General features: G+C 54.4%; 211 protein-coding genes, 2 tRNA genes, 1 other RNA gene, 3 pseudogenes and 1 other annotated feature (1 of these 218 only partly in view). Of the genes and pseudogenes, 103 read left to right on the top strand and 114 right to left on the bottom strand.

Going from position 1 to position 230686, the window contains the following annotated elements; all coding sequences use genetic code 11:
- The 4 genes in view from IAI47_RS10005 to IAI47_RS09990 are tightly spaced (at most 32 nt apart) and all read left to right on the top strand, a layout consistent with a single transcriptional unit that may run on beyond the window.
- Positions 1-1330 carry the 3' portion of a sugar ABC transporter ATP-binding protein gene (locus IAI47_RS10005; RefSeq protein WP_008925180.1) on the top strand. 173 nt of this gene lie to the left of the window's left edge, so only the last 1330 of its 1503 coding nucleotides appear in the window; its start codon lies beyond the left edge, outside the window; its stop codon occupies positions 1328-1330.
- 32 nt (positions 1331-1362) lie between these two features.
- The gene (locus IAI47_RS10000) at positions 1363-2334 is read left to right on the top strand and encodes an ABC transporter permease (protein ID WP_003853579.1); all 972 of its coding nucleotides are present in this window, start codon (positions 1363-1365) and stop codon (positions 2332-2334) included.
- On the top strand, positions 2334-3191 hold the full coding sequence (locus IAI47_RS09995) for a MurR/RpiR family transcriptional regulator (RefSeq protein WP_008925181.1): 858 nt from the start codon (positions 2334-2336) through the stop codon (positions 3189-3191). Before IAI47_RS10000 ends, IAI47_RS09995 begins: the two co-directional genes overlap by 1 nt.
- A 2-nt stretch (positions 3192-3193) precedes the next feature.
- Positions 3194-4054 (top strand): PfkB family carbohydrate kinase, encoded by an 861-nt coding sequence (locus IAI47_RS09990; protein WP_008925182.1) that lies wholly within the window; start codon positions 3194-3196, stop codon positions 4052-4054.
- 40 nt (positions 4055-4094) lie between these two features.
- Here the strand turns inward: IAI47_RS09990 and IAI47_RS09985 are convergent, their stop codons facing one another.
- Positions 4095-5126 carry an NADP-dependent oxidoreductase gene (locus IAI47_RS09985; protein ID WP_008925183.1) on the bottom strand — a complete coding sequence of 344 codons (1032 nt, stop codon included), beginning with the start codon at positions 5124-5126 and terminating at the stop codon, positions 4095-4097.
- Positions 5127-5445: 319 nt separating this feature from the next.
- On the opposite strand from IAI47_RS09985, the gene IAI47_RS09980 reads away from it, so the two are divergent.
- Together IAI47_RS09980 and IAI47_RS09975 are read left to right on the top strand one after the other, a co-directional pair.
- Positions 5446-5844 (top strand): VOC family protein, encoded by a 399-nt coding sequence (locus IAI47_RS09980; protein ID WP_008925184.1) that lies wholly within the window; start codon positions 5446-5448, stop codon positions 5842-5844.
- A 165-nt stretch (positions 5845-6009) separates the two neighbouring features.
- Positions 6010-6489 (top strand): glutamate racemase, encoded by a 480-nt coding sequence (locus IAI47_RS09975; RefSeq protein ID WP_223296438.1) that lies wholly within the window; start codon positions 6010-6012, stop codon positions 6487-6489.
- On the opposite strand, the gene IAI47_RS09970 is transcribed toward IAI47_RS09975, so the two are convergent.
- Positions 6482-7231, bottom strand: coding sequence for a DeoR/GlpR family DNA-binding transcription regulator (locus tag IAI47_RS09970; protein ID WP_008925187.1), 750 nt, complete (start codon positions 7229-7231; stop codon positions 6482-6484). The genes IAI47_RS09975 and IAI47_RS09970 overlap by 8 nt on opposite strands.
- A gap of 83 nt (positions 7232-7314) precedes the next feature.
- Between IAI47_RS09970 and IAI47_RS09965 the strand changes: the two genes are divergently transcribed.
- Positions 7315-7899 (top strand): NUDIX domain-containing protein, encoded by a 585-nt coding sequence (locus IAI47_RS09965; protein ID WP_008925188.1) that lies wholly within the window; start codon positions 7315-7317, stop codon positions 7897-7899.
- A 42-nt stretch (positions 7900-7941) separates the two neighbouring features.
- Here IAI47_RS09965 and IAI47_RS09960 read toward each other — a convergent pair whose 3' ends face one another.
- Together IAI47_RS09960 and IAI47_RS09955 are read right to left on the bottom strand one after the other, a co-directional pair.
- Positions 7942-9042 carry an NADH:flavin oxidoreductase/NADH oxidase gene (locus tag IAI47_RS09960; RefSeq protein WP_008925189.1) on the bottom strand — a complete coding sequence of 367 codons (1101 nt, stop codon included), beginning with the start codon at positions 9040-9042 and terminating at the stop codon, positions 7942-7944.
- A gap of 244 nt (positions 9043-9286) precedes the next feature.
- Positions 9287-9571, bottom strand: a pseudogene (locus tag IAI47_RS09955) (SDR family oxidoreductase); the annotation flags it as partial.
- Between IAI47_RS09955 and IAI47_RS09950 the strand changes: the two are divergent.
- Positions 9556-9986, top strand: a pseudogene (locus tag IAI47_RS09950) (LysR family transcriptional regulator); the annotation flags it as partial. The pseudogenes IAI47_RS09955 and IAI47_RS09950 sit on opposite strands and share 16 nt — an antisense overlap.
- 16 nt (positions 9987-10002) lie before the next feature.
- Here the strand turns inward: IAI47_RS09950 and uraH are convergent.
- The gene (uraH, locus tag IAI47_RS09945; protein ID WP_008925192.1) at positions 10003-10425 is read right to left on the bottom strand and encodes a hydroxyisourate hydrolase; all 423 of its coding nucleotides are present in this window, start codon (positions 10423-10425) and stop codon (positions 10003-10005) included.
- A gap of 490 nt (positions 10426-10915) precedes the next feature.
- Between uraH and IAI47_RS09940 the strand changes: the two genes are divergently transcribed.
- Positions 10916-11935: an alpha/beta hydrolase gene (locus tag IAI47_RS09940; RefSeq protein ID WP_008925193.1), complete on the top strand. Its 1020-nt coding sequence runs from the start codon at positions 10916-10918 to the stop codon at positions 11933-11935.
- A gap of 389 nt (positions 11936-12324) precedes the next feature.
- Here the strand turns inward: IAI47_RS09940 and IAI47_RS09935 are convergent, their stop codons facing one another.
- Both IAI47_RS09935 and IAI47_RS09930 read right to left on the bottom strand, forming a co-directional pair.
- Positions 12325-13650, bottom strand: coding sequence for a type II toxin-antitoxin system HipA family toxin (locus IAI47_RS09935; RefSeq protein WP_008925194.1), 1326 nt, complete (start codon positions 13648-13650; stop codon positions 12325-12327).
- A gap of 4 nt (positions 13651-13654) precedes the next feature.
- Positions 13655-13951 carry a helix-turn-helix transcriptional regulator gene (locus IAI47_RS09930; protein ID WP_008925195.1) on the bottom strand — a complete coding sequence of 99 codons (297 nt, stop codon included), beginning with the start codon at positions 13949-13951 and terminating at the stop codon, positions 13655-13657.
- Positions 13952-14258: 307 nt separating this feature from the next.
- On the opposite strand from IAI47_RS09930, the gene IAI47_RS09925 reads away from it, so the two are divergent.
- Positions 14259-14594: a gamma-glutamylcyclotransferase family protein gene (locus IAI47_RS09925; protein WP_008925196.1), complete on the top strand. Its 336-nt coding sequence runs from the start codon at positions 14259-14261 to the stop codon at positions 14592-14594.
- A 339-nt stretch (positions 14595-14933) separates the two neighbouring features.
- Here IAI47_RS09925 and IAI47_RS09920 read toward each other — a convergent pair whose 3' ends face one another.
- From IAI47_RS09920 to hipB, 5 genes are all read right to left on the bottom strand, one after another.
- Positions 14934-16979: an FUSC family protein gene (locus IAI47_RS09920; protein WP_008925197.1), complete on the bottom strand. Its 2046-nt coding sequence runs from the start codon at positions 16977-16979 to the stop codon at positions 14934-14936.
- A gap of 114 nt (positions 16980-17093) precedes the next feature.
- A complete protein-coding gene (locus IAI47_RS09915) occupies positions 17094-18476 on the bottom strand; it encodes a Xaa-Pro peptidase family protein (RefSeq protein ID WP_008925198.1) in 1383 nt (460 codons plus the stop codon).
- A 301-nt stretch (positions 18477-18777) separates the two neighbouring features.
- Positions 18778-18984, bottom strand: a complete 207-nt coding sequence (locus IAI47_RS09910) for a type II toxin-antitoxin system MqsA family antitoxin (RefSeq protein ID WP_003853616.1) — start codon at positions 18982-18984, stop codon at positions 18778-18780.
- Between the two features lie 101 nt (positions 18985-19085).
- The gene (locus IAI47_RS09905; protein ID WP_008925199.1) at positions 19086-20396 is read right to left on the bottom strand and encodes a type II toxin-antitoxin system HipA family toxin; all 1311 of its coding nucleotides are present in this window, start codon (positions 20394-20396) and stop codon (positions 19086-19088) included.
- A complete protein-coding gene (gene hipB / locus IAI47_RS09900; RefSeq protein ID WP_008925200.1) occupies positions 20396-20644 on the bottom strand; it encodes a type II toxin-antitoxin system antitoxin HipB in 249 nt (82 codons plus the stop codon). The genes IAI47_RS09905 and hipB overlap by 1 nt, the downstream gene beginning before the upstream one ends.
- Before the next feature lie 176 nt (positions 20645-20820).
- Between hipB and IAI47_RS09895 the strand changes: the two genes are divergently transcribed.
- Complete coding sequence (locus IAI47_RS09895) at positions 20821-21258, top strand: GNAT family N-acetyltransferase (RefSeq protein WP_008925201.1); 438 nt, start codon at positions 20821-20823, stop codon at positions 21256-21258.
- A gap of 29 nt (positions 21259-21287) precedes the next feature.
- Here the strand turns inward: IAI47_RS09895 and IAI47_RS09890 are convergent, their stop codons facing one another.
- From IAI47_RS09890 to IAI47_RS09875, 4 genes are all read right to left on the bottom strand, one after another.
- Positions 21288-22082: an inositol monophosphatase family protein gene (locus IAI47_RS09890; protein ID WP_008925202.1), complete on the bottom strand. Its 795-nt coding sequence runs from the start codon at positions 22080-22082 to the stop codon at positions 21288-21290.
- A 23-nt stretch (positions 22083-22105) separates the two neighbouring features.
- Entirely contained in the window at positions 22106-23167 is a 1062-nt protein-coding gene (locus tag IAI47_RS09885; protein ID WP_003853623.1) for an ABC transporter ATP-binding protein, read from the bottom strand.
- The gene (locus IAI47_RS09880) at positions 23164-25389 is read right to left on the bottom strand and encodes an iron ABC transporter permease (RefSeq protein WP_008925203.1); all 2226 of its coding nucleotides are present in this window, start codon (positions 25387-25389) and stop codon (positions 23164-23166) included. Before IAI47_RS09880 ends, IAI47_RS09885 begins: the two co-directional genes overlap by 4 nt.
- Before the next feature lie 88 nt (positions 25390-25477).
- Positions 25478-26500 (bottom strand): ABC transporter substrate-binding protein, encoded by a 1023-nt coding sequence (locus tag IAI47_RS09875; RefSeq protein ID WP_008925204.1) that lies wholly within the window; start codon positions 26498-26500, stop codon positions 25478-25480.
- Positions 26501-26723: 223 nt separating this feature from the next.
- On the opposite strand from IAI47_RS09875, the gene IAI47_RS09870 reads away from it, so the two are divergent.
- Positions 26724-27758 (top strand): LacI family DNA-binding transcriptional regulator, encoded by a 1035-nt coding sequence (locus IAI47_RS09870; protein ID WP_003853628.1) that lies wholly within the window; start codon positions 26724-26726, stop codon positions 27756-27758.
- A 263-nt stretch (positions 27759-28021) separates the two neighbouring features.
- Positions 28022-28915: an SDR family oxidoreductase gene (locus IAI47_RS09865; RefSeq protein WP_003853629.1), complete on the top strand. Its 894-nt coding sequence runs from the start codon at positions 28022-28024 to the stop codon at positions 28913-28915.
- Between the two features lie 143 nt (positions 28916-29058).
- On the opposite strand, the gene IAI47_RS09860 is transcribed toward IAI47_RS09865, so the two are convergent.
- From IAI47_RS09860 to IAI47_RS09840, 5 genes are all read right to left on the bottom strand, one after another.
- On the bottom strand, positions 29059-29529 hold the full coding sequence (locus IAI47_RS09860) for an RES family NAD+ phosphorylase (protein WP_008925206.1): 471 nt from the start codon (positions 29527-29529) through the stop codon (positions 29059-29061).
- Positions 29529-29981: an antitoxin Xre/MbcA/ParS toxin-binding domain-containing protein gene (locus tag IAI47_RS09855; RefSeq protein WP_003853631.1), complete on the bottom strand. Its 453-nt coding sequence runs from the start codon at positions 29979-29981 to the stop codon at positions 29529-29531. Before IAI47_RS09855 ends, IAI47_RS09860 begins: the two co-directional genes overlap by 1 nt.
- Positions 29982-30070: 89 nt before the next feature.
- On the bottom strand, positions 30071-31222 hold the full coding sequence (gene ampC / locus IAI47_RS09850; RefSeq protein ID WP_008925207.1) for a class C beta-lactamase: 1152 nt from the start codon (positions 31220-31222) through the stop codon (positions 30071-30073).
- A gap of 31 nt (positions 31223-31253) precedes the next feature.
- Entirely contained in the window at positions 31254-31499 is a 246-nt protein-coding gene (locus tag IAI47_RS09845; RefSeq protein WP_003853633.1) for a hypothetical protein, read from the bottom strand.
- Positions 31500-31590: 91 nt separating this feature from the next.
- Positions 31591-32748: a glycosyltransferase family 4 protein gene (locus IAI47_RS09840; protein WP_003853636.1), complete on the bottom strand. Its 1158-nt coding sequence runs from the start codon at positions 32746-32748 to the stop codon at positions 31591-31593.
- Between the two features lie 619 nt (positions 32749-33367).
- On the opposite strand from IAI47_RS09840, the gene hpxO reads away from it, so the two are divergent.
- Complete coding sequence (gene hpxO, locus IAI47_RS09835; RefSeq protein WP_008925208.1) at positions 33368-34525, top strand: FAD-dependent urate hydroxylase HpxO; 1158 nt, start codon at positions 33368-33370, stop codon at positions 34523-34525.
- Between the two features lie 41 nt (positions 34526-34566).
- Here the strand turns inward: hpxO and dcp are convergent, their stop codons facing one another.
- From dcp to guaD, 5 genes are all read right to left on the bottom strand, one after another.
- The gene (dcp, locus tag IAI47_RS09830; protein WP_008925209.1) at positions 34567-36612 is read right to left on the bottom strand and encodes a peptidyl-dipeptidase Dcp; all 2046 of its coding nucleotides are present in this window, start codon (positions 36610-36612) and stop codon (positions 34567-34569) included.
- Between the two features lie 62 nt (positions 36613-36674).
- Positions 36675-37451 carry a xanthine dehydrogenase accessory protein XdhC gene (gene xdhC / locus IAI47_RS09825; RefSeq protein ID WP_008925210.1) on the bottom strand — a complete coding sequence of 259 codons (777 nt, stop codon included), beginning with the start codon at positions 37449-37451 and terminating at the stop codon, positions 36675-36677.
- Positions 37438-39804: a xanthine dehydrogenase molybdopterin binding subunit gene (gene xdhB / locus IAI47_RS09820; protein WP_008925211.1), complete on the bottom strand. Its 2367-nt coding sequence runs from the start codon at positions 39802-39804 to the stop codon at positions 37438-37440. The genes xdhC and xdhB overlap by 14 nt, the downstream gene beginning before the upstream one ends.
- Positions 39794-41236 (bottom strand): xanthine dehydrogenase small subunit, encoded by a 1443-nt coding sequence (xdhA, locus tag IAI47_RS09815; protein WP_008925212.1) that lies wholly within the window; start codon positions 41234-41236, stop codon positions 39794-39796. The genes xdhB and xdhA overlap by 11 nt, the downstream gene beginning before the upstream one ends.
- Positions 41233-42561: a guanine deaminase gene (gene guaD / locus IAI47_RS09810; protein WP_008925213.1), complete on the bottom strand. Its 1329-nt coding sequence runs from the start codon at positions 42559-42561 to the stop codon at positions 41233-41235. Before guaD ends, xdhA begins: the two co-directional genes overlap by 4 nt.
- Before the next feature lie 401 nt (positions 42562-42962).
- Between guaD and ydfG the strand changes: the two genes are divergently transcribed.
- Positions 42963-43709, top strand: coding sequence for a bifunctional NADP-dependent 3-hydroxy acid dehydrogenase/3-hydroxypropionate dehydrogenase YdfG (ydfG, locus tag IAI47_RS09805; protein WP_003853646.1), 747 nt, complete (start codon positions 42963-42965; stop codon positions 43707-43709).
- Between the two features lie 31 nt (positions 43710-43740).
- Here the strand turns inward: ydfG and IAI47_RS09800 are convergent, their stop codons facing one another.
- Positions 43741-44067 (bottom strand): YnfA family protein, encoded by a 327-nt coding sequence (locus tag IAI47_RS09800; protein ID WP_033743086.1) that lies wholly within the window; start codon positions 44065-44067, stop codon positions 43741-43743.
- A gap of 273 nt (positions 44068-44340) precedes the next feature.
- On the opposite strand from IAI47_RS09800, the gene IAI47_RS09795 reads away from it, so the two are divergent.
- Positions 44341-44664 carry a DUF1283 family protein gene (locus IAI47_RS09795; protein ID WP_003853649.1) on the top strand — a complete coding sequence of 108 codons (324 nt, stop codon included), beginning with the start codon at positions 44341-44343 and terminating at the stop codon, positions 44662-44664.
- Positions 44665-44709: 45 nt separating this feature from the next.
- Positions 44710-45006: a DUF1161 domain-containing protein gene (locus IAI47_RS09790; RefSeq protein ID WP_008925214.1), complete on the top strand. Its 297-nt coding sequence runs from the start codon at positions 44710-44712 to the stop codon at positions 45004-45006.
- Positions 45007-45045: 39 nt separating this feature from the next.
- On the opposite strand, the gene IAI47_RS09785 is transcribed toward IAI47_RS09790, so the two are convergent.
- Entirely contained in the window at positions 45046-46512 is a 1467-nt protein-coding gene (locus IAI47_RS09785; RefSeq protein WP_008925215.1) for an MDR family MFS transporter, read from the bottom strand.
- A 392-nt stretch (positions 46513-46904) separates the two neighbouring features.
- Here IAI47_RS09785 and IAI47_RS09780 point away from each other — a divergent pair, with 392 nt between their 5' ends.
- The 4 genes from IAI47_RS09780 to osmV are packed head-to-tail and all read left to right on the top strand — an operon-like array spanning position 46905 to position 50343.
- The gene (locus IAI47_RS09780; RefSeq protein WP_003853657.1) at positions 46905-47621 is read left to right on the top strand and encodes an ABC transporter permease; all 717 of its coding nucleotides are present in this window, start codon (positions 46905-46907) and stop codon (positions 47619-47621) included.
- Between the two features lie 17 nt (positions 47622-47638).
- The gene (locus IAI47_RS09775; RefSeq protein WP_008925216.1) at positions 47639-48550 is read left to right on the top strand and encodes a glycine betaine ABC transporter substrate-binding protein; all 912 of its coding nucleotides are present in this window, start codon (positions 47639-47641) and stop codon (positions 48548-48550) included.
- Between the two features lie 9 nt (positions 48551-48559).
- A complete protein-coding gene (gene osmW / locus IAI47_RS09770; protein ID WP_003853661.1) occupies positions 48560-49207 on the top strand; it encodes an osmoprotectant ABC transporter permease OsmW in 648 nt (215 codons plus the stop codon).
- Positions 49207-50343 (top strand): osmoprotectant ABC transporter ATP-binding protein OsmV, encoded by a 1137-nt coding sequence (gene osmV / locus IAI47_RS09765; protein ID WP_008925217.1) that lies wholly within the window; start codon positions 49207-49209, stop codon positions 50341-50343. Before osmW ends, osmV begins: the two co-directional genes overlap by 1 nt.
- Positions 50344-50644: 301 nt before the next feature.
- Here the strand turns inward: osmV and IAI47_RS09760 are convergent, their stop codons facing one another.
- The 4 genes from IAI47_RS09760 to IAI47_RS09745 form a co-directional block, all read right to left on the bottom strand.
- Positions 50645-52021: a nucleobase:cation symporter-2 family protein gene (locus IAI47_RS09760; protein ID WP_008925218.1), complete on the bottom strand. Its 1377-nt coding sequence runs from the start codon at positions 52019-52021 to the stop codon at positions 50645-50647.
- 180 nt (positions 52022-52201) lie between these two features.
- Complete coding sequence (bioD, locus tag IAI47_RS09755) at positions 52202-52900, bottom strand: dethiobiotin synthase (RefSeq protein ID WP_008925219.1); 699 nt, start codon at positions 52898-52900, stop codon at positions 52202-52204.
- Between the two features lie 113 nt (positions 52901-53013).
- Positions 53014-54231 (bottom strand): ROK family transcriptional regulator, encoded by a 1218-nt coding sequence (locus IAI47_RS09750; RefSeq protein WP_003853668.1) that lies wholly within the window; start codon positions 54229-54231, stop codon positions 53014-53016.
- A 130-nt stretch (positions 54232-54361) separates the two neighbouring features.
- The gene (locus IAI47_RS09745) at positions 54362-55255 is read right to left on the bottom strand and encodes a LysR family transcriptional regulator (RefSeq protein ID WP_003853669.1); all 894 of its coding nucleotides are present in this window, start codon (positions 55253-55255) and stop codon (positions 54362-54364) included.
- 95 nt (positions 55256-55350) lie between these two features.
- Between IAI47_RS09745 and IAI47_RS09740 the strand changes: the two genes are divergently transcribed.
- The 3 genes from IAI47_RS09740 to IAI47_RS09735 all read left to right on the top strand — a co-directional run bounded on the left by IAI47_RS09740 (position 55351) and on the right by IAI47_RS09735 (position 58490).
- The gene (locus IAI47_RS09740) at positions 55351-56601 is read left to right on the top strand and encodes an MFS transporter (RefSeq protein ID WP_008925220.1); all 1251 of its coding nucleotides are present in this window, start codon (positions 55351-55353) and stop codon (positions 56599-56601) included.
- A 157-nt stretch (positions 56602-56758) separates the two neighbouring features.
- On the top strand, positions 56759-57019 hold the full coding sequence (locus IAI47_RS22045) for a hypothetical protein (RefSeq protein ID WP_008925221.1): 261 nt from the start codon (positions 56759-56761) through the stop codon (positions 57017-57019).
- Positions 57020-57305: 286 nt separating this feature from the next.
- Positions 57306-58490: a sugar transporter gene (locus tag IAI47_RS09735; protein WP_003853676.1), complete on the top strand. Its 1185-nt coding sequence runs from the start codon at positions 57306-57308 to the stop codon at positions 58488-58490.
- 77 nt (positions 58491-58567) lie between these two features.
- Here the strand turns inward: IAI47_RS09735 and IAI47_RS09730 are convergent, their stop codons facing one another.
- Positions 58568-58825: a DUF1471 domain-containing protein gene (locus IAI47_RS09730; protein ID WP_003853679.1), complete on the bottom strand. Its 258-nt coding sequence runs from the start codon at positions 58823-58825 to the stop codon at positions 58568-58570.
- Positions 58826-58862: 37 nt separating this feature from the next.
- The gene (locus IAI47_RS09725) at positions 58863-59120 is read right to left on the bottom strand and encodes a DUF1471 domain-containing protein (protein ID WP_003853680.1); all 258 of its coding nucleotides are present in this window, start codon (positions 59118-59120) and stop codon (positions 58863-58865) included.
- A gap of 308 nt (positions 59121-59428) precedes the next feature.
- On the opposite strand from IAI47_RS09725, the gene IAI47_RS09720 reads away from it, so the two are divergent.
- On the top strand, positions 59429-60079 hold the full coding sequence (locus IAI47_RS09720) for a TetR/AcrR family transcriptional regulator (protein ID WP_003853682.1): 651 nt from the start codon (positions 59429-59431) through the stop codon (positions 60077-60079).
- Positions 60080-60113: 34 nt separating this feature from the next.
- Here the strand turns inward: IAI47_RS09720 and rhaM are convergent, their stop codons facing one another.
- Genes rhaM through rhaB form a run of 4 tightly spaced genes read right to left on the bottom strand, consistent with a single transcriptional unit; the run spans position 60114 to position 63992 of the window.
- Positions 60114-60428 (bottom strand): L-rhamnose mutarotase, encoded by a 315-nt coding sequence (rhaM, locus tag IAI47_RS09715; protein ID WP_003853684.1) that lies wholly within the window; start codon positions 60426-60428, stop codon positions 60114-60116.
- A complete protein-coding gene (gene rhaD / locus IAI47_RS09710) occupies positions 60418-61260 on the bottom strand; it encodes a rhamnulose-1-phosphate aldolase (RefSeq protein WP_008925223.1) in 843 nt (280 codons plus the stop codon). Before rhaD ends, rhaM begins: the two co-directional genes overlap by 11 nt.
- A gap of 10 nt (positions 61261-61270) precedes the next feature.
- A complete protein-coding gene (locus IAI47_RS09705; protein WP_003853686.1) occupies positions 61271-62527 on the bottom strand; it encodes an L-rhamnose isomerase in 1257 nt (418 codons plus the stop codon).
- Positions 62520-63992 carry a rhamnulokinase gene (gene rhaB / locus IAI47_RS09700; protein ID WP_003853687.1) on the bottom strand — a complete coding sequence of 491 codons (1473 nt, stop codon included), beginning with the start codon at positions 63990-63992 and terminating at the stop codon, positions 62520-62522. Before rhaB ends, IAI47_RS09705 begins: the two co-directional genes overlap by 8 nt.
- Before the next feature lie 291 nt (positions 63993-64283).
- Between rhaB and rhaS the strand changes: the two genes are divergently transcribed.
- Both rhaS and rhaR read left to right on the top strand, forming a co-directional pair.
- Positions 64284-65105, top strand: a complete 822-nt coding sequence (gene rhaS, locus IAI47_RS09695) for an HTH-type transcriptional activator RhaS (protein ID WP_003853688.1) — start codon at positions 64284-64286, stop codon at positions 65103-65105.
- Positions 65106-65116: 11 nt separating this feature from the next.
- A complete protein-coding gene (rhaR, locus tag IAI47_RS09690) occupies positions 65117-65983 on the top strand; it encodes an HTH-type transcriptional activator RhaR (protein ID WP_008925224.1) in 867 nt (288 codons plus the stop codon).
- 309 nt (positions 65984-66292) lie between these two features.
- On the opposite strand, the gene rhaT is transcribed toward rhaR, so the two are convergent.
- The gene (rhaT, locus tag IAI47_RS09685) at positions 66293-67327 is read right to left on the bottom strand and encodes an L-rhamnose/proton symporter RhaT (RefSeq protein WP_003853691.1); all 1035 of its coding nucleotides are present in this window, start codon (positions 67325-67327) and stop codon (positions 66293-66295) included.
- Positions 67328-67686: 359 nt separating this feature from the next.
- Between rhaT and IAI47_RS09680 the strand changes: the two genes are divergently transcribed.
- Both IAI47_RS09680 and IAI47_RS09675 read left to right on the top strand, forming a co-directional pair.
- The gene (locus IAI47_RS09680; RefSeq protein ID WP_003853693.1) at positions 67687-68010 is read left to right on the top strand and encodes a hypothetical protein; all 324 of its coding nucleotides are present in this window, start codon (positions 67687-67689) and stop codon (positions 68008-68010) included.
- A gap of 43 nt (positions 68011-68053) precedes the next feature.
- Positions 68054-68152 carry a YoaK family small membrane protein gene (locus IAI47_RS09675; RefSeq protein WP_008925225.1) on the top strand — a complete coding sequence of 33 codons (99 nt, stop codon included), beginning with the start codon at positions 68054-68056 and terminating at the stop codon, positions 68150-68152.
- Positions 68153-68155: 3 nt separating this feature from the next.
- Here IAI47_RS09675 and IAI47_RS09670 read toward each other — a convergent pair whose 3' ends face one another.
- The gene (locus tag IAI47_RS09670) at positions 68156-68422 is read right to left on the bottom strand and encodes a DksA/TraR family C4-type zinc finger protein (protein ID WP_003853696.1); all 267 of its coding nucleotides are present in this window, start codon (positions 68420-68422) and stop codon (positions 68156-68158) included.
- A 195-nt stretch (positions 68423-68617) separates the two neighbouring features.
- Here IAI47_RS09670 and aldA point away from each other — a divergent pair, with 195 nt between their 5' ends.
- On the top strand, positions 68618-70054 hold the full coding sequence (gene aldA, locus IAI47_RS09665; RefSeq protein WP_008925226.1) for an aldehyde dehydrogenase: 1437 nt from the start codon (positions 68618-68620) through the stop codon (positions 70052-70054).
- Positions 70055-70130: 76 nt separating this feature from the next.
- Here aldA and IAI47_RS09660 read toward each other — a convergent pair whose 3' ends face one another.
- The gene (locus IAI47_RS09660) at positions 70131-71399 is read right to left on the bottom strand and encodes an MFS transporter (protein WP_008925227.1); all 1269 of its coding nucleotides are present in this window, start codon (positions 71397-71399) and stop codon (positions 70131-70133) included.
- A complete protein-coding gene (locus tag IAI47_RS09655) occupies positions 71396-72817 on the bottom strand; it encodes a M20 family metallopeptidase (RefSeq protein WP_008925228.1) in 1422 nt (473 codons plus the stop codon). Before IAI47_RS09655 ends, IAI47_RS09660 begins: the two co-directional genes overlap by 4 nt.
- A 140-nt stretch (positions 72818-72957) precedes the next feature.
- Between IAI47_RS09655 and IAI47_RS09650 the strand changes: the two genes are divergently transcribed.
- Positions 72958-73872 (top strand): LysR family transcriptional regulator, encoded by a 915-nt coding sequence (locus tag IAI47_RS09650; RefSeq protein WP_008925229.1) that lies wholly within the window; start codon positions 72958-72960, stop codon positions 73870-73872.
- Positions 73873-73915: 43 nt separating this feature from the next.
- On the opposite strand, the gene IAI47_RS09645 is transcribed toward IAI47_RS09650, so the two are convergent.
- Positions 73916-75511 carry an ABC transporter substrate-binding protein gene (locus IAI47_RS09645; protein WP_187961122.1) on the bottom strand — a complete coding sequence of 532 codons (1596 nt, stop codon included), beginning with the start codon at positions 75509-75511 and terminating at the stop codon, positions 73916-73918.
- Positions 75512-75638: 127 nt separating this feature from the next.
- Here IAI47_RS09645 and pepT point away from each other — a divergent pair, with 127 nt between their 5' ends.
- The 3 genes from pepT to IAI47_RS09630 all read left to right on the top strand — a co-directional run bounded on the left by pepT (position 75639) and on the right by IAI47_RS09630 (position 78572).
- Positions 75639-76865, top strand: a complete 1227-nt coding sequence (gene pepT / locus IAI47_RS09640; RefSeq protein ID WP_003853706.1) for a peptidase T — start codon at positions 75639-75641, stop codon at positions 76863-76865.
- Between the two features lie 293 nt (positions 76866-77158).
- Complete coding sequence (locus IAI47_RS22185) at positions 77159-77581, top strand: hypothetical protein (RefSeq protein ID WP_370581672.1); 423 nt, start codon at positions 77159-77161, stop codon at positions 77579-77581.
- Positions 77582-78092: 511 nt separating this feature from the next.
- Positions 78093-78572, top strand: coding sequence for a type VI secretion system tube protein TssD (locus IAI47_RS09630; RefSeq protein WP_008925232.1), 480 nt, complete (start codon positions 78093-78095; stop codon positions 78570-78572).
- A gap of 79 nt (positions 78573-78651) precedes the next feature.
- On the opposite strand, the gene IAI47_RS09625 is transcribed toward IAI47_RS09630, so the two are convergent.
- Together IAI47_RS09625 and IAI47_RS09620 are read right to left on the bottom strand one after the other, a co-directional pair.
- Positions 78652-79428 (bottom strand): transporter substrate-binding domain-containing protein, encoded by a 777-nt coding sequence (locus IAI47_RS09625; protein ID WP_003853710.1) that lies wholly within the window; start codon positions 79426-79428, stop codon positions 78652-78654.
- Positions 79429-79488: 60 nt separating this feature from the next.
- Positions 79489-80655 carry a methionine aminotransferase gene (locus tag IAI47_RS09620; protein ID WP_008925233.1) on the bottom strand — a complete coding sequence of 389 codons (1167 nt, stop codon included), beginning with the start codon at positions 80653-80655 and terminating at the stop codon, positions 79489-79491.
- 125 nt (positions 80656-80780) lie between these two features.
- Here IAI47_RS09620 and IAI47_RS09615 point away from each other — a divergent pair, with 125 nt between their 5' ends.
- Positions 80781-81662, top strand: coding sequence for a LysR family transcriptional regulator (locus tag IAI47_RS09615; RefSeq protein ID WP_008925234.1), 882 nt, complete (start codon positions 80781-80783; stop codon positions 81660-81662).
- On the opposite strand, the gene IAI47_RS09610 is transcribed toward IAI47_RS09615, so the two are convergent.
- The 4 genes from IAI47_RS09610 to IAI47_RS09595 form a co-directional block, all read right to left on the bottom strand.
- A complete protein-coding gene (locus IAI47_RS09610) occupies positions 81620-83284 on the bottom strand; it encodes a methyl-accepting chemotaxis protein (protein ID WP_008925235.1) in 1665 nt (554 codons plus the stop codon). The genes IAI47_RS09615 and IAI47_RS09610 overlap by 43 nt on opposite strands.
- Before the next feature lie 217 nt (positions 83285-83501).
- A complete protein-coding gene (locus IAI47_RS09605) occupies positions 83502-85022 on the bottom strand; it encodes a carboxylesterase/lipase family protein (protein WP_008925236.1) in 1521 nt (506 codons plus the stop codon).
- A gap of 429 nt (positions 85023-85451) precedes the next feature.
- Positions 85452-86795 (bottom strand): VOC family protein, encoded by a 1344-nt coding sequence (locus IAI47_RS09600; RefSeq protein ID WP_003853719.1) that lies wholly within the window; start codon positions 86793-86795, stop codon positions 85452-85454.
- A 67-nt stretch (positions 86796-86862) separates the two neighbouring features.
- A complete protein-coding gene (locus IAI47_RS09595) occupies positions 86863-88197 on the bottom strand; it encodes an aromatic acid/H+ symport family MFS transporter (protein ID WP_003853721.1) in 1335 nt (444 codons plus the stop codon).
- 320 nt (positions 88198-88517) lie between these two features.
- Here IAI47_RS09595 and IAI47_RS09590 point away from each other — a divergent pair, with 320 nt between their 5' ends.
- Complete coding sequence (locus IAI47_RS09590) at positions 88518-89438, top strand: LysR substrate-binding domain-containing protein (RefSeq protein ID WP_003853723.1); 921 nt, start codon at positions 88518-88520, stop codon at positions 89436-89438.
- Here the strand turns inward: IAI47_RS09590 and smrA are convergent.
- Positions 89435-90001 (bottom strand): DNA endonuclease SmrA, encoded by a 567-nt coding sequence (gene smrA / locus IAI47_RS09585; protein WP_003853725.1) that lies wholly within the window; start codon positions 89999-90001, stop codon positions 89435-89437. The genes IAI47_RS09590 and smrA overlap by 4 nt on opposite strands.
- Positions 90002-90317: 316 nt before the next feature.
- On the opposite strand from smrA, the gene IAI47_RS09580 reads away from it, so the two are divergent.
- On the top strand, positions 90318-91070 hold the full coding sequence (locus tag IAI47_RS09580) for an FNR family transcription factor (protein WP_003853727.1): 753 nt from the start codon (positions 90318-90320) through the stop codon (positions 91068-91070).
- Positions 91071-91187: 117 nt separating this feature from the next.
- Positions 91188-92144, top strand: a complete 957-nt coding sequence (gene uspE, locus IAI47_RS09575) for a universal stress protein UspE (protein WP_003853729.1) — start codon at positions 91188-91190, stop codon at positions 92142-92144.
- A gap of 49 nt (positions 92145-92193) precedes the next feature.
- On the opposite strand, the gene pntB is transcribed toward uspE, so the two are convergent.
- Positions 92194-93582 carry a Re/Si-specific NAD(P)(+) transhydrogenase subunit beta gene (pntB, locus tag IAI47_RS09570; RefSeq protein WP_008925237.1) on the bottom strand — a complete coding sequence of 463 codons (1389 nt, stop codon included), beginning with the start codon at positions 93580-93582 and terminating at the stop codon, positions 92194-92196.
- A 3-nt stretch (positions 93583-93585) separates the two neighbouring features.
- Positions 93586-95118: a Re/Si-specific NAD(P)(+) transhydrogenase subunit alpha gene (gene pntA / locus IAI47_RS09565; RefSeq protein ID WP_008925238.1), complete on the bottom strand. Its 1533-nt coding sequence runs from the start codon at positions 95116-95118 to the stop codon at positions 93586-93588.
- A 539-nt stretch (positions 95119-95657) separates the two neighbouring features.
- Between pntA and ydgH the strand changes: the two genes are divergently transcribed.
- Both ydgH and IAI47_RS09555 read left to right on the top strand, forming a co-directional pair.
- Positions 95658-96611, top strand: a complete 954-nt coding sequence (gene ydgH / locus IAI47_RS09560; RefSeq protein WP_003853736.1) for a DUF1471 family protein YdgH — start codon at positions 95658-95660, stop codon at positions 96609-96611.
- Positions 96612-96814: 203 nt separating this feature from the next.
- Positions 96815-98206, top strand: coding sequence for a basic amino acid/polyamine antiporter (locus tag IAI47_RS09555; RefSeq protein WP_003853738.1), 1392 nt, complete (start codon positions 96815-96817; stop codon positions 98204-98206).
- A gap of 133 nt (positions 98207-98339) precedes the next feature.
- On the opposite strand, the gene IAI47_RS09550 is transcribed toward IAI47_RS09555, so the two are convergent.
- Entirely contained in the window at positions 98340-98753 is a 414-nt protein-coding gene (locus IAI47_RS09550) for a hypothetical protein (protein WP_003853740.1), read from the bottom strand.
- Between the two features lie 178 nt (positions 98754-98931).
- Between IAI47_RS09550 and rstA the strand changes: the two genes are divergently transcribed.
- The 5 genes from rstA (at position 98932) to IAI47_RS09525 (ending at position 104256) form a co-directional block, all read left to right on the top strand.
- Complete coding sequence (gene rstA / locus IAI47_RS09545) at positions 98932-99657, top strand: two-component system response regulator RstA (protein WP_003853741.1); 726 nt, start codon at positions 98932-98934, stop codon at positions 99655-99657.
- The gene (rstB, locus tag IAI47_RS09540) at positions 99654-100955 is read left to right on the top strand and encodes a two-component system sensor histidine kinase RstB (protein WP_003853743.1); all 1302 of its coding nucleotides are present in this window, start codon (positions 99654-99656) and stop codon (positions 100953-100955) included. The genes rstA and rstB overlap by 4 nt, the downstream gene beginning before the upstream one ends.
- An 18-nt stretch (positions 100956-100973) precedes the next feature.
- Positions 100974-102461: a carboxypeptidase M32 gene (locus IAI47_RS09535; protein ID WP_008925240.1), complete on the top strand. Its 1488-nt coding sequence runs from the start codon at positions 100974-100976 to the stop codon at positions 102459-102461.
- A 159-nt stretch (positions 102462-102620) separates the two neighbouring features.
- A complete protein-coding gene (gene asr / locus IAI47_RS09530; protein WP_033743054.1) occupies positions 102621-103151 on the top strand; it encodes an acid resistance repetitive basic protein Asr in 531 nt (176 codons plus the stop codon).
- A gap of 295 nt (positions 103152-103446) precedes the next feature.
- The gene (locus IAI47_RS09525; RefSeq protein ID WP_008925243.1) at positions 103447-104256 is read left to right on the top strand and encodes a serine protease; all 810 of its coding nucleotides are present in this window, start codon (positions 103447-103449) and stop codon (positions 104254-104256) included.
- 56 nt (positions 104257-104312) lie between these two features.
- Here IAI47_RS09525 and hrpA read toward each other — a convergent pair whose 3' ends face one another.
- Positions 104313-108215, bottom strand: a complete 3903-nt coding sequence (gene hrpA, locus IAI47_RS09520) for an ATP-dependent RNA helicase HrpA (protein ID WP_008925244.1) — start codon at positions 108213-108215, stop codon at positions 104313-104315.
- 255 nt (positions 108216-108470) lie between these two features.
- Between hrpA and azoR the strand changes: the two genes are divergently transcribed.
- The gene (azoR, locus tag IAI47_RS09515) at positions 108471-109070 is read left to right on the top strand and encodes an FMN-dependent NADH-azoreductase (RefSeq protein ID WP_003853752.1); all 600 of its coding nucleotides are present in this window, start codon (positions 108471-108473) and stop codon (positions 109068-109070) included.
- Positions 109071-109133: 63 nt separating this feature from the next.
- Here the strand turns inward: azoR and IAI47_RS09510 are convergent, their stop codons facing one another.
- From IAI47_RS09510 to IAI47_RS09500, 3 genes are read right to left on the bottom strand one after another with little or no spacing between them, the layout of a single operon-like run.
- A complete protein-coding gene (locus IAI47_RS09510) occupies positions 109134-109472 on the bottom strand; it encodes a YdbL family protein (protein WP_008925245.1) in 339 nt (112 codons plus the stop codon).
- Positions 109473-109483: 11 nt separating this feature from the next.
- Positions 109484-109672 (bottom strand): YnbE family lipoprotein, encoded by a 189-nt coding sequence (locus tag IAI47_RS09505; RefSeq protein WP_003853757.1) that lies wholly within the window; start codon positions 109670-109672, stop codon positions 109484-109486.
- Positions 109669-112299 (bottom strand): YdbH family protein, encoded by a 2631-nt coding sequence (locus tag IAI47_RS09500; RefSeq protein WP_008925246.1) that lies wholly within the window; start codon positions 112297-112299, stop codon positions 109669-109671. The genes IAI47_RS09505 and IAI47_RS09500 overlap by 4 nt, the downstream gene beginning before the upstream one ends.
- Positions 112300-112445: 146 nt before the next feature.
- Here IAI47_RS09500 and IAI47_RS09495 point away from each other — a divergent pair, with 146 nt between their 5' ends.
- On the top strand, positions 112446-113438 hold the full coding sequence (locus tag IAI47_RS09495) for a 2-hydroxyacid dehydrogenase (protein WP_008925247.1): 993 nt from the start codon (positions 112446-112448) through the stop codon (positions 113436-113438).
- A 45-nt stretch (positions 113439-113483) separates the two neighbouring features.
- Here IAI47_RS09495 and IAI47_RS09490 read toward each other — a convergent pair whose 3' ends face one another.
- Positions 113484-113759 (bottom strand): DUF333 domain-containing protein, encoded by a 276-nt coding sequence (locus IAI47_RS09490; RefSeq protein ID WP_003853763.1) that lies wholly within the window; start codon positions 113757-113759, stop codon positions 113484-113486.
- 184 nt (positions 113760-113943) lie between these two features.
- Between IAI47_RS09490 and IAI47_RS09485 the strand changes: the two genes are divergently transcribed.
- From IAI47_RS09485 to ttcA, 3 genes are all read left to right on the top strand, one after another.
- The gene (locus tag IAI47_RS09485) at positions 113944-114600 is read left to right on the top strand and encodes an MgtC/SapB family protein (RefSeq protein ID WP_003853765.1); all 657 of its coding nucleotides are present in this window, start codon (positions 113944-113946) and stop codon (positions 114598-114600) included.
- Positions 114601-114809: 209 nt separating this feature from the next.
- Positions 114810-115067, top strand: a complete 258-nt coding sequence (locus IAI47_RS09480; RefSeq protein ID WP_008925248.1) for a hypothetical protein — start codon at positions 114810-114812, stop codon at positions 115065-115067.
- A 1137-nt stretch (positions 115068-116204) separates the two neighbouring features.
- Entirely contained in the window at positions 116205-117140 is a 936-nt protein-coding gene (ttcA, locus tag IAI47_RS09475) for a tRNA 2-thiocytidine(32) synthetase TtcA (protein WP_008925249.1), read from the top strand.
- Between the two features lie 45 nt (positions 117141-117185).
- Here ttcA and IAI47_RS22180 read toward each other — a convergent pair whose 3' ends face one another.
- From IAI47_RS22180 to IAI47_RS09460, 3 genes are all read right to left on the bottom strand, one after another.
- Positions 117186-117512 carry a hypothetical protein gene (locus tag IAI47_RS22180; protein WP_187961283.1) on the bottom strand — a complete coding sequence of 109 codons (327 nt, stop codon included), beginning with the start codon at positions 117510-117512 and terminating at the stop codon, positions 117186-117188.
- A gap of 144 nt (positions 117513-117656) precedes the next feature.
- Positions 117657-118640, bottom strand: coding sequence for a zinc transporter ZntB (gene zntB, locus IAI47_RS09465; RefSeq protein ID WP_003853777.1), 984 nt, complete (start codon positions 118638-118640; stop codon positions 117657-117659).
- Between the two features lie 118 nt (positions 118641-118758).
- Entirely contained in the window at positions 118759-120378 is a 1620-nt protein-coding gene (locus tag IAI47_RS09460) for an ABC transporter substrate-binding protein (RefSeq protein ID WP_008925251.1), read from the bottom strand.
- Between the two features lie 152 nt (positions 120379-120530).
- On the opposite strand from IAI47_RS09460, the gene mpaA reads away from it, so the two are divergent.
- Positions 120531-121238, top strand: a complete 708-nt coding sequence (gene mpaA / locus IAI47_RS09455) for a murein tripeptide amidase MpaA (RefSeq protein ID WP_008925252.1) — start codon at positions 120531-120533, stop codon at positions 121236-121238.
- On the opposite strand, the gene ycjG is transcribed toward mpaA, so the two are convergent.
- On the bottom strand, positions 121213-122196 hold the full coding sequence (ycjG, locus tag IAI47_RS09450) for an L-Ala-D/L-Glu epimerase (protein ID WP_008925253.1): 984 nt from the start codon (positions 122194-122196) through the stop codon (positions 121213-121215). The two genes, mpaA and ycjG, sit on opposite strands and share 26 nt — an antisense overlap.
- Positions 122197-122342: 146 nt before the next feature.
- On the opposite strand from ycjG, the gene tpx reads away from it, so the two are divergent.
- Positions 122343-122846: a thiol peroxidase gene (tpx, locus tag IAI47_RS09445; RefSeq protein WP_003853783.1), complete on the top strand. Its 504-nt coding sequence runs from the start codon at positions 122343-122345 to the stop codon at positions 122844-122846.
- A 50-nt stretch (positions 122847-122896) separates the two neighbouring features.
- Here the strand turns inward: tpx and tyrR are convergent, their stop codons facing one another.
- Positions 122897-124462 carry a transcriptional regulator TyrR gene (gene tyrR, locus IAI47_RS09440; protein WP_008925254.1) on the bottom strand — a complete coding sequence of 522 codons (1566 nt, stop codon included), beginning with the start codon at positions 124460-124462 and terminating at the stop codon, positions 122897-122899.
- Between the two features lie 229 nt (positions 124463-124691).
- Between tyrR and IAI47_RS09435 the strand changes: the two genes are divergently transcribed.
- From IAI47_RS09435 to IAI47_RS09425, 3 genes are read left to right on the top strand one after another with little or no spacing between them, the layout of a single operon-like run.
- Positions 124692-125048 carry a GtrA family protein gene (locus tag IAI47_RS09435; RefSeq protein WP_008925255.1) on the top strand — a complete coding sequence of 119 codons (357 nt, stop codon included), beginning with the start codon at positions 124692-124694 and terminating at the stop codon, positions 125046-125048.
- The gene (locus IAI47_RS09430; protein ID WP_008925256.1) at positions 125048-125998 is read left to right on the top strand and encodes a glycosyltransferase family 2 protein; all 951 of its coding nucleotides are present in this window, start codon (positions 125048-125050) and stop codon (positions 125996-125998) included. Before IAI47_RS09435 ends, IAI47_RS09430 begins: the two co-directional genes overlap by 1 nt.
- A 48-nt stretch (positions 125999-126046) precedes the next feature.
- Entirely contained in the window at positions 126047-127465 is a 1419-nt protein-coding gene (locus tag IAI47_RS09425; RefSeq protein ID WP_008925257.1) for a hypothetical protein, read from the top strand.
- A 43-nt stretch (positions 127466-127508) separates the two neighbouring features.
- On the opposite strand, the gene IAI47_RS09420 is transcribed toward IAI47_RS09425, so the two are convergent.
- The 6 genes from IAI47_RS09420 to pspA are packed head-to-tail and all read right to left on the bottom strand — an operon-like array spanning position 127509 to position 131523.
- A complete protein-coding gene (locus IAI47_RS09420) occupies positions 127509-128570 on the bottom strand; it encodes a YcjF family protein (protein ID WP_003853794.1) in 1062 nt (353 codons plus the stop codon).
- Positions 128567-129964: a YcjX family protein gene (locus tag IAI47_RS09415; RefSeq protein WP_008925258.1), complete on the bottom strand. Its 1398-nt coding sequence runs from the start codon at positions 129962-129964 to the stop codon at positions 128567-128569. The genes IAI47_RS09420 and IAI47_RS09415 overlap by 4 nt, the downstream gene beginning before the upstream one ends.
- Positions 129945-130193: a phage shock protein PspD gene (gene pspD, locus IAI47_RS09410; protein WP_003853796.1), complete on the bottom strand. Its 249-nt coding sequence runs from the start codon at positions 130191-130193 to the stop codon at positions 129945-129947. Before pspD ends, IAI47_RS09415 begins: the two co-directional genes overlap by 20 nt.
- A gap of 54 nt (positions 130194-130247) precedes the next feature.
- Positions 130248-130598 carry an envelope stress response membrane protein PspC gene (gene pspC / locus IAI47_RS09405; protein WP_003853797.1) on the bottom strand — a complete coding sequence of 117 codons (351 nt, stop codon included), beginning with the start codon at positions 130596-130598 and terminating at the stop codon, positions 130248-130250.
- Positions 130595-130822: an envelope stress response membrane protein PspB gene (gene pspB / locus IAI47_RS09400; protein ID WP_003853799.1), complete on the bottom strand. Its 228-nt coding sequence runs from the start codon at positions 130820-130822 to the stop codon at positions 130595-130597. The genes pspC and pspB overlap by 4 nt, the downstream gene beginning before the upstream one ends.
- 35 nt (positions 130823-130857) lie before the next feature.
- The gene (gene pspA / locus IAI47_RS09395) at positions 130858-131523 is read right to left on the bottom strand and encodes a phage shock protein PspA (RefSeq protein WP_008925259.1); all 666 of its coding nucleotides are present in this window, start codon (positions 131521-131523) and stop codon (positions 130858-130860) included.
- 163 nt (positions 131524-131686) lie between these two features.
- On the opposite strand from pspA, the gene pspF reads away from it, so the two are divergent.
- Positions 131687-132688, top strand: coding sequence for a phage shock protein operon transcriptional activator (gene pspF / locus IAI47_RS09390; RefSeq protein WP_008925260.1), 1002 nt, complete (start codon positions 131687-131689; stop codon positions 132686-132688).
- 106 nt (positions 132689-132794) lie between these two features.
- Here pspF and IAI47_RS09385 read toward each other — a convergent pair whose 3' ends face one another.
- Complete coding sequence (locus tag IAI47_RS09385; RefSeq protein WP_008925261.1) at positions 132795-134030, bottom strand: MFS transporter; 1236 nt, start codon at positions 134028-134030, stop codon at positions 132795-132797.
- Between the two features lie 494 nt (positions 134031-134524).
- On the opposite strand from IAI47_RS09385, the gene sapA reads away from it, so the two are divergent.
- The 7 genes from sapA to IAI47_RS09350 all read left to right on the top strand — a co-directional run bounded on the left by sapA (position 134525) and on the right by IAI47_RS09350 (position 142050).
- A complete protein-coding gene (sapA, locus tag IAI47_RS09380) occupies positions 134525-136150 on the top strand; it encodes an ABC transporter substrate-binding protein SapA (protein WP_003853805.1) in 1626 nt (541 codons plus the stop codon).
- Positions 136147-137112, top strand: a complete 966-nt coding sequence (gene sapB / locus IAI47_RS09375) for a putrescine export ABC transporter permease SapB (RefSeq protein ID WP_003853807.1) — start codon at positions 136147-136149, stop codon at positions 137110-137112. Before sapA ends, sapB begins: the two co-directional genes overlap by 4 nt.
- Positions 137099-137989 (top strand): putrescine export ABC transporter permease SapC, encoded by an 891-nt coding sequence (gene sapC / locus IAI47_RS09370; protein WP_008925263.1) that lies wholly within the window; start codon positions 137099-137101, stop codon positions 137987-137989. The genes sapB and sapC overlap by 14 nt, the downstream gene beginning before the upstream one ends.
- On the top strand, positions 137990-138985 hold the full coding sequence (gene sapD, locus IAI47_RS09365; RefSeq protein ID WP_003853811.1) for a putrescine export ABC transporter ATP-binding protein SapD: 996 nt from the start codon (positions 137990-137992) through the stop codon (positions 138983-138985).
- 1 nt (position 138986) lies between these two features.
- Positions 138987-139790, top strand: coding sequence for a putrescine export ABC transporter ATP-binding protein SapF (gene sapF, locus IAI47_RS09360; RefSeq protein WP_003853814.1), 804 nt, complete (start codon positions 138987-138989; stop codon positions 139788-139790).
- Positions 139791-139931: 141 nt separating this feature from the next.
- Positions 139932-140720 carry an enoyl-ACP reductase FabI gene (gene fabI, locus IAI47_RS09355; protein ID WP_003853816.1) on the top strand — a complete coding sequence of 263 codons (789 nt, stop codon included), beginning with the start codon at positions 139932-139934 and terminating at the stop codon, positions 140718-140720.
- A gap of 217 nt (positions 140721-140937) precedes the next feature.
- Positions 140938-142050 carry an oxidoreductase gene (locus IAI47_RS09350; RefSeq protein WP_008925264.1) on the top strand — a complete coding sequence of 371 codons (1113 nt, stop codon included), beginning with the start codon at positions 140938-140940 and terminating at the stop codon, positions 142048-142050.
- 5 nt (positions 142051-142055) lie between these two features.
- On the opposite strand, the gene IAI47_RS09345 is transcribed toward IAI47_RS09350, so the two are convergent.
- The 4 genes from IAI47_RS09345 to IAI47_RS09330 all read right to left on the bottom strand — a co-directional run bounded on the left by IAI47_RS09345 (position 142056) and on the right by IAI47_RS09330 (position 147336).
- A complete protein-coding gene (locus tag IAI47_RS09345; protein ID WP_033743061.1) occupies positions 142056-142952 on the bottom strand; it encodes a LysR family transcriptional regulator in 897 nt (298 codons plus the stop codon).
- A gap of 187 nt (positions 142953-143139) precedes the next feature.
- The gene (locus IAI47_RS09340) at positions 143140-143868 is read right to left on the bottom strand and encodes a YoaK family protein (RefSeq protein ID WP_008925266.1); all 729 of its coding nucleotides are present in this window, start codon (positions 143866-143868) and stop codon (positions 143140-143142) included.
- Positions 143869-144021: 153 nt separating this feature from the next.
- Positions 144022-145566 (bottom strand): methyl-accepting chemotaxis protein, encoded by a 1545-nt coding sequence (locus IAI47_RS09335; protein WP_003853826.1) that lies wholly within the window; start codon positions 145564-145566, stop codon positions 144022-144024.
- Positions 145567-145749: 183 nt separating this feature from the next.
- Positions 145750-147336, bottom strand: coding sequence for a PTS transporter subunit EIIC (locus IAI47_RS09330; protein WP_008925267.1), 1587 nt, complete (start codon positions 147334-147336; stop codon positions 145750-145752).
- A gap of 260 nt (positions 147337-147596) precedes the next feature.
- Here IAI47_RS09330 and IAI47_RS09325 point away from each other — a divergent pair, with 260 nt between their 5' ends.
- The 5 genes from IAI47_RS09325 (at position 147597) to pdeR (ending at position 156646) form a co-directional block, all read left to right on the top strand.
- The gene (locus tag IAI47_RS09325; RefSeq protein WP_008925268.1) at positions 147597-149900 is read left to right on the top strand and encodes an FdhF/YdeP family oxidoreductase; all 2304 of its coding nucleotides are present in this window, start codon (positions 147597-147599) and stop codon (positions 149898-149900) included.
- Positions 149901-150012: 112 nt separating this feature from the next.
- Positions 150013-151947, top strand: coding sequence for an exoribonuclease II (locus IAI47_RS09320; RefSeq protein ID WP_008925269.1), 1935 nt, complete (start codon positions 150013-150015; stop codon positions 151945-151947).
- A 201-nt stretch (positions 151948-152148) separates the two neighbouring features.
- Complete coding sequence (locus tag IAI47_RS09315) at positions 152149-154218, top strand: carbon starvation CstA family protein (protein ID WP_008925270.1); 2070 nt, start codon at positions 152149-152151, stop codon at positions 154216-154218.
- Positions 154211-154501 carry a YbdD/YjiX family protein gene (locus IAI47_RS09310; RefSeq protein ID WP_003853839.1) on the top strand — a complete coding sequence of 97 codons (291 nt, stop codon included), beginning with the start codon at positions 154211-154213 and terminating at the stop codon, positions 154499-154501. The genes IAI47_RS09315 and IAI47_RS09310 overlap by 8 nt, the downstream gene beginning before the upstream one ends.
- Before the next feature lie 159 nt (positions 154502-154660).
- Positions 154661-156646 (top strand): cyclic di-GMP phosphodiesterase, encoded by a 1986-nt coding sequence (gene pdeR / locus IAI47_RS09305; protein ID WP_008925271.1) that lies wholly within the window; start codon positions 154661-154663, stop codon positions 156644-156646.
- 12 nt (positions 156647-156658) lie between these two features.
- On the opposite strand, the gene IAI47_RS09300 is transcribed toward pdeR, so the two are convergent.
- The 3 genes from IAI47_RS09300 to araD all read right to left on the bottom strand — a co-directional run bounded on the left by IAI47_RS09300 (position 156659) and on the right by araD (position 159568).
- A complete protein-coding gene (locus IAI47_RS09300) occupies positions 156659-157525 on the bottom strand; it encodes a crotonase/enoyl-CoA hydratase family protein (protein ID WP_003853843.1) in 867 nt (288 codons plus the stop codon).
- Positions 157526-157670: 145 nt separating this feature from the next.
- A complete protein-coding gene (gene kdgT / locus IAI47_RS09295; protein ID WP_008925272.1) occupies positions 157671-158654 on the bottom strand; it encodes a 2-keto-3-deoxygluconate transporter in 984 nt (327 codons plus the stop codon).
- A gap of 215 nt (positions 158655-158869) precedes the next feature.
- Positions 158870-159568, bottom strand: a complete 699-nt coding sequence (araD, locus tag IAI47_RS09290) for an L-ribulose-5-phosphate 4-epimerase (RefSeq protein WP_008925273.1) — start codon at positions 159566-159568, stop codon at positions 158870-158872.
- 349 nt (positions 159569-159917) lie between these two features.
- Here araD and osmB point away from each other — a divergent pair, with 349 nt between their 5' ends.
- On the top strand, positions 159918-160133 hold the full coding sequence (gene osmB / locus IAI47_RS09285; protein ID WP_003853848.1) for an osmotically-inducible lipoprotein OsmB: 216 nt from the start codon (positions 159918-159920) through the stop codon (positions 160131-160133).
- A gap of 80 nt (positions 160134-160213) precedes the next feature.
- Here the strand turns inward: osmB and yciH are convergent, their stop codons facing one another.
- From yciH to pgpB, 5 genes are all read right to left on the bottom strand, one after another.
- Entirely contained in the window at positions 160214-160537 is a 324-nt protein-coding gene (gene yciH, locus IAI47_RS09280) for a stress response translation initiation inhibitor YciH (protein WP_008925275.1), read from the bottom strand.
- Positions 160537-161256, bottom strand: a complete 720-nt coding sequence (gene pyrF, locus IAI47_RS09275) for an orotidine-5'-phosphate decarboxylase (protein ID WP_008925276.1) — start codon at positions 161254-161256, stop codon at positions 160537-160539. The genes yciH and pyrF overlap by 1 nt, the downstream gene beginning before the upstream one ends.
- 194 nt (positions 161257-161450) lie before the next feature.
- Complete coding sequence (gene lapB, locus IAI47_RS09270; RefSeq protein WP_008925277.1) at positions 161451-162620, bottom strand: lipopolysaccharide assembly protein LapB; 1170 nt, start codon at positions 162618-162620, stop codon at positions 161451-161453.
- A 6-nt stretch (positions 162621-162626) separates the two neighbouring features.
- Positions 162627-162935 carry a LapA family protein gene (locus IAI47_RS09265; protein WP_003853856.1) on the bottom strand — a complete coding sequence of 103 codons (309 nt, stop codon included), beginning with the start codon at positions 162933-162935 and terminating at the stop codon, positions 162627-162629.
- Positions 162936-163069: 134 nt separating this feature from the next.
- Positions 163070-163828 (bottom strand): phosphatidylglycerophosphatase B, encoded by a 759-nt coding sequence (gene pgpB / locus IAI47_RS09260; RefSeq protein ID WP_008925278.1) that lies wholly within the window; start codon positions 163826-163828, stop codon positions 163070-163072.
- Between the two features lie 227 nt (positions 163829-164055).
- Between pgpB and ribA the strand changes: the two genes are divergently transcribed.
- Positions 164056-164649, top strand: a complete 594-nt coding sequence (gene ribA, locus IAI47_RS09255) for a GTP cyclohydrolase II (protein WP_003853859.1) — start codon at positions 164056-164058, stop codon at positions 164647-164649.
- A gap of 32 nt (positions 164650-164681) precedes the next feature.
- Here the strand turns inward: ribA and acnA are convergent, their stop codons facing one another.
- From acnA to topA, 4 genes are all read right to left on the bottom strand, one after another.
- Complete coding sequence (gene acnA, locus IAI47_RS09250) at positions 164682-167363, bottom strand: aconitate hydratase AcnA (RefSeq protein WP_008925279.1); 2682 nt, start codon at positions 167361-167363, stop codon at positions 164682-164684.
- A 597-nt stretch (positions 167364-167960) separates the two neighbouring features.
- On the bottom strand, positions 167961-168119 hold the full coding sequence (locus tag IAI47_RS09245) for a YmiA family putative membrane protein (protein ID WP_003853864.1): 159 nt from the start codon (positions 168117-168119) through the stop codon (positions 167961-167963).
- A 495-nt stretch (positions 168120-168614) separates the two neighbouring features.
- Positions 168615-169589: an HTH-type transcriptional regulator CysB gene (cysB, locus tag IAI47_RS09240; protein WP_003853865.1), complete on the bottom strand. Its 975-nt coding sequence runs from the start codon at positions 169587-169589 to the stop codon at positions 168615-168617.
- Positions 169590-169771: 182 nt separating this feature from the next.
- Positions 169772-172396 carry a type I DNA topoisomerase gene (topA, locus tag IAI47_RS09235; RefSeq protein ID WP_003853868.1) on the bottom strand — a complete coding sequence of 875 codons (2625 nt, stop codon included), beginning with the start codon at positions 172394-172396 and terminating at the stop codon, positions 169772-169774.
- Positions 172397-172766: 370 nt separating this feature from the next.
- On the opposite strand from topA, the gene IAI47_RS09230 reads away from it, so the two are divergent.
- Positions 172767-173015 carry a YciN family protein gene (locus tag IAI47_RS09230; RefSeq protein WP_003853871.1) on the top strand — a complete coding sequence of 83 codons (249 nt, stop codon included), beginning with the start codon at positions 172767-172769 and terminating at the stop codon, positions 173013-173015.
- A 47-nt stretch (positions 173016-173062) separates the two neighbouring features.
- Here IAI47_RS09230 and sohB read toward each other — a convergent pair whose 3' ends face one another.
- Positions 173063-174109, bottom strand: a complete 1047-nt coding sequence (sohB, locus tag IAI47_RS09225) for a protease SohB (RefSeq protein WP_008925280.1) — start codon at positions 174107-174109, stop codon at positions 173063-173065.
- A 173-nt stretch (positions 174110-174282) separates the two neighbouring features.
- Here sohB and IAI47_RS09220 point away from each other — a divergent pair, with 173 nt between their 5' ends.
- Positions 174283-175044, top strand: coding sequence for a YciK family oxidoreductase (locus tag IAI47_RS09220; protein ID WP_003853876.1), 762 nt, complete (start codon positions 174283-174285; stop codon positions 175042-175044).
- Complete coding sequence (gene cobO / locus IAI47_RS09215) at positions 175044-175634, top strand: cob(I)yrinic acid a,c-diamide adenosyltransferase (protein ID WP_008925282.1); 591 nt, start codon at positions 175044-175046, stop codon at positions 175632-175634. Before IAI47_RS09220 ends, cobO begins: the two co-directional genes overlap by 1 nt.
- Before the next feature lie 54 nt (positions 175635-175688).
- Here cobO and rluB read toward each other — a convergent pair whose 3' ends face one another.
- Positions 175689-176579 carry a 23S rRNA pseudouridine(2605) synthase RluB gene (gene rluB / locus IAI47_RS09210; protein ID WP_003853880.1) on the bottom strand — a complete coding sequence of 297 codons (891 nt, stop codon included), beginning with the start codon at positions 176577-176579 and terminating at the stop codon, positions 175689-175691.
- Positions 176580-177359: 780 nt separating this feature from the next.
- On the opposite strand from rluB, the gene IAI47_RS09205 reads away from it, so the two are divergent.
- A complete protein-coding gene (locus IAI47_RS09205; RefSeq protein WP_008925283.1) occupies positions 177360-178007 on the top strand; it encodes a hypothetical protein in 648 nt (215 codons plus the stop codon).
- Positions 178008-178019: 12 nt separating this feature from the next.
- Here the strand turns inward: IAI47_RS09205 and IAI47_RS09200 are convergent, their stop codons facing one another.
- Positions 178020-178640, bottom strand: a complete 621-nt coding sequence (locus tag IAI47_RS09200) for an L-threonylcarbamoyladenylate synthase (RefSeq protein WP_003853883.1) — start codon at positions 178638-178640, stop codon at positions 178020-178022.
- A 12-nt stretch (positions 178641-178652) separates the two neighbouring features.
- The gene (locus tag IAI47_RS09195; protein WP_167518470.1) at positions 178653-179570 is read right to left on the bottom strand and encodes a PHP domain-containing protein; all 918 of its coding nucleotides are present in this window, start codon (positions 179568-179570) and stop codon (positions 178653-178655) included.
- Positions 179571-179690: 120 nt separating this feature from the next.
- Positions 179691-179792, top strand: a sequence feature (Trp leader region).
- 23 nt (positions 179793-179815) lie between these two features.
- On the opposite strand from IAI47_RS09195, the gene IAI47_RS09190 reads away from it, so the two are divergent.
- The 6 genes and pseudogenes from IAI47_RS09190 (at position 179816) to IAI47_RS09160 (ending at position 186842) form a co-directional block, all read left to right on the top strand.
- Positions 179816-181381 carry an anthranilate synthase component 1 gene (locus tag IAI47_RS09190; RefSeq protein ID WP_003853887.1) on the top strand — a complete coding sequence of 522 codons (1566 nt, stop codon included), beginning with the start codon at positions 179816-179818 and terminating at the stop codon, positions 181379-181381.
- Positions 181381-182975, top strand: a pseudogene (gene trpD, locus IAI47_RS22040) (bifunctional anthranilate synthase glutamate amidotransferase component TrpG/anthranilate phosphoribosyltransferase TrpD). The gene IAI47_RS09190 and the pseudogene trpD overlap by 1 nt, the downstream one beginning before the upstream one ends.
- 2 nt (positions 182976-182977) lie before the next feature.
- Complete coding sequence (gene trpCF / locus IAI47_RS09175; protein WP_008925286.1) at positions 182978-184339, top strand: bifunctional indole-3-glycerol-phosphate synthase TrpC/phosphoribosylanthranilate isomerase TrpF; 1362 nt, start codon at positions 182978-182980, stop codon at positions 184337-184339.
- Positions 184340-184384: 45 nt separating this feature from the next.
- The gene (gene trpB, locus IAI47_RS09170) at positions 184385-185575 is read left to right on the top strand and encodes a tryptophan synthase subunit beta (protein WP_008925287.1); all 1191 of its coding nucleotides are present in this window, start codon (positions 184385-184387) and stop codon (positions 185573-185575) included.
- Positions 185575-186378: a tryptophan synthase subunit alpha gene (gene trpA / locus IAI47_RS09165; protein ID WP_003853893.1), complete on the top strand. Its 804-nt coding sequence runs from the start codon at positions 185575-185577 to the stop codon at positions 186376-186378. The genes trpB and trpA overlap by 1 nt, the downstream gene beginning before the upstream one ends.
- 149 nt (positions 186379-186527) lie before the next feature.
- On the top strand, positions 186528-186842 hold the full coding sequence (locus IAI47_RS09160; RefSeq protein ID WP_003853895.1) for a BON domain-containing protein: 315 nt from the start codon (positions 186528-186530) through the stop codon (positions 186840-186842).
- Positions 186843-186890: 48 nt separating this feature from the next.
- Here IAI47_RS09160 and ompW read toward each other — a convergent pair whose 3' ends face one another.
- Positions 186891-187526: an outer membrane protein OmpW gene (gene ompW, locus IAI47_RS09155; protein WP_181162201.1), complete on the bottom strand. Its 636-nt coding sequence runs from the start codon at positions 187524-187526 to the stop codon at positions 186891-186893.
- Positions 187527-187776: 250 nt separating this feature from the next.
- Here ompW and IAI47_RS09150 point away from each other — a divergent pair, with 250 nt between their 5' ends.
- The 4 genes from IAI47_RS09150 to yciA are packed head-to-tail and all read left to right on the top strand — an operon-like array spanning position 187777 to position 190028.
- Positions 187777-188193 (top strand): YkgJ family cysteine cluster protein, encoded by a 417-nt coding sequence (locus IAI47_RS09150; protein WP_008925289.1) that lies wholly within the window; start codon positions 187777-187779, stop codon positions 188191-188193.
- 27 nt (positions 188194-188220) lie between these two features.
- Positions 188221-188955, top strand: coding sequence for a YciC family protein (locus tag IAI47_RS09145; RefSeq protein ID WP_003853901.1), 735 nt, complete (start codon positions 188221-188223; stop codon positions 188953-188955).
- A 51-nt stretch (positions 188956-189006) separates the two neighbouring features.
- Positions 189007-189546: a septation protein A gene (locus IAI47_RS09140; protein WP_003853904.1), complete on the top strand. Its 540-nt coding sequence runs from the start codon at positions 189007-189009 to the stop codon at positions 189544-189546.
- A 59-nt stretch (positions 189547-189605) separates the two neighbouring features.
- Entirely contained in the window at positions 189606-190028 is a 423-nt protein-coding gene (gene yciA, locus IAI47_RS09135; RefSeq protein ID WP_003853906.1) for an acyl-CoA thioester hydrolase YciA, read from the top strand.
- A gap of 36 nt (positions 190029-190064) precedes the next feature.
- Here yciA and tonB read toward each other — a convergent pair whose 3' ends face one another.
- Positions 190065-190808, bottom strand: coding sequence for a TonB system transport protein TonB (gene tonB / locus IAI47_RS09130; RefSeq protein WP_008925290.1), 744 nt, complete (start codon positions 190806-190808; stop codon positions 190065-190067).
- Positions 190809-191005: 197 nt separating this feature from the next.
- Between tonB and IAI47_RS09125 the strand changes: the two genes are divergently transcribed.
- Together IAI47_RS09125 and IAI47_RS09120 are read left to right on the top strand one after the other, a co-directional pair.
- Positions 191006-191302, top strand: a complete 297-nt coding sequence (locus IAI47_RS09125) for a YciI family protein (protein WP_003853909.1) — start codon at positions 191006-191008, stop codon at positions 191300-191302.
- A 76-nt stretch (positions 191303-191378) separates the two neighbouring features.
- Positions 191379-191564: a hypothetical protein gene (locus tag IAI47_RS09120; protein ID WP_003853911.1), complete on the top strand. Its 186-nt coding sequence runs from the start codon at positions 191379-191381 to the stop codon at positions 191562-191564.
- Positions 191565-191787: 223 nt separating this feature from the next.
- On the opposite strand, the gene ycgZ is transcribed toward IAI47_RS09120, so the two are convergent.
- Positions 191788-192030: a regulatory protein YcgZ gene (gene ycgZ / locus IAI47_RS09115; protein WP_003853913.1), complete on the bottom strand. Its 243-nt coding sequence runs from the start codon at positions 192028-192030 to the stop codon at positions 191788-191790.
- A 352-nt stretch (positions 192031-192382) separates the two neighbouring features.
- Here ycgZ and IAI47_RS09110 point away from each other — a divergent pair, with 352 nt between their 5' ends.
- Positions 192383-192700: a hypothetical protein gene (locus IAI47_RS09110; RefSeq protein WP_003853915.1), complete on the top strand. Its 318-nt coding sequence runs from the start codon at positions 192383-192385 to the stop codon at positions 192698-192700.
- On the opposite strand, the gene IAI47_RS09105 is transcribed toward IAI47_RS09110, so the two are convergent.
- Entirely contained in the window at positions 192701-192874 is a 174-nt protein-coding gene (locus tag IAI47_RS09105) for a YciY family protein (protein WP_003853917.1), read from the bottom strand.
- A 159-nt stretch (positions 192875-193033) separates the two neighbouring features.
- On the opposite strand from IAI47_RS09105, the gene cls reads away from it, so the two are divergent.
- Positions 193034-194494, top strand: coding sequence for a cardiolipin synthase (cls, locus tag IAI47_RS09100; protein WP_003853919.1), 1461 nt, complete (start codon positions 193034-193036; stop codon positions 194492-194494).
- Between the two features lie 45 nt (positions 194495-194539).
- Positions 194540-194863: an HI1450 family dsDNA-mimic protein gene (locus IAI47_RS09095; protein WP_003853921.1), complete on the top strand. Its 324-nt coding sequence runs from the start codon at positions 194540-194542 to the stop codon at positions 194861-194863.
- Between the two features lie 48 nt (positions 194864-194911).
- Here the strand turns inward: IAI47_RS09095 and oppF are convergent, their stop codons facing one another.
- The 7 genes from oppF to IAI47_RS09060 all read right to left on the bottom strand — a co-directional run bounded on the left by oppF (position 194912) and on the right by IAI47_RS09060 (position 203521).
- Positions 194912-195913 (bottom strand): murein tripeptide/oligopeptide ABC transporter ATP binding protein OppF, encoded by a 1002-nt coding sequence (gene oppF / locus IAI47_RS09090; RefSeq protein ID WP_003853922.1) that lies wholly within the window; start codon positions 195911-195913, stop codon positions 194912-194914.
- The gene (locus IAI47_RS09085; protein WP_003853924.1) at positions 195910-196926 is read right to left on the bottom strand and encodes an ABC transporter ATP-binding protein; all 1017 of its coding nucleotides are present in this window, start codon (positions 196924-196926) and stop codon (positions 195910-195912) included. Before IAI47_RS09085 ends, oppF begins: the two co-directional genes overlap by 4 nt.
- An 11-nt stretch (positions 196927-196937) precedes the next feature.
- A complete protein-coding gene (gene oppC / locus IAI47_RS09080; RefSeq protein ID WP_003853926.1) occupies positions 196938-197846 on the bottom strand; it encodes an oligopeptide ABC transporter permease OppC in 909 nt (302 codons plus the stop codon).
- Positions 197847-197860: 14 nt separating this feature from the next.
- Positions 197861-198781: an oligopeptide ABC transporter permease OppB gene (gene oppB, locus IAI47_RS09075; RefSeq protein ID WP_003853929.1), complete on the bottom strand. Its 921-nt coding sequence runs from the start codon at positions 198779-198781 to the stop codon at positions 197861-197863.
- Positions 198782-198873: 92 nt separating this feature from the next.
- The gene (oppA, locus tag IAI47_RS09070; protein ID WP_008925291.1) at positions 198874-200514 is read right to left on the bottom strand and encodes an oligopeptide ABC transporter substrate-binding protein OppA; all 1641 of its coding nucleotides are present in this window, start codon (positions 200512-200514) and stop codon (positions 198874-198876) included.
- Between the two features lie 153 nt (positions 200515-200667).
- Positions 200668-202302: an ABC transporter substrate-binding protein gene (locus IAI47_RS09065; RefSeq protein ID WP_008925292.1), complete on the bottom strand. Its 1635-nt coding sequence runs from the start codon at positions 202300-202302 to the stop codon at positions 200668-200670.
- A gap of 571 nt (positions 202303-202873) precedes the next feature.
- Positions 202874-203521: a YchE family NAAT transporter gene (locus IAI47_RS09060; RefSeq protein WP_003853931.1), complete on the bottom strand. Its 648-nt coding sequence runs from the start codon at positions 203519-203521 to the stop codon at positions 202874-202876.
- Positions 203522-203981: 460 nt separating this feature from the next.
- Here IAI47_RS09060 and adhE point away from each other — a divergent pair, with 460 nt between their 5' ends.
- On the top strand, positions 203982-206669 hold the full coding sequence (gene adhE, locus IAI47_RS09055; RefSeq protein WP_008925293.1) for a bifunctional acetaldehyde-CoA/alcohol dehydrogenase: 2688 nt from the start codon (positions 203982-203984) through the stop codon (positions 206667-206669).
- A gap of 67 nt (positions 206670-206736) precedes the next feature.
- Here adhE and tdk read toward each other — a convergent pair whose 3' ends face one another.
- Complete coding sequence (tdk, locus tag IAI47_RS09050; RefSeq protein ID WP_033743064.1) at positions 206737-207357, bottom strand: thymidine kinase; 621 nt, start codon at positions 207355-207357, stop codon at positions 206737-206739.
- 410 nt (positions 207358-207767) lie between these two features.
- Between tdk and hns the strand changes: the two genes are divergently transcribed.
- Positions 207768-208184 (top strand): histone-like nucleoid-structuring protein H-NS, encoded by a 417-nt coding sequence (gene hns / locus IAI47_RS09045; protein ID WP_003852241.1) that lies wholly within the window; start codon positions 207768-207770, stop codon positions 208182-208184.
- A 71-nt stretch (positions 208185-208255) separates the two neighbouring features.
- Here hns and IAI47_RS09040 read toward each other — a convergent pair whose 3' ends face one another.
- From IAI47_RS09040 to rssA, 5 genes are all read right to left on the bottom strand, one after another.
- The gene (locus IAI47_RS09040) at positions 208256-209263 is read right to left on the bottom strand and encodes an NAD-dependent epimerase (protein WP_008925295.1); all 1008 of its coding nucleotides are present in this window, start codon (positions 209261-209263) and stop codon (positions 208256-208258) included.
- A gap of 14 nt (positions 209264-209277) precedes the next feature.
- The gene (locus IAI47_RS09035) at positions 209278-210618 is read right to left on the bottom strand and encodes a UDP-glucose/GDP-mannose dehydrogenase family protein (protein ID WP_003852248.1); all 1341 of its coding nucleotides are present in this window, start codon (positions 210616-210618) and stop codon (positions 209278-209280) included.
- Between the two features lie 22 nt (positions 210619-210640).
- The gene (galU, locus tag IAI47_RS09030) at positions 210641-211549 is read right to left on the bottom strand and encodes a UTP--glucose-1-phosphate uridylyltransferase GalU (protein WP_008925296.1); all 909 of its coding nucleotides are present in this window, start codon (positions 211547-211549) and stop codon (positions 210641-210643) included.
- Between the two features lie 193 nt (positions 211550-211742).
- Complete coding sequence (gene rssB / locus IAI47_RS09025) at positions 211743-212759, bottom strand: two-component system response regulator RssB (RefSeq protein ID WP_187961270.1); 1017 nt, start codon at positions 212757-212759, stop codon at positions 211743-211745.
- A 99-nt stretch (positions 212760-212858) separates the two neighbouring features.
- Complete coding sequence (gene rssA, locus IAI47_RS09020) at positions 212859-213764, bottom strand: patatin-like phospholipase RssA (RefSeq protein WP_003852252.1); 906 nt, start codon at positions 213762-213764, stop codon at positions 212859-212861.
- 96 nt (positions 213765-213860) lie between these two features.
- Here rssA and IAI47_RS09015 point away from each other — a divergent pair, with 96 nt between their 5' ends.
- From IAI47_RS09015 to xthA, 6 genes are all read left to right on the top strand, one after another.
- Positions 213861-214316, top strand: coding sequence for a YchJ family protein (locus IAI47_RS09015; protein WP_008925297.1), 456 nt, complete (start codon positions 213861-213863; stop codon positions 214314-214316).
- Positions 214317-214371: 55 nt separating this feature from the next.
- The gene (gene purU, locus IAI47_RS09010) at positions 214372-215220 is read left to right on the top strand and encodes a formyltetrahydrofolate deformylase (RefSeq protein WP_003852258.1); all 849 of its coding nucleotides are present in this window, start codon (positions 214372-214374) and stop codon (positions 215218-215220) included.
- Between the two features lie 144 nt (positions 215221-215364).
- Positions 215365-215449: transfer RNA gene (locus IAI47_RS09005), tRNA-Tyr, on the top strand.
- Positions 215450-215489: 40 nt separating this feature from the next.
- Positions 215490-215574 (top strand) — tRNA-Tyr (locus IAI47_RS09000).
- A 41-nt stretch (positions 215575-215615) separates the two neighbouring features.
- A non-coding RNA gene (locus IAI47_RS08995) (RtT sRNA) lies at positions 215616-215743 on the top strand.
- A gap of 222 nt (positions 215744-215965) precedes the next feature.
- On the top strand, positions 215966-216772 hold the full coding sequence (gene xthA / locus IAI47_RS08990) for an exodeoxyribonuclease III (RefSeq protein WP_033743070.1): 807 nt from the start codon (positions 215966-215968) through the stop codon (positions 216770-216772).
- 33 nt (positions 216773-216805) lie between these two features.
- On the opposite strand, the gene IAI47_RS08985 is transcribed toward xthA, so the two are convergent.
- The 3 genes from IAI47_RS08985 to IAI47_RS08975 all read right to left on the bottom strand — a co-directional run bounded on the left by IAI47_RS08985 (position 216806) and on the right by IAI47_RS08975 (position 219773).
- Positions 216806-217117 (bottom strand): DUF1496 domain-containing protein, encoded by a 312-nt coding sequence (locus IAI47_RS08985; RefSeq protein WP_008925299.1) that lies wholly within the window; start codon positions 217115-217117, stop codon positions 216806-216808.
- Positions 217114-219030: a DNA topoisomerase III gene (locus IAI47_RS08980; RefSeq protein WP_008925300.1), complete on the bottom strand. Its 1917-nt coding sequence runs from the start codon at positions 219028-219030 to the stop codon at positions 217114-217116. Before IAI47_RS08980 ends, IAI47_RS08985 begins: the two co-directional genes overlap by 4 nt.
- A 191-nt stretch (positions 219031-219221) precedes the next feature.
- On the bottom strand, positions 219222-219773 hold the full coding sequence (locus tag IAI47_RS08975) for an NAD(P)H nitroreductase (protein WP_008925301.1): 552 nt from the start codon (positions 219771-219773) through the stop codon (positions 219222-219224).
- A gap of 173 nt (positions 219774-219946) precedes the next feature.
- Between IAI47_RS08975 and sppA the strand changes: the two genes are divergently transcribed.
- The 3 genes from sppA to pncA all read left to right on the top strand — a co-directional run bounded on the left by sppA (position 219947) and on the right by pncA (position 223533).
- Positions 219947-221809 (top strand): signal peptide peptidase SppA, encoded by a 1863-nt coding sequence (sppA, locus tag IAI47_RS08970; RefSeq protein WP_008925302.1) that lies wholly within the window; start codon positions 219947-219949, stop codon positions 221807-221809.
- An 85-nt stretch (positions 221810-221894) separates the two neighbouring features.
- Positions 221895-222908: an asparaginase gene (ansA, locus tag IAI47_RS08965; RefSeq protein WP_008925303.1), complete on the top strand. Its 1014-nt coding sequence runs from the start codon at positions 221895-221897 to the stop codon at positions 222906-222908.
- Between the two features lie 16 nt (positions 222909-222924).
- A complete protein-coding gene (pncA, locus tag IAI47_RS08960) occupies positions 222925-223533 on the top strand; it encodes a bifunctional nicotinamidase/pyrazinamidase (RefSeq protein WP_003852752.1) in 609 nt (202 codons plus the stop codon).
- 39 nt (positions 223534-223572) lie between these two features.
- On the opposite strand, the gene IAI47_RS08955 is transcribed toward pncA, so the two are convergent.
- On the bottom strand, positions 223573-223854 hold the full coding sequence (locus tag IAI47_RS08955; protein ID WP_003852750.1) for a YeaC family protein: 282 nt from the start codon (positions 223852-223854) through the stop codon (positions 223573-223575).
- Positions 223855-223859: 5 nt separating this feature from the next.
- Positions 223860-224270: a peptide-methionine (R)-S-oxide reductase MsrB gene (msrB, locus tag IAI47_RS08950; RefSeq protein WP_003852748.1), complete on the bottom strand. Its 411-nt coding sequence runs from the start codon at positions 224268-224270 to the stop codon at positions 223860-223862.
- Positions 224271-224611: 341 nt separating this feature from the next.
- Between msrB and gapA the strand changes: the two genes are divergently transcribed.
- Together gapA and IAI47_RS08940 are read left to right on the top strand one after the other, a co-directional pair.
- Entirely contained in the window at positions 224612-225610 is a 999-nt protein-coding gene (gene gapA, locus IAI47_RS08945; RefSeq protein ID WP_003852747.1) for a glyceraldehyde-3-phosphate dehydrogenase, read from the top strand.
- A gap of 73 nt (positions 225611-225683) precedes the next feature.
- On the top strand, positions 225684-226583 hold the full coding sequence (locus tag IAI47_RS08940; protein WP_003852745.1) for a D-hexose-6-phosphate mutarotase: 900 nt from the start codon (positions 225684-225686) through the stop codon (positions 226581-226583).
- On the opposite strand, the gene IAI47_RS08935 is transcribed toward IAI47_RS08940, so the two are convergent.
- Positions 226580-227431, bottom strand: coding sequence for an aldo/keto reductase (locus IAI47_RS08935; RefSeq protein WP_008925304.1), 852 nt, complete (start codon positions 227429-227431; stop codon positions 226580-226582). The two genes, IAI47_RS08940 and IAI47_RS08935, sit on opposite strands and share 4 nt — an antisense overlap.
- 81 nt (positions 227432-227512) lie before the next feature.
- A complete protein-coding gene (locus IAI47_RS08930) occupies positions 227513-228262 on the bottom strand; it encodes a MipA/OmpV family protein (RefSeq protein WP_008925305.1) in 750 nt (249 codons plus the stop codon).
- 420 nt (positions 228263-228682) lie between these two features.
- Here IAI47_RS08930 and yeaG point away from each other — a divergent pair, with 420 nt between their 5' ends.
- Positions 228683-230617: a protein kinase YeaG gene (gene yeaG / locus IAI47_RS08925; protein ID WP_003852739.1), complete on the top strand. Its 1935-nt coding sequence runs from the start codon at positions 228683-228685 to the stop codon at positions 230615-230617.
- Positions 230618-230686 lie beyond the last annotated feature (69 nt).

The raw sequence follows: 230686 nt of genomic DNA, 5'->3' as shown, positions 1-230686 counted from the left end.
CAGCGGAGAGATCAGCGTTAATGGCAACAGAGTGCAGATTCGCAGCCCGCTCAGTGCACGTCAGGCCGGTATCGCCATGATTCACCAGGAGTTGCAGCATGTTCCTGAGCTTTCCGTGGCGCAGAACATGTTCCTGGGTCGCCCGCTGACCCGTGCCGGTGGCTGGTGGGTGGATAAAAAAGCGCAGCTGGCGCGGGCGACGCTGATTCTGAAGACGCTGGATCCCACTATCGATCCCGATACGCCGATCAGAAATCTCAAGGTGTCGCAGCAGCAGATTGTTGAGATCGCCCGTGCGCTGCTGGATGACGCAAAAATCATCGCCATGGATGAGCCGACTTCCAGTCTGACGCCCCGCGAGTTCGACCGGCTGGCGGAGCTGATAGGCGATCTGAAGTCGACCGGCGTCTCGCTGATCTATGTGTCGCACAAGATGAATGAGATTTTCCGGGTCTGCGACCGCGCCACCATTATGCGTGACGGAAAGCAGGTGGGTGTGGTCAACATCAGTGATGAGGATGAAGAGAGCATTGTCGCCAAAATGGTCGGACGGAAGATCGACAAACTCGACCATCAGGCGTTTGTCAGCGAACGCGAGGTGCTGCGGGTAGAGGATCTGACGCGGGGCAATGACGTGGTAGCCGCCAGTTTCAGCGTGCGAGCTGGTGAAGTGCTGGGCATTGCCGGGCTGGTGGGTGCGGGGCGGACCGAACTGCTCAAGCTGATTGCCGGCATCGACAGGCGTACCGGTGGCACGGTGAGCGTCAACGGCACCGCAGTGCAGAACCACAACGTGCGTGCGGCGATCAAAGCAGGTATTGGCCTGGTGCCGGAGGATCGCAAGAAAGAGGGCATCATTAAAGAGCGGGCGGTGAAGATGAACATGGCGCTGCCGTCGATGCACCGCTTCACGCTGGCGGGGCTGATGAACCATGCCCGGCTCGACCGTGAGGCGCTGAGGGTGATGGGCGACCTCAAACTGCGTCCGCTCGACATTGAGAAAACCATCGGCACGCTGAGCGGCGGCAATCAGCAAAAAGTGATTATTGGCCGCTGGGTGGCGGCGGATGCCAACGTGTTTCTGTTTGATGAGCCGACGCGTGGCATCGACATTGGCGCTAAGTCTGAGATCTATCACCTGATTGAGAAACTGGCGCAGGCGGGCAAAGCCATTGTCGTGGTGTCGTCAGAGATGACCGAGATTATGCGCATCTCTGACCGGGTGCTGGTGATGCGCGAGGGGCGTATCACCAAAGAGCTCACTGGCAGCGCGATCACCGAAGAGAACATTGCCCGCTATGCCATTAAAGATATCGACCAGACCGCCTGACCGCTTACCTGACACTATTTAAGGTTAATATTATGACGACTCAGACCTCCACCGCGCCAGGTACCCGACCCGCGCTGCGGCTTAAATTTAACGTGCGTGATGCCGGTACTTTAATTGGCCTGTTGATTATCGTGGTGACATTTTCGTTTCTGTCGCCGGTCTTTTTCACGCTGCCAAATCTGCTGAATATATTGCAGCAGTCTTCGATCAACGCCCTGATTGCTCTGGGCATGACGCTGGTGATTATCTCCGGCGGGATTGACCTTTCGGTTGGCCCCACCGCGGCGCTCTCAGCGGTGCTGGGTGCCACGCTGATGACCCTGGGTGTGCCGGTGCCGCTGGCGATTCTCGCGACGCTGGGCGTCGGCGCGATGTGCGGGCTGTTCAGCGGTTCGCTGATTGCCTATGCCGGGCTGCAGCCGTTTATCGTTACGCTGGGCGGCCTGTCGCTGTTCCGGGCTATCGCGCTGATTTATACCGGCGGCAATCCGGTCTTTGGCATTCCGCTGGCGTTCCGCAGCCTGATCAATAGCACGGTGCTGGGTATTCCGACGCCGATTGTGATTGTGGCGGTGATTGCGCTGCTGCTCTGGACGGTGATGAATAAGACCCCGCTGGGGGAATATATTCTGGCGATCGGTGGTAATGAAGAGGCGGCGCGGGTCGCGGGTGTGCCGGTGAAGCGCACCAAGGTGACGGTTTACATCTTCTCCGGTCTGCTGGCGTCACTCGCTTCGCTGATTCTGATTGGTCGTCTGGGCGCTGCCGAGCCGACTATCGGCAACCTGTGGGAGCTGGACGCTATCGCGGCGGCGGCCATTGGCGGTGCATCATTGATGGGCGGCAAGGGCAGTATTTTCGGCACGCTGATTGGCGTGGTGATCCTCGGGGTGTTACGTAATGGCCTGACCTTACTGAACATTCAGGCCTTTTACCAATTGCTCGCTACCGGCCTTATTATTATCATAGCGATGTTGATTGACCGGGCGACCCGAGGCAAGTAATGAAGCAAGATCCGCGAGCCATTGGCGCTCAGATTCGTATGCGTTTGCCCCAACTGACGCCGTTAGAACGCCGTGTGGCGGAGGCGATAATTGCCCGAACCGACATGACTGAGCAGTCGTCTTTAAAGGAGATTGCGCAGGAGAATAATGTCTCTGAAGCGATGATCGTTAAGATTACAAAAAAACTTAACTTCACCGGCTTCAGGCATTTCAGAAGTGGTCTGATCTATTACAACCAGTCTGAAGTGGCGGGACTGCATGCGGAAATTGAGCCGGATGATTCGTCGGAGCAGTTGCTGGCCAAAGTCTTCAGAACCTCTATCCAGGCCATCGAAGAAACATTATCGATTCTGGATGTCTCTGAATTCAATCGTGCGGCGGATATCATCTTTAAAGCGCGTCATATCGATCTCTATGCTGTCGGCGGCTCTGCCGCCGTGGCGCGGGACCTGTCGCACAAGATGCTGAAGATTGGCATCAAGTCGACCGCCTATGACGACGCCCACATCATGCTGATGTCAGCCGCCGTGTTATCTGATGACGATGTGGTTATCGCCATCAGCCATTCGGGTGCGACACGTGCAGTGAACGATCCGGTTAAACTGGCGGGAAAGAATGGCGCGAAAGTGATCGCCATTACTAACTACGCCGAATCCCCGATCGCGCAGAGTGCGCATGTGGTCCTCAATTCAACCTCTCAGGGATCGCATCTGTTGGGTGAAAACGCCGCGTCACGCATCGCCCAGCTCAATATTCTGGATGCGCTGTTTGTCGCTATCGCCAAGAAAGATCTGAAGCGGGCGGAGAAGAACCTGATGAAAACCCAGCATGCGGTTCAGGATCTGCGGGAATTCTAGCTATGAGCAAAATTGCAGTCACCGGCAGTCTTCATTACGACATTATGCTGGACGCACACCATCGCCCGGAGAAAGGCGAAACGGTGATGGGCAGCGCCTGTCACTATAAGTTCGGCGGCAAGGGCGGGAATCAGGCGGTCGCGGCGGCCCGTGCGGGCGCAGCAGTGCGTTTTGCCGGTTCGGTGGGGCGCGATCAGCAGGGGAAATTCCTGCTGGATCATCTGCAGCAGGCCGGTGTCGATTGTACGCAGGTGAGTGTGACCGATGCGCTTCCCTCCGGCATGAGCGTGGCGATTACCGATGCTGAAGGGGATTACGGCGCGGTAGTGGTTTCTAATGCCAATCAGCAAATCCCGCTTGAGACCTTTGCACAGCCAGGCTTCTGGCAGGATGTTTCGCTGCTGGTGCTGCAAAACGAAGTCCCGGAGGCGGTAAATCTCTGCGCGGCACAGGCGGCACGGCAGCGGGGGATTACGGTCTGTGTGAATGCTGCACCTGCCCGGACATTGTCGGCGGCGTTTGAGGGCTGTATCGATCTGCTGGTGGTGAACGCCATCGAAGCGCGCGATATGTGCGGGATTAACGTGCAGGATCTGACTTCAGCGCGTGCGGCGGCGGCATCGCTGGCGGGACGCTTTGCCCGCGTGGTGGTGACAGCAGGTGAACACGGAGTGGCTTACAGCGAGGCAGGAGAGACGCACACGCTGGCGGCGCAAAAGGTGACGCTGGTCAGTACACACGGTGCCGGGGATTGCTTTGTCGGGGTGTTGTGTCAGCGCCTGAGTCTTGGCGCAACTCTGGGAGAGGCAGTCAGTGACGCTAATCGTGCGGCTGCCGAACACGTTTCCCGGCAGCCGCATTGATAAATGCGTGCCACGTCAGTGACGTGGCACGCTAACGCGATTACTCGCTGACCTTCACCACGGTTTTACCGAAGTTTTTGCCATTCAGCATGTCGATAAACGCCTGTGGTGCATTCTCTAATCCCTCAATCATATGCTCGCGATAGTGGATTTTTTTGCTCTCCACCAGCGGGCTCATTGCTTTGAGGAACTCAGGATAACGGTCACCGTAATCCTGGAAGATGATAAAGCCCTGCATACGGATACGACGCTTAAGGATACCTGCCATGATCAGCGAGGTTCTGTCCGGACCGTCCGGCAGCTCACGCTGGCTGTACGCGGAGACCAGACCACAGACCGGCACGCGTGCCGCGGTGTTCAGCAGCGGGAATACGGCATCAAACACTTTGCCACCGACGTTTTCGAAGTAAATATCGATGCCATCCGGGCAGGCGTTTTTCAGTTGCTCTTCAAAGTCTGCGCTGTGGTGATCGAGGCAGGCATCAAAACCCAGCGTATCGACCGCATAACGGCATTTTTCTTCGCCACCGGCGACACCGACTACGCGGCACCCTTTCTGTTTGCCCAACTGACCGACCGTTGCGCCCACTGGACCGGTTGCGGCGGCAACCACCAGGGTTTCGCCCGCTTTCGGCTGACCGATATCCATCAGACCCATATAGGCGGTAAAGCCAGGCATACCGAGAATGCCCAGCGCCCATGAAGGATATGGCATATCGTTGTCCAGCTTCGCAATCTCTTTGCCATCGGAAACGGCATATTCCTGCCAGCCGCTCTGCGCCAGCACCCAGTCACCGGTTTTAAAGTTGCTGTTTTTCGATTCTGCAACCTGACAGACGGTGCCGCCCACCATTGGCTCATCCAGCTCTGCGGGCGCAGCGTAGGATTTACCCTCATCCATCCGGCCACGCATGTAGGGGTCAAGCGAGAGGTAGATGGTTTTCAGCAGCACTTCACCCTCTTTGATTTCCGGAACGGGCTGAGCCACATGGCGGAAATTCTCTTTGGTCGGCTCACCGTGAGGGCGTGATGCCAGTAACCAGGCGTGGTTCTGGGTAGCGTGTTCAGTCATATTGTCTTCCTTTTATAGCCAGGCAATGCACAGGACATTGCCGTATGAATACCGGGAAAGTGTAGATGACCGCAGCGGGAATGCGTTTAGCGCTGTGAGCGGTAAGGTGATTTTCCGGATAACCGGAACAGGGTGCCGACCGCAGCGGCACGCCGACTGCAGAGCGATTTCAGGGTCAGGACTGCGCGGAAGGGTATTCACATCTTTTTGCAAAAAACGGTGGTTTGATGGAAGTGCCGGGGAAGTGGTTACGCATCCAGCGTCACGGGAAGCTCAGAGGATTGTGATAAATATCAGTGAACTCAACAAGGAGAGAAGCATGACTATCCCGCATCTGCGTATTGCCCGTCCAGTGACTGACCTGACGCAAAGCTGCCAAATCTATTGCCTTGGGCTGGGGTTGCAAAAAATCGGTGAGTTTACTGACCATCAGGGGTTCAGTGGTGTGATGCTGGGCGCTGACGGGCTGGCCTGGCATCTCGAATTCACGCTCTGTCACACGCATCCCGTCCGGCCATCGCCAACGGATGACGATCTGCTGGTGCTCTACATCCCACAACAGCCTGACTGGCTGGCTCGCTGTAACAGCATGGATGAGGCAGGATTTCAGCGGATGCCATCATTTAATCCCTACTGGGATCAACGGGGCGTGACATTTATTGATGGGGATGGTTATCGTGTCGTTATCCAGCAGGCCGCATGGTCGCCCGCACGCTAACTTTATGAAGAACCGGAGCTCACCCTGAACATTCTTTGCTTCCATACCGCCGCCAGTAATATCGCGATCTTTGATGATGCCGCCCGCGTACTGGCTCTCGACATTCCGTCCCTGAATCATCTGGTGATGCCTGCGCTGCTGACTGAGGCGGAGCGAAGCGGCGGGATGACAGTGGAATTACGCCGCCGTATTGCACAGCTGATTGAATCGCTGCTGCCGCAGTTTGATGCGGTTCTGATCACCTGTTCGACGCTGGGGCCGGTTGCTGATGATTTCAGTACGCATGCTGGGGTAATGCGCACTGACCGGATGTTAGCGGAGACACTGCGGCGTCTTACGGGGCCGACGGTGGCGCTGTGTGCCGCAGAATCGACGCTGGCTGCGACACGGACACTCTTCTGTCATCCAGACAGTCAGATCGAGGTCATGCTGGTGGAAGATGCGTGGGCAGCGTTTAAAGCGGGAGACACAGCACGCTACTTTGCCCTGATTGGGGCAGCAGCAGAGCAGGCTTATCAGCAGGGCGCGGTTGCCGTTGCCCTGGCACAAAGTTCAATGACGCCTGTCGCACAGCAGTTTCCCCCTGCGCAGAGACCGCTGACCGGCCCGTATCTTGCGCTGCAGGCTTGCTGCGATCTCAGATGATCGTCACACCGTGCTGGCCGAGCGCCTTTTTCAGCGCCTCGTCCGGCTCTGTTTCCACTACCAGCGTACTCGCCAGCGACAGATCGCCAATGGCAAATGCCGACGCTGAATTGAGCTTTTCGGCGGACGCCAGTACCACGGTTTCTGCTGCGCGTCCTGCCAGCGCCCGCTTCACCGTCGCTTCTTCAAAATTCCCGGTTGTCAGACCCGCCGCCGGATGCACACCGGTAACACCCATAAAAAAGAGATCGGCGTTAATGCGGTTTATCGACTCCAGCATAGCTGCGCCTAACGCCACCACCGAATGCTTATAAAGTTGCCCGCCAATCAGTATGACCTCCACGCGTGGGTGATCGGCTAACGCCAGCGCCACGCTGGGACTGTGTGTCACGGCGGTAAAGCTCAGCGTTGTCGGTAACTGTCGTACCAGTTCTGCGCTGGTGGTCCCGCCGTCGATTAGCACAATCTGTCCCGGCTGGATCAGCGAGACCGCCTTCTGCGCAATAACCTGTTTAGACGCTGTCTGCACGCTTTTGCGTGTTTCAAAGGTGCCCAATGCAGCCGAAACCGGCAACGCGCCACCATGCACTCTCTGCAGTAATCCTTCGGCCGCCAGTTCACGCAGGTCACGCCGGACAGAATCTTCTGAGAGTCCAAAGCGCTGACTGAGGTCGCGCGACTGTACCTGCTTTTCCTGGGCGAGAAGGGCGAGGATCGTCTGTTTTCTCTGGCTGGATAGCATCATTTTTCTCTGCATGTTTTTTCTTGAATTTGCACGATTCTGCATGATAGCGTGAAGACTGTCTACTCATCATGGAGAACATCATGCAGCAGAACCATCCCCGCGTGCGCATCATCAACGAGCAGTTGCTGTCAGATAACTGGTATACCCTGAAGAAATATACCTTCTCGCTGCTGCGCCGTGATGGTCGCTGGCAGGAGCAGAGCCGCGAAGCCTATGACCGGGGTAACGGCGCGGTGATCCTTCTCTATAACCGTGATAAACGCACAGTCGTGTTGACCCGGCAGTTTCGCTTTCCGGTTTTTCTGAACGGGCATGATGGCTTTCTGATTGAAGCGGCCGCTGGTCTGCTGGATAACGCCTCGCCTGAGACGCGTATTGTTGCCGAAGCGGAAGAGGAGACGGGCTTTCGCGTCAGTCGCGTAGAAAAGGTTTTTGAGGCTTTTATGAGCCCCGGTTCAGTGACGGAAAAACTCTACTTCTTTATTGCTGAGTATGACGATCAACAGCGCAGCGGTGAAGGCGGCGGAATAGTGGAAGAGGGCGAAGATATCGAGGTACTGGAGATCGGTTTCGACAAGGCCTTACAGGCGATTGATCAGGGTGAGATCGTGGATGCCAAGACCATTATGCTGCTCCAGCATCTGCGGCTGAAAGGCATTCTTTAAAATCGCGGGCAGACCACGGTAACGCGGCCTGCCCGTTAACGCTTACTGATCCTGCGTCAGGATGCCTTTTACATCGTGCGGTTCAGAACGCAGATACTGCGGCGGAACCTGGACTTTGCCATCCAGCGCGGCCGCTGCGTGCCACGGCCAGCGTGGGTCATAGAGAATTCCTCGCGCCAGCGCCACCAGGTCAGCTTCGCCCTGTTGCAGCAGATCTTCTGCCTGCTGCGGCTCAGTGATTAAGCCAACCGCAATGACCGGAATCGACACCTGCTCACGAATATCGCGGGCGAACGGCACCTGATAATTCGGGCCGACGCTGATTTTCTGTTTTTCCGACAGGCCGCCACTTGAGACGTGAATATAGGCGCAGTTCAGCGCTTCCAGCTCACGGGAGAAGGCGATCGACTGCTCGATTTCCCAGCCGCCTTCAACCCAGTCAGTCGCGGAAATGCGCACCCCGACCGGCACGGCAGCCGGGACGGCTTCACGAACGGCTTTGAAGACTTCCAGCGGGAAGCGCAGTCGATTTTCCAGCGAACCGCCATATTCATCGCTGCGCTGATTCGAGAGCGGTGACAGAAACTGATGCAGCAGATAGCCGTGCGCGGCATGCACTTCAATCAGTTGAATACCCAGGCGCACTGCACGGCGGGCACTCTCAACAAAAGCCTTTTTTACCCGCTGCAGATCGTCAATGCTCATGGCAACCGGTTTAACTTCATCCGCGCTGTAGCTCAGTGCCGACGGGGCTACGGTTTGCCAGCCGCCTGCATCGGGTGCAATCTGCTTACCGCCTTCCCAGGGAACCGCGCACGACGCTTTACGTCCCGCATGGCCCAGCTGCATACCAATCGGGATAGAGGAGTAGCGGCGCACATCATCCAGAACTGTTTTTAGTGCGGCTTCATTATCATCATTCCACAAACCGAGATCGCCGGGAGAGATACGGCCAATGTCCTCAACGGCAGTGGCTTCAATAATCATCAGACCGGCGCCGGAAAAGGAGAGCTGGCCAAGATGGATCCGATGCCAGGCGGTCGCATTGCCTGCTTCAGCGGAGTACTGGCACATCGGGGCAATCACAATGCGGTTATCCAGCGTAAGTTCGCCTAGCGAGACAGTGGAAAAAAGTTGGCTCATGTTATCTCCATGGTGTTATGACGGACGTGACAGGCAATAACTATAGCGGGGATTTACCGGACGGGATGACTGCAACGTGACATTTTATGACTGCGTGCCGGACGACGGAGAGATCGCAGCTTTTCCTTCGGGTTATGAAACAGGGAGTGACTGGCTAGCGGTCAGCCAGCCAGGCTGTGCTGGTCTGGCTGAACCGGGATTTCGGGTTATCACTGTTGTGGCAGCGTTCAGGCTGGCTTAAACCTCAGACCTGTGCCATGCCGCCATCGACAAACAGCTCTGTCGCGTTAATAAAGCTGGCGGCATCAGACGCCAGAAACGCAACGGTACGGGCAATCTCCTGTGGTTCACCCAGACGGCCAAGCGGTATCTGTGCCGCCAGCGCATCAAACAGACCCTGACGCTGCTCTTCACTCACCAGATCACCCAACCCAGGCGTACGAACCGGGCCGGGACTCACGACATTGACCCGGATGCCGCGATCTTTCAGATCCAGCGCCCACGAACGGGCAACATCTCTCCGTGCGGCTACTGCAACGCACCACCCGGCGCGTGACCGTCACCGCAGAAGGGCAGGAATACTATGAGAAAGCACTGCGTATCCTGCACAATCTCGAGGATATTGATGCCTGTTTTAATGCGCGGCGCAGTAAACCGCGCGGGCAGTTACGCGTTGATATCGGCGGGTCTACCGCACGGGATATTCTTATTCCGCTGCTGCCCGATTTCTTTGCCCGCTATCCGGACATTACGCTGGATCTTGGCGTCTCGGACCGCCCGGCTAATCTGATATGGTGGAGATACTGCGCGACTGGCGGCCTGCGGGTTATCCGTTTCATCTGGTTTATCCGCAAAACCGGCACGTAACGCAACGGCTGCGGGTGTTTATCGACTGGCTGGTGGCGTGTTTTCCGGCGCGCGTCGCGGGGGAATCCGGCACCTGAGTGCCGGATTAGCAGATTAGTTGCCGCGATAGGTTGAGTAACCAAACGGGCTCAGCAGTAACGGGATATGGTAGTGCTCGCCACTGGCTTCCATGTTGAATTCAACCGGAATCTCCGGGAAGAAGGTTTTCTGATTGGTTTTTTTGTAGAAGTCACCGGTTTTAAACACCACACGGTAGCTGCCCGCACTGGCCATCTTGTCCTGCGGGAACAGGGCGCTGATACGACCGTTGTTGTCGGTAACGCCGGAGGCCAGTTTTACCCAGTTATCCTGCTGCTTTTGATCCAGCTCGACTTCGATGCCCGCGGTAGGCTGACCGGTTTGCAGATTAAGAACGTGTACGCTCAGCGGATTTTTAGCGGCAGCGGGCTGAGCTGCGATAGCGGACGCGCCAGAGGCCATCAGTAATGTTGCGATCAAAGCGTATGATGTTTTCATCAATGTTTCCTTTATTGATTGGTTGAAGTCGTGTAGCAGTGCAGAGAGAGTAAAGGGCCTGAGACCAAAGCGAAAATCAGCCGCGGTAAATGTGAAATTTCTGAGGGAATTAATCTATTTAGTTACATCATACAAGAGTTGTTTTTTTAATTAATAGTCCGGCATTTATGCGATAAAAGTTGATCAGAGAAAAGTGCCGCCAGGTTGAATTAACCGCGATTGGCAGCCAAAGCAGGGCACCAGGTGTTCAGTGCTGAGCAGAGAGCTGGATCAATTCAGGATTTTTCCGCTTCTGAAATTTAGCGCTCAATGACTGCAATTCGATACAGATAGCTGCAATTTGCCACGTTAACCCCGATGATTTCCAGGAAGGCTGGTTCTGCCATTTAAATGGCGCGCTATTTAGTTGTTTACAATGAAGAGGTGCCGTGTCATTGTCCGATCAACCAGATAGCACACTATTAAATAGCAAGTTAATCGGAGTCCTGTAATGAAAATGAAACTGATCGCCAGTGCATTACTGTTAAGCAGCCAGATAAGTAGCGCGTTTGCTGCGCCAACTGAAAACAGCCCGCAACCGACCGTAGGTGTTGCCGCCTTTCTGAAAGCGCTCAACAGCGGAACGGGTAAACCAATTGAGCAACTCTCTGTCAACGATGCCCGGGCAGTATTGACCGGAGCACAGAAGGGCGCAGAACTGCCGCCGGCACAGATTTCACAGAAGATCATTACTGTACTGGGCAAGCCTCTGACGCTGACCATCGTTAAACCTGAGCACGCCAGCAGCACATTGCCGGTGTTTATGTTCTTCCACGGCGGCGGATGGGTGCTGGGCGATTTTCCAACCCATGAACGTCTGGTTCGTGACATGGTGAATGCATCCGGTGCTGCAGCGGTATTCGTTAACTATCAACCTTCGCCAGAAGCCCATTTCCCGGTGGCAATCACTCAGGCCTATGAAGCCACTAAATGGGTCGCCGACCATGGTGCTGAAATTGGCGTTGACGGAAAACGTCTGGCGCTGGTTGGTAACAGCGTTGGCGGTAACATGGTGGCGGCAGTTGCGTTACAGGCGAAACAGTTTAAAACGCCAGCTATCCGTTATGATGTGATGCTATGGCCGGTTACCGATGCGCGTTTCGACACGCCGTCATATGAGCAGTTTGCTGACGGACATTTCCTGACGAAGAACATGATGAAGTGGTTCTGGGATAATTACACGACGTCGGAAAAAGATCGTAATAACATTCTGGCATCGCCGTTGCGCGCCAGCACTGAACAGCTGAAGGGGTTACCGCCAACGCTGATTCAGACTGCAGAGCTGGATGTATTACGGGATGAAGGTGAAGCATTCGGTCGTAAGCTGGATGCAGCAGGCGTGCCGGTGACCGTTACACGGTACAATGGCATGATTCATGACTTCGGTTTGCTGAACGCCTTGAGCCAGGAACCGACAGTCAGAACAGCCATTGACCAGGCGGGTGAAGCACTGCGTTCGCATCTGAAATAATCTGATGACAAACCCCGGACTGCATCCTTGTTCGGGGTTTTCAGGCGATCTGTTTGAAGGCATCACTATGAAGGTGCAGGGCAGTGGCAGTAACGTAACTGCAGGTCGGAAGTACAGGAATGAATGACGCAGTATCACAGCGATAAGTGCACTGTTAATCTCTCATTTAACATAATATACATTATACGCTCTTTGGTCAGGTGTCTGTCTTATCCTGTTTTCCACCTTTCCCAGGGAATCTCTGCGGATGCCTGATGATTCTGTCTGACAATGAATCTCTCCGTCTTTTCATCATTCAGGCTGTAATCGATAAACATCTGCGTTGCCGTGTTGCACCTCTCAGCCTGTTCTCTTCTGACACTGTGTTCAGTGGGAAATTTTAATCGGCGCTAATTTCCGGCCAGACGCCTGCATTGCTGCGTTATGCCATCAAACACGCGTTCTGCCAGTTCTGACGGGAACTGATCTGGCAGTTGAGCGCGAACACGCTCGATGACGTCCGGTGCGTCAGAAATTATTTCATCCATCATCATCTCAACCTGCTTTTTACTCAGGCCGGTCTGCTCACCGTGGTTAATCCAGTGCCGTCTTTGTATTCTGTAGAGTTTGTAATAGTTGCTGCTGCCGCGAGCGGCCATCGCCAGTTTGCATTTTTGCCAGGCTATCTGATTATTGCCATTTCCGATGACCGACCATGCCGATAAAACATCATAAAGTGGCGTAAGGCAATAATGCCCCTGAGGCCCTATCGCAATACTGAAATTTTTAGCATGGCCATCTGTGGCCGCCAGTACCCAGAAAATTATCTGTGCTTTAAAGAAATGCAATCTGTCCTGTTCTGCGTGATCTGAATGACTCAGAATCTCCATAATTTCAGAGATACCTGGCCCGCCGTCGGCCTGATATTTGCGTAATGGTGACATCCCCGCAGCCTGACACATATCTTCCTGAGGTAAACGAATGATCCAACGCTGATCACCTGACCATTTGCGGTCAAAACGTTCAACCACCAGGACTTTCTGATCTTCGAATTGAGCGATTTCTGTTCTTGCGACCGGGATGCCGAATTGTTCAAGTAGCAGCGAACAGAGCCATTCGTTTTCCACGGATGTACTCATATCAGCTTTCATATTGCCGACCAGGCCAAGCGGCAACTTGAAAATATGCGTCGTTGGCGTATTCCCTTCAGGCCTGCACCACCGATCGTCATGCCATAATAACGCTGTTTTTTCCTGCGCACCGGCAATGGATAGCCGTAAGTCGCCTGTATCACTCTGTCTGCCGGGTAATGATGCCGCCGTGGTATTTCGCAATGTCATTGCGATCTCTGATTCAGAGAGCGGCCGATATTTTACGCAATATAAATCCGTGGGTTCATCGCCCTCTTTCAGTAACTGTATCGCGCCTACGCAATCTTTTCCCAACTCGGTCAACAGGTCAAAAGGGTCGAGACTTTCTGCCTGATACCGCATTGCCAGACGCCTGCGAATCCCTTCACTATCCGGTAATAAATTATCAAAGTAGTCACGTACCACATTTCCGCGCCAGATTTGATCGCCGGGGGTAAAAGGCAAAGAGAGCGATAACGGTCTTCCTTGCGCGTCGGCACTCCATTCAGGAAGATATTGCAGCGTGTCTTCTCCTTTGCTTTTGTTCCAGAATCCAACCTGAATACCGTTCATCCATATCACTAAACGCTGCTGTCTCCGGCTCATAGCGTCACCATTTCTCCCGTCTCGCAGGTGAATTTTCTAATGTCCCCTTTTCTTCTGTCTGCTTTCCTGCGGATGAGCTTATTCCCGAAGAGAGAGTCATCTCCACGCCCAGCAGTGTGAAGATTTTGAAGAGGCGTTCAATGCTGGCTCTGGCCGGGTTGGCTTCCAGACGCGCATAAGTCTGCTGAGTGACGCCTAATCGTTCAGACAGATCTTTTTGCGTCAGTCCATTTGCTTTGCGAAAACCAATAAGCAAAGGACGCAACTGGCTGAGTGTTTTTATCGGATAGACATTTTTCATCGTGCGCTGACCGCTTTAACAGGTGATACAGCCTGTACGCTGTTTAATCAAAATACACTCTAAAAGCTGTTAAAGCAATATAACAGCTTAAAAGCTGTAATTTGCTAATACAGCCTTCAGGCTGTTAACGTCGGCTTTCCTGTTTTAAATGTGTGCTCCAGGGCCGGGATGCGTGCGCTAACTGTAGAATTTTTGTGCTCCGCAGGCGCTGCTACGTCAATTCTGAATAACTGGCGTGACGTCAGGGCTGCAGAATTTATCACAACGCGTTAAAGTAACCGGCTTTGAGTCTGGAAAACGAGGAAAAATGGAACGCTTATTTGTCTATGGCACGCTCTGTCCGGGCCGGGAGAATGCCCATATTCTTGAAAACATTGGCGGCGAATGGCTGGCCGGCTCGGTAAACGGCACCTTCTATGAGCGTGGCTGGGGTGCAGCGGCTGATTTTCCTGGCATTGTTCTGGATGAACATGGCCCCGCTGTACCAGGATACTTGTTTATCTCTGAGCAGCTGGATGCGCACTGGCCAATGCTGGATGCGTTTGAAGATGGCTATGATCGCGTCGAAGTTCGCGTAACTGCCGGGGATAACCAGTATTACACTGCGTGGATTTATCAGTTACAGCCACAGGTAAACAGCTAATTCTCTCAGCCTGTAATGCGCCAGGCGCACCCTGCTCTTATTGCGAGTTTCAGCCGCTGCGTGATGCGAATTTGACGAATCCTCAAATGACGGCAACAGTGTCAGGCGGGCATGAAAAAGTATGCAACACGCTGATTTTAAATGGGTATAATGTCCGCTTTACTCAGCAATACACCCCAGCGTTTTCCCATCATCCCGGCTCGTTTTACTGTAAGACATGACAAACAGGCACCCTGTCTGACATCTTTTTTAAATTAAGATCTAATGTATGATGTAACTAAAAGGTATTCTCTTTACTACACTTCAATCCCGGTTCGAAACACCACCAGCCAGCCCCTGTTACTCCGGCCAGCGCTGATGGGGAAAAAGTGATACCCGAATATTAAAAAGATGGATTAATGGCGCGACAGCTGCACTCTCCTCGCGGGCAATTTTCTCTATCCGCAACAGTAACAGATCCAGTTCATCCAGCAGATCCTGATGCGGTGATAATTGCAGTGACTTCATTTTGCGTTTCAGATAAAGCGCCAGCTCGTGAAACATCTGACCGCTATCAATCCGATGGCTCTCCAGTACTTCCCTGTATCGTGCGTAAAAGTCATAACAGTTAGCACCCAGCCAGGTTTCGGTAATCAGATACCCACCCACCACGATATCCGGCACAGGATCGAGACGCTTACGCGGCAAAATAATGTTCACCCTGTCGAGCATTCGGGCAATAAATTGTTGCCGTGACAGCAGCGTGGCGGAATTACGTTCCACCATTTTGATAAATCCTAACAGGTCGCGCAGTCCCCGTTGCACCGCTCTTCTGGCAATCCAGGAGGGCCGCTTATTGCGGATCAACGCCGTCAGCACCACAGCAAACATAATCCCCACCATTGAGGAGATGGCCGCGTTCAGCGTGACGATCAGGTTTGGCACATAGTGATGGCTTAAGCCGATAAAGCCGGGGATCTGAATAGCGACACTCAGCCCCACCATATTGGTTGCCGGATTAGCGATCACCAGACTTAGCAGCATCAGGCCAGGCAGCAGACAGATCATCAACGCCTGTAAGGTATTGGCCTGTGGAATCAGGAACGCGATATAAAACAGGCTGACCACCAGTGCAATCACCACCCCTTTCACGAAGAGCTTCATCGGCGTCACCGGGGAATCAACACCCGCGAAAAAAGAACTGATAATCGCCGCCATCAAAGGCGCATTCGCCCCATCAGCCCAGCCGCTGCCAATCCAGAACAGGCTGGAGAGAAAGGTGGCCAGAAAAGCGGTCAGCGCGGACAACCGCAGCAGGCCTTTATCAATATGACGATGTTCCCGGATATTGCGGATCGCCGCCCCATCCCCGTGGCTGTAGAGATCCCCGGCTCGCGCGCTGACATTTTCATAGGCATCGGCAATACGTACAAAGTTAGCCAGCCGCTCCAGCAGACCAATCAGCAGCAGACTCTCTTCAGTTAGCAGACGCCCTGCCCGCCATTCCTCTTCCAGCGTCGCCTGACTGGAGGCAATCGCCTCACGCAGTCCGGCAATATCGTTAATACGGTCATGATGCAGCCACAACAGAAATTCCTGAAACACGTCGGTGACGCACGGCGGAAAACGAATGTTCAGTTCGGCCAGTACGCCCAGCCGTGACTCAATCGCGGTCAGCGTCGGCAGCAGATAGCTCAGATGCTGATACTGCACGCTGACCAGACGGATGACATTACGCGCCGCTTCGCCCTCATAAACACAGTGTGTCAGCAATGTTTCAACATTCAGCGGATAGCCCGCCATCTGAATCAGGATATCTTCCCGCTCCAGCGATTTGTTCTTCGCCATCCCGCTGATCAGTTCATCACAGAGTTTGCGCGCGTTGAGAAACCAGTGATTAACGCTCTGCCCCAGCAGATGGTGCATCGAAACCGGAAATACCAGCCGGTGAACCAGCGTACTGCAGAGGATACCCAGCGTAATCTCCTCAATACGTGAAATGACGGTATTAATAATCGCCGACGGCGTATCCACATCAGGAAAGCCCATTATCGCCGCACTGTAACCCGCCAGCATAAAGACATAACTCTTCGGCGTGCGGTCATGCAGAGAAAGATAAAGGCAAACCGTTACCCACAGCGACACACAAAGACTGAACAATACGGGTGACTGCACGGTTTCAGGATAGATCAGCAGAATGAAGATGCCGCCAAGCAGCGTGCCCATCAGACGAAACAGTGATTTCGAGACGGTCGATGCCGCATAAAGCTGTGACGTGACAAAAACGGTGGTCAGCGCCCAGGCGGGTTTTTCGAAGTTAAGAAAGAGCGCGACAGAGAGTGCGATAAACGCGGCCAGAGAGGTTTTGCAGGCAAACAAAACCGCGTTTTTGGTAAACCATTTCATCGAATGAGAGCAACCAGGAACTTTCTGAGGCGCGTATCCTGACAGATGCGCCTCTGTTTTACTCTCAGTTAAATTTTACAAATTATTACCGGCCTCCTCAGGCCGGGTAATCGTCTACTGACGCACCAGCGCGCGGCGCTTATCCAGTAAAAAAGGGCGTAAATACCCTACCGTATTTGAGAGCAACATCACCTCCTCCGGCAACCGGATCCTCAGCACCTCCGCCAGGTAGGTTTTGCGCTGCGTCATACGCTGCCAGACATCCGGATAAGCGCGCGCCAGCTCATCACGCAATGCCGCATCTGCCAGCCCGACCGTATCCTCAATACTGCAGCCTCCGTAACCCGGCACCGACGGGATGATATCAATCTGCAGCAGCATACCGCTCTTTAGTGTCACGGCAGAGTCGGGATAGACAGGTGAGCTTAACCACTCCTCGTCAGCCACCAGATGCCCCGGATTCAGATGCCAGCCATACTCTGCTTTGGGCAACACGCTCTCAATAAGTGAATAGAGTTCGCCGCCGGTCATACCGATGTGCAGATGTTCCAGCCAGCTGACCACCGCATGATAATAGGGGATCGCCAGACGGGTTAACCAGTCCGAAACGTTACACTGTAACTCAGAAGACCCGCTGACCACATAAGCGGAACGACTTGTCAGCCCGCCTTTATAGCCGGTAGTAAGAGAAAGCTTATCGCCAGTGACGAGCTGTTTATCCGATGGATAAAGCCGGGCATGCGCAAAACGATCGCCGGTTGCCGCAATCGTCATCACCGTATTAGGCTGACCTTCTGCGTTAAGCTGTGCGCCTAACGCCTTCTCCGTGTTGCCTGGCTCTACGCTATCCAGCGCAGCCAGCATGGCGGTTGACGCAAGATTTGCCCCAGCCTCATAAAACGCCACTTCATCGGCGCAATTTACGCAGCGCGCACCGTTATCCGGCGAAATAAACAGCCCGGTCGCGTTAACCAGCAGCGCATCACTGCCCGTCGCCTGCGCCGCTGCAGCGTAAACGAACTGCGGCAAATCACACATTCCTTGTTGCCTGCCGGTAAACAACTTCCAGCCCACCAGCCCGGTGCGTTCTCCCGCGACAATCCCGGCCTCATTTAACAGCTGATCCAGTGGCTGCTCACCGCGCATCGGCTGATTAGGCAACGAAAAGAGCGGCGCATGCAGACAGCGCCCCGGATTGCGGGCAAAAGGCACCAGCTTTAGATTCTCATTACCCATGATATAAGTGAGAGCGCCCTGCTGATTCACCACCAGCAGCGCCTCCTCGAAGCGAGGAATGAATCCCGCCAGATACTCAAAATTGCTGCCGTGCTCTTTGTCGGCATAGATAATCAGCTGTGCAATCTTCTGCTCCTGCATGCGCTGAATAATAGCGGCCAGACGACGATGCAGCGTTTCATCAGACAACACAGGACTGGCGACACCGGGAAACACCGGCGGTGAAGCAATGACTTCCAGGGCATAGCGATTGGCATCCATAACGCACTCCAGTGTCCGCATTGACAGAGTCAGGTTCCCGTTCCCAGGGTAAACCTAATGTTTCTCCTGTAGGGTGCCACCATCACACAACTTACTCGTTGCGAGTTATCAAAAGATGGACATTCCCTTATAACGATTTGCCTGCCTTGTGCAGGCTTTTTTATGGGTGATTCGTCGCAGGAAACATTGTTCGCCGGGACCGGCGACAAAATGGTCAGCGACGCAGGACCCAATAAGAGTGAGCCGATCAGAAGAGTACATAAAGCGATAAGCAGAGCCCGCTTTACGCGGGCTCCTGATATTATTTGATGGGAACGCCGGCATTCTCCAGCGCTTCAGCCTTTTCGGGATACTGCTCTGCCGTGCCGGCATTCATGATCACAGCCCCGCAACGGATGCAGTGATCGCCCTTCACATCGTGCACAACATCATCCGGATTACCGGTATTGAGACTGACATCACGCGTGGCGTAAACAAACGCCTCTCCTTCACATCCCGGACACTTCATACCCATACTCCTTTGTTATGCCTGTCAGATAAGCATAGCTGACCCGCTTTTAACGAGACATGGGCAGACTGGCTTTTCAGCATAGTGCCAGCTCCGTGCCCTCACTCTCCATGCCGTAACCGCTCCAGCATAATCAATGCATGGCTGAAAATGGCGTCGGCGATATGCTGAGGAAAGTCGGGCGGCAACGCATCACGCACCAAAACGATTGCCTGGGGAAGCGCTTTAATGAAGAAGTCAAAGATCTGCTGCAGGCTGTCACGATCAAAACTCACCTGCTTCGCCGTGGCGATAAAATGGCGCGGGTAAATTTTGTCGATCTCCGTCCTCTTCTCCTGAGTGGCACCCAGCCCCATCGCCAGTGTCAGCGTTTGCGTGTTCATGCCGGAACCCGACTGCACCGGGTACGCGGAGATCACATCATAAAAAGGGGTCAGACGGTAACTGCCGCCGCGCTCAATAAACAGTGAGAAATTCCTGGCGTGACCGTCGGTGGCACCAATCAGCCACTGAAATACCTGGAACATCATAAAGCGATAGCGATCTTCAATGGCGTGACGTGATCCCATCAGTATCTGCATGATCTCTGCGATGCCCGGCCCGCCATCCGATTCATATTGGGTTGACGAGGTCAGTCCCAGCGCCTGACAGAAATCCTCCTGTGGCAGGCGAATCAGCCGGGTTTTGTCACGTGACCAGCGGCGATCAAAGCGTTCAACGGCGAGGGCGCGCATCTTTCCGGCCCGGATAATGGTCGCCTGCGGCACATTGATACCGAGTGCGCGGGCCAGCGTCAGACAAAGATACTCATTCTCTACGCTTTCACGCATATCCAGCGTAGCGGTCGGCTGTTTAATCTCACCGACTGGCAGCTTAATGATGTGTGAGGCAGACGTGCCACCGGCAGGAATGCTCCAGCCTTCCTGCGACAGCAGCAGCGCGGTTTTCTCCTGTGCACCCGCAACTGAGAGGCGGAAATCGGGCTCCTCATGCAACATTCCCAGCGGAATATCGTACCTGGCCGACAGTACGCTTTCGAGCCGGGCTTCATCCAGCACCTCATAACGAGCCTGCACGGCAGGCAATGGCCTGTCGGGCGGCAACAGCATGATTGCTCCGACGGTGTCACGTCCCACCTCCTGCAGTAAATCAAAGGGCTCACAGGATTGAGTCTGGTAACGCGCTGCGATTCTCTCACGAATCAGTGGGCTGTCCGGCAGCAGGTTATCGAAGAAGTTAATCACAGCGTGTGATGTGATCGCCTTAACCTGCAATGGCATTGAGAGTGACAGCGGCCGGGAGAGCGGATTACTCAGCCAGCCGGTATCATACTGAAACGCATGGGTGCCGTTTCGCTGTCGTGTCAGTACGCCCACCCGTTCGCCGTTCATCCACGCAATCAGCCTTTGCATTACCACTCATCCTCATCATGCAAATGAGTCGCCGTGACCCCCTCTTTTTCCTGAACGGCCAGACTCACTTCCAGCGCCTGTAACAGCTTAAACAGCGTGGCCAGTGAGGTGCTGTCAGGCGCATTTTCAAAATGAGAAATGGTAGCCTGTTTCAGGCCGACCTTTTTTGCCAGCTCACTCTGCGTCCAGCCATTGCGCTGGCGGATAAACTTGAGCTGGTTTGCCAGCTGTATCGGGCTGTATATCATGGGGTGACTCCTTAAGGATCACAGGCTGTCAGCATAACGCAGATGCATTATCCTTTACAGGGGATAAAAAGAGATTATACCCGCAAAGGGATAATCAGTCATTTATACCCCATAGAGGATAATCGCCCGTATATCCCCTGCAGGGGATAAAAACACGCAAATAGAAGAGGAACAGAATGCGCACATTTACCCTTACCCATCAGGAAAACGATAATGATCGGGACGCGTTGCTGGCAGGATTAGGCGCTTACAACCGGCAGTTTATCAGCCGCGAGAACTGGGGCCCGCTGTCGGTTTATCATAAAGATGCAGAAGACGTGTTGCGCGGTGGAGTCATCGCATCGCGCAAAGGCAACTGGCTCTGCATTGATTTTCTCTGGGTGGACGAAACTGTGCGTGGCAGTGGTCTGGGTCGCGCGCTGATGGAAGCCGCGGAACAGGAGGCGGCTAAGAGGGGATGTCTCTTTGCGCTGGTGGATACCTTCAGCTTTCAGGCTCTGCCGTTTAATCAGAAGCAGGGGTATCAGCAGCAGATGTCCCTGCCCGACTTTCCAGAGAACGGTATGCAGCGTCACTATCTGACGAAAACGCTCAGGGTAACAGACTCACGCTGACCGCCATTAAAGCAGTCAGCGTGACAGGGTCACAAACCCGCAATACGCCGAAGGTCTGCTTCGGCGCCGGGAGCAACGGCCAGAACCTGCGCCCCTTTGATGATGCGGTCGCCTTCGGTATTGAACGGGTGGTACCAGCCGCCCGCCTCTTTCACCAGACAGTAACCCGCCAGGCAATCCCAGGCGTGCATATAGGGTTCGTAATATCCCACAACCCGACCGGCGGCGACCCACGCCAGCATCAGCGCGCCCGAACCAATGCGGATAAAGTTACCGCCCGCCGACAGCAGCGCCGCCACAATCTCGCCAACCTGCTGCGGACTGACATAACTGTTAGCGCCAAAGCCGGTAACATGGTTTTGCAGTGTGCGGGTGGGATCAACCTGCAGACGACGACCGTTCAGCGTCGCGCCCTGCCCCAGTGCCGCCACATAGCACTCCTCATAAGTGGGTGCGAAAATCACACCGATAACCGGCACATCGCCACGCAGCACTGCCACCGAAACGCACCAGCTCGGCATCCCATTGAGAAACGGGCTGGTGCCATCGATCGGATCAACCACCCAGGTGTAGTCAGAGTGTCCCGCCTGCAGCCCCGACTCCTCACCCAGAAAGCCATCATCGGGAAACGCATCCTTTATGCGGCTGGCGATCAACTGCTCTACTTCACGGTCGGCAATTGACACCACATCCTGCAAATCGTACTTGGTCTCTACCACCAGCGTGTCGCGACGGTTAAACCAGCCTAGCGCGGTCGCGCCACCTTCGCGGGCCACAGCCTCCGCTAAAGCCAGTCGCGCCATTATTTCATCATGCGATGCCATGCAAACTCCTCGGGTTAATCAGATTAACGGGCAATCAGGGCAAGGCCCTGCGGCTTAAAGTTGACGCCTACCAGGGTGGCGAGAGGCAGACGCTGTTCCATCTGCGGATCGATAATGAACAACGCGCCCAGCTCGGTCGCGACTTCATATTCAATATGGTCACCCAGCCAGGTGCTGTGGATCACTTCACCCTGCAACGCGCCCTGGCCATCGCCAGACAACGTAATAAACTGGGGTCTCACCGCCAGCTGGGCACTGCCGGTTTTAGCGCCCGCACCCCGCACCCGAAAGCGCTGGTTACCCAGACGAACCAGTGCGTCATCTGCATCCGCCTGCTCCACTTCACAGGGCAGAATATTGGCTTCCCCCATAAAGTCCGCAATAAAGACCGAGTTGGGCGAATGATAAAGCGTCTCCGGCGCGCCCTGCTGGGCAATATCCCCCTCTTTCATGACAATAATCTTATCGGAGACTGCCAGCGCCTCTTCCTGATCATGGGTGACATAGACCGCCGTAAACCCGAGCCGCTGCTGCAAATCACGGATATCGGTGCGCACCCGACGGCGCAGACGCTCATCAAGGTTCGACAACGGTTCATCGAGCAGCAGCACCTGCGGTTCCAGCACCAGCGCACGCGCTACGGCAATACGCTGCTGCTGTCCGCCAGAAAGTTCAGACGGCAACCGCTCTCCCTGACTCTCTAACCCCACCAGCTTCAGCCCCTCACGCGCCCTGTCCTGCGCTTCGCGTTTGTTCATGCCCGAGGAGAGCAGCCCGTAAAGAATGTTGTCGATAGCGTTCATGTGGGGAAACAGCGCGTATGACTGAAACACCATCGCCACATCCCGTTCGTTAGCGGGCAGATGCGTTACCTCTTTGCCGCCAATCAGAATCCTTCCCGAGGTGGGATGCTCCAGCCCGGCCAGTAGCCGCAGCGTGGTAGTCTTGCCGCAGCCGGACGGCCCGAGCAGCGTCACCAGCGTGCCTGGCTCTACGGTGAGCGACAGATCCGGCACGGCGGTAAAACCAGCAAAACGCTTCGCGACATGTTCAAACACCACCGATCCGGCGTTAATGGTCGTCATAGGGCTCTCTCCTGAGTCAGTGTGGAGGCAGAAGGTGCGGTAACCATCACCGCCGGTTGGGTTGTACGGCGCAGGCGACGTTCGCCCACCAGCAGCTGGAACAGGCCTATGATTAGCAGCATCACGACAATCAATACCGACGAGTAGGCAATGGCGACGCCATACTCACCGTTCTCCACCAGCCCGACGATGTAAGAGGTCGCCATGTTGTACTGGGCGCTGACCAGGAAAATCACCGCGCTGATCGAGGTTATCGCCCGCACAAAGGCATAGACCAGCGCGGCGCTGATCGCCGGTTTCAGCAACGGCAGCACGACTTTGCGCAGCGTCCGAAAACTGTTAGCGCCCAGCGTCAGTGAGGCTTCATCCAGGCTTTTATCCAGCTGGCTCATCGCCGCAATCCCGCCACGCACGCCGACCGGCATATTACGGAAGACAAAGCAGGCGATCAGGATCATCGCGGTACCGGTCATCTCCAGCGGCGGCAGGTTATAGGCCATGACATAACTCACGCCGATGACCGTACCGGGAATGGCAAAGCTCAGCATCAGCATGAATTCAAAGGTCTGACGGCCGGCAAACTTCTGCCGCACAATCAGCCAGGCCGTCAGCAGCCCCACAATGGCCGTGAGCGGCGCAGCGATCAGGGCAATCTCCAGCGTGGTCCAGAAGGAGTTCCAGGCGACGCCGCGCCAGACCAGCTGCCCCTGATTGACGCTGACGCTGAAGGCGCGAATGTAGTGATCCAGCGTCAGGTTGTTATTCAGCCCCCACGACTGTACAAAGCCGCCAATCATGATCATGCCGTAGATCACCAGCGTGAAGAGTCCCCACGGGATGACCATGCCATAGACGCTGTAGCGCACCGGACGCGGCAGCATCACGTGACGGCCACCGTCGCCTTTGCCGGTGACGGTGGCAAAGCTTTTTCCGGCGAGCCAGACGCGCTGCACCAGAAATGCAGTCAGCGTAAAGCCCAGCAGGATCATCGCCAGCACCGCCGCGCGGCTCGGGTCGTTCTGTGCGCCGACCACAGAGAAGAAGATTTCGGTGGAGAGCACGCCATGACTGCCACCCAGCACCATCGGGTTACCGAAATCGGCCATGCTTTCGATAAAGCTGATCAGGAAGGCGTTGGCCAGACCGGGCGCCATCAGCGGCAGCGAGATGCGGGAGAAGGTGCGCCAGCGACTGGCGCGCAGCGTCTGAGAGGCCTCTTCCAGTGACGGACTGACACCCTCGACCACGCCAATCAGCACCAGGAAAGCGATAGGGGTAAACGACAGCACCTGCGCAATCCAGATGCCGGTCAGGCCATAGAGCCAGCGGCCCGGTTCGATGCCGAACAGCGTTGCCAGTGATTCTGTTACGACACCGGAGCGGCCAAACAGCAGGATAAGCGCCAGTCCGATAACAAACGGTGGCGTGATAATCGGCAGAATGGTCAGCATCCGCAGCGCTTTCTTGCACGGCAGCGACGTGCGCGTAGCCGCCAGCGCAAACGCCAGCCCCAGCAGCGTCGAACCGCTGGCGGTCATCAGCGCCAGTCCCAGCGTGCGCCAGGCCGTGCCGCAGGTGCCACCGGTGAAACAGGAGAGACTCCAGATCGCAGGGTCCTGCATATTGGCAATCAGCCCATCCGGTTTGAAGCTGCCATCAATATCCTGCACCGAGGCGACAAACAGGCTCAGCACCGGATAGAGCACAAAGGTGGTCACCAGCGCCACCAGCAGTACAATCGACGCCACGACAAAGGCATCACCTTTCAGCACACCCCGCTCCGCCAGGGCAAATGCGAAGATCAGCAAAAACACGGTCAGCAGCAGCAACGCGCCCGCGCCCATTGCTGGCTGGCCCAATGCCTGCGGACCCGCGATATGTTCCAGCCACAGCCAGTTCCAGCCACTGAAACCAATGGCATGCCCTTCCAGCACCAGAAACAGGATGCCCGTGACGCTGAACAGCAGCAGGAGCGTGCTACGCGTGCGGCCCGGCGGCAGAAAGACGCTGGCCGCAGAGAGCAGCCACAGCGCGACAGCAATACTCAGCCAGCTGCGTAACGCGAGCTGCCCCAGCGCCGGTGCACTGTTCTCATCGGTCCATAAGCTGAACAGCCACTCCCCGCTGAAGAAGCCCTGCTCCAGGCTGTACCAGGGCAGCAGCGTCAGCGCGACGGCGCCCGCCAGCAGCGCCGCGGTTAAGCGACGATTGTGCGCATTCATAAATTACCTCGATCAGGAAGCGGGCATCAGGCTTACGCCACCGCGGTCTGGCAACGGCCCGGCTCAGGCGGCCGGGACAACCCCACTGTTATTGCGCGCTGGCACCAATCTCTTTATCCCAGCGGCCCAGCAGCGCTTTACGTTTTGCCGAATCGCCATAGGTTTTGAAGTCATAATCGATCAGTTTGATGTTCTCGAAACGCGGCGCATATTCAGAGATCTCCGCCTGACGGTTGGAAGGGAGCTGGAACGATTTCGCCTCTTTCATGTGTGATTGCGCCTCAGCGCTCAGCGCCCAGTCATACCAGACTTTGGCATTTGCCAGATTTCGTGCTCCTTTGATGATCGACATTGAACCAATCTCATAGCCAGTGCCTTCACAGGGCGCGACGGGCTTAATCGGGAAGCCATCCACTTCCATCGCTACGGCATCGTGCATAAAGACAATCCCGAGGGTGGTTTCACCGCGCGCAGCGGCTTTGACCGGCGCAGAGCCGGACTTGGTGTATTGCGAGATGTTGGCGTTAAGCTTCTTCAGATAATCGAAGGCTTTGTCTTCACCCATAATCTGCACCAGCGTCGCCAGGGTGTTATAGGCCGTGCCGGAGGAGTTGGGATTGGCGATCTGAATCTCACCTTTAAAACCCGGGTCGAGCAGGTCAGCCCAGCAGGCCGGGACCTTCAGCTTTTTCTCCGCCAGCAGCTTCGTGTTATAGCCCCAGCCCAGCGCACCGGCGTAGACGCCCACGGTGCGATAACCGGAGATTTCCGCCACTTTTTGTGACCAGGGTTGTTGCTGATCGAGCAAAGGGGATTTATAGGCCTGGGTTAAGCCCTCTTCGGCAGCCTGCATGTGCGGATCCCCGGTGCCGGCCCACCAGATATCGGTACGGGGATTGCGTGCTTCACTGCGGATACGGGCATAGGCTTCACCGGCAGAGAGCCGCACCATGCTGAGTTTGATATCAGGATGGCTCTGGCTGAACAGCGTGGTCATCTGTTCACACACCACCACATCCGCTGAGCAGATCATGTTAAGGCCGGCCGCCGAGGCAGCAAACGGCATCATAGGGCAGACAATGACAGCAGCGAGCAGAGAGGAATAACGCATGATGTTCTCCTGGGGCTGGATGACGCAGGTGCGCCAGCTATTGCACATGTGTGCAAACGTATGCGCAAAGTAGTACGGCGAGCTGTTGACACTGTCAATTCGGTTGTTACGCAATTGTCAGGCGCTGTCACAAATTTGAAACACTTTACGTGCAGCCATGTTTTGCACAGCCTTGCAATTTCAGGCAGACTCAATGCAGACAACGGTGGGACGGGGAAATAAGATGCAGCAGCTTAAAGCGGTGGTAAGCGCACAGGATGTCGCAGACCGGGCGGGCGTTTCCCGTTCAGCGGTCTCCCGCACCTTTACGCCAGGTGCCAGCGTGTCGGAGGCCACCCGTCAGCGGGTGATGAAAGCGGCAGAAGAGCTGGGCTATCACGTCAACCATCTGGCACGGGGTCTGGTTCGCAACCGCAGCGGCATTGTCTGTTTAATTGCCTCCGAAGTGGATACGCCCTACCGTGCCAGCCTGGTGCGCTGGATGACCCAGTACCTGCAGGAAGCGGGAAAAGTGGCGATGCTGATTAACACCGACCGCTCGGATGCGCGCGTTTCCGCCGCGCTGCAACAGGCGATTAATTTTCGCGCCGACGCCTCCATTATTCTTTCAGGTATGCCTGACAGCGGCATTACCCGCCTCTGCTACAAACATGGACAGCACCTGGTGCTGATTAATCGCGATGAGTCTTTGCCCGGTACGCTCAATATTAATCTCGACTCCGGCCCGGCAGCGGAAATGGCGGTCAACGCATTTGTGCGGGCGGGCTGCAACCGCATCGCTTTCGTGAATTCGCTGGCGGGAACACCCAGCCTGCTGAAGCGCGAAGCCGATTTTCTGGCCGCGGCGCAGAAAGCGGGCGTCGCGGTTCAGGTCGAGCGGTTCGGCTCCACCTCCTATGAAAGCGGACAGATTCTGGCTCAGCGTCTGCTGACCCGAAAAGTTCGCCCTGACGCGGTTTACTGCGCCACCGACCTGCTCGCCTGTGGCTTTATGGATGAAGCGCGTCACCGCTTTGCGCTGCGTATTCCGGAGGATCTCTGCATCATGGGGCACGACAATATTCCGCAATCAGGCTGGTCCTCTTACAACCTCACCACCTTCGCGCAGCCGGTGGAGCAGTTCGCCCGCGATGCGATTGCCTGGCTGGTGGAGACGGAAGCGCAACCGGAGACACTGATGCCGAAGAATGAACAGCAGCAGGAGCGCAGAATATACCCGGTGGATGTCGTCTGGCGGGGTTCAGTACGCGGCGGATAACCGCCTTTTTTTATTTTCTGCCGATGCGCTTTATTCGCTGTAATAATGACCAAAACCCGCCACGCTTCGTTTTAAATATCCCCTTCCCGCGCAGAAAAATAATCGGAGGCTCCGGCACAGTTTTCTGATTTCATGACTACGCTTTATCAGCATTATTAATTTCTTCTGGTTTTACCTGCTCAATGAATCAGCAGTCAGATGTGACAAATATCACATTTGTGCCAGGCTTAATGTCTCAGATAACGTTGTTCAAGGAGCATACAATGGCGACACCCACTAACAAGACGCTCGATCTGGATCAATTCCCTAAACCTCCTTTTGAGGATCAGCCACAACAGGCACCAGGCCTGGCCAGCAAAATGATCCCGGTTCCCGATCACGGTGAAACCAGCTATCGCGGCACAGGCAGACTGACTGGCCGTAAGGCGCTTATCACCGGTGGTGACTCCGGCATTGGCCGCGCGGTAGCTATCGCTTATGCCCGCGAAGGCGCAGACGTAGTGATCAATTACCTGCCTGAAGAACAGCCCGACGCTGATGAAGTGGTTAAATTAATCGAAGCGGAAGGCCGTAAAGTTTTCGCTATTCCGGGCGATATTCGTTCTGAAGAATTTTGTCAGCAATTGGTTAAAGACGCAGCCGATAAATTAGGCGGTCTGGATATTCTGGTGAATAACGCCGGTCGTCAGCAATTTAATGAGTCCATCCGTACCCTGAGTACGGAAGATTTTGATGCGACGTTTAAAACTAACGTGTATGCCATGTTCTGGATCACCAAAGCGGCGCTGGAATATCTGCCACGCGGTGCATCCATTATTAATACTTCTTCGGTTCAGGCGTTTAAACCCAGCGATATTCTGCTGGATTATGCGCAGACCAAAGCCTGCATTGTCGCCTTTACGAAATCACTGGCTAAACAGCTGGGTGGCGAGGGTATCCGGGTCAATGCTGTTGCCCCAGGTCCTTACTGGACGCCGCTGCAGTCCAGCGGTGGACAGCCAATGGAGAAAGTGAAACAGTTTGGCGCCGATTCACCGATGGGTCGCCCGGGCCAGCCGGTTGAAATCGCCCCGCTCTATGTCACGCTGGCCTCAACCGAAAGCAGCTACTCTTCCGGTCAGGTCTGGTGCTCTGATGGCGGTACCGGCACGCTGTAACAATATCCCGATGGCCGCGTTATGCGGCCATTTTTTTGTCCCGCTTTCTTTCGTTTCGTTACCCAGCCGCCACGGAGGCAACCGAATGGCATTGGTGTGCCTGTTCAGATTGCGCGAGGTGACCGGGAAAGCCTGTTAGCGCCCTACTGCAGCCGGAAGCGCGGATCGAAGAAAAACGGCTCCACCACCACCTTGCTGACGATGCCGGCCGCCGCCGGATGACGGGGATTGAACAACGCATTCCACTCACCGGTCAGCGTGCTGGGCACCTTGAGCACCAGGCCGTTGTCCGGGCTGGCGAGCCAGTCGTCTCCAATCTGCCGTGTAGAGGCGGGTGCAGGATCGGTCTGCCAGTCGTCGGGCAATGCCGACAGCGAGAGCTCGGTGATCAGAGCCTCTGGCACACTAATCGCCAGCATAGCGTAGTCATGCGCCAGATCCTGAATGGTGAGATGCACTAAGGCCTCCAGCACACACAGCGACCGGCTCGATCCCATATAAACACAAACCGTGCCCACAGAGTTCCAGCGCCCGCCATAAGTACGGGCACCAAACCCATCAAAAGCGGTCATTGCATATTCACGCTTCACCAGACGGTAAAAAGGCACCGCCATCAGGTAATCACGCCATGCTCAAGCTGACCAATCAGGTTAATGACCGCTTCTGCACCCGCTACCGTGGTGGTCATTTCCGCCGGTTTTTTACCTCCCAGCGCTTTAGCCGGCGTTTCCAGCCACTGCACCAGGCGCTGCCTGTCGTCGCGGAACAGTTTACTGGCGGCAGAGAGAACACGAATCAGCATGTAGATGCGTCCGCTCTGGTCGGGCGAAAAGGTCTGATCGGGATCTTTCACTTTGCGGTTATAGGTGGTGCGGTCAATGCCCGCCAGACGGCATAGCCAGCCTTCGTCAAAGGTGGACAATGACGCCGTGCGTTTCAGCACGCCGCTGCTGAACCCCACTGCAATTCGCTGGTGCGCATCGGGCAGCGTATCCGGCAGGTTCAGTGCATGCAGCAACGACGTATCGCGACGATGCTGAGCGGGTGTATAGATGGCGATGGACATAGCAGCCCTCCTGTTCATTTGATTTTTATTTTAGCTCAAATGAACAGGAGGTGCCAGCCTTACCCCGTCGCAGAGTAAGCAGATAGGTATTAAGGCGTGCCCTGATGTAACGCCTGCAGAATCTGCCAGGCGGCCTTTATGCGCAGCGGATTGGGGTAATTTTTGTTGGCGAGCATCACGATGCCGCTGTTCTGCTCAGGGATAAACGCGATATAAGCACCGAATCCATTGGTGGCACCGGTCTTATGCACCCAACTGGCGTTCAGTGAAGGCCCGACCGGATTTAGCAGGGTCGCTGGCCGCGGTTGTAACGCAACACCATTGTCACTGTCGCTGATGATGGTGTCGGCAGTGGCAGGCAAATCATAGATCTCCCAGCCCAGTCCCTGCCAGAAACTGCCGATTTTGAAATAGCGCGACTGTGCGGTGCGGATAGCATTACGCAACACAGTGTTGCCCGAGGAGAGGCGATTAGGATCGACGTTGGCCTGCATAAAGGTCAGCATGTCACGCGCGGTGGATTTAACGCCGTACGCTTCGGCATCCAGCATGCCGGGGGAAACCCGAACCGGCTGACCCTTTTTATAGCCCCACGCGTAGTCCAGCATCATTGAGGGCGGCACGGTGATATAAGTGCGCGTCAGCCGCAGCGGCTGAAACACATTGCGCGCCATCGCCTGCTCATAATCCCCCTTCACCATCAGCGAGCCAAACAGACCGATACTGGCGTTAGAGTACTGACGAAGCGTGCCTGGTGATGCTTTTGGCTGCCATTCCTGATAAAAGCGCAGCAGTGAGGCCTGATCGGTAACCTCATCCGGCAGCTGTAAAGGTAAGCCACCGGCGGTATAGGTCGCCAGGTGCAGCATCCTCACCGGACGCCATTGTTCACCGGTCAGCTGCGGCCAGTATTTCTGTACGGGATCATTGAGGCGAATGTCACCGTTGCGGATCAGGATACCTGCCAGCGTACCGGTAAACGTTTTGCTCACCGAACCCAGCTCAAACAGCGTATTTTCCGTCACCTGGCGGCCTGATGCGAGATCGGCCACGCCGAGGTTCACAAACTGCGCCCGGCCCTTGTAAAGCACCGCCACCGACATGCCCGGGATCGCCTGCTGCTCCATCAGCGGTTCGATCGCGGCTTTAACCAGAGAAGTGACCTGCTGTGAAGAGAGATCGGCGGCAACACAGCTGGCAGAAAGAGACAGTAAAGCAAAATAAAACACAGACTTTTTCATTGGCAATTAAAGGCTTCTTCACTGAAATGAATTATTTACACTGGCTGGCACACGCCTGTACGCACATCTGCGCCTCTGAACTGCAGGCACCGTTTTCACGGGTGTTGCAGTGTGACTGTTCGACGTAGCAGTTGGTCTGACAGGCGGAGACATCACAGCGGGCTGCCGCAGGGGTCAGCTGAACCAGAGGCGCGCGGGCCGGAAAAACCGGTGCGGGCTGAGCGAAGGCGCTGCTGCCCAGTAATCCGGACAGCAGCAGAGTGAGGATAATTTTCATAAGAGTTCTCCAGTGGGACGCTGCGCTAAGTATGGCTAGTCTGGCGCGCGCCGTCAGAGAAATCTAATCAAATTGAGACACCAGGAGGATGTTAAGTGGCATTCACTACGCCACGACGGTAAATATCGTTGAGCCGGGCAATGTAGCGCCCGGTATCATGCTGCTCTTTGATGCGCAGAATCGCCGCCTCGCCTTTCTCCTGCAGCATCTCAGGCCGTTCGATGATGGCGAGCAGCGTGGATTTAAGCCCTTCCACCAGGGACTGTCGCAGCTGCGTTTTCTGCTCTGTTGACGTAATGCTGTATTCACGGTCCGCGTTCAGCGGACTCGCCAGCACCCAGCCCGCGCTATCCGGGTTAATTTCTGGCAATGCACGCACGTTGCTGGTGATCACCGGGCAGCCATTAGCCTGCATTTCCAGTACAGAAAACCCGTAGGTTTCCTGCCAGGTCGGTAACAGGCCGGCATCGCTCTGGCGGAACAGCTGCATTAGCGCACTGTTTTCCATCTGAGTATGATGCGTAAAGCAGCGATGGCGTTTGATGCGATTCTCAATGTCGCGGTAAAAAGCCTCGTCATCCTGGAACTGGCGGTGAGCAACGTTGCGGCGCTTAGCGAGATCACCAATCAGCTGCACATCCAGCTGCGACGCATCCAGCCGCTTCTCTTCAATCAGCTCACTGATAGCCAGCACCACTTCGGCTCCGCCTTTGCGGTAGAACTCGTTACCGGCAAAAATCAGCCTGAGCGTACCTGACTGGCGTGGCGCTTTTTGCTGAACAAACAGCGTCTGTGGCGGATGCAGCACCACGGTTTTACGCTGAATCTGCCGGGCGACATCCGCTTTGAACAGCTTCATCTGAATGTTCAGCGTGGCGTCGGAAATGGCAATCAGCCCCAGGCAATTGTCTTTTAACAGATAGGGGATCAGGCGTTGCAGCTCAGGGTTATCCTGCTTGGCTACGCCAGCCACCGGCAGCACGCGCGGCAGCTCAGTCTCAAATGAGGCGACCCACTTCTGTCGGGTAATCGCAACCTCATTAAACAGATGCAGGATGTCAGCCCGCGCTGCCCCTGAAAAAGGCACAGGCTGAAAGACAAAGGTTTTGTTTTTCTTGAGCAATCGGGTTCGTAACGGGTTGATAAAATAGAAAAGATTGCTCTTTTTCAGATTGATGTACTGGTTTTCCGGATTAACTAAAATATTACGTTGCTCCGGATACTGGTTATTCGTGATTCCAACTTTCATGGTCGTTTTCCAGAGTCCTTTATGTCCAGAGTGATCTATATCACGCGATCGTGCCAGATGCGTTTGAGCAATATCCTAAAAGACCGTTTCGCCTCGAAATAATTAACTTTACTAATCATTAAAAGCCATAACCGGAAGGCCTTCGTCGTGCCTGCGCGCCTGTACTGAACAAGGCTTTCTGATAACGTCACAGCGCATTATTGTCCGATAAAGAGGCAAAGCCACGGAAAAGGGTGTGCTGTGTGTCATGAGAATATGACGCTGCCCGGGCGGGCTGATTTCAGGGAAGCGGGTGATTTAGTTTATAATTTTTAAACAAATTAAAACGGGTATAAGGCTAAGCCGCCGACAATGCACGCTGAAGGATAAATGGCTCTGAAACTGACCGACTGCATCTGATGAATGATGAAACAATCGATGCAGAAAAAATGATCACTGCACCCTTTTGATTCGACCCTTTGCCACATTTAAGTGCATGAGGTCAGCAATCAGACGACGCAGCCACCTCAGAGATTATATGTCAACGTACTGATTAACCTGTTTTTTCTACTCACTCTCCCTGTAGGCCTCCCTCTGGTACAAAAGTTGCAGGAAAAGTCTATGCAGACAGGAGAGCATTATGAAAGCAATCGTGATTGGTGGCGGTATTGGCGGAATGAGCAGCGCCATTGCGCTGGAGAAAGCCGGAATTGACGTGGAAGTTTACGAAGCGGTGCAGGAAATGAAGCCTGTCGGCGCGGCGATTTCCATCTGGCCCAACGGCGTTAAATGCCTGAATGCGCTGGGAATGAAAGCCGCGCTTCGTGAGCTGGGCGGTAACATGGCCTTTATGGCTTATCACGACGGCGCGACCGGCGTCCCCCTGACCCGCTTCAGCATGGCGCCGCTGGTTCAACAGGTTGGCGAATACCCTTATCCGGTGGCGCGTGCAGAGCTGCAGGCGATGCTGATTGATACCTTTGGCCGTGAACGGGTGCAGTTTGGTAAGCGGGTGATCCAGGTTGAACAGACCGCAGACGGGGTGATCGCCACCTTTTCTGATAACAGTCAGGCCACCGGCGATTTTCTGATTGCTGCCGATGGCACCCATTCGGTGATTCGTGAATATGTGCTGGAAGAGAAGCTGGAGCGCCGTTACGCCGGTTATGTTAACTGGAATGGGCTGGTCACCATTGACGAGCGGATTGCACCCGCCGATCAGTGGACTACCTTTGTCGGTGACGGCAAACGCGTTTCGCTGATGCCGGTCAGCGGTAATCGCTTCTACTTCTTCTTTGATGTGCCGCTGCCGAAAGGTCTGCCGCAGGATCGCAGCACCGTGAAAGCCGATTTAACCGGCTACTTCCAGGGCTGGGCGGAGTCGGTACAGCAGCTGATCGCGGCGATTAATCCCGACACCACCAACCGGGTTGAGATCCACGACATTGAACCCTTTAGTCGCTTTGTGAAAGGACGCGTTGCTCTGCTGGGTGATGCAGCCCACAGCACCACCCCCGATATTGGTCAGGGCGGCTGCGCGGCGATGGAAGATGCTGTGGTGCTGGCGTCGACGCTGGCCTCACATTCGCTGGGCATCGAAGATGCGCTGCTACGCTATCAGGCGCGCCGCGTTGAGCGGGTCAAAGATCTGGTGCTGAAAGCGCGCAAACGCTGTGATGTCACCCATGCTCGCGACCCGGCGGTCACGGCGGAGTGGTATCAGTCACTGAAAAACGAAACCGGTGAGCGGGTGCTGGCCGGAATGTGCGAAACCATTGAAGGTGGCCCGCTGGGCTAGCCCCAATAACAAAAGGGCTGTCATGGTGACAGCCCTTTTCATTATGAATCCGCCAGACCGCGATTTTTCAGCATCGGCTCAAGCTGTGGGGCCGCGCCCCGCCAGCTTTCATACAGCGTTTTAAGATCGCTGCTGTTCCCACGTGACAGAATTTTCTGTCGGAAGATATCGCCGTTCTCACGCGTCAATCCGCCATGCTCCGCAAACCACTGATAGCCATCGTCGGCGAGCATCTGCGTCCAGATATAGGCGTAATACCCTGCGGCATAACCGCCGCCCCAGATGTGCTGGAAATAGCTGGAACGATAGCGCGGCGGCACCGCTGTCAGCGCCATATTGTCGCTCTGCAACGCCTGCTGCTCGAATCCCTCCACGCTTTGCGGCGCGGCATCACGGTTAAGGCTATGCCAGTGCAGATCCAGCAGCGCGGCAGCCAGCAACTCGCTCATCTCATAACCTTTGTTGAACGTTGCGGCCCGGACAATCTTTTCATGCAGCTCAGCGGGCATCAGCTCATGCGTCTGATAGTGGCGAGCGTAGTTGCGGAACACCGTCGGCTCGCTGGCCCAGTGCTCATTGATCTGCGAAGGAAACTCGACAAAATCGCGCGGGGTCTCCGTGCCTGACAGGCTCGGATAGCGCTGGCTGGCAAACAGGCCGTGCAGCGTGTGGCCGAATTCATGAAACATCGTAATGACGTCGTCCCAGCTCAGCAGCGCCGGTTCACCGGCGGGCGGTTTGGTGTAGTTACAGACGTTATAGATCACTGGTTTGGTGTCGAGCAGCGTCGACTGGTTGACGAAGTTGCTCATCCAGGCACCGCCGCCTTTGCTGTCACGCTTAAAGAAGTCGGTATAGAACAACGCCAGCGGCGTCTCGTCCGCATCGAAAATTTCATAGACCTGCACGTCAGGATGATAAACCGGCAGATCCTGTCGCGGGGTAAAACGGATGCCATAGAGCTGTGTCGCCGCCCAGAACACCCCGTTCTGCAGCACCGAGTTAAGCTCAAAGTAGGGCTTAATCTGGCTCTCATCGAGGTCATAGCGTGCGCGCCGCACCTGTTCAGCATAAAAACGCCAGTCCCAGGCCTGCAGGGTAAAGCCGCCCTGCTGCTTATCGATAGTCTGCTGGATAGCCGCGGCTTCGCGTTCGGCACGGGCGCGCGCAGCGGGCACGATGTTGTGCATAAAGGCCAGCGCTGCTTTGGGGGTTTTGGCCATCTGATCCTGCAGTTTCCACTCCGCATAGCTGGCAAATCCCAGCAGCCGGGCCTGCTCCGCCCTGACCTGCGCCAGCCTTAACACCAGCTCGCGGGTGTCGTTTTCATCCCCTTTTTCCGTGCGCGTCACGCCCGCCTTAAACAGCGCTTCACGGGTTGCGCGATCGGCGAGACTCTGCAGCGCCGGTTGCTGCGTGGTGTTCTGCAGCACCAGCAACCCGCTTTTTTCCAGCCCGCGCGCCTGCGCTTCCGCCTGTGCTACGGCCAGATCGGCCGGCGACAGACCCGCCAGCTGCTGCAAATCATTGACGACAAGTCCACCCGCTTTGGTGGCAGCCAGCAGTCTGTTGGTGAAGCGCGTACCGAGGCGTGCGGCCTCCTGATTCAGCGCTTTAAGCTGCTGTTTTTGCGCCTCAGGCAGATTGGCCCCCGCCAGCTGGAAGCGCTGCCAGATCACTTCAACCAGACGTTTTGATTCAGCATCCAGTTTAGCGCGCTGCAGATAGACCGCGTCGAGCCGTGAAAACAGCGGCCGGTTCAGCATGATGTCATCGTTGAGCGCGGTAAGCTGGGGCGCTATCTCCTCATCCACCTGCTGCAGATACGGGCTGGTATGGGCCGAGGTCATGGCACCAAAGACCAGATTGACCCGGTTAAGCAGCTGTCCGCTCTTCTCCAGTGCTTCAAAGGTGTTAAGAAAGGTGGGCGCTTCGCTATTCAGGGCGATCGCCTCGATCTCCTGACGCTTCTCTTCGATGCCCGCCTGCAGCGCAGGCAGGAAATCCTGCTCCTCTATCTGGTCAAAAGGCGGAGCATGATAAGGCAGTGTGCTGACGCTAAAGAAGGGATTCTGACGGGCGTTCATGGTTCGCTCCTGATGGGGCATCGCAAAGTCTTATCCTGACAGGTTGCCGCGCAGGCCACAACTCAGGTGATATGTTGCTGATAAACGCAGATAATTTCACCGGCAATCGCCACCGCAATCTCGGCGGGTAGCTTGCCTTTAACATCCGGCAGACCAATCGGGCAGCGCAGGCGCGCCAGTGATTCGCTCTGAACGCCCCTGCCTGCCAGCCGGTAGCGAAAACGCTGGTTTTTCGTCGACGAACCGATTAATCCGGCATAGCGGAAATCCCCGCGTTTCAGCACCGCTTCACACAGTTCAAAGTCCAGCGGATGATGGTGGGTCATGATAATAAAGTAGCTGCCCGCAGGCGCCTGCGCCACGCAATCGAGCGGATCATCGGGCTGCCAGGTCACTACGCCCGCAGGGACGCTGGAAAATTGCGCCGGACGGCTGTCAATCCAGTTTATGTGACAGGGTAACGTCGCCAGCAGGTTAACCAGTGCCTGTCCGACATGACCTGCACCAAACAGAAATATCTCCGGCTGCGCCTGCAGCAGCGGCTCAAACAAAATCTTCGTTTTGCCACCACAGCATTGTCCAAGCCGCGCGCCGAGGCTGAAATCATCGGTATGGGGCGCGGTCGCCCCATCCTGCAGCATCGCCCTGGCCTGGGCGATACACGCAAATTCCAGATGACCGCCACCGATGGTGAGAAAGCTCTCCTGCTGTGTGACGACCATTTTGCTGCCGCTGTCACGGGGCACCGAACCGTGCTCGCTAAGCACGGTAATCAGCACGCAGCTTTGCCGTTTTTCACGCAACTGGTGAAGCACGCCTATCCAGTCATGATAGATCATCAATGGCTCCCGACAGACGCTGCACGCCCCAGAAGATGCGCTCCGGTGTAGCGGGCGCATCCAGCAACGGATGCTGGCGGTAATCCGCCACGCTGGCGACCGCATCCTGCAGCGCACACCAGGCAGCTATCCCTAACATAAACGGCGGTTCGCCAACGGCCTTGGAGTGGAAGACTGTGTCTTTCGGGTTTTTGCGGTTCTCCACCAGTGTGACCCGCAGATCCGCCGGCACGTCACTGATGGCGGGAATTTTATAGCTCGCGGGACCGTCGGTCAGCAGCTGACCTTTGTCATTCCACACCAGCTCTTCGCAGGTGAGCCAGCCGACACCCTGGACAAAGCCTCCTTCGACCTGACCGATGTCGATGGCCGGGTTCAGCGAGGCACCAACGTCATGCAGGATGTCGGCGCGCAGCAGGCGGGATTCGCCGGTTAAGGTGTCGATGACGACCTCGCAGCAGGCCGCGCCATAGGCGTAGTAATAGAATGGCGTGCCGCGCCCGGCAACGCGGTCGTAATGAATGCCTGGTACGCGATAGTAGCCGGTGGCAGAGAGCGGCACCTGATTCAGCCACGCCAGTTTCGCCACCTCAGCGAAGGTGTAATGTTTTTCTCCGGCACGTACCACGCCATTGCGGAAGCTCACCGCCGCAGCGTCGCACTGATGCAGTTCGCAGAGCATGGCGGTCATGCGATCGCGCAGGATTTCAGCCGCATTCTGCGCCGCCTTACCGTTGAGGTCAGCACCGCTGGAGGCCGCTGTTGGCGAGGTATTGGGCACTTTACCGGTGTCGGTGGGGGTAATCTGGATTTTATCGGTCTCTATCTGCAGTACTTCGGCGACAATCTGGATCACCTTGGTGTTCAGGCCCTGGCCCATCTCGGTGCCGCCATGATTCAGCTGCACCGTGCCATCGGTGTAAATCAGGATCAGCGCGCCCGCCTGATTAAGGAAGCTGGAGGTAAATGAGATGCCAAATTTTACCGGCGTCAGCGCCAGACCGCGTTTCAGCAGCGAACTGCGGGCGTTAAACGCCGTGATTTCCGCGCGACGCGCCTGATAGTCGCTGCTCTGCTCCAGCTGTTCGGTAATCTCATCCAGCAGATTGTCCTCGACCTGCTGGTGGTAATGGGTGATGTTGCGATCCTGCTTGCCATAATAGTTACGCTTGCGCAGCGCCAGCGGATCCAGCCCACGGTGGCGGGCGATGTGATCCATGATCTGTTCAATCGCCACCATACCCTGCGGTCCGCCAAAGCCGCGATAGGCGGTGTTGGAGGCGGTATTCGTGCGGCAGCGATAGCCCGTGACCAACGCATCGCCGAGGTAATACGCATTATCGGCGTGGAACATGGCGCGATCGACAATAGATCCGCTCAGATCCAGCGAGTAACCGCAGTTACCGGCCAGATCGATTTTGATGCCACACAGCCGGCCATCCTCCTCAACGCCTGCCTCGTAACGCACAAAGAAAGGATGGCGCTTGCCGGTCACGCGCATGTCGTCGCGGCGTGAGAGTCGCATCTTTGCCGCCCGCCCCGTCTGACGGGCTACGATGGCGCAGAGACAGGCGACACCGGCGGCCTGCGTCTCTTTGCCACCAAAGCCGCCGCCCATACGGCGCATATCTATCGTCACCTTATTCAGGCTGATGCCCATGACTTCCGCCACCAGCTTCTGCACTTCCGTGGGGTTTTGAGTGGAAGAAAAGACCTGCAGCTGCTGATCTTCACCAGGGATGACCATTGCCGTCTGGGTTTCCAGATAGAAATGCTCCTGGCCGCCAATATGAAACGACCCGCTGACCCGATGCGGCGCACGCGCCAGCGCCGCGTCCACATCACCGCGCTGGTGGATGTGCGGTTCCTGTACAAAGCTGCCCTGCGCCAGGGCCTGCTCCACATCCAGCAGCGGTTCCAGCACCTCATATTCGATCACCGCTGCGGCCGCGCCAAGACGTGCAGCGTCAGGGGAGTCCGCCGCGACGGCAATCACGATCTGCCCCAGGTACTCGACTTTGTCATGCGCCAGCAGCGGATCGCCCGGCTCCAGCGGCCCGACATCATTGATGCCCGGCACATCCTGCCAGGTTAATACGCTGACGACACCCGGCACGGCATAACAGGGCTGCACATCAATATTCACGATGCGCGCATGCGCGTGTTCACTCAGACGCGGGCAGAGATGCAGTAAACCCGGCAACTCCGGTTTATCGTCGATAAAATGCGCCTCGCCAGAGACATGTTTCTCCGCGCTTTCATGGCGGTTACTCCGGCCTACGCCGCTCTGTAAATCGGCGGCATACTGGGCCTTGATGACCTCTTCGTTGAGTTCCGGGCGGTTATGAGACATAGCGAGAGACCTCAAGGCAGGTGATTTCGCCGTTATGGCGATGCCAGTAGCGACGAAGCAGGTTACGGGCGACCTGCAGACGGTAGTCACTGCTGGCGCGAAAATCGGAAAGCGGCTGGAAATCAGACGCAAGCGCGGTAGCGGCACGTGACACCGTCACGGCATTCAGTGGCTGACCCATAAGCGCCTGTTCACAGTGGTGGGCGCGTTTTGGCGTCGCCGCCATACCGCCAAAGGCGATGCGGGCACCACTCACCACGCCCTGTTCGATTTGCAGGTTAAAGGCAGCGAAGACGGCGGAGATATCATCATCCAGCCGTTTGGAGACTTTCCAGGCGACAAAATCAGGTGACACCGTCACCTTATCAATGCGAATTGCGCGGATAAACTCCCCTTTTTCCAGCTGTGTCTGCCGATAGCCGGTAAAGAACTGGTCCAGCGGGAGGCTGCGTTGTTCTTCACCGCGCTGCAGCAGCAAACTTGCATTGAGGGCCAGCAGCACCGGCGACGCATCGCCTATCGGGGACGCATTAGCGATATTACCGCCCAGTGTGCCCTGCAGACGAATTTGCAGTGAGGCAAACCGCTGCAGCATCTCGCTGACACCAGGAATGCGGGTAGCAAGAAACTCACTGACCTGCTGCAGTGAGGCACCTGCACCCAGCAGGTAATGATCGTCAAATTCACTGCAGACCTTAAGCGCGGCCACCTGCTCCAGCGCAATCAGCAGCGGTATTCTCTTATGCTGCTGGGTAATCTGCAGGCTGAGGTCGGTACCACCGGCAATCAGTTTCGCATCGGGATGCGCCAGGTAGATCTCTGCCAGCTGAGCCGGCGTTTTGGGCAGGAAACAACGGCGGCCTTCACCGTCTATCTCCTGCATTTCCGGGGTAGCCAGCGCCTCCAGCCGCTGCACGGTGGCGGCGGCACTGTGATCGAACTGGTCAGTAACCGGCTGGGAGCAGAGCTGTTCTGCGGCAGCCATAATGGGCCGGTAGCCGGTGCAGCGGCAAAGATTACCGGCCAGCGCCGTTTCCGCCTGATGGCGATCCCAGCCCGCTGCGTTTTTTTGCAGGCTGAACAGCGACATGACAAAACCCGGCGTGCAGAATCCGCATTGTGAGCCGTGGCAGTCGACCATCGCCTGCTGCGCCGGGTGCAGTGCACGACCGTGACGCAGATCCTCTACGGTGATCAGCTGTTTACCCTGTAATGACGAGACCAGCGTCAGACAGCTATTGACCGTTTCATACTGCATCTCACCCCTGACGGCTTTTCCCAGGGTGACACTGCAGGCGCCACAGTCACCAGAGGCGCAGCCCTCTTTGGTACCAGGACGATGCTGACGGGTGCGCAGATAGTTGAGCACCGTAAGATTGGGGTCGAGAGCCTCTTCCCTGACCTGCTGGTTGTTTAACAAAAACTCAATCATGCGGCTTGCTCCTGTGCGTCGCGCTGCCAGACCGGACGACCATTTACCCAGGTCTGGGCAATATTGCGATCGTCGCCTAGCGTCATTAATACAAACAGCTTTTCCCAGATATCTTTGCTATTGCCAATACGCAGCTGCTGCAGCGCAGAGACTGCCGGATCGAGCACGACAAAATCGGCTTCTTTGCCGATGTTAAAATTTCCGATGGCGTGGTCGAGATCCAGCGCACGCGCTCCGCCCAGCGTGGCGTGATAAAAGGCTTCAGCGGCGCTGAGCCGGTAATGCTGCAACTGGCCTACTTTGTAAGCCTCGCCCAGCGTCTGCAGGATATTAAAGGTGGTGCCCGCGCCGACATCCGTGCCGATTCCCACCTTCACGCCCTGCTGCCAGCTGCGTTTAATGTTAAACAGGCCGCTGCCGAGGAAGAGGTTTGAGGTGGGACAGAAAGCAATAGAAGAATCGGTATCGTGCAGACACTGCCACTCTTTATCGTCCAGATGCAGACAATGCGCGAAGACGCTGCGACGCCCGGTTAGCTGGTGATGATGATAAACATCCAGATAGCCCTCACGCTCCGGGAACAGCGCTTTTACCCAGGCCACCTCCTGTGGATTTTCACTGAGATGGGTATGCAGCCAGGTATCCGGAAATGCCTGGCGCAGCTGCTGCACTTTTTCCAGCAGTTGCGGGGAGGAGGTCGGCGCAAAACGCGGCGTCAGGGCGTAGCTCAGCCGTCCACGATTATGCCAGCGCTCAATCAGCGCCCGTGTCTGCTGGTAGCTCTGCTCCGGGGTTTCGGTAAGATTGTCGGGCGCATTGCGATCCATCATCACCTTCCCGGCAATCAGTCGCATGTTCAGGGCTTCTGCGGCACTGAACAGCGCCTCCACCGATTGCGGATGGACAGTACCAAACACCAGTGCGCTGGTAGTGCCATTTGAGAGCAGCTGATGCAGGAAAAAGGCGGACATTTTGGCCGCATGGTCAGGACAGTGATACTGCGCTTCAACCGGAAAAGTGTAGTGATTCAGCCACTCCAGCAGCTGTTCACCAAACGCACCAATCATCTCTGTCTGTGGATAGTGAATATGCGTATCGACAAAGCCAGGTACGATCAGTTTGCCGCGCAGATCGGTAATCGGATGGCCTGCCAGCATCGCCTCGCTGTTCTCCCAGCTATCCAGCCCTGCTACGCGTCCGTCACGCAGCAACAGCACCGCATCGTCCAGATAGCGCGCCTTACCGGCCAGGTCGTCGGGCTGATCCACGACACCAGTAAAGTCAAAGAAGCTGGCGCGAATCGCCGTGTCGGTTGCTGATAGCATGGGTTGTCCTTTCTGAAAGCGCGATAGAATAGTTGCAGGGAAATCTCCTGTTATAGCCTTGCAACCTGCGTGCCAGAACTGGTGAGCCGTAAAATCCTTATAAATCAATCAAATAAATCATTTACCGCCTGTTGCGCAACATAAATCACCACAGATGGCTTAGCAACCGTTTGCGGAACGGAGGCAAACGGTTGCGACTCAATTTTATGTAAACTGATCATTCTGAGTATGGCCTGCCGGAGGGAAACGTGCCCTTTTTAGGTGCAGCCTGCCCTGAAAAGGCGCAGTCAGTTAACCGGTAAAATCCATTTACAGGCCTGGCGATTTTTCAACGCGCAGAAGCGGAAATGAAATGCTATGGTGAAGTCATCGACTCTGAAAATGGCATAAGGAACAGTGAGATGATTATTTTTGTCACCGGCGCGACCGCCGGTTTTGGTGAAAGCATCACCCGCCGCTTTATTGAGAATGGTCACAAAGTCATTGCCAGCGGACGCCGCGCCGAGCGTTTAAAAGCGCTGAAGGAGGAGCTGGGCGAGAATCTTTATACGGTGCAGCTGGATGTGCGTAACCGTGCCGCCATTGAAGAGATGGTCACGCACTTACCGGCAGAGTGGCGCAATATTGATGTACTGGTTAACAACGCCGGTCTGGCGCTGGGGATTGAACCTGCGCACAAAGCGAATGTTGAAGACTGGGAAAACATGATCGACACCAACACCAAAGGCCTGGTTTACATGACCCGCGCCCTGCTGCCCCACATGGTAGAGCGCGATATCGGCCACATCATCAACATTGGCTCGATTGCCGGTAGCTGGCCTTATGCCGGCGGCAACGTGTATGGTGCAACCAAAGCGTTTGTCCGTCAGTTCAGCCTTAACCTGCGAACCGACCTGCACGGTACGGCACTGCGCGTCACCGATATAGAACCCGGCCTTGTCGGCGGCACGGAGTTTTCCAATGTGCGCTTTAAGGGCGATGATGACAAAGCGGGCCAGGTTTATGAAGGCGCAAAGGCTTTAACACCCGAAGATGTCACAGAAGCGGTCTGGTGGGTTGCCACGCTGCCTAAGCATGTCAACATCAACAGTCTTGAAATGATGCCGGTCAGCCAGACGCTGGCAGGCCTGAAAGTCCATAAGCCTTAAGCCTCTGCAGCGCCAGTCCGTCCGGCTGGCGCTACCCGCGCCCCCAGCCCATCACGATGATCAGCATGCCGCTGAAGGCGATCACTGCCCCGCTCCAGTCCCACGCGCTTAACTTCACGCCATCCACTACCCGCAACCAAAGCAGCGCAGTCAGCACATAGACGCCACCGTAAGCGGCATAGACCCGTCCACTGGCGGCAGGATGCAGGGTCAGCAGCCAGACAAACAGCGCAAGACTCGCCGCTGCAGGCAGTAACAGCCAGGCTGAGCCCCCTTTTTTTAGCCATAACCAGGGCAAAAAACAGCCGATGATCTCCGCCAGCGCGGTAATAAAAAACAGCAAGGCGGTTTTAATCAGCACCCTAACCTCTCCTGAACGTAAACAAATGACTCACCACTGGTGAGCGAAGAAACGGCGATGATATAATAAGAATCTCTGTCATCGGGCTATTTTATTTTTAGCCTGAACCCGGGCAGCGCTCACCATCACCACGCATGTACGCCGGATTGCTTCGCGCTTTCCCTGTCCGGACTTACAGCAACAATGACGGCTGGTGGGCCAGGCTTAAAGCATACCCGCTGCAACAGACGTCCCGGAAGGCGATGTTTGCGTTAACTAAAGGATATTGTGATGAAAAAAATGATCCCTGCCGTGCTGTTGGTTCTGATCTCCTCTGCGGCATTCACTGCCAGTGCGAATACGAATCGTCTGATCATTGAAGATGGCAGCACCGCGCTGGGCAATGAAGCGGCGCGCCAGGATAAAGAGCAATGGAATGACACGCGCATGCTGCGTAACAAAGTGAACACCCGCGTCGAAAAAGAGTTTGATAAGGCCGATCGCGCCTATGACACCCGCGACAAATGCGAGCAGAGCCTTAATCTCAACGCTTACTGGGAACCCAACACCCTGCGTTGCCTGGACCGCCGTTCAGGTCGCCCGGTTGCGCCGTAATTTTGAGCTATAGTAATGACGGACGACTAACATAAGGAAGACGTGATGAAGCTACAGAGGGTTTTATTAAGCGCGGCGTTTTTAGCTCTGCCGCTGATGGCACAGGCATCCTGTGAGTCGGTGAAAGCCGACATCAGCCAGAAAATTATTCAGAACGGTGTGCCTGAGTCAGGTTTTAGTCTCGACGTGGTCGCCAACGATCAGGTTGATCAGGCGGACGGTCAGGTCGTCGGACATTGTGAAAACGACACACAAAAGATTGTTTATAAGCGTTCAGGCCGTGACGACGAAGCCAGTGTCCCCGCCAGTGCCGGCAGTTCACAGGACTCGCCTGCTCAGTAGTCAGCGTCAAATCAGGGCGACATCCTGTCGCCCTGCCTGCTAGTCCGCCTGTTCCGGCCGCTGACGTGGCATCATCCAGGCCACACCCACCGCAAACAGCGCAATCACCAGTGCCACCACAAATACCCAGTGCAATGACGTCGCGATGGACGCAACCATCTGTTGCAGCGTTTCCGGCTGCAAATGCTGACGACTGGATTCTGACATAATCTGCTGCACCGGATCCTGTACCTGTGGCAGTCGCCATTGCAGATTCAGATTCAGTACTGCGCCCATAATCGCCGTTCCCACCGCCGAGCCGATCATCCGGCTGAACATGATTGAAGCGGTGCAGATGCCACGAATCTGATAGTCCGCCTGATTCTGCACAGAAACCAGGAACGTGGTGCTGGTCATCCCCATGCCAGTCCCGATCAGAAACGCCGTAAAGCCCGCCTGATAGAGAGAGCTTGCGGGCTGTAAGAACAGTAGCAAGGCGCTGCCCGTCACCAGCAAGAGCGCGCCAAGCTGGGCGGTAAAGCGGTAGGAGGTGTGCAGCATCAGTCTGCCGCTGAGGGTACTGGCCAGCGGCCAGCCAATCGACATCATCGCCAGCACACTGCCCGCCTGCAACGGTGAGCCACCGCGGATCCCCTGAATCCAGGTGGGTAAAAACGCGCTGATGCCCATCATGGCCGCCCCGATAATCAGATTGCCCGCATTACCCGCCACGATAAGCCGGCTGCGCCAGATGATCAGCGGAAACAGCGGTGCTGCTGAACGTTGCTCATGGCGTTTAAGCTGCCAGCCCGCAAACAGCGAGAACATCAGAAACGGCACCAGCCAGATGCCCAGCTGTTCTGCCTGCAATAGCGCCACCAGCAGGGCCGTCACGCAGAGCATCAGCCAGCCGCTTCCTGCCAGATTCAGCGGCTGTGATTTCTCCTCCTTCTGGTGCGACGGTAGCCAGCGCGCCAGCATCAGCATGCTCATCAGGCCAATCGGCAAGTTAACCCAGAAAATCACCGACCAGCTAAAGTGCTGCACCAGCCAGGCCCCGGTCAGTGGCCCGACGATGGCCGCCACACCCCAGACGCTGGAGAGCCAGCCCTGCACGCTGGCCCGTTCGCGCGGTGAATAGATATCCGCCACGATGGTCGAGCTGAGCGGCATAATCGCGCCCGCGCCCAGGCCCTGAAATGCCCGGAACAGGATCAGCCAGGTCATCGTATGGGCAAACCCACACAGCACCGATCCCACCAGGAAGATGGCGGTCCCGACAAAAAACATCGTTTTGCGCCCCACCATATCCGCCAGCCGCCCATAGAGCGGTACGCTGACCGCCTGAGTCAGCAGATAGATGGAGAAGACCCAGCCAAACTGCGAAAAACCGCCAAGGTCAGCAATGATAGTGGGCATTGCGGTAGCCACAATCGTCACTTCAATGGCCGCCATAAACATCGCCAGCATGCAGGCAATTAAGATCCAGTGGCGATGTCCGGTCTGGAGTTGTGCGCTTTCAGTCATAGGGTTCCTTTTTTTATCTGCAAGGCTAGCTCAAAAACAGCCAGTGCAGTTTCCCGCGCGTGCGCATCTTTTGCGTCATCTGTGACGTTGTCACCAAATGTCGATGAATTTTTTTTATTGTCGCATTAACCCAGCGGCTATGCGGCTTTAACACCATTTTAACCTGTTTCTATCTGCCTGATATATGGCTTAAAAGCTGGCTTGTGCAAAAAAGGCCTGCTATAGCATTACCCCATCTTATTCGGTATTCGCTGAAAAAGAGTGGGTAAACAGTCATTTTATCTACATTTTATCGCAGTTTCGGTTTTGGGTGCGGTGGCAGTTTTTGTCGCGCCTGTCGGACTGTTTATGGTTGTTATAACAAATGAGATCGTCATCAGGGAGATTCTCCTATGCAAAATGCTTCACTGGCCCAACGCGCCGGTCTGGCAGTGCTTGCAGTGGTCGCGGTGATCGCAGCACTGATCTGGGGCTTAGGCTGGGATCAACTGGTCGCACGTAAAGTCGATCTGCTCTATCTCGGGCAGCAGCACCTCTTCTTAGTTTTCTGGTCAATGTTGTTCGCTCTGCTGGTCGGTATTCCCAGCGGCATCCTGCTCAGTCGCCCGTTTGCGCGTCGCTGGGCCGAATATGTGATGCAGATTTTCAATGTGGGAAACACACTGCCACCGCTCGCGGTGCTGGCGCTGGCGATGGTAATCATCGGCATTGGCGATCGTCCGGCGCTGATTGCGCTGTTTCTGGCGTCATTGCTGCCCATCGTTCGAAACACCTTCTCTGGCCTGAGCGCGGTTCCTCCGTCGCTGATTGAGGCCGCCAACGGCATCGGCATGACCAAATGGCAACGTCTGCGTCAGGTTGAGCTGCCCAACGCCCTGCCGGTCATTCTCGCAGGCGTGCGCATCGCCACCGCCATCAACGTCGGTACCGCTCCACTGGCCTTCCTGATTGGTGCCAGCAGCTTTGGTGAGCTGATCTTCCCGGGCATCTATCTGAATGACTTTCCGACGCTGATTCTGGGCGCCGTTGCCACCGCACTGGTGGCACTGGTTCTGGATATGCTGCTGGCCGCACTGGGCCGCTTTCTGAGTCCGCATGCTGCGGCCTGACCACAAGGAGCTTTGTAATGCTAACGAAGTGGATTAAGAAAAGCGTTGTCGCGCTGACTGCGACGCTGCTGCTGAGCCAGACGGCGCAGGCTGCCACCCCGCTGGTGATGGCAACCAAAAGTTTTACCGAGCAGCATATCCTGTCCGCGATGACGGTGCTGTGGCTGCAGAAGAAAGGTTTTGAGGTGGTCCCTAAACGTAATATCGCCACTACCATTGGTCGTAATGCACTGCTGAACAAGCAGATTGATATGACCTGGGAATATACCGGCACCTCACTGATTATCTTCAACCATATCAACAAGCCGATGTCTTCGCAGCAGGCCTATGAAACGGTCAAAAAGCTGGATGCAAAGCTGGGACTGGTGTGGCTTAATCCGGCACCGATGAACAATACCTATGCCTTTGCCATGACCCGTGAACGGGCCGAAAAAGAGGGCATCACCACCCTCTCGCAGCTGGTTGCGAAAATTGAGCAGGTGCGGAAATCTGACCCGGATCATAACTGGCGTCTGGGGCTGGATCTGGAGTTCGCCGGTCGTTCTGACGGCCTGAAACCCCTGCAGAAAACCTATAACCTGGCGCTCGATCGGCCGCAGATCCGCCAGATGGACCCGGGTCTGGTTTACAACGCCATTCGCGATGGATTCGTCGATGCCGGTCTGATCTACACCACCGATGGACGGGTTAAGGGCTTCAACCTGAAAGTGCTGGAGGATGATAAACACTTCTTCCCGAGCTACAACGTGACGCCGGTCGTGCGTCAGGATGTGCTGGCGAGCCATCCGGGGCTGGATACCGCGCTTAATCAGCTTTCTGCTCAGATCACTGATGAGGCGATCACAGAGCTGAACAAGCGGGTCGATATCGATCATGAGTCACCGGAAAACGTGGCGCGTGATTTCCTTCAATCCAAAAACATGCTGTAAGGAGGCACTGTGGATACCCTTCACTACATCATGGATAACTGGAGCACCCTGCTCACCCTGAGCTGGCAGCACAGCTGGCTGGTGCTGGTGGCGGTCGGCCTGGCCATTGTGATTGGCGTGCCGCTGGGCATTCTGATCGTGCGTGTCAGATGGCTGGCAACGCCGATACTCGGTATCGCTACCGTGGTGCTGACCATTCCTACCATTGCGCTGTTTGGTCTGATGATTCCGGTCTTTTCGCTGATCGGTCAGGGCATCGGCGCGCTGCCAGCGATCACCGCGGTGTTCCTCTACTCACTGCTGCCGATTGTGCGCAACACTCACACCGCACTGGAGAATCTGCCGGATGGACTGCGTGAAGCGGGCCGTGGCATCGGCATGACCTTCTGGCAGCGTCTGCGCTGGGTTGAAATCCCGATGGCGCTGCCGGTGATTTTTGGCGGCATCCGTACCGCCGTGGTGATGAACGTTGGCGTGATGGCGATTGCTGCCGTCATTGGCGCGGGCGGTCTGGGCCAGTTGCTGCTCGATGGGATCAGCGGCAGTGATATTCGTATGTTGATTGCCGGGGCACTGATGATTTGTCTGCTGGCTATTTTTCTTGACTGGCTGCTGCACCGTTTGCAGCAGGCGCTGACTCCAAAGGGGATTCGATAATGATTACGCTGGAAAACCTGACGAAAACCTTTACCCAGAAAAACGGCACCACTAACAAAGCCGTCGATAACGTCAGCCTTCACGTACCTGCCGGTGAGATGTGTGTGCTGCTGGGGCCATCGGGCTGCGGTAAGACCACCACGCTGAAGATGATTAACCGTCTGATCCCCGCCACCAGTGGCCGCATCCTGATCAACGGTGAAGATACCAGTACCCAGGACACCACCACTTTGCGTCGCAACATTGGCTATGTCATCCAGCAGATAGGCCTGTTCCCCAACATGACCATTGAGGAGAACATTACTGTAGTGCCACGCATGCTGGGCTGGGACAAAAAGCAGTGTCGTGAACGTGCCACTGAGCTGATGAGCATGGTCGCGCTGGACCCGACTAAATTCCTGCATCGCTATCCGCGTGAGATGTCCGGCGGTCAGCAGCAACGTATCGGCGTGATTCGCGCCCTGGCCGCGGATCCACCGGTGCTGCTGATGGATGAGCCTTTTGGTGCCGTTGACCCGATTAACCGCGAAGTGATCCAGAACGAGTTCCTCGACATGCAGTGCCAGTTGAAGAAAACCGTGATGCTGGTGAGCCACGACATCGATGAGGCGCTCAAGCTCGGCGACCGCATCGCCGTCTTTGGTCAGGGTAAAATCGTGCAGTGCGCCAGCCCGGATGAGTTGCTGGCGACTCCGGCCAATGATTTCGTTGGCTCGTTTGTGGGTCAGGACCGCACGCTTAAGCGTCTGTTACTGGTGCAGGCGGGAGACGTGACCGATCAGCAGCCGACCATCACCGTGCGCCGCTCAACGCCACTGGATGAAGCCTTTGGCACCATGGATGAGAACGATATGCGGTCGATTACCGTGGTCGATGAGGATGGTAAGCCGCTGGGCTTCGTGAAGCGTCGCGAGGCGCGTAACGTGAGTGGCCGTTGTGAAGAGAAGCTGCACACCTTTAAGGTCACCGGTAAAGCGGAAGAGAACCTGCGCGTGGTGTTGTCCAAACTCTATGAGCACAATACAGTCTGGATGCCAATAGTCGATGAAGAGGGTCGCTACAGCGGGGAGATTTCGCAGGATTACATCGCGGATTACCTCAGCTCGGGTCGAACCCGTCGTCGTCTGAATCCATAATGTCGTAATAGTGATATAAGTCAGAAAAAGGGCCGCTCTGGCCCTATTCCCCTCGCCGACTCCATCTTAAAGCCAGTTAAGTCACGACGTATTATGACTGTTAATTTATTACCAGCTCAGGGAGCTTACGCCCTCGACAAAGACGCAAACCACGCCATCCCTGGCGGGCTCAGCGCGGCCCATCCCTGGTCCGCGATGCTTTGCTACTGGCGTATGCTCCCATCGCTTTGAATTTCTGAGCCGTCTGTCAGAGCAACTTCAGCGGTTGTGCGTTATTCAGCGGTTGTGCGTTATTCAGCTTTTAACTTTCAGTCAGTGTTTCCGCCTCAACCTCTTCCACGGCAGATGCCTCGTCTGGCAGTACCAGATTGAGCATAATCGCCAGAATACCGCCGGTCGTTACCGCATGACCAAACAGACTGTTAATCAGCGGTGGGAACTGCTTCAGTACCTCCGGCACCGCTTCCACGCCAAGACCAATCCCGAATGAAATTGCGACAATCAGCATCTCACGGCGGCCCAGCGGCGTCTGTGTCATCACCCGGATACCCGCAGCGACGACGCTGCCAAACATCACAATAGTGGCTCCGCCAAGGACTGGCGGCGGGATCTGCTGCAGCAGCGAGCCAACAAAAGGAAAAAGCCCCAGTAGCGCCAGCATAATGCCTAAGAGCATGCCTACGTAACGACTGGCAACGCCCGTCATCTGGATAACCCCATTATTTTGCGCAAACGTGGTGTTAGGAAAGGCGGAGAAAACCGCCGCCAGCACACAGCTCAGGCCATCAGCGACAATACCGCCCTGCAGCCGCTGCTGAAAAGGCTTGCCAGCGATGGGCTGCTGTGAAATCAGGCAGTTGGCCGTGAGATCCCCAACGGCTTCAATTACGGCGATGACCGACACGAGTGCAATCGGCAGAAAGATAGTCCAGTCAAAGGCGAAACCAAACCGGAAGAAGGCTGGCAGTACCATCCAGCTGCTCTCCGGCGCGACGTGCAGTTGTAAATGTCCGGTTAAGACTGCCGCCACGCATCCCACCGCGATGCCGGCCACCACTGCCACCAGCCTTGCCCAGCGGTTGCGCGAACGGTTAAGCGCCACAATCACCAGCAGCGTCAGCGCTCCCAGCGCCAGATTCCCCGGCGAACCAAAATCTGTGGCGTTGTGACCGCCAGCCCAGTCGGTGATGCTCACCTTGATCAGGCTGATGCCGATGAGAGTAATCACTGTGCCGGTCACAACCGGCGTCAGGACTTTGCGCAGTGAGCCCACACAGCGGCTAATCAGAATCGGAATCAGCGCTGCCACCAGGTTGCAGCCAAACAACATCGCCATAATCTCTTCTGGCGATCCGCCGCGCCCTTTCACCATCAGCCCACCGGAGAGAATCACACCGAGAAACGCGAAACTGGTGCCCTGCAGGCAGATCATGCCCGCGCCAATGCCATAAAAGCGTCTGGCCTGCATAAAAGTGCCTAACCCTGAAACAAACAGCGACATGCTTATCAGATAAGGAATGTAGGCATTTAATCCCAGAACTGAACCAATAATCAGCGGTGGCGTGATAATCCCCACTACGCTGGCGAGCAGATGTTGCAATGCGGCCAGAAACGCCGGGGCGGGACCAATGCGGGCCTCAAGCCCATATAACAAACCTTTCTCGTGCGAATGCGACATGATGATACTCCGGCTCACTGTGATAAGCGGAGTTAATGCATTTTTTGCGCCATGACGTTGTTGTTTCGCGTTAACTGCGTCAGGCCATTCAAATATAAACAGAAATTTTTGCAGAGAGTCGAAAACGAGCCTGAAACTTTAGGCTCACTCCCGACTCAGATGACTCGTCTTGTTTCATAATCAGGCGATCTTTGCACTCACAGCGTGCAAACTGTCCGGCTCCAGCAGGGAAATATCGATATAAGGTGTGAGGTCGCGTTGTTCGGCACGCGGTAAATAAGGCAGTTCGCCCAGCAGCGGTGCGCCGATTTTTTCGCGCAGAATCCCGATAATGTCGCTGTAATGCGCCAGTCCTGGGTTAATACGATTGCCTACCCAGCCCAGCAGCGGGAGACCATCCTGCGCAATTGCTTCTGCCGTCAACAAGGCGTGACTGATGCAGCCCGACTGGATTCCGACCACCAGCACCACCGGCAGTTGCTGCTCAACGACCCAGCAGGAGAGCGGACGGCCATCGTTCATCAGGCTGCGCCAGCCGCCTGTGCCCTCAACGACCACGCGACTGGCCTGCTGCATCAGGCGGGTTAAGCCCTGAGTCAGCAACCCATAGTCGATGATCTGCGCGGGATGGGTGCAGATCTCCTCTTCCTGGAAAACCAGCGGATTGATTGCCTGATAAGGCAAGTCGATGGAGGACGCGCTTTGCAGAACCTGTGCATCTTTGTTACGCAGGCCATCCGGGGTTTTAACCGCACATCGCGCGATAGGCTTATAGCCGACTGCACTGTGTCCGGTCTGTATAAAACTTTGCAACAGGGCGCGTGACACCACCGTTTTGCCCACTGCGGTATCGGTGCCGGTAACAAATAATCTGTTCACTCAACTTCTCCTCTAAAACCGTTGCGATTAATCAGGGATTAACCTTGCTGCGAAACGGCATTTTAAGGAATGAAGGAGGGGAACAGATTGCGTTAGCGCAAGTTCAGGTCTGCTTAACCTTGCAACAACTTCACTAACAGATGTCCGTTATAGAGGGCGTCTTTGATTAGCGCGGCACCGCCCAGTGTCCCTGGCTCGCTAAATTCAGTGGGTGCCAGCTCAATACTCGCGCTGTAAGCGGGCAGTGACTGCTGCAGAATCGTATTGCTGACCGCCGGAAACAGCACATCAGCGGCGGCATTGAGCGGAGAACCTATAAGAATATGTTGTGGATTGAAGATGTTGACCATCATCGCCAGGATCCGGCCAACGTGGTGCCCGACGCTGGCAATGGTGTCGCGCGCCAGACGGTCGCCCGATTGCGCGGCCGCGCACAGTGACTGAAGCGTCAACGGCTGGTTGTTGAGCAGGCTGTCAGGCTGGGCTGGCAGACGCTGCGCTGCCAGCGCGAGCAGACTGCCGGTACTGGCTACTGTCTCCAGACAGCCATGATTACCGCAGTAGCACTGCTGACCATAAGGGTCTATCTGGGTATGGCCGATTTCGACCAGTGCCCTGCCACTTTTGTGCAGCAGCTGACCGCCACTGATCACGCCAGCACCGACGGTTTCATCAATCACAATCTGAATAACGTCCTGCGCACCGCGTGAGGCGCCAAACAGCGATTCCGCCAGCGTCCAGGCTGAAATGTCGTGCTGCACAAACACCGCTAAGCCGGTTCGCGCTGCCAGCGCATCGCCCAGCGGCATATCGCGTACCGCATAACCTGGCAAACGATGCACCACGCCGGAGGCGGCGTTAATCAGTCCTGGCAGGGTGATAGCGATAGCCGTCAGGCGTTCCAGCTTCTTTTGATGACGAATGAAAAAAGCATCGACCTGTTCTATTAGCGCGGAGAGTAATGGCTGAGCAGATTCATCAGGCAGCGGCAGGCTGTCTTCTGCCAGCGCCCGACTGCTGAGATCGCGCAGCGTGAAGGTCATTGCGCCGCGATGCAACCGAATCGCCAGATAGTGCCAGGCATCGGTGTCCAGTATCAGGCCAATCGCCGGACGGCCACGACTGCCGGGGTCCTGGTACTCGGTCTCCTGCACCAGATGCGCATCCAGCATTTCACGCACAATTTTGGTGATGCTGGCCGGCGCGAGCTGGGCACGGCGGGAAAGTTCGATACGCGAAATGGGACCGTAGCGATCAATTAATCGATATACGACACCTGCATTGGTCTGCTTAATCTGGTCAATGTGGCCAGGTTGACTGTCCGGATTCACAACCCTGCTCCCGGTTATTTTCGCGCTTCTAAATAAACATGCGCCATGGTGAGGCAGATCAGGCAACAGCGTCAAATATTTGATTAGAAATGTGATTTATCGCACAAATTGATGCGGTGACAGGCAGGGTTCAGCGCTGCTTCTCCTGCAGCAACGCCATCATGTGCTGCATCTGGGCATTTAATTCACGTCCTGCAGACCAGACCAGCCACAGCTCTGAAATGGCATCCTCTTCCGTTAACGGCAGCCAGACCAGATCGGCCAGCCGCGCCCGCCGGAATGAGGCGGGCAGAATGGATACGCCCAGACCGGTTGCGACCAGCCCCAGGATGGTCATCGCTTCACCCACTTCCTGCGTGATATAGGGCTTGATGTGATAGCGGTGCAGCAGCGCCAGAATATCGCTGTAAAGCGCGGTGCCGCCCTGAGGATCGAAGAAGACAAAGGGTTCAGCCGCCAGCGCAGTCACCGAAATTTTTTCGGCGCCCGCCAGCGGATGGGCCTTATGCACCACGGCATAGAGCGGCTCACTCAGCAGCAACTGATGCCGCAAATCGGCCGGCAGCGGCGTATTGCGCATCACACCAAGATCAAGCAGTCCTTCGTGCAACGGGACCAGTTGCTGACGGGTGTTGATCTCCTGCATCTTTATATGCACCTGTGGCCAGCGCTGACGAAACCGGAACAGTGCATCTGAGACCACCGCGGTAAACGGCGCCGAAGAGGTAAAACCAATTCTTAACTCTCCCTCTTCGCCACGATGCAGCCGGGCTGCGCGGTCAGACGCCTGCTCAACCTGTAAAAGAATCGCACGGGCATCACTCAGTAATTGCTCTCCGGCTGCGGTAAGTTGCACGCTGCGGTTGGTGCGATTAAATAGCCTGGCACCCGTTTCCGTTTCGAGCTGCATTATTTGCTGGCTGAGCGGCGGCTGAGAGATATTCAGACGCAGGGCTGCCCGCCCGAAATGTAACTCTTCGGCGACCGCAATAAAGTAACGCAGGTGACGCAGCTCGATATTCATATTTTAAACGTCTTATTTGAGATTATTAATATATTAGACATCATAATTCCACTTTCCTATGCTGACCACTGGTTTTCTGACTGAAAGGATGATGTGTGAGTCGCTCAATACAGGCCGCCGTGGATGAGAGTGCGGTGTCTGCACCGCCAGAATCTGCGGCAGCTTCAGGATACATTCGCCGCGGAACGCCCGCGTTTATGCGCGTGACGCTGGCACTCTTCTCGGCCGGACTGGCCACCTTTGCCCTGCTCTACTGTGTGCAGCCCATTCTGCCAGTCATGTCACAGCAGTTTGGGGTTTCTCCGGCGACCAGCAGCCTGTCGCTCTCCATCTCTACCGGTCTGATGGCGCTGGGCCTGCTCGTGACCGGCCCACTCTCTGATGCCATCGGGCGTAAATCGGTGATGGTGACCGCCCTGATGCTCGCCGCCATCTGTACGCTGATCTCGGCCACGATGACCAGCTGGCACGGCATTCTGATCATGCGTGGGCTGATGGGCCTGTCGCTTAGCGGCGTTGCGGCGGTGGGCATGACCTATCTCAGTGAAGAGATAGATGCACAGGTCGTTGCCTTTTCCATGGGGTTGTATATCAGCGGTAATTCCATAGGCGGAATGAGCGGGCGTCTGCTCAGCGGTGTCCTGACCGACCTCTTCTCATGGCGGATCGCCGTGGCGCTAATCGGCTGTTTTTCACTGGCCTCCGCGCTGATGTTCTGGAAGATCCTGCCCGCATCGCGTCATTTCAGACCCATCACGCTGCGCCCGCGTAATCTGTTAATTAACTTCCGGCTGCACTGGCGCGATCCAGGCCTGCCGTGGTTGTTTGCCGAAGGCTTCCTGCTGATGGGCGCCTTCGTCACCCTGTTCAACTACATTGGCTATCGTTTACTGGACGCGCCCTGGCATCTCAGTCAGGCCGTGGTCGGGTTGTTATCCGTGGTCTACCTGACCGGCTCATGGAGTTCGCCTAAAGCGGGTGCGCTGACCAGCCGCATTGGGCGCGGGCCGGTAATGCTGGGCGCGACAGCCATCATGTTACTGGGCCTGCTGGTAACGGCCTTTAACTCCCTCTGGCTGATCCTGCCTGGGATGATGCTGTTCACTGCCGGTTTTTTTGCTGCTCATGCCGTTGCCAGCGGCTGGATCGGTCCCCGGGCGCGTCGGGCGCGGGGACAGGCTTCCTCGCTTTATCTTTTCAGCTATTACGTGGGTTCCAGCGTGGCGGGTACGCTGGGCGGTCTGTTCTGGCATAACTTCGGCTGGGGCGGTATTACGCTATTTATCAGCGTCCTGCTGATACTGGCGTTAGCGGTTGCCTGGCGTCTGCACAGTAGAAAACTCTGACAGCCTGCACGTTTGCCAGGCCCCGCCGGGTCTGGCAAACCGCCTCCAGAACGTTTGATTCAGATCCACAACAAACAAAGTGCGCGTTTCCCGCTATAATCATTTTATTGTCATAATTCATCAGTTTTGCCTTTCAGCACGGCAACAAGGAACGCCTGTGGCTCTCTACTATTACGTTAATAAACAATCAGGATATAACGATAATCATGTTGTCCACGCTGCGGGTTGCCCTCATCTTCCCGACATGGATAACAGACTGTTTCTGGGCAGTTTTTACCACGTGAACGCCGCTATTCTTCAGGCGAAAAAATATTATGTGGGTGCAATAGGCTGTGAAAATTGCTGTCCGCTCAATCATTCGACCCATCCGGCAGCTCAGCTCAGTGTGGCCCTGAAGCACACGCCAACGTCGCGTTAAGCGCAGGGCTTTTAACCGTGATGGTGTTCTCTCCGGCGTGCTGCTCCGTCACATTTTGCTTATAGATTATGCTGCTGCACAGGATCTCCTTGCGTTGTCGCGGGTAATAACCTCTGGCTATCGCCCGGTGCCAGGGCGATAAAAAAAATTCAGTATTAAAAGCGCGTTATCAGGTTTCTCTTCCCGGTTTATTGACTACAATAGCGGTTAATTTTGTGACGCAGGTCACTTTCACTGGGTGTGTCTGCCACATCCACATTCGCTATTCTGACTGGCTTGACTCCTCATGCAATCAACAACTGTTTCACGTAAGACTGCCTGGCTACGCGTGGTATTGCTGGCTATTGCTGCGTTTGTCTTCAATACCACCGAATTTGTCCCGGTTGGCCTGCTGTCCGATATTGCCGCTGACTTTTCAATGCCGACGGCTGATGTCGGGATCATGCTGACTATCTATGCCTGGGTCGTCGCGCTGCTCTCACTGCCGCTGATGCTGCTAACCCGTAATATCGAGCGACGCCTGCTGCTGGGCGTGCTATTCCTGATTTTCATCGTCAGCCATATACTTTCAACCGTCGCCTGGGATTTCCGCTCGCTGATGGTGTCACGTGTGGGCATCGCCCTGTCTCACGCGGTGTTCTGGTCGATTACAGCCTCACTGGCGATTCGCGTTGCACCCGCCGGCAAGAAAACACAGGCTCTGAGTATGCTGGCGACCGGTACTGCGCTGGCAATGGTCCTGGGCGTGCCGATTGGGCGTGTGGTCGGTCAGTATCTTGGCTGGCGTACCACCTTCGGCGCGATTGGCCTCTCGGCGCTGGTGCTGATGATTATGCTGGTGCGGATCCTGCCGCGCCTGCCGAGTGAGCATACCGGCTCGCTGAGCAGTGTGCCGATGCTGTTTCGCCGTCCCGCGCTGGTCAGCATGTATCTGCTGGTGACGCTGGTGGTGACCGCGCATTACACCGCTTACAGCTATATCGAGCCGTTTATGCAGAATGTGGCGCACTCCAGCGGCAATTTTACGACCCTGCTGCTGTTGCTGTTTGGTTCAGCGGGTATTGTGGGCAGCGTGCTGTTCAGTACCCTCGGCAATAAATTCCCTTCAGGACTGCTTATTGCCGCCATCGCACTGATAACCCTTTGTATGGGGCTGCTGATTTTTGCTGCCGTCCGACCTGCCGCTATTTCAACACTGTGCGTTGTCTGGGGCATGGCAATGATGATGATTGGACTGGGTATGCAGGTGCGGGTGCTGTCACTGGCACCCGATGCCACGGATGTGGCAATGTCGCTCATGTCAGGGATTTATAATATCGGGATTGGCGCAGGTGCGCTGCTGGGGAATCAGGTCAGTCTGCATCTGAGCATGGCGGAAGTCGGGAACGTCGGCGGGATGATCGGGCTGGTGGCGTTACTCTGGTGTATTTACATCTTCCGTCGTTATCCCCAGTTGCGGAGCAACGGATAAGGCTGTGACGGGCGCATAAAAAAGGCTTCAGATAAGTGGGTTTATCTGAAGCCTGTTTATGAATATTTATCGTGCTTTTACTTATAAAGAATGGCTGTGCCATGCAGGTTGTTGTTGCCAGAGGTCGAAGTGATGCGGAAAGACTTTGCCCCGACATCGCTGGCCTTTTCTGACAGTTGCTGCTCCAGCGAGGTCAGATTAGTACTGCCCGTCGCGCTGATGACACCGATTTTTTGCGCATCAGGCGGTGTACTGCTGACCTGCTGAGCCGCGACACTGGCAAATGAGATGCTGCTTAGCAAAGCCGCTGTCACCATCAAGCTAATACGTTTCATAACAAATCCCCTCTCACTGATTCTGTCGACACCCGATTTACTGATAAATCACTGCCGTGCCGTGCAGTTTGTTCTGGCCGCTGGTTGAGGTGATACGGAACGATTTCGCACCCGCTTCATCCGCTTTAGCACTCAACTGTGATTCAAGGGAGGTCAGGTTAGTGCCGCCCTGTACAGAGATGGTGCCGACTGGCTGCTGATTAGACGGTTCGCTGGTGACGAGGTCAGCGGCATATGCGCCAAAAGTCAGAGTGGTAAGTGCCAGTGCTGCCAGGGTGGTTTTAATGGTTTTCATCATCTTCTCTCTATTCGGTAGTTGAATTTGGTTGGTCTGAATTAGGTTGTCGCTATTTAATTAACGACCGTTAAACAAATAATAGACCCCGCCGGGGCTCGCCGTCAATATTTATTTAATGAGCGTTATTTTAATCGCGAAGTGGCGTGATTATGGGCTTCAGCCCCTTTTCTGACTTAACCATAGGGGCGATAACACTGCGCTGGCGCACAAAATGGCAACCCTGGCCGAGGGCATGCATAGCGGACCTTGCACATTTTTATAATGATCGGTAATTTAATAGGATGTTTTACTGTCAGTGAGGATGTATGAGCCAGGTTCAGGATTGTGATGTAAAGAAATGCCGTGGCCGACCTAAAGTGTTTGATCGTGACGCTGCGCTTGATAAAGCACTCACTCTGTTCTGGACACACGGTTATGAGGGAACGTCCCTGTCCGATCTTGTCGCCGCAACCGGTGCAAAAGCACCGACCCTTTACGCAGAGTTTGTGAATAAAGAAGGGTTGTTCCGTGCGGCGATGGATCGCTATATAGAGAAGTTCAGTGCCTGGCGAGAAGCGGTGTTAGGCGACGATACGTTACCCGTAGATCGCGCAATTGAAGCCTATTTCCGTGCCACCGCCGCCTGCTTTACTGAGCGTGACTCTCCCGGCGGCTGCTTCTTTATCTGCACCTCAACCGCCCTGTCAGCGGCGTCGAAGGAGATTGCCACTATGCTGCAACAGCAGCATCAGTCGCAGGAGCATGTATTAAGCGATTTTCTGCTGGCGCGTCAGCAGCGTAACGAACTGAGCGCGTCAGTCAATGTTCCGGCGCTGTCCCGTTATCTGGGTTGTATGCTGCAGGGCATGTCGGTGCGGGCGCGTGAAGGCGCTGAGCGCGACGATCTTGATAGTATTATTGATACGTTGATGGCGATGTGGCCAACGCTGACCGGCCTGTGTCAGACTAAACGGTAGATCATCAGGGCGGCGATGCCGCCCTTTCCCTCCACTACTCCAGAAAGAACACCGGTTTCAACGGCTGACTGATTGGGCTGTTATCGGCATTCGACGGCATTAAATCTTTCATTGATGCCCACCAGCGCTGGCACACCTCCGTCTTTGCCACCGCGTGCCAGCGCTCCTCAGATTCAATCTCAACGCTGGCGAAGAGCAGATGCCGTTCGGCGTCCAGCCAGATAGCATAGTTGTGTGCGCCATGCGCTTTCAGCGTCTCAGCCAGTTCCGGCCAGATCGGGGAGTGGCGGCGCTCATACTCTGCATGAGCGTCGGCATTCACCTGCATCACAAAAGCTTTACGCAGCATTAGCAGGCCCCACATCCAGCGCGGGTTGCCACGGCTTCACCCCGAAGCGCTCACCCAATGCGACCAGCTGTTCTGTGGTAATGCTCTGGCGAATCCCGCCCATAGACAGCACTTTGACGATCACTTCGGACGATTTCTCCGCTGTGTCTATCAGACCAAAAGTCTCATCGAGCGTCGGGCCTGTACCAAAGACGCCGTGGAACGGCCACATTACCAACGTGTGCGACTGCATCTGCCCGGCCGTCGCCGCGCCGATTTCATCGGTGCCGGGCACCATCCATGGCAGCACACCCACGCCATCCGGGAAGACCACCAGACATTCAGTGCTGCCTTCCCATAACAGGCGGGTAAAGCGGGCAGAATCCATCTCCACCACATAGCTCAACGCCATAAAGTTGGTGGCGTGACAGTGCATGATCACCCGATCTGCGCCCTTGCTGACCGCTTTACGCACCGCGTGAGACTGGAAGTGTGACGCCAGCTCGGAGGTCGGCAATCCGCCATTCGACAGGCCCCAGTGAATGGTATAGGAGAGCCCTTTGTCATCGACCTGCAGCAGCGCCAGGCAATCCGCCGGATCAAGCTGAACGTTGCGCATGAATTTTCCAGACCCGGTCACCAGAAACCAGTCGTTTGCCAGCGAAGGTGCCGGTTGAGTCAGCTCAATGCAGCGAGGTGCTTTACAGAAGTCGTGGACGAAGGGTTTGACCTCCTCCTCCAGCAGACGCAGGCTGACGTTGCCGCCGTTGCGTTCGTCCCAGCCCTTCAGCCACATATCACTGGTCGCTTTGACCATTCCCTTAACAAACCCGGAAGAAAGAATGTTTTGCATCATGAAATCCTTAACGTTGGCTCAAGATCTGTTGTTCATAGTGACGGACATCACCTAACCAGCTGGCATCAGCCGGGACATCATGGCGCAGGCACCACGCTTCCCATACTGCCTGCCACGGCAGCGATTTTTGCTCTTCCAGCAGGGTCAACCGTGCGGTGTAATCACCGCTGTTTTCGGCCTGCCGCAAACGGTCGGTGGGCTCCAGCAAGGCACGCAGCAGCGCTTTTTTCGTGTTGCGTGTGCCGATAACCCAGGCGGCAATGCGGTTGATAGAGGCGTCAAAGAAATCGAGCCCGATATGGACTTTATCGAACAACTGGTGACGAACGATCTCATTCGCGATCGCCTGAGTTTCATCGTCCAGCAGCACCACATGGTCGCTGTCCCAGCGCACCGGACGGCTGACATGCAGCAGCAGACGCGGCACATAGAGCATCGCGGCAGAAATTTTGTCGGAGATCACTTCGGTGGGATGGAAATGGCCTGCATCCAGGCACAACGCCGTCTGGCGGCTGGCAGCGTAGCCGAGACAAAACTCACTGGAACCTACCGTATAGCTCTCTGCGCCAATGCCAAACAATTTGCTCTCTACCGCATCGATATGGTGCTGCGGGTTGAGTTTTTCTGAGATGACCTCATCCAGTGCGCTCATCAGACGCTGACGCGGAGCCAGTCGATCCACGGTGATATCTTTCATGCCGTCTGGCACCCAGATATTCATCACTGATGGCGAGCCCAGTTGCTCACCAAAATAGGCGGAAATACGGCGACTCGCTTTGCAGTGATCGATCCAGAACTGACGCACGGTTTTATCACTGTGCGACAGCGTAAAACCGTCTGCGCTCATCGGATGAGAGAAGCAGCTGGGATTAAAATCCAGCCCTAAATTGTGCTCTTTCGCCCAGTCAACCCAATGGGCAAAATGGGCAGGTTCAATCGCATCGCGCGTCACGGGTTTGTCGCTTTCCAGATAGATGGCGTGCAGATTCAGGCGTTTTGCACCGGGAATCAGGGACATCGCTTTGTCGATATCTCTGCGGAGTTCATCGGCGTTACGTGCTCGCCCTGGATAGTTACCCGTCGCCTGAATACCGCCGGTCAATGGGCCCTGTGGGTTTTCAAATCCCCGGACGTCATCCCCCTGCCAGCAGTGCATCGAAACCGGGATGCGGTCCAGCTGACGAATAGCCTGTTCAACATCAACCCCCATGTCGGCGTAGCGGTGTTTAGCCAGTTCAAAAGCCTGTTCAATCTGCTTAGTCATAAATGGTTTCCTTAGCGGGTTGAGTCAGCGTCGCGAAGCGTGCCTGACTGGCACTCAAGACGCTGTGAGTTTGCGGTTCGAATTTTTCGAGCGGAAAGTTGTTAATAACGCTGCAGCGAAAATCCGCCACATCCCTCAGCTCGCCCAGCGCAATCAGCTGGCACCCAATATTGCCCAGCGTGGAGGCCTCAACCGGACCGGCCAGCACCGGAATCTGGCAGGCATCGGCGCAAAGCTGGTTCAGAAAACGATTCTGACTGCCACCACCCACTACGTGCAGCTGGCTGAAAGATTTGCCACGTAGTTGTGCAAGTTCGTGAATCACGTCGCGATAGAGGAGTGCCAGGCTGTCAAAAATGCAGCGCGCCAGCGCAGCGGCAAATTGCGGCACCGGCATGTCCTGCTCTGCACAGGCATTCTGAATTTCGCTTACCATGCTGTCGGGATTAATAAAGCGGGCATCGTTGGGATTGATCAGTGAGACACAGGCGGGCTGGCGGGCTGTTTCTTCAATCAGCGCGTTAAGATCGTCAATCTGCAGTTCGGCACAGATGCGCTGCAACAGCCACAAGCCCATAATGTTTTTAAGTACGCGATAACCCTCTGCGCCCCCCTCATTGGTGATATTGGCGCGCAGCGCGGCGTCGCTGGCATAGGGCTGCAGACTTTCAAAGCCCATCAGCGACCAGGTCCCGGAGCTCAGATAGGCGGCGTCATCCTGCATCAGCGGCGTTGCCAGCACTGCGCTGGCCGTGTCGTGCGTGGCGACCGCGATGACCGGAACCGGTATGCCTGCGCGGTTAATCCAGTGGCCGACGGTATTGCCCGGTGCCTGCGGCTGTCCGAACCACTGCGCATCCACCCCCGCCCAGGCGAGCAAATCACGATCCCACTCGCCGCTGTGAATATTGAGCATCTGCGTGGTAGTGGCGTTGGTGTATTCCCAGTTAAGGTTGCCGGTCAGACGAAAATGCAGGTAATCGGGAATCATCAGTGCATGTACTACGCGGGCCTGCCAGTCGGGCTGTTGCAGATGCAGGGCGCGCATCTGATAGAGCGTGTTAAATGGCAGAAACTGAATGCCGGTGCGGGCATAGATAGCACTGCGGCCCAGTTCCTGATGCGCCTGCTCCATCACACCGTGAGTGCGCGCATCGCGGTAGCTGACCGCCTCACCCACCGGCTGGCCCTGTGCGTCCAGCAGCACCATATCAACGCCCCAGGTGTCGATGCCGAGACTGTCCGGCACAATGCCTTCTTCATCTAACTGAGCCAGCCCGGCGCGGATCTCCTGCTCCAGCAGCATCAGATCCCAGCAGTCATAACCGGCACGATGTTGACGCGTATTGTTAAAGCGCCGGACCTCACGCAGCATCAGCTTGCGCTGCGCTGCCTCCCAGCTGGCGAGCATAACCCGTCCACTGGAGGCGCCGAGATCGATAGCAACAAAACTTCTCCTGGTCATAGCGGCGGTTTCCTGTGATTGCGTCGTCACAGCGTAAAAATCTTAGGGGTTTCACACCTTCCCCGGAGTGCCAGCGGCGGACAGGCCCTGGCAGACTGGCAAAGAACTTCGTGAGAGAGATCACAGAGGCGGCAGTGAGGAGGATGTGACCCCTGCCGCAAAATGATTAACTGCTGAGGATATCTTGAAAAATCAGCGTGATTCCTGCTGAGTCAGGATGAAAATTCAAGGTAAGGTGTTGGCGGGCTGATTAGACTGCGTTACGGTTTTGTAAAGTAGCGAGAGAAGATCATGACCATTTTACACAGTGCGGATTTCTTCCCCGAAGGTGATTACGCCATAGCAATAGAACCCCGACACCCGCAGGCAGCCTTTCCGGAACATCATCATGACTTCCATGAGATTGTGCTGGTTGAACAAGGCGCCGGCATTCATGTATTCAATGGTCAGCCACAAACGCTTTGCGCGGGGTGCGTCTGCTTTGTTCGGGATCACGATCGTCATCTCTATGAGCAGACAGATAATCTTTGCCTGACCAACGTGCTCTATCGCAGTCCCGGCGCGTTTCGCTTTCTCTCCGGGCTACAGGCCTTACTGCCCCGCGATCAGGATGGGCAATATCGCTCTCACTGGCGCATCAATCACAAAGTGATGACGCAGGCGCTGTGTGTGGCATCGCAAATGCAGCCCGATGAGAGCTGGTCGCTGGAGAAGCAGGCACGACAGGAGCAGCTTTTTTTACAGCTGCTGGTGCTGTTGCGAGAAGCATGCATTGACGGACAGAGTCAGGATCTGGAGGCACGGTTGCATCGCCTGCTTGACTGGCTGGGTGATCACTACAGTGACGAGATTGTCTGGGATGAGCTGGCCGATCGCTTCTCACTGTCGCTGCGTACGCTGCATCGGCAAATGAAGCAGCAGACCGGCAGCACGCCGCAGCGCTATCTTAACCGTCTGCGGCTATTACAGGCCCGTCATCTGCTGCGTCACAGTGATATGCGCATTACTGATATTGCCTTCCAGTGTGGATTTGGTGACAGCAACCATTTCTCAACGCTGTTCAGGCGCGAATTTGGCTGCGCACCGCGAACGGAGCGTCAGCAAATGCTGTAATGGAGGCGAACATGGCGTTGATACTCAGTCGGGATGACTATTTTCCCGCCACTACTTTGCCGGTGGCGGTGGCTGAAAGGATGCCACAACCCTCTTTCCCGCCGCACCGACACACGTTCAGCGAAATCGTGATTGTCTGGCGCGGCAACGGCCTGCATATCCTCAACGATCGTCCCTGGCTTATAACCTGCGGCGACGTTTTTTACATCCGCGACAGTGATTGCCACAGCTACGACAGCGTCAATGATTTGGTGCTGGATAACATCCTCTATTGCCGCGATCGCTTTGGTCTTGCCCTTGACTGGAACCAGTTGCTGCCGCAACAGGGCGCGGATGAACCGGGCGGCTGGCGGCTGACCACGCGAGGGATGGCGCTGGCACGGGGCGTGATCAGCCAGCTGGAACGAGAAAGCCGCAAAAGCGATCCGCTGTCCGTGCAGCTCTCAGAGGCGCTGTTTTTACAGCTGGCGCTGATTCTGCGTCGCCACGGCTACGCCGCTGACCGTCCATGGGCGTTACCGGAGGGTGAACAGCTGGATCTGCTGATGTCGGCTTTACAGGGTGCGATTGCCCGCCCCTTCGATCTGGCGGCGTTTTGCCAGCAGAATCGACTCAGCGAACGGGCGCTGAGGCAGCTTTTCCGTCAGCAGACCGGCATGACCATCGGTCATTACCTGCGTCAGCTTCAGCTCTGTCAGGCAAAATATCTGCTGCGCACCCAGGATTGTCTGATTAGTGAGGTCGCCGCCCGCTGCGGTTTTGATGACAGTAACTATTTTTCTGTCGTCTTCACCCGTGATACCGGGTTAGCGCCCAGCGCCTGGCGCCAGCGATTTATCGCGCCCCGGCAGGCACTGAAGAGTGCCGAGTCTGACTAAAAAGGGCCTGCATAGCAGGCCCTTTCAGGTTACAGACAAAAGCAGCCCTGCATTGTTGTGAAACAGTGTTTTTACAGGGAACAGGATCAGACTGGAAAGACGCTAGAGCCGTGATCCGTGACATGCCCGGTCCGCGCGATTACGCACCTCATGGATGAGGTGCGCCCGTGGCCGGGCCAACGCGTTGCGTTGTTCAAAAAAGCTCCCGGCGTTTTTGTCCAGGGCGGCGGGACGCTTTCCTCTTCTGACCCCGTCTCCTGCACGTTCTGCTAATAGGTTGCTGTAACTTAACTCCGACGGAGTGAGCAATCAGGCCGCCATGCCCAGACCGACTATATTGGCGGCAATGATAATCACCACACAGCCGAGCGACAATACGCTCACCGGGCGACGTCCCGCTGACTTCCACTCTTTCAGCAGCAGCCCAACCAGCCCCCCACATAAGACATAAAGACTCATGTGCAGCATCCAGCTGACATAGTCATACTGTGCCGGGATTCGCGCATGTCCCCAGGCGTAGAAGAAGAACTGCAGATACCACATGGTGCCGCCAAGCACGGCAAACGCGGTATTCGCAATCAGCAGTGACTTCCCGACGGAAAAGTCTTTACGCACTGACAGCTCCGGCCGGGTGGCCAGCCGCCAGAAACAGAAGCCCAGATTGATCAACGCCCCGCCGCCCATGATGACCACGTAACTGGGTAAGGCCACATAAAGCGGATCGATGCCGAGATTAGCGGCAGCCTGATGCATCGGTTTCGCCGCATCCATCGCAAACGACATGCCTGCCGAGAAAATGCCGCACATCACCGCCAGCACCAGTCCCTTTTTGAGATTGAATTCCTCCGCGTTGATCCCCAGCGCGCGCTCCTTTAACAACCCGGCGCGTGTCACAATCCCCACACCAATCAGCGCCACCATGACACCCAGTAGCGTTAACCGGCCACCCGACGAGGCGAACAGCTCACCAAAGCGCCCTTGCAACAGCGGCGTCATCAGCGTACCAACCACCAGGGTGATGCCAATCGCGATACCAATACCCATCGACATCCCGAGATAGCGCATGGTCAGACCATAGTTGATATTGCCTATTCCCCACATCGCGCCAAACAGAAATACCGGCGTGAGTTGCGACAGCGTAAAACTGCTGTAATAGGCCATAACGTCCGGCAGCAAAATGGCACTCACCGTCCAGGGCAGGATTAGCCACGACATCAGGCCGCCAATTGACCACATGGTTTCCCATGACCATCTTTTCACCTGTTTAAACGGCGCATAGAAACACGCCGCGCTGGCTGCGCCGACAAAATGCCAGAAGATACCCGCAATAATGGCACTGTTCATTGTTATTCCCCGGTTTGGTTGAGGCCTGTCGGAAACCTGTCTGCTTCCGCTCAGCAGGCAGTCTACGTTTTGCAGGAATTCCTCAGCCTTTGGATAAATGCCGGAAACCGCAGCAGCGTGGCAATTTCTGACCGTTATTCCTGTCAGGGATCACAATTTCACAGTTGTTATAAAACTGGACCAGCGCAAAGGTAACTTACTTATTATTCACTGTTTTTTACTGTTCTGCTGTGTAGCGCAGCACAATTCTGTTATGGCTGCCATAAAGGCTGATGGAGTGGCAAGTCTGCAAAGAAGCCTTTTATAAACCCAGCCAGGATTGTATAAACTGGGGAAAATTGATCGGATCAGGGATTGGGATGACATCAAAATGGTTAACACTGTTTCTTTCGCAGTCAGTCAGCCGGGTGATGCTGGATGACATCAGGGCAATATTACCCGCAGATGCGATAAAGGTGTTTGTGAATGGCCTGGATGAAACGCACTATGCCACCATCGAGTGTCTGCAGTCAGAACAGCATTGCGCTCTCATCGCCTCAGCGATTGTAGTCTGGCGTCAGCTCGGCCATGTGCATCATATTGTCTATAAAAAAGGGGAAGTGTTGCGCGAAGAGAGTGATGCAACGCAGTTTCAGCTCTTTACCCTGCTGAAAACCCATCGCGCCGTTCTCCAGATCTCATGATAAGATCGTGGCCCCTGAAAACGCTGTTTGCAGCAGGTTGAATATGAGAATTGGAATTTTGTTTCCGATCGCCATCATTGTGGCGGGTGTAGGGTTTCTGGCATGGTTTATTGGCAGCGGCCTGGCGATGCCAGGCTCCTGAGGGTTAGCGCAGCTGACTATCCTTACTGCCCCGACGATTATACAGGCTGGTGCTCTGCTGCTGTTTGTCGATTTTTTCCTGACACGCCACGCAATAGTGCACGCCTTTAAGTGCCTGACGACGTGCTTCAGGAATCGGCTCGCCGCAGAGCTCGCATTCTGTGGCGCTTTCGCCCTGCCCGATTGACTGCCTTACCCGCTCAATACCGTCGTTCACGGTGCTATCAATCTGTTCCTGTACTGCGCCTTCTGCAGCCCATCCGCTTGCCATTATTTAACCCCTTTTCACGACTTCACTTCTTTAAATCTACAACAGATTGACGTTTTTGCCTCAGAACTCACCGATACCTGTGATTGGCTGCCAGCCGATTACGGCACCTGGCACTCAGCTAAAGGTCACGCTTAACGATCTGTTTCACTCTGCGATTACATCACTGCAACATATCGATAGCGGAGAGCAAAGCGAATGACAACACATCATCAACATTACATTAATGGCGAGTTCGTCGCCCATCACGGTGACGCATGGATTGAGGTGAACAACCCGGCCACTGAGGCGCTGCTGTCACGTATTCCCGAAGGCACTCGTCAGGATGCCAGCCGTGCCATCAACGCCGCAGAAGCCGCTCAGCCAGCGTGGGAGGCTCTGCCTGCAGTGGAGCGTGGCACCTGGCTGCACAAAATCGCGAGCGCCATCCGCGATCGGGAGCCTGAACTGACGGCAACGATTGTGGCCGAGGGTGGAAAAACCCAGGGACTGGCGAAGACCGAAGTGCTGTTCACCGCCGACTACCTTGATTACATGGCGGAGTGGGCGCGACGTTACGAAGGAGAGATCATCAACAGCGACCGACCCAATGAAAACATCTTTTTGTTCAAAAAAGCGATTGGCGTTACCACCGGGATTTTACCGTGGAACTTCCCCTTCTTCCTGATTGCCCGCAAAGCGGCGCCTGCCCTGATTACTGGCAACACCATCGTGATTAAACCCAGTGAGCTGACGCCAGACAATGCGGCCATTTTTGCCGACATTATTCACACGCTGGGTCTGCCAGCGGGCGTGATTAACATTGTCTACGGTCTGGGTCCGGAAGTGGGACAGGAGCTGGCGGCAAACCCCAAAGTCGGGCTGGTGAGCCTGACCGGTAGCGTCGGCGCAGGTATCGCTACCATGGAAGCCGCTGCTAAAAATGTTACCAAAGTGTCGCTGGAACTGGGCGGCAAAGCCCCGGCTATCGTGATGGATGACGCCGATCTCGATCTGGCGGTTCAGGCAATTGTCAGTTCGCGGATGATCAACAGCGGTCAGGTCTGTAACTGCGCAGAGCGGGTCTATGTGCAGGAAGGCATCTACGCGCGCTTTATCAGCGCGCTGACCACGGCGTTTCAACAGGTTACGTTTGGCGATCCCGCCGAACGCAGTGATATCGACATGGGGCCACTGATTACGGGCGCGGCAAGGGATCGGGTTGAGCAGAAAGTAGCAGACGCCGTCGCCGCCGGCGCCAGAGTGGTGCTGGGCGGCAAGCGCGCCGGCGATAAGGGCTTCTTCTTTGAACCGACGCTGCTTACCGATGTGCGTCAGGAGATGGCGATTATGCAGGAGGAAATTTTTGGCCCGGTGCTGCCGGTGATGAAGTTCAAAACGCTGGATGAGGCGATCGCTTTGGCTAACGACTGCGAGTATGGGCTGACTTCTTCGATTTATACCCGGAATATCAATACCACCATGACCGCGTTGCGAAAGCTGAAGTTCGGCGAGACCTATGTTAATCGTGAGAACTTTGAGGCGATGCAGGGCTTTCATGCCGGATGGCGCAGGTCGGGTATCGGCGGTGCCGATGGGAAACATGGCCTGGAGGAGTATCTGCAGACCCATGTTGCTTACCTGCAGTTCAGTTAAACGCAGGCTCGATCTTACCGCCTCCCGTTCCTGACGTTGTCAGTCACAAAATGGGCCAGCTAACCGGCCCATTTTGCTATGCCACCCGCTTACTGCAGCGCAGCAGCGCGATGCCACTTAGCACTGCCACCGCCATCAGATAATAACCTGGCGCCAGACTGCTGCCCGTGGCAGCAATCAGCATGCTGCAAATCAGCGGCGCAAACCCGCCAAATACTGTCACCGCCACGTTGTAACTGATCGCCATACCGCTGGCGCGGGTGGTCGCCGGAAAGAGATCGGCCATCACCGACGGCACCGTCGAGAAATAGACCGACTTCAGCAGCGCCATCCAGGCCACCAGCAGGATTAACGTAGTGGGCGTGGTGTGATCGACCATCCATTTAAACGCAGGATAGATGGTAGCCATCAATAGCAGCAGCGATCCCCACATCAGCGGCAACCGGCCAATCCGCTCTGCCCACAATCCCATGATGGGCGTCACGACCGTCAGGATAATGCCCGCAATCAGTGTGGCGGTGAAGGCAACCGATCCCGGCAGATGCAGGGTTTTGGTGGCGTAAGTCGGTATGTAGTTGAGCATGTAGTTTACTGCAGTGGAAATCACCATCACGCCTATCGCCAGGGTGATCAGCGCTTTCTGTCGCCCGAACAGCGTCTTCAGCGGCGCGGATTCCTTCTCCTGCGAGGTAAAGCTGGCAGGTTCCTGCACATGACGGCGAATGTAGATACCCAGCGGGCCAATCAGCAGGCCGAAGGCAAACGGAATGCGCCAGCCCCACGCCTGAATATCACTTTCGCTTAGCCAGTGCGTCAGCCCCAGCCCGAATGCGGATGCCATCAGTGTGCTGGCCCCCTGAGTGGCAAACTGCCAGCTGGCGATAAAGGCTTTACGTTCGGGAAAGTGCTCCACCAGAAAGGCAGTGGAACTGCCAAATTCGCCCCCGGCAGAGAAACCCTGAATCAGACGCGCCAGAATGATCAATAGCGGTGCGGCCAGACCGATAGTGGCGTAGCCCGGCATAAACGTAATGATCGCCCCGCCCAGCATCATCAGGTTAATCGACAACAGCAGCGCCTTTTTGCGCCCATGGCGGTCGGCATAGTTGCCCAGCACAATGGCGCCCAGCGGACGGATCAGAAAGGAGATACCGAAGCTGCCAAAGGTCAGCAACAGCGACACTGACGGATCGCTGACCGGAAAGAAAACGTGCGCGATGTAGCTGGCGAAAAAGCCATACACCGCGATGTCGAACCACTCCAGCGCGTTACCAATGCAGGTGGCGAACAGTGTTTTGTGCAGGCTCGGTTTCACCTGCGAGGTCGTCTGCGCGATGCTGCTCATTGTTCACCTCTCCGCCACTGATGGTGGCGCGTCATCAACTGTTCGCCCTCTTCGCCCAGTTGCCAGAAGAGTCTCGTCATAATCGCCAGGCCTTCACGTGCAATGGAATTGAGCATGTGTTCGTTAACGCCATGCTGGCCGCAGGCGGGATAGGAGTGCGGCACCCACAACGTTGGCAGACCCAGGATATCGGCGAAGACTTCATTGGGCAGTGAACCGCCAAGATTGGGTAACAGCGCAGGTTTTTTACCGCTGCTACGCGCCAGCGTGTCCAGTGCCCAGGCCACCAGCGGATCCTGAGGATCGAGCCGCGTCGCCGGTGAGCCGCGCAGAAACTCCACGCTGACGTTATCGAAGCCGTGCTGACGCAGGTGACTTTCGACATGCTGCACCAGGTTTTCCCAGTCAGTGCCGACCACAAATCGCAGCTGACACACCGCCGTGGCGCTGCCCGGAATCGCGTTCATGGGGCGCGCCGGATTGCCGGTTTCAAAGGCCAGCACTTCCAGCGTGTTCCAGCCATAAAGGCGCTCTGCAGACGTCAGACCTGGCTCACCCCAGCCTTCTGCAAGCGCCGGATCGCCCGGCATACCGCCGACGTCAATATCACTCAGGATTGCACGCACGGCCCTGGTCAACGAGTCCGGTTTTAGCGCAGCGACCTGCAATACGCCCTGCGCACTCACCAGGCAGGCGATCGCATTGGCCAGTTGCGTACCGGGATTACTGAGCAGTCCGCCCCAGTTGCCGGAGTGATAGGCGTTGTCACGCGCCCGAATGGTCAGACGAAAGTTCGCCGCACCACGCGAACCCAAAAACAGCGTTGGTCGCACTGCGTTGAGCCGTGGGCCATCAGAGGCGATAAAGAGATCGGCTTTTAACAGCGCCTGCTGCTGCTGGCAGATCGCCGCCAGTCCCGGCGAACTGATCTCTTCGCCCATTTCAAACAGGATTTTGCAGTTAAAGCCCAGCTTTCCACCGCGCGTCTGCCACACCTGTTCCAGCGCCGCGAGGTTGATGCAGTGCTGACCTTTGTTGTCCGCACTGCCACGTCCATACAGGCGATCGCCTTCAGCTGTGAGTTGCCACGGCGATAAGCCTTCGCGCCAGTTTTCATCGTCGCCGAATACCACATCACCATGGCCATAGCAAAGCAGCGTCGGTTTCAGCGGATCTTCAATGCGGGTGGCAATCAGAAACGGCGGGCTGCCTGGCTGGGGATTTTCAAATGGATGTAACGTAAATCCCATCTTCGTCAGTTGCGGGCCAATTTCCTGTTGTAAATAGTGGTCCAGCTCCGCCCCTCTGCTGGCCTGCTGGCTTTCGGTCACACAGGCGACACGCCGTGCCAGCAGTTGCTGAAACTCACCGCTATCGAAATAGTTCATCGCCTGATCAACGGCCTGTTGCTCTGTCATGTTTGCCCTGCCTGTTTTTTTTATCGTGCTTTATCTTTGACAAACTTCTCTCCTTGCCACAATTATCAATTTATCGAGTGAGCGTTGCTTTTAAAGCAATGCCTGACTGCCCTTTTATGATGCGTTTTGACGGAGTGGAGATGATAAGCAGCGAGATCCGCTATTTCCTCGCGGTTGTTGAGAGCGGCTCGTTGAGCGCCGCCAGTGAACAACTTTTTGTTGCGGTGTCGGCGATCAGTCGTCAGATTCAGCGGCTGGAGGCACAGGTCGGGGTGCCGCTGTTTGAGCGTCATGCGCGCGGCATGGTGCTGAATGAAGCAGGTGAGATTTTTGCGCATCACGTGCGTAAGAGTCAGCTTGATATGGCGTATGCGCTGGCAGAGATTAAGGGATTGAAAGCGATACGCCGCAGTTTGATCCGCATCGCCTGCACAGATGGTATGGCGTTTAGTCTGCTGCCTGGCCTGCTGGCGGCGTTTCGCCTGACAAACCCGGGCGCGCTGTTTGCGATTAACGTGACGCACTCGCAGGGCGTGGCCGCATGCGTCCGGGCGGGAGAATGCGATGTGGCGCTGCAGTTTAGTCTGCAGCCGGAGCGCAGCGTTGAGGTGCTGGGTTCGTGGCCTGCACCGGTGTTGCTGGCGATGCATGCTTCACATCCGCTGGCGTCACGTGAGGTGACGCTGGGCGATCTGCCTCGCTGGCCGCTGGCACTGCCCGGTCATCACACCACGGTGCGGCAGCTGTTTGATCTCTCCTGTCAGATGAACGACTGCGTGGTGGAGCCGGTGCTGACCTGCGACTATTTCGCTACGCTTTATCACTTTTTGCTGCATACGCCGCAGGCGGTAACCATCTGTAGCGCCTTTACGCTGTTGTTTGAGCGCGATGCGCAAAATCTGGTGTTGCGGTCGATGGGGGTGGATCAGTTGAGTCAGCGCACGTTGCAGCTTCAGACGGTGTCGGGCCGTCAGCGCAACGCGGCTTTGACGCTATTTCTGGCGTTTTTGCAGCAGCGGCTGACGGAGATGGATCAGCAGGTGAGGATGGGATAAGGGGCCCACTGATGCGTGGGCCATTGACGTTAACTGCCACGGGTTACTGCTTAATATCCACCTGATAGAAGATATGCTTGCCAAACGGATCGACCTGATAACCGCTGACCGATTTGCGTACCGGCTCAAAGATGGTGGAGTGCGCAATCATCACGGCAGGCATCTGGTCATGCATTATCTGCTGCGCCTGCAGATAGAGCGCGGTGCGTTTGCCCTGATCCGGCTCGGCGCGGGCTTCGGTGATTAACTTCTCGAACGGCTGGTAGCACCATTTTGAGGAGTTAGAACCGCCCTGCGCAGAGGTACAACTGTACAGCGGGCCGAAGAAGTTATCCGGATCGCCGGTCGCTGTCGTCCAGCCCATCAGCGCCGCCTGATGCTCGCCACTGCGGACGCGCTTCAGGTATTCGCCCCACTCATAGCTGACGATATTGGCTTTGATGCCGACTTTGGCCCAGTCAGACTGAATCATCTCCGCCATGCGGCGCGCATTCGGGTTGTAAGGCCGCTGAACCGGCATCGCCCAGAGCGCAATTTCGGTACCCGGTTTGACGCCAGCCTGTTGCAGCAACGCTTTGGCCTTCTCCGGATCGTAGTCGTAATCCTTCAGATCTTTGTCCGCGCTCCAGATGCCCGGCGGCAGGATATTCTTCGCGACCGTGCCGGTGCCTTTGAATATCGCCTCAATGATCGCCGGTTTGTTGATCGCCATCGCCAGCGCCTGGCGCACTTTGACGTTGTCGGTTGGCGCTTTAGTGGTATTAAACGCCAGGAAGCCGGTGTTCAGACCCGCCTTCTGTTCCAGAATGATGTCCGGATTGGCGCGCATTTTGTCCAGATCGGCGGGGTTCGGGAATGGCATTACCTGACACTCGTTCTTCTCCAGCTTGGCATAACGCACGGAGGCGTCAGGCGTAATGCTGAATACCAGCCGATCGAGCTTCGCCTTGCCCTGCCAGTAGTCCGGAAACGCTTTATAGAGGATGCGGGAATCTTTCTGATACTGCACCAGTTCAAAGGGGCCGGTGCCAATCGGGTTCATATCGACCTTCTCCGGCGTCCCTGCTTTCAGCATCGCGTCTGCATATTCCGCCGAGTGGATTGAGGCGAAGTACCAGGCGAGATCGGCAAGGAATGGCGCTTCCGGATGAGCAAGCGTGAAGCGCACGGTGTGGTCATCAACCCGGTCGATATGTTTAATCAGCGTGGAGAGTTCCAGGCTTTCGAAGTTGGAATATGTGCCGCCAGAAACATTGTGGAAGGGATTTTTCGGGTCCATCTGACGCATAAACGAGAAGATCACATCATCGGCGTTGAAGTCGCGGCTGGATTTGAACTGTTTATTGCTCTGGAACTTCACATTTTTGCGAAGATGGAAGGTGTATACGGTGCCATCCGGGCTGATCTCCCAACTTTCCGCCAGGCTCGGGACCAGATTGGTGGTGCCGGGCGTGAAATCCACCAGCCGGTTAAAGACCGGTACGGCACTGGCGTCAACACTGGTTCCGGAGGTATAGAGCTGAGGGTTAAAATTCTCTGGCGATCCCTCAGAACAGTAGACCAGCGTTTTGGCGTTTACGCTGCCAGCCAGCGCTATCCCAGCAGTAACAAGCGCTAAGGTGGCTATCTTGATTTTCATTATCATCCTCGCTTTGTATTGACTTCCGGTGATCACAATATCTAAATGAATCATTCAGATGCTTCATTGATAGCACGATTCGGCACCATAGCGAACCCCACCAGTGGCTGACTAATAAGGAATAGTGATGACAGACAAACTTGAGTCGCAACTCACCGAACGTTTTTTCCGTTACCTCGCCGTCAGCAGTCAGAGCGATGCCAAATCAACCTCCTTGCCCAGCACCCCGAGTCAGCACGCCATGGCAAAACTGCTGGCGGATGAGCTGCGCGATTTGGGTCTGGATGAGGTGGTGATTGATGAACATGCCACAGTGACGGCAGTAAAACGCGGTAACCGTCCTGATGCACCGCGCATCGGGTTTATTACACACATCGATACCGTTGATGTCGGTTTGTCGCCTGATATTCATCCGCAAATCCTCACCTGGCAGGGCGAAGATCTTTGTCTGAATGCAGAGCAGGATATCTGGCTGCGCCGCGATGAACATCCTGAGATCGCGCCCTATGTGGGTCAGCAGGTGATTTTCAGCGACGGGACCAGCGTGCTGGGCGCTGACAACAAAGCGGCGGTTACTGTAGTGATGACGCTGATGGCCAATCTTAAAGGCGACCACGGCGATATCGTGGTGGCCTTTGTGCCGGACGAAGAGATTGGCCTGCGCGGGGCGAAAGCACTCGATCTGGAATCGCGGTTTAATGTCGATTTTGCCTGGACCATCGACTGCTGCGAACTGGGTGAAGTGGTATATGAAAACTTCAATGGTGCTGCTGCAGAGATTGTGTTTACCGGTGTGCCCGCACACCCGATGTCGGGCAAAGGCGTGCTGGTCAATCCGCTGCTGATGGCACATGACTATATCAGCCTGTTTGATCGTCAGCAGACGCCGGAGCACACCGAAGGTCGCGAAGGCTATATCTGGTTTAATGAGATTCAGGCCAACGCCAGCAAAGCCACGCTAAAGGCCTCCATTCGTGATTTTGACCTCACCAGCTTCGCCGCACGCAAGCAGCAGTTGCAGCAGGCAGCGGAAAAACTCGCAGCACGTTATCCCACCGGCGACGTGAGCATCACGATCAGCGATATTTACAGCAATATCAGCAATGCACTGGGTGAGGATCGTCGGGCGATTGATTTGATCTTCAGTGCGTTTGCCGCGCTGGAAATTGAGCCAAAAGTCATTCCGATGCGTGGCGGCACGGATGGGGCTGCGCTGTCAGCCAAAGGGTTGCTGACGCCGAACTTCTTTACCGGCGCACACAACTTCCACTCACGCTTCGAGTTTCTGCCGATTACGTCCTTTGTGAAATCCTATCAGGTGGCGGAAAAACTCTGTTATCTGGCGGCGGGTTAACAGTTTTATTAATGCTTATATGTACAGGGCTGAAATGGGAAGTTCAGCCCTGATTTTGATACAGCCAGTGAAACCTAATCAGCGAATTTTCCACATTAAACGCGCGTTTTATTAAGGCCAGAACCTGCGTTATTCCGTCACTATTATAACTTCACCTCCCAAAAGCACCCTCCTTTTATCCGGTTTATTTTGATCGCGCGCATTAATGAGCACTTAAGCGGATTTACATACATCTTAATGCTCTTTATCTTCAATGAACATTTAAATGCGGGGATAATTTAAGGGGTTCAGTTATGCAACACACTGATGAAATAATTAATTATTTACAGGCGAACGAAATTTCAGCAAAAAAGTTAGATCGGGCCTTTAATGGGGTTAGTGATGCATTATCACATCAGATTGAACACATAGGTTCAGGCGTGCAACGTGCGCTTTATTACACCTCGTGCTTCACAGAAAAATATCAGGAGATTTGTCAGAAGCAAAAAGTCGAGGACGTAAGATTTGCAAAGGGAGTGATTCAACTTAGAAGGCATGGCAATGTTATAAATGACATGCTCAAGATATATTTCAATGAACTATTCAGATATAAAACAAATAATCAACTGGAGCAAATAAAGAAGTCTCTCATGGCGGTAAATGTACATATTGCGCCAGTCATCTCACCCAACACGGTTTTTCTTCCGCCGTTACGTCAGCAGTTGCAGTCGGCATGAAAGTGAACCTTGATATGAGCGCGCTAATTGGCGAAGGGCTGGCAGTGCACATACAATTGCTGGAATTTATGGAGTCATTCAGAAAGCAGCAGATTGCGCCAACCGGTTAAATTACACTTTACCGGCATATTATGCAGCACTCTATGAAAAAGAACTTGAAATGATGTATTTCCTGATTGACCCGTTATTTGTTAACTCGGGAGCCCTCAAAAACACGTCCCCATCCGATAATGAAATTTCAAAAATAATCACGACTATGATTCGATAGCCAAATGATTAAAAATATTATATACCGGATTTTTAAAATAATATTCAAATCAATGATTGAGGTTTATGCCCCCCCATTTCTTATTCTTACTTTCGCAGTCATCTTCGTGCAGATTTTTCCAGAAGGTCCTTTATGGCCCATTGCAGTCTTTGTCTTAATTGTAATAATAGTTTTTCCACGAACATTCAAATAGCAATGCTAAACATCAGATAATGTCAGAAACCTCAATAAGGAAATAAAACTATGTCTGTACCCGCTCATCTATGGCTTGACGATGAAAACGGTTCACCCATCGTGGGGAGCTGCCAGATGCCACTCCGACTCGGTTCAATAGAGTTAAAGTCGTTCGCGCACCACATCACCATTCCTGTTGATCCCGCCTGGGGAAAACTAACCTGTACGCGTTTTCACAGCCCGATTACTATCGTCAAAGAGTTCGACCAGACAACGTCCGTTCTTTATCGCGCAATCTGTGAAGGACGAATACTTAAAAATGGCACAACAAAAATGTACAGAATTGTGGAGTCAGGCAGCGAGGTTGAATATTTCAATATTATGCTGGAAGGGATAAAGCTCACTACCGTTTCTCCCTATCTTGCCCCTAACGGACTAAGCAGCACGCACCTGGAAACACTGGAATTGCGATATCAGGCTATTACCTGGAAATATACGGACGGAAACATTATCTATGGGGATGAATGGAATAACTTTGCAAAGGCTTAAATCTAAGAACTGTTTGATAAAAATGAAGGCTGACATAATCAATCGGAGAGAATCGGGCGCAGAGTGCGCCCGATTCTGTTTATGGCTTCGCGCTCACATCAATGCCCGGGAAGTATTTTTCAGCCAGCTTTTTGATGGTGCCATCGCCCTGCACTTTGGCGATCGCCGCATCAAGAGACTGCTTCAGCTGGGCGTCATCTTTGCGCAGGCCGTAGCCGATGCCCGAGCCAAGAATCGCGTCATCTTCGACCGGCTTGCCGACAAAGCCAAAGCCTTTACCCTGGGGCTTATCAAGGAAACCGGACTGACCGGCAGCAGACATCACCAGCGTGCCATCAAGGCGGCCCGCGACCATATCGTTGTAAACCTGGTTCTGATCCTGATACGACGTGACCGTTACGCCCTGCGTCTCCCAGTGCTTCTTCGCATAGGTTTCCTGAATAGAGCCCTGCAACACGCCGATGTTTTTACCTTTGAGACTGTCGGCGGTCGGTGCCAGATTTTCACCGTTTTTCGCCACAAGCATGGTCGGAATACGGTAGATCGGCTGCGTAAACGCGATGCTTTTGGCGCGCGCTTCGGTGATATTCATCGCCGAGTTGATGGCATCAAATTTTTTCGCCTGCAGCGCCGGGATCAGCGCATCAAAGCTGCTCTCGACCCAGTGGCAGCTGAAATTGCCGGCCTTACAGATAGCGTTGCCCAGCTCAATATCAAAGCCTTCCAGCTCCCCTTTGGCATTGCGGCTTTCAAATGGCGGATATTGTGATTCTACGCCGTAACGTAAATCCTGTGCCAGTGCCTGTACTGATGTCATCATGCCCAGAGCAAGAAAAAGCGCGTTCAGTTTCTTCATTATTTACCCCGAAAAGTCCTGGTTACCTGTTCCCGGTGCTGCCTCACGCGGTGGCGTGATTCAGTGAGAAAAAGCAGATAGCGCCGCTGCGCCAGCCTCTAGTGTCGCCTCGTCTTTCGCAAATGAGAGACGAATCAGTTTGTTGTCTGTGCCATCCATATAAAACGCCGACAGCGGTATGGTGGCCACACCGTGATCGACGATGAGACGTTTTACCATTTCACTGTCCGGCTCGTCACTGAAATGTCCATAGCTGGCGAGCATAAAGAACGAACCGGCACTCGGCAGCAGCTGGAACGGCGAATTTTGCATCAGGGTGATCAGGCGATCGCGCTTCTGCTCATAGAAGGCACTGAGCGACAGGTAGTTCTCCGGCCGCTGCAGGTAGTGTGCGAATCCCACCTGCATCGGCGTGTCGGCGGCGTACATCATGAACTGATGCACTTTCACCAGTTCGGTCATCAGCGCTGCTGGCGCCAGGCAGTAGCCCACCCGCCAGCCGGTGACGTGGAAGGTTTTACCAAACGAGGAGACGATGACGCTGCGCGCCGCCAGTTCCGGGTACGTTGCCATGCCACAGTGAGAGTGACCATCAAACACAATATGCTCATAGACTTCATCGGAGAGCACCACGATATCGGTATTGCGAATCAATGCCGCCAGCTGATTAAGGTCATCAGGCGTCAGTACCTGCGCGCTGGGGTTATGTGGCGTATTAATGATGATCATGCGGGTGCGCGGTGTGATCGCCGCCCGCAGCGCATCCCAGTCGATGGCAAATGACGGCACCTGCAACTTCAGGCCTATCGGCGTACCGCCCTGCAACCGTACCACCGGAGCATAGCTGTCAAATGCCGGTTCAAAGAAGATCACCTCATCGCCCTGATGCACCAGCGCGGTAATCGCCATATAAAGCCCCTGGCTGGCGCTGCCGGTGATCAGCACTTCACGGGCAGGATCATATTTCTGGCCATAAAGCGCCTCCACTTTACTGGCGAGCGCCTCGCGTAAGGCCGGCAGGCCCATCATGGCGGCATACTGATTATGTCCCTCCAGCATCGCGCGACTGACAGAGTCGACCAGCGCCGGATCGCAGGGGAAGTTGGGCGCACCCTGCGACAGGTTGATCGCCTGATGCTGCGCCGAGAGCTGGCCAATCACGCTGAAAATAGTGGTGCCGACGTCCGGCAATTTTGAGTGGATAGCGACAGGCGTTTTCAGGGACATAGTCTCTCCGTCAGGGGGATAACCGATCAGATGCGGTAAAACGCTATTCAACGGGCTGCCACTTGAGTCGGCAAGCGAAATGTCGTCATAATAGCCATGACAAAAATGCATAGCTGAGGTTCACTGTGTCACGCTTATCGCTGCCGCTTAATGCCATTCACGCCTTTCTGGTGACCGCCCGTCATCTCAATCTGACCCATGCAGCCCGTGAGCTGTGTCTGACTCAGGGTGCCGTCAGTCGCAAGATCGCCGCACTGGAGCAGTGGCTGGGTGTCACACTGTTTGATCGCCACGCGCGCGGCCTGCGGCTCACGCCACAGGGCGCCGCGCTGCTACCCGAATTGCAGCAGGGTTTTGAACTGATGCTTAAGGCCAGCGAAAAGGTCCGCCGCAGTCAGGTCAGCATTCGCCTGAAAGCGCCGACCTGTGCGATGCGCTGGCTGGTCCCCAGGCTGATGGCGCTGGAACAACAGCGCCCTGAACTGCATGTGGCCCTGACGACAACGCTGGATCATGCTACGCAGCTTGAAAATTTTGATGCCGCGATTGTCTATGGCAAGCCGCATCCCGAAGGCGTCTGCCTGTTCTGTGAGTCACTGACACCGGTAATGGCAGCGAATCAGCCCTGCCCGGACTCTCCGGCGGCGCTGACTGCAATGACCTTTTTGCATCCCACCGCAGACACCCGTGACTGGCAGTGCTGGCTGAAAGTGCAGCAGGTCACACTCAGCATGAAGCGAAACCAGCATTTTGCCACGATGGATTTAGCGATCAGTGCAGCGATTCAGGGATTTGGCGTGGCGATTGCCGACAGCAATCTGGTGGAGAGTGATATCGCCAGCGGCAGGCTGATTAAGCCGTTCGCTGGCGAGGTTAAAACGGGCGCCGTTTACAGTCTACTGCAACGGCCTGCGCAGGATGCGCCACCGTTCCTGGCGGAACTGGTGGCGTGGCTTAGCCGGGATCAGAAGGTGACCCAGTCGCCATTATCAGCAGGTTTGGCCTGAGGCGCACTTAGCACCGGGGCTTTTGGCGCAGCCGGTTTATTGCCGGTGACAGGTGCGCTCTGGCGTTCACTGGAAAGACGGAACTTCGACACAGAGGCCTGCAGCGCTTCTGTCTGCAGCGCCAGCGCGCTTGCGGCGGCGGAAACCTCTTCAACCAGTGAGGCGTTTTGCTGCGTGACACTGTCCATTTCTGTGACTGCTGTTCCCACCTGAGAAATGCCTTTGCTCTGCTCTTCTGAGGCGGAGGCGATCTGTTTCATAATCGCATCCACATCCTGTACCGATTTCAGAATATTATTCATGGTGCCGCCGGTGGTGCTCACCAGCTCGGCGCCTTTACCCACACGCTGAACGGACTCTTCAATCAGAGTCGCGATCTCTTTGGCCGCATTGGCACTGCGCTGGGCAAGGTTACGTACTTCAGACGCCACTACAGCAAAACCCCGACCCTGTTCACCGGCACGAGCCGCTTCAACGGCGGCGTTCAGCGCCAGAATATTGGTCTGGAAAGCGATACCGTTAATCACGTTGGTGATCTCAGCAATTTTCTTCGAACTGCCTGAAATGCCATCCATGGTGCTGACCACTTCGCTGACCAGCTGGCCGCCTCGCTGTGCCGTCGTGGTGGCGGTTTCAGCCAGCAGGCTGGCCTGACGGGCGTTATCAGCGTTGAATTTCACCGTAGCAGTCAACTGCTCCATGCTGGCTGCAGTCTGCTCCAGCGCAGCGGCCTGCTCTTCAGTGCGTGATGAGAGATCATTGTTACCTGCAGAAATTTCTGCCGCCCCACGCGAGATATTCTCAGTACCGCTGCGAATGGCGCTAACCGCTTCACGCAGGCTATCCTGCATGGCGCTCAGCAGCGGAACCAGTTTACCCACACAGTTGCGACCGAATTCATTGACCGGCTGGCTGAGGTCACCCGTGGCAATCACGGCGAAATGGGTGCGAATGCTTTCCAGCGGACGAACCAGCATCGTTACCAGATAGCGGTCGGTAAACAGCAGAATAAACAGACCAATGATGACCGTGATGGTAATTATTGTTTTCGTCGTCGCGGTGAGGTGATCAACTTCAACGCGGGTGGTATCCAGCTTTTGAGCTGCACCCTGACTGAATTTCTCTGCGCTGACGCCAAACGCGCGGCTTAATGCCGGAGTGACGTTGTTCGCCTGCTGGCGATAAGCATCAGGTGTTGGCTGACGCGCCAGCTGAAATTGTGGCGTTACGCCTTCATCCAGCAGCTTCTGCCAGCTCTGAATCACACCATCCACGACTTCCGGGTTCATCGGACCGGGGGCGAGCTGTTTGAAGCGTGCCAGTTGCTGGGTCATACCATCCAGCGCCTGTTGCACCGGCGCGTACGATTCGTCGGTCAGGGTTTTACCTGCCGCTTTGCTTTCCATCACACGGGACAAGCGCGTGACAACACGAAAATATTGATCGTTTCCTTTGCTCAGCACCGTCATTTGCTCAACCAGATGACGGTCAACCTCGTTGCCTTCGCTGAGCGCGCCAAGAGAGTGGATGCTATACAGCCCGACGCCGGTCCACAGTAAGCAAAACAGCCCCAGAATCGTGAGCATCACTGCGCGAATGGTAAAATTTTTGAGCATTCCCATACCAAAATCCTATACACGTTGACCCGCAAGCGTCGGGCATAGGAGGTTTATCGGCACAGGAAGGTGAAAATGTAACTGTTTTGTTACCTATTATTTTACAGCGTCAAATAGGATTTAACGCTGTAAACTTCTTTAATTTTAATACCTTACAGTTAATTAAGCAGATTAATTTCATTTGCAAAATTTAATGATTAGCAGGCTAATCTTTCTGGTACACCTACAGCCTGACCAGATGCGTCATTAATAATCTGAAGAGACGCATGCGGGCGCGCATAAAATTTCGCTTCAGAACCAATCCGCTTTTATGCTCCTGACCAAGTGACATTGTCACATCCTGCCCCGGATGCCAGGCGGGCCAGACGACCTCGCCTTCCAGCTGGTGCTTATATTCTGTGGCATCACGGGCGAAGGTAAACCAGTAGTCACTGACCTGCTCAGCAAAGGCCCGATCGCTATCACTGAACGGACGATTTTCATTGGGATCGGGCATCTGGCTCAGCGTATTCAGCACATAGGGCACTTCATTGCCGTGCCAGGTGCCGTGTGGATAGAGATCGTGCGCATGCTCTGAAACATAATCAAACCAGTAGCGCCAGCCCGGCATGCCAGCATTGTGCTGCGCCCGCATCACCAGCCATGGCACCAGCGTGAAAGCCATATCGCGTGCCACGGCGCGTCCCAGTAGATGATCGTCATGGATGTCATACATCCATTTAAGCGTACGGTAAGTGAGTCGATTTTTGTCGCGTAACTGCTGCAGCACTGCAGTAGCATCAACACCAAAATATTCCAGAACGCTGGCTTCATCGCTGTTACTGCCGGCCATCAGCGGCAGACGGTGCTGTTTTGCCGCCATAAAGGTTTTCAACATGGGCTCAGGCAATACGGCGTCACCGGCAATGGGTACCGGCGGAATCGCCAGTGGGCCGTCCAGCGACCAGAAGGCGTCAGCGGGCAGTGCGCGCAACGCCTCTGCGCTGACATCGGCTGGCAGTCCAAAATGGCGGGCTACAGCGACGCCCTGCTGACGCGCTTTTTTCAGCGGCGTGTCCGGCAGGCTATAGGCGCTCTGTACGATGCCTTTGTGAAACAGCCCTTCGGCCAGTGGTGAACAGCAGAGTGACAGCACACTGCGCGCACCAGAGGATTCACCGAAAAGCGTCACATTGCGGCGGTCGCCGCCGAATGCAGGAATGTTGCGCTGCACCCACTGCAGTGCGGCAATCTGGTCAAGCAGACCAAAGTTGTTTACCGTGCCCGCGGCAGGATACTCAGCGTCCAGGGCCGGGTGTGAGAAGAAGCCGAGATGACCCAGCCGGTAGTTAAGGGTGACCACCACTGCGCCCCGGGACGCCAGCGGTTTGCCGCTGTACGGTGCCAGGCCGCCCGCACCAATGGTGTAGCCTCCTCCGTGCAACCACACCATCACCGGCAGCGGCGTTGACGGTTCGACATCGGGTGTCCAGACATTCAGGTAGAGACAATCTTCACTAAACTCACCGGGATCGCCGCCGCCCACAGCCTGGCAATACGTGCGATTTTGCCAGGCAGATGACCCGAACGCCGTGGCATCGCGCACATGCTGCCACGGTATCACTGGCTGAGGCGGGCGCCAGCGTAGTGCGCCCTGCGGTGCCGCCGCATAAGGTATGCCTTTAAATACGAAAAGGTCATCATCCATGCCTCCACGTAACTCTCCCTCAGCAGTCATGATCCTCAGACCCGTTTCGTTTTTCATTCCTGTTTCCCTGTCTAAACGTTCCTCCATTATTTGCAGGCACGCCAGTATTGTCCAGGTACGGAGGGGATTTGCAGAATATGCCGAAGCGAGAGATGCAGGGGCTAGCATGCCCATCAACAGGTTCAGAGCGTCAGTGATGACCAGGGATTAACGTTGTTTACGTTTCGCCAGCACGTGAATGCGTTGTCAGCGCCGACGATATCCACATTTCTCACGCATCCCACGCGTTTTTACTGCAAATAATTAGTCAGTTTTCTAACACATCAGGATACTCACGCCGCTAAATTTTCGCTGGATGGTGAAGCGTCTTTTTTTCCAGGTGAACTGAACAGGCCTGATCGATTACCTTCCATCAGGACCATCCGCTTAACAGGGCTGTGGTGAAGAGAGCAACGCGGGCAACGTAGACGTTGCCCGTAGACACTGTCAGGCCTCGCGCAGGCCGCACTGCGCCAGTGAGCGCTGCTGGCGCTCTTCATATAACGCCATCTCATCCAGCACAGGGGTACCCAATGCGGCTTCAAACGCCTGCCGGCTCGCCTGTCCCGCCGAACGAACCTGCGCCCGATCGCCAAGGTTAGACTGAAAAATGCCTGCCGCGCTCACGGGAAGAAAATCCTCATAGGTGATGGGGTCAGCCAGTACACGCCCTTCTTTGATAAGGGTCTCCAGCGATTCCCCCTGGGCAGGCGGCGTAGCAATACCCTTTTCGCTCAGGCGATAATGAAACCACGCCAGTCCCTGCTGGCGCAGCGTGGTTTCGTCGTCCGGAAAATCGCGGAAAATCGTCGACAGATGTTGCTGGTGTTGCTGATTATCCTGACCGCTGCCCGCCTCGCTCAGTAATCGATCGTAGAGTGCGCGTCCTGCGGGCGTCAGCGCTGCCCCGCGCTGCTCAATTTCTCCGAAGCGCGCCGTATGCGTTCCCTGATGACCTTCTTTAAAGATGATCGGCTCTTCCAGCGCTTTAAAGCTGGTTTGACGTAACAGGATGGGGACCTGACGACGAGGCGGTCCCTCGATCAGGGTTTTCGGATCGATACCGCGCGACGGCATCAGTTGCTGGACACGGTCGATATCCAGTGTGCGCGGCGTAAGATGGTTGATGTGACAACCGGGAAAGCAGACTACATCCGCAATCAGCCGGTGCTGCTGGTTCAGCGCCTGATAGGTCTGGCTGTCTACACTGCTGTGAGCATGCCAGCGGAAGGTTTCCAGCGCTTCAGTCACAAATTCACCGGCCTGCTCCTCCGTTAATCCGCCCTGCTGCTGATGCAGTTGCAGTAACGCCCGGCAACGGGGAGTGAAAATGTCGCGCGCAGAGAGAATCTCCGCCGCTTTTTCACGCAGCGCCGCATCGTCGATCAGTTCAGGGCGTAACAGCGAGGTAAAGACCCGGAAGGGATTGCGCCGCAGTGCCGCATCAGTTACTGGCCGGAACGCGGTGGAGTGCACCGGCACCCCTGCCTGAGAGAGATCGTAATAGCCAACCGGATGCATTCCCATCACCGCAAACACCTGTCGCAGTGTGGCGAGTTCGTCTGCGGTGCCGACACGGATCGCGCCATGGCGTTCAACATTAAGTCGGCCGATTTCATCAGCAGCCGTAAGGCGATCTTTCAGCGCACTATCCGCTTCCAGTACGCGTTCATTAACGGTAGCGACCAACTGCATCAGCGTGCCATATTGCGGCACTTCCTGCTGATACATGGCTGACATTGCCTGAGAGAAACGGGTGCGGATGAGGTCCGCACTGATAAAGTTGTCCATCTTATCCACCTGACACCATGATCGTTGCTGCTAATGTAATGCAACGCGCTGGCGCCAGTGGAAAAAATCACGAATCTGTGATCGGCTTAAAGCCATAGCGGTTTTTTAACAGCAGCATCAGGGTAGTGATCACAGCCGGTATCGCCAGCAGCAGAAAGATAACGCTGAAAGACCAGCCGAGTGACATCATCTCTGCACCGACGAAAGCGCTTAAAATCGCACCAATGCGGCCCACACCATGCATCCAGCTGGAGCCAGTGGCGCGTGCGTGCGTGGGATAGTAGCTGGCGGATAAGGCATTCATGCCGGTGTTAGCGCCGTTGAAACAGAAGCCACTGCAAAAAGCGATTGCGCTCATCATGCCCACTTCGGCTGGCGAAAAGCCAAGGGCCACGATAAACAGCCCGCCACAGCCGTAAATCGCTGCCAGCGCCAGATTGGCATTAAAGCGATCCATCATCCAGCCTGCAAACAACGATCCCAGCGTCCCGCCAGCCTGATACATCGCGGTGATAATCGCCGCTTCGGTGACAGACATGCCCAGCGTGTTGACCAGTGATGGCAGCCAGCTGCCAATCAGGTAGACCATGAACAGTCCCATAAAATAGCCACCCCACAGCATCGTGCTGCCAAACAGATAGCGGCGTGACAGGACGGTGCCGATCGCGCCACCCGCCGGCACGCTGACTTCCGGCGCGTGAAACGCACAGTCTGGTCGGGTTTTGCCCGGCATCATCCGATCAAGGATGGCGTGAATGCGGGCAGCCGGTGCACCACGACTGATGAGGAATCGCACGGATTCCGGCAGGCCACGAATCAGTAATGGCAGCACCAGCAGCGGCAGTATGCCGCCCAGTAGCAGCACGGAGTGCCAGTTATAGCGCGGGAGCAGCCATGAAGCGGCAAATCCCCCGCTGGCCGCGCCAAAGGTGAAGCCGCAGAACACAACGGTGATAAGAAATGCCCGCCGCCGTTCAGGCGCATACTCCGCCACCAGCGTACCGACGTTGGGCATTGCGGCACCCAGCCCCAGCCCGGTCAGGAAGCGGAACAGCATCATCTGTTCAATGTTTTGTGACAGCGCGGTTGCCAGCGTCCAGAGACCAAAAAAGAAAACGCTTAAGATAATCATCATGCGACGGCCATAACGGTCAGCCAGCGGCCCCGCTACCATCGCACCCAGCGCCAGACCGATTAAGGCGGCGCTGATGACAACGCCGAGCTGATGATTTGTTACGCCCCACGCGGCTTTAAGCGTCGGCGCAATAAAACCCATAATCGCAATGTCCATGCCATCGAGTGCTACCACGATAAAGCAGAGAGCAATGAGCCGCTTTTGCCAGGGGCTCAGTTGCTGCTGGTTGATAAGCTGGCGGACATCTACCGCCTCGATGCTGGTCAATGAACACTCCCTGAGTAAAGAAATCTGGCATCAGTTTAAGTAAAAAAAACGGCGTTTATGATAGCCGATCGTTAACCTTAAGCGGTCAGATTTTTGTTTGATAGTGAGAATCATTCATATTCATGCAATTAAGTCGTTGATTTCTCTTTAACCAGAGAATGAACACATTACAACCGTTTTAAGATGAATGCTTGAAAATCATGGTCTTAAACAGCGAAGCGGTCATCCCCGTGCTTTTGTTAAAAAAAATTTGCAGCAAAGTTAACAGAATTCATTATTAACAGTTGCCTCACGCCCTTCATTCTCATTAAGTTTAGGATATGGAAAAAAATATCCTTTTCAATCAGCGCATTCGCTTGCGCCACTTACACACCTTTGTTGCGGTTGCGCAGCAAGGTACGCTGGGCCGGGCGGCTGAGACGCTTAGCCTGAGTCAGCCTGCCCTGTCTAAAACCCTGAATGAGCTGGAGGAACTGACCGGCGTTCGTCTGTTTGAACGTGGCCGGCTGGGCGCGCAACTGACCACCATGGGGGAACAATTTCTGACGCATGCCGTGCGTGTGCTCGACGCGCTCAATCATGCCGGTCAAAGTTTTAATGAGCAGCCAGGCGATGCGCCGGTGATTATCCGGCTGGGTGCGCTGACCACCGCCGCAATGGGGATGCTGCCACGCATTCTTGATCGTTTTCATCAGTTACAACCCAATACCACTATCCAGGTGGCAACGCTGCACAACAATGTGCTGCTGGCGGGATTACGCGGCGGTGAGTTTGATATCGGCATTGGACGGATGGCGGACAGCGACATGATGACCGGTCTGACCTATGAGCTGCTTTTTCTGGAGTCGCTTAAGCTGGTGGTAAGGCCGGAACACCCGCTTTTAAGTGACAACGTCACGCTGTCACGGGCAATGCAGTGGCCGGTGGTGATTTCGCCCGAAGGCACTGCACCGCGCCGGATTGCACAACAGATGCTGGATGAACAGGGATGTACGTTGCCACCTCACTGCATCGAGACCTCATCGACCTCACTGGCACGCCAGCTGGCTCTCCGCTACGACTATATCTGGTTCGTTCCTTCCGGCGCGATTAAAGAGGATCTCAGCCACAACGCGGTCTGTGCGCTGCCGATCAACTCATCCGGCCCGGGCGAGCCAGTGGGCATCATTACGCGTACCGGCGCAGAGCTCAGCCTGAGTGCCGAAGTGCTGATGTCTACCATTCGTAAATTTCACAGCTAGCGGCTGCGTTTCGCATGTCGCTCGCGGTTTTCAAGGCGCGCTTTATCGGTTTTACGTAAACCCACGTAGAGCGCACCGCCTCCGCCATGGCGGGTCTGTGCCACGCAAAAAGTCTGTACGTCGTCAAACTGCTGTAACCAGCGCGCGAGATAGCTTCGTACGATATTGGCATGTGACTCGTTATCACGTCCTTTGCCGTGAATGATCAGCAAATTTCGTAATCCCTGTTTGTGTGCCTGCATCATAAAATTGAACAGCGCCTGACGGCAGGTTTCCACCGGTTGCCGTAACAGGTTGAGACTGGCATCCAGCTTGTATTCACCCCGACGGAGTTTATCCAGAATACCCTGCTGGATGCCGTCGGCTTTATATTCCAGCTGCGTATTAAGTGGGATAATCTCCAGGTCACCCCGGGTCAGGAAATTCTCTAGTTCAGATTCGCCCGGCGGTTTGCGTGGTGCTTTGGTTGAAGGGGCTTTCAGCCACAGGGTCGTGGTGGTGTCTTTCAATGGCGTGACATCGCCCATGGCATCCCGAAAAAGATCGTTATCATCAAGGTTCATGGTTTTCTCACACCGGGTTAAATTGATCGAATGTGTCAGACAGGCTTTAACAGTTAGCGTAGCAAAACCTGGAATTACCGGACCACCCGCCTTTTCCCACCCTAACGGGCCGTAGAGAATCGTGCAACAGATCACATAAGCGGAAAGTTATCGTGACAGCGGTCTCTACCCGGGTACTGAAAAGCCCGTCACAGCGGCCTTTGACGCCGTGTAACTCATCCATAATGTTTGTGGGTGTAAAACTGCTCGGATGAGTTCCCTTCAGCACAAAAAATGTTAAAATTGACCCCAGTTACTTATCGTCGAGCAAACCATTATGATCCCTGAAAAACGCAGCATACGTCGTATTCAGTCGGGCGGTTGTGCCATTCACTGCCAGGATTGCAGCATCAGTCAGCTCTGCATCCCCTTCACGTTAAATGAACATGAGCTGGATCAGCTCGACAATATCATTGAGCGTAAAAAACCGATTCAGAAAGGGCAAACCCTTTTTAAAGCGGGAGACGAACTCAGGTCTCTGTATGCCATTCGTTCCGGCAGTATTAAAAGCTATACCATTACCGAACAGGGTGATGAGCAAATTACCGGTTTCCATCTGGCGGGTGATTTAGTTGGCTTTGATGCCATTTTAAATGCCAGCCATCCCAGCTTTGCGCAGGCGCTGGAAACGGCCATGGTGTGTGAAATTCCTTTTGAAACGCTGGATGACCTGTCAGGTAAAATGCCGGCACTGCGTCAGCAGATGATGCGTTTAATGAGCGGTGAGATTAAAGGCGACCAGGATATGATTCTGCTGTTGTCGAAGAAAAATGCTGAGGAGCGACTGGCGGCGTTTATCTGGAACCTCTCACGCCGTTTCGGCCAGCGCGGCTTTTCACAGCGTGAATTTCGCCTCACCATGACGCGCGGTGACATTGGTAATTACCTGGGCCTGACGGTTGAAACCATCAGTCGCCTGCTGGGCCGTTTTCAGAAGTCCGGTATGCTGGCGGTGAAAGGCAAATACATCACAATTGAAAACCACGCCCTGCTGGAAGAGTTAGCGGGCCAGAGTCACCAGGCCGCCTGATTCAAAGCCGGATCAATAAATCTTATTTTATTGATCCGGCAATAACTTTTTCACTTCTTCCGCTGTACAACATAGGCTATCTTTACTCCAGTCGCTCTGGTTTAAGGAGAACGCCTCATGTCCCAGTACCAAAATATTCTGGTCGCCATTGATGCCCAGCAAGACGATCAGCCCGCGCTGCGACGTGCGGTCTATCTGAATCAACGTATCGGCGGAAGAATTAAAGCCTTCCTGCCTATCTATGATTTTTCATATGAAATGACCACCCTGCTTTCGCCGGATGAGCGCGCGTCTATGCGCCAGGGTGTCATCAGCCAGCGTACCGAATGGATCCGCGAGCAGGCCCGCGCTTATCTTGATGCCGGTGTCGACATTGATATCAAAGTGATCTGGCATAACCGCCCCTTTGAGGCCATCATTCAGGAAGTGCTCGCTCATCAGCATGATCTGGTGCTGAAAATGGCGCATCAGCATGACCGCCTGGAGTCCGTGATTTTCACCCCAACCGACTGGCATCTGCTGCGTAAATGCCCTTGCCCGGTCTGGATGGTCAAAGATCAGCCGTGGCCGGAAGGCGGTAAAGCCATTGTCGCCGTCAATCTTGCCAGCGAAGAGCCGCATCACGATGGCCTGAATCAGAAGCTGATTCGTGAAACGATGAAGCTGGCGGAAAAGGTGAATCAGACCGAAGTCCACCTTGTCGGTGCCTACCCGATTACCCCAATCAATATTGCTATCGAACTGCCCGATTTTGATCCCAGCGTCTACAACGATGCTATCCGGGGTCAGCATCTGGTGGCCATGAAAGCACTGCGCCAGAAATTCTCAATTGGTGAAGAGTTCACCCACGTGGCTAAAGGCTTGCCGGAAGAGGTTATCCCCGATCTGGCCGCGCATCTCGGTGCCGGCGTAGTCGTGCTGGGCACCATCGGAAGGACCGGACTATCAGCGGCGTTCCTGGGCAATACGGCGGAACAGGTGATCGATCATCTGCGTTGCGATCTGCTGGCGCTTAAGCCTGACGATTTCAAGTCGCCGATTGATCTGGATGATGAAGAGGACGAGGAGGATTAACGTCTCCTCGTAAAGAAAATGGGCGGCTGATTAGCTGCCCATTTTTTTATTACAGCGCTTTGAGAATCGCTTCCACGCTGGCTTTGGCATCGCCAAACAGCATCTGGCTGTTCTCCTTAAAGAACAGCGGATTCTGAACGCCGGCATAGCCTGTGTTCATTGAGCGTTTGAACACCACCACGTTGTGCGCCTTCCACACTTCCAGCACCGGCATTCCCGCAATCGGGCTGCGGTGATCATCCTGCGCTGCCGGGTTGACGGTATCGTTAGCACCAATCACCAGCACCGTGTCGGTGTCGCTGAAGTCATCGTTGATTTCATCCATCTCCAGCACCACGTCATAAGGCACTTTGGCCTCGGCCAGCAGCACGTTCATGTGCCCCGGCAAACGCCCCGCGACCGGATGAATGCCGAAGCGCACTTTGATGCCAAGCGCGCGCAGACGTGCCGTGATTTCCGCTACCGGATACTGCGCCTGCGCCACGGCCATGCCGTAGCCTGGGGTAATAATCACCGAGCGGGAGGCTTTAAGCATCTCTGCGGTCTCTTCAGCGGTAATTTCACGATGCTCGCCCGCTTCCTGCGTTTCGTCACCACTGCTGACTTCAGTACCGAATCCACCCGCGATCACGCTGATGAACGAACGGTTCATCGCTTTACACATGATATAGGAGAGAATCGCACCGGACGAACCCACCAGTGCACCGGTCACAATCAGCAGATCGTTGCTGAGCATGAAACCGGCGGCGGCGGCGGCCCAGCCTGAATAGGAGTTCAGCATCGACACCACGACCGGCATATCGGCACCGCCAATCGACGCGACCAGATGCCAGCCAAACGCCAGTGCAATCACCGTCATCAGCAGCAACGCAAAGACCTGCGCAGCGCTGCTGCTGGTGTTAACAAACCACAGCAGCAGCAGGAACGAGACCAGCAGCGCCAGCAGATTGAGCTTGTGACGATGCGGTAACGCCAGCGGTTTTGAGGAGATTTTGCCGCACAGCTTGCCAAACGCCACCAGCGAGCCGGTGAAGGTGACGGCACCGATAAAAATACCGATAAACACTTCACTGAGATGGATATTTTCCATCACTGCTGGCAGGCCAGGCGCATGGTCGATATAGCTGTTTATGCCGACCAGTACCGCGGCCAGGCCGACAAAGCTGTGCAGAATCGCGACCAGTTCCGGCATTTCGGTCATTTCGACTTTCTTTGCCATGCGGATACCAATAGCGCCGCCAATCACCATCGCCAGCAGGATCCAGACCACGTTACCGCTGTCCGGACCAAAAATGGTGGCGACCAGCGCAATCGCCATGCCGCTGATACCGAAACTATTACCCCGCTTAGACGTCTCGTGACGCGAGAGACCGGCAAGGCTACAGATGAAGAGAATTGCAGCAACAATATAGGCTGCAGTGACTAATCCGCCAGACATGTCTTACCCCTTACGAAACATTTTCAGCATGCGCTGGGTGACGGTAAAGCCACCAAAGATATTGATGCTGGCAATCAGCACGGCAATAAAGGAGATAAAGGTGACCCAGCCACCGTGCCCCATCTGCAAGACTGCCCCGATCACGATGATGCCGGATATGGCATTGGTCACGGACATCAGCGGCGTATGCAGCGCATGACTGACGTTCCAGACCACGTAATAACCCACCACACAGGCGAGCGCGAACACGGTAAAATGGGAGAGGAAATCGGCAGGCGCCACGTTGGCCAGGCTGCCAAACAGCACGATGGCCAGAGCAATAAGCAGATATTTTCGCCACGGTGAAACAGGTTTCACCTCAATCTTCACTGCCGGTTTCGCGGTTGCCGGTGCAGCCTGAGGTGCAGCGGACACCTGAATCGGCGGTGCCGGCCAGGTGACTTCCCCCTCGCGCACCACAGTCACGCCCCGTACGACTACATCGTCGAAGTCGACCTGGATTTCGCCATTCTTCTCTTTGCACAGCAGCGTCATCAGGTTGACCAGGTTGGTGCCATAAAGCTGGGAGGATTGCGTTGCCAGACGGCTCGGCAGGTCGGTGTAGCCAATGATTTTGACGCCGTCAGGTGTCACAGTAACCTGATCCGCGACGGTCAGCGCACAGTTGCCGCCAGTCTGCGCGGCCAAATCCACAATCACACTGCCGGGCTTCATGCTGGCAACCATCTCTTCGGTGATCAGTTTCGGTGCCGGTTTGCCAGGGATCAGCGCCGTGGTGACAATGATATCGACTTCTCTGGCCTGACTGGCAAACAGGGCCATCTCCGCTTTAATGAACGCCTCGGACATCACTTTGGCATAGCCATCACCGCTGCCAGCTTCCTCTTTGAAGTCGAGTTCAAGGAATTCGGCGCCCATACTCTGCACCTGCTCTTTGACTTCGGGACGGGTATCAAACGCCCGGACAATCGCGCCCAGACTGCCCGCTGCACCAATTGCTGCCAGCCCGGCCACACCTGCCCCAATCACCATCACTTTTGCCGGTGGCACTTTGCCCGCCGCCGTGATCTGCCCGGTAAAGAAGCGACCAAATTCATGCGCAGCTTCCACAATCGCACGATAACCGGCAATGTTTGCCATGGAGCTCAGCGCATCCAGCGACTGCGCCCGTGAAATGCGCGGCACCGAGTCCATTGCCATGACAGTGACCTGACGTGCGGCCAGTTTTGACAGCAGATCGGGATGTTGCGCGGGCCAGATAAAGCTAACCAGCGTGCTACCCGCGCGGGTCAGTGCAATCTCTTCGTCATCGGGTGCATTTACTTTCAGCACGATGTCGGACTGCCAGACCTGATCTCTATCGCTGAGCGTGGCGCCAGCGGCGATATAGCTTTCATTATCGAAGCTGGCGCGTTTACCTGCGTCACGCTCCACGGTGACACTAAAACCCAGCCTGATAAGTTGTTCCACGGTCTTTGGCGTGGCGGCCACGCGCGACTCGTTTGGCAACCTTTCCTTGGGTATTCCAATTAACATAGTGTTTCCTTTCATCGGTTAAGGATGATGGCCCGTATCTGCACCACGACTGCGCAACTGAAACGCCGTTTCGGTTACTTATAGACGAAATGCATGTATTTCAAAGTGTTTATAACCTACTGAAAATGTGACCAGCGATCTATAGCGTCTGTACAGAGTGATGACATTCACTCAATTATTCAGCGTTCTGCTTAAAAATCGGTGTTAACCCACTGCAAAACAGCCTGACAGGCAAATATTCTGCCAGAGATAATTATGAGCGGGCGAATTAAGCATCAATAAAAACCTATAATTAACAATGCATTAACTGTTTAACCGATATTAGTTATCGCTTTTAGTGATAACCGTGGCTAAAACGGGCCATAACTGCGTTTGATGACAATTAAATGAAAAAATGATGGTTTAATAACGCGATCTGACACAAAAAATCGCTGCGACAGTCTGTTTATAACATGCAATAATCAGCGGCTAATCTGTTATACATCAAGAGTCCAGCACGTTTTCGTACTCATTTTTGCGTAAGGCGAAGGATTATTTTTATGAAGCTGAAGAACACTATTCTGGCGTCCACTTTGTTGTCCCTGCTGGCAGCCAACGCATTCGCTGCGCAGGAGTTAACGCCAGAAAAAGCGGCAGCGTTGAAGCCATTCGAACGTATTAATATCACCGGCCGTTTCAACGCGATCGGCGACGCTGCCGATGCCGTCTCTAAGCGTGCAGATCAGATGGGCGCTGCCTCTTATTACATCCAGGCAATCAACGACAGTAACGGCAACAGCGGTAACTGGCGCGTCACGGCTGACCTCTATAAAGCCGATGCGCCGGCAGCTTCAGCGTCAACAACGTATCGTCGCTTTAACGGCGTTAATGAACTGCCAAAAGCAGAAGCCTACAGACTTGAACCGTTTGATACCGTTTCGGTCAGCGGCTTCTTTGCCAGCCAGCCGGATGTTAACGACGCGATTTCAAAAGCCGCGAAAGAGAAAGGTGCCGCATCATTCTTTATCGTGCGCCAGATTGATGCTAACAGCGGTGGCAACCAGTACGTCACCGCCTATGTCTACAAAGCGGATGCTAAAGAACGTACAGTGCAGACACCAAACGCCATCCCAGCCGATTCAGAAGCAGGTAAAGCTGCGCTGGCAACCGGTGGCGCGGCAGCCGCTAACGTAGAGATTCCTGGCGTGGCCTCATCTGAAACGCCAAGCAACAAAGTGGGCCGTTTCTTCGAAACACAAAGCTCTACCGGTAAGCGCTACACGGTGAATCTGCCTAACGGTAAATCGGTGCAGGAAGTTAACGCGATTACCGCCGCGCAGATGCAGCCGTTTGATACCGTGACTTTCACGGGCCACTTCGGTTCACCTACTGAGGTTTCAGAAGAAGTGGCGAAGCGTGCTTCAGATAAAGGTGCCAAGTTCTATCACGTGACTCGTCAGTGGCAGAACCAGAGTGGCGGTAACCTGACCGTGACGGCTGACCTGTTTAAGTAATCCCTCACAGGGCGGCACCCGCCGCCCTGCTGTTTGCAAACCTGCTTTGTTTTGCATAGTTATGCATTGCCATCCCCTGCCACACTCCGTAAAATCCCCCGCCTGTTTTACCGGATATTGTCCCTGGATTGTGCCATTGGTCTGACATAACCCAGCGATATAATCCGATTTACCCAGCCATATATGCTAGCGGGAAGGTTGTTTTGGAGAAAAAATTAGGTCTCGGTGCGCTGACAGCACTGGTGCTCAGCTCAATGCTGGGTGCAGGTGTGTTCAGTCTGCCGCAAAACATGGCTGCAGTGGCCGGTCCGGCTGCTCTGCTGCTGGGTTGGCTGATCACCGGTGTCGGCATTATCTTTCTTTCGCTGGCGATGTTGCTGTTAACCCGCCTTAAACCCGAACTTGACGGCGGCATCTTTACTTACGCCCGCGCCGGATTCGGCGAACTAATGGGGTTCTGCTCTGCATGGGGCTACTGGCTGTGTGCTGTTATCGCCAATGTCTCCTATCTGGTAATTGTCTTCTCGGCCCTGAGCTTCTTCACCGATACGCCGGACCGGATTATTTTTGGTGATGGCAACACCTGGCAGGCGATGCTGGGCGCATCCGTGCTGCTGTGGCTGGTTCACTGGCTGGTGCTGCGCGGTGTGCAGACAGCAGCCAGCATCAATCTGATGGCCACGCTGGGCAAGCTGGTGCCCTTACTGCTGTTCATTGTGCTGGCGGTGATGGCGTTCAATTATGATCGCTTTCGCTTCGATTTTTCCGGCGTCACGCTGGGGCAACCGCTCTGGGAGCAGATCAAGCAAACCATGCTGATCACTCTTTGGGTCTTTATCGGGGTTGAGGGTGCGGTGGTGGTTTCTGCGCGTGCACGTCAGAAAAAGGATGTGGGCCGTGCAACACTTTTTGCCGTTCTGGCTGCCTTACTGGTCTATTTGCTGGTAACCCTGCTGTCGCTGGGCGTGGTTCCGCGCGCTGAACTGGCTGAAATGCGCAATCCGTCCATGGCGGGATTGATGACAAGACTGATGGGCAACTGGGGCGATGCGGTGATTGCGATTGGCCTGATCGTCTCTGTCTGTGGTGCCTACCTGAGCTGGACGATCATGGCTGCTGAAGTGCCGCTGATTGCTGCGCAGCAGGGGGCGTTTCCTCGCATTATCGCCCGACAGAACCGACACAACGCGCCGGCCGCCTCGCTGTGGCTGACCAACGGCAGCATTCAGCTCTGCCTGATCCTGATTGCCCTGACCGGTGCTAACTACAATAACCTGCTGACCATCGCCTCAGAGATGATTCTGGTGCCCTATTTACTGGTGGGGTTATACCTGATCAAAGTGGTGCGCGGACAGAATAAACCCATGGCGATGGCGGTGGGTGTCGGCGCCAGTCTGTATGGCATCTGGCTGCTCTACGCGTCGGGGCCAATGCACCTGATGGCGTCAGTCGTGCTCTACTCCCCAGGCCTGCTGTTGTTTCTGTTTGCCCGACGCGGCGGCCGCGCTGATGTTGCGCTGACCTCGCTGGAGCGGATTGCAATGGGATTACTGATTGCTGCGACGCTGCCCGCTGTGTGGCAGCTGACCACATAGAGCCGGATCCATCGGGCGTCATTGTTGCAGAGAGTCTGGACACGGGTAGCGCAGGACACGCAGGCGTACATGAGGATAATGAGCGCTGCCCGGTGTCAGACTGACTGATTTACTAGCCTGGTGAGAGAGGTGCTTAGTGTGACTGCACCGGGATCGACACACACAGCAGGTCATCCTGCTGGGTAAGATTCAGCGGTTTTGAATATTCATGATGGATCGCGTCCAGCTGCTCCGCAGAGAGCGGATAAGGGAGCTGAATATCAAAACGGCTTATCTGCTGCTGTTCTGCGAGCGTAATCAGGCGTGCGATGTTAATTTCGTCGCTGACCTGAGTAGAAATGATTTGTAATGCTAATTCTTTTAACGGGTCGTCACTGCCCTGTAAACGGTGTGCTGATTTACGTGTCACCATGCCAAAGATCGGCATCACACCATAAATAGCATCAACGAAGCTCCAGCGCTTTTTGCAGGAAGCGGAAAGAAAGTCACTGTAATTGAAGCAGATGCGGTCGGGGTATATGGCTGATGCCAGCTCTTTATCAGACACACTAACGCTCCTCATGATAATCATCGATATCCCAAACCTGGCGCAAAAATGCCGCGCTAATGATTGCACATATTGACGGTTATATACCAGCAAGCCACGGATATTTCGTGCGATAACGTAGAGCTCAGGACCAGGACAAGATATGATTTCTCTCACGTCTGTTTCTGCTTTGTGAACTATGAACAAAATTGTTTATGTTGAAGATGAACCTGAAGTGGGTTCGCTGATTGCAGCTTACCTGGGTCGTCATGATATTGAGGTGATTGTCGAGACGCGCGGTGATCGTGCTGAAGCGGTGATAGCGGAACAGCAGCCGGATCTGGTGATGCTGGATATCATGTTACCCGGCAAGGATGGCATGACCATCTGCCGCGACCTCCGGGCCAACTGGCAGGGACCGATTGTGTTACTGACGTCACTGGACAGCGACATGAATCATATTCTGGCCCTGGAGATGGGTGCGCAGGATTACATTCTGAAAACCACCCCGCCTGCTGTGCTGCTGGCTCGCCTGCGCCTGCACCTGCGTCAGTCCCATCAGGGACAGCCGGAAGATACACCGAGCGCACCTGCTGCCAACCGTATGCTGCGTTTTGGCTCGCTGACCATTGATGCCCTGAACCGGCAGGTCACGCTGTTTGAGGAGCAGATCGCCCTTTCTACCGCAGATTTCGATCTGCTCTGGGTGCTCGCCAGTCATGCGGGCCAGACACTGAACCGGGATGCGCTGCTGAAAACATTGCGTGGCGTCAGCTATGATGGTTTAGACCGCAGCATCGACGTGGCGATCTCGCGGCTGCGTAAAAAGCTGCACGACAGCGCCACCGAGCCCTTCCGCATCAAAACTATCCGCAACAAAGGCTATCTGTTTGCACCTCAGGCCTGGGATACCCGCGGACTATGAGAAAGCTTTTTATTCAGTTCTATCTGCTGCTGTTTGTCTGCTTCCTGGTGATGGCCTTACTGGTGGGGCTGGTTTATAAGTTCACCGCTGAGCGTGCAGGCCGCCAGTCGATGAATGACCTGATGGCCAGCTCGCTCTACCTGATCCGCAGCGAACTGCGCGAGATCCCGCCGCGCGACTGGAATAAGACCATCAAGAGTCTCGATCTTGGTCTCTCATTCGACCTGCACATCGAGCCGATGAACAAATATCAGCTTGATGAAGGCAACATGCGTCGGTTGCGTGCCGGAGAGATTGTTGCGCTCGATGACCAGTACACCTTTTTGCAGCATATTCCGCGCAGCCACTATGTGCTGTCAGTCGGACCGATTCCCTATCTTTTCTACCTGCATCAGATGCGGCTGCTGGATATTGCCCTGCTGGTGTTTATTGGCATGTCTCTGGCACTGCCGGTGTTCATCTGGCTTCGTCCCCACTGGCAGGAGATGCAGCGACTGGAAAAAGCAGCGCAGCGTTTTGGCCGGGGTGAGCTGGATGTACGTACCCATTTTGACAGTACCTCCAGCCTCTTTCGGCTTGGTATCGCCTTTAACCAGATGGCCGAGAATATCAATACGCTGGTAGCCAGCAAAAAGCAGCTGATTGATGGCATCGCCCATGAGCTTCGAACGCCGCTGGTGCGCCTGCGTTACCGGTTAGAGATGAGCGACAACCTGACGGATGGTGAACGGGTGGCGCTGAACCGCGATATCGGCCAGCTTGAAAGCCTGATAGAGGAACTGCTGACCTATGCACGACTTGATCGGCCACGCGTCGATCTCAATCTTAAAACACTGGATCTCGCCAGTTGGCTGAGCGAGCGGCTTGACGATTTTCGCACCATCAACCCGGACATACGGCTCGACCTTGATCTGCCACAGCGTGAAAACATCGGCGTTTCTGATACCCGCCTGATGGAACGAGTGCTGGATAACCTGGTGAACAATGCGCTGCGTTATGCTCAGCAGCGGCTGCGTGTCAGTTTATGGTTTGATGGCGCGATCGGGTGTCTGCAGGTGGAAGATGATGGTCCCGGCATTCCGCCGGAAGAGCGTGAACGGGTTTTCGAACCCTTTGTCCGACTTGACCCGAGCCGCGACCGCGCCACAGGCGGCTGCGGATTAGGCCTGGCAATTGTCTACTCTATTGCTCAGGCGCTCAGCGGCAAGGTGACGATTGAGTCCAGCCCGCTGGGCGGCGCCAGCGTTCGCTTTTGCTGGCCGGTTGATCTAACCTTGCGCGAAATTGCGCAGCGTTAAAACCACAAGGAGTCTTACGTGACCTCAGCGTATCAACAACTGACCAAAACTTTCCAGCGCCTGTCCCGTTTCAGTCACGTCACGGCAATTGCCGGATGCGACATGCAGACCACCATGCCGCCGGGCGGCAGTCAGGCACGCGGTGAAGCACTGGCTGAAATGAGCGTGCTGCAACACCAGATTCTGACTGCCCCTCAGGTCGGTGAGTGGCTTAAAGCTGCTGAGCAGCAGTCGCTGAACGATGTCGAGCGGGCCAATCTCAACGAGATGCAGCGCGCATATCAGCAGGCAACGCTGCTGCCTGATGATTTTGTTGAAGCCAAATCGATCGCCGGTTCGGTCTGCGAACATGCATGGCGCACTCAGCGTCCCGCCAATGACTGGCAGGGTTTTGCCGCCAACCTCAAAGAGGTGGTCCGCCTGAGCCGTGAAGAGGCCCAGCGCCGCGCCGACGCCAGTGGCTGTTCCCGTTACGATGCGCTGCTGGATCTCTATGAACCAGGTATGACCCGGGCCCGACTGGATCAAACCTTTGGCGAACTGAAAACCTGGCTACCTGAACTCTTACAGCAGGTCGTGGAAAAACAGGCACAGCAGAAGGTCATAACGCCGCAGGGGCCATTCGCCGTGCCTGCGCAGCGGCAGCTCGGTCTGAGCATTATGGAGACGCTGGGTTTCGACTTTAACCACGGTCGTCTGGACATCAGTGCACATCCCTTCTGTGGCGGTGTGCCGGAAGATGTGCGCATTACCACCCGTTACAATGAGAATGAGTTTCTCAGTGCCATGATGGGCGTGATTCACGAAACCGGCCATGCTCGCTATGAACAGAATCTGCCGAAGCAGTGGCGCGGTCAGCCGGTAGCACTGGCGCGATCAACGGCTATCCACGAATCACAAAGCCTGTTTATGGAGATGCAGCTTGGTCGCAGCCGTGAATTCCTGCAGCGCATTCTGCCGCAGGTGATCGCCACCTTTGGCGATCAACCCGCCCTGCTGGCGGATAATTTCGTGCGCCTGACCCAGCGGGTTTTGCCTGGCCTGATCCGGGTTGACGCTGACGAGCTCAGCTATCCGGCGCATGTCATTTTACGCTACGAAATTGAGCAGGCGTTGATCGAAGGGGACATTGAGGTTGAAGATATCCCGGCGCTGTGGGATGAGAAGATGATGCAGTCGCTGGGGCTGGATACGCGGGGTAACTACCGCGATGGCTGTATGCAGGATATTCACTGGACCGACGGCGCCTTCGGCTACTTCCCCACCTATACGCTGGGCGCAATGTACGCCGCGCAGCTGTTCCAGTCGTTACAGAAGGCTATTCCTCAGCTCAGTGAGCTGATTCAGCATGGTGAGCTGCAGCCGGTGTTCGACTGGCTGCAACAGAATATCTGGCAGCACGGCAGCCGTTTCCAGACCGACCAGTTGCTGATCAACGCCACTGGCGAAGCGCTGAACCCGGCTTTCTTCCGCCAGCACCTTGAACAACGTTACCTTAATAGCTAAGCTTTCGGGCGGTCATCTGACCGCCCTTTCCCGCCTTTGTACAATCGGTTACACGCCGATACCAAACACCCACGGACACCGTTCATTGATTTCCCTATAGTCTCTTCACCGGCCCCGCAGTGGGCTACACATGAAAAAATAGTCTCCGAGGGATTTGCGATGAAAAAATTATTTGCACTGGTTGTCGCCGCTGCTATGGGTATGTCTTCTGTTGCTTTCGCTGCTGACACCACAGCTGCTCCAGCTGCTGCGCCAGCCGCAACAACTACTACTCCTGCCGCTGCAGCACCGGCTAAAACTGTTCACAAGACTGCGCACAAGAAACACCATAAAGCTGCTCAGAAAGCCCAGGCTGCTCAGAAACACCACAAAAAAGCGGTGAAAAAAGATGCAGCGCAGAAAGCGCAGGCTGCTAAAAAAGTTCACCACAAAAAAGCGGTAAAACCTGCTGCACAGAAAGCTCAGGCCGCTAAAAAAGTTCACCACAAAAAAGTAACTAAACCAGCCGCTCAGAAAGCGCAGGCTGCTAAAAAAGTTCATCACAAAAAAGTAACTAAACCAGCTGCCCAGAAAGCTCAGGCTGCTAAAAAAATGCACCACAAAAAAGTAACTAAACCAGCTGCCCAGAAAGCGCAGGCTGCTAAGAAAATGCACCACAAAAAAGTTGTGAAACCAGCAGCTAAAAACTAAGGTCGCCTTCAGCGCACGGCCACGAGATGATGAATAAAAACACCCGGTTCTGCCGGGTGTTTCTTTACTGGAGTGGATGAAATGACGAGAGTGGATGAAATAGTGCGTCGCTATCGCTTCGAAATTATTCTGCTTGTTATGATCCTGTGTGGCATTGTTGCAGCCAGCTTTTTTATTTAGATGCTGTAGCGTACTGATTAACCAATAAAACTCCCTTTTTCAACGCTCACCGACTATAGTTACCGTACTTACGTAATAACAATAACGTTAATTTTTTCTCGCCATTGAGATTTCTATGCGCCTGGCTACCTTGTTAATGGTTGGACTCTTCAGCTTTGCCACCACGGTTCATGCCGATGATGACGATGACTCGCCTACTCCTGCTGAGATTAAGATGCTGTTCTTCGGCAAGGATCATCGCCAGGCAATCACCGATATTACTGCTGCCCCCTGGGATGCCATTGGCCAGCTGGAAACCGAAAGTGGTAACCTCTGTACTGCCACGCTCATCTCTCCCCATCTGGCCCTGACCGCCGGACACTGTCTGCTTTCCCCGCCCGGGAATTTCGATAAGCCGGTTGCGCTGCGATTTATGGCCAGCGATAAAGGCTGGCGCTACGAGCTTCATGATATTGATGCGCGGGTGGAACCTTCGCTGGCGTCAAAATTAAAAGCGGATGGCGAAGGCTGGATCGTGCCGAGCAGTGCAGCACCCTATGATTACGGCATTGTGATATTACGCAATCCGCCTTCAGCGATTACGCCCATTCCCTTGTTTGATGGCTCACGCAGCGATCTCACGGCGGCGCTGAAGCTGACCGGACGTAAAGTGACGCAGGCAGGCTATCCGGCCGATCATCTGGATACGCTCTACTCCCATAGCGATTGCCTGATTACCGGCTGGGCGCAACGTGCGGTGCTGTCGCATCAGTGTGACACGCTGCCGGGTGACAGCGGTTCACCGCTGCTGCTTAAAAGCGATAAGGGCTGGCAGTTAATCGCGGTACAAAGCTCTGCGCCCGCAGCGAAAGATCGCTATCTGGCTGACAACCGCGCAATTTCGGTCACCTCGTTTAAAGACAAGCTGGAATCCCTCGCGCAGTAACCGCACTGACGCTTTACCATTGGGTGCGCGCCTGTTAAGACGCGCACCCTGGCTTTTTAAGCCGCTATCTGTTCCATCGTCTGCAGGATGCGCTTATCTGAAATGGGATAAGGTGTGCCTAACTGCTGAGCAAAGTAACTGATACGTAGCTCTTCAATCATCCAGCGGATGTTCTGAACCTCTTCATCATCCTGACGCTGCGGCGGCAACTTATTACGCCACGCCTGATACGCCTGTTCCACTGCCTGCACTTTTAACATGCGCGCCCGATCGCTGTGCGGGTCAGCAGGCAGCTTTTCGAGCCGCCGTTCAATACCATTCAGATAACGCAGCGTATCGGCCAGTCGCTGCCAGCCATTGCCGGTGACAAAGCCGCGATAGACCAGACCATTTACCTGCGCCTTGATATCCGATAATGCCAGCGCCATGGTCATATCAACCCGGCCTTTCAGACGCTTATTGATGTTGAAGACGGCCGTGAGGATCTGCTCAACCTGTTGTGCGATCGTCACAACGGTCTCATTGAGTTCACCGCGCACTTTGTCACGCAACTGCTCAAACGCGCCCTGGTCCCAGGCCGGACCGCCCGCTTCACCTATCAGCTTATCAATACCACAGGCGATACAGTCGTCGATGAGCTCCAGCACTTTGCCATAAGGGTTAAAGTAGAGTCCGAGCTTGGCTTTGTTCGGCAATTTCTCGTGCAGATATTTAACCGGAGACGGCACATTCAGCAGCAGCAAGCGACGCTGACCGCGCCACATCATTTTTTGCTGCTCCTGCTCGCTGTCAAACAGGCGAATGGCGACGCTCTCTTTCTCATCGACCAGCGCAGGCCAGGCTTTGACCTGATAGCTGCCGCGCTTCTGTTCATAGCTGCGCGGCAGATCGCCGAAGCTCCAGATGTGCAGTCCGCTCTGCTCCAGCCCGTCATCCGCCACTTTCGATAGCGTTTCCTGAACTTTATCTTTCAGCTGCGCCTTGAGCGCGGTGAGATCTTTACCTTCCAGCAGTTTACGGTTGTGCTCGTCTACCACGCGGAACGTCATTTTCAGATGATCGGGCACCTGTTCCCACTGCCAGTTTTCACGTTCCAGCGTGACACCGGTCATGCGGCGAAACTCACGCGACAGCGCATCAAGCAGTGGCATCTCCATCGCCTTCACGCGTCCCAGAAACGCTTCAGCGTAGTTGGGAGCTGGCACCAGGTTACGGCGCAGCGGTTTGGGCAGCGACTTAATCAGCGCGATGATCAGCTCACGACGCACGCCTGGGATCTGCCATTCAAAGCCGCTATCCTCAACCTGATTCAGCAGCGGCAGCGGAATATGCACCGTGACGCCATCCGCATCGGCACCTGGCTCGAACTGATAACTCAGCCTGAGTTTGAGGTTGCCCTGATGCCAGAAATTGGGGTAGTCGAGCTGGCTGACTTTATCCGCGCCCTCTTTGATAAGCATATGCTTGTCGAAGTTCAGCAGCTCGGCGTTTTCACGGCTGGCCTGCTTCCACCAGCTGTCAAAATGCTTCGCCGACACCACCTCTTTGCCAATGCGCTGGTCATAAAAAGCAAACAGCGTTTCGTCATCCACCAGGATGTCGCGGCGACGGGATTTGTGTTCCAGATCCTCGACTTCACTACGCAGCTTCTGGTTAGCCCGGAAGAAAGCATGACGCGTCTGCCAGTCGCCTTCCACCAGCGCGTGGCGGATAAACAGCTCACGGCTCAGTGTAGGATCGATGCTGCCATAGTTCACTTTGCGAGCGGCCACAATCGGCAGACCATAGAGCGTGACTTTTTCAGCGGCCATCACCGCGCCCTGCGATTTCTCCCAGTGCGGTTCGCTGTAGCTGCGCTTAATCAGATGCTGCGCCAGCGGCTCAATCCACTCTGGCTCAATGCGCCCCGCCGTGCGGCCCCACAGGCGGCTGGTCTCAACCAGCTCCGCGACCATGGCCCACTTCGGCGGCTTCTTAAACAGCCCGGAGCCAGGGAAGATGGCGAAGCGGGTGTTGCGTGCCCCGGTATACTCCTGCTTATCGGCATCTTTCTGACCGATATGCGACAGCAGACCGCTTAACAGCGCGCAGTGAACGGGCTGCAGCTCAGCCGGTTCGCTGTTCACCGGAATCCCCAGTTCCCGCACCACCTGCCGCAGCTGGGTATAGATATCCTGCCATTCCCGCACGCGCAGATAGTTAAGGAAGTCGGTTTTGCACTGACGACGGAAAACATTGCCGGACAGCGCTTTCTGCTGCTCCGCCAGATAGTTCCAGAGATTCACGTAGGCAAGAAAGTCGGAGTCTTTATCAGCAAAGCGTCGATGCTTCTCATCCGAAGCCTGCTTTTTATCTGCCGGACGCTCACGGGGATCCTGAATCGACAGGCCTGCGGTGATAATCATCACTTCGCGCACGCAGCCAAATTTCTGCGCTTCCAGCACCATCCGCGCCAGGCGAGGATCCACGGGCAGCTGCGCCAGCTGACGCCCGGATCCGGTCAGCTTGTAGTGGCCGTTCTCTTCATTCAGCGTCAGCGCCCCCAGCTCTTCCAGCAGACGGACACCATCCTGAATATTGCGTTTATCGGGTGCTTCCACAAACGGGAAGGCGGCAATATCGCCCAGACCCAGCGAGGTCATCTGCAGGATCACCGACGCCAGGTTGGTGCGCAGGATTTCAGGATCGGTAAAGGCCGGACGACTCAGGAAGTCATCTTCTGCGTAGAGGCGAATACAGATACCGTCTGACACACGCCCGCAGCGCCCTTTACGCTGATTGGCAGACGCCTGGGATATGGGCTCAATCGGCAGACGCTGCACTTTGGTGCGGAAGCTGTAACGGCTGATACGCGCCGTGCCGGGATCGATCACATATTTAATTCCAGGCACCGTCAGCGAGGTTTCCGCAACGTTGGTCGCCAGCACGATGCGACGACCGCTGTGCGACTGAAACACCCGATTCTGCTCAGCATTGGACAGCCGGGCATAGAGTGGCAACACTTCGGTGTGCGGCAGATCGCGTTTGTTGAGCGCGTCGGCGGTGTCGCGTATTTCGCGCTCGCCGCTCATAAAGATCAGGATATCGCCACGGCTTTCCCGTCCCAGTTCATCCACCGCATCAAAAATCGCCTGCAGCTGATCACGATCACCATCATCCGCCTCTTCGACCACCGGACGATAGCGCACTTCAACGGGATACGTGCGGCCAGAAACTTCAATCACCGGCGCATTATTGAAATGACGGGAGAAGCGCTGAGGATCGATGGTAGCGGAAGTGATGATGACTTTCAGATCGGGGCGGCGTGGCAACAGCTCACGCAGATAACCGAGCAGGAAGTCGATATTCAGGCTGCGTTCATGGGCTTCATCAATGATGATGGTGTCATATTGCATCAGCAGGCGATCCTGCTGGATTTCCGCCAGCAGAATCCCGTCAGTCATCAGTTTAATCTGCGTCAGATCGCTGACCTGGTCGTTGAACCGCACTTTGTAGCCGACACAGCCGCCCAGTGAGGTGCTGAGCTCATCGGCAATGCGGTTCGCCACGGTCCGCGCGGCCAGACGGCGCGGCTGAGTATGGCCAATCAGCCCGGTAACACCGCGTCCCAGTGCCAGACAAATTTTCGGCAACTGGGTGGTTTTACCTGAACCGGTTTCACCAGCGACAATCACCACCTGATGATCGCGAATCGCCTCAGCAATATCCTGCTGCTTCTGACTCACCGGCAGATTGTCCGGGAACGTAATCGCTGGGGTAGCCGCGCGGCGCTGGGCCACGCGCTGTTCGGCGGCGACGAACTCCAGCGCCAGCTCGCTGGCAATGCCCTGCTGCGCCTCAGGATTTTTGATTTTTCTGGCTCCCTGCAGGCGGCGCTGCAGCCGCTGGCGATCGCGCAGCATTAAACCGTCGAGCCGTGACCAGAGCGCTGCCAGTGGGGAAGTATCGGGTGATGACATAATTGTGACGTACCTTACTCAGACGGTGTCGCTACATAAAGCAGCGCCCAGAAGCCGGGGTAACCAGCTGATTCAATAAAATAATTGCGCGTATCATAGCACATTCTGAACTGTTCAGGCGGCCGCTCCCGGTTACGCTTATTCAATAAATTCGAACATGGGTCTCGAAATATTGCGCTTTCACCGCGCCATCGATAACCGTAGAGTGTAAACCATTGAGCGGAAAGTCTTCCGCGTAACAGACAGGAAACCACCATGAGCAAAGTTTTAGTTCTGAAATCAAGCATCCTTGCAGGCTACTCACAGTCAAGCCAGCTCGCTGACTTCTACGTTGAACAGGCAAAGGCACAGGGTAAAGAAGTCACTGTACGTGACCTGGCGGCTAACCCGATTCCGGTTCTGGATGGTGAGTTAGTGGGTGCAATGCGTCCTTCTGATACGCCACTCTCACCGCGTCAGCAGGAAGCACTGGATCTGTCCGATGAACTGATTGCAGAACTGCAGGCTCATGATGAAATCGTCATCGCTGCGCCAATGTACAACTTCAACATCCCTACGCAGCTGAAAAACTATTTCGACCTGATTGCCCGTGCTGGCGTGACGTTCCGCTACACCGAAGCAGGCCCGGAAGGTCTGGTTAAAGGCAAAACCGCAGTGGTTATCTCAAGCCGTGGTGGCATTCACAAAGATACCCCAACTGACCTGCTGACCCCTTACGTCAAGCTGTTCCTTGGCTTCATCGGCATCACTGACGTTGAGTTCGTGTTTGCTGAAGGCATCGCCTACGGTCCGGAAGTGGCCAGCAAAGCGACCGCCGAAGCGAAAGACGCTATCACGCAGATCGTGACCGCATAACGCTCAGCCATCTCAGGATGACGCTGTCAAAGACCGGGCCTGTGCCCGGTTTTTTTTCGCCGGTTAGTTGCTGCTGTCTGCCTCTTTTCTCAGCCATTGACCATTAATGCCACGCACATACTCTCCCGCTGCGGCACGGCTCACCAGTTTCTGTCCGGCAATGCTGGCCACATCGGCCGTGGAGAGATTGTTCTGGCCGGCCAGCCGCTGATACTCCTGCTGACGCCCGGCATTAATCCGCTGCACCAGCGCCAGCGTTTCACTGTCCTGCGAACGTGCCGCCAGATAGCCGGAGAGCGTTTCACCTGCACGGCCTGATTGCCTTGCCTCGTCGAGCGTCAGTGCCCAGGCAGGGAGCGCCATCGTCAGGGCAAGTAACAGCGCCGCGCTTATGCGTTTCATCATGGCTCTCCTCAGAACAGTCCGCTCTGGTTTTTCAGTAACGCTTCCACGTCTTTATCAACTTTGATGTGGATCTCATGCTCGATTTTTACATTCATATTGATGGTGATGGGGTCTTTGGGTGCCGTGACTTCAATGCGTGGCACGCATCCGATGCTCAGCAGTCCGGCTGCCAGAACCAGTAATGGCCTCAGGCTCATGGTGAAGTGTCCTTGTTCGATGGCAAAGTCGCATGTTGCTCTAACCAGGATTGCAAATTATCGCCAAAGCGCAGGCTGCGCCAGAGCTGAAAGAGGTTTTCCTGATGACGATAGTTAAGATTGACCGTCTGACGACGGTTACTGAACTGGCTGACGCCCTGTACCTGCGCTTCCATAGTGAGGTCGCCGAGGTTATTCAGATTGATTGTCGCCCAGCTGCGGGAGACTTCCATATAGCGTAACCAGTCAAGCGCTGCGCCGGTCGCTACGTTGTTGCGGGTAATTGCATCCGCCATATCTTTATCCAGCCGGAAAGTCAGCGGACCGCTGTTGGCAATCCACCCTTTTTCCACCAGCCAGCGTGGATTATTCAACCACAGCGGCAACTCACCGTTAACCTTACCCGACATGGCAAACTGTTTAGGCTTCAGCGCCGTCACCAGCTCGCTGAGGCTGATATTACGCAGCGACACCCGGGCGGGATCATGTTGCGGCATACGCAGGGCTGGCAGCGTAATCTGTCCGCCAAGCAGGTCAAGACTGACATCCTGTAAAGTCAGGGGGGATTGTTCAGACCACGGCCAGTTACCCTGCAGATCGGCCCGAATATTCTGCATGGCAAACTGGTTCTTCACCTCGGCAATGCGGAGTGAAACAGGGCCATGCTGACCAAACTGCCATTGCTGCTCATGAAACCTGAACGGCAGCGAGAAGTCGATACCGTTCACCTGACTGTCCGGCGTCCAGACACTGCCCTGTTTGACCGTCCAGTGGCCTCCCGCCTGGAAGCCCTGTTTACTGGCAGCGGAGAATGCGACCTGTGCCTGCAAACTGCCGCCCTGAATCTGCATTTTCATGTCGGGGCTGAGCAGCGGCTGAAACACAGTCAGCGACTGTGCCGGCCACCAGGCCTGACCGCGTAACCGTTTACCGTCCCAGCGGCCATTCACCCGCAGCGGGCCAACCTTCCCCGCTTTTAACTCGCCCCGCCAGACGAAATAGCCGGGATCACGGCCTTTCGCCTCAAAGTCCAGCGTGGAATCAGCCAGACGGCCGCCATAGGTGAAGTGGGTCGGGCCCGCCTGCAGTCTGAAATGGCCATTGAAGGAAGGTTGCGCCACATCGCGCTGCCACTTAACGGGTTCGGTCAGTGTCAGGCGCGGTTTTGCGACGTTAACGCTGCCATAAGCCAGCTGATTAAATCCGGTGGAGAGCGTATCCAGGTGGATCAGCGTGTCGTGCCAGCCGCCGGTGCCTTTGACATCCCAGCGTGCCTGCAGCGGCAGCATCTCGCCCCCGCCCCAGTAGCGCCAGTCCCACTCGCCCTTATCGGGCCAGAAATTTGTGGCGCGTCCATCAAGATGCAGCCGGAAGCGGCCAAAGCTGGCATCGTGCGCGTTGAGAATGGCCTGCAGGCGGCCATCAATACCCTGCGAGGAGAGTCGCACGCCGGCCAGCGGCCACCTCGCTTCGTCCACTTCCAGCGTAGAGAGCAGTCGCCCCCGCAGGCGCAGCAGCGATTTAGGTTGCAAAACTAAGTGAGGATCGAGCAGCGAGCCGTTGAGCACGCCCGGAATGGAGCCGAAAAGTTGCAGATCGGCCAGCTTGCTTTCACCGGTCAGCTGAAACGGCAGGTGGCTACTGGTCAGACTCAGGTTGCCGGGACCGACGCCCAGTACCACGTTACCTTTACCGCCACGTCCCTGAGTCAGCAGGTTAACGCGCCCCGTGATCTGGCTGTTTTCAAGGCCTGACTGCCAGTTATCCAGCGTCAGGTTAATAAATCCAGACAGGGGCTGAGCCGCCAGAGGCCAGAAATACTCGCCCTTTTCGATCCGAATCTGATCGCGGCTGATTTGCCACGGCAGTCTGAGAAGCGGCCTTTTCTCATCCATCATCCCCACGCGCAGCTCGCCCTGCTGCTGCTGCCAGCTGAGCGTTAACTGCAGCGGATGCGGTAATGCATCCAGCGCCAGTTGTCCGTCCACCTCACCATTCACCGGCAGATCGGTGGCGAAAGCAGGTAACTCAAGATGACCACTTAGCGTAATGGGTTCAGGCAGCGCAGGATGGGTAAGCGTCAGGCGACTGATCGCGAGCTGCTGACCGGTCAGCGTCGCCGCCAGTTGCAGGTTGTCGCCCTGATAATTAAGTTGCTGGCGATCTTTTTCCAGCGTCAGGTCCAGCGCGCCCGCATAGGCCTGCCAGGGTGCCACGACAAGTTTGTTCAGATGAACATCGGCATCAGGTAGCATTGCCTGCCATTCGGCCAGCGTTTTGGGGGCTGTCGATCTCTCGTCACTGGCGGGTAATTTTTGCAGGCAGGTGCTCTCCACCACCAGTTCGTCCGCATCCAGCTTCCAGCGCGACTGATGCCAGCCCAGTGACACTGCCTTTACGGTTGCCAGTGAGCAATCGCCGGCGAGGTAACGAATCTGAGGCAGCCACAGGCCGCCCTGCCGCCAGCGCGGTGCACCCGTCAGTTCAATGCGGGTATCCTCAGGCAGCCAGATGCCGACCAGCCTTGGCAGCCATTGCGTCACAGTCAACATCAGGCCGAGCAGCAGGAGAATCAGCGCAAGTACGGCCGCCAGCCGTCGCCGGAACATCCGTGGCATAAAAGCCATAATCCTTTTCCTTACAGTATCCTGACAACGATGATGGCATGTAATCTGCCAGAGGTGAAGGTGTGCACGGGACGCAAATACGCAGTTTCAGCAAAGTCGGTCAGAAAACGTTATCCTTGGTTTATCACCTCTGCAGGAGCACAACGATGAAAATCGCGGTTTACAGCACTAAACATTACGATCAGAAATACCTTGAGCAGGTTAACCAGCAGTTTGGTTTCGAACTGGTATTTTTTGACTTTTTACTCTCAGAGAGCACGGCCAAAACCGCAGTGGATTGCGATGCTGTCTGCATTTTTGTAAACGATGACGGCAGTCGCCCGGTGCTGGAAGAGCTGGCCGGGCTGGGTGTGAAATATATCGCGCTGCGTTGCGCTGGCTTCAATAATGTCGATCTGGCTGCAGCGAAAGAGCTGGGTCTGGAAGTCGTACGGGTGCCGGCCTACTCACCGGAAGCGGTGGCGGAACATACGATCGGCCTGATGATGACCCTTAACCGCCGTATTCATCGCGCGTATCAGCGTACCCGTGATGCGAACTTTTCGCTCGACGGACTGACCGGCTTTAACATGTACAACAAAACGGCGGGCGTTATCGGCACGGGTAAGATCGGCATTGCGACCATGCGGATTCTGAAAGGGTTTGGTATGCGGCTGCTGGCGTTTGATCCCTACCCAAGTGAGCAGGCGCGTGAGCTGGGCGCAGAATATGTTGATTTAAAGACGTTGTTAACAGAATCCCACGTCATTACGCTGCACTGTCCGCTGACCCCGGAGAACCATCATCTGCTGAATGCCGACGCGTTTCGTCAGATGCGCGATGGGGTGATGATCATCAACACCAGTCGTGGCGGGCTGATTGATTCACAGGCAGCGATTGACGCGCTGAAACAGCAGAAAATCGGCGCGCTCGGCATGGATGTGTATGAGAATGAACGTGGCCTGTTCTTTGAAGATAAGTCGAATGATGTGATTCAGGACGATGTGTTCCGTCGTCTTTCAGCGTGCCATAACGTACTGTTTACCGGTCATCAGGCATATTTAACGGCTGAAGCGCTGACGGCCATTTCCGAGACGACACTGAATAATCTTAGCCAGCTCGATCGGGGTGAAGAGTGCCCGAACCGACTCTCAGCCTGACGATTCTCTGCTAATGATGCGGGCCGGTGCTATCCGGCCTGTTCATCAGCGCGCGCAGTTCCCGCCAATTAACGCCTGCTCATCGCAGCGACGGCCATTCACTAACTGACACATGCCCACACGTGATCCATCCAGCTGATGTGAAAACGCCAGCGTTCCGCCTGCGTTCGAACAGGTGCTTTCTGCCAGGGAAGACATCACCACACGAGGCTGGATGTGCGCGGCGGTGGCTTGTTGCGGTGGCTCGTTATCATCACTGTTGCTACTGCAGGCAGAGAGTAATAATGCGGCACCGGCCAGCAAAAAGGTGGCTGCTTTCATCAATCGGACTCCGGGAATGGGGATAATAGGCTGGCTCAGCATATGTCAGGCAGCACAAGGGGTCGAGAGGTGAAACAGCTTTTTACAAAATTCTCCACCGTGATTTGCAAGCAGAATTATCTTGTTTACCTGCTATCGCTGAACTGTCACCCTTTTTCGGTTCCTATTATTTCGGAGTAAAGCCATGTTAATGGATATGTTAATTCGCATCGCCCTGGCCGGTATTCTTGGCGGCCTGATTGGTCTGGAGCGTCAGATGCGGGCCAAAGAAGCGGGACTGCGTACCCATATTCTGGTCGGTATCGGCAGTGCGATGTTCATGCTGGTGTCGAAGTATGGTTTCGCCGATATGCTCACCAGCGACCATGTGGCACTGGACCCCAGTCGTATTGCAGCCCAGGTCGTCAGCGGTATGGGCTTCCTGGGCGCAGGCACCATCATGATTCAGAAGCAGGTGGTGAAAGGCCTGACCACGGCAGCGGGATTATGGGTAACGGCAGCGATTGGTCTGGTGATCGGCAGCGGCATGTATGAGATCGGCATTTATGGCACAGTGCTGGCGCTGGTGGTGCTGGAAGTGTTCCGCCGCCTGAGCCATGTTTTAATCGGCAAGCACCATACGTTACTGGTTTTCCTTAAGCCTAAAAGCGTGCCGCTGGTGCTACTGGTTATGCAGCGGGAAGGTATTCGTTATGGCAATGTGACGGTGATTAATCGAGATGAGGAGAGCGGCCTGTGCGAACTCAGCATACAGGTAACGTTGTCCCGCAAGTCAAATGATGCGCACCTCTACGATAAGGTCATTGAGATAAAAGGCGTTCAGTCACTGGAGATGATGTAAACGTTTGCTGAACAACCCCGTCACTACACATGGCGACAAACACATAAGAACCTTGCAGAAGGCGGTGAGCGGCAGTCACCGCCCTCCTTCTCCTGCCATTTCTGAAAAATCAAAAATGCGCAGAGTCTGACCTTAAAAGTAGTGCCTGCCGGGAAGTAATGGCATAATCCGTTATTGTTAATTTACGTAATCATTTTACCCGGAAACTAATGCCTCAGAACTCTGACCATCCAGAAGACGCCCTTTCCAGTACTTCGCCTAAATATCGGTTCGCAGTCAGCATGCTGATTTTTACGCTGATAGCGGGCGCCGCAGCCATCATGATGCTCCTGGAACATCGGGATTCAGTGAATAATGCGCTGGAGACCGGACAATGTCTGGCAGAAGAAGGGGCTGAGGATTTAATGGAAGTGCTCAGGCATTTTCTGCATCATGCCTACCGCTGGATTTTTAAAGCCTGTGGCTGACGGTAATGCGTTTAGTGCAGCAGAAAATGCAGCAAACCGTGTCGGTTAACCAGCAACAAAACCCCGCAATACATGACGGCAACATAGCAAAGTAAAAAGAGTAGCAGCGTCATAATAAATCTGATTCCGTATTTCTTTATTTTGTCTGTTTTATCCGAATATTTCATAGACGTTAAATGCTGATTCATTTTTTTATTTTATACCCGGTCATTAAACGGCTTCATCGGAATGCTGTATTGCCGAAATATGCGAAACGAACGGCATCCACGCAGGACGTTGCAATAAAAAAATCAAACGCAAAATACCTTTCCCGCATCCTGACAATTTACTGATCATTGTAACCTGATGGATACATATTCACCTTGAGCAGCAATGGCTTAAGCAACGGCGCGGTGTGTAAGCAAAACAATCTGAATTTAACGTTTCACAGGCTTCAGCGGCAATATAAGGATCAGTCTCTATCTGATTGGTCAAACGTATATTCAACAAAGTATGATTTTCAGATTTTGACATTGTAAAAGTCATTCCGGGTCACAAAATAAACCCGGTGAGGTTTCGTATCCGACTTAATTTGATGCGTATCAAATCTGGCAAGTACAGACAACACGCCGTTTAATCAGTATTGATTAATAACTGCGTAAGCTGCTTTTTTTACTCATTAAATCGACCCGATGAAAACGCTATTCATTCTCTCTGTCATTTTTATGATCGCCGGTTGTACAGCAAAAAAAGATCATGTGCGTGCTGATGCTTACCAGGCCTCCCCCCCTTCCTGCTCAACACACAGTGATGAAATTGATTGTCAGTGGAAAAATGTTCCTGCCAGCTGACCTCGCACTATTCTCCCGCGTGGCATCGTCTCATACAGCAGACTTTCTTCCTGGGGATGTAAAAGCGCGCTCTCACCAGCATCTTCCTCGCGGCATTCCTTTTCGGCAATATCTGCTTTGAAAGAGAGACGCTGCCGGATGCCTCCGGCAGCGATTTTCCGCTGATTACTTCACTCCAGTGCTGGCATTCGCGACAACAATCCGTACCATACGCTGCATATTCGTGACACCGCAGTGAAGTGTCTGGCTGGACGCGCACAGCAATTTGCCCTTCGGCTACGCTCTCTGGTTTTTGAGATAGGTAAAAATGCAAGATAATCAAACGGTTGACAAGAAAGAACAGTACAACCTCAATAAGCTGCAGAAACGTCTGCGTCGTAACGTCGGCGAAGCCATTGCAGATTTTAATATGATTGAAGAAGGCGACCGCATCATGGTCTGTCTGTCGGGCGGTAAAGACAGCTACACCATGCTGGAAATTTTGCGCAGCCTGCAAAAAAGTGCGCCGGTCAACTTCAGCCTGATTGCCGTTAACCTCGACCAGAAACAGCCTGGCTTCCCGGAGCACATCCTGCCGCAATATCTTGAGGCACAGGGCGTTGAGTACCGGATTATCGAAGAAGACACCTACTCCATCGTCAAAGAGAAAGTGCCGGAAGGTAAAACCACCTGCTCACTCTGCTCGCGCCTGCGCCGTGGCATTCTCTATCGCGTCGCGACTGAACTGGGTTGTACTAAAATCGCGCTCGGCCACCATCGCGATGACATCCTGCAGACGCTGTTCCTGAACATGTTTTACGGCGGAAAACTGAAAGGTATGCCGCCAAAACTGATGAGTGATGATGGCAAGCAGATTGTGATTCGTCCGCTGGCCTACTGCCGCGAGAAAGATATCATTCGTTTCTCAGACGCGCGTCAGTTCCCGATTATCCCGTGCAATCTCTGCGGTTCTCAGCCAAACCTGCAGCGGCAGGTGGTAGCCGATATGCTGCGTGACTGGGATAAGCGCTATCCTGGCCGCATTGAAACTATGTTCAGCGCAATGCAAAACGTCGTTCCGTCGCACCTGGCAGATATCAATCTGTTCGATTTTAAAGGGATTAAGCATGGCGATGCGGTCGTTGATGGCGGCGATCTCGCTTTTGACCGCGAAACCCTGCCGTTGCAGCCTGTGGGCTGGCGAGCTGATGAAGAGGATGCACCGGACCTCAGCGCACGTCTGGATGTGCTTCAGATTAAGTAAGTACCTGATAAGTTAAGGGCGTGCTGCTGGCAGCACGCCCTTTTTTTATATGTTGCGGTGCGGCGGTGGATCCATTATCGGCGGATATTCCGGATCGGTCGGCTGATCAGGCTGGGGTTGCGGATGAGGAATCGGTTCAGGAATCGGGACTGGATCCGTAGGGATCGGCTCGCTGTTGTAAATCGCGCTCATGCCGTACTCCTTTTCTTGCGAATGGACTTTAAGTTTAGAAAAGGATTGGCGTTCCAGCCAGGCGGGCAAAAAAAAGCCGGCACACTGGCCGGCATGTTTTGAATTAATTGTGCTATGCAATAATTCTAAATATGGAAGTAAGACAATATGGAGCGCAACGCCCATCGCTTGACGTTGCATTCACCTGCGGGAGAGAGTTTGCGTCAGCAGCGGCATTGGGTTCTTGATGTCGATCAGCTTTTGCTTTCTTATTATGATTTTTATCCCACCCGGCGGGATTTTCGTCCTCAAATCAGACGCCCCCGCCGATGTGACCTTTCCGCGTTACAGCCAGCGCCGTTTACGCAGATAACCCGCGACGCCCACCGCCAGTGCCACGAGCAGCAGACAGAAGATAGAGAAGCCGTACTCCCATCCACCGCCCGGAATGCCACCCAGATTAACCCCAAACAGACCGGTCAGGAACGTAGCGGGCAGGAAGATCATCGCCATCAGTGACATAGTATAGGTGCGGCGGTTCATCGACTCCGCCATCGCAGAGGCCACCTCGTCAGCCAGAATCGCAGTGCGCGCTACGCCCGCATCCAGATCATCCAGTCCGCGTCCCAGCCGATCGGCGATTTCCTGCATCCGGCGTCGTTCACTGTCATCCATCCAGCCCAGTTTTTCACTGGCCAGCCGGGCATAAACATCGCGCTGCGGTGCCATGTAACGCCGCATCACAATCAGCTGTTTGCGCAGCAGGCCCAGCTCGCCGCGCGCGGGCATCCGCTGGTCAAGCAGCGCATCTTCCAGCTCAATGATTTTGTCATGTAACTCTTCGATAAATTCGCTGGTGTGATCGGTCAGGGCATCACAGACATCGACCAGCCAGCTGCCGCAGTCAATCGGGCCGTTACCGTTTTGCAAATCGGTGAGCACTTCATCGACGGCAGAGACTTTACGCCGCCGGGTCGAGACGATGAGCTTATCGTTGATGAACACGCGCATCACCACCAGCTGGTCGCGACGCGCATCGGTGTTGTGGTTAACGCTGCGCAGCACGATCATAAATCCGTCGCCCAGCCGGCTGACGCGGGGACGCATGCTGTCACCCGCTAAGGCGTCACGCACGGCATCGGGAATCTGCGGCGTTGACTGCAGCCATTCTGCGCTTTTGCTGTGGGTATAGTTCAGATGCAGCCAGCAGGGCTGCTCACACTCGATAACTTCATCTTCAGCTATCGGGATCATCCCACCCTTGCCATCCAGCTGGCATGAAATGATGGCATCTGAAACCTGTAATGCTTTTCCTTCAATGACGTCCACAACATTCCCTCACCATTAATATCAATACGATACAGTCTAACGTGACGGCGTTGAGTTGCAATCTCCGGGCTGTGAAGAAAGATGTCAGCAGGTGGCCGGGAAACCGGCCACCACAGGCTTAGTGCTTTTCAATCCACAGTTCACGGCTGTAGGCGACATCTTCAGGGTTGGTGATGGGATAGCCTTTAACCCAGGGTTTAATCAGTCGGCCATTCGTGTACTGATAGATGGGCGCAATCGGGGCCTGTTCAGCGAGGATCTGCTCGGCACGGTTGTAATCGCTGTTACGTGCCTGCTCGCTGGTTTCACGGCTGGCTTTAGCGACAACTGCATCATAATCCGCGTTGTTAAAGCGCGCGATATTGCTGCTGTTGCCCGAGGTCAGCAGATTCAGGAAGGTGGAGGGCTCATTGTAGTCTCCCACCCACGAGGCGCGAATCACATCGAAGTTCCCGCTGTTACGACTGTCGATGTAGGTTTTCCACTCCTGATTCTCCAGTGTGACATCCACACCGAGGTTCTTTTTCCACATAGAGGCCACGGCAATCGCAATCTTCTGATGGCTCTCAGAGGTGTTGTAGAGCAGTTTGAGCTTCAGCGGTTTACCCGGACCGTAACCGGCGGCGGCAAGCAGCGATTTGGCCTGCGCATTCAGGGCGTTCTGATCGTGCTGTTGCATGAACGTGGGCAGTGGCTTAAAGCCTGCTGTCACATCTGGCGTAAAGTGCCACGCCGGTTTCTCACCGGTGCCCAGCACTTTGTCAGCAATGACGTTTCGGTCGATAGACCAGGACAGTGCTTTGCGAACCCGCACATCGGCAGTTGGTCCTTTCTGCGTGTTAAACGCATAGTAATAGGTGCCTAACTGGTCAGGTGTGTAGACCTCTCCCGGCAACGTTTTCTTTAATAGCGCATACATGTTCTTAGGGAAAGATTCGGTGATATCAATGTCGTTGGCACGATAACGTTTAGTCGCGCTCGACTCTTCATTGATTGGCACAAAGGTCACTTTCGTCAGCACCGAATGTGCATCATCCCAGTAATGAGGATTACGGGTCAGGACGATTTTCTCGTTCACTACCCGCTCGCTGAGCTGATAGGCACCGTTACCGACCAGTTTGCCGGGTGCCGTCCAGCTGTCACGTTGCTGGGCAATGACTTTTTGCGGCACCGGAAAGAGCGCCACGTTAGCCACCAGCGCCGGGAACCACGGCACAGGACGATCCAGCGTCACTTTCAGCTGGGTTTTGCTCTGGGCAGTCACTCCCAGTTTATCGGGGGTCATTTCGCCTTTGGTAATCGCTGCCGCATTTTCAATACCGCTTAACCCCGCAAACCCGGCAGAGCCTGAGCTGTTTTTGGGATCGACCAGCCGCTGCCAGCTGTAGACAAAATCCTGCGCCGTGACCGGTTCGCCGTTTGACCAGCGCGCGTTATTGCGCAGGGTGAAGACCCAGGTTTTGTTGTCGCTGCTGCTCCAGCTCTGTGCCACGCCCGGCACGATTTTGCCCTGAGCATCCTGATTTGTCAGACCTTCAAACAGATCGCGAATCACCTGAATTTCAGGCAGCCCTACCGCTTTAAGCGGATCAAGTGAAGCGGGTTCATCTTTAATATGGCGAACGATCTGCTGCTGTTCGGCCAGCTGCGCGCCAGCGGGTAGATTCGCCGCAATGGCGGGTGTGAGGATGCTGCTCAGACTGATTGCTGCCAGCGTGATACGAAAGGTCTTAACCATTATCACTCCTTTACCCCAAAGAAGTGCTGCATCAGTCTATTGCCGATGTAGCTTGTGCAGGGCACTTTATCGCAAATGGCTGACAGATAAATAGCTATTTTCCGCACACGGCTTTTCCGCTACTTTGAGTAAAACCCTTTGAGGAAATCTGTATGTCGCCACTTCATCCGCGTCCCCTTCGCGGCAAACTTGACGTTTCGTATCAGCAGTATGGCCGCTCCGTGCTCGGCGCGCCGCTGCTGTGGTTTCCAGCGCCACTGGGTGACCCCGACAGCGGTCTGATTCTGGCTGGCACACACGGTGATGAAAATGCGGCCATCGCCACCCTTTCTGCTGCGTTACGGACACTGCCCGATGGCATGCGTCGGCACCACGTGGTGCTGGCAGTCAATCCTGATGGCTGTCAGCTTGGCCTGCGCGCTAACGCAAATGGCGTCGATCTCAACCGCAACTTCCCGGCAGCGAACTGGCAGCCCGGAGAGACCGTTTATCGCTGGAACAGCGCTGCCGATGCGCGGGATGTCACGCTCTCAACCGGCACGCATCCGGGTTCTGAACCGGAAACACTGGCGCTCTGTGCCCTGATACATCAACTTAAGCCAGCCTGGATCGTTTCCTGGCATGAGCCGCTGGGCTGTATTGACGACCCGCATCAGGTGGAGATTGGTGGCTGGCTGGCCAGCCAAACCGGCCTTCCTCGCGTCAGCAGCGTGGGATATGACACGCCTGGCTCATTCGGCAGCTGGTGTTACGATCTCAGTCTGCCCTGCGTGACCGCTGAGATGCCGGTGATTTCCGTGGATGAAGCCACGGAAACCTATCTTGAGATGATGGTTAGTTTGCTGCGCTTGCAGCAATAATCAGCCGACCGCTGCGCACGGTGATCGCCGGTTCTGCATCCACCGCCAGCCAGGTCGGCCCATCAAGATCGGCGAAACGGGTCTGCGGCACCAGCGGCAGCGCAGCACGTATCGCCCGCGAGGTGCAGAGCATGCAGCCCAGCATCACCGCAAAGCCCTGCTGCTGCGCGTCATCGGCAAGCGCCAGCGCCTCTGTCAGACCGCCCGCTTTATCCAGCTTGATGTTGACCATCTCATAACGGCCTCGCAGCGCGGCCAGGCTTTCACGTGTATGACAGCTCTCATCGGCGCAGATTGGCAAGGGATGGATAAAGTTCTCCAGTGCCGCATCTTCACCTGCAGGTAAAGGCTGTTCCAGCATCGCCACATCAATGTCTGCCAGCAGCTGACAGCGTGCAGCCAGGCCTTCAGCGTGCCAGGACTCATTTGCATCCACAATCAGGGTTGCCTCCGGCACGGCGGCGCGGATGGCCATCAGCCGTTCAGTAATGAAATTGTTATCCAGCTTAATTTTCAGCAGTGTTGCACCATGCTGCCACAGTGCGAGTGCACTGCTGGCCATCGCCTCAGGGGTATCAATGCTGACGGTCTGCGCGGTCACGACATCAGCAGGCGCAGTCACACCGCTAAGCGCCCAGAGGCTGCGCTGCTGCTGATGTGCGGCGAGATCCCACAGTGCACTGTCGATGGCGTTGCGCGCCGCCCCGGCAGGCAGCGCCTGTTGTAATGCCTCGCGCGTCATGCCCTCTTGCAGCGCGGGCAGCAACGTGGCGATCTGCGCCAGCACCGATGCTTCGCTTTCACCATAGCGCGCATAGGGCGTCGCTTCACCGACGCCTTTTACGCCATCTTCCTCAATTTCAACCACCACCACTTTGACTTCGGTCCGGGTTCCACGGGCAATGACAAACGGCGTATGCAACGGCCAGGCTTCGGGATAACTTTTTACCGTTCTCATTTACACTCCACAAAGTGTGACGCAGTGGCAGACCGCCACGTTAAATTCCACAATTGAACTCGTAAACCCTTAACATTTATGTCATAAACAACGGCTATCTTTAGCCGTTTTGTGTCAGATCTTTTTTATCATCAAAAGGAATCACTATGTCTCAGACTGTTCATTTTCAGGGTAATGCCGTTCCGGTTGCAGGTCAGTTTCCACAGGCTGGCGATAAAGCTAAGCCTTTCACGCTGGTAGCAAAGAACCTGGTTAACGTTGCGCTCTCTGAGTATGCAGGAAAACGCAAAATTCTGAACATTTTCCCAAGCGTTGATACCGGTGTCTGTGCCTCATCAGTGCGCAAATTCAACCAGGCGGCAAGCGAGCTGAATAACGCCGTGGTGTTATGCATCTCTGCCGATCTGCCTTTTGCCCAGTCGCGTTTCTGTGGCGCGGAAAACCTGAGCAATGTGGTGACGCTGTCGACGCTGCGCGGCTCAGAATTCAAGTATGAGTATGGTGTAGAAATTGCTGATGGTGCGCTGGAAGGCCTGACCGCACGTGCGGTGATCGTTCTGGATGAGAACGATAAAGTGATTTACAGCCAGCTGGTTGATGAAATCACCACTGAGCCTGATTACGACGCTGCCCTGGCCGCGCTGAAGTAATAAAAAAAGCGGATAACCTGGTTATCCGCTTCCTGCTCTCTGCTTACCGATCATTCGCTTTCGGTGCGCTTCTGTCCCAGACCATATTCACGCAGCTTGTTGGCAATCGCGGTATGGGAAACACCCAGACGTTTTGCCAGTTTTCGGGTGCTGGGATAGGAGAGATAAAGCCGCGTCAGTATTGACCGCTCAAAACGGCTGGTAATCTGATCCAGCGTTCCTTCCAGTGCTTCATCGCCCAGCGATACATCCAGTGTCTGTTCAGGCAACACAATATCCTGCGGTCGCAGTTCATATCCTTCCAGCTGGGTTAACGCGCGATACAACGCATTTTTTAACTGGCGCACATTGCCAGGCCAGGCGTAGCGCGTCAGAAATGCAATGAGCTGTGGCGAGAGTCGCGGCCGGGCCATCCCCTGCTCATCCGCAAAGCGGGCCACAAACATCTCGGTCAGTGGCAGGATATCCTGCGGTCGATCGCGCAGCGGGGGCAGTTGCAGCGTCAGCACATTGAGCCGGTAAAAAAGATCTTCGCGAAACTCACCGCGTTGCACCAGTTCAATCAGGTTCTTCTGCGTAGCGCAGATTACGCGCACATTAACATGGACTTCATGCTCTTCACCGACGCGGCGGAAGGTGCCATCATTGAGAAAACGCAGCAGCTTGGTCTGCATTCTCGGCGACATCTCGCCAATCTCATCCAGCAATACCGAGCCACTATTGGCCTGCTCAAAAAAGCCCTTCTTGCCTTCCAGCGCATTCGGATAGGCACCGGCGGCATGACCAAACAGCTCGCTTTCCGCAACGTCGTCGGGTAATGAGGCACAGTTCAGCGCCAGGAAAGGATTTTTCCCACGGGCGCTGCGCAGATGGCAGGCGCGTGCCAGCATATCTTTCCCGGTGCCGGTATCGCCGACAATCAGTAACGGCGCATCCAGCATCGCCAGTTTGCGCGCCTGATCGACCACCTGACGCATCTTCGGCGTGACGGCAATGATATGGTCAAACTCGGATTCGTCGGTGACCACCAGATTCTGTAACTGACGGCCCATGCGAGCGGTTGACTTCAGCATCACCATCGCCCCGACCGGCCTGTCGTTCTGGCCCTCTTCACCCGGCAGATAAATAGGACGCGCTTCCATCAGAAAATCGCGCCCTTCAATGACGACATGCTGCGCCTGCGCCTCAACCCGATCGCTTTCCAGCCAGCGCATGAAGTTAAAGCCATTAATCAGGTTGCCGGCGCTGAAATTGCGCATTTTCTCTTCATCAAGATTAAACAGGTTTTGTGCCGCCGGATTAGCCAGTTCCACCTTGCTTTTCAGATCGATGGAGAAAACCGGATCTGGCATGGCCACCAGTAAGGCACTCAGCGCGCGATGTTCACGCTCCGAAGGCATGTACGTTACCGTGCGCACATCTGTTACGCCCGGTGTACGCCGGATTTCTGCCATCAGATTACTGAAAGCGTCAAATTCCAGTGCCGAAAAATTCAGATAGATGCGGCCCAGCGCCGTAATTTCAATACCGCGTAAATCAATGTTGCGTGCCACCAGCAGATCGAGCAGTTCACGCGTCAGACCGATGCGGTCCTGACAGAACACTTCCAGACGCATTGCGTTCGCCTTAATCAGGTTCAGATAAATGAATATTACGCTAAGTGATGCGCCGGTAGAAAGGGATCTGTCAGGAAAAGTTGACAGCTTAAGCGTGTATGGCGGAGTTTTGTACTGACCGGCTGAATTCCGGTATCGATCGCTGGTTGTCAGCTTTTGTCAGTACCAGACTGTTGATTAGAGACTGATTGCTGTATATTTTTCTCAACTGATTAGAATTGATTATAATATGCTGACTTTCTTCGCAAAATATCTGACTGTGGGCCTGGTGAATACCCTGATCCATTGGGTGACTTTTTTTATCTGCCTCAGCCTTGGATTATTCCAGTCGACCGCTAACCTGATTGCTTTTAGCCTGGCCGTTACCTTCTCTTTTTTCGTTAATGCGCGCTGGACCTTTGAGCAGCAGGCAACGGCCTGGCGTTATCTTATTTACGTCGTTTTTATGGGTGCGATGGCTTTCAGCGTAGGTTATCTGGCTGACCATTTTGGCTTCTATCCCCTTATTACGCTGATCGCCTCCTCGGCTATCAGTCTGGCGTGTGGCTTTCTTTTTTCCCGCTTTATCGTTTTCAAAGGAGAATAATGAAAATCTCTCTGGTGGTACCGGTATTCAATGAAGAGGATGTCATCCCTCTTTTTTATGACGCGGTCAGAAAAGATGACGCACTGGCCGCCTGGCAGATTGAGATCGTATTTATTGATGATGGCAGTACAGACGCAACGCATGCGCTGATTACCCAACTCAGCCAGTGCGATCCGCTGGTGCACAGCTTGTCGTTTATTCGAAATTTCGGCAAAGAACCGGCGCTGTTTGCCGGACTGGAAGCCGCAACCGGCGATGCGGTTATCCCAATAGATGTGGATTTGCAGGATCCGATCGCGATTATTCCCGAGATGATCCGGAAGTGGCAGGCTGGGGCTGATATTGTGTTAGCTAAACGGATTGACCGCAGTGCCGATGGCCACCTCAAACGCAAAACAGCCCGCTGGTTTTACAAATTGCATAACAGCATCAGCCATCCGCAGATTGAAGAGAATGTCGGTGATTTCCGGCTGATGTCGCGTGAAGTCGTTGAGAATATTAAATTGCTGCCTGAGAAGAATCTCTTTATGAAAGGCATTCTTAGCTGGGTCGGCGGACAGACGGATATTGTGGAATATACGCGAACGGAGCGGATCGCAGGCCGCAGTAAATTTGGCGGCTGGAAGCTGTGGAATCTTGCGCTGGAGGGTCTGACCTCATTCTCTACCGTTCCGCTGCGGATTTGGTCATACCTGGGCTTTCTGGTGGCCTCACTGGCCTTTTTATATGGTCTCTGGATGATCGCGGATAAACTGCTGTTCGGTAACCCGGTGCCAGGCTATCCCTCAATTCTGGTCTCCGTGCTCTTTCTGGGTGGCGTTCAGCTTATTGGCATTGGCGTGTTAGGCGAATATATTGGCCGCATCTACATGGAAACTAAAAACCGGCCTCGCTATATTTTGCGAAAAGTGGCACCGACAAAAATAACCCCCTCTCAGGACACCGACTAAACGGCCCGTTCAGACTCAGAGAAATGGTCAGATTAAAAAGGATGACAGATGTTCGCCACTGATAACGGCATAAGCCGCAATAAGGTGTTTTTGCTTTTTGCGACAGTATTTCTGCTTGCATACAGCCCCGCTTATTTAACGCATTACGCCTATACCGATGACTGGACGAATCTCTATTGGGCTAATTTTGACAGGCTCAGTATTTTAAACTGGGACACATTATCCGGCAGGCCGGTTTATGGCATTATCCAGTACAGCGCTTCCTTTCTGGTCGGGAGTGTAGAACGTCTGGCACTGCTGCGTTCAGTCTCGATTGTTCTGCTCATTTTTACCGGGTATTACATTTATACCCTGTGTCAGAAAATGGCACTTCTTGAGAGTCAGGCTCAGCGAATCACATTTTCGCTATTGCTTTGTCTGCTGCCTTCCTTCCAGGTTTATATCGCCTGGGCATCCTGTTTCCCCTATATCGCTGCAATTTTGCTGGCGGGAACAAGTTACCGTTTTTCCATTAAAACGGGCATGACCAGTCGCCTTATCGCGTTCTGTCTGCTGACCCTTGCCTTCTGTCTTTATCAACCGGCAGCGATGACCTTTACCTTCTTTGCCGCGCTTGACCTCTGCTTTTCAGAAAGAAAAGTCGATACGAAACGTGCAGTGATCTCACTGATGGTTCTGGGTGCGGGTATGTTCGCTGCGCTGATCGCGTCAAAGGTACTGCCCGTTCAGCTTTATGGTCATACGTTGCCACGTTCAGCATTCAGCTACGACATCCCGGTTAAGCTGAAATGGTTTTTCACCGAATACCTTAAGAACGTTATATGTAATTTTGACCTCGGCGCAAAAACGGTGTCGGTGATCATCTCATCGATCATTATTGGGTCTGGACTGAAAAAAATTAAAGCAGCAGGTAACGACAAATTCTATCTGATGTTTGTTTTATTGCTGATCGCCGCACTGCCTAATCTGATCGTCAGTGAAAGCATGGCGGCTTACCGCACCCTGATTGCCGGTGCGCTGATTACCACCAGTGCGTTTATTCTCGGCCTGTTTGAAATCAGCAAAAAATTAAAATGGAAAAATGCATTTTATGCGCTGCTCGTGATCGCTGCCGCCTCACTGTCGATAAGTCATTTAATCAACGGCTATTCCGTGCCGGCTCGTAAAGAGTTTGCCCTGCTCGATCAGGCGATTACCCGGCAGGTGCCAAAGGAATTTAAAGGGGCGCTCTATTATCGCCTGACCGGTGAATACCTGCCGAAGGTTGCGACGTTGCGGAAGTATGATGATTTCGGGGGGCTGGGCCTGAGTATGTCCTGGACATTTGCCGGGATGGCGCATTTTATCAGGGAGAAAAATGGCATGGCCTTTACGCTGCCTGCAAATCCGGTGATTACAGATGAATCCGCCTGTCCGGGTGAGTGTCTGATTATCGATTCACGGCAGGTGCTGCGCCAGCCTCACTGATCATTAAAGGCGGCTATGCCGCCTTTAATGTGTCACGCGAGATTCAGGCTGATTTGTTACCGCCCTTCTGCAGTGCCTCTTTCAGCTGGCCCAGCAGTTCGCGCCGAAAATCGCCAAGCCGTGGCTTATCCTGCTCCAGCCACGGCAGTGGACGACAAAGCTCCATCGCTTTGATGCCCAGCCTTGCAGTCAGCAGGCCTGCACCAATGCCCTGGGCAGCGCGCGTGGAAAGCCGGGCAGCGATATCCTGCGACATCCAGTCCATTCCCACTTCCCGCACCAGTTCGGACGCGCCGGCAAAAGCCATATTGAGCAGCACCAGGCGGAACAGCCGGATACGGCTGAAGTAGCCCAGTTCGATGCCGTATATCGCCGCGATGCGATTGACCAGCCGCAGATTACGCCAGGCGATAAACGCCATATCCACCAGTGCCAGCGGACTGACCGCAATCATCAGTGTTGCTTCCGCAGCATGACGACTGATTTCACGCCGCGCCTGCCTGTCCAGAACGGGCTGCACCAGCTGCGCATACAAGCGCACGATTTCGCTGTCATTGTGGGTTTCGTGCAGCGAGGCATGCCAGCGCTGCAGGGCCGGATGCGCCTGATCCAGTTCAGCCTGCTGGGCCAGCTTTTCGCAGAATGCCCGACCTTTACCGATACCATGACTGTGCAATAGCTCCCGGCCCACATCCCGCTCTTCGGCACGCTGACGCAGCTGGTAGAGCCGACGCCACTCAGTGGTCAGCGCGCCGACACCCGCCAGCACAATAAGTCCGCCTGCTACGCCGCTCCCCAGTGAAAACCAGTCGCGTGCCAGCCAGGCGTCATGCGTCCACTGCACCCCCTGCGCAATCACGCTAACGCCAAACAGCAGTGCGCCTGCGGTCACCATTTTGCGCCACAGACTGCGTTTAGGTTTCAGAGCCGCTTCCACTGCGCGCTCCCCTGCACCTTCTTCTTCTACGGCAACATCTTCATCCTGCACTGCCAGAAACGCAGCCTGCGCGTCCGCTTCAAAGGTCTGCGCCGGACGCAGCGGCGTGGTGGTGCTCTCATCCAGCGGACGAGCAAAATCGATACGCGGCTTCAGCGGATCACTCATCGCAATTTATCTCCCAATAAAAATTCCAGCGCGGCATCCATGCGGATATGCGGCAGTGGACGGTCGACGTCGAGCTGCTGCGGCCGGAACTGTTCAAACTGAAAACCCTGCTGCTGCCAGAAGGCATTGCCAGGCAGGCGCGGCGGGACTTCACCCGGATAGACGGTAAGCGGTTCTCCATCATCCAGCCGGTGACCGCGCAGGGCCGGGATCTTCTCGCCACGGTGGTCGACCAGGCCGCTCTGTGTCGCCTGCACTGATGCCAGTCCGATGCAGTCCATGCTAATCCCCTCAAACGCGGCGTTCTGCCAGGCATCCTGCACCAGTTGCTGCAACAGCGAGACCATGTTGCCGTGCTGATCGCTGGTGATGTGATCCGCTTTAGTCGCCGCAAACAGTAATTTGTCGATCACCGGTGAGAAAAGCCGGCGAAACAGGGTGCGCTGGCCGTAATGAAAGCTCTGCATCAGCTGAGTCAGCGCCAGCCGCATATCATTAAACGCCTGAGGACCACTATTCAGGGGCTGGAGGCAGTCAACCAGCACGATCTGGCGGTCAAAACGCAGGAAGTGATTTTTGTAAAAGCCCTTCACCACATGCTGGCAGTAGTAGTTAAAGCGCTGCTGCAGCATGCTGAAGTTACTCCCCTTATCCGCCTGCGCCAGCTTAGTGAGTTGCGCTTCATCAGCGGTTGGCCAGGGGAAAAACTGCAGCGCAGGCGCGCCTGCCATATCGCCAGGCAGCACGAACCGGCCAGGCTGAATAAAATGCAGGCCTTCAGATTTACAGCGATGAAGGTAGTCAGTCCAGGCCGCAGCAATCTCTGCCAGCTGGGTTTCATCGGCGGGAGCAAGCGGATCGAGTTTTTCGCAGAGCGTGCGCCAGGGTTTTGCCCACTCCGCACGATCGCCCTGCAGCAGACCGTTCATCTGCCGTGACCAGGCGAGGTAATCCTGCGCCAGCATCGGCAGATCCAGTAGCCATTCTCCGGGATAGTCGACAATTTCCAGATAGAGTGTTGCCGTCTCTTTCAAATGACGCAGCAGCGAATCATTGGGACGGTAACGCAGCGCCAGACGCATTTCGCTGACGCCACGGGTGGGCGTCGGCCAGGCGGGCGGCGTGCTGTAGAGTTGTGCCAGGCCTTCGTCGTAGGTAAAGCGCGCGGTTCCCATGTCCCGCTGCGGCACCCGTTTGACGCCCAACAGTCGCTCGTCCCTCACAACGGAAAACAGCGGCAAACGTGCGCCGCTGTGAACCGTTAAAAGCTGATTGACCAGTGAGGTAATAAAGGCGGTTTTACCGCTGCGGCTTAATCCGGTGACCGCCAGCCGAAGGTGGCGATCAACGCCACGGTTCATTAATGCCATTAATTCAGTTTGCAGTCTTTTCATCGTTCTCCCTGATGAAGCGCGATGCCACCCGATTCATCACGCGTTTCAGCAATGGCTCAAGTGCCACAGCCAGCAGAAGACGTAACGGGCGTCGCGCTACCGATTTCACCGCCCAGCCAGTGACACCGGCGGGACCGTAGGTAACAGCATTGATAATGATAAATTTAGCCGCCGACTTCAATGCAGGTGCCGCGCGGTGGCGAAAAGCAGTGGATCGCGAAAAAGACATCAACACCTCCATTGAGAGAGCGGACGGGCCCGTAACGGCCCGGCAATAATATAATCAAATCTGGCGGAAGCGGCTGCGTACGCTGAAAGTTTCAGACGTCACATAACGCTCCACGTCGCGCACGCTGCGCTCATCACGCTGCAGCGCACTCTCCAGCTGGTCCAGCAGCTCGCTGGCGCTGGGCTGACGTTCGTCCTCCGTGACATTGGCGGGTTTCACATCCAGCACAAAACCCAGCACGAAATAGGCGACCACCGTAAACATAAACAGACCAAAGAATAGTGATAACACCACAATGACCCGAAGCAGACGCACCGGAATATCGAGATACTCCGCCAGACCCGCACAGACGCCCATCAACTTTCCTTCGTCAGGCTTGCGCCACAACTTACGGCCTTTCATCATGGCTGCCTCCAGTTAGGGTGTTCGGCATCCAGAATCGCTTCCAGCGCGTCAATACGTTCACGCATCCGCTGTGCATCCTGCGTAACACGCTGCAGGCGCTGGATTTCGCTTTGCGACAGTTCCGAACCGCCGTTGCGTTTGTTGTTGTAATGCAACCATAACCAGATCGGTGCGACAAACAGCACGAAGATCGTTAAGGGTATGGCAAGAAAAAGTGCGCTCATTGACTCTCCTTAATCACTTATTGCAACGTCGATGATTACTCACTGCGGTTCATTTTGGCTTTCAGCGCATTAAGCTGCTGGCTGATTTCATCATCCGCTTTCAGGTCAGTAAACTGCTGGTCCAGGGTTTTTGGCTTACCGAAACCGTGGCTTTCTGCTTCCGCTTCCATGTGGTCAATGCGTCGTTCAAAAGATTCAAACCGGGCCATCGCCTCGTCGATTTTACCGCTGTCCAGCTGACGACGAACATCGCGTGATGAAGAGGCCGCCTGGTGACGCAGCGTTAACGCCTGCTGGCGGGCACGTGTTTCAGTCAGCTTTTTCTCCAGCTCACTGATTTCGCCTTTCATACGTTCCAGCGTCTCTTCCACCTGGCCCACTTCCTGTTTCAGAGAAGCGATAAGGTCAGTGAGTTTCTGTTTTTCGATCAGTGCTGACCGCGCCAGATCATCTTTATCCTTGCGTAGCGCCAGTTCCGCTTTTTCCTGCCATTCGGCCTGCTGGATCTCTGCCTGCTCAATACGGCGTGACAGCTGTTTCTTCTCAGCCAGCGCCCGCGCAGAGGTGGAACGCACTTCGACTAAGGTGTCTTCCATTTCCTGAATCATCAGACGGACCAGTTTCTGCGGATCTTCAGCACGCTCCAGCAGGGAATTAATGTTGGCATTTACGATGTCAGCGAAACGAGAAAAAATACCCATAATGATGTTCCTCTTTTAATGTTTTAAAACGTGTTGCCCTGCTTAGTTAATACAAGATGCGTGCCAATTTTTATCGCATTGTTTTTTAAGGAATTTGATATTTTACAGCCTCGTCCGCATATTTTAAGATAGTCAAAATGATTAAGGGATGGCGAAATTCATCATGACAGGCACTAACGATAATCTTTTAGGTGAGTCGAACAATTTTCTGGAGGTTCTTGAGCAGGTCTCCAGACTGGCTCCGCTGGAAAAGCCGGTTCTGGTGATTGGCGAGCGCGGAACGGGTAAAGAGCTGATCGCCAGCCGTCTGCACTATCTCTCTGACCGCTGGCAGGGACCGTTTATCTCGCTGAACTGCGCCGCGCTGAATGAGAACCTGCTCGATTCTGAACTCTTTGGTCATGAGGCCGGTGCCTTTACCGGTGCGCAGAAGCGCCATCTCGGACGTTTTGAGCGGGCTGATGGTGGCACGCTGTTTCTGGATGAGCTGGCAACCGCGCCGATGCTGGTGCAGGAAAAGCTGCTCAGGGTAATTGAATATGGGCAGCTGGAGCGTGTCGGCGGCAATCACTCCCTGCAGGTGAATGTGCGGCTGGTCTGCGCCACTAACGAGGATCTCCCTGCGCTGGCGGCAGAGGGGAAATTCCGTGCCGACCTGCTGGATCGTCTGGCCTTTGATGTGGTGCAGTTACCGCCCCTGCGCGAACGCCGCAGCGATATTCTGGTGATGGCCGATCATTTTGCCATCCAGATGTGCCGCGAACTCGGCCTGTTACTTTTTCCTGGTTTTACCGCTCAGGCGCAGCAGACTCTGCTTGATTATCACTGGCCCGGCAACGTCCGTGAGCTTAAGAACGTCGTGGAACGCTCAGTCTATCGTCATAACAGCAGCGAGCAGTTGCTGGATAACGTCATTATTAACCCGTTTGCTTCACGTTCTGAACCGGTTGTGCTCCTCCGTGCCGGTCAGAACGCGGAGAGTAACGACCTGCCTGCCCTGCCGCTGGATCTGCGCCAGTGGCAGAATCGACAGGAGCGGGATCTGGTGGAAGCCAGCCTGCAACAGGCACGCTATAACCAGCGCCGCGCCGCCGGGTTGTTAGGTGTTACCTATCATCAGCTGCGCGCGATGATGAAAAAGCACGACATAAAAGCCGAAAACTAGACAGGTCGACGATGACATCTTTGTCTATGCGTTATGTTTTCTGGTTAATCGCTGTCAAAACTGTCTGGTAACGTCCAGGCTGCTTTAGCAGGAACAAAAACAGCAATTACGTGTTATGCGGCCTGGTGCCCATTTTGTCAGGTTGCCTGAGGGTCGGAACCAGCAGGACAGCAGCTGTCACCATGACCACGGCAAGTGCTGACATCAGCAAAACATTGTCTGTCCCATATTGTGCCGCCAGCGGCCCCGCAACCAGTTGACCAATAGGAATGGAGATAAAGGAACCCATCGCATCATACGCGTACACGCGAGCCAGTTTATCGGCTGGGATATGAGTCTGTAATGAATGCGCCCAGGTTACGCCAAACAGGCCTAATGAAACGCCAGCGATAAAGAACCCTGCAATCAGCCATGCTGCTGATGCATTCAGGCCTAGCATCATTATCGGGAGTGCACAGAGACCTGCCAGCATAGCGCCAATCAGAAGATCACGACGTGGATGCCATTTCATAGCCAGAAATGATCCAGCAATTAAACCTGCACTCTGGGCGGCCACAATCATCCCCCACTGCGCCCGCCCGAAAGAGGCGTCAGCAATTATCGGGCCATAGACTTCTACAATGCCATTAAACGCGACGTTGATAATGGCGAACTGAAGGACTATCGACCAAATCCAGCTTCGCCCGGCAAATTCTGCCCAGCCTTCTTTAATATCGCGCAGGATATTGCCTTGCATCGTCCCGCCCTTATTCGGGCTCACACGCATAAGGAAATAAAGCGGCGCGGAGACCGCAAATCCCAACGCATCTATCGCCAGCCCCCAGCCCGGCCCGACAGCACTGGTCATCACGCCTCCCAGCGACGCTCCCAGTACCGTGCCGCCATAAACACTGAGCTGAATGAAAGCATTGGCCTGACGCAGGTGCTGTGCAGGCACGACCTGCGGAACCAGCGCAGAGGAAGCTGGCAGAGCAATCCCCGATGCCGCGCCATTCAGCGCGCCCAGCAAGGTGAGGCTGATTACTGTGGCTGAACCCTCAAGCACAGTCCACGCAACGAAAGCCTGAGAAACAGCAGCTATCAGCGCCGATACAACTAATACCCGACTACGTGAGTAGCGGTCGGCAACCACACCGCCCACCAGCAGAAACAGCACGTTGAACAGGGAGCGGGATGCCACCACGACGCCTAAATCAGAGGCAGATCCATCCATATCCAGAACTGCAAAGGCCAGCGCGATGGGCGCGATTCCATTGCCCAGCACGGTAAACAAACGTCCGAAAAACAGATAACGAAAGGAGGGATAGTGGAAAGCCTGAGCGCTTTTCTGGAATTCAGTCATTGTCCGGCGTTGGTTGGGCAGAGGTTGTGCTTATAGTAACGGCGTTTCTGTAATAGTTAAGTCCGGTTTTAAGCCGGTCTTGCTCAGGTAAATGCCAGGCCATTACAGATATCATTCTGTTTTACTCTTTTTCCATCCCCATGCTTTCATGCAAAACCGCAATCAGTGCACCTGTTCAGTCAGCGGTGATCCTGCTCTTCAGAGCTATGCACCCGACAAAAAAAAGCCCGCCATGAGGCGGGCAACAATACTGGAAGCAATGTGAGCAATGTCGTGCTCTTCTTCGGCAGAGCCACCGTCGAAGTGCATATGAATAATAATCATTCCTATTATCATTTGTAAAGCACCCGTTGAGAATTTTTCTCATTACCACACCTTCTTTGCGCTCTTTTTCCTGATGCAGGATGAAAAACAGCCTGGTAGCCGCTGCAGGTTTTGGGACAATGCCCGCTTTGAGATACACTCTGCCTAATGCCTCAAAATCGTTGAGTTCTATGTCAAAACTACTATGTTCGCTGTTGCTCAGCCTCAGCGTGTTGAGTGCCCCTGCGTGGTCAGCGCCTGCGGGTGATATCCGCCAGACCGGCTTTGTCTATTGCGTCAGCGGCACGCTGAATACCTTTAACCCGCAGATGGCCAGCAGCGGGCTGACTGTCGATACCCTGGCGGCACAACTTTATGACCGCCTGCTGGATGTTGATCCCTACACCTATCGTCTCAAACCCGATCTTGCGTCCAGCTGGGAAGTGCGCGACAACGGCGCAACGTATCGCTTTCATCTGCGTGGCGGCGTGCAGTTTCAGCAGACCAATCAGTTCCACCCTACCCGGCCGCTGAACGCAGACGACGTTGTTTTCAGCTTCGAGCGGATGTTTGACCGTAATCACCCCTGGCATAACGTCAACGGCGGTAATTATCCCTATTTTGATAGCCTGCAATTTTCCGACTCAGTGCAGAGCGTGAAGAAAATCGACAGCAGGACGGTTGAGTTCAGACTCAACAGCCCGGATGCGTCGTTCCTGTGGCACATGGCGACCCACTATGCGCCGGTGCTGTCGAAGGAGTATGCCGACCAGCTGACGGCGCAGGGACACCAGGAAGAGATGGACAGGCAACCCGTTGGCACCGGCCCTTATCAGCTCAGCGAATATCGCACCGGCCAGTACATCCGTCTGGCGCGCAATCCTCATTACTGGAAGGGTGTTCCGCGTCTGCAACAGGCGGTAATCGATCTGGGGTCTGGCGGTACCGGGCGGCTCTCCAAACTGTTAACCGGCGAATGCGATGTACTGGCCTATCCCGCGGCCAGCCAGCTCAGCATTCTGCGCGATGATCCGCGCCTGCGGATGACCCTGCGTCCTGGCATGAACATCGCCTATCTGGCTTTTAATACCCGCAAGCCGCCGCTCGACCGTCCTGAAGTGCGTCACGCGCTGGCGCTGGCAATCAACAATGAGCGGCTGATGGAGTCGATTTATTACGGCACCGCCGAAACGGCTGCCTCCATATTACCGCGCGCTTCCTGGGCCTATGACAATGATGCGCGTATTACCAGCTATGATCCGGATAAATCCCGGGCCGCGCTGGCGGCATTGGGCATCAGCGATTTGCATCTGCGACTGGTGGTGCCAGTGGCATCGCAGTCCTGGAATCCCAGCCCGCTTAAAACCGCCGAATTGTTACAGGCAGATCTGGCACAGGTTGGTGTGCGGCTGACGATTGTACCGGTAGAAGGCCGTTTCCAGGAGGCGCAGCTAATGGCGATGAATCATGATCTGACGCTGTCAGGCTGGGCCACTGACAGTAACGATCCTGACAGCTTCTTCCGTCCTCTGCTCAGCTGTGCGGCGATTCGCTCACAGACCAATTACGCGCACTGGTGCTCGCCGGCCTTTGACGAAACACTGCAGAACGCCCTGTTATCACAACAACTTTCGGGCCGCATCGACAGCTATGACAAAGCGCAACAGATTCTGGCACAGGAGTTACCGGTACTGCCGCTGGCATCCTCTCTGCGGCTCCAGGCGTTTCGTCATGATATCAAGGGGCTGGTGCTGAGTCCGTTTGGCAACGCCTCGTTTGCCGGGGTTTATCGTGAAGCTGATGAGGGGAGTAAATGATTATCTATATTTTGCGGCGCCTGCTACTGCTGCTCATCACCCTGTTTCTGCTGTCGCTGGTCAGCTTCAGCCTGAGCTATTTTACCCCTAATGCGCCGCTGGAAGGCGCTGCACTCTCGGACGCCTGGTGGTTCTGGTTTAAAGGGATGCTGCAGTTTGATTTCGGCGTCTCCAGCACTAACGGTCAGGAGATTGGTTTACAGCTGCGCGAGGTGTTCCCGGCCACCATGGAGCTCTGTATCCTGGCGTTTCTGTTTGCGCTGCTGGTGGGCATTCCGCTGGGAATCTGTGCCGGTGTGATGCGCAACAAATGGCAGGATAAAACCATCAGTGCGCTGGCGCTGATTGGCTTTTCTGCGCCGATCTTCTGGCTGGCGCTGATTCTGACGCTCTTTTTCTCGCTGACGCTGGGCTGGCTGCCAGTGTCAGGTCGCCACGATCTGCTTTATCCGGTTCAGAACGTCTCTGGTTTTGCGCTGATTGACGCCTGGCTGAGTCGTTCGCCGTGGCGACATGAGATGATTATCAGTGTCCTCTCGCACCTTATTTTGCCGGTGCTGGTGCTGGCGATGGCACCGACAACAGAGGTGATACGTCTGCTGCGCAACAGCACCAGCGACGTGATGGACAAAAATTATGTTAAAGCGGCCGCCACGCGCGGTCTTTCACGCTTTACCGTCATCCGCCGCCACGTGCTGCATAACGCGCTGCCGCCGGTGATTCCACGTCTTGGCTTGCAATTTTCCACCATGCTGACGCTGGCGATGATTACGGAGATGGTCTTTAACTGGCCTGGTCTTGGACGCTGGCTGATTAACGCGATTCGCCAGCAGGATTATGCGGCGATCTCAGCCGGTGTCATGGTTATTGGCGGACTGGTGATCCTGGTGAATGTGATTTCTGACGTCATTGGCGCGGCCATGAATCCGCTGAAACATAAGGAATGGTATGCCGTCCGATAATATCTACGCCGAAAAACGCCTGCCCAGCGCATTTCGTCAGAGCTGGCATCATTTCTACGGCAACCCGATTTCAATGGTCGGACTGTATGGCTTTGGCGCAATCTTATTGCTCTGCCTGTTTGGCGGGCTGATAGCACCCTACGGTATTGACCAGCAGTTCCTGGGCTATCAGCTGCTGCCGCCCTCCTGGTCACGCTACGGTGATGTCTCGTTCTTTCTCGGGACTGACGATCTGGGTCGCGATGTACTGAGCCGCCTGCTGAGTGGCGCAGGCCCCACAGTGGGTTCAGCGATTCTTGTGACGATCTCCGCCACCCTCGGTGCGCTGGTATTGGGCGTGCTGGCGGGCATGACGCACGGTATCCGCTCGGCCGTCATGAACCATGTCCTGGACACCCTGCTCTCGATTCCGTCGCTGTTGCTGGCGATTATCGTGGTGGCGTTTCTCGGGCCACGACTCGAACATGCGCTGCTGGCCGTCTGGCTGGCATTGATGCCACGTCTGGTCCGCGAAATATACAGCGCCGTGCATGATGAGCTGGAAAAGGAGTATGTGGTGGCTGCTCGCCTTGATGGCGCTCGCGGTCGCAACATTCTGCGCTATGCCATATTGCCCAATATTCTGCCGCTGCTGATTACCGAAATAACCCGCGCGCTGTCGATGGCCATTCTGGACATTGCCGCACTTGGCTTTCTCGACCTTGGCGCGCAGTTGCCTTCGCCGGAATGGGGCGCGATGCTCGGCGATTCACTGGAGCTGATCTACGTCGCACCCTGGACCGTTATGCTGCCCGGCGTGGCGCTGATGGTGAGCGTATTAATTGTTAACCTGCTCGGTGACGGCATCCGTCGCGCCGTCGAAGCGGGAGTGGAATAAATGCCGTTACTCGATATCCGTAATCTCACCATTGAATTTATGACCGCTGACGGGCCGGTCAAAGCCGTTGACCGCGTTAATCTGACGCTGGGCGAAGGCGAAGTCCGGGGACTGGTCGGAGAATCCGGCTCCGGCAAGAGTCTGGTCGCCAAAGCTATCTGCGGCGTCACCAACGATAACTGGCGTGTTACCGCTGACCGCATGGTGTTTGATGATGTGGACCTGCTGCGCTTATCGCCGCGCGAGCGTCGTCGCATTATCGGACACAACGTCTCAATGATTTTTCAGGAGCCGCAATCCTGTCTGGATCCCTCAGAGAGCATTGGTCGCCAGCTGATGCAGGTGATCCCGCGCTGGACGTACAAAGGGCCATGGCTGAAACGCTTCTGGTTCTGGCGCAAAACCCGCGCTATCGAACTGCTGCATCGTGTCGGCATTAAAGATCACAAAGATATTATGCGCAGCTTCCCTTATGAGCTGACTGAAGGTGAGTGCCAGAAAGTGATGATCGCCATTGCGCTGGCTAACCAGCCGCGCCTGCTGATTGCGGATGAACCAACAAATGCCATGGAACCGACCACCCAGGCGCAGATTTTCCGCCTGCTGAGCCGCCTCAACCAGAATAACAACACCACTATTCTGCTGATCAGCCATGACCTGCGCACAATGAGTCAGTGGGCAGATCGAATCAACGTGATGTACTGCGGTCAGACGGTGGAAACCGCCCAGAGCGAAGATTTGATGAGTACGCCGCATCACCCTTATACCCAGGCGCTGATTCGGGCCATGCCCGATTTTGGGCGCGCCCTGCCGCACAAAAGCCGTCTTAATACCCTGTCGGGCGCGATTCCGTCGCTGGAGAGTTTACCGATTGGCTGTCGTCTGGGGCCTCGCTGTCCCTATGCCCAGCGTAAATGTATTGAAACGCCTCGGCTCACCGGCAGCAAAACCCATCTCTACGCCTGTCATTTCCCGCTGAATATGGAGGGCCAGTAGCATGGAGACCCTGCTGGAAGTGCGCAACCTGAGCAAAACCTTTCGCTACCGTACGGGCCTGTTTCGCCGTCAGCACGTTGAAGCAGTGAAATCGGTAAGCTTTACCCTGCGTGAGAAACAGACGCTGGCGATTATCGGCGAAAACGGCTCGGGTAAATCCACCCTGGCGAAGATGCTCAGCGGCATGGTCGCCCCCACTGAAGGTGAGATTCTGATTGACGATCATCCGCTGACCTTCGGCGATTATGGCTATCGCAGTCAGCGCATACGCATGATTTTTCAGGATCCCTCAACCTCACTGAATCCGCGACAGCGCATCAGTCAGATCCTGGAGTTTCCATTGCGGCTCAATACCGAGCTGAATGCGGAGGAGCGCGAGAAACGCATCATTGCTACGCTACGTCAGGTTGGCTTACTGCGCGATCATGCCGGGTACTATCCTCACATGCTGGCGCCCGGTCAGAAACAGCGTCTGGGTCTGGCGCGTGCATTGATCCTCCAGCCTAAAGTCATTGTGGCCGACGAAGCGCTGGCCTCGCTGGATATGACTATGCGATCTCAGCTGGTGAATCTGATGCTGGAACTGCAGGAGAAGCACGGGATCGCCTACATTTATGTCACGCAGCATCTGGGCATGATGAAGCACATCAGCGATAAAGTGCTGGTGATGCATCAGGGCGAAGTGGTCGAGCGCGGCGGCACGGCGGACGTGCTGGCCTCCCCGCTGCATGATCTGACACGACGGCTGATCAGCAGCCACTTTGGCGAAGCACTGAGTGCCGAAGCCTGGCGGCGTGAGCGCTGATTTTTGCTGCATATCGCGGAAATTGCGGGGCGATTTACCTGATTTATGAGAGACGTGCTAGAATCCGCACGTCGATTAACGTCGGTCGCTTACTTTTTAATCATGCGGCCGCCAACTACAATGACCATAAGGATTACAGCTATGGGTTTTCTTTCCGGTAAGCGCATTCTGATTACTGGCGTTGCCAGTAAACTTTCCATCGCCTACGGTATTGCACAGGCGATGCACAAACAGGGCGCAGAACTGGCTTTCACCTACCAGAACGACAAGTTAAAAGGTCGTGTGGAAGAGTTTGCCAAAGAGTTGGGTTCAGACATCGTGCTGCCATGTGACGTAGCTGAAGATGAGAGCATCAAATCTCTGTTCACTGAACTGGCAAAAACCTGGCCAAAATTTGACGGTTTCGTTCACTCTATCGGTTTCGCGCCTGGCGACCAGCTGGTAGGCGACTACGTGAACGCCGTGACTCGTGAAGGCTTTAAAATCGCGCATGATATCAGTGCTTACAGCTTCGTCGCGATGGCCAAAGAGTGCCGCGAGATGCTGAATCCACAGTCTGCGCTGCTGACCCTCTCATACCTGGGTGCTGAGCGCGCAATCCCGAACTACAACGTGATGGGTCTGGCGAAAGCGTCGCTGGAAGCTAACGTGCGTTATATGGCGAACGCCATGGGGCCGGAAGGCGTGCGTGTTAACGCCGTTTCTGCGGGTCCAATCCGCACCCTGGCAGCTTCAGGCATCAAAGATTTCCGTAAGATGCTGGCGCATTGCGAAGCGGTCACCCCGATTCGCCGTACTGTCACCATTGAAGATGTCGGCAACTCAGCAGCATTCCTCTGCTCTGATCTGGCTGGCGGCATCACCGGTGAAGTGGTACACGTTGATGGCGGCTTTAGCATCGCTGCAATGAACGAGCTGGAACTGAAATAAGTTCCGCAAGGGCGAGCCTGGCTCGCCCTTCTCTTTATCCCCGCCTCGCTCTTCCTGCCTGATTTCGCTCCCGTTATACCGTAACGCTATTAATTATCACCGATCATTCTTTTGCCCCGGCCTGCCCATCAGCGACGATAAGCCTGACCTTCGGTTTATGCACATTTTCAGATTTTGCCGCCTGCATGCCGAACCCGATTTTGCAAAAGGATTGATCATGGAACAACGCCGCTATCCGGGCCATAACCACTGGTTTTATGAAAGCCAGACCAGTCCACGTATTGCTCAGGCCGCACCGCTGGTGCCAGAGGCTGCCCATATTGATGACCGTTTCCTGCTGGGATGCTACGCCGATAACACCGTAGTGCAGTCACTGCTGCGCACGCATCAGCCGGCACTGCTGGCCGCGCGCGATCTGGCACAACTGCTTTTTCCTGATCGCGTCAACAACTCACTCACCCATACACTAACGCTCTACGATCGCCTCAGCACTGCGCTAACCGTCGCGCAGGTCGCGGGCGTGCAGCGGTTGTGTAATCACTACTCTGCCCGATTAAATCCATTGCCCGGGCCCGACTCCTCACGCGAGAGTAATAATCGCCTGACCCAGATCACACAGTATGCCCGCCAGCTGGCGATGCAGCCTGAGCTTATCAACGCGAGCGCGATCACCGCCCTCGATGCGGTCGGCCTGACTGAACCCGATATTGTCACGCTGAATCAGGTGATCGGGTTTGTCAGTTACCAGGCACGCGTGGTTGCCGGATTGCAGGCGCTGCAGGGTCAGCCGGTACGCTGGCTGCCGGGCAGCTCCCTGCCCCCTGATGCTGATTCCACCGGTTTTGACCAGCCTGCCCGCTGGCAGCCCGTGCTGAAACCGCTGGAGTTGCGCTATGCCAGTGCTGAGCAGCTCGCTGCCGTTACCCGCTGTCAGTCTCTGCCCGGCATGCAGGAGGCGGTATGGCTGCTGGCCCATGATCCCTCGGCGCTCTATGGCTGGGCGCAGCTGTGTCAGCATCTTTCTCAGGAGGATACGCTGGCCGAGGCAACCGCTGCGCGTATTCTGGGCAGTCGCTGGGCGTTCCGGCTGCTGGACGGGAACGACATCCTGATTGAGGGTGTGGAGGAGACGGCGTCAAAAGGTGAAGAACAGCTGATTATTGCGCTGTCGGTACAGCTGACCCGGTCACCTGAGCGATTCAGCGCCGCCCACCTGCAACCGCTGATGGAGGCAGGCTGGGAGGCTGAAGCGTTGTTCGCGCTAATACAGCGTGTTGCGCTAGGCAACTGGAACAGCCGCCTGTTTTACGCGCTGGGCGAGGCGAAGTAACTGCGTTATACCGGCAGCAGACCACGCGCTTCGTCGAAAAAGTGCTGTGCCAGCGGTGTGGCACGGCCAGGTTCGGCTATCACCAGTGCCGCCTGACGTGCCATCGGCGGCAGCGTAATGGCGCGCTGCTGCAGTCCCTGCAGTGAAGCGGGCAGCAGGTGACCAACCGGCGACACCAGCAACCCCAGCCCGACCTGTGCACACTGCATCAGTTGCATAATAGAGGCACTCTCAACGATCACTCGCGGCACCAGTGCCGCCTCGCGAAACGCCATATCAATGTAGCGGCGGAAATAGCGCGTGGGCTCCGCCAGACAAAGTGGCTGTTGAGCCAGTTCATCCAGCGTCAGCGGGGTTCCCCCCACCAGCTCGGGGAAATGGTCGGGATGGAATACAGCTTCAGCGCCCCGGTCTGCCAGCATCTCGGTCTGAAAATGGAGTTCCCGTAGCGTCGCCATCTCGAAAAAACCGATACCGACATCCACGGTGTGGCTATTGAGCGCTTCCAGCAGCTGATCAGCACTCAGTACCGCAATGCGGTAGTCGAGCTGGGGATAACGCGCCTGCACCGCTTTCAGCAGCAACGGCAGCGCCATGCTGCACTGCGGCACCACGCCAACCCGCAGCGTGCCGTTCACCCCATGTTTCAGTGATTCAACTTCCAGCTTCAGCCCCTGATACACCGAAACAATTTCACGCGCCCAGGCCAGCACGCGATCGCCCTCTGGCGTAAATCCGGCAAAGTTATTGCTGCGGTTAATCAGCGGCAGGCCCAGCTCGCGCTCCAGGTTTTTCAGGCGCATCGAGAGCGTTGGCTGTGTAACAAAACTGGCTTCTGCGGCCCGCCCGAAATGGCGTTCACGCTCCAGATTACATAGGTAGATCAGTTGTTTAATGTCGATGTTATTTATCCATCTGCAGGTTAAAGCGTGTTTTCGTCACTGTCTCGCTGTCAGAGTCAACCCGAGTTAAGAGTGAGATGTTACCCTGCTTAACCATGGCGGTTTTAACCGCACGGTTCATTGGCGCAAGGGGAACGATGAATCAGCAACCGATGTGCCCTGAAAAAGCGGCAGAGCGTATGCCCCTCTACATCTTCACGACCGCTGTTTTCGCGGGTTTAGTGAATATGGCATTCAGCGCCAGACAGATTAAGCCGAACCCCACCGGTAGCAAAAAATCGTAGCCTAACAGCCGGTAAAGCCCGATTCCGGCTATTCCTCCTGCGAGGAAAGCCAGCAATGTCAGCGTGTGTAGTCGCAGCCGGTCCAGATATAGCGGTGCATCTTTCGGCGAGGTTTTACGCCGTAGCACCTCAAACAGCATCGCCATTTCAATGCCGATGTCGGTCGCTGTGCCAGAAATATGGGTTGTACGAACACGTGCATTAGAGATCCGCGTAACAACCGCATTTTGCAACCCCATCAGGAAGCTCAGGCTCGTGATTAACACCACGCCAGGTGACAGCGGCGGAAAGTGATTCTCGATCACGCCCAGCGCAATCAGCGCGGTGCCCTCCAGCAGGATGACAAACGCATAGATAGTGCGGATGTTTCTGCGGTGCCCGGCATTAATGACGAGGGTCGAAAACAGGGAACCCACAATAAATAACAGGACGATCGACAGAAAAAACAGGCCGGGCCCCAGATTCGCTTTTGCCAGATGATCGGACAACAGCGAGACATTCCCTGTCATGTTGGCTGAAAAAAAACCGACGATCTCAAAGGCTGCGGTATTCAGCGCGCCTGCAGCAGCGGCAAGCGTGCAGGCGAGTCGGGTATCGGCGCTATTGCTGCGGCCATGGGTGCTGGTTAGCATGACGACCCTGTGTTCAATGGAAAGCCTTATAATCCGCCGAATCTCTGCCCGCGACAAGGCGCTGCGTCAAACTCGCCCCTCTCTGCCATGCTTTACTTAGCAGCCCGCTGCTCAGCACGCTGCGCTGCATACACTCAGCGCAGAGTGGGCTGATTAATGCGTTGCCAGCCGGAAGGTGGAGACCGACTGCGTCAGGTACTGCACCTGCTCTTCCAGCGAGGCAGAGGCCGCCGCAGACTCCTGCACCAGCGCCGAGTTCTGCTGAGTAACGCTATCCATCTCGGTGACGGCCTGCTCAATCTGACCGATGCCGCGACTCTGTTCATCAGAGGCCGTGGAGATATGCTCCATCAGCAGATTGACGCGGCTGACCGAGGAGATAATCGCGCTCATGGCATCACCGGTCCGGCTGACCTGATCAGAACCGGCATGAATGATCGAAACCGATTCGGCAATCAGCCCTTCAATCTCTTTGGCAGCGGTGGCGCTGCGCTGGGCAAGATTACGCACTTCCCCTGCCACTACCGCAAAGCCACGTCCCTGCTCACCTGCACGGGCGGCTTCAACGGCTGCGTTCAGCGCCAGAATATTGGTCTGGAAAGCGATGCTGTCGATAACGGTCGTGATCTCTTCAATCTTCTTCGAGCTGGCATTAATCAACGCCATTGATGTCACCACTTCCTGCGAGACTTTTTCACCGCTCTCCGCATTCTTCACCGCTTCACTGGTCAGACGGCAGGCTTCAAAGACGTTCTCGGTATTCTGTTTCACCGTGGCGCCCAGTTGCTCCATGCTGGCCGCCGTTTCAGTCAGTGCGGCGGCCTGCTGTTCGGTACGCGAGGCAAGATCGATGTTACCCGCTGCAATCTCCTGCGAGGCGGTGGAAACGGAGCGGGTTGAATCACGCACCTGCAGAATAATGGTGGTCAGCGCACTGCGCATCTGCTCCAGTGAGCCCATCAGCAGCTGAATTTCGCTGCGTGAACCTGACCTGGCCGGTACCGTGGTATCCAGCACACCCGCCGCAATCAGTTTGCAGTGTTCCTGCGCGTCATTAAGCGGTGAAAGTACGTAGCGCTTCATGAAGATGTAAATGGCAATAATAATGGCAAAAAACAGGACGCCAAACAGCCCAAGCAGCGTAATGCCGGCGGTGAAGTGACTCTGGGCATCGCTGTTCAGCTTTTTAGCATACGTTTCATGCTGGGCCAGCACCCGATCCAGAATGATTTCGTACTGGCGATCAAGGCGAACCACGTTAGGGATCTGACTTTTAAAGCGCACCTGATCATGCGCCTCAGCGGCATCAATTAAGGGTTGTAGTCCCTGCTGACGATAGGCCAGATAAGCCTGACTATAGGCGTCAGCTTCGGCTTCTTCGCCTGGCAGACGCGGCGCATTCATGTAGGCCTGAAATGCGGCATCCGCTTTACCGGCTACGGTCCGCACACTGTCCAGCGTGGCGGGATTGTTTGCGTCGCTGCCCTCAATCTCCTTCATATATTCCATCAGACGGACACGCAGCGTTCGGCTGTGGTTGATCGGGTCAATCACTGAGAGCACCACACGGATCTCTTTGTTAACCGCATTCAGGGAGTGATTGCTCTGAATCAGGAGCCAGGTACTGATTGCCACGCTGGTCAGAAACAAGGCCAGCAGGAAGGAAAATATCATCAGGGAAGATTTTTTTAACGACATTGCGGTGTTCCAGTAATGAGGGGATTAATCGCTATATCGGCAGAAAGAGGTGCCCCATTAGGGTAAGGATTTTTTTAGTTACAATAGGCGGGTGGGCAGTGGTCAGTGTCTCCACCAGGAACGGTGCAAACCGCCCGCTGCACCGGGCGGATAACGTGATGATCACGCCTGAAATGGGCTGGGTTACGCAACACCCAATGCCATTTTTACCTCATTTGCGATCTTCTCAACCTGCGGGCCATAGATCACCTGAATATCGTGCTCGCTGACACGATTAACACCGTTCGCACCGGTGCTCATCAGCGTCTGATCAACCACCTGATTCATCTCTTTAACCCGAACCCGCAGACGGGTAAAGCAGCAATCGACATCCTCAATGTTGGCCTGCCCACCCAGTCCGCTAATAATCACCTGCGTGCGTTCATCCGCGGTCACCTGTTGCGGTTTTTCATCCTCCGACTCCCGGCCCGGTGTTTCCACATTCATTCGGGTAATCACCAGCCGGAAAGCGTAGTAGTAGATCGGCGCATAAATTACGCCCAGCACCAGCGTCCACCACCAGTGGGTTTTCGCCCCGCCCAGCATGCCGAACACCACCAGGTCGATGACGCCGCCCTGCACGTTGCCGATCATCAGATGCAGCATCGACATCAGCATAAACGACAGGCCGGTCAGGAAAGCATGCAGCAGGTAGAGCACTGGCGAGACAAAGATAAAGCAGAACTCCAGCGGTTCCGTGATGCCGGTGGTGAATGAGGTCAGTGCGCCCGCCATCACCAGCGCTTTGACCCGCTGTTTATGTTCAGGCCGCGCGGTGTGATAGATCGCCAGTGCCGCCGCGGGCAGGCCAAACATCATGACCGGAATCTTGCCCTGCGCCAGAAACTGCGTGGCGGTGCGCAACGTCTCATCGGGGATCGACCCCGGATGGGTCAGTGAGGCGTTGAAGATGTTCAGCGCGCCGACAACCGTCTGGCCATCGACCACGGCCATGCCGCCAATGGGTGTAAAGCGCACGGTTTCATTGAGAATATGATGCAGGCCGGTGGGGATCAGGATGCGCTCAAAAGCCCCCAACAGAAAAGCACCATACTGGCCGCTTTTACCAATCATCTGTCCAATCCAGGCGATGCCATTGCCAATGGTCGGCCAGATCAGCGCCAGTAACACGCCAATCAGCGGCAGACAGACCACGGTAATGATCGGCACAAAACGCCGTCCGCCAAAAAAGCTGATCGCCGTGGGCAGTTGCTGCGTGTAAAAACGATTGTGCAGCGCCACCGTGATCAGTCCGGCAATGACCCCACCCAGCACGCTCATGTTGTAAGTGAAGACACCCAGCATGTTGATGTACTCCGCCGAAGTCATCATGGCGGTGGTCTGATCCATTCCCGCCTGCTGCAGGGCTGCCGGAGTGGTCGTCGCCGCCGTAATCCCTTTCGCCGCCAGCGTGGCGCTGATGCCGACGTTCATCACGATGTAGCCGATCACTGCGGCAAAGGCGGCCGTGGGTTTTTCTGCTTTTGCCAGACCGATGGCACTTGCTACCGCAAAGAAGACGGGCAGATTAGCAAAGAGCGCGCCTGCCACTTTGCGAATAAAGCCAATGATTATCTGGGGCACCTGCATCTGCGCAAAAGCATCGCCGGTTACCGCCGGATTCTGCATCGCTGCCGCCAGACCGAGAAAAATACCGGCGGCCGCGATGACCGAGATTGGCATCATCAACGCTTTGCCAAACGCATGGATCTGGCTGGTCAGCTGTTTCATGGCGTCACGCTCTCTCTGATAGTGAACAGCAAGTATTAGCCTGTTGTGAGGAGAACTCCCGTTATCAGCCGGTTTAAGGCGGGTAAAATCTGACCACCATCACATTTCAGGCCTGTGCACGATAAACGCCAGCTATCGCACCATTATGTCAATCAATTAGACAAGGTATAACGATAGCTGCAGACTTCCTTTCACCATCAGGCTATAACCTGATAACAAACACCAAACAATAATGCCTACTATAAAAGCCTGCACTCACTATGAAATTTAAACGCCAAATCAAACCCTATCGCGCGGCTGCGGGCGGCTGGGGTTCTCTGGAAGCCACCACGCGTTTCGTGCTTGACAGCAAAGCGGCCCTGAAAAACATGCGCAACCTGATGCGCATGAATAAAGCACGCGGTTTTGACTGTCCGGGCTGCGCCTGGGGTGATGACAACAAAAGTACCTTCAGCTTCTGCGAAAACGGGGCCAAAGCGGTCACCTGGGAAGCGACGCGCCGCATGGTCGACACCGACTTTTTTGCTAAACACAGCGTAACCACGCTCTATACCCAGAGTGATTACTTCCTGGAGTATCAGGGGCGTCTGACCCATCCGCTGCGCTACAACGCGGAAACTGACCACTATGAGCCGATCAGCTGGGAAGATGCGTTTGCGCTGATCGCGCAGCACATCAAGGCGATGGATCATCCGAACCAGATGGAGCTTTACACCTCCGGTCGCGCCAGCAACGAAGCCTCCTGGCTCTATCAGCTGTTTGGTCGCCTGATGGGCACCAATAACTTCCCTGACTGCTCGAATATGTGCCACGAAGCCAGCGGCACCGGCCTGAAGCGCAGTATTGGCGTCGGTAAAGGCACGATTCGTCTGGATGATTTCGATCACGCCGATGCGATTTTCGTCTTCGGTCAGAATCCCGGCACCAACCATCCGCGTATGCTGCACAGCCTGCGTCATGCTGCCGATCATGGTGCGAAGATCGTCACCTTTAATACCCTGCGTGAGCGCGGCCTGGAGCGTTTTGCCGATCCGCAGAAGCCGCTGGAAGTCGTCACTTCAAAAGCGGGTAACATCAGCTCGTCTTATTATCAGCCCAATCTGGGTGGTGATATGGCGGCGGTGCGCGGCATGGTGAAATCCCTGCTGGAGACCCATCGCGCGCGTCTGGCAGCCGGTGAAAGTGGCCTGTTTGACCAGACCTTTATCAATGCTAAAACCAATGGCATTGAGACCTATCTGGATGCGGTGGATAACACCAGCTGGATGCAGATTGTGGCGCAGTCTGGCCTGACGCAGGCGCAGATCCGTGAAGCGGCGGCGATTTACCAGAGCGCTGACCGGGTGATTTGTACCTGGGCAATGGGCATCACCCAGCACAAACACTCGGTAGACACGGTTCGCGAAATCACCAACCTGCAGTTGCTGTTTGGTCAACTGGGCAAAAAAGGCGCAGGCCTCTGCCCGGTTCGCGGTCACAGCAACGTGCAGGGTAACCGCACCATGGGGATTGATGAGAAACCGGCTAAAGCGTTCCTGGACGCGCTGGGTAATCATTTCAATTTCGAGCCACCACGTGCCGCGGGCCATAACACCGTTGAAGCGCTGAACGCGATGCTGCGTGATGAAGTCAAAGTGCTGATCGCGCTGGGTGGCAACCTGGCTGCGGCTGCACCAGATTCACCGCGCACCGAAGAAGCGATGTCACGCTGTGGTCTGACTGTGCATATCAGTACCAAACTGAATCGCAGCCATCTGGTGCCGGGTCATGAAGGGCTGATTCTGCCGACGCTGGGCCGCACCGAACGCGATCTGCAGGCGACCGGCAATCAGTTTATTACCGTGGAAGACTCCTTTAGCATGGTGCACGCCTCTGAAGGGATTGGTATTCCGCTGGCGGAAACACAGCGTTCTGAGACCTGGATTGTTGCCGGTATCGCGCAGGCGGTGCTGGGTGATGAGAAAGTGAAATGGCGCGAGCTGGCCGGTGATTACAACCTGATTCGTGAGCATATCGCGGCAACGATTCCGGGCTTTGCCGACTTCAATGCGAAATGTGATATCCCCGGCGGTTTCTACCTGGGTAATGCCGCTGCCGAGTTGCGCTTCAATACGCCGAGCCAGAAAGCAGAGTTCAATGCCGCGGCGCTGCCGACCTCGCTGTTCCCGAATCTGGATCAAGAGGTCCCTTTCACTCTTCAGACGCTGCGTTCACATGACCAGTACAACACCACGATTTACGGCCTCGATGACCGTTACCGTGGCGTGTTTGGTCAGCGCGAAGTGGTGTTCATCAACCCGGATGATATGACAGACCTTGGTTTCACCGAAGGTCAGAATGTCGATATCGAGACACTCTGGAATGATGGCATTACCCGTCGCGTCAGCGGCTTCAAACTGGTTCCCTATAATATTCCGCGCGGTAATCTGGCGGCTTATTACCCGGAAACCAACCCGCTGGTGCCGCTGAACAGCTTTGGTGATGGCAGTGGCACACCGACCTCTAAGTCGGTGCCGGTGAAGCTGGAACTGTCAGCGGCACTGCCTGAACAGCGCATTGCCTGACCTCCCTTTCACTCCTCTCTGAAAAGCCGGTTCGTCCGGCTTTTTGCCTTGCCGCGCGCCGCCGAATCGCGTAAAACTGTCAGCCGCAATCAGGCCACGAAACGTAAAAATTATGTTCCAGGATAACCCGCTGCTCGCGCAGCTGAAACAGAAGCTCCATTCGCAAACGCCTCGAGCTGAAGGCGTCGTTAAAGGCACCGAAAAAGGCTTCGGCTTTCTGGAAGTCGATGCGCAGAAAAGTTACTTCATTCCGCCTCCGCAGATGAAGAAAGTGATGCATGGCGACCGTATTACCGCTGTGATCCATAGCGAGAAAGATCGCGAAAGCGCTGAGCCGGAAACGCTGGTTGAGCCGTTCCTGACCCGCTTTGTTGGTCGGGTGCAGAAGAAAGACGATCGCCTGTCGATTGTGCCGGACCATCCCCTGCTGAAAGATGCGATCCCGTGTCGCCCCGCACGCGATGTCAGCCATGAGTTTGAGAATGGCGACTGGGCAGTAGCAGAAATGCGTCGCCATCCGTTAAAAGGCGATCGCGGCTTCTATGCCGAACTTACCGATTTTATTGTCAAAGCTGATGATCATCTTGCTCCGTGGTGGGTGACGCTGTCGCGTCACAACCTTGAGCGTGAAGCACCTGATGTCAGCTTTGGCGAGATGATGGATGAAAACCTGACGCGTGAAGATCTGACCGCGCTGGATTTCGTCACCATCGACAGCGCCAGCACCCAGGATATGGATGATGCGCTCTATGCAAAAGCACAGGACGACGGCACCCTGCGTCTGACTATCGCTATCGCCGATCCGACCGCCTATGTGGCGGAGGGCAGTCAGCTTGATAAGCTGGCGGCACAGCGTGCGTTTACCAACTACCTGCCGGGCTTTAATATCCCGATGCTGCCGCGCGAACTCTCTGATGATGTCTGTTCGCTGCGTCCGAATGTGCGTCGTCCGGCGCTGGCCTGCCGCGTCACGGTAGCTGCCGATGGCACCCTGGGTGATGACGTCGAGTTCTTTGCGGCCTGGATCGAGTCTAAAGCCAAGCTGGCTTATGACGATGTCTCTGACTGGCTGGAAAACAGCGGCACCTGGCAGCCAGAAAGCGAGGCGATTGCTGAACAGATTCGTTTGTTGCATCGCCTTTGCCTGGCGCGCAGCGAGTGGCGTCAGACCCACGCGCTGGTGTTTAAGGACCGCCCGGATTACCGCTTCCTTCTCGGTGATAAAGGCGAAGTGCTGGAAATTGTGGCTGAACCTCGCCGCATCGCTAACCGTATCGTTGAAGAGTCCATGATTCTGGCCAACGTCTGCGCGGCAAAAGTGCTGCGTGATCGTCTGGGCTTTGGTATTTACAACGTGCATGCCGGTTTCGATGCCACCAATGCTGAACAGGCTGCGGCGGTACTGGCGAATCATGGTATTAACGTGGATGCACAGGCGATCACCACACTGGAAGGTTTCCGTGTGCTGCGTCGTGAGCTGGACGCCCTGCCGACCCAGTTTCTTGATAGCCGTATCCGTCGTTTCCAGACTTTCGCTGAGATCAGCACCGAGCCCGGCCCGCACTTCGGTCTGGGTCTGGAGGCTTACGCCACCTGGACCTCACCGATTCGTAAGTTCGGCGACATGATCAACCATCGTCTGCTTAAAGCAATTATTCGCGGTGAGTCGATCGCACGTCCGGATGATGCGGTGACGGTAACGATGAGTGAACGCCGTCGCCTGAACCGGATGGCGGAACGTGACGTTGGTGACTGGCTCTACGCCCGTTATCTGGCACCCTTTGCGGCTACCGATCGTCGTTTCAGCGCCGAGATTATCGACGTGTCGCGTGGCGGCATGCGTGTTCGCCTGGTCGAGTTTGGTGCGGTTGCCTTTATCCCGGCACCGTTCATTCACGCGGTGCGTGATGAGCTGGTCTTAAGTCAGGAGAATGGCAGCGTACAGATCAAAGGTGACGTGGTTTACCGTGTGACCGACGTGATTGATGTCACCATCGCCGAAGTCCGCATGGAAACTCGCAGCGTCGTGGCCCGGCCCGCCGTCTGAATGTCGCGTATTTAAGCGCTGACACAAGCGGGATAACGCTGGTTATCCCGCCCTTTCCCGCCCCGTTCTGATTGCAAAAAAGTTAAATTTGTACCCCGCTTCACACTTCTCCACTGATTAACTTTCACTTACATTCCATTACATTAAGTTTAACTCGTTGTTTTCGATCGCTTTCCTCTCGGTCCTCACAAGGAGTTAGTCATGAAGAACGTCAAAACCAGTGTGATCTGGTTAGTGGTGGCGTTAATCGGCGCGGGCGCTTTCGCCATGCTGGCCCTCAGCCGCGGCGAACACGTCAATGCAGTCTGGCTGGTGATCGCCGCTGTCGCCTGTTACAGCATCGCTTACCGCTTCTACAGCCTGTTTATCGCCCGCAATATTTTTGAACTGGACGACCGCCGGATGACGCCTGCCGAGCGGCTGAGCGACGGGCTTGATTATGTTCCCACCAATAAATGGGTGCTGTTTGGCCACCATTTCGCGGCCATTGCGGGCGCCGGTCCTCTGGTCGGTCCGATTCTGGCCGCGCAGATGGGGTTTCTGCCGGGCACTATCTGGATTCTGGTCGGGGTGATGCTGGCAGGCGCGGTTCAGGATTTCCTGATCCTGTTTATCTCGACCCGCCGTGATGGCCGTTCGCTGGGTGAAATGGCGCGGCAGGAGCTGGGCGCATTCGCCGGTGTCGTGACAATGCTCGGCGCGCTGGGCGTGATGATCATCATCCTGTCGGCGCTGGCGCTGGTCGTCGTGAAGGCACTGGCGAACAGCCCGTGGGGGTTGTTCACTATCGCGGCCACCATTCCGATTGCGCTGTTTATGGGCGTCTACATGCGCTTTATCCGCCCCGGTAAAATCGCCGAAGTGTCATTGATTGGCTTTGTGCTGATGATGGCGGCGATTATTTATGGCGGCGACGTGGCACAACATCCGTACTGGGGCCCCTTCTTTACCCTGAAAGGCACCTCGCTGACCTGGGTTCTCGTCATCTATGGCTTTATTGCTTCTGTGCTGCCGGTCTGGCTACTGCTGGCACCGCGCGACTACCTCTCCACTTTTCTTAAAATTGGCGTGATTGTCGGCCTGGCGGTGGGCATTGTCTTTGCCATGCCAGAGATGAAAATGCCAGCAGTGACCAAATTTATCGACGGTACCGGTCCGGTATTCTCCGGCGCGATGTTCCCGTTCCTGTTCATTACCATTGCCTGCGGAGCAATCTCAGGCTTCCATGCGCTGGTCTCCAGCGGCACTACACCAAAACTGGTGGAGAGGGAGAGTCATATCCGCTTTATTGGCTATGGCGCGATGCTGATGGAGTCTTTTGTGGCGATCATGGCGCTGATTTGTGCCTCGGTGCTGGATCCCGGCGTCTATTTTGCCATGAACTCCCCTGCCGCGCTGATTGGTACCACCGTTGAGAGCGCCTCTCAGGTCATTAATGGCTGGGGCTTTGTGGTCACGCCAGAAATGCTGAGTGGCATCGCCCGCGATGTCGGTGAAGGTTCCATTCTCTCTCGCGCAGGCGGCGCACCTACCTTCGCAGTGGGAATGGCCCATATTATTACCGAGATCTTCAACAGTCGGGCGATGATGGCATTCTGGTATCACTTCGCCATTCTGTTTGAAGCGCTATTTATCCTGACCGCGGTCGATGCCGGTACCCGCGCCTGCCGCTTTATGGTGCAGGATCTGGTGGGAACAGTGGTGCCTTCTATGGCGAACAACCGTTCCTGGCTGGGTAATATGGCGGGCACGACAGTCGCCGTTGCAGGCTGGGGTTTCTTTGTTTATCAGGGCGTGGTCGACCCGCTGGGCGGCATTAATACCCTGTGGCCACTTTTTGGTATCGGCAATCAGATGCTGGCCTCGATGGCGCTGATTCTCGGTACTGTGGTGCTCTTCAAAATGAAAAAGCAGCGTTACGCCTGGGTGACGATTCTGCCGACCGTCTGGTTGTTTATCACCTCAATGACCGCGGGCTGGCAGAAAATCTTCCATGAGAAACCTTCTATCGGTTTCCTGGCGCAGGCGAATAAATTCCGCAAAGGGCTGGATGAAGGCGTGATCATCGCGCCAGCAAAAAGCGTGGCGGATATGCAGACCATCGTGTTCAGCAATCAGATTAACGCCGCGCTATGTGCTTTCTTTATGCTGGTGGCGGTCACCATGCTGATCTCGGCATTCTTTGTCATTCGTCGTGCACTGAACAGCTCGGTGCCGACCACCCGCGAGACGCCGGTAGCAATGCGCAACAAGGAGGTGCGCCATGTCTGATGCTATTCATCAGGTCCACCGTCCACACGGTGACTGGCAGATTCTGCACTGTAATGTGATTGCTGCTTCTCCGCCGCAGAGGTTTAGCTGGCGGGGATTCTGGCGCGGCCTGCAACAATGTTTTCGCTTAATGGTCGGGGTGCAGGATTATCAAAAATATCTGCAGCATATGCGACGGCATCACCCCGGACAGGCGCCGATGAGCGAGCGCGATTTTCACCGTTATTGCCTGGATGCCCGCTTCCCCAGCCAGGCCGGTAAACTGGGCAAATGTCCCTGCTGAATGCACTGAATAGCCCCGCACCGTCGGGGCTTTTTTGTGCCATTCTTATCTGGATGGGAAAATATATTTGGTTTGCACCTTGTGCTTGCCTCAGATGATGAATACTGTTGCTAAAATAATGAGATAACGCCTGCAGAGCACTTCCCGGAGGAAGTTTCCATGACCGATGAACAAGGGCAAACGTTGTTGTACACCCTTTTTGGTACAACCAGCCCTCATTGGCGTCTGACCGCGGACAGCGATGCATTGCATTTTGCCGAAGATGAGTCGTCACAAACTAATATCGCCCTGCCGCTGACACCCGGCCAGGCTGCAATGATCCGCGCAATGCCCGTCATTACTTCAAGTATCAATCTGACCATGTCCCTGCAAGGCATTGATGTGCCAATGCATTTTGTCGGACGTAAAGTGAACCAGGCCTCCTGGGCCGGAACCGCTTCTGCCTGGGGAGATACGTCTGCGGTCGCCCGTGACCTGACCCTGGGCCTTTCATTCGCCGAACAAGTGGTTTCTGAAGCTAATTCAGTGATTGTTATCCTCGATCAGCGGGGCAATATTCAGCGTTTTAACCGCCTGAGTGAAGAATATACCGGTCTGAATGAACATGAAGTTATAGGTCGAAATGTCTTTCAGTTGTTTATGACCCGGCAGGAAGCCTCACAGTCGCGGCGCAACATTGCAGGCTTCTTCCGTGACGGTAACTCGTACGAGGTGGAGCGCTGGGTCAAAACCAAAAAGGGCCAGCGACTGTTTCTGTTTCGTAATAAGTTTGTTCACAGCGGCAGCGGCAAAAATGAAATTTTCCTCATCTGTTCTGGTACAGACATTACCGAGGAGCGACGTGCCCAGGAACGCCTCCGGGTGCTGGCAAACACCGATACGGTCACCGGTTTACCTAATCGCAACGCCATTCATCAGCAGATTAGCCTGGCGCTGGAGCGCGCCGGGCATGATGAGACCGGTGTCGTCTATCTCGATCTCGATAATTTCAAAAAAGTGAACGACGCCTACGGTCATATGTTCGGCGATCAATTACTGCAGGCAGTCTCTCTCGCGATTCTTAGCTGTCTGGGTAAGGACCAGACGCTGGGTCGTCTGGGTGGCGATGAGTTTGTGGTGCTGGCTGAACACACCAGCCAGGCTGCGCTGGAGGCGATGTCCTCCCGCATTCTTGAGCGCCTGCGACAGCCTTTCCGTATCGGACTGATTGAAGTTTACAGTGGCTGTTCCATCGGTATCGCTTTCGCACCGCTGCATGGCGAAGATAGAGAGAGCCTGATTCGTAACGCGGACACCGCGATGTATCACGCTAAAGAGAATGGTCGCGGCAAGTTCTGTGTCTTTGCCGCCGAGATGAACCAGCGGGTCTTTGAGTATCTGTGGCTGGACACCAACCTGCGCAAGGCGCTTGAACTCGATCATCTGCTGGTACATTACCAGCCTAAGATTGATAGCGATGGACAGGTTCGCAGCGCCGAGGCATTAGTACGCTGGAACTCACCAGAGCGTGGTATGGTTTCGCCCGCAGATTTTATTCCCTATGCCGAAGAGTCAGGGCTGATTGTGCCGCTGGGACGCTGGGTAATGCTCAACGTGCTTCAGCAGATTATCGTCTGGCGTCAGCAGGGTATTTTCCTGCGCATCGCTGTCAATGTGTCTGCCCGTCAGCTGCTCGACCAAAGTATCTACACCGATCTGAAACAGGCACTGCATGAGGCGAATATCACTGATTGTCCGATTGATATTGAGCTCACAGAAAGTTGTCTGATTGAGAATGAAACTGAAGCGCTGAAGCTGATGAAACAGTTTCAGGAGCTGGGCGCACAGGTTCATCTGGATGATTTTGGCACCGGTTACTCTTCGCTTTCTCAGCTCGCACGTGTGCCGATCAATGCGATTAAGCTCGATCAAAGCTTTATCCGCGACATCAATAAACAGCCGGTATCACAATCGCTGGTGCGTGCAATCGTCGCCGTCGCGAAGGCGCTTGATTTGCAGGTGATTGCAGAAGGTATTGAGACGCCGGATGAAGAGAAGTTCGTGCTTAAAAGTGGTGTTGATGGGCGTCAGGGTTACTATTACGCAAAACCAATGCCCGCGGAACAATTTGGGCATTGGCTGGCTAAGCATCCTGCCCGCGTTTAATGCTGGTCCGGATTAACCCGCTTTACGCAGTGATGCGCTGTGGCGGTTTTGTAACTGTACCAGGCGTTCCATGTAAGCAATATCTTTAGGTTCGATAGTAAACGCGTAATCGACCCAATCTTCTGTGATATCCATGAGCTCAGCGCGTGACAATTGCAGCACGCGCTGGCGCGCTTTCAGCATCGCCCGCACGCCATTGAGTTTAGGCCGTAACGTGTCGATAAAGGTTCGGGTGGCACGATAGCTGTCGCCTGGCTGGAAGACCTTATCGACCAGTCCACGCGTCTCATACCACTCAGCGCTGTGAGACTCCCCTTCACAAATCAGCTCTTCGGCCAGTTTCATGCCGGAACGACGTGCCACCAGTGAGTAGCCGCCCATACCAGGGAACAGGTTAAAAGCAATTTCCGGGAAGCCCATCCGTGCATTGTTTTGCGCCAGAATGAAGTGATGCGCCAGCGCCGCTTCGAATCCGCCGCCTAACGCACTGCCCTCGATCATCGCCAGCGTCACCGCGCCTGTATCAAAACCGCGTGCTGCAGAATGGATGCAGTCCACGCAGGCACGCGCATAAGCCCGGAGCGCCTCGCGGCGGTTGTTGCGAATGCACTCAACAAAGAAGCGCAGATCGCCACCGGCGTTGAACATTTGCGGAACCAGTGACCCGGTGACCCAGAAGTCGATTGGCAGGCCCGAACGCTGAGCGGCATAGCTCAGGTTCATGATCTCCTCAATCAGTTCATGGTTGAAACTCGGACGGGGCTGTGCACGCAACATCATCCACATGGTACGACGCCCTTCTTCGTAATAGGCGACTAACTGCGTGGTATTGCCGACTTCGGTAAATAATCTGCACGTTGCTTGGTTAATAACTGTCATTGTCTCATCCTCTGTTTATATTTTGATGCGTTAAATACGCCACATCAGCGTAATGCAGAGTGAGGCCAGACCAAATGAGAGATTGATTTACAACACAAAATCCAGAGTGATCCCCGACTGGCGCGCCGGGGATTGATTAGGCAGGTTACTTAATAGCGGCACGCTGCCCGACGGCAACATGGAGACGCTTAAGGCGTTTTGAATAGATAGCGGTGATAATGGGCACCAGCACTGAGGTCACAATGACAGATGTGGCAACCAGCGCCGTTGCGGCAGGCGCAACCGGTTTAAACTGCGGCAACATCTCGGCAATCAGTACGGGTGTCGCCACTGCGGCGCCTGCCGTACTGGATGCGGCTATACCGGCCGTGCCATCCCCGCCGCCAATCAGCCGGTCGGCCAGAATAAGCGGGATACCTGTAATGATGATCACGGCGATGCCCAGCATGATGCCCAGCAGTCCGGTTTCCGCAATCACGCCCAGGTTAATGGTGTTACCCAGCGCAAAAGCGAAAAAAGGAATCAGCGTATGTACCGCTTTTCCGAAGAAGTCACGCAATTCCGGATCAAGATTCCCTAATGCAAATCCGACCACAAACGGCAGGACAGCGCCCACAAACACGTGTGGCTCGAATGAGGCGATACCCGCAGTACCCAGAATAACCATGGTCATTAATGGCCCGGACTCCAGTGACATCAGCACAAACGCGCCAGCCTCCTCTTTGGAACCGTATTGCTGCATGATCGAGGCATACAAGCCGCCATTCGTCATGTCCATTGCAGCTACCAGCGCCAGCGTGGATAAGCCCGCGAACATCCCCACTTCTACCCCATTCTCCGGCATCACGCGTGAGGCGATAGCCGCCACAACCCAGGCAACGGCAATTTTCGTTAACACCAGCGTGCCTGATTTACGCAGTACCGTGCCGGTAGCGCTGAGCTTTATCGATGCTCCCATACAGAAGAACCAGACGGCCAGAATCGGCACCGTCCCCGTCATCAGACCGTTGGTGAAAGAGCCGAAGTATTTCCCGGCGCCGGGAGAGAATGTATGGCAGAGTGCGCCGATAAACAACGGAATAAGCATCATGCCGCCCGGAATTTTGTCTATTGCCCGTTTGATGTGCATACAGGTTTCACCTTTGCTTTGCCAGTGTTGGAGCAGGAAGTGCCCGAAGGCGATGAAAGCAAAGTAGTGATTTGAGGTTATTAAAACAGTGATCGCCTCGATATAAATGAAACACTGTTTTATTTTTTCAGGATTGATGTTTTGATAACTATGACGGGGATCGCCATACCAGCGGCAATGGCGACAAAAAAAGGGACGCCATCGCGTCCCGTTCGTTATTTTTGCCCGTACCAGGCATTCTCACCGTGCTTTCGCAGGTAGTGTAAATCGAGCAGCGTCTGATTAATGGGCGGCAGGTTAGCGGTAAGCTGCTGGCTAAAGAGCCCCATATAGGCCACCTCCTCCAGGACAACCGCGCTGTGTACAGCGGCATGGGCGTCTTTACCCCAGGCAAACGGGCCGTGGGAGTTGACCAGTACCCCCGGGATCGCCGAAGGCGATAATCCGCGCTGCGCGAACGTCTCAATAATCACTTCGCCCGTGTTCCACTCGTACTCGTGCTGAATCTCTTCGTTACGCATCGCGCGGGTGCAGGGGATCTCGCCATAGAAATCGTCGGCGTGCGTCGTTCCCCAGGCCGGAATGGGTCGTCCTGCCTGCGCCCAGATGGTCGCATGACGCGAATGCGTATGGACAATGCCACCGACTTCCGGCCAGGCGAGATAGAGCGCACGATGCGTCGCCGTGTCCGATGAAGGGCGTTTATCCCCTTCTACTACATTGCCACTCACCAGATCGACCACAACCATGTCGTCGCGCTTCATCACTTCATAGCGCACGCCGGAAGGTTTAATCACCAGCAAACCCTGCTCGCGATCAATCGCGCTGACATTCCCCCAGGTAAAGGTCACCAGGTTGTATTTGGGTAAATCCAGATTCGCTTCCAGAACCTGTTGTTTAAGGTGTTCCAGCATCTCTTTTCTCCTGCTGACAATCGTCCCTGAATTTTGCGGAGTCGGACGCGAAAGGGTTATGGAGCAAATGGCTATAAACGCAGAAGGAATGGCTGTGAATGAAAAAATGTGCCGTGATTTCAGAATTTTCCATCTTCGGAATTATTGCAGAACGCTTAGAATCCTCTCAGACAATGCGTGGACCTGTTGGCCTGGCGCATTGTGACTCACCCGCTACAAACGGTTTGTCCATGGTGATCACATTTCTATGCCGTCAGGGATGAGGCAATAATGCGGCACAAGCGGGCTGAGGAAATATCGGAGCTATACTAAGAGTGTTGCCTCTGTGAGCACATCAAAGGAGAAGTGTATGACTACAACAATGAAACGAATCACTGCCGTTGTACTGGCTACCACGTTAGCTGTTGCCCTGAGCGGCTGTTCTAACTGGTCTAAGCGTGACCGCAACACCGCCATTGGCGCGGGCGCGGGTGCGATTGGGGGTTCAGTATTGACCAATGGTAGCGCGCTCGGCACAGTCGGTGGCGCCGCAGTTGGTGGTATTATCGGTCATCAGGTCCACTAAGGACCTTATTAAAAGAATAAACGGCTACGCTAAGCATCTACATGACCATCGGGCTACTTCGGTAGCCCGATTTTTTTAATTCAGCCGCCCGCCAGTTTGACTTTCATCCCTTTAGCTTCCAGCAGGCTTTTCAGTAAATCGCGTTTGTCACCCTGAATCTCGATAACACCCTCTTTTACCGATCCACCACAGCCACACTTCTTTTTCAGTTCAGCGGCCAGCAGCGTCAGTGCTGCATCATCCAGATCAATGCCGGTGATCAGACAGACGCCTTTGCCTTTGCGTCCGCTGGTCTGGCGCTGGATGCGTACAATGCCATCCCCTTTTGGCCGCTCTGCTTTAGTCTCAGGCTGGGTAATGCGCCCGCTGTCGGTGGAGTAAACCAGTCGATTATCCTCTGCCATTATGGTGTCTCCAGACTGTGCAGGATCGCCTGCAGGGTGGCGGCGGGATCGGCGGATTGGGTGATCGGACGCCCTATCACCATGTAGTCTACGCCCGCCTGCTTCGCCTGCTGGGGTGTCATGATGCGACGCTGATCGCCTGCATCGCTGCCTGCCGGGCGAATTCCCGGCGTGATCAGCGCAAAATCCTGACCCAGAACCTGTTTGAAGCGAACCGCTTCATGTGCAGAACAGACCACGCCATCCAGCCCGCATGATTGCGTCAGCTTCGCCAGTCGTTCTGCCTGTTCGGCAGGCGAAAGTGTAATGCCCAGCTCTTTGAGATCGTCTGCATCCATACTGGTCAGTACGGTCACCGCAATTAGCAGAGGCGCATCTTTGCCAAAAGGAAGCAGCGCCTCGCGCGCTGCGTTCATCATCCGCGCGCCACCGCTGGCATGGACGTTGACCATCCAGACGCCGAGATCGGCAGCAGCAGCCACGGCATGGGCAGTGGTGTTAGGAATATCGTGGAATTTCAGATCGAGAAAGAGCTCAAAACCGCGCTGCTGCAGGGTGTTAACCAGCGAGGGTCCGAACAGCGTAAACATCTCTTTGCCCACTTTCAGTCGGCAACTGCGGGGATCAATCTGGTCTACGAAACGCAGCGCGCTGTCGAGGTCATGGTAATCCAGCGCGACCAGAATCGGCGAAGCGGTCACATTGTGGGGTGAAGGCATGGCATTTCCTCTGCAACAGGCGCCCGCAGGCGCATTAGACAAACGGCAAGCATTCTACCTGCGGTATCTGACCATCACAATCGCCTTTGCCCCTCTGCCCGGCGTTTTATGCACGATGGCGGAGGTCAGGGAGGTGACAACTCAATAGTATGTTGTAACTATAATAAGGCGTGTTCTGTTCACGGCGGCCAGTTTTACTGGCCGTCTAGCCCACGAATAGGTTTAACGGAAGACCAGGTACGGCAGGATGGGCAGTGCCAGTAAAGTGCATGCGCGGTGAAACCACACTTCTGGCAGCGATAGCGCGGCTTGGTGCGAATCTGTTCGCCCACCATGTCACGCAGCACCATCAGGCTTTCTTTGGCACGGCCATCTTCCGCCTCATGCAGGTTCAAATCCATCAGGCGATGGAACACACGCATCGTTGGATGGCGTTGCAGCTGTCGACTGATGTAGTTTTGCGCCGCTTCAGCACCCTGCTGCTGCTCCAGGATATCCGAGAGATAGAGTTCCGCTGCGGCTCCCGTATTCTCTTCCACACAACGCTGCAGGAAATCAGCCCAGGCTTCGGGCTGATTAAGCCGCTGGAAACAGGTCTCCAGCATCCCCAGCGTTTCACTGACCAGCTCTTTATCCTGATCCAGCACCCGCTGCAGATGGCCCACCGCTTTGGTGAAATCCTCTTTCTCCATGAAAATACGGCCCATCATGATAGAGATGCGCGCGCTGTTGCGATCGGCCGCCTCCCCTTTCTTCAGCAGGCTCATTGCGCGATCCAGGTCGTCGCTGCTCATGGCCTGTAACGCCAGTTCACAGTAGAAGTGGGCAATTTCGCCCTTCTGCTTATCTTTACCGAGCTTAACCAGACGTTCTGCCACCTCAATCGCCTGCTGCCAGTCGCTGGTTGCCTGATGGATCAGCAGCAGCTGCTGCAGCGCGCCCACCCGGAAGTCCGTTTCATCGGTGAGCTGCTTAAACATATCTTCAGCGCGGTCATAAAAGCCCGCCGCCATATAATCACGCCCCAGTTGCTGAACGGCGAGCAGACGCTGCTCGTAGCTCAGGGAAGCACTTTCCATGAGAGCCTGATGAATACGGATAGCGCGATCAACTTCGCCACGCGATCGGAAGAGATTACCCAGCGTCAGGTGGGCTTCTACCGTGCCGCTGTCCTCTTTGAGCATATCAAGGAACAGATCGACCGCTTTGTCCTGCTGATTTGAGAGCAGGAAGTTTACGCCAGCGACATATTCACGCGACAGTCGGTTGGCTTCCTGTTGCTTGTCCTGATGTGCACTGCGGCGGCCCATATACCAGCCATACGCAGCCGCCACCGGCAGTAACAGAAACAGCAATTCATGCATCGGGGATTATTCCCGGCCAGCCGGCGAAGCTGGCGTGGTCGCCAGAGCAGTACTCTGCTCGATTTGCGTCTGCATACGCTTGATTTTCCGGTTGGCATTTGCCAGTGCGACGCGGGTCCGTAACCAGAACAGCCCACAGATAATCCAGCCAAGCACGAAACCTGCCCCAAACAGCGATGCCAGTAAGGTCGAGATGCTGAACTCACCCTGCGCCAGCAGATAGTTAAAAGTAATGACCTGATCGTTATGCGCACCCAAAGTGACGGAAATAATAAAAATGACCAGTACCACTAAAAAAATCAGCAAATATTTCACAGTGCATCCTGTTGTGAGGTTGTCGGGTAGAATTATGCCAAAACTCCAGCAAAAATGCTGCTCCCAGCAGCATCGGCCAGGTCACTTTTGCGCAGGCCTGACTAATAATATGGGGTCTTAAGGGTGAATTACAATCAGGGCTCCCGCTGCGCCACCTCTTTTTGCTCTTCCGGCGGCAGCGTCAGTGGTCCACAGAATCGCTGTGCCAGCCAGGTAGCGACGGTGACCAGTATCCAGGAAAGTACCGTTGCCATTGCCAGATCGCGCGGCCAGTGCATGCCCAGCAACAGACGGCTCGCCATCACGCCCGTGGCCCACAGGAAGATCACCACCACGGTTTTATAGTGACGACGCGGCCAGAGCAGGCCCAATGCCAGTAGCGCCCAGCTGGCGGCAAACATGGTGTGACCAGAGGGAAAAGCGAAACCGGTTTCAAACGCCCAGTGACGTTTCAGCCAGCCAGGGATCTGCGTTTCATCGGCTATCAGCGAGGTCACCATCTCCCCACGCTGTTTACGTTTGAGTTCGTAAAAGGTCTTTTCATCCAGTCCATGATGCTGTTCCAGCCAGATCACATAGGGGCGCGGCTCCTGTATCTGCTCTTTAATAAAGGATTTGGTGTATTGCCCGGCCAGAATCGTCGCGTTCATGATCAGCAGAAGCAGAATGGCGGGCTTCAGGCGAAAGCGCAGGCACCAAAGCATCCATGCACTCAGCAGCACGCTGGTGACAATGCCCCACGGATTGGTAACGGTTTCGGTCATCCAGAACAGACCTTTCAGCACCGCATTGCTTTCGCCTGGCTGCCAGCGCCAGCCGGTAAGCCAGACGGCAACCGGCATGATCAACAGCAGCAGCATACCGAAGGTGGTTCGACGCGAAATCTTAAACATCCTCTTCCCTTATCCCGGTGTTAAAAGACAACAATTGCATAACTTTAGCTTAAAAAAGAATAACATAACCGTTGCCGATTGGATAATTGTGCTTTATCACTGCAATTGGTATCAGAGATTACCAGCCCGCTTGCGGGTTGTGGCACAATATTGCACGTTTGTCGGGCCACACTGGCCTGTGCACTATCATGATGATAGTGCATCCTCTGAAGGTTCTGGAGAGTCACATGCAGCTTAAACGGGTGGCAGAAGCCAAACTGCCCACGCCATGGGGAGATTTCCTGATGGTTGGTTTTGAAGAACTGGCAACCGGACATGACCACGTTGCACTGGTCTTTGGCGATATTAATGATAACGAGCCGGTACTGGCGCGCGTTCACTCCGAATGCCTGACCGGCGATGCGCTCTTCAGCCTGCGTTGCGACTGCGGCTTTCAGCTTGAAGCCGCCCTTAATGCCATCGCAGAAGAAGGTCGCGGTGTGCTGCTGTATCACCGCCAGGAAGGCCGTAATATCGGTCTGCTGAATAAGATCCGCGCCTATGCGTTGCAGGACAAAGGCTATGACACCGTGGAAGCAAACCATCAGCTAGGCTTTGCCGCTGATGAACGCGACTTCACCCTGTGCGCCGATATGTTCAAACTGCTGGGCGTAAATGAAGTGCGCCTGCTGACCAATAACCCGCGTAAAGTTGAGATCCTCAGCGAAGCCGGGATCAACATCGTTGAGCGTGTGCCGCTGGTCGTGGGACGTAACCCGAAGAATGCGCACTATCTGGATACCAAAGCGGCGAAGATGGGGCATCTGCTGCCGAAATCCTGAATGAAAAAGCCGGGTCGCCCCGGCTTTTTTTGTCAGTCCAGCATATTGCGGATAACGTAGTGCAGGATGCCGTCGTTACGGTAATAGGTCAGCTCATTACCGGTATCAATGCGACAGCGGGTGTCCAGCGCCTCTTTACTGCCGTCAGCACGGGTCAACGTCACTTTCACGCTGCAGCCTGGCGTCAGTGCCTGAAGATTCTCCACGTCAATACGCTCTTCACCGGTCAGGCCCAGGGTTTTGCGGGTCACGCCCTGCGGGAATTCCAGCGGCAGAATGCCCATGCCGATCAGGTTTGAGCGGTGAATACGCTCAAAAGATTCAGCAATGACAACTCTCACACCCTGCAAACGTGGGCCTTTCGCCGCCCAGTCGCGGCTTGAACCGGAGCCATACTCAAGGCCGGCAATCACGGCCAGCGGTATACCTTCCGCCTGATATTTCATCGCCGCGTCATAGATAGCCAGCTGCTCGCCACTCGGATAATGACGGGTATAACCGCCCTCCACGCCTGGCACCATCTCATTGCGGATTCGGATGTTGGCGAACGTGCCGCGCATCATCACTTCATGGTTACCGCGACGGGAACCGTAGGAGTTAAAGTCGGTTCGCTCAACGCCGTGTGACAGCAGATAACGTCCAGCGGGACTTTCAGCTTTGATGCTGCCCGCCGGTGAGATATGGTCCGTGGTGACGGAATCGCCCAGCATAGCAAGGACCCGCGCACCGCGAATATCCTGCACCGGCTTAGGCTCTTTCTCCATATCATCAAAGAACGGCGACAGACGAATATAGGTCGAGCCTTCATCCCAGTCATACGTCGCCGCTTCACTGACCTTGATCTCCTGCCACTCGGGCGTGCCGTCGAAGACTTCAGCGTACTCTTTATGGAACATGTCGCTGGTAACCTGCTGCACGGCTGTGGCGATCTCTTTCGGCGTTGGCCAGATATCTTTCAGATAGACCGGCTGGCCCTGACGATCGTGGCCCAGTGGCTCAGTCTGCAGGTTGATTTTCATATTACCCGCCAGCGCATAGGCTACCACCAGCGGTGGCGACGCGAGCCAGTTGGTTTTAATCAGCGGATGAATACGACCTTCAAAATTGCGGTTGCCGGACAGCACTGCACCGACAGTCAGATCGCCCGTTTTGATGGCAGACTCAATCTCATCTTTTAGCGGACCAGAGTTACCGATACAGGTGGTGCAGCCATAACCGACCAGATTAAAGCCCAGCTCATCAAGATAAGGGGTGAGTTGCGCGACGGCGAGATAGTCTGAAACCACTTTAGAACCGGGCGCCAGTGAAGCTTTAACCCAGGGCTGACGTTTCAGGCCACGCTCGACCGCTTTCTTCGCCAGTAAGCCAGCCGCCATCAGCACGCTGGGATTAGAGGTGTTAGTACAGGAGGTAATCGCACTGATTACAACGGCACCGTCGGTCAGTGTATGCGTCAGGCCGGTGTCACTGTCGGTGTATTCGACATTTTTATGCGGTTTCTGCGCCTGATTCACTTCCAGCTCGTTGCTGGCGTCAAACGCGGCAGGCACATCACCCAGCGAAACCCGATCCTGCGGACGTTTTGGTCCGGCAAGGCTCGATTCCACTTCGTTCATGTCCAGTGACAGGGTGCTGGTAAAGCGCGGCTCATCGCCGGCGTTACGCCACAGGCCCTGCGCTTTGGCATAAGCTTCCACCAGGGCGACCTGGTCGGCATCGCGTCCGGTGAGCGTCATGTAACTGAGCGTGACATCATCGACCGGGAAGAAACCGCAGGTCGCGCCATATTCCGGGGCCATGTTGGCAATAGTGGCGCGATCAGCCAGCGGCAGATCGGCCAGACCATCACCGTAAAACTCGACAAATTTGCCCACGACGCCATGCTTACGAAGCATCTGGGTAACGGTAAGCACCAGGTCAGTCGCGGTGATGCCAGGCTTGAGTTTGCCGGTGAGTTTGAAACCCACTACATCCGGAATCAGCATGGAGACGGGCTGGCCAAGCATGGCAGCTTCTGCCTCGATTCCCCCTACTCCCCATCCCAGCACGCCCAGCGCGTTGATCATGGTGGTGTGGGAGTCAGTGCCGACCAGTGTATCGGGCCAGGCATACTCTTCGCCGTTGAGCGTTTCATGCCAGATCGCCTTACCCAGATACTCCAGGTTCACCTGATGGCAGATACCGGTGCCCGGCGGTACAACCCGGAACTTATCAAAAGCTTTCTGTCCCCAGCGCAGGAAGACATAACGCTCATGGTTGCGCTCCATCTCCAGCCGGACGTTCTCCTCGAAAGCGTCATCATCGCCAAAGTGATCAACGGTAACTGAGTGGTCAATGACCAGATCCACTGGCGATAACGGATTCACTTTCGCCACATCGCCACCCAGGCGATTTACCGCTTCGCGCATCGCCGCCAGGTCAACTACGGCAGGTACGCCGGTAAAGTCCTGCATTAATACACGGGCGGGACGATAGGCGATTTCACGATCGGCGTGGGCATCTTTTTGCCAGTCAACCAGCGCCTGAATATCTTCTGCCGTAACAGAATCACCATCCTGCCAGCGCAGTAAATTTTCCAGCAGGACCTTCAGAGATTTGGGCAGACTGTCTATATTGCCGAGATGTTGAGCAGCGCGGGGAAGACTGAAGATGTGATATTTTTTGGTGTCGACCTGCAGTATTTCCTGACTCTGCTCGCGTAGGGTAGACGACATAGCTCCTCCTTTTTCATTCATGGTCTTAAACCTTAGAGAGACAAAGGTTTATGTTAAAGATAGACCAAAATTCGTTAACGATTTGATTACAACACAAATTGCCACAATCGCTCACAAACGAAAATGCCCCGTGAGATCACGAGGCATCATAAAAAAGGTGATTTAATTCAAATTACAGCGTTATCCACACCGCCGCAGACCAGAACGCAAAGGAGAAGGCATACGCGCTGAGCCAGGACATTTTAATCATATTCATTTGGTTCACTCCTTCGCCGGAATCTGGCGTAAAAGTTTTTGCGGTCACCTCATCAAGGCGACACCCTTTGGTCGTACGCAATGTGGTAAAGGGCAATTAACAAGCCCGCCGGAAACTCCGGTAATAAAAACTGCGACTAATAAATGGTCTGAAAAGGTTATTTACTCTTAGGGTCCAGGAATGACTCAATAAAAAGTCTCTGGTTATCACTCAAATCCCACGATTCGGGGATAGACACTTTCTCGTCCTTTGCAAGTGGTTCTTTTCCTTTGCAGGCAACCGGCTTGTGCTGACGTGAAGTCAGGGAACGTTTATGGCTGAGTGTGTTTGCCCACATGGCTTTAGCCCCAGATACGCCAAATCATTAACGCTACTACCACCCAGAACAGCGCAGAGGCAGCGAATACGGTTAACCAGGCATTGCGACGGGTGTTGCCGGTACGCTCAACCTTGGTGCTTTTTGCCGGGAAACCCGGTTGTACAGTCAGTCGTGTATTCATAGTTTTTGATAATCACTCTCAACAAAATGATTGATAACATCGATTAAGATTTAGGAGGAATCCTAAACGCGTTAAGGCCAAAAATCCAGTTATTTTTATTGAGTAAAACGATTAACAGTATTAATCAATAGGTGCCAGTAACGTAAGAAACCATTAACTTCGGAACAAATATTTAATTAAACAGAGAGCTAATAAATTTGAGTTAATTTAAAAACAGGTCCATTTAAAACTAAAGAGATCGCTAAAGACCCTTATGTTTACTGGCTTTCTGCATTAACTCTTAACTGGAGTATGGGAATAATCCTGGCAAGTCGCAAAGTAACATAGTTAAAAATGTGTGGTAATTCGCATTTAAGAAAGCCCAATGGGAAAACATGTGATCAATGTTTCATTTACAAAAAAATCATAAAAATTTTGATTCTCATTTGGCGCTAAAGCCTGGAAACAAAAAAGGCTGCACCAGGCAGCCTTAAGTTTAAGTGAAGCGCGTAAACTCTATTTAAACGGCAGTTTGATATCTTTAAACATCGCCTCAATATCCTCGTTTGAGCGTAAGGCTACCGCTGTGTCCACCACGTCGCGCGTCAAATGTGGCGCAAAACGTTGTATAAAATCATACATATAACTACGCAGGAAGGTACTTCGGCGGAAGCCAATTTTTGTGGTGCTGTTGGTAAAGATGTCAGCGGCTTCAATACGAATAAGGTCAGGATCCGCCACCGGGTCCACCGCCATACTGGCAATAACCCCTACGCCCAGGCCCAGGCGAACATAAGTTTTGATGACGTCTGCGTCAGTGGCGGTGAAAACAATGCGTGGCGTTAATCCTGCGCGATTAAAGGCCGTATCCAGTTCAGAACGCCCGGTAAAGCCGAAGGTGTAAGTGACCAGAGGATACTCAGCCAGCTCCTCAATGGTCACCTGGCCTTTCCCCGCCAGCGGATGGTCAGCGGTGACGACAATCGCCCGGTTCCAGTGGTAGCAAGGCAGCATGATTAAGTCGTCATAGAGATGCAGTGCCTCGGTGGCAATCGCAAAATCCGCATTGCCCTTGGAGACCGCTTCGGCAATCTGAGTCGGGGAACCCTGATGCATGTGGAGTGAGACACGCGGATAACGCTCAATAAAGCCTTTGATCACGCCAGGCAGCGCATAGCGAGCCTGAGTGTGCGTGGTCGCCACATAGAGCGAGCCTTTATCCGGCCAGGTATGCTCACCCGCCACCGATTTGATCGCATCCACTTTTGAGAGCACTTCACGCGCTATACGAATGATCTCTTCACCTGCCGGCGTGACCTGGGTGAGATGTTTCCCGCTGCGGGCAAAGATTTGCACGCCCAGTTCATCTTCCAGCATGCGAACCTGTTTGCTGATGCCAGGCTGAGAGGTGTAGAGGCCTTCCGCTGTCGAAGAGACATTGAGATTATGGTTTACCACTTCGACGATATAGCGCAACTGCTGTAATTTCATATCTGTTCCATCCGGTAAGTTACAGAGTCGCATCCCCGGTTGACGTATAGTCGCTAGGGTAGAAAATGCTATGCATCAGGAAAGGTCGGAAATGCTATAACAACTATATCAGTTTACGTTAAAGAGTAGAACGGATTGATATAAGGCTCAGAAAAAGGCCAGCGAGCGCTGGCCTGAGTGGATTACTTCTTCGCGACCTGCCATTTACCGTCTATATAGAAGGCGGACCAGCCTGTTGCTTTGCCCTCTTTTTCAGAGGAAACATACTGCTGTTTGGTTTTACGGCTAAAGCGCACCATCGCTTTGTTACCTTCCGGATCGGCTGCTGGCGCGTCGGCCAGATATTTCAGCTTTTCAGGCAGACGATCTTTAAAGCGCTGAAGCTCTTCCACCAGCGGCGCACGCGTTTCGCGTGATTTCGGGAAGGTGTTGGCTGCAAGGAAAACGCCCGCTGCGCCGTCTCGCAACACGAAGTAAGCATCGGACTTCTCACACGCCAGCTCTGGCAGTGGAACCGGATCTTCTTTCGGTGGAGCAACCTCACCACTACGCAAAATCTTACGGGTGTTTTTGCACTCTTCATTGGTACACGCCATGTACTTCCCAAAGCGTCCCATCTTCAGGTGCATCTCAGAACCACACTTCTCACACTCCACTATCGGGCCGTCATAGCCTTTGATGCGGAACTCACCCTTCTCGATTTCGTAACCATCACACTCCGGGTTATTACCACAGACATGCAGTTTACGTTCGTTATCGATCAGATAGCTGTCCATGGCTGTGCCACACTTCTGGCAGCGGCGACGGGCACGCAGTGCGTTGGTTTCAGCATCATCCCCTTCCAGAATATTGAGAACTTCATTTTCCGGAATCAGGTTGATGGTCTGTTTGCAGCGTTCTTTAGGCGGCAGCGCGTAGCCAGAACAGCCCAGGAAGACGCCGGTACTGGCGGTGCGAATTCCCATCTGACGGCTACAGGTCGGACACTCGATTGAGGTCAGCACCATCTGGTTTGGCTGCATGCCACCCTCTTCAGGATCTTTCTCAGCCAGTTCAAGCTGCTGAGTAAAGTCGCTGAAGAAGTGGTCGAGCACCGCTTTCCATTGCGCCTCGTTATTGGCAACCTGGTCAAGGTTGCTCTCCATGCGGGCGGTGAAATCGTAATTCATCAGTTCGCGGAAGTTCTCTTCCAGACGATCGGTAACGATTTCACCCATTTTTTCCGCATAGAAACGGCGATTTTCCACCCTCACATAGCCACGATCCTGAATGGTCGAGGTAATGGCTGCGTAGGTTGATGGACGGCCAATTCCGCGTTTCTCAAGCTCGCGCACCAGGGATGCTTCGCTGAAGCGCGCCGGTGGCTTGGTGAAGTGTTGACCCGGCTGCAGTGCTTTAAGGTCCAGAACATCCCCCACACTGACCGCAGGCAACGTACGATCTTCATCATTCTTGCGCAGCGCTGGCATCACTTTGGTCCAGCCGTCGAAACGCAGAATACGCCCTTTTGCTTTGAGTCTGAACTCACCCGCGGCGGCGGTGATGGTGCTGGAATCATATTTTGCCGGTGTCATCTGACAGGCAACAAACTGACGCCAGATAAGCTGATAGAGTTTCTGTGCATCCGCTTCCATATCTTTCAGCTGTTCCGCCACCACGTCCACATCAGAAGGACGAATCGCTTCATGCGCTTCCTGGGAGTTTTCTTTGCTGGCGTAAGTCACAGGATTGTCAGGCAGATATTTTTTACCGAAATTGCTTTCGATATAACCCCGTGCCATGGCGACCGCATCCTGACTCAGGTTGGTTGAATCGGTACGCATGTAAGTAATGTGACCCGCTTCGTACAGGCGCTGGGCCATCATCATGGTTTTCTTAACACCAAAGCCAAGACGGGTACTGGCAGCCTGCTGCAGCGTTGAGGTGATATAGGGCGCGCCCGGCTTACTGCTGGTCGGCTTATCTTCACGATCGACGATCTCATAACGCGCTTTTTCGAGCAGCGCGACGGCGGCGTAGGTTTCATCGCGATTGACCGGACGGAAGGCTTTATCGCCTTTGTGCGTCACATCCATCGACAGCTCATCACCTTTCGGCGTGCTTAGCGCGGCATTAACTTCCCAGTACTCTTCAGGCACAAAGGCTTTAATTTCTCGCTCACGCTCCACGACCAGACGCACGGCAACGGATTGAACACGTCCGGCAGAAAGACCACGGGCGATCTTTTTCCACAGCAGTGGTGAGACCATATAACCCACCACGCGGTCCATGAAACGACGCGCCTGTTGAGCATTAACCCTGTCAATATTCAGTTCGCCCGGCTTTTCAAACGCCTGACGAATCGCATTCTTCGTAATTTCGTTAAATACCACGCGGCTAAAGCGTGAGTCATCACCCCCGATCACTTCCCGCAGGTGCCAGGCAATAGCTTCCCCTTCGCGGTCAAGGTCGGTTGCGAGATAGATGTGGTCAGCATTGGCGGCTAATGCCTTCAGTTCCGCAACCACTTTCTCTTTGCCGGGCAGAATCTGATAATCCGCTTCCCAGCCGTGATAGGGGTCAACACCCATGCGGCTGACGAGTGCGGCTTTCTCATCTTTTTTTACTTTTTTGACTTTCTTGTCAGTCGCAGCGTCTTTGGCTTTCTTTTCAGTCGAGGCGTCAGCACTCTTCTTTGCGGTTGAACCACTGGTCGGCAGATCCCGGATATGACCGACGCTGGATTTAACCACGTAGTCATTGCCCAGATATTTATTGATTGTTTTAGCCTTTGCCGGGGACTCAACAATAACGAGTGCTTTACCCATATTTACCTTTACCTAATGAAAACATCCTGCTTAACGGGAGAGTATTGGATGCCCAAAAACCCATCGGGTTCAATATTGCTGCGCCTGTTTAACATTTCAAGGCGGAGGGGTCAATCTCAGAACAGATGATGCGGTGTAATGCAACTGCATGATAAGGAATACTTTTTCCATCTGAACTCTTCACACATCCCGGTGCAAAATCCCTGAAATCGGAATCGCCCACACTCTACCTGATAAAATCTGTTACGCAACCTAATTAGCACTCAGCCTGAACTTACGCCAGATTTCATCGTTCAGACCGATTTGTCATACCGTCTGGCACGCCAGTAATATAGAAAGGATTTGGGTGCTGTCAAAAAGGAACGAATAAATGGAGAGAACGACACAGGCTATTTCCCGCCAGGCGTTGCTGGAAAAGGCCAATACGCTGATCAAAGAGCATGACGATTATTTAGCAGGCATGCAGGCGGACGAGGTGACTCAGCAGGCCGATGTACTGGTCTTTCGCGGACCGTTTTTTCTTGACGCGGACGGACTGCCGACCGCGAAAACCACCGCCGTGTTTAACGTCTTTAAACACCTTGCAGTGGTGCTGTCGCCGCGCTATCACCTGGAATAAAACACCCGCACCTGAAATAAAAAACCCGGCACAGGCCGGGTTTCGCATCAGAGCAATGGCTTTTCACCACGCTGCCAGAGTTTCAGCAACAGCCGCTCGGCCACCGAACCGGCACTCTGGGTAAAGCGGTCCATCATTTTACGGCGACGGGCATAATGCACGCCAAGAACGTTGAACTGATCCATCTGACGAATGATCAAATCATCGCTGGTGCCAATTTCGTCAATCAGCCCCAGATTCAGCGCCTGACGGCCATACCAGTGTTCACCGGTTGCAACCTTATTGATATCGAGTGACGGGCGCATCTGGTGAACGAACTGTTTAAATAACAGGTGTGTTTCGTCAAGATCTTCCTGGAACTTCTCACGCCCTTCTTCGGTGTTTTCACCGAAGAGCGTCAGCGTACGCTTATATTGTCCGGCGGTATGCAGCTCAACATCGATATCGTTACGTTTCAGCAGGCGGTTGAAGTTAGGAATTTGCGCAACCACACCAATTGAGCCAATGATTGAGAACGGTGCTGCCACGATGCGGTCAGCTACGCAGGCCATCATGTATCCGCCGGAGGCCGCCACTTTATCCACGGCTGCCGTAATACGCAGTCCCTGATCGCGCAGACGCTGCAGCTGCGAGGCCGCCAGGCCATAGCCATGTACCACGCCGCCCGGACTTTCAAGACGCAACAGCACTTCATCGCCGGGCTGTTTTACGGCCAGTACTGCTGATATCTCTTCACGCAGTGAGGTCACCTCACCGGCATCCATGCTGCCTTTAAAATCGAGCACATAAAGGGTGGGTTTGACGCTGTCAGTCTGCCCCTGCTTCGCCGCCTGTTTTTCCGCTTTCGCTTTCAGCTTTTCGCTTTTTTTATGGTTTTTCAGCCAGACTTTTTGCGCCTGGGGTTTCATTTTTGCCAGCTGCAAATCCTCTTTCATCTGCTGATAGTCATCACCCAGATGCGTCAGGCGAAGCTGACCATTTTGTGCCCGCTTGCGCAGCGCAGCATTCATAATAATCATGACGATCGCGGCGACGGCAACCACCAGTGTCACCGCTTTCGCTAAAAACAGTCCATACGTTGAAATAAAATCCATCAGGTCGCCTTAGTTACAGAGAATCAAAAACAGTTCGCCAGTTTAGCCGTTTTGCCCTGCTCCGTCGCCTGAAATGCCAGCAGCCGGCACAGAATGCGCAGGTTGGCGATTGCGCCCATTCGTAAATTCAGGCATAAAGCGGAATCATGCTGTTTTCGCTGGAGGATCCCGCTGTGCACTATCAACCGAAAAGCGACCTGCTCAATCACCGTATTATCCTGGTCACGGGTGCTTCCGATGGTATTGGCCGGGAGGCGGCGCTGACTTACGCCCGTTATGGCGCTGAAGTGATCCTGATGGGCCGTAACGCTGATAAGCTTCAGCAGGTCGCACAGGCTATCAATCAACTTAATCAATGCCCTGCTCACACTGTGGTGTTCGATCTGGCCGATGCGACGCCGGAACGTTGCCATCAGATTGGAGAGCAACTGGCTCAGCAGTTTCCGCGTCTTGACGGCGTGCTGCACAACGCCGGTATCCTGGGTGAGATTGTGCCGCTGGCGGAACTGGACCCACAGATCTGGCAGGAGGTGATGAATATCAATCTGGATGCGACCTTCTTCCTGACCCAGGCACTGTTACCGCTGCTGTTAAAATCGGATGCCGGTTCACTGGTCTTTACCACCTCCAGCGTTGGCCGTACGGGTCGCGCGGGCTGGGGCGCTTATGCCGTCTCTAAATTTGCTACCGAAGGGATGATGCAGGTACTGGCTGATGAATATAAGACGCACTCGCTGCGGGTAAACTGTATCAACCCGGGCGGCACGCGCACCAAAATGCGCGCCAGTGCTTTCCCGCAGGAAGATGCTAATAAGCTGAAAACCCCTGCCGATCTGATGCCGCTCTACCTTTATCTGATGGGTGATGACAGCCGACGCAAAACCGGTATCAGCTTTGATGCACAGCCGGGCAGAAAACCGGGAGCCGCGGAATAATGGCTGACGATCGTCATCAACAACGTCAGCAACGTTTAAAAGAGCAGGTCGATGCGCGCATTGCAGCGGCCACCGAGGTTCGTGGCATCCTGATGGTGTTCACCGGCAATGGCAAAGGCAAAACCACGGCAGCCTTTGGCACAGCACTTCGCGCCACCGGACATGGCAAGCGAGCAGCAGCGATCCAGTTTATTAAAGGTGACTGGCCGAATGGCGAGCGAAACCTGCTGGAACAGCACGGTGTGGAGTTTCAGGTGATGGCAACCGGGTTTACGTGGGACACGCAGAACCGCGAAACGGATACCGCCGCCTGTCTGGCTGTGTGGCAGCATGCAAAGCGGATGCTGGCCGATGAGCAGATCGATCTGGTGGTGCTCGATGAAATCACCTATATGGTCAGCATGGATTATCTGCCGCTGGACGATCTGATCGCCACCCTGCAACAGCGCCCGGCACATCAGAGCGTGATTATTACCGGACGAGGCTGTCATCGCAGCCTGACGGAGATGGCAGATACGGTAACGGAGATGCGGCCAGTGAAACACGCATTTGATGCCGGTATACAGGCTCAGCAGGGAATTGACTGGTAACAGAAAAAGAAAACGCAGCCACGGGGCTGCGTTTTTAGCATTCAGGCAACGCTATTAACCGGAGTTACGTTTGCTGCCCGGATTGCGGCGTGGCGCACGAGGTGTGCTGCTCACTTTAGTGTGCCGTTTCACGGCACGACGAATCTGGTTCGCCTTGGTACGACGACGATCTTTTTCGACCACCAGCTTAGTGACGGTTTCATCATCCAGCTCAACCAGGTTACGCAGGTAGTTTACCGCTGGCAGATCCAGTTCAGTCCAGCCACCACGTGGCAGGCCTTTTGGTAAGGTGATATCGCCGTAGCGGACACGCATCAGACGACTGACCTGCACGCCGACCGCTTCCCACAAACGACGTACTTCACGATTACGTCCTTCGGTGAGGGTGACGTTATACCACTGGTTGATCCCTTCCCCGCCGCCAAACTTAAGCGTTTTAAACGCAGCCGGGCCATCTTCCAGCTGAACACCTTTACTCAACTGACGAATTTTATCATCGTCGACCTGGCCAAAGACGCGCACTGCATATTCACGTTCCACTTCACGGCTCGGATGCATCAGGCGGTTCGCCAGTTCACCGTCGGTGGTGAAGAGCATCAGACCACAGGTGTTCACATCCAGACGGCCAACGGCAATCCAGCGTGAACCACGCAGACGAGGCAGGCGGTCAAACACCGTTGGGCGGCCTTCAGGATCGCTGCGGGTACAGAGTTCGCCTTCCGGTTTGTAGTAAGCCAGCACACGGCATACTTCGGTTGCGGATTCAGCAATCGATACCAGATGGCCATCAATACGGATTTTCAGGGATTTGCTGCTTTCGACGCGGTCGCCCAGTGTGGCGATCTTGCCGTCAACGCTGACACGGCCAGCAGCTATCATTGATTCGATTTCACGACGCGAGCCATGACCGGCACGCGCTAAGACTTTCTGTAACTTTTCGCTCATTGAGCTTCCTCTTTGTCGCCTTCCCAGGCGTCATGATTGGGTGATAATCCTTTCTAAATCAACAGGTTAACTTAGTAAGTTTGCCCCATTATACAGGCATTTAACGCTGATGTAACGTGCTTTATGAGCAGAGCAATGGCTTAATAATAGTTTGGTTTCTGATTGTTTTATATCTGATAATCTTTAATTTACATTTAAATAACATCACCCTTTATCATAAGAAAATATGTTTAATAAAACGCAGACATCAAAAACTTTATAGCTGAGCGTAATTAAATTTCTTAAGCATTCATTTCCAGGCAAAACCATGTTCTGATGATAAAAACCTTAACACTACCTTAAGCTTCTTTTGCTGGGCTCGTGCTTTTGATGCTCTGCAAAAAGCGCCAGTGCTAGTGTAAAAAACTGCCTGTTTGATTTTATCCATGACAAGCGATCGGTCGATATAAAAAAGGCAGTTGATTCCTAAGGGAGATTTATTTAAAACCTTATTTTCCGTGATATTTGTTTTTTATTAACTTTAATAAATTGTACGATACTATTAAGATGGTACACTTAATCTCAGCAGTACAATAAAAAAACATAAAAACGCGATAAAGCGTTTTTGCAACATCAGCGTGTGGTTATGCCATACGTTAATAAAAATAGCGTTTTTTAATTAATCCAATAAACCGGCGCATCCGGAGTTGTTGCGTTAATACGGTTCAGTGATGAACCTTGCTTGCATGTCACAAATCTTCACCAGGGATTTTCCGACATGCCTGAATAAAGAAAACCATTATGAGAAACCTGTTTCTGTGCCCGGTGCTTGCTGCACTGGTCCTGAGCGGTTGCTCTGTGGGCCATACTGAGTACAGTCGCACGGCGATGCAGCACGTAGATATGAGCGTGACGGGCATTCCGACGATCCTCGGTCTCGGCACACTGGGCACCAGCATACCTCTGACGCCTGAATATAGCCTCACCGCTGCGCACGTTGCTAAAACTGCCGTACAGCGCGTGAAGTCATATCACCCTTATTGCGACCTTGCGATTATTTATCACAAGAATGATGCTAACACGCTGGCTAAATTCCGCAGCGGTGACATCGGCGATCCCGTTAAAATGTATGGCTACAGCTTTATTTCCGCGATGCCCGTTGAATCGACAGGGGTTAATTTAGCCCGCACGGCTATCAGGAATAACTGGAATAAAAGCCCCTGTATCGCCATGGCGTCTAACGCAGGCGTGGTTCAGGGAATGTCGGGCGGCGGCGTTTACAACCGTGATGATACGCTAAGCGGCGTTATTGTTGGCTATTCTGATTCGATTAAGAATGGTCGTAATAACAAAGTGATCCTGAAAGATGTGTCACTTTATATTCCTTACGGCCAGTTTAAGAGCTGGCTAGAGTCGAATCTGGCTCAGACACCGACCCGCGGTGTCTGAAGCCCGACTTAATTACAGGAACGGGCGGGTATCGCCCACCCCTTCACGCACAATTTCCGGTGCATCGGTGGTCAGATCGACCACCGTGGTCGGCTGCTGTCCCAGCGTGCCGCCGTCAATGATCAGATCGACCAGCTTACCAATGCTGTGCTGAATCTCTTCCGGATCGGACTCGGTGAAATCGTTGCCCGGCAGGATTAATGAGGTCGACATCATCGGCTGATTCAGGGCTTCCAGCAGCGCCAGTGCGACTGGATTGGAAGGCACGCGCAGACCAATGGTCTTACGCTTCTCATTCATCAGGCGACGCGGCACTTCTTTGGTCGCCTTAAGAATAAAGGTGTAGTTACCCGGCGTGTTGTTTTTCAGCAGACGAAAGGCGGAGTTGCCCACCTGCGAATAAACCGACAGTTCTGAGAGGTCACGGCACATCAGGGTGAAGTTGTGGTGCCCATCGAGCTGACGGATACGGCAAATGCGCTCCATCGCGCCCTTCTCTTCCAGCCGACAGCCCAGCGCATAGCCGGAATCGGTCGGATAGACGATGACGCTGCCTTTGTTCAGATAGTCGACCGCCTGATTAATCAGGCGCGGCTGTGGGTTATCCGGATGAATGTGAAACAATTGACTCATAAAAACCTCGTGTCACCTTTCCGTGATTGCCAGGCTGGGAGCGAGATCCGGGAAGCGTTCCCAGACCGGCTCAACCGCCGCGGGCAGCCAGAGTTTGCGGCCCAACTCAATCCACGGGCAGGGTTGATGAAAATCAGAACCTTGTGATGCGGCCAGTTCATTATCTCTGGCGTATTGCGCCAGTGTCGTGCGCTCATTAGGTGGCTGCTGGCACTGTGCGACTTCCATCGCATCGCCCCCCGCTTCGCGGAAATGGGCGACCAGTCGTTTAAGCCACTTTGCCGATAAACCGTAACGGCCAGGATGCGCCAGCACGGCACAACCACCAGAATGATGAATCGCATCAATAGCTTGTTTAATTGTACACCATTGTGGCGGCACGTAGCCGGTTTTGCCACGCGCCAGATAATTTTTGAACACCTGCACCATGTTCTCAGCTTTACCCTGCTCAATCAGGAAGCGGGCAAAGTGACCACGGGTAATGATGCCGCCATCTGCCAGTCGCATCGCTCCCGCCAGCGCATCCGGAATACGCGCCCTGGCCAGTCGTTCACCGATCTCTTCGGCCCGTATCCGACGGCACGCATGTTGTCCGGCCAGAAAGGTCACCATCGCCGGATGGTGGATATCAATGTTCAGGCCCACGATGTGAATCTCATGGTTCTCCCAGAGTGTGGAGATCTCTGCACCTGCCAGCACCTTTATCGGTAAATCCTGGTCGAGTGCCGTTTGCTGCGCTTCTTCTACACCTGCAACGCTGTCGTGGTCGGTGATCGCCAGTACGCCGACGCGCATCTCTACAGCTCGCTGCACCAGCGCAGCTGGCGTCAGAAAGCCATCGGAGGCACGCGTGTGACTGTGTAAATCGTAAACCGGGAAACGGGCGATATCGCTCAAGAGAACTCCTGCTAATACTAAACCGGCCAGCATGATAACGATTTTAATGCTCAGTGAAAAAGGCTATTGACTTTTCCGCGCTGAACCCGTTAACTAGTACACAAGTTCACACGTAACGGGTATTGAATCATGGCTGTTGTAATCACGCATTTAAACGGTTGGCGCGATGTTCCCGAATACGGGCGACTGGGTCGTGCACACTTTGCGTAAACGCTGTGCTAATACCTGAGCCCGCCACCGAGCGGGCTTTTTTTTGAGCGAAATTCAGAGAAATCATCATGCCAAATGCGAAACCTACAGTGAAGTTGATTACCGGCAACGCGCCCTACCGCGAAGATCCGGCCGCAGTGTTTCATCAGCTGTGCGGCGCACGTCCGGCAACCCTGCTGCTCGAATCTGCTGACATCGACAGCAAGCGCAATTTGAAAAGCCTGCTGATTGTCGACAGCGCGCTGCGTATCAGCGCCATGGGTAATACGGTTACCGTTCAGGCGCTGTCAGAAAATGGCCGCGCCGTGCTGCCACTGCTGGATGAGGCGCTGCCCGCCTCCGTCAGCAATCAGGTCCGTCCCGATGGACGCGAGCTGACTTTCCCGCAGAGCACCGATCATCAGCAGGATGAAGATTCCCGCCTTAAGGCCCTGTCGGTGTTTGATGCACTGCGTCTTATTCCACAGCTGGTTAACTCCTCTGCCGACGAACGTGAAGCCGTTCTGCTGGGAGGCTTGTTTGCTTACGACCTGGTCGCAGGGTTTGAAACCCTGCCGGAGCTGGATAATCAGCAACGCTGTCCCGACTACTGTTTTTACCTGGCAGAGACCTTACTGGTGATTGATCACCAGACCCGCAGCGCGCGTCTGCAGGCCAGCCTGTTCTGCCCGTCCACCAGCGAATTCCAGCGCCTGCAACGTCGCATTGAGCAGCTCCATGGTCAGATGCTGCAGCCTGCTCCGGCCCTGCCGGTTCAGACGGTAGAGCAGATGTCGCTGACGACCAGCCAGAGTGATGAAGAGTACTGCGACGTGGTTCGCACCATGCAGCAGGCGATTCGCATCGGCGAGATTTTCCAGGTCGTGCCGTCGCGCCGCTTCTCGCTGCCGTGCCCGTCACCGCTGGCCGCCTACGACACGCTGAAAAACAGCAACCCAAGCCCGTACATGTTTTTCATGCAGGATCAGGATTTCTCCCTGTTTGGCGCGTCGCCTGAAAGCTCGCTGAAGTATGACGCCACCTCGCGTCAGATTGAGATCTACCCGATTGCCGGTACCCGTCCACGTGGCCGCCATGCAGATGGTTCACTGGACCGCGATCTCGACAGCCGCATTGAACTGGAGATGCGCACCGACCATAAAGAGCTGGCTGAACATCTGATGCTGGTGGATCTGGCGCGTAACGATCTGGCGCGTATCTGCGTGCCCGGCAGCCGTTATGTCGCTGATCTGACCAAAGTCGACCGCTATTCTTTTGTGATGCATCTGGTTTCCCGCGTCGTGGGCACGCTGCGCGCCGACCTCGACGTCCTGCACGCCTATCGCGCCTGTATGAACATGGGCACGCTAAGTGGTGCACCGAAGGTTCGTGCCATGCAGCTGATTGCCGGTGCTGAACGCACGCGTCGCGGCAGCTATGGCGGCGCGGTGGGTTACTTCACTGCCCAGGGCGATCTCGATACCTGTATCGTTATTCGTTCGGCCTATGTCGAAGACGGCGTTGCCACCGTGCAGGCGGGCGCCGGTGTGGTGCTGGACTCTAATCCGCAGGCTGAAGCGGATGAAAGCCGCAATAAAGCCCGCGCCGTACTGCGCGCTATTGCAACTGCCCATCACTGCAAGGAGATCTTCTGATGGCCGATATTCTGCTGCTCGATAACATCGACTCATTTACCTATAACCTGGTTGATCAGCTGCGGACCTTTGGTCACAACGTGGTGATTTATCGCAACAATCTTCCCGCTGAACTGTTAATTGAACAGCTGCAGCGGATGGAAAATCCGGTGCTGATGCTCTCCCCCGGCCCCGGTGCACCAAAAGATGCTGGCTGTATGCCGGCGCTGCTGCGGGTGCTGCGCGGTCGTCTGCCAATTATCGGTATCTGTCTGGGGCATCAGGCAATTGTCGAAGCCTATGGCGGCCATGTGGGTCAGGCAGGCGAGATCCTGCACGGCAAAGCCTCTTCCATCGTTCATGACGGCGAAGCCATGTTTAACGGCCTGAGTAATCCACTGCCGGTGGCGCGCTATCACTCGCTGGTGGGCAGCAACACGCCAGATGAGCTGACGGTCAACGCCAGTTACAACGGGATGGTCATGGCTGTTCGCCATGAAGCCGATCGCGTCTGCGGTTTCCAGTTCCATCCAGAATCGATTTTGACTTCTCAGGGCGCGCGTCTGCTTGAACAGACGCTGGCCTGGGCGCTGGCGAAGTAACAGGGAGAATAACGATGCAACAGACACTGGAAAAACTTTACCAGGCGCAGACGCTGAATCAGGCTGAAAGTCATGCGCTGTTCAGCGCCATTATTACCGGACAGCTGGAGCCCACGCAGCTTGCTGCCGCGCTGGTTGCCATGAAAGTACGCGGTGAAACGCCGGAAGAGATTGCCGGAGCCGCCACGGCGCTGCTGGAAGATGCCAAACCGTTTCCCCGCCCGGATTACGCGTTTGCCGATATCGTGGGCACCGGTGGAGATGGCAGTAACAGCATTAATATCTCGACGGCCAGCGCCTTTGCGGCCGCGACCTGCGGTCTGAAAGTCGCTAAGCACGGCAACCGCAGCGTCTCCAGTAAATCGGGTTCGTCGGATCTGCTGGCCGCTTTTGGTATTAATCTTGATATGCCCGCTGACCGTGCGCGCCAGGCGCTGGACGATCTGAACGTCTGCTTCCTGTTTGCGCCCCAGTACCACACCGGCTTTCGCCACGCGATGCCGGTCCGTCAGCAGCTGAAGACCCGTACGCTATTTAATGTGTTAGGTCCGCTGATCAACCCGGCGCGCCCTCCACTGGCAGTAATCGGTGTTTATAGCCCGGACCTGGTGATGCCGATTGCCCAGACGCTGAAAGTGCTGGGTTATCAGCGCGCCGCAGTGGTTCACGGTGGCGGCATGGATGAAGTGGCGCTGCACGATGTGACACACGTGGCTGAACTCCGTGAAGGGGAAATCACCCGCTATCAGCTTTCGCCAGAAGACTTTGGTTTTGGCTTCCATCCCAAAGAAGCGCTGGCGGGCGGCACGCCGGAAGAAAATCGTGACATTCTGACGGCTTTACTCCAGGGTAATGGCCAGCAGGCCCATGAGGAGGCGGTCGCCGTCAACGTGGCGATGTTGCTTAAAGTATTTGGTCAGGAAGATCTGCGTGAAAACGCACAGCAGGCGCTTAACGCCATCCGCAGCGGACAGGCTTATGAGCGTGTAGTCGCACTGGCAGCAAGAGGATAATCATGAAAGGCACCGTGTTAGAAAAAATTGTTCAGGACAAAGCGATTTGGGTTGAAGCCCGCCAGCAGCAGCAGCCTCTTTCCACCTTTCAGAACAGCATTGAACCTGCCAGCCGTCATTTCTACGACGCGCTGCAGGGCGCAAGAACCGCGTTTATCCTGGAGTGTAAAAAAGCGTCACCCTCAAAAGGCGTGATTCGCGAGGATTTCGATCCGGCCGCCATTGCCGGGGTTTACCGCCATTACGCTTCCGCGGTGTCCGTGCTGACTGATGAGAAATATTTTCAGGGCGACTTCGCCTTTCTGCCGATTGTCAGCGCTGCCATCACCCAGCCTGTGCTGTGCAAAGATTTTATCATCGACCCTTATCAGATCTATCTTGCCCGCTACTACCAGGCGGATGCGATCCTGCTGATGCTGTCGGTACTTGACGATGAGCAGTATCGTCAACTGGCCGCCGTGGCGCACAGCCTGAAGATGGGCATTCTGACGGAAGTGAGTAATGAAGAGGAGCTTGAGCGGGCTATCGCGCTGCAGGCTAAAGTCGTGGGAATTAATAACCGCGATCTGCGTGACCTCTCTATTGATCTCAACCGTACCCGCCAACTGGCGCCACGCCTGTCGCACGGCGTGACGGTCATCAGTGAATCGGGTATTAACAGCTACGCTGATATTCGCGAGCTGAGCCACTTTGCGAATGGCTTCCTGATTGGCTCAGCCCTGATGGAAGAAGCTGACCTGACGGGCGCGGTGCGTCGCGTCACGCTGGGCAGCAATAAAGTGTGCGGCTTAACCCGTGACGAAGATGCACGTGCTGCGTATGAAGCTGGCGCGATCTACGGTGGTCTGATTTTCGCTGAAGGTTCACCGCGCCAGATCGACACCGCCACTGCACATACCGTGATTGCTGCCGCGCCGCTGCGCTATGTCGGCGTATTCCGCAACAACTCAGTTAGTGACATTGTCACGCATGCCACCGAACTTTCACTGTCCGCAGTGCAGTTACATGGCAATGAGACACCGGAATTTGTGGCCGAACTGCGTGCGGTGCTGCCCGCAGAGATTCAGATCTGGAAGGCGCTGCGCATTGAAGGCACGTTACCGGCGCGCGACTGGCCCCATGTTGACCGCTATGTCTTTGATAATGGCGATGGCGGCACCGGACAGCGTTTCGACTGGTCGCTGTTGCAGGGTCAGACGCTGAACGATGTGCTGCTGGCCGGTGGCCTGAGCGCAGATAACTGTGTTGAAGCCGCGCAGCTGGGCTGTGCCGGACTGGACTTCAACTCTGGCGTGGAAAGTGCGCCTGGCATCAAAGATGCCCGTAAAATTGCCGCTGTGTTTCAGACACTGCGTGCCTACTGATTTGCCTGGCCTGCTCCACAGCGGGCCCGAGAAAGGAAGATAAAAATGACGTTACTGAATCCCTATTTTGGCGAGTTTGGCGGAATGTATGTTCCGCAGATCCTGATGCCCGCTCTTCAGCAGCTGGAACAGGCGTTTGTCGACGCCCAGAAAGATCCTGAGTTTCAGGCCGAATTTACCGACCTGCTAAAGAACTATGCGGGTCGTCCTACTGCCCTGACGCTGTGCAAAAACCTGACAAAAGGCACGAAAACCCGCCTCTACCTGAAGCGTGAAGATCTGCTGCATGGTGGCGCGCACAAAACCAACCAGGTGCTGGGTCAGGCGCTGTTAGCCAAACGCATGGGCAAAAACGAAATCATTGCCGAAACCGGGGCCGGTCAGCACGGTGTGGCTTCCGCGCTAGCCTGTGCGCTGCTGGGCATGAAATGCCGCATCTATATGGGTGCGAAAGATGTCGAGCGTCAGTCACCTAACGTGTTCCGTATGCGTCTGATGGGCGCAGAAGTAATCCCGGTTCACAGCGGCTCCGCCACGCTCAAAGATGCCTGTAACGAAGCGCTGCGCGACTGGTCTGGCAGCTACGAGACCTCTCACTACATGCTCGGCACCGCGGCGGGTCCGCATCCCTTCCCGACCATTGTGCGTGAGTTCCAGCGCATGATCGGCGAAGAGACTAAAAAGCAGATTCGGGAAAGAGAGGGCCGTCTGCCAGACGCCATCCTCGCCTGTGTGGGTGGCGGCTCCAACGCTATCGGGATGTTTGCCGACTTTATCGACGAACCCGGCGTGAAGCTGATTGGCGTTGAGCCTGCCGGCCACGGCATTGAGACCGGCGAGCATGGCGCACCGCTTAAGCACGGCCGCGTCGGTATCTACTTCGGAATGAAATCACCGATGATGCAAACGCATGATGGCCAGATTGAAGAGTCTTACTCGATTTCTGCCGGTCTCGACTTCCCTTCAGTTGGTCCGCAGCATGCGCACCTGAACAGCATCGGTCGTGCAGAATATGTCTCCATTACCGATAACGAAGCAATGGACGCGTTTAAACAGCTGTGTCGTGCGGAAGGTATCATTCCGGCGCTGGAATCCTCTCACGCCCTGGCGCACGCTATGAAGATGATTCACGCCGAACCGGAAAAAGAGCAGTTGATTGTCGTTAACCTCTCTGGCCGTGGCGACAAAGATATTTTCACCGTTCATGATATTTTGACAGCGCAGGGAGAAATCTGATGGAACGTTACAATCAACTTTTTACCCGTCTGTCAGCGAACAACGAAGGGGCTTTCGTTCCTTTTGTGACGCTGGGCGACCCTTCTCCCGAGCTTTCACTGCGCGTGATTGACGCCCTCGTTGAAGGTGGCGCGGATGCGCTGGAGCTGGGCATTCCCTTCTCCGATCCGCTGGCGGATGGGCCGACCATTCAGAACGCAACATTGCGCGCCTTTGCGGCGGGCACCAACACCAGCCAGTGTTTTGAAATGCTGGCGACTATCCGCCGGAAATACCCGGATTTGCCGATTGGATTACTCATGTACGCCAATCTGGTCTTCACTAACGGCGTGGATGCGTTTTATGCCCGTTGTGCCGAAGCGGGTGTCGATTCGGTTCTGGTGGCGGATGTCCCGGTTGAAGAGTCAGCGCCTTTCCGCCAGGCGGCTCTGCGTCACGGCGTTGCCCCTATCTTTATTTGTCCGCCTAACGCCAGCGATGACCTGCTGCGCGAGATTGCGTCGCACGGCCGGGGTTATACCTACCTGCTGTCACGCGCCGGTGTCACGGGGGCCGAAAATCGCGCCAGCCTGCCGCTGAAGCATCTGATCGACAAGCTGCGCGGATACCACGCGGCACCACCGCTGCAGGGCTTTGGGATTTCAGAGCCTGAACAGGTGAAAGAAGCGATTGCTTCCGGCGCCGCAGGTGCGATCTCCGGTTCTGCGATTGTCAAAATCATTGAAAAGCATCATGCAGAACCTGAAGTGATGCTGAGCGAACTGAAAAATTTCGTCAGCCGCCTCAAAGCCGCCAGCCGTTAATCCTGCCAGCATGCCTTATCCCACGATAAGGCATGATTTGTTTCCTTTTTTTTCATTTCGCTATTTGCCCTTTTTGCAAAATCTGCACCACAATGACAATGCGCCGTTACGGTAACGTCGCATCCATTTTGTGACAGGGAGAGAAGGCAATGAAATTCGTTAAACTGCTGACAGGTGCTGTACTGGCGGGCGTGGTTGCGCTGACACTGAGCGCCTGTGCGCCAACCGCAACCAAAGAGGGAACCGGTGGCTATATTGATGACACCGTAGTGACCACGAAAGTTAAAGGTGAGCTGCTGAAAGATGAGTCGCTGAAATCAACTGAAATCAACGTAGAAACCTTTAAAGGTAAAGTTCAGCTGAGCGGCTTTGTTTCATCACCACAGATGGCTAATCGTGCCGTACAGGTCACGCGCAGCGTGCCGGGCGTGAAGTCAGTCGTCAACAACATGCAGATAAAATAACGTCTTAACAGACACAAAAAGGCCGCTGATTCAGCGGCCTTTTTCTCATCAGAAACGGTAACCCGCTCCGAAGAAGAAGACCCAGGGATCGATGCGCATATTGATGTTCTGCTGTTCGCCACCGGCTTTAAACTTCACTTCCGTGTCAATATCCATGTACCACAACGACGCGTTCAGCATCCAGTCACGGTTAATCTGATAATCCAGACCAACCTGACCTGCCATACCCCAGGAATCTTTTACGCTGAGATCGGTCAGTCCCGCATCGCGGCCCGTCTGATTGAAATCGGCATCGTAGAAGGTGGTGTAGTTGATACCTACGCCGATATAAGGACGCACTTTACTTTTGCTGTCAAAAAAGTAGTACTGCGCCATCAGCGTGGGGGGTAACTGGCGCACGGTAGCCAGCGTGCCGGTCGGACCAAGACCCACTTTATGGCGGAATGGCGTGGCCGCCAGTAGCTCGACGCCAATGTTATCCGTTGCCATATAGGTAAAGGTCAGACCCAGTTGCGTGTCGTTGGAAGCGCTGAAAGACCCCATCCCCAACACATTATCGGAACCTTCGGTAGGACGGACGGTGGCACTGCCGGCCCGCATAAAGAAGTCGCCCGCTTCGTGTGCCATTGCCAGCTGGGGAAGAGCCAGCGCCAGCAGCATCGCGCATTTTGCCAGTTTCATCATCACTCCTTTGCTTAATGTGAATGTAGCGACTGTCATCGCTTTTTAGCTGGCAATTATTTAACGTGATTCAGAGAAAATTGCACTCTGTAACATTCAGATAAAGTGTTTAAAAAACAATGGGTTGATTTAGATCAATTTCAACTGCGGCGGCCACAGCCAAATTCCCCTTGCTGAATAATTTTGCCCGCTCTATGTTGCTTATCTTCATTGTTGATTTTGGTTCGATGCCCTGGGAGGGGCGGATGATCAAATGAGTGAGCTTTCCAACCCTTGTGTCAGCTGTGGCGCCTGCTGCGCCCATTTCCGTGTCTCATTTTACTGGGCTGAAGCCGATGATGCGGGCGGCCTGGTGCCGACCGAATTAACCGAACCGCTTAACCTGTTCATGCGTAATATGCGTGGCACTAACCGTGCAGCACCCCGCTGCGTTGCTTTACAGGGCGAAATTGGCGGCTGTGTCTCTTGCGGCATCTATGAACAGCGTCCTGCGCCCTGTCGGGAATTCACTTTGTCCGGTGAAGGAGGTATTCATAATGAAGCCTGCGATCGTGCCCGCGCCCGTTATGGTCTTTCTCCCCTTTTTTCGCCATCTTTACCTGTTATGACAGAAAGTTATGCCCTGCCGGGTGCCCCGGAGCTGCCAGAACATGTACAATCGCCGGGTTAATTAACCCGGTTCCTTCAAGGAGTGTACATGTCTATCACGGCAAGCTCGTTATACCGTGACACAGGAAATTTTGCGCGGCATCAACTCTCTACAGTGTTGTTGATGTCGCTGCTGGCCGCTTTTGTCACTGTCATGCTGGTGCATGTGCTGACACCAGGTGCCGATCAGATGGCCATCCTGCAACAGGGCGATGACAGTGCCAGTTCGTTGTTTGAGATGGTGCAGAATATGTCACCGGAACAGCAGCAGGTGCTGCTGCGTGCCTCGGCGGCCAGCACCTTTGCGGCGCTGATGGGGAATACGCTGCTGCTTGGCGGCATGCTCTATCTGATCCCGATGGTCTCCTCAGGCCAGCGTGTCAGTGCGCTGCGGGCGATTGGTGCGTCAGCGCCGCTGTTGCCAAAGCTGCTGCTCCTGACCTTCCTGATGACGCTGGTGGCGCAACTGGGCTTTATGGTGCTGGTGGTGCCAGGCATTCTGCTGACGATTCTGCTGTCGCTGGCGCCCGTGATGGTCGCCAGTGAGAAGATGGGTGTCTTTGCCGCGATGCGCGCCAGTATGCGGATGGCCTGGAAGAATGTGAAGCTGATTGCCCCCGCAATACTGCTCTGGCTGCTGGCCAAAGTAATAGTGATGCTGTTTTTCTCTTCGCTGACGGTACTCCCGCTGAATGTTTCCTCGGTAATTTTCACTGCGGCAGGCAATGTGGTTTCAGCAATGTTGATTATCTACCTCTATCGGCTCTATATGCTGTTACGTTGATTGACGGTGTGCCTTCGGGCGCATTTGAAGCCAACTCTGAATGGAAAAACTATGAAGCAGCTACTCGACTTTCTCCCCCTGGTGGTCTTTTTCATCTTTTATAAGCTTTATGACATTTTTGTCGCCTCGGGCGCCCTGATTGTGGCAACCGGTCTGGCCCTGGTGGTCAGCTGGGTGCTTTATCGCAAGCTGGAAAAGATGACGATTTTCACCTTTGTGCTGGTGGCCGTTTTTGGCACCCTGACGCTGGTGTTCCACAACGATGAGTTCATTAAGTGGAAAGTCACGGTGATCTACAGCCTGTTTGCCGCCGCCCTGCTCTACAGTCAGTGGTTTATGGAGCAGACGCTGATTCAGCGCATGCTGGGTAAAGAGCTGCAACTGCCTGATGCGGTCTGGCGCAGGCTCAATGTCGCCTGGGCGCTGTTCTTCCTGATCTGCGGCCTGGTCAACATCTATGTTGCCTTTTGGTTATCTCAGGCGTTTTGGGTTAACTTTAAAGTGTTCGGTCTCTCGGGTCTGACCTTACTGTTTACCCTGCTTAGCGGGCTTTACATCTGGCGACAGATGCCGCAGCAGGAACAAAAATAATCATCTGCCCGGCTCGCCGGGCATTTTTTTAGCATTTACCTGCATAAAAAGTGGAAGCAATGGGCGAAAAACATAAATTACCGCAAGGCGAAATGGTGCTGCGAACGCTCGCCATGCCGGCAGACACCAACGCCAACGGCGATATTTTTGGTGGCTGGCTGATGTCACAGATGGATATGGGCGGCGCTATCCTGGCAAAAGAGATCGCTGAAGGACGTGTGGTTACCGTGCGCGTTGACGGTATGTCATTCATGAAGCCTGTCGCGGTGGGCGATGTGGTGAGTTGCCATGCGAGCTGTCTCCGTACCGGTAACAGTTCCATGACGATTAACGTGGAAGTGTGGATCAAAAAAGTGTCATCTGAGCCGATTGGTCAAACCTACTGTGCAACGGAAGCGGTATTTATCTATGTGGCAGTCGACAATGAGGGGAATTCACGTCCTCTGCCAGCCGGCCGCGCCAATCAGCAGCCTGCAGGATAACTGACGGGTCAGGCAATCTGAGCCTGACCCGGCGCCTTACTCAATACTGGCACCGCCATTGATTTTGAAAACGATATTCATCGTCAGCCCCTGTCCTGGCTTCTCTTTCTCGTAGCGCCAGTTTTTCATCGCCTGTTTGACGGTCCGCTCAAACATATTGCTCGGCTGTGCAGAGAGGATCTGGATATTATCCACCCGTCCGTCGCTGTCCACATCGAATTTTACCCGAACGCGCCCTTCTATCCGCAGTGCCAGAGCACGCGGCGGATAACCTGGCTTGGTAACGGCCAGGGCTTTGGGACCGGTTGAGGCCGATGCCGTGGGTGACGGCGTTGCTTTTGGCGCTGCAGCAGGTTTGTTCTGGGTCGCCGGAACATCCTGCTTAAAGGGGTCAGCCTGCGGTTTGGTCTCCCGACGCGGCTTCACCTCGCGTTTGGGCTGCTCCCGCTTGTGCTCCGGTTTGGGTTTAGGTTTGGGCTTTGGTTCAGGTTTAGGGATCGGCACCGGCTCTGCTTTCGGCGGCTCCGGTACAGGCTGCGGTTCGGGTTCTGGCTGGGGTTCTGGCTGCGGCGCAGGCGGCTGCACGATGGCCGGTGCAGGCTCGGGCTGGACCTCCGGCGCGACCATCGTCACGCTGATAGGCTGCGACGCCTTAGGCACCTCACTCACCTGCTGGAATGACATATACAGAATTCCGGCAATCACAGCGCCATGCAAAGCTACAGACAACAACATGGAGACAGGCGTGCGTTTAGGTAATGGCATAGTCAGCGTGGTCATAACAGTCGCGGCGATTGAATGAAGCAGCGATTTTAAATGCAAATAGCAATCAGTTTCAATAACTCCCGCCATCCTCTCTGAAGAAAAGCGCTTTTTAGCCCTTTATGCTGAGCGATTCACCCTCTACAGGTTTCGTTTGCACTCTAATCGTCAATCCCTTAACGTGTTGCAAAATTCGGATAATCAGGAGTTCCTTAGTGCTTTACGTCATTTATGCAGAAGATACTGCAGAGTCACTGGAAAAACGTAACGCCGTTCGCCCCGCCCATCTGGCGCGGCTTAAACTGCTGCAGGAAGAGGGACGCCTGATCATTGCAGGGCCGATGCCTGCAGTTGACAGTAACGATCCGGGCGTGGCGGGCTTTACCGGCTCAACGGTGATTGCTGAGTTTCCATCATTAGAAGCCGCACAATCCTGGGCGCAGGATGACCCTTATTTTGCCGCAGGCGTCTACAAACAGGTCTCGGTTAAACCATTCAAACGCGTCTTCTGATAGAGAACATGCAGTCAAAATGGCTTCTGTGCCTGGCACAGAAGCCATTTTTGTTTTTATCATTGAAGGAGGAAAGATGCAGATAATCATTATGGGACTGCTGGCAATTATCACGCTGCTGATTGGCGGTGCAGTTTATCTCTGGCGCACCCAGGGGTGGCGTAATAAAAAACAGTGGATTGTCATGCTGATTGTGCTGGCGGCCGCCCTGCAACTGGTCAACGTTACGCTGATGATGACGGCGCAGCGTCTTCCGGGATAATGTTCACTTAGCAATGCATCTGGTTCACAGAATAATTGATTAACGCTTTAACCGTAACTGTGTTGCGAGATAATCATAAGGCAACCCAATTTAATACCGTGGCGTTTATGCAGGACCACAATTAATAAAGGCGTTGCCCCTGACTGACTGAATTCGATCGCGTAGTGAGATTCGCCTGCACTCTGCTTTACACATCTCTTGCTGACACAATATCGGCGCGCGATTAACTCCGGTCCAGGATCAGGCCAATTAATGCATGGTAGTGCTGCTCTTCTTCCGGGTTGTCGACATGTTGTAAACGGCTGATAAGTTTTGAGCAGATAGCTTTACGATTCAGGCTACGGCCAGAACTGATAATTTCTGTCACAACAGATCCAAGAATGGCCTGCTGGGAAGGCTGCGCAGCACTGTGCAAATAAGCTGAGATATCAGATACTGAAGCGGGAATACGAACGTTAGTCTGCATGGTTGGCCCTCATAGGATTCATTAAAAGTTACTAACCGATGCGGTAAAGCTATACAACCAGGCCTTAGTTGTACAGGTATTTAGGTTAAAAAATCGCTGATTTGTACATTTAAAAAAATAAAATCATAAATTTCAGTAGCTTGACTAAATGTAAAGTTGTACAGGTTTCCTGTCATTCATCACCTCCTGTTCTGGTATCCTGACCGCTACGCGCTGTTGTTCGGCTAATTATGATCTGAACATCATTTTTTTAGCTTTAAAGAGGAATTATTCAGAAGGGCTGTCTACATTTATTACTGATTGATTACACCTCTGACCTCGAAGGGATGCGCAGTATCGTCGCGGGCTCATTATGAATAAAACCTACACTCGCCAGACTATTACGCTGTTTGATCCGCTGTTATCACGGATTCAGGCTATTGCCGATCCAAAAATTGAAGTTCTGAGTGGTTATCCGGCCAACTGCTCAGCGTGGCTGACCGTTTATTATCAGCGTAAGTCTGATAAATGGTCTTTTGAATGGTATGACCGTGTGGGTTATCGCAGACCCACATCGCTGGGCAGCGTAGTGGATTGTCTGATGCGTGAAGTCACCGATCGGGGAGCGTCACGACAGGAACATTCCATGGCGCGACGAGTGATGGATGAATTAGGGTTTCTGGAAGCCTGATTATATTATCTGCGTAATAAACAGAATCGAGCGACGCTGCTGCTGGGCCAGTTGATGGCGGATGCAGTGGATGCGTTTATAGCGTCGCGACTGCCCTTCCAGCCAGCGTGAACGACGGCGATGCACCTGACGTAACATTCTCCAGCGCGCCACTTCATTTCTGCTTCGTTTCATCACTTCCTCACTGACGTCATCTATGCCGGGGCATTATAGAGATCTTTGCGGCAATGCCAAATCGGATCCTTCATCGATGATGTCTTGGATTAAGGGTTTCGTTAACCGGCTTCTGCACGTAAACTTGCCGGACGAAAGCGCGAACGGGACGTCCACTTTATGACCACTTTTTACACCCTGATCAGCTGGTTACTGGTATTTGGTTACTGGCTGCTCATCGCCGGGGTGACGCTGCGCGTATTAATGAAAAGACGTGCGGTAACATCCGCCATGGCATGGCTTCTGGTTATCTATATTCTGCCACTGGTAGGCATAATCGCTTATCTTTCGTTTGGCGAACTGCATCTGGGTAAACGTCGTGCGGAGCGTGCGCGCACCATGTGGCCGTCTACCGCCCGCTGGCTCAGTGACCTGAAACAGTGCCGTGAAATTTTTGCCACTGAACACAGTGACGTTGCTCGCTCGCTCTTCGAGCTTTGTTACCATCGCCAGGGCATTGCCGGGGTCAAGGGAAACCAGCTTCAGCTGCTTACCAGCTCTGACGATGTTATGCAGGCGCTGATTCGTGATATTCAACTGGCACGCCACAACATAGAGATGGTTTTTTATATCTGGCATCCCGGTGGGCTGGCAGATGAAGTCGCAGAATCGCTGATGGCGGCCTCGCGCCGTGGCGTTCACTGCCGACTGCTGCTCGACTCAGCGGGCAGCGTCGACTTTTTCCGCAGTCCCTGGGTGGGCATGATGCGCAATGCCGGGATCGATGTCGTAGAGGCGTTGCAGGTTAGCCTGCTGCGCGTCTTCCTGCGACGAATGGATCTCCGCCAGCATCGTAAAATCGTTCTGATTGATAATTACATCGCCTATACCGGCAGCATGAACCTGGTCGATCCGCGCTTCTTTAAACAAAGCGCGGGCGTAGGCCAGTGGATTGACCTGATGGCGCGTATGGAAGGTCCGGTAGCGACCGCGATGGGCATTGTTTTCAGCTGCGACTGGGAGATTGAGACCGGTAAGCGCATTCTGCCGCCGCCGCCCGATCGCAACATCATGCCGTTTGAACAGGAGAGCGGCCACACGGTGCAGGTCATCGCCTCCGGTCCTGGCTTCCCGGAAGATATGATTCATCAGGCGCTGCTGACCGCGGTCTATTCAGCGCGTGAGCAGCTGATCATGACGACTCCTTACTTAGTGCCGAGCGACGACCTGCTGCATGCTATCTGTACGGCCGCACAGCGTGGCGTTAATGTCAGCGTGATTGTGCCGCGTCACAACGACTCGCTGCTGGTCGGCTGGGCCAGCCGCTCCTTCTTCAGCGAGATGCTGGAAGCGGGCGTGAAAATCTATCAGTTTGAAGATGGTCTGCTGCACACTAAAAGCGTGCTGGTCGATGGACAGCTGAGCCTGGTGGGCACCGTGAACCTGGATATGCGCAGTTTATGGCTCAATTTTGAAGTGACGCTGGTGGTCGATGACGCCGGTTTTGGCAGCGATCTCGCCTGTGTGCAGGATGATTATATCGCCCGTTCCCGCCTACTGGATGGCAAGCGCTGGGCAAAACGTGCGTGGTGGCAGCGCATCGTCGAACGACTGTTTTACTTCTTCAGCCCTTTACTGTAAAACGAGCCAGATTGTGTAAATGGCCGCAGGCCGACAGGACAGACTATGGATTTAAATAATCGCCTTACCGAAGATGAAACGCTGGAACAAGCCTACGATATCTTTCTTGAGCTGGCTGTCGACAATCTTGACCCGGCAGACGTCATTCTCTTCAATCTGCAGTTCGAAGAGCGCGGTGGCGCAGAGCTGTTTGATCCGTCTGAAGACTGGAAAGATCATGTCGATTTCGATCTGAACCCTGACTTTTTCGCCGAGGTGGTGATTGGGTTGGGTGAAGCGGACGGTGAACCGATTACCGACGTCTTTGCTCGCGTGTTGTTGTGTCGCGAAAAAGATCACAAGCTCTGTCATATCCTGTGGCGTGAATAAGCGTCAAAGCAGATAAGAAAACGCCGGGCAAGTGCCCGGCGTTTTGCATTATAGCGGGTCGACTTTCAGACAGGATACCGCATGGTGGAAACTGCCTTCCAGAAGCGGACGGGTTTTCGCACATTCCGGACCGGCAATCGGACAACGGGTGCGGAATACGCAGCCGGATGGCGGATTAATCGGCGACGGCAGCTCCCCTTCCAGCAGCTGAATCTCCTTGTTCTTCTCTTTATCCGGATCGGGAATCGGTACAGCAGACATCAGCGCACGGGTGTATGGATGCTGCGGATTGGTGTAGACCTCTTTGTAAGTCCCCAGCTCCACCGCATGCCCCAGATACATCACCAGCACCCGGTCAGAGATGTGTTTCACCACCGCCAGATCGTGCGCAATGAAAATCAGCGACAAGCCCATTTCCCGCTGCAACTGCTGCAGCAGGTTCACCACCTGCGCCTGAATCGAGACATCCAGTGCAGACACCGGCTCGTCACAGATAATCAGCTTCGGCTCCAGAATCAGCGCACGTGCGATACCGATACGCTGACACTGCCCACCCGAGAACTCATGCGGGTAGCGGTTAATCAGGTTTGGCAGAAGCCCGACTTTCATCATCATATTTTTGACACGGTCTTTGACTTCCTGACGCGCCATTTTTGGATGATAAGTACGAAGCGGCTCTGCGATGATATCGCCGATGGTCATGCGCGGGTTCAGGGACGCCAGGGGATCCTGGAATATCATCTGGATATCGCTGCGGGCTTTGCGCCACTCCTCTTCGCTCTGACCCAGCAGATCGCGGCCTAACCAGGCGACACGACCTTCGGTGGCCTTAACCAGGCCGATAATGGCGCGCGCCAGCGTCGATTTACCGCAACCCGACTCGCCCACCACGCCCAGGGTTTCACCTTCATACAGACGCAGGCTGACACCATCCACCGCTTTCAGGGTTTTTGATGGCTGCCAGAACCACTGTTTGCCATCTTTAATGTCGAAATGCACCTTGAGATCGGCGATTTCCAGTAACACTCTTTTTTCAGCTACGGTGCTCATACTAACTCCTCCACCGGCTTAAAGCAGGCACGCAGACGGCCATTGCCAAACGGTTCCAGCGGCGGTGCCTGGGTGCAGATATCCATCGCGTGCGGACAACGCGGCTGGAACGGGCAGCCCTGCGGCAGACGCAGCAGGTTCGGTGGATTGCCCGGAATGGTGGCCAGGGTTTCGCCTTCAATCGCATCCAGACGTGGCACCGCATTAAGCAGGCCAATTGAGTAAGGATGGGCTGGCTGGTAGAAGACATCACGGGCGCTGCCATACTCCATAGTGCGTCCGGCATACATCACCAGCACTTTGTCGCAGATGCCTGCCACCACGCCGAGATCATGGGTGATCATGATAATGGCGGTGTTGAACTCGCGTTTCAGGTCGTTGAGCAGCGTCATAATCTGCGCCTGCACCGTCACATCCAGCGCGGTAGTTGGCTCATCGGCAATCAGCAATTTTGGGCGGCACAGCAGCGCCATGGCGATCATCACACGCTGACGCATTCCGCCGGAGAATTCATGCGGGTACATTTTCATGCGTTTGCGTGCTTCTGGCATTTTCACCGCATCCAGCATCCTTACGGACTCTTCGAATGCCTGGGCGCTGTTCATCCCTTTGTGCAGCTTAAGCACTTCCATCAGCTGCTCGCCTACCCGCATATAGGGGTTCAGTGAGGTCATCGGATCCTGGAAGATCATCGCAATCTGTTCGGCGCGGAGTTTATTGAGCTGGTTCTCAGGCAGATTCAGGATCTCTTTACCGTTGAACATTGCTGAGCCGCCAATGCGGCCATTTTTTGCCAGTAGCCCCATCAGGGCAAAGGCGGTTTGTGACTTGCCAGAACCAGACTCGCCAACAATGCCCAGCGTTTCACCGGCGCGCAGCGAGAAGTTCAGGTCGTTGACGGCGGTAACATCCCCATCGTGCGTGCCAAAGGTCACGCGTAAATCTTTGACCGTAAGTAGCTGTTCGCTTCCCGCGCGGGCCGCCATCGCTGGCTGGAATTCATGAATAGTCATCGGGAAACTCCTTAACGATCTTTCGGGTCGAGGGCATCACGCAGGCCATCGCCAATAAAGTTGAAACAGAACAGCGTGACCACCAGGAAGCCCGCCGGATAGAGCAACAGCCACGGCGACACCTCCATTGAGTTAGCCCCGTCGCTGAGCAGCGCGCCCCAGCTACTCAGCGGCTCCTGTGTCCCCAGACCCAGGAAGCTCAGGAAGGATTCAAACAGGATCATGCTCGGTACCAGCAGCGAGGCGTAAACCACCACCACGCCCAGTACGTTTGGCACGATGTGACGTACCACGATTTTCCAGGTTGATACCCCACCGACATGCGCCGCTTCGATGAACTCTTTGCGCTTCAGGCTCAGCGTCTGGCCGCGCACAATACGCGCCATATCCAGCCATGAAACCATGCCGATAGCGGCAAAAATCAGCAGGATATTACGACCAAAGAAGGTCACCAGCAGGATCACGAAGAACATAAACGGGAAGGAGTTGAGAATTTCCAGAATACGCATCATCACCGAGTCGGTTTTGCCGCCCAGGTAACCGGCTATTGAGCCATACAGCGTGCCGACGATCACCGCAATCAGCGCAGACGCTACGCCCACCATCAGTGAGATACGACCACCGATGGCCACACGGACCAGTATGTCACGTCCCGATGAATCGGTGCCAAACCAGTGACCAGATGTCGTATCGGGCGGTGAGGACATCATGGACCAGTCGGTATCGTCGTAGGTGAAATGCGCCAGCATCGGCGCAAAAATCACGAACAGCGTGATTACTAACAACACCAGCAGACTGATTAAGGCTGCCCGGTTATGGATAAAACGACGACGCGCGTCCTGCCAGAGACTGCGCCCTTCTACTTCCAGCTTTTCACTGAACGCATCAAGAGCTTCGCTGTTTTTCTTACTTAACATCATGGCGAACTCCGCAATCAGTAACGAATTTTGGGATCGATAACGGCATAGAGCACGTCAACAATCGCGTTAAACAGAATGGTCAGCAAACCGACCAGGATGGTCAGGCTCATCACCAGAGAGTAGTCACGGTTCAGCGCGCCGTTCACAAACAGCTGACCGATACCCGGCAGACCGTAGATCGACTCAATCACCATCGAACCGGTGATGATGCCGACAAACGCCGGTCCCATGTAGGAAATCACGGGCAGCAATGCGGGCTTGAGCGCATGACGCAGCACAATGCGGCGCAGCGGCAAGCCTTTGGCGCGCGCGGTGCGGATAAAATTGGAGTGCATCACTTCAATCATTGAACCACGAGTGATACGCGCAATACTGGCGATATACGCCAGCGACAGCGCCACCATCGGCAACAGCATGTAGTTCCACTGACCACCGTTCCAGCCACCGCCGGGCAGCCATTTCAGGGTGATGGCGAAGAGCAGAACCAGCAGCGGCGCGACCACGAAACTCGGTATCACCACGCCGGTCATTGCCACCCCCATCACCACGAAGTCCCATATACTGTTCTGTTTAAGCGCGGCGATCACACCCGCCGTGACGCCCAGTATCACCGCCAGCAGGAACGCGGCCAGGCCGAGTTTGGCTGAGACCGGGAACGCGTGCGCGACCAGATAGTTGACCGAATAATCTTTGTATTTAAACGAAGGGCCGAAATCGCCGTGCGCCAGCTGCAGCAGGTAATCAACATACTGCTTACCGATGGGATCGTTGAGGTGATATTTCGCCTCAATATTGGCCATCACTTCCGGGGCCAGGGTGCGCTCGCCGGTAAACGGGCTGCCGGGTGCCAGTCGCATCATAAAGAAGGAGATGGTGATCAGGACGAACAGCGTCGGAAGCGCTTCAAGCAAGCGACGCAGGATGAATTTTAACATTGCCGTACCTACCAGGCTGTTGCATCACAACATATAAATAAGTAAAAAAGGCGGCGCCAGACGCGCCGCCACTGCTGATAGCCTGAATGCTATTAGTGTTTGATAATGTAGAAGTCTTTATCCAGGGTTTTATCCAGTGGATCTTTACCGGTATAACCGCCGACATAAGGCTTCACCAGACGCGTATTTACGTAGTAGTAAACCGGTACGATGGTGCTGTCTTTATCCAGGATCTGCTCCGCTTTCTGATAATCCACTGCGCGGGCTTTCGCATCCGGTGCCTTAATCGCGTCACGGATCACTTTGTCAAACGCCTCGCTCTTATAGTGCGAGGTGTTACTGCTGCTGTTAGACAGCATGGTGTTCAGGAATGAAGTGGGTTCGTTATAGTCCGCACACCAGGCCGCACGCGATACATCGAAGTTACCCTGATGACGGGTATCCAGGAAGGTTTTCCACTCCTGGTTTTCCAGCTTGATGTTCACACCGATGTTTTTCTTCCAGATCGACGAGGCGGCAATCGCCAGCTTCTTATGCAGATCGGAGGTGTTATACAGCAGGTTAAAGGTCAGCGGTTTGTCGGCGGTATAGCCGGCTTCAGCCAGCAGCTTTTTCGCTTCGGCATTACGTTTGTCCTGTGACCATTTGAACCAGTCTGGCGGCAGGATATCCATGCCGTCGGTTGATGGCGGCGTGTAGCTGTAGGCCGGCTTCTGGCCCTGCGCCAGCACTTTGTTAACCATGATGTCACGATCCAGACCCAGCTTCAGGGCGGCGCGAACGCGTGGATCGGTGAATGGCGCTTTCTGGTTGTTGATTTCGTAGTAATAGGTGCAGAGATAAGGATCGACGTGCAGCTCTTTGCCGTTGTCACGCTGCAGTTTCTTAAACAGCTCAATCGGCAGATTGTTGTAAGTCATGTCGCTGCCGTTCTCGGAGAAGTAACGGTTAACGTCGCTGACTTCGGAACTGATTGGCAGGAAGGTGACTTTGTTCAGCACGGTGTGTTCGTTGTCCCAGTAATTCGGGTTACGCACCAGGGTGATACGCTCGTTGATCACGTGCGCGTCGAGTTTAAAGGCACCGTTGCCGACCCAGTTCTGTGGCTGAGTCCACTGATCGCCAAACTTCTCAATCGCCGGTTTATAAACCGGTGACATTACGGAGTTGATCAGCAGTTTATCAAAATAGGGAACCGGCTCACTCAGCGTGACTTCCAGCGTGTGATCGTCCAGGGCTTTCACGCCCAGATCGGTAATCGGTTTTTTACCGGCAATGATGTCATCGACGTTCAGGATATGACCATATTGCGGATAACTGGCGTACGGTGAAGCGGTTTTAGGATCGACCAGACGCTCCCAGCTGTAAACGAAGTCCTGCGCGGTCACCGGCTCGCCGTTGGACCATTTAGCATTTTTACGCAGGTGGAACGTCCACACTTTGAAGTCTTTATTTTCGTAACTTTCCGCTACAGCCGGAATCGGTTTACCGTTGCTGTCATTGACCAGCAGACCTTCGTAAAGATCGCGCGCCACGTTGTCTTCCGGCACGCCTTCGATTTTGTGCGGATCGAGCGACTGCACTTCATCGCCATTGCCGCGAATCAGCTCCTGTTTAGCGGCCAGCTCAACGCCTGCGGGCACATTTGCTGCGAAAGCCGCATTCCCTGCCAAAGCACTCACTGCGGCGAAAACACCCGCTGCTATCAGGCTTTTTTTCGTGATGTTGTTCATTATTACACTCCAGTTTTATTATCGTCACCGTGGCGATGCGCTGCCCCGGCGTCCCCCGTCTCCGGGCTCCCTGGCCTGTTACCAGGGAGATTGACCCCAAAATGGTCTGTACGTTGATGCGTTCCCGACTGTCTCGCCGTACGGGCGATCAGATCAGTGTTGTTTGATGAAATAGTACTTCAGGTCTGTCATGTCCTGCGGGTCTTTGCCCGTAAAGCCCCCAACCCAGGGCTTTACCAGGCGCACACTTACGCGGTAGTAAACTGGCACAATTGGTGAGTCTTTGTCGAGTTGTGTTTCAGCCTGCTGATACAGGTCGGCACGCTGCGCCTCACTGCCCGCCGTCAGCGTTTCCTTCATCAGACGATCGAAGGTCGCGCTGCTGTAAAACGCGGTGTTGATCGAGGCGTTGCTGATTAGCATATTCAGGAAGGTTGAGGGTTCGTTGTAATCGGCACACCAGGTAGCACGGACCACGTCATATTGCGCCTGATGGCGGGTCTCCAGCATGGTTTTCCATTCCTGATTCTGCAGTGTCACTTTCGCGCCAAGGTTTTTCTGCCACATCGAGGCAGCTGCAATCGCCTGCCGTTTGTTCTGATCTGAGGTGTTATAGAGCAGCGTAAAGGTCAGCGGATGGGCAGCATCGAAGCCTGCCTCGGCCAGCAGCTTCTTCGCGGCGTCATTACGCTGCGCCTGCGTCCAGGTGAACCAGGCAGGCGGCGTGAGTTTGATACCGGCGGTGAAAGGCGGTGTCAGGCTATAGGCGGGAATTTGTCCCTGGGCCATGATCTTATTGGCAATCACTTCGCGATCGAGGGTCATTTTCAGCGCGGCACGAACCCGTGCATCGGTGAACGGCGCCTTTTTATTGTTAATTTCGTAGTAGAACGTACAGAGCAATGGACTGACTTTCACTTCGTCGCCCAGCTCTTTGCGTAGTTTGCCAAACATCTCCGGCGGCACCGCACTGTTGGTCATATCCGTGCCGCCGCTGCGGTAGCGATTGATATCACTGTTTTCAGAGGCGATAGGCAGAAATGTCCCCTGCTCAATGACCGTATGGGCATTGTCCCAGTATTGTGGATTGCGTTTCAGGACGATTTTTTCATTGACGATCCAGTCGTCCAGCGTATAAGCGCCGTTACCAATGTAATGACCCGGACGCGTCCAGGCTTCACCCCACTGCTTAATGGCCGGTTCATAAACCGGCTTCATCGCGGTATGCGCCAGCATCGCGACCAGGTAAGGCACTGGTTCACTCAGGGTAATCTGCAGACGATGGGCATCCAGCGCTTTCACACCCAGTTGATCAGGTGACGCTTTACCGGCAAGGATGGCATCGATATTGGCAAAATGGGCTGCCTGCGGATAGCTTGAATAAGGCGACGCCGTTTTCGGGTCCACCAGGCGACGCCAGCTGTAGACGAAATCATTCGCGGTCACCGGCTCACCATTGCTCCACTTTGCATCATCCCGCAGATTAAAAATCCAGACGGTAGGTTGCGGATTCTCCCAGCTTTTGGCGACGCCTGGCACGACCTGACCGCTGTTGTCAGTATTGACCAGTCCGTCCAGCAGATTTTGAATAATATTGGACTCCGGCACGCCTTCAGTTTTATGCGGATCCAGTGAAGAGACTTCGCTTCCGTTATTAATCACCATCTGCTGTTGCGCAGCCAGTGCCGTTTCCGGCGGAACGGTGGCGGCATAGGCCGGTGAAAACGCCAGTAACAGAACACCTGCGAGTGAGGACCGCTTTTGCTGCAAGTTCTTTATCCCAATCATCCGAAACGCCAACCTTATTTAAGTATCCCGATAGGCTTAAGCAAAAAGCGTTCTCACTTTGGGCTTTCAGAGAAAAAATTCACGTTAAGCCAAAAATTATCAGAAGGCGTTAAGGGGCGCCAAAGCAAAATAACGAAAATGTTAACTAATTCTCTTTTATCATGAGATGTCACGAAGCGGAAGTGTTAATTTTCGTTCTGAAAATTTCATATCAATATGAAAAATAGGCGTTTTAGCCGGAAAGCTCTTTGCGAAGCAGGATCAGGTGACAAATTGTGCCTGTTTTGGCATTCATACTGATAAATCTGGCTTCAGCATGATGAAATTCAGGCTTACCGTAATATTGTGGCGGATTATGAGGCAGAGTTAAAAGTGCAGAGGAGAATATCGTGTGAAAATAGTGACATTATTTCCCACGAAAAAGTCTGTGAGCAAACACGCAGTAATGAAATTTATAATCGTGCCTCTATTTTAAGTATCGCGAATAATTGCATCGTAATAGTGCAATGAAAGGCCATTTTGCACCATTACGGATCATTACTTCATTTCATTGCCTGAAATAAGTGAGGGTTTAATTCAGCAGACCGGGAAAAATAGACTTCATACCGGTTACAACAAATTCAATGCCCAGTGCCATCAGTAACAAACCCATGATACGGGTAATGACGTTGATGCCGGTCTGGCCGAGAATACGCACCATTAATGGTGCAGCCCTGAACAGTAACCAGCAACAGAAGGCAAAGATAGCAATTGCCAGGGTAAACCCCATCAGGTTCAGCCAGCTGTGATAACGGGTACTCCAGACGATTGTCGAGCTGATAGCACCTGGCCCCGCCATCAGTGGCAGCGCCAGAGGCACAACGCCCACGCTTTCACGGATCGCCGTTTCTGACTTTTCCTGCTTGTTCTGCTTATCCTCACCCAGCTTGCCGCTGATCATCGACATCGCAATGGTGACGACCAGAATCCCACCCGCAATGCGGAAAGAGTCAATCGAAATACCGAACACATGCAGAATCGCATCGCCCAGAAAAAGTGACGTCCAGAGAATGATGGCCACCGCAAGATTAGCGGTAAGGTTAGTTTTATTACGCTCAGCCACGCCCTGATATCGGGTCATGCTGATGAACACCGGAATAATGCCCACTGGATTGACCAGCGCAAAGAGCCCGACAAAAAATTTTATATAGCCTGATAAATCTAACAGCGCAGGGTTCACGACTTTAACTCCGTACCACAGGGGGGAAACGCGCCTAATGTATGTGAAAACAGACCCGTACACCAGATGCTGAGCCAGCTATTTATATAGATGAATGAACGCTCCTTTAGCGCTTTACACCAGAGATTAAAAAGTGACTGGATTTAGACGCTACCAGGCTGACTGCCAGCATGTGAAAGTCCATTTGAGCTGATAAAGGATCAGCGCCGTGCTGAAAGGTGTCAGCCTGCGGTTAAATTGATCTGCATCAAAATTGACCTACCCCAAACCAGGTAATATTTTCACAACGGAAGTATTAGCGGCATCAATGAAAACGTCTTCACAGACAACGCAAGACTTATTCAGTAAGCAGTTGAAAATCCTGTCATTACATCCTGATATAGCGCATTTTTTGAGCATAGCTATACTCAGGGCGCAGGATTGTTTACTAAAAAAGTTTAACTTCCTTCAGGAGAACACCATGGCCGTAACCAATGTCGCTGAACTCAATGCACTGGTTGAACGTGTAAAAAAAGCCCAGCGTGAATATGCCAATTTTTCTCAGGAACAGGTCGACGCCATATTTCGTGCCGCCGCCCTCGCTGCCGCAGATGCCCGCATCCCCCTTGCTAAGATGGCTGTTGCCGAATCCGGTATGGGCATCGTCGAAGACAAAGTCATTAAAAACCATTTTGCTTCAGAATATATCTACAACGCCTATAAAGATGAAAAGACCTGCGGTGTGTTAGCCACCGACGATACTTTCGGCACCATCACCATCGCCGAGCCGATTGGCCTGATTTGCGGTATCGTCCCGACTACTAATCCAACTTCAACCGCCATTTTCAAAGCCTTAATCAGCCTCAAAACCCGTAACGGTATCATTTTCTCGCCACATCCACGTGCCAAAGACGCGACGAATAAAGCGGCAGATATCGTCCTGCAGGCCGCGATTGCCGCCGGTGCGCCTAAAGACATTATCGGCTGGATCGACGCCCCATCTGTTGAGCTGTCAAACCAGCTGATGCATCACCCCGATATCAACCTGATTCTCGCCACTGGTGGACCGGGAATGGTGAAAGCGGCTTACAGCTCCGGCAAACCGGCAATTGGTGTGGGTGCCGGTAATACGCCGGTGGTGATTGATGAAACCGCCGATGTGAAACGTGCCGTTGCGTCAATTCTGATGTCGAAAACGTTTGATAACGGCGTGATCTGCGCCTCAGAACAATCGGTAATCGTGGTTGATTCGGTCTATGACGCAGTGCGTGAACGTTTTGCCAGCCATGGTGGTTACATGCTGCAGGGCGCCGAGCTGAGTGCAGTTCAGAATATCATCCTTAAAAACGGCGGCCTCAATGCGGCCATCGTGGGTCAACCGGCATTTAAAATTGCGGAGATGGCCGGGCTAACCGTACCAGCAGACACGAAAATTTTGATTGGTGAAGTGAAACTCGTGGATGAATCTGAACCTTTTGCCCATGAAAAACTCTCCCCAACGCTGGCGATGTATCGGGCGAAAGATTTCCAGGATGCGGTTAATAAAGCGGAGAAACTGGTCGCGATGGGCGGTATCGGTCACACCTCCTGCCTTTATACCGACCAGGACAACCAGACTGAGCGCGTGCACTACTTCGGCGACAAAATGAAAACTGCGCGTATTCTGATCAACACGCCGGCTTCACAGGGCGGTATCGGTGACCTCTACAACTTTAAACTGGCCCCCTCTCTGACGCTGGGTTGTGGTTCATGGGGCGGTAACTCTATTTCAGAAAACGTCGGTCCAAAACACCTGATTAATACCAAAACTGTCGCCAAGCGAGCTGAGAATATGTTGTGGCATAAACTTCCTAAATCCATCTACTTCCGTCGGGGTTCACTGCCTATTGCGCTGGAAGAAGTGGCAACGGATGGCGCGAAACGTGCCTTTATTGTCACTGACCGTTTCCTGTTCAACAACGGCTATGCCGACCAGGTCACCCGCGTGCTGAAATCACACGGCATCGAAACCGAAGTCTTCTTCGAAGTTGAAGCTGACCCGACGCTGAGCATCGTGCGTAAAGGTGCCGAGCAGATGAACAGCTTCAAGCCTGATGTCATCATCGCACTGGGTGGTGGTTCCCCGATGGATGCCGCGAAAATCATGTGGGTGATGTACGAACATCCGGAAACCCACTTCGAAGAGCTGGCGTTACGTTTCATGGATATCCGTAAACGTATCTACAAATTCCCGAAAATGGGCGTAAAAGCACGGATGGTGGCCATCACCACGACCTCCGGGACCGGTTCAGAAGTCACACCGTTCGCCGTGGTGACCGATGACGCGACAGGTCAGAAATATCCACTCGCTGACTATGCATTGACCCCGGATATGGCGATTGTCGATGCTAACCTGGTGATGGATATGCCGCGTTCACTCTGCGCCTTTGGTGGTCTGGATGCAGTGACCCACGCGCTGGAAGCCTACGTTTCTGTGCTGGCAAATGAGTACTCTGATGGGCAGGCACTGCAGGCACTGAAACTGTTAAAAGAGAATCTGCCAGCCAGTTATGCTGAAGGCGCGAAAAATCCGGTTGCGCGTGAACGTGTCCACAACGCTGCTACTATCGCCGGCATTGCGTTCGCCAACGCCTTCCTTGGGGTCTGTCACTCAATGGCGCACAAACTGGGTTCAGAATTCCATATCCCTCACGGCCTGGCTAATGCGCTGTTAATCTCGAACGTTATTCGCTACAACGCCAATGACAACCCGACTAAACAGACCGCTTTCAGCCAGTATGATCGTCCGCAGGCCCGTCGTCGCTACGCTGAAATTGCGGACCATTTAGGTTTGAGCGCGCCGGGCGACCGCACTGCGCAAAAAATCGAGAAGTTACTGGCATGGCTGGATGAGATTAAAACTGAACTGGGTATCCCGACCTCCATCCGTGAAGCGGGTGTGCAGGAAGCGGACTTCCTGGCAAAAGTCGACAAACTGGCCGATGATGCCTTTGATGACCAGTGTACCGGTGCTAACCCACGTTATCCGCTGATTGCTGAGCTGAAACAGATTATGCTCGACACTTTCTACGGTCGTGAATTTGTTGAACCGTTCTCAAGCGTCGCTCAGGCGGTTGCTGAGCAGCCGGTTAAAGGAATCAAGGCTGATAAGAAGGCGAAAAAGGTCTGATAATGACCCGCTGACACTGTGATAAGAAAACCCGCCACGGCGGGTTTTTTATTACCTGAAAAGAGGGTTACGGCAGCGGAGTCTGTGCACCATGAATCGCCTGTAACGAGCCCTGCTCTATCGCCTGTTTATAGTGCTTACGACAGACGGAGATATAACTTTCGTTACCGCCAATCACGACCTGCTCACCTTCACTGAACGGTTTACCTTCACTATCCAGTCGCAGCACCATGCTGGCCTTGCGGCCGCAGTGACAGATAGTTTTAAGCTCAACCAGCTTATCAGCCCATGCCAGCAGATACTGACTGCCCACAAACAGTTCACCCCGGAAATCAGTTCGCAAGCCATAACAGAGCACAGGGATGTCCAGATCGTCCACGACATCAGAGAGCGCTTTGACCTGTTCCCGGGTCAGGAACTGACTCTCATCAACTAACACGCAGTGAATAGGCTGCACAGCATGTTCAGCAGCAATTTCACTGTAAAGTGCAGTCTCTGCATTGTAGAGCATAGCGGGAGACGAAAGTCCGATGCGGGAACTCACCTGCCCGGCACCAAAGCGATTATCGATCTCAGCGGTGTAGACCAGTGAACGCATGCCGCGCTCCTGATAGTTATAGGAAGATTGCAGCAGTGCAGTTGATTTCCCTGCATTCATGGCAGAGTAATAGAAATAGAGTTGGGCCATAGGAACGTATCTTCATCGGGACTGAACAGAATGGCGCGCATATTAACACAAAGCGCAGGGAATACGTTGACGCCGATGGAGGAATAGAGCGTAATGCCCGCCGGCTTACCGTTAAACAGGCAGTTTATGACGACCGTCAGGTGCGTCAGGAAAGAGAATAAGTTTTGCTTATTTTAACTGCAATGCAAGCAATGACATTTTTGTTACTGCCTTAAATACATTAAATTTATTTCATATCACACTAAGCGAAAATATTTTTCATTCGGCATAATTATGAATTATTCCCCCTCAGGTTATTTTAATTTCCAGCGTTATTAGCCGTGATCATTTTTTTTATGATTGAAGTTATTTAACGTCACCACTACTATTAGCGGGCAACACAACTTTCCCCTTATTCAGAGACCAGGACAATGAGCGAAGCACTAAAAGTTCTTAATAATATCCGTACGCTGCGCGCCCAGGCCAGAGAGTATTCCGTAGAAACACTGGAAGAGATGCTGGAAAAACTGGACGTGGTGGTAAAAGAACGCCGCGAAGAAGAGTCGCATTTTCAGGCAGAAAATGAAGAACGCACGCGTAAACTTAATCAGTATCGTGAAATGTTGCTGGCCGATGGAATCGACCCGAATGAACTGATTAACGCCCAGGCCGCGACTCCCCGAACTGCGGCAAAAGCTAAACGCTCAGTGCGCCCGGCTAAATATGCTTATACCGATGAAAAAGGTGAGTCCAGAACATGGACCGGTCAGGGACGTACACCTGCGGTGATCAAAATAGCACTGGAAGAACAGGGTAAAACGCTGGACGATTTTTTACTGAAACAGTAAACAGTGCCGCGACATTAGTATCAGCCTGATGCGCAAAAAAAAGGAAGCAGACGCTTCCTTTTTTCTTTAAATCAGACGCTGTAAAAATCCCGATACCAGTCAACGAATTTTTTAACGCCCTCTTCAACACCGGTCTGCGGTTTAAAACCAATGGCCTCAAACAACGCGCTTGTATCCGCACTGGTTTCCAGTACATCACCGGGTTGCATCGGCATCAGATTTTTATTCGCAGTAATACCCAGTGCTTTCTCAATCGCTTCGATATAGCTAATCAACGTAACAGGCTGACTATTACCAATGTTATAAACACGATATGGGGCTGAACTGGTTGCGGGTGAACCGGTTTCAACGGTCCAGTGATCATCCTTCTGAGGTATAACATCCTGCAGACGAACAATCGCTTCAGCAATATCGTCAATATAGGTAAAGTCGCGTTTCATCTGGCCCTGGTTATAAACATCTATCGCTTCACCGGCAATCATTGCGCGCGTGAATTTGAATAATGCCATATCCGGGCGGCCCCACGGCCCATAGACGGTAAAGAAGCGCAATCCGGTTGTCGGCAACTGATAAAGATGCGAGTAAGTATGCGACATGAGCTCATTGGCTTTTTTGGTCGCCGCATATAATGATACCGGATGATCAACGCTGTCTTCCGTTGAGAACGGCATCTTGCGGTTCAGACCATAAACTGAACTGGATGAAGCATAGAGCAGATGTTCAATTTTATGATGACGGCAGCCTTCAAGGATATTGAGGTGACCGATCAGATTAGCGTCTGCGTAGGCATGAGGGTTTTCGATGGAATACCTGACACCAGCCTGAGCGCCAAGGTGAATAACGCGCTGGAACCTGTTCTGGCCGAACAGTGATGCCATTGCATCACGGTCCGCCAGATCCATCTCAATAAAGGTAAAACCTGGGTTGGCTTTAATTAAATTGAGACGGGCATGCTTGAGATTTACGTCATAATAATCATTCAGGTTGTCGATACCGACAACCTGGTGACCGGCGGCCAGCAGACGCTGACTAACATGAAAACCAATAAAGCCTGCGGCGCCGGTGACCAGAAAGTTCATAAATCCCTCGTTAATTATGCAGTTTGAATAGACGCTCCGCGGCCGATTGCATAATAAACGAAACCGCGTTTGCTGATACGCTCTGGATCATACAGGTTACGACCATCAAAAATCACGGCTTCTTTCAGCGCATTTTTGATAATGTCGAAGTCAGGCGCACGGAAGTTTTGCCACTCCGTACAGATGACCAGACCGTCTGCACCCTGCAGGGCTGCTTCTTTGGTCCCCATCAGCTTCAGATCGCTGCGGTGACCATAGATACGCTGCGCTTCGTCCATTGCTTCAGGGTCAAACGCCTGAACAGAAGCGCCCGCTTCCCACAGCGTTTCCATCAGCACACGGCTTGAGGCTTCACGCATGTCGTCCGTATTAGGCTTGAATGACAGACCCCAGAGTGCAAACGTTTTACCTTTCAGATCGTCGCCAAAATGACGCTTAATGAAGGTAGGCAGTTTATTTTTCTGGTTGTCATTCACATCTTCCACGGCCTGTAACAGACGTGGCTGATAGCCAATAGACTCCGCGGTACGGATCAACGCCTGCACATCTTTCGGGAAGCAGGAGCCGCCGTAGCCACAGCCAGGGTAGATAAAGTGGTAGCCAATGCGGGGATCTGAACCGATGCCCTGGCGTACTTTTTCAATATCCGCACCTAAACGTTCAGCCAGGTTAGACATCTCGTTCATAAAGCTGATTTTGGTTGCCAGCATGCAGTTAGCGGCATACTTAGTCAGCTCTGCGCTGCGGATATCCATCATGATCATGCGATCGTGGTTACGGTTAAACGGCTCATAAAGCTCACGTAACAGCTCTACCACGTCGTCGTTGTCAGTACCGACAACGATACGCTCCGGACGCATGCAGTCATTAACTGCAGCACCCTCTTTCAGGAATTCAGGGTTTGAAACCACATCAAATGTGATGTTGGCATCACGCGCTTTCAGCGCTTCCGTCATTACCGCACGAACTTTGTCTGCTGTGCCAACCGGAACGGTTGATTTGTCGATAACCACTTTGTGATCGTTCATATGCTGCGCAATGGTGCGCGCTACGGCGGTCACATATTTCAGATCGGCAGAGCCGTCTTCATCCGGTGGAGTACCGACTGCAATAAACTGCATAACACCATGGTTTACGCCCAGCTCAGCATCAGTGCTGAACTTCAGACGACCCGCTTCGTAATTGGACATTACCAGCGGCGTTAAACCTGGTTCGAAAATAGGAATGATGCCTTTTTTCAGATTTTCGACTTTGTTTTCGTCGACATCAATGCAGAGAACGTCATGTCCGACTTCGGCTAACACCGCAGCCTGAACCAGACCGACATAGCCGATACCAAATACAGTGACTTTCATCGAGTTATCCTGTGTTTATGAATTACTTTTTGTTGCCAACTGCGCCATCGAGCCATTCAGAAAAATCTTTGCCCAATACCGGATGACGAACACCGTACTCAACGAAAGCCTGCATGTAGCCCAGCTTGTTACCGCAGTCATGGCTCACGCCTTTCAGGTGGTAAGCTTCGACAGTCTCTTTTTCCATCAGCATGGCAATGGAGTCAGTGAGCTGAACTTCACCGCCTGCACCTGGAGGGGTTTTCGCCAGCAGTGGCCAGATCTCTGAAGAGAGAACATAACGACCGACTACAGCCAGGTTAGAAGGTGATTCTGACGCTTTAGGCTTCTCAACCACACCGACCATCGGCGCGCTGTCGCCTGGGTTCAGTTCTGCGCCCTGGCAATCAACAACACCATAAGCGGTCACATCGGCAACCGGCTCAACCATGATCTGGCTGCGGCCAGACTCTTCATAACGGCTCAGCATTTCTGCCAGGTTATCTTTGGTTGGGTTGGATTCGTATTCGTCGATGATGACGTCTGGCAGGATAACGGCAAATGGCTCATCACCGATCAGTGGGTGTGCACACATCACTGCGTGACCCAGACCTTTGGCAATGCCCTGACGAACCTGCATGATGGTAACGTGTGGCGGGCAGATTGACTGGATTTCGTCCAGCAGCTGACGCTTAACACGTTTTTCCAGCATGGATTCCAGTTCGAAGCTGGTATCAAAGTGGTTTTCGATGGCATTTTTTGATGAATGCGTTACCAGCACAATTTCATTGATGCCAGCAGCGATACACTCGTTAACGACATACTGGATTAACGGCTTATCAACCAGCGGTAACATCTCTTTTGGAATCGCTTTGGTAGCCGGGAGCATACGCGTGCCCAAACCCGCTACCGGGATTACCGCTTTTTTTACTTTGGTATTATTGGCAGACATTAAGATACCTCTCTCATAGGCCGTTCAAGTTAATACTTGATATGTCGGTTTAAATTCGGAAATGAGTATATCAGCTAGTATCGAACGGATTTATCCTGGAAGGCATGAAACCGTCGAAATTAAGACTATTACCCAACTGTAAAGCTAAACTCTGGCCCTGTCCTCAGCACCAGAATCTTTCGTTTTTTAGCCCTTATTCTTCGGTCGACAGCATCAGCCGGATGCGCCCGCCCGCGCCCCACACATGGCATTGCCAGTTATCAGCACGCTGACTGATTTGGTTCAGATGGGTGCTGCCCATAGTGCCAAGAGGGACGCCATTGCTGAGCTGAATCTGATGGGTATGAACATGAAGTGTGGCGTTTAATCCGGCGGAAACCAGGATCAAGTTTTTTAAACCGCGGTGATAGTAACCAACCAGCAACGGGAACTGACCGCTGAGATTTGCCTGACGGAGTAACAGATTAACCTGTCTGAGCAATCCATTAAGCTCTGGCAGGCGCTGTTTTTGTCCGGTCAGCTGCTCCTGTAACAGACCATTGAACAGAGCCCGCAACAGCAACGCCGCCAGCACGCCATTGTCACCGGCGCGCGTGACGTCCAGACAGTAAAATGCCAGATCTTTATCGGAGAGCGCCGCGATATCAAGCACCAGTCCGGGCTGCTCAGCCATTGTCAGCTGGCGGTAGTTAACCCGACAGTTGGCAATCGTCTGTTGTACCGGAGGCTGGAGTTGCTTAAGCAGCTTGGCAGCCGCTTTGGGATCGCGAACCAGCGCATCCCAGTCCTGGAACAGTTGCTCATCCTCTTCCACTTTCGAGGTGAACATAGAGGGATAGAGACACTCATAGACCGCTTCACGGAAGCGTTCAAAGTTTTTCAGCGGTTTCAGCAGCACATCCTGCACCCCAAGACGCAGTACGTGAGCGATATCAGACATGTTTTCAGTGGCCGAAATGATTAAAATCGGCACCACATTGCCACGGGTGCGAATATGCTCAACAAACTGGATGCCGCTCATGCGAGGCATTTCCAGATCGCAGATAATCAGGTCGACAGTATGCTGTTGTAGTTGTGTAATTGCGTCCAGACCGTCTTCCGCTTGTAACGTCACAGCACCCATCGATAACAAAAATTGGTCCAGCAACGAACGGAAAACAGCCTCATCTTCGACAATGAGTATCTTTTTGCCGAGTAGTGGTTTTTCCATTCTTTCCCCCTGCGTACCAGATATTTCAATAGTGGTTCATAAAACGCAGTTGCGCCTTTCAGAATTGCCCGAAGTCACCGCTTTGAATGAACAACTTCATTATCTGCCACGGACCAGTGGTAATAGTTCATCCATTTTCTTCTCTACGGCCGCCCTGCCTGCCTCGATAGCCTCTTCAGCACGATGAAAGTCCAGCGTCGAAATTTGCGGACAGACCGGCTGTATTAAAACGTCGGGTGGATCGCCTGCCATACGGTTCATCTTCAGGCGATTCTCCAGCACCTGGATTGAGGTGGACATAATCTCCATCGCGCCAGGCGACTGAGATGCACGGCGCTGGGTGAAATTCACCAGGCGCTGTCGCAGTTTCCCACCCCAACTCAATGCCGCTGCTGCGGCTTCTTCTTCGCTGTTCTGAGGCGTAACGGAAAAGAGATCCTGTTGCATTAAATGCGCGTCATGCTGTAAATCAACGGCAATAACAATGTCTGCGCCCAGGGCACGCGTCAGTGAGACTGGCACCGGATTGACCACGGCACCATCTACCAGCCAATACCCATTGTAGCCCACTGGTGGTAATAAACCTGGCATACTACAGGATGCACGCACGGCCTGATGTAAATCGCCCTCAGTGAGCCAGAGTTCACGACCGGTACTGAGGTTGGTCGCCACCACGCCAAAAGGTTTATGGCACTGCTCAATCGCATCGTTAGGGATAAGCTGACGAACATGGTTGAAAACCCGCTCGCCGCGTAAAAGTCCGCCACGCTGCCACGAGACATCCATCAGACGAATAACATCCCAGTAGCGGAATGCACTGACCCATTTCTGCATCAACGGCAAACGATTATTCACATAGGCAGACCCAACCAGTGCGCCGACTGAGCAACCTGCAACAACGTCAATCTCAATGCCAGCGCGCTCCAGGGCGTTGATCACACCAATGTGTGCCCATCCTTTGGCCGCTCCAGACCCCAGAGCCAATCCAATTTTTACTTTTCTCATTTGTATCTGGTCCTGCCGTCAATACGTAGCGTCACAACGTGGGGTCAGCTAACATAGCGCGCCTGTGAAATCGACTCATCATTCTCTGGAGATAATGTGTCAGAAACCTGCCCATGTTGTAGCGGAGAGCAGTATAGCGTATGTTGCGAGCCCTTTCTGCAGGGCAACCAAATTCCTTTTACAGCTGAACAACTTATGCGATCCCGTTATTGCGCTTATGTTCAGCATAATGCGGAGTATCTGGTTGCGACCTGGCATCCTGATAAACGCCATCCCGGCCTGTCAGGGCTTTTATCTGAAAGTTTCCCGGGTACCGTTTGGCTTAGCCTGAATGTAACCCGTTGTAATCATGGAAGCCATGAGAACGAAGCTTTCGTCACCTTTTTTGCGCGATACCGCGAGAACGACAACATTCATGCCATTCATGAGTGTTCACGCTTTCTTCGCGAGGATCAACGCTGGTACTATGTTGACGGTACAGCACCGCCCATGGGGCGTAACGATCCCTGCCCATGTGGCAGTGGCAAAAAATACAAAAAATGTTGTGGTTAAGCTGATGGCTGCCCCAGCGGTTTACCCCTAATGCTTTGACAGGACTCTGATTGAGATGCAAGCGCAAACCATGCAAAGAAAAGTTTTACGAACCATTTGTCCCGATGCAAAAGGTCTGATCGCCAAAATCACCAATATTTGTTACAAGCACGAACTCAATATCGTGCAGAACAATGAGTTTGTTGATCATCGCACCGGGCGTTTTTTCATGCGCACCGAGCTGGAAGGGATTTTCAACGACAACACCCTGCTCGCCGATCTCGACAGCGCTCTGCCACAGGGTTCAGTGCGTGAACTGCACAGCGCCGGTCGTCGTCGCGTAGTGATTCTGGTCACCAAAGAAGCGCACTGCCTGGGCGACCTGTTAATGAAGAGCGCCTTTGGCGGCCTGGATATGGAGATCGCGGCAGTCGTCGGTAATCACGATACGCTGCGTTCGCTGGTTGAGCGTTTCGATATTCCCTTTGTGCTGGTGAGTCATGAGGGTCTGACGCGGGAAGAGCACGATAACCGCATGGTGGAAGAGATTGATCGCTATCAGCCCGACTACGTGGTGCTGGCAAAATATATGCGTGTCCTGACGCCTGCTTTTGTGCAGCGTTATCCGAACCAGATCATCAATATTCACCACTCGTTCCTGCCCGCCTTTATCGGTGCCCGCCCTTATCACCAGGCTTATGAGCGTGGCGTGAAGATCATCGGTGCCACCGCGCACTATGTGAATGACAATCTCGATGAAGGCCCCATCATCATGCAGGATGTGATCAACGTCGATCACAGCTACACCGCTGATGAGATGATGCGCGCCGGTCGCGACGTAGAAAAGAATGTTCTGAGCAACGCACTCTACAAAGTTCTGGGGCAGCGCGTCTTCGTTTATGGCAATCGCACGATTATTCTTTAATCAGCCAGCGTGCTGAATTGTCTGCAGATTCAGCGCTACGCGTAAAAAGTGGGCAAACAGATGTTGTTTTGCCAGTGGGCGCTTTACACCTTTATCGCATTTGGTATGATGCGCCCCGCTTTAAGAGAGAAAGATTCAGGCCATGGTGGGATTCCCGAGCGGCCAAAGGGAGCAGACTGTAAATCTGCCGTCACAGACTTCGAAGGTTCGAATCCTTCTCCCACCACCATCTGAATCTGAAACATCTTAAGCCACGTCAATATATCCCTGGTGGGATTCCCGAGCGGCCAAAGGGAGCAGACTGTAAATCTGCCGTCACAGACTTCGAAGGTTCGAATCCTTCTCCCACCACCATCCTGCATATCGCACACGAATCCCAAAAAACTACCCAAGCTTCCTGTTCTGCGGGGAGAGGGATGAGAACCTTCGATCAAGGTTCGTGTCGAGCATTGCGAGACAACGCGCTTCAGCGCGGCCCGCAGGGTGAGGCGCAACGCGCCGAATAATCCTTCTCCCACCACCATTCTGCATATCGCACATGAATCCCAAAAAACTACCCAAGCTTCCTGTTCTGCGGGGAGAGGGATGAGAACCTTCGATTAAGGTTCGTGTGCAGCATCGCGCTTCTGCGCTACCCGATAATTCCTTACCCGCTTTCGACCAATCTTCCCCTGTTCTGCCATGACTTTTTGCATAAAAATCGTTACCATCTCCGGCTATCACTTGCTGAACAATGGTCGATCTCATGAAATTTGTTTCATTTAACATCAATGGGTTGCGCGCCCGCCCGCACCAGCTTCAGGCGCTTGTCGAACAGCATCAGCCGGATGTGATCGGTCTGCAGGAAACCAAAGTTCATGATGACATGTTCCCGCTGGAAGAGGTGTCAAAGCTCGGTTATCACGTCTTCTATCATGGACAGAAAGGCCATTATGGCGTGGCATTGCTCACCAAAGCTCAGCCCGTGTCGGTCAGTCGGGGATTTCCGGATGATGATGATGAATCCCAGCGCCGTCTGATCGTCGCGGAAATCCCCAGCCCGATTGGCGATATCACCGTAATTAACGGCTATTTCCCACAGGGAGAAAGTCGTGACCATCCCACAAAATTTCCGGCTAAAGAGAAATTCTACCGCGATCTGCAACGTCTGCTGACCGACGATCTGCCTGCTGATAAGCCGGTTCTGATTATGGGCGACATGAATATCAGCAGCACCGATTTGGATATTGGTATTGGTGAGGATAACCGTAAGCGCTGGCTGCGCACCGGCAAATGCTCATTCCTGCCGGAAGAGCGCGAATGGATGGATCGCCTGCTGAGCTGGGGACTGGTTGATACCTGGCGTGTGCACAATCCGGAAGTGGCGGACCGTTTCTCATGGTTCGATTACCGTTCGAAAGGGTTTGATGATAATCGCGGGTTACGTATTGATCTGGTGCTGGTAAGTAAAAACCTGGCGTCACACTGCGTCGAGACCGGCATTGATTATGCTATCCGGAGCATGGAGAAACCTTCTGACCATGCACCCATCTGGTCAACCTTCCGCTTTTAACTGACGGTCGCGTGGCAGAGCGCCACGCGACGGCTATTTCACAATCTTCCAGAGCAGGTTGTTGGTGCCAATGGAGTGTTCATCACGGGTGCATTGCAGTAACACACCCTCTGATTTCACCACCGCACCTTCCGTATAATTACGGTTCTCAAAGATACAGCAGCGAAGACAGTCTGGCTGACGTCGCTCAGCCTGCGTCCAGGCTTCGGGGGGGATATCTACTACCACGTCAGTATTCCCACCGCTGTTACCCTGTGGTGGCATCGACTGATAACGACTGTTCGCCTGCGCTGCGCTGGTCGCCAGCGTCAGGGCGATGACCAGTAATACTGAATAACGCCTCATTCCGTCTCCTTCACTTTACGCCTGGTTTTGCGCACCGGACGTTTCTGTCCGGTGGACGGTAATCCCCGAAATGCATGCGCCGCAGGCTGCTGTCGCGCCTGCTGGATAAGCGTCGTTAAGGTCTGCACCAGCGGCTGCATGAACTCATCATAGCGGCAGGCCTTTTCACTGATACGCGTCAGTGTCGATTCCCACTGCGCGGTCATATCCGGGCGGGCAGCCAGATCGGGCAACGAGTGAATCAGGGCACGTCCGGCATCAGTCGAATTGATGTAACGGCCCTTCTTCACCAGGAAGCCACGACGAAACAGTAATTCGATAATGCCGGCGCGTGTGGCTTCCGTTCCTAAACCATCGGTCGCACGCAGCACTTTCTTTAATTCTTTATCCTGGACAAAACGGGCAATACCGGTCATGGCGGAAAGAATGGTGGCATCGGTAAACGGGCGCGGCGGTTGTGTCTGCTTCGCCAGCACCTCGCCCCGCTCGCACAGAAGCTCATCCCCTTTTGCCACCACCGGCAGCGGCATACCATCATTCTCTTCATCCCGCTCCTTACTGCCCAGCATCGCGCGCCAGCCTGCTTCTGCAAGAAAACGCGCTTTCGCCACGAATTTTCCGCCCGCAATATCAAGGTCGATGACGCATTTGCGGAACACGGAATCGGGGCAGAACTGCATCAGATACTGGCGCGCCACCAGCTCATAAATATTCTGCTCGTTTTCACTGAGCTTAACCGCGCTGGAACGCGCCGTGGGGATAATGGCGTGGTGGGCATCCACTTTTTTATCGTCCCAGCAGCGGTTTCTGCGATCGGCATCGAAGTCTCCGGGCGGGATCAGCTGCGACTGATGGGCTTGTATCGCCTTTAATACCGCATGTCGACCGGCAAAATGCTCTTCCGGCAGGTAGCGGCTGTCTGAACGGGGATAGGTAATCAGTTTATGCGTTTCATAGAGCCGCTGGCAGGTATCCAGCACCGTCTGCGCACTCAGCCCGTAGCGTTTAGCCGCCTCGATTTGCAGGCTGGAGAGGGAGAATGGCAGCGGAGCCACTTCATTTTCACGCTTATCACTGTAAGCGGTGACCGTTGCAGGCTGGCCGGTAATGCGCGCCACCACATGATCGGCCAGCGCACGCTTGAGCAGACGGCCCTCTTCATCCTGCCACGGCTCACAGGCTTCGCTGGGGATCCAGCTGGCGATAAACTGAGTGCCATCAGGCGTTATAATATGGGCCTTCACTTCGAAGTAATCTTTCGGCACGAAGTTTTCGATCTCTTCATCGCGCCGGACGACCAGCCCCAGCACCGGCGTCTGTACGCGGCCAACCGACAGCACACCGTCATAGCCCGCATTACGCCCGAGAAGTGTCCAGGCACGGGTCATGTTAATGCCGTAGAGCCAGTCAGCACGCGCGCGGGCCAGCGCGGAAACGCATAACGGGATAAACTCGCGATTCTCACGCAGGCGGTTTACCGCCCGGTCCACCGCCTGAGGATTGAGATCGTTGATCAGGCAGCGCTGCACGTTTTTACGTTTTTCTGGTGACAGATTCAGGTAATCGAGTACCTCATCCACCAGCAACTGCCCTTCCCGATCCGGGTCACCGGCATGCACCACTTCGCTCGCCTGCGCCAGCAATCCCTCAACCACTTTCAGCTGCTTCGCGACCGAGGGACGAGGTTTAAGCTGCCACTTTTCCGGAATGATCGGCAGATCGGCCAGCGACCAGCGCGCATAACGGCTGTCATAACTGTCAGGTTGTGCCTGCTCCAGAAGATGGCCTACGCACCAGGTGACGATCTGATCGTTGCCGCAGGCAATGAATCCATCACCGCGTCGATGCGGTTTCGGTAGCACATCCGCGATAGCACGCCCAAGGCTCGGTTTTTCCGCAATAAACAAACGCATTGAATCAGGTAATCCTTAACATCAGGGGAACACGTTGATAACCGGTTATTCGCTGTCGGTTTGCATCTCGCGGGCTATGTTAGCCTGGCTGCTCTTCTGGCGTAAGCATGATACGCGGTGTTAGCGATCGTTCGCACAGGAACCGTGCAAAAGGCAGGGCTGAAGAGCACCCTGCCCGAACCCGCAGACAATCAGAAGTAACGGACGAAAGGCGCAGTGTCTGGCGGGAGCACAGTAGTGCTGGATTTCAGTTGCGGCGTGCCCAGATAGAGGAAGCCGACGATAGCATCCTGCTCGCGGCAGCCAAAGGCCTGGCGTACCTGCTCGTCATCGGTCCAGGCACCACTGCGCCAGATACCGTTGAAGCCCTGGGCCACGGCCGCCATCTGCATCGCCATCACGGCACAGCTTGCTGAGGCGATCTGTTCCCAGCGCGGCACTTTATGGTGCTCTTCGCAATGCGCCACTACCGTGATGATCATCGGCGCGCGAAACGGTGCCTGGCTCGCTTTGTTAATCGCCTTTTCATCCAGCTGATTATCGCGTGCTGCTTTCTCCAGCAGCTGGCTCATCCGGTCGCGGCCCTCATTTTCTACAATGATAAAACGCCAGGGCTGCAGCGTCCCATGATCCGGTGCGCGCATGCCAGCCCGCAGAATGTTTTCCAGCGCGTCACCTGCCGGTGCCGGCTCGGTCAGGCGTGAGGCCGAACGTCGGTTGACCAGTAATTCAAGTGCGTCCATGTTTCTCTCCCGATCTCTGTAATGTGGCCGTTATCCTGGCACAGGCAGATTTTTTGTAACAGTGCACAGTGATTTCCTGCTGACTTTTAACACGCCGCTCTTTAGGATGAGCTCGTCGTGGAAGTCTGGTCCGCGCGGCGGCCACTTCCTGCTACATATTTATGGAGAGTCTGATGCGCACATTGTGGCGAATAATTGCAGGTCTGTTCCGCTGGAGCTGGCGGGTATTGAATTTTATCAGGGAATTTATTCTGAATATTTTCCTGATTTTGTTGATTGTGGTGTGTGCAGGGATCTGGCTGCAGGTCAGCGGATCAGGCGGCAGTTCAGCGCCGGTTCAGCAAGGCGCACTGAAAGTCGATCTCAGCGGCGTACTGGTGGATAAACCCTCAGTGAGCAATCGTCTGAGTAAAATCGGCCGCCAGCTGCTGGGTGCCAGCAGTGACCGTTTACAGGAAAATTCGCTGTTTGATGTGGTCGACGCGATTCGCCAGGCAAAAGGCGACAGCAACATTAAAGGCATCGTGCTGGATTTACGCGAATTTGCCGGCGGTGATCAGCCTTCGCTGCAATATGTCGGAAAAGCACTACGGGAATTCCGTGACAGCGGTAAGCCGATTTATGCACTGGGCGACAGCTACAGCCAGGCGCAGTACTACCTTGCCAGCTACGCCACTAAAATCTATCTGTCGCCGCAGGGCGGCGTGGATCTGCATGGTTTCGCCACCAACGGGCTTTACTACAAAACGCTGCTGGATAAGCTGAAAGTCACCTCACACGTTTTCCGTGTCGGGACTTATAAATCCGCGGTAGAACCGTTCCTGCGTGACGATATGTCCCCTGCTGCACGGGATGCTGACAGCCGCTGGGTCGGTCAGCTGTGGCAGAATTACCTGAATACCGTGGCGGCCAATCGTCAGATTACGTCTGAGCAACTCTTCCCGGGCGCAGCGGCAATCATTGCCGGATTGAACGCGGTGAAAGGCGATACCGCGCAATATGCACTGGACAATAAGCTGGTTGATACGCTGGGTTCCCGTGCAGCAGCGGATGAAGAACTGATAAAGACCTTTGGTCTGGATAAGCAGAGCAATGATTATCGCAGCGTCAGCATTTATGACTACAGCGTGAAACCGGCTGGCTCTCAGCAGGATGGCAACATCGCCGTCGTCATGGCCAGCGGAGCCATCATGGATGGCGAAGAGACGCCGGGCAACGTCGGTGGCGACACTACGGCAGCTCAGATTCGCGATGCGCGTCTTGATCCGAAAATCAAAGCGATCATTCTGCGGGTAAACAGCCCGGGCGGCAGCGTCACGGCTTCTGAAGCCATTCGTGAAGAGCTGGCAGCGGCTCAGGCCGCGGGCAAGCCGATTGTGGTTTCAATGGGCGGTATGGCGGCATCCGGTGGTTACTGGATCTCAACACCCGCCAGCTACATCGTGGCGAACCCGAGCACGCTAACCGGCTCGATTGGTATCTTTGGCGTGATCAATACGCTGGAGAACAGTCTGGACAGCATTGGCGTGCACACAGATGGTGTCGCGACCTCCCCGCTGGCGGATATCTCTACCACCAAAGCGTTGCCAGCCGAAGTTCAGCAGATGATGCAGCTGACCATCGAAAATGGCTACCGCAACTTTGTGGGTCTGGTGGCGAAGTCGCGTCACAAAACACCAGAGCAGATTGATGCCATTGCCCAGGGCCACGTCTGGACCGGCAGCGATGCAAAAGCCAATGGTCTGGTTGATGCGCTGGGTGACTTTGATGATGCCGTGAAGAAAGCAGGCGAGCTGGCGAAAGTCGATAAACCTATGCTGAGCTGGTATCAGGATGACCCGAGCTTCCTGGATATGATGCTGAGCCAGATGAACGCGTCTGTGCAGGCAGTATTGCCGGATACGCTGAAAGCCTGGCTGCCAGCGCCGATGCTGGATGTGATGAGTGCCATGAAAGCCCAGCCGGGTCTGTTTGACAAACAAAACGATCCTCAGAACCGTTACGCCTTCTGCCTGAACTGCGGCGAAGTGCGATAAACCTCTCAGCCCGGCCGCTGGTCGGGCTGCTTTTCCCCGCTATTCCCCTTATACTGCGCGTTTTATGGCGAGTCTGAGTTCTCTGATGCAAAAGAAAAATATCTATGTAGCCTACACTGGCGGGACAATCGGTATGCAACGCTCGGCGCAGGGCTATATTCCGGTCTCCGGACACCTGCAGCAGCAGCTGGCAAACATGCCTGAGTTCCACCGCCCTGAGATGCCTGATTTCACTATTCACGAATATCAGCCGCTTATCGACTCTTCCGACATGACACCGGAAGACTGGCAGTCTATTGCCGAAGATATTCGCCAAAACTACGATCGATACGATGGTTTTGTGATTTTGCATGGCACGGACACCATGGCGTTTACCGCGTCAGCCCTCTCTTTTATGCTGGAGAATCTGGCTAAGCCGGTGATTGTCACCGGGTCACAGATTCCACTGGCTGAGCTGCGCTCAGATGGCCAGCAAAATCTGTTAAATTCGCTTTATGTCGCGGCTAACTATCCGATCAGCGAAGTATCACTGTTTTTTAATAACACTCTTTATCGCGGCAACCGTACGACCAAGGCCCACGCTGACGGCTTTAATGCCTTTGCTTCGCCAAACCTTTCTGCGCTGCTGGAAGCGGGCATTCATATTCGCCGACTGAATACACCACCCGCCCCGTCCGGTCAGGGCGAGCTCAGGGTCCACACGATTACGCCTCAGCCTATTGGTGTGGTCACAATCTATCCTGGGATTTCAGCAGACGTCGTGCGTAACTTCCTGCGTCAGCCGGTGAAAGCGTTGATCCTGCGTTCTTACGGCGTGGGTAACGCACCGCAGAACAAAGAATTCCTTGCCGAACTGCAGCAGGCCAGCGAGCGCGGCATCGTGGTGGTGAACCTCACTCAGTGTATTTCTGGCAAAGTGAATATGGGCGGATACGCTACCGGCAATGCACTGGAACATGCTGGCGTAATCAGCGGATTCGATCTTACTGTGGAAGCAGCATTGACCAAATTACACTTTTTACTCAGCCAGGATCTGTCGGCCGATCAAATCCGTGCAAGAATGCAGCAGAATCTGCGCGGCGAACTGACTGAAGACTGAAACGGAGCGACAAATAATGAAGCGGGCACTCATCATTATTGATATCCAGAACGATTTTTGCCCAGGCGGCCCAATGGCCGTTCATGAGGGTGACCACACTGTCGAGGTGGCAAATCGTTACGCGCGCATGTTCCGTGAAAACGGTGAGTGCGTTCTGGCCCTGCAGGACTGGCACCCGGCCGATCACGGCAGTTTTGCCTCGATCTCAGGCGAACCGGTTTACACCCTGGGCGAATTAAATGGTCTGGCGCAGATCTGGTGGCCCGATCACGGTATTCAGGGCTCAGCGGGCGCCGATTTTCATCCCGGTCTGGATCGCTCGCTGTTTGATGCGACATTCCACAAAGGCGAAGATCATGATGTCGACAGCTACAGCGCCTTTTTTGACAACGGTCATCGCCGTAAAACCGAACTGGACAGCTGGCTGCGTGAGCGTGGCATTACCCATCTGGTGATGCTGGGGCTGGCGACGGACTACTGCGTGAAATATAGCGTACTGGATGCGCTGGAGCTGGGGTATCACGTTGAGGTGGTTAAAGAGGGTTGCCGCGGAGTCAATCTGAATCCAGAGGACAGCGAGATCGCCTTTGCACAGATGACCGCTCAGGGCGCTATTTTGATTTAAAGATAGAGCTGGCTCGACGCCAGCTCTATTTCGTGCAGATTAGTGCAGATGAATCCGTGTTACATCCGGGTCGATGCCGAACTCTTCTTTCAGTTCTTTTTTCGACTTCATCACCATCTCGCCACCTTTACCGATGGTCATATGCTGTGGCGCGTCGTTGTGCCTTGCCTGCCACATCATTACCAGTTGCAGGCAGTTGTCACGCTGCTCCTGAGTCAGCGCCACACCATCCGGCCACTTACCAATCTCAACCGCCGTCGCCAGCCGCTGATAAACTTCAGGTGTCATTGACGCAAGCATTGCTTCAAGTTGTTCCTTCATTGCCGTTACCCTTTGGTCTGTTCGCCCTGCTCGTCGGTAAAATTCAATGAGGCGGAGTTAACACAGTAGCGTTCGCCAGTCGGTTGCGGGCCATCGGGGAAGACGTGCCCCAGATGCGCATCACAACTGCCACAGCGGATCTCAACACGCTGCATGCCATGTGAATTATCTTCGATGTAACGAATCGCATCATCACTTACTGGCTGATAAAAACTGGGCCAGCCACAGCCAGAATCATACTTGGTCTCAGAGAGAAAGAGTGGCGCCTCACAGACCAGGCAGTGGTAGATCCCTTCCTGCTTGTTGTGGAGCAGTGCGCCGCTGTAAGGCGGTTCCGTTCCGCGCTGCTGTGTCACATAACGCTGCATCTCTGTCAGCTCGGCGATTTTTGCGTCGGTTGCGGTGTCTTTAGCCATTTTAGGATTCCGGGGAAGTGCCATTCTGAAAAATTCGACTATTATTCTAACAAATGATCAACATAACCCGGGTCTTTTTTTGTGCTCACCCTTTCAGCCCGTCTGCTGCTAAGCGGATTTGTGACTTCGATCACCTTTTGTTTCGGGCATCCCTATATATTCGGCGATTGAATCGACGAAGCGCTATATGATGAGCGGCGCGCAAGCGGTTGCGCATCGAATAATTCCTTTCAGGCGAATTGACCTGTCGCAACAATTGACACGATTCCGCTTGACGCCTGGTAAGGTTTTTGTAATTTTACAGGCAACTTTTATTCACTAACCAATAGCTGGTGGAATATATGACTATCAAAGTAGGTATCAATGGTTTCGGCCGTATCGGTCGCATCGTTTTCCGTGCTGCTCAAAAGCGTTCTGACATCGAAATCGTTGCTATCAACGACCTGCTGGACGCGGATTACATGGCGTACATGCTGAAGTATGACTCTACTCACGGTCGTTTCGACGGCACCGTAGAAGTTCAGGATGGCGCACTGGTGGTTAACGGTAAAAAAATCCGTGTTACTGCTGAACGTGATCCAGCGAACCTGAAGTGGGATGAAGTGGGCGTTGACGTTGTTGCTGAAGCAACCGGTATCTTCCTGACCGACGAAACCGCACGTAAACACATCACCGCGGGTGCTAAGAAAGTCGTTCTGACCGGTCCATCTAAAGATGACACCCCAATGTTTGTTCGCGGTGCAAACTTCGACAAATATGATGGCCAGGATATCGTTTCTAACGCTTCCTGTACCACCAACTGCCTGGCACCACTGGCCAAAGTGATCAACGACAAGTTCGGCATCGTTGAAGGTCTGATGACCACTGTTCACGCGACCACTGCAACCCAGAAAACCGTTGATGGTCCATCTCACAAAGACTGGCGCGGCGGCCGCGGCGCATCGCAGAACATCATCCCTTCATCAACTGGCGCAGCGAAAGCCGTTGGTAAAGTTCTGCCAGAGCTGAACGGCAAACTGACCGGTATGGCATTCCGCGTACCTACCCCTAACGTTTCCGTTGTTGACCTGACCGTGCGTCTGGAAAAAGCGGCGTCTTACAAAGAAATCTGTGCTGCAATCAAAGCAGCTGCAGAAGGCGAAATGAAAGACGTTCTGGGCTATGTTGAAGATGACGTGGTTTCTACCGACTTCAACGGCGAAATCCTGACTTCAGTGTTTGACGCTAAAGCCGGTATCGCGCTGAACGACAACTTTGTGAAACTGGTTTCCTGGTATGACAACGAAACTGGCTACTCAAACAAAGTTCTCGACCTGATTGCACTGGTTTCTGCTAAATAAGGCAGCCAGACAGCATTGAGAATAAGGGCGACTTCGGTCGCCCTTTTTTTATCCGTACAGGAAGGAAGCGAACATGCAAGATAAGCTGTTTACTCTGCCGGTGGTTAATCAGATTTCCCCTTACCTCACCCAGCGTCAGGTAGGTGAACTCCCGGCGATTGTCATCAGTCACCCTAAGGTTCGGGCTGCGATCACCCTGCAGGGCGCGCACCTGATCGCCTGGCAGCCAAGCGGTGAGAAGCCGGTGCTCTGGCTGAGCGATAAGAGTCTCTTCTCACCGGGCAAAGCAATTCGTGGCGGTGTCCCCATCTGCTGGCCGTGGTTTGGTCCGGCAGGCGAACCGGCACACGGTTTTGCCCGGATTCAGCCGTGGAAGCTGACTGCGCATGATGAGAATGAAGATGGCGTGATGCTGACGCTGGTGCTGGAGAGCAATGCACAGACGCTGAAGCTCTGGCCGCATGAGTTTACCCTGATTGCCCGCTTCCGCCTGGGCCAGCATTGTGAGATCGAACTTGAAGCCTACGGTGACTTCGAAGCGACAGCAGCGCTGCACAGCTACTTCACCGTCAGCGACATCAACGGCGTTGAGGTTTCCGGTCTGGGCAATAGTTTTATCGACAAGGTGAATAACGGCGAGGCTGGCAGCAGCGACGGCAAGCAACGTTATCCGGGACGCATTGACCGTATCTTTACCGCCGCAGAAGATTGCTCGGTGATCAATGATACGGCGGATCAACGGCAGATTGAGGTTTATCACCATCACCACAGTGACGTTGTCACGTGGAATCCAGGTGTGGAACTCTCCTGCAGCATGTCGGACATGGCGAATGAGGGTTATAAAACCATGGTCTGCGTGGAGACGGCGCGCATCAGTAAACCGTTACGCAGCGCAGGTGAGAAGCCAGCACGCCTGGCCACGACTTTCCGCCTGAAGAAGAAAGCCGCAGCGGGCGACAAGGTCAGCGGCTAAACGATATCCAGCGGTAACTTATGCTGTGGTGCTGGCCAGGCACGATCGATGAGCTGCAACTCTTCATCGGTCAGGACGACCTCCAGTGCCGCAGCATTTTCCTGAACGTGAACGACTGAGCTGGCTTTGGGAATGGCAATCACCCCAGGCTGACGAATGACCCAGGCCAGCAGAAGCTGCGCGACGCTGATGCCCTTCTGCTGTGCAATCTGCGTCAGTACCGGGTCGGTAAAGAGTGAGTCACGCAGCCTTCCTGCCTGTGCCAGCGGACAGTAGGCCATTATCGGCATCTCACGCTGCTGACATGCCGGCAAAAGATCAAATTCAATACCGCGTGACGCCAGATGATAGAGCACCTGATTGGTCGTACACTGACTTCCTTCCGGTTCATCCCACAGTTCTGCCATATCGTCTGTGTCAAAATTCGAGACGCCCCAGTGACGGATCTTGCCCTGCTGCTGCAGGCGTTCCATGGCCCGCAGGGTCTCTTCCAGTGGAACATTACCGCGCCAGTGCAACAGGTAAAGGTCAAGATAATCGGTCTGCAGACGGCGCAGGCTGCGCTCACAGGCTTCAATAGCATCCACTTCGCCTGCATTCCACGGATAGACTTTTGATACCAGCAGCGCCTTGTCGCGACGCCCCAGCATGGCCTGCCCGACCACCTCTTCGGCTCCGCCGTCGGCGTACATTTCGGCGGTATCAATCAATTGCAAACCACATTCAAGACCTGCCTGCAGTGCAGCGATTTCAGCGGAACGCTGCGCCGGATTCTCGCCCATGTACCAGGTGCCCTGGCCAATGACCGGCAGATTGTTGAAGTCAGCAAAGTTAATCGTGTTGCGCATTCTGCTCTCCCGCCCCCTTTCGGGGCCCTGTAAAAGAACAGAGGGCAATAGATGCCCTCTTTTGGTGCGAATGAAGCGTTATCAGAAGGTGTAGCTGATACCCGTCCAGATTAACGCCTGCCCGCTTTTATCAATCATTGGGCTGTCTTTGATTTCGCTGTCAAAGCGCGTGTAGCGTCCTGTGAGGCTGGCATTCCACTGCGGAGAAATCTGATAGCTGGCATTCAGCTCAACGTAAGGGGACCAGCTGTCATCAGGGGTATAGCGACTGATACCGGTCCGGGCGCTTTCATGGCCGGATACACCGTAGTAGTAACGGTTTTGATTGGCGCTGTTCCAGATAGCACCAATGCCCGGAGTAAGACTGAAGTCGCCCATCTCAAAGCGATATAGGTAGGTTAAATCCCACATCATCCCGTTGCTGTTGTTCAGCACATCGCCCAGTAATGAAGTACGGACGATACCCCAGTCAGCAACGTGACGATACGTTGCGCCACCCATCAGCGTCATACGGCGTTTATCCAGCCCTTTCATGTCGCCCAAGTCATTCTCACTGGGTTTGTACTCCTGCGGTGAACCCAGCAGCGTCAGCGACAGCTGGTTCTGGGGATCTTTCCACAGATAGTAGCCACCCTGCAGGCTGCGGAACCAGAAGTCTTCACCCTCATAGTTGATCACCGGAAGGGGGAGATAGCGATCCTGACCGCCGCGATAAGGTGACTGGGCATAGAGTACCGACGCACCAAGAGAAAGCGGTGCGGCAAAGGCCTGCGAGCTCAGTAAATAACATGGCAGAAGTGCAACAAGCGTCTTAAATTTGAATTGGTTCACAATTTATTCATTCCATAAATATAACAATCAAACAGGAAGTCTAACGTTTTTTTACGGCTGCATTAACTTATATCGAATTCCTTTAAGTTACTCACCAATCAAAGTGGCATTTAAGGTTAAAAACACGTTAAGTTAAAGCATCACCCATATGAACTCATCTCACGACAAACCTGAATTACTCTTGATCTCCCCCTCATTCACCTAAACCCGTGGAGGAAATTTCCTAGAAGCCATCTACAGTTAGAAGTAACAGCATAGAATTTGACCGAGCAGAGTAACCACAAACGTTGTGTATCCCGATAAAAAAGATCAGGTTGGCATAAGGGTTGCTGTACTCAACAGAGAATATCTTCCGGGAGCTGCTACAAGTCATTAATTGTGCTCCTTACCTGTGCTAAAAACGAAAGGACGGGCATCGCTATGAATATATTCGATCACTATCGTCAGCGTTATGAAGCTGCCAAGGACGAAGAGTTCACACTGCAGGAATTTCTTGCTATCTGTAAGCAGGATCGCAGTGCATACGCCAACGCTGCAGAGCGACTGTTAATGGCTATCGGAGAGCCGGTAATGGTCGACACTGCTCAGGAGCCACGCCTTTCCAGAATATTCTCCAACCGTGTGATGGGACGCTATCCAGCGTTCGAGGAGTTTTACGGCATGGAGGAAGCGATTGAACAGATCGTCTCCTACCTGAAACATGCCGCTCAGGGACTGGAAGAGAAAAAACAGATCCTCTATTTGCTGGGGCCGGTCGGTGGCGGTAAATCCTCACTGGCGGAACGGCTTAAGTCGCTGATGCAGCGGGTGCCTATTTATGTGCTCAGTGCTGACGGCGAACGCAGCCCGGTAAATGACCACCCTCTTTGCCTGTTCAATCCGCAGGAAGATGCGCACATTCTTGAAAAAGAGTATGGCGTACCGCGCCGCTACCTCGGCACGATTATGTCGCCATGGGCCGCTAAACGTCTGCACGATTTTGGTGGTGATATTTCACGCTTCAAAGTCGTTAAAGTCTGGCCGTCGATTCTGGAACAGCTGGCGATTGCTAAAACTGAACCCGGCGATGAGAACAACCAGGATATCTCTGCGCTGGTGGGTAAAGTGGATATCCGTAAACTGGAAAACCATGCGCAAAACGATCCCGATGCCTACGGCTACTCCGGTGCCCTCTGCCGCGCGAACCAGGGCATCATGGAGTTCGTCGAGATGTTTAAAGCGCCGATTAAAGTGCTGCATCCGTTACTGACGGCGACGCAGGAAGGAAACTATAACGGTACCGAAGGCATTTCGGCCCTGCCGTTCAACGGCATTATTCTGGCGCACTCCAACGAATCTGAATGGGTGACGTTCCGTAACAACAAGAATAATGAGGCGTTCCTTGACCGTGTCTATATCGTCAAGGTGCCCTATTGCCTGCGGGTCTCTGAAGAGATCAAAATCTACGACAAGTTGCTAAACCACAGTGAGCTGGCGACCTCGCCCTGCGCACCTGGCACGCTGGAAACGCTGGCACGCTTCTCTATCCTGTCGCGCCTGAAAGATCCTGAGAACTCCAGTATCTATTCCAAAATGCGGGTGTACGATGGTGAAAGCCTCAAAGATACCGACCCTAAAGCGAAGTCCTGGCAGGAGTATCACGACTACGCCGGTGTGGATGAGGGGATGAACGGTCTCTCGACCCGCTTTGCCTTTAAAATCCTGTCACGGGTGTTTAACTTCGACCACGCTGAAGTGGCCGCCAACCCGGTTCATCTGTTCTATGTGCTGGAGCAGCAGATTGAACGTGAGCAGTTTCCACAGGATCAGGCAGAGAAATACCTTGAACATCTTAAAGGCTATCTGATTCCTAAATACGCTGAGTTTATCGGCAAAGAGATTCAGACTGCTTATCTGGAGTCCTACTCTGAGTATGGTCAGAACATCTTTGACCGCTATGTCACTTATGCTGACTTCTGGATTCAGGATCAGGAGTATCGCGATCCCGATACCGGACAGCTGTTTGATCGTGAATCGCTCAATGCGGAACTGGAGAAAATTGAGAAACCCGCTGGCATCAGTAACCCGAAAGACTTCCGTAATGAGATCGTCAATTTTGTGCTGCGCGCCAGAGCACATAATAATGGTCGCAATCCAAACTGGACCAGTTACGAGAAGTTACGCACGGTAATTGAGAAGAAAATGTTCTCGAATACCGAGGAGTTACTGCCGGTGATTTCGTTCAATACCAAGACCTCTACCGATGAGCAGAAAAAACATGATGATTTTGTCGATCGCATGATGGAAAAAGGCTATACCCGCAAACAGGTTCGCCTGCTGTGTGAATGGTATCTGCGTGTGCGTAAATCGTCCTGATAGAGGTAAGCTTGCCGGTAAGTGATACCGGTCTGACAGGGTCGGGTGCGCCCGACCTGCTTACAATGT

The organism is Pantoea sp. MT58 (assembly GCF_014495885.1).
Lineage (GTDB): Bacteria > Pseudomonadota > Gammaproteobacteria > Enterobacterales > Enterobacteriaceae > Pantoea > Pantoea eucalypti.
The sequence above is the reverse complement of the archived record's forward strand: the minus strand, read 5'-3'. Positions and strand labels throughout refer to the sequence as shown.

Bases quoted from the DNA above. Each gene is read 5' to 3' on its own strand.
- IAI47_RS10000 (WP_003853579.1), top strand. From the start codon at position 1,363: ATGACGACTCAGACCTCCACCGCGCCAGGTACCCGACCCGCGCTGCGG.
- IAI47_RS09995 (WP_008925181.1), top strand. From the start codon at position 2,334: ATGAAGCAAGATCCGCGAGCCATTGGCGCTCAGATTCGTATGCGTTTG.
- IAI47_RS09990 (WP_008925182.1), top strand. From the start codon at position 3,194: ATGAGCAAAATTGCAGTCACCGGCAGTCTTCATTACGACATTATGCTG.
- IAI47_RS09985 (WP_008925183.1), bottom strand. From the start codon at position 5,126: ATGACTGAACACGCTACCCAGAACCACGCCTGGTTACTGGCATCACGC.
- IAI47_RS09980 (WP_008925184.1), top strand. From the start codon at position 5,446: ATGACTATCCCGCATCTGCGTATTGCCCGTCCAGTGACTGACCTGACG.
- IAI47_RS09975 (WP_223296438.1), top strand. From the start codon at position 6,010: ATGACAGTGGAATTACGCCGCCGTATTGCACAGCTGATTGAATCGCTG.
- IAI47_RS09970 (WP_008925187.1), bottom strand. From the start codon at position 7,231: ATGCTATCCAGCCAGAGAAAACAGACGATCCTCGCCCTTCTCGCCCAG.
- IAI47_RS09965 (WP_008925188.1), top strand. From the start codon at position 7,315: ATGCAGCAGAACCATCCCCGCGTGCGCATCATCAACGAGCAGTTGCTG.
- IAI47_RS09960 (WP_008925189.1), bottom strand. From the start codon at position 9,042: ATGAGCCAACTTTTTTCCACTGTCTCGCTAGGCGAACTTACGCTGGAT.
- uraH (WP_008925192.1), bottom strand. From the start codon at position 10,425: ATGAAAACATCATACGCTTTGATCGCAACATTACTGATGGCCTCTGGC.
- IAI47_RS09940 (WP_008925193.1), top strand. From the start codon at position 10,916: ATGAAAATGAAACTGATCGCCAGTGCATTACTGTTAAGCAGCCAGATA.
- IAI47_RS09935 (WP_008925194.1), bottom strand. From the start codon at position 13,650: ATGAGCCGGAGACAGCAGCGTTTAGTGATATGGATGAACGGTATTCAG.
- IAI47_RS09930 (WP_008925195.1), bottom strand. From the start codon at position 13,951: ATGAAAAATGTCTATCCGATAAAAACACTCAGCCAGTTGCGTCCTTTG.
- IAI47_RS09925 (WP_008925196.1), top strand. From the start codon at position 14,259: ATGGAACGCTTATTTGTCTATGGCACGCTCTGTCCGGGCCGGGAGAAT.
- IAI47_RS09920 (WP_008925197.1), bottom strand. From the start codon at position 16,979: ATGAAATGGTTTACCAAAAACGCGGTTTTGTTTGCCTGCAAAACCTCT.
- IAI47_RS09915 (WP_008925198.1), bottom strand. From the start codon at position 18,476: ATGGATGCCAATCGCTATGCCCTGGAAGTCATTGCTTCACCGCCGGTG.
- IAI47_RS09910 (WP_003853616.1), bottom strand. From the start codon at position 18,984: ATGAAGTGTCCGGGATGTGAAGGAGAGGCGTTTGTTTACGCCACGCGT.
- IAI47_RS09905 (WP_008925199.1), bottom strand. From the start codon at position 20,396: ATGCAAAGGCTGATTGCGTGGATGAACGGCGAACGGGTGGGCGTACTG.
- hipB (WP_008925200.1), bottom strand. From the start codon at position 20,644: ATGATATACAGCCCGATACAGCTGGCAAACCAGCTCAAGTTTATCCGC.
- IAI47_RS09895 (WP_008925201.1), top strand. From the start codon at position 20,821: ATGCGCACATTTACCCTTACCCATCAGGAAAACGATAATGATCGGGAC.
- IAI47_RS09890 (WP_008925202.1), bottom strand. From the start codon at position 22,082: ATGGCATCGCATGATGAAATAATGGCGCGACTGGCTTTAGCGGAGGCT.
- IAI47_RS09885 (WP_003853623.1), bottom strand. From the start codon at position 23,167: ATGACGACCATTAACGCCGGATCGGTGGTGTTTGAACATGTCGCGAAG.
- IAI47_RS09880 (WP_008925203.1), bottom strand. From the start codon at position 25,389: ATGAATGCGCACAATCGTCGCTTAACCGCGGCGCTGCTGGCGGGCGCC.
- IAI47_RS09875 (WP_008925204.1), bottom strand. From the start codon at position 26,500: ATGCGTTATTCCTCTCTGCTCGCTGCTGTCATTGTCTGCCCTATGATG.
- IAI47_RS09870 (WP_003853628.1), top strand. From the start codon at position 26,724: ATGCAGCAGCTTAAAGCGGTGGTAAGCGCACAGGATGTCGCAGACCGG.
- IAI47_RS09865 (WP_003853629.1), top strand. From the start codon at position 28,022: ATGGCGACACCCACTAACAAGACGCTCGATCTGGATCAATTCCCTAAA.
- IAI47_RS09860 (WP_008925206.1), bottom strand. From the start codon at position 29,529: ATGGCGGTGCCTTTTTACCGTCTGGTGAAGCGTGAATATGCAATGACC.
- IAI47_RS09855 (WP_003853631.1), bottom strand. From the start codon at position 29,981: ATGTCCATCGCCATCTATACACCCGCTCAGCATCGTCGCGATACGTCG.
- ampC (WP_008925207.1), bottom strand. From the start codon at position 31,222: ATGAAAAAGTCTGTGTTTTATTTTGCTTTACTGTCTCTTTCTGCCAGC.
- IAI47_RS09845 (WP_003853633.1), bottom strand. From the start codon at position 31,499: ATGAAAATTATCCTCACTCTGCTGCTGTCCGGATTACTGGGCAGCAGC.
- IAI47_RS09840 (WP_003853636.1), bottom strand. From the start codon at position 32,748: ATGAAAGTTGGAATCACGAATAACCAGTATCCGGAGCAACGTAATATT.
- hpxO (WP_008925208.1), top strand. From the start codon at position 33,368: ATGAAAGCAATCGTGATTGGTGGCGGTATTGGCGGAATGAGCAGCGCC.
- dcp (WP_008925209.1), bottom strand. From the start codon at position 36,612: ATGAACGCCCGTCAGAATCCCTTCTTTAGCGTCAGCACACTGCCTTAT.
- xdhC (WP_008925210.1), bottom strand. From the start codon at position 37,451: ATGATCTATCATGACTGGATAGGCGTGCTTCACCAGTTGCGTGAAAAA.
- xdhB (WP_008925211.1), bottom strand. From the start codon at position 39,804: ATGTCTCATAACCGCCCGGAACTCAACGAAGAGGTCATCAAGGCCCAG.
- xdhA (WP_008925212.1), bottom strand. From the start codon at position 41,236: ATGATTGAGTTTTTGTTAAACAACCAGCAGGTCAGGGAAGAGGCTCTC.
- guaD (WP_008925213.1), bottom strand. From the start codon at position 42,561: ATGCTATCAGCAACCGACACGGCGATTCGCGCCAGCTTCTTTGACTTT.
- ydfG (WP_003853646.1), top strand. From the start codon at position 42,963: ATGATTATTTTTGTCACCGGCGCGACCGCCGGTTTTGGTGAAAGCATC.
- IAI47_RS09795 (WP_003853649.1), top strand. From the start codon at position 44,341: ATGAAAAAAATGATCCCTGCCGTGCTGTTGGTTCTGATCTCCTCTGCG.
- IAI47_RS09790 (WP_008925214.1), top strand. From the start codon at position 44,710: ATGAAGCTACAGAGGGTTTTATTAAGCGCGGCGTTTTTAGCTCTGCCG.
- IAI47_RS09785 (WP_008925215.1), bottom strand. From the start codon at position 46,512: ATGACTGAAAGCGCACAACTCCAGACCGGACATCGCCACTGGATCTTA.
- IAI47_RS09780 (WP_003853657.1), top strand. From the start codon at position 46,905: ATGCAAAATGCTTCACTGGCCCAACGCGCCGGTCTGGCAGTGCTTGCA.
- IAI47_RS09775 (WP_008925216.1), top strand. From the start codon at position 47,639: ATGCTAACGAAGTGGATTAAGAAAAGCGTTGTCGCGCTGACTGCGACG.
- osmV (WP_008925217.1), top strand. From the start codon at position 49,207: ATGATTACGCTGGAAAACCTGACGAAAACCTTTACCCAGAAAAACGGC.
- IAI47_RS09760 (WP_008925218.1), bottom strand. From the start codon at position 52,021: ATGTCGCATTCGCACGAGAAAGGTTTGTTATATGGGCTTGAGGCCCGC.
- IAI47_RS09745 (WP_003853669.1), bottom strand. From the start codon at position 55,255: ATGAATATCGAGCTGCGTCACCTGCGTTACTTTATTGCGGTCGCCGAA.
- IAI47_RS09735 (WP_003853676.1), top strand. From the start codon at position 57,306: ATGCAATCAACAACTGTTTCACGTAAGACTGCCTGGCTACGCGTGGTA.
- IAI47_RS09730 (WP_003853679.1), bottom strand. From the start codon at position 58,825: ATGAAACGTATTAGCTTGATGGTGACAGCGGCTTTGCTAAGCAGCATC.
- IAI47_RS09725 (WP_003853680.1), bottom strand. From the start codon at position 59,120: ATGAAAACCATTAAAACCACCCTGGCAGCACTGGCACTTACCACTCTG.
- IAI47_RS09720 (WP_003853682.1), top strand. From the start codon at position 59,429: ATGAGCCAGGTTCAGGATTGTGATGTAAAGAAATGCCGTGGCCGACCT.
- rhaM (WP_003853684.1), bottom strand. From the start codon at position 60,428: ATGCTGCGTAAAGCTTTTGTGATGCAGGTGAATGCCGACGCTCATGCA.
- rhaD (WP_008925223.1), bottom strand. From the start codon at position 61,260: ATGCAAAACATTCTTTCTTCCGGGTTTGTTAAGGGAATGGTCAAAGCG.
- IAI47_RS09705 (WP_003853686.1), bottom strand. From the start codon at position 62,527: ATGACTAAGCAGATTGAACAGGCTTTTGAACTGGCTAAACACCGCTAC.
- rhaB (WP_003853687.1), bottom strand. From the start codon at position 63,992: ATGACCAGGAGAAGTTTTGTTGCTATCGATCTCGGCGCCTCCAGTGGA.
- rhaS (WP_003853688.1), top strand. From the start codon at position 64,284: ATGACCATTTTACACAGTGCGGATTTCTTCCCCGAAGGTGATTACGCC.
- rhaR (WP_008925224.1), top strand. From the start codon at position 65,117: ATGGCGTTGATACTCAGTCGGGATGACTATTTTCCCGCCACTACTTTG.
- rhaT (WP_003853691.1), bottom strand. From the start codon at position 67,327: ATGAACAGTGCCATTATTGCGGGTATCTTCTGGCATTTTGTCGGCGCA.
- IAI47_RS09680 (WP_003853693.1), top strand. From the start codon at position 67,687: ATGACATCAAAATGGTTAACACTGTTTCTTTCGCAGTCAGTCAGCCGG.
- IAI47_RS09675 (WP_008925225.1), top strand. From the start codon at position 68,054: ATGAGAATTGGAATTTTGTTTCCGATCGCCATCATTGTGGCGGGTGTA.
- IAI47_RS09670 (WP_003853696.1), bottom strand. From the start codon at position 68,422: ATGGCAAGCGGATGGGCTGCAGAAGGCGCAGTACAGGAACAGATTGAT.
- aldA (WP_008925226.1), top strand. From the start codon at position 68,618: ATGACAACACATCATCAACATTACATTAATGGCGAGTTCGTCGCCCAT.
- IAI47_RS09660 (WP_008925227.1), bottom strand. From the start codon at position 71,399: ATGAGCAGCATCGCGCAGACGACCTCGCAGGTGAAACCGAGCCTGCAC.
- IAI47_RS09655 (WP_008925228.1), bottom strand. From the start codon at position 72,817: ATGACAGAGCAACAGGCCGTTGATCAGGCGATGAACTATTTCGATAGC.
- IAI47_RS09650 (WP_008925229.1), top strand. From the start codon at position 72,958: ATGATAAGCAGCGAGATCCGCTATTTCCTCGCGGTTGTTGAGAGCGGC.
- IAI47_RS09645 (WP_187961122.1), bottom strand. From the start codon at position 75,511: ATGAAAATCAAGATAGCCACCTTAGCGCTTGTTACTGCTGGGATAGCG.
- pepT (WP_003853706.1), top strand. From the start codon at position 75,639: ATGACAGACAAACTTGAGTCGCAACTCACCGAACGTTTTTTCCGTTAC.
- IAI47_RS22185 (WP_370581672.1), top strand. From the start codon at position 77,159: ATGCAACACACTGATGAAATAATTAATTATTTACAGGCGAACGAAATT.
- IAI47_RS09630 (WP_008925232.1), top strand. From the start codon at position 78,093: ATGTCTGTACCCGCTCATCTATGGCTTGACGATGAAAACGGTTCACCC.
- IAI47_RS09625 (WP_003853710.1), bottom strand. From the start codon at position 79,428: ATGAAGAAACTGAACGCGCTTTTTCTTGCTCTGGGCATGATGACATCA.
- IAI47_RS09620 (WP_008925233.1), bottom strand. From the start codon at position 80,655: ATGTCCCTGAAAACGCCTGTCGCTATCCACTCAAAATTGCCGGACGTC.
- IAI47_RS09610 (WP_008925235.1), bottom strand. From the start codon at position 83,284: ATGGGAATGCTCAAAAATTTTACCATTCGCGCAGTGATGCTCACGATT.
- IAI47_RS09605 (WP_008925236.1), bottom strand. From the start codon at position 85,022: ATGAAAAACGAAACGGGTCTGAGGATCATGACTGCTGAGGGAGAGTTA.
- IAI47_RS09600 (WP_003853719.1), bottom strand. From the start codon at position 86,795: ATGGACAACTTTATCAGTGCGGACCTCATCCGCACCCGTTTCTCTCAG.
- IAI47_RS09590 (WP_003853723.1), top strand. From the start codon at position 88,518: ATGGAAAAAAATATCCTTTTCAATCAGCGCATTCGCTTGCGCCACTTA.
- smrA (WP_003853725.1), bottom strand. From the start codon at position 90,001: ATGAACCTTGATGATAACGATCTTTTTCGGGATGCCATGGGCGATGTC.
- IAI47_RS09580 (WP_003853727.1), top strand. From the start codon at position 90,318: ATGATCCCTGAAAAACGCAGCATACGTCGTATTCAGTCGGGCGGTTGT.
- uspE (WP_003853729.1), top strand. From the start codon at position 91,188: ATGTCCCAGTACCAAAATATTCTGGTCGCCATTGATGCCCAGCAAGAC.
- pntB (WP_008925237.1), bottom strand. From the start codon at position 93,582: ATGTCTGGCGGATTAGTCACTGCAGCCTATATTGTTGCTGCAATTCTC.
- pntA (WP_008925238.1), bottom strand. From the start codon at position 95,118: ATGTTAATTGGAATACCCAAGGAAAGGTTGCCAAACGAGTCGCGCGTG.
- ydgH (WP_003853736.1), top strand. From the start codon at position 95,658: ATGAAGCTGAAGAACACTATTCTGGCGTCCACTTTGTTGTCCCTGCTG.
- rstA (WP_003853741.1), top strand. From the start codon at position 98,932: ATGAACAAAATTGTTTATGTTGAAGATGAACCTGAAGTGGGTTCGCTG.
- rstB (WP_003853743.1), top strand. From the start codon at position 99,654: ATGAGAAAGCTTTTTATTCAGTTCTATCTGCTGCTGTTTGTCTGCTTC.
- asr (WP_033743054.1), top strand. From the start codon at position 102,621: ATGAAAAAATTATTTGCACTGGTTGTCGCCGCTGCTATGGGTATGTCT.
- IAI47_RS09525 (WP_008925243.1), top strand. From the start codon at position 103,447: ATGCGCCTGGCTACCTTGTTAATGGTTGGACTCTTCAGCTTTGCCACC.
- hrpA (WP_008925244.1), bottom strand. From the start codon at position 108,215: ATGTCATCACCCGATACTTCCCCACTGGCAGCGCTCTGGTCACGGCTC.
- azoR (WP_003853752.1), top strand. From the start codon at position 108,471: ATGAGCAAAGTTTTAGTTCTGAAATCAAGCATCCTTGCAGGCTACTCA.
- IAI47_RS09510 (WP_008925245.1), bottom strand. From the start codon at position 109,472: ATGAAACGCATAAGCGCGGCGCTGTTACTTGCCCTGACGATGGCGCTC.
- IAI47_RS09505 (WP_003853757.1), bottom strand. From the start codon at position 109,672: ATGAGCCTGAGGCCATTACTGGTTCTGGCAGCCGGACTGCTGAGCATC.
- IAI47_RS09500 (WP_008925246.1), bottom strand. From the start codon at position 112,299: ATGGCTTTTATGCCACGGATGTTCCGGCGACGGCTGGCGGCCGTACTT.
- IAI47_RS09495 (WP_008925247.1), top strand. From the start codon at position 112,446: ATGAAAATCGCGGTTTACAGCACTAAACATTACGATCAGAAATACCTT.
- IAI47_RS09490 (WP_003853763.1), bottom strand. From the start codon at position 113,759: ATGAAAGCAGCCACCTTTTTGCTGGCCGGTGCCGCATTATTACTCTCT.
- IAI47_RS09485 (WP_003853765.1), top strand. From the start codon at position 113,944: ATGTTAATGGATATGTTAATTCGCATCGCCCTGGCCGGTATTCTTGGC.
- IAI47_RS09480 (WP_008925248.1), top strand. From the start codon at position 114,810: ATGCCTCAGAACTCTGACCATCCAGAAGACGCCCTTTCCAGTACTTCG.
- ttcA (WP_008925249.1), top strand. From the start codon at position 116,205: ATGCAAGATAATCAAACGGTTGACAAGAAAGAACAGTACAACCTCAAT.
- IAI47_RS22180 (WP_187961283.1), bottom strand. From the start codon at position 117,512: ATGCAACGTCAAGCGATGGGCGTTGCGCTCCATATTGTCTTACTTCCA.
- IAI47_RS09460 (WP_008925251.1), bottom strand. From the start codon at position 120,378: ATGGTTAAGACCTTTCGTATCACGCTGGCAGCAATCAGTCTGAGCAGC.
- mpaA (WP_008925252.1), top strand. From the start codon at position 120,531: ATGTCGCCACTTCATCCGCGTCCCCTTCGCGGCAAACTTGACGTTTCG.
- ycjG (WP_008925253.1), bottom strand. From the start codon at position 122,196: ATGAGAACGGTAAAAAGTTATCCCGAAGCCTGGCCGTTGCATACGCCG.
- tpx (WP_003853783.1), top strand. From the start codon at position 122,343: ATGTCTCAGACTGTTCATTTTCAGGGTAATGCCGTTCCGGTTGCAGGT.
- tyrR (WP_008925254.1), bottom strand. From the start codon at position 124,462: ATGCGTCTGGAAGTGTTCTGTCAGGACCGCATCGGTCTGACGCGTGAA.
- IAI47_RS09435 (WP_008925255.1), top strand. From the start codon at position 124,692: ATGCTGACTTTCTTCGCAAAATATCTGACTGTGGGCCTGGTGAATACC.
- IAI47_RS09430 (WP_008925256.1), top strand. From the start codon at position 125,048: ATGAAAATCTCTCTGGTGGTACCGGTATTCAATGAAGAGGATGTCATC.
- IAI47_RS09425 (WP_008925257.1), top strand. From the start codon at position 126,047: ATGTTCGCCACTGATAACGGCATAAGCCGCAATAAGGTGTTTTTGCTT.
- IAI47_RS09420 (WP_003853794.1), bottom strand. From the start codon at position 128,570: ATGAGTGATCCGCTGAAGCCGCGTATCGATTTTGCTCGTCCGCTGGAT.
- IAI47_RS09415 (WP_008925258.1), bottom strand. From the start codon at position 129,964: ATGAAAAGACTGCAAACTGAATTAATGGCATTAATGAACCGTGGCGTT.
- pspD (WP_003853796.1), bottom strand. From the start codon at position 130,193: ATGTCTTTTTCGCGATCCACTGCTTTTCGCCACCGCGCGGCACCTGCA.
- pspC (WP_003853797.1), bottom strand. From the start codon at position 130,598: ATGATGAAAGGCCGTAAGTTGTGGCGCAAGCCTGACGAAGGAAAGTTG.
- pspB (WP_003853799.1), bottom strand. From the start codon at position 130,822: ATGAGCGCACTTTTTCTTGCCATACCCTTAACGATCTTCGTGCTGTTT.
- pspA (WP_008925259.1), bottom strand. From the start codon at position 131,523: ATGGGTATTTTTTCTCGTTTCGCTGACATCGTAAATGCCAACATTAAT.
- pspF (WP_008925260.1), top strand. From the start codon at position 131,687: ATGACAGGCACTAACGATAATCTTTTAGGTGAGTCGAACAATTTTCTG.
- IAI47_RS09385 (WP_008925261.1), bottom strand. From the start codon at position 134,030: ATGACTGAATTCCAGAAAAGCGCTCAGGCTTTCCACTATCCCTCCTTT.
- sapA (WP_003853805.1), top strand. From the start codon at position 134,525: ATGTCAAAACTACTATGTTCGCTGTTGCTCAGCCTCAGCGTGTTGAGT.
- sapB (WP_003853807.1), top strand. From the start codon at position 136,147: ATGATTATCTATATTTTGCGGCGCCTGCTACTGCTGCTCATCACCCTG.
- sapC (WP_008925263.1), top strand. From the start codon at position 137,099: ATGCCGTCCGATAATATCTACGCCGAAAAACGCCTGCCCAGCGCATTT.
- sapD (WP_003853811.1), top strand. From the start codon at position 137,990: ATGCCGTTACTCGATATCCGTAATCTCACCATTGAATTTATGACCGCT.
- sapF (WP_003853814.1), top strand. From the start codon at position 138,987: ATGGAGACCCTGCTGGAAGTGCGCAACCTGAGCAAAACCTTTCGCTAC.
- fabI (WP_003853816.1), top strand. From the start codon at position 139,932: ATGGGTTTTCTTTCCGGTAAGCGCATTCTGATTACTGGCGTTGCCAGT.
- IAI47_RS09350 (WP_008925264.1), top strand. From the start codon at position 140,938: ATGGAACAACGCCGCTATCCGGGCCATAACCACTGGTTTTATGAAAGC.
- IAI47_RS09340 (WP_008925266.1), bottom strand. From the start codon at position 143,868: ATGCTAACCAGCACCCATGGCCGCAGCAATAGCGCCGATACCCGACTC.
- IAI47_RS09335 (WP_003853826.1), bottom strand. From the start codon at position 145,566: ATGTCGTTAAAAAAATCTTCCCTGATGATATTTTCCTTCCTGCTGGCC.
- IAI47_RS09330 (WP_008925267.1), bottom strand. From the start codon at position 147,336: ATGAAACAGCTGACCAGCCAGATCCATGCGTTTGGCAAAGCGTTGATG.
- IAI47_RS09325 (WP_008925268.1), top strand. From the start codon at position 147,597: ATGAAATTTAAACGCCAAATCAAACCCTATCGCGCGGCTGCGGGCGGC.
- IAI47_RS09320 (WP_008925269.1), top strand. From the start codon at position 150,013: ATGTTCCAGGATAACCCGCTGCTCGCGCAGCTGAAACAGAAGCTCCAT.
- IAI47_RS09315 (WP_008925270.1), top strand. From the start codon at position 152,149: ATGAAGAACGTCAAAACCAGTGTGATCTGGTTAGTGGTGGCGTTAATC.
- IAI47_RS09310 (WP_003853839.1), top strand. From the start codon at position 154,211: ATGTCTGATGCTATTCATCAGGTCCACCGTCCACACGGTGACTGGCAG.
- pdeR (WP_008925271.1), top strand. From the start codon at position 154,661: ATGACCGATGAACAAGGGCAAACGTTGTTGTACACCCTTTTTGGTACA.
- IAI47_RS09300 (WP_003853843.1), bottom strand. From the start codon at position 157,525: ATGACAGTTATTAACCAAGCAACGTGCAGATTATTTACCGAAGTCGGC.
- kdgT (WP_008925272.1), bottom strand. From the start codon at position 158,654: ATGCACATCAAACGGGCAATAGACAAAATTCCGGGCGGCATGATGCTT.
- araD (WP_008925273.1), bottom strand. From the start codon at position 159,568: ATGCTGGAACACCTTAAACAACAGGTTCTGGAAGCGAATCTGGATTTA.
- osmB (WP_003853848.1), top strand. From the start codon at position 159,918: ATGACTACAACAATGAAACGAATCACTGCCGTTGTACTGGCTACCACG.
- yciH (WP_008925275.1), bottom strand. From the start codon at position 160,537: ATGGCAGAGGATAATCGACTGGTTTACTCCACCGACAGCGGGCGCATT.
- pyrF (WP_008925276.1), bottom strand. From the start codon at position 161,256: ATGCCTTCACCCCACAATGTGACCGCTTCGCCGATTCTGGTCGCGCTG.
- lapB (WP_008925277.1), bottom strand. From the start codon at position 162,620: ATGCATGAATTGCTGTTTCTGTTACTGCCGGTGGCGGCTGCGTATGGC.
- pgpB (WP_008925278.1), bottom strand. From the start codon at position 163,828: ATGTTTAAGATTTCGCGTCGAACCACCTTCGGTATGCTGCTGCTGTTG.
- ribA (WP_003853859.1), top strand. From the start codon at position 164,056: ATGCAGCTTAAACGGGTGGCAGAAGCCAAACTGCCCACGCCATGGGGA.
- acnA (WP_008925279.1), bottom strand. From the start codon at position 167,363: ATGTCGTCTACCCTACGCGAGCAGAGTCAGGAAATACTGCAGGTCGAC.
- IAI47_RS09245 (WP_003853864.1), bottom strand. From the start codon at position 168,119: ATGAATACACGACTGACTGTACAACCGGGTTTCCCGGCAAAAAGCACC.
- cysB (WP_003853865.1), bottom strand. From the start codon at position 169,589: ATGAAATTACAGCAGTTGCGCTATATCGTCGAAGTGGTAAACCATAAT.
- topA (WP_003853868.1), bottom strand. From the start codon at position 172,396: ATGGGTAAAGCACTCGTTATTGTTGAGTCCCCGGCAAAGGCTAAAACA.
- IAI47_RS09230 (WP_003853871.1), top strand. From the start codon at position 172,767: ATGGAGAGAACGACACAGGCTATTTCCCGCCAGGCGTTGCTGGAAAAG.
- sohB (WP_008925280.1), bottom strand. From the start codon at position 174,109: ATGGATTTTATTTCAACGTATGGACTGTTTTTAGCGAAAGCGGTGACA.
- cobO (WP_008925282.1), top strand. From the start codon at position 175,044: ATGGCTGACGATCGTCATCAACAACGTCAGCAACGTTTAAAAGAGCAG.
- rluB (WP_003853880.1), bottom strand. From the start codon at position 176,579: ATGAGCGAAAAGTTACAGAAAGTCTTAGCGCGTGCCGGTCATGGCTCG.
- IAI47_RS09205 (WP_008925283.1), top strand. From the start codon at position 177,360: ATGAGAAACCTGTTTCTGTGCCCGGTGCTTGCTGCACTGGTCCTGAGC.
- IAI47_RS09200 (WP_003853883.1), bottom strand. From the start codon at position 178,640: ATGAGTCAATTGTTTCACATTCATCCGGATAACCCACAGCCGCGCCTG.
- IAI47_RS09195 (WP_167518470.1), bottom strand. From the start codon at position 179,570: ATGCTGGCCGGTTTAGTATTAGCAGGAGTTCTCTTGAGCGATATCGCC.
- IAI47_RS09190 (WP_003853887.1), top strand. From the start codon at position 179,816: ATGCCAAATGCGAAACCTACAGTGAAGTTGATTACCGGCAACGCGCCC.
- trpCF (WP_008925286.1), top strand. From the start codon at position 182,978: ATGAAAGGCACCGTGTTAGAAAAAATTGTTCAGGACAAAGCGATTTGG.
- trpB (WP_008925287.1), top strand. From the start codon at position 184,385: ATGACGTTACTGAATCCCTATTTTGGCGAGTTTGGCGGAATGTATGTT.
- trpA (WP_003853893.1), top strand. From the start codon at position 185,575: ATGGAACGTTACAATCAACTTTTTACCCGTCTGTCAGCGAACAACGAA.
- IAI47_RS09160 (WP_003853895.1), top strand. From the start codon at position 186,528: ATGAAATTCGTTAAACTGCTGACAGGTGCTGTACTGGCGGGCGTGGTT.
- ompW (WP_181162201.1), bottom strand. From the start codon at position 187,526: ATGATGAAACTGGCAAAATGCGCGATGCTGCTGGCGCTGGCTCTTCCC.
- IAI47_RS09150 (WP_008925289.1), top strand. From the start codon at position 187,777: ATGAGTGAGCTTTCCAACCCTTGTGTCAGCTGTGGCGCCTGCTGCGCC.
- IAI47_RS09145 (WP_003853901.1), top strand. From the start codon at position 188,221: ATGTCTATCACGGCAAGCTCGTTATACCGTGACACAGGAAATTTTGCG.
- IAI47_RS09140 (WP_003853904.1), top strand. From the start codon at position 189,007: ATGAAGCAGCTACTCGACTTTCTCCCCCTGGTGGTCTTTTTCATCTTT.
- yciA (WP_003853906.1), top strand. From the start codon at position 189,606: ATGGGCGAAAAACATAAATTACCGCAAGGCGAAATGGTGCTGCGAACG.
- tonB (WP_008925290.1), bottom strand. From the start codon at position 190,808: ATGACCACGCTGACTATGCCATTACCTAAACGCACGCCTGTCTCCATG.
- IAI47_RS09120 (WP_003853911.1), top strand. From the start codon at position 191,379: ATGCAGATAATCATTATGGGACTGCTGGCAATTATCACGCTGCTGATT.
- ycgZ (WP_003853913.1), bottom strand. From the start codon at position 192,030: ATGCAGACTAACGTTCGTATTCCCGCTTCAGTATCTGATATCTCAGCT.
- IAI47_RS09110 (WP_003853915.1), top strand. From the start codon at position 192,383: ATGAATAAAACCTACACTCGCCAGACTATTACGCTGTTTGATCCGCTG.
- IAI47_RS09105 (WP_003853917.1), bottom strand. From the start codon at position 192,874: ATGAAACGAAGCAGAAATGAAGTGGCGCGCTGGAGAATGTTACGTCAG.
- cls (WP_003853919.1), top strand. From the start codon at position 193,034: ATGACCACTTTTTACACCCTGATCAGCTGGTTACTGGTATTTGGTTAC.
- IAI47_RS09095 (WP_003853921.1), top strand. From the start codon at position 194,540: ATGGATTTAAATAATCGCCTTACCGAAGATGAAACGCTGGAACAAGCC.
- oppF (WP_003853922.1), bottom strand. From the start codon at position 195,913: ATGAGCACCGTAGCTGAAAAAAGAGTGTTACTGGAAATCGCCGATCTC.
- IAI47_RS09085 (WP_003853924.1), bottom strand. From the start codon at position 196,926: ATGACTATTCATGAATTCCAGCCAGCGATGGCGGCCCGCGCGGGAAGC.
- oppC (WP_003853926.1), bottom strand. From the start codon at position 197,846: ATGATGTTAAGTAAGAAAAACAGCGAAGCTCTTGATGCGTTCAGTGAA.
- oppB (WP_003853929.1), bottom strand. From the start codon at position 198,781: ATGTTAAAATTCATCCTGCGTCGCTTGCTTGAAGCGCTTCCGACGCTG.
- oppA (WP_008925291.1), bottom strand. From the start codon at position 200,514: ATGAACAACATCACGAAAAAAAGCCTGATAGCAGCGGGTGTTTTCGCC.
- IAI47_RS09065 (WP_008925292.1), bottom strand. From the start codon at position 202,302: ATGATTGGGATAAAGAACTTGCAGCAAAAGCGGTCCTCACTCGCAGGT.
- adhE (WP_008925293.1), top strand. From the start codon at position 203,982: ATGGCCGTAACCAATGTCGCTGAACTCAATGCACTGGTTGAACGTGTA.
- tdk (WP_033743064.1), bottom strand. From the start codon at position 207,357: ATGGCCCAACTCTATTTCTATTACTCTGCCATGAATGCAGGGAAATCA.
- hns (WP_003852241.1), top strand. From the start codon at position 207,768: ATGAGCGAAGCACTAAAAGTTCTTAATAATATCCGTACGCTGCGCGCC.
- IAI47_RS09040 (WP_008925295.1), bottom strand. From the start codon at position 209,263: ATGAACTTTCTGGTCACCGGCGCCGCAGGCTTTATTGGTTTTCATGTT.
- IAI47_RS09035 (WP_003852248.1), bottom strand. From the start codon at position 210,618: ATGAAAGTCACTGTATTTGGTATCGGCTATGTCGGTCTGGTTCAGGCT.
- galU (WP_008925296.1), bottom strand. From the start codon at position 211,549: ATGTCTGCCAATAATACCAAAGTAAAAAAAGCGGTAATCCCGGTAGCG.
- rssB (WP_187961270.1), bottom strand. From the start codon at position 212,759: ATGGAAAAACCACTACTCGGCAAAAAGATACTCATTGTCGAAGATGAG.
- rssA (WP_003852252.1), bottom strand. From the start codon at position 213,764: ATGAGAAAAGTAAAAATTGGATTGGCTCTGGGGTCTGGAGCGGCCAAA.
- purU (WP_003852258.1), top strand. From the start codon at position 214,372: ATGCAAGCGCAAACCATGCAAAGAAAAGTTTTACGAACCATTTGTCCC.
- xthA (WP_033743070.1), top strand. From the start codon at position 215,966: ATGAAATTTGTTTCATTTAACATCAATGGGTTGCGCGCCCGCCCGCAC.
- IAI47_RS08985 (WP_008925299.1), bottom strand. From the start codon at position 217,117: ATGAGGCGTTATTCAGTATTACTGGTCATCGCCCTGACGCTGGCGACC.
- IAI47_RS08980 (WP_008925300.1), bottom strand. From the start codon at position 219,030: ATGCGTTTGTTTATTGCGGAAAAACCGAGCCTTGGGCGTGCTATCGCG.
- IAI47_RS08975 (WP_008925301.1), bottom strand. From the start codon at position 219,773: ATGGACGCACTTGAATTACTGGTCAACCGACGTTCGGCCTCACGCCTG.
- sppA (WP_008925302.1), top strand. From the start codon at position 219,947: ATGCGCACATTGTGGCGAATAATTGCAGGTCTGTTCCGCTGGAGCTGG.
- ansA (WP_008925303.1), top strand. From the start codon at position 221,895: ATGCAAAAGAAAAATATCTATGTAGCCTACACTGGCGGGACAATCGGT.
- pncA (WP_003852752.1), top strand. From the start codon at position 222,925: ATGAAGCGGGCACTCATCATTATTGATATCCAGAACGATTTTTGCCCA.
- IAI47_RS08955 (WP_003852750.1), bottom strand. From the start codon at position 223,854: ATGAAGGAACAACTTGAAGCAATGCTTGCGTCAATGACACCTGAAGTT.
- msrB (WP_003852748.1), bottom strand. From the start codon at position 224,270: ATGGCTAAAGACACCGCAACCGACGCAAAAATCGCCGAGCTGACAGAG.
- gapA (WP_003852747.1), top strand. From the start codon at position 224,612: ATGACTATCAAAGTAGGTATCAATGGTTTCGGCCGTATCGGTCGCATC.
- IAI47_RS08940 (WP_003852745.1), top strand. From the start codon at position 225,684: ATGCAAGATAAGCTGTTTACTCTGCCGGTGGTTAATCAGATTTCCCCT.
- IAI47_RS08935 (WP_008925304.1), bottom strand. From the start codon at position 227,431: ATGCGCAACACGATTAACTTTGCTGACTTCAACAATCTGCCGGTCATT.
- yeaG (WP_003852739.1), top strand. From the start codon at position 228,683: ATGAATATATTCGATCACTATCGTCAGCGTTATGAAGCTGCCAAGGAC.